The organism is Cohnella sp. GCM10020058 (genome assembly GCF_042683485.1).
Taxonomy (GTDB): Bacteria; Bacillota; Bacilli; order Paenibacillales; family Paenibacillaceae; genus Cohnella.
Map to the genome: position 1 here is coordinate 115,343 of NZ_JBHUJV010000002.1, position 230,686 is coordinate 346,028.

General features: G+C 59.1%; 181 protein-coding genes, 1 riboswitch and 1 other annotated feature (1 of these 183 only partly in view). Of the genes, 34 read left to right on the forward strand and 147 right to left on the reverse strand.

The features are described from left to right. Nucleotides 1–237: 237 nt before the first annotated feature. The 14 genes from ACFSR7_RS03750 to ACFSR7_RS03815 form a co-directional block, all read right to left on the reverse strand. Nucleotides 238–1,905 carry a putative polysaccharide biosynthesis protein gene (locus ACFSR7_RS03750; RefSeq protein ID WP_378159201.1) on the reverse strand — a complete coding sequence of 556 codons (1,668 nt, stop codon included), beginning with the start codon at nt 1,903–1,905 and terminating at the stop codon, nt 238–240. A gap of 21 nt (nt 1,906–1,926) precedes the next feature. After that, nucleotides 1,927–2,406, reverse strand: coding sequence for a DUF456 domain-containing protein (locus ACFSR7_RS03755; RefSeq protein WP_282907270.1), 480 nt, complete (start codon nt 2,404–2,406; stop codon nt 1,927–1,929). Nucleotides 2,407–2,413: 7 nt separating this feature from the next. Continuing rightward, nucleotides 2,414–3,157, reverse strand: coding sequence for a Cof-type HAD-IIB family hydrolase (locus ACFSR7_RS03760; protein WP_378159202.1), 744 nt, complete (start codon nt 3,155–3,157; stop codon nt 2,414–2,416). 154 nt (nt 3,158–3,311) lie between these two features. Further along, on the reverse strand, nt 3,312–5,360 hold the full coding sequence (locus ACFSR7_RS03765; RefSeq protein WP_378159203.1) for a peptidoglycan D,D-transpeptidase FtsI family protein: 2,049 nt from the start codon (nt 5,358–5,360) through the stop codon (nt 3,312–3,314). Between the two features lie 149 nt (nt 5,361–5,509). Continuing rightward, nucleotides 5,510–10,033 carry an S-layer homology domain-containing protein gene (locus ACFSR7_RS03770; RefSeq protein WP_378159204.1) on the reverse strand — a complete coding sequence of 1,508 codons (4,524 nt, stop codon included), beginning with the start codon at nt 10,031–10,033 and terminating at the stop codon, nt 5,510–5,512. Nucleotides 10,034–10,216: 183 nt separating this feature from the next. Beyond that, nucleotides 10,217–11,329 carry a TolB family protein gene (locus ACFSR7_RS03775; protein WP_378159205.1) on the reverse strand — a complete coding sequence of 371 codons (1,113 nt, stop codon included), beginning with the start codon at nt 11,327–11,329 and terminating at the stop codon, nt 10,217–10,219. A 100-nt stretch (nt 11,330–11,429) separates the two neighbouring features. Beyond that, on the reverse strand, nt 11,430–12,899 hold the full coding sequence (locus tag ACFSR7_RS03780) for a sensor histidine kinase (protein ID WP_378159206.1): 1,470 nt from the start codon (nt 12,897–12,899) through the stop codon (nt 11,430–11,432). Then, a complete protein-coding gene (locus ACFSR7_RS03785) occupies nt 12,889–13,587 on the reverse strand; it encodes a response regulator transcription factor (protein WP_378159207.1) in 699 nt (232 codons plus the stop codon). Before ACFSR7_RS03785 ends, ACFSR7_RS03780 begins: the two co-directional genes overlap by 11 nt. A gap of 156 nt (nt 13,588–13,743) precedes the next feature. Next, nucleotides 13,744–15,768, reverse strand: a complete 2,025-nt coding sequence (locus ACFSR7_RS03790) for a peptidoglycan D,D-transpeptidase FtsI family protein (RefSeq protein ID WP_378159208.1) — start codon at nt 15,766–15,768, stop codon at nt 13,744–13,746. Nucleotides 15,769–16,199: 431 nt separating this feature from the next. After that, nucleotides 16,200–17,321, reverse strand: coding sequence for a transglutaminase domain-containing protein (locus ACFSR7_RS03795; protein ID WP_378159209.1), 1,122 nt, complete (start codon nt 17,319–17,321; stop codon nt 16,200–16,202). Beyond that, entirely contained in the window at nt 17,318–17,764 is a 447-nt protein-coding gene (locus tag ACFSR7_RS03800; RefSeq protein ID WP_282907260.1) for a hypothetical protein, read from the reverse strand. The genes ACFSR7_RS03795 and ACFSR7_RS03800 overlap by 4 nt, the downstream gene beginning before the upstream one ends. 72 nt (nt 17,765–17,836) lie before the next feature. Continuing rightward, a complete protein-coding gene (locus ACFSR7_RS03805; RefSeq protein ID WP_378159210.1) occupies nt 17,837–19,447 on the reverse strand; it encodes a hypothetical protein in 1,611 nt (536 codons plus the stop codon). Then, nucleotides 19,444–20,190, reverse strand: a complete 747-nt coding sequence (locus tag ACFSR7_RS03810; RefSeq protein ID WP_378159211.1) for an ABC transporter ATP-binding protein — start codon at nt 20,188–20,190, stop codon at nt 19,444–19,446. Before ACFSR7_RS03810 ends, ACFSR7_RS03805 begins: the two co-directional genes overlap by 4 nt. A gap of 5 nt (nt 20,191–20,195) precedes the next feature. Next, a complete protein-coding gene (locus ACFSR7_RS03815; RefSeq protein WP_378159576.1) occupies nt 20,196–20,579 on the reverse strand; it encodes a GntR family transcriptional regulator in 384 nt (127 codons plus the stop codon). Between the two features lie 193 nt (nt 20,580–20,772). Here ACFSR7_RS03815 and ACFSR7_RS03820 point away from each other — a divergent pair, with 193 nt between their 5' ends. Further along, complete coding sequence (locus ACFSR7_RS03820) at nt 20,773–22,014, forward strand: MFS transporter (protein WP_378159212.1); 1,242 nt, start codon at nt 20,773–20,775, stop codon at nt 22,012–22,014. Between the two features lie 314 nt (nt 22,015–22,328). Here ACFSR7_RS03820 and ACFSR7_RS03825 read toward each other — a convergent pair whose 3' ends face one another. Both ACFSR7_RS03825 and ACFSR7_RS03830 read right to left on the reverse strand, forming a co-directional pair. Then, entirely contained in the window at nt 22,329–24,197 is a 1,869-nt protein-coding gene (locus ACFSR7_RS03825; protein WP_378159213.1) for an ABC transporter ATP-binding protein, read from the reverse strand. Continuing rightward, nucleotides 24,175–25,938 (reverse strand): ABC transporter ATP-binding protein, encoded by a 1,764-nt coding sequence (locus ACFSR7_RS03830; RefSeq protein WP_378159214.1) that lies wholly within the window; start codon nt 25,936–25,938, stop codon nt 24,175–24,177. The genes ACFSR7_RS03825 and ACFSR7_RS03830 overlap by 23 nt, the downstream gene beginning before the upstream one ends. 192 nt (nt 25,939–26,130) lie before the next feature. Between ACFSR7_RS03830 and ACFSR7_RS03835 the strand changes: the two genes are divergently transcribed. After that, nucleotides 26,131–26,490, forward strand: coding sequence for a DNA primase (locus ACFSR7_RS03835; protein ID WP_378159215.1), 360 nt, complete (start codon nt 26,131–26,133; stop codon nt 26,488–26,490). 99 nt (nt 26,491–26,589) lie between these two features. On the opposite strand, the gene ACFSR7_RS03840 is transcribed toward ACFSR7_RS03835, so the two are convergent. Together ACFSR7_RS03840 and cyoE are read right to left on the reverse strand one after the other, a co-directional pair. Beyond that, nucleotides 26,590–27,312, reverse strand: coding sequence for an SCO family protein (locus ACFSR7_RS03840; protein WP_378159216.1), 723 nt, complete (start codon nt 27,310–27,312; stop codon nt 26,590–26,592). A 5-nt stretch (nt 27,313–27,317) separates the two neighbouring features. Further along, nucleotides 27,318–28,187, reverse strand: coding sequence for a heme o synthase (cyoE, locus tag ACFSR7_RS03845; protein WP_378159217.1), 870 nt, complete (start codon nt 28,185–28,187; stop codon nt 27,318–27,320). 375 nt (nt 28,188–28,562) lie between these two features. On the opposite strand from cyoE, the gene gerQ reads away from it, so the two are divergent. Further along, on the forward strand, nt 28,563–29,045 hold the full coding sequence (gerQ, locus tag ACFSR7_RS03850) for a spore coat protein GerQ (protein WP_378159218.1): 483 nt from the start codon (nt 28,563–28,565) through the stop codon (nt 29,043–29,045). Here gerQ and ACFSR7_RS03855 read toward each other — a convergent pair. After that, a complete protein-coding gene (locus ACFSR7_RS03855) occupies nt 29,042–29,338 on the reverse strand; it encodes a hypothetical protein (RefSeq protein ID WP_378159219.1) in 297 nt (98 codons plus the stop codon). The two genes, gerQ and ACFSR7_RS03855, sit on opposite strands and share 4 nt — an antisense overlap. Before the next feature lie 95 nt (nt 29,339–29,433). Between ACFSR7_RS03855 and ACFSR7_RS03860 the strand changes: the two genes are divergently transcribed. Further along, nucleotides 29,434–30,417: a metal-dependent hydrolase gene (locus ACFSR7_RS03860; protein WP_378159220.1), complete on the forward strand. Its 984-nt coding sequence runs from the start codon at nt 29,434–29,436 to the stop codon at nt 30,415–30,417. A 162-nt stretch (nt 30,418–30,579) separates the two neighbouring features. Here ACFSR7_RS03860 and ACFSR7_RS03865 read toward each other — a convergent pair whose 3' ends face one another. Next, entirely contained in the window at nt 30,580–30,804 is a 225-nt protein-coding gene (locus ACFSR7_RS03865; RefSeq protein ID WP_277539477.1) for an alpha/beta-type small acid-soluble spore protein, read from the reverse strand. 104 nt (nt 30,805–30,908) lie between these two features. Here ACFSR7_RS03865 and ACFSR7_RS03870 point away from each other — a divergent pair, with 104 nt between their 5' ends. Then, nucleotides 30,909–31,094: a hypothetical protein gene (locus tag ACFSR7_RS03870; RefSeq protein ID WP_378159221.1), complete on the forward strand. Its 186-nt coding sequence runs from the start codon at nt 30,909–30,911 to the stop codon at nt 31,092–31,094. 53 nt (nt 31,095–31,147) lie between these two features. Here ACFSR7_RS03870 and trpS read toward each other — a convergent pair whose 3' ends face one another. After that, the gene (trpS, locus tag ACFSR7_RS03875; RefSeq protein ID WP_378159222.1) at nt 31,148–32,155 is read right to left on the reverse strand and encodes a tryptophan--tRNA ligase; all 1,008 of its coding nucleotides are present in this window, start codon (nt 32,153–32,155) and stop codon (nt 31,148–31,150) included. A 578-nt stretch (nt 32,156–32,733) separates the two neighbouring features. Between trpS and ACFSR7_RS03880 the strand changes: the two genes are divergently transcribed. After that, the gene (locus ACFSR7_RS03880) at nt 32,734–33,774 is read left to right on the forward strand and encodes a permease (RefSeq protein ID WP_378159223.1); all 1,041 of its coding nucleotides are present in this window, start codon (nt 32,734–32,736) and stop codon (nt 33,772–33,774) included. Between the two features lie 63 nt (nt 33,775–33,837). On the opposite strand, the gene ACFSR7_RS03885 is transcribed toward ACFSR7_RS03880, so the two are convergent. Both ACFSR7_RS03885 and ACFSR7_RS03890 read right to left on the reverse strand, forming a co-directional pair. Then, complete coding sequence (locus ACFSR7_RS03885; protein WP_378159224.1) at nt 33,838–34,254, reverse strand: O-methyltransferase; 417 nt, start codon at nt 34,252–34,254, stop codon at nt 33,838–33,840. A 497-nt stretch (nt 34,255–34,751) separates the two neighbouring features. Next, nucleotides 34,752–36,542, reverse strand: coding sequence for a M3 family oligoendopeptidase (locus ACFSR7_RS03890; RefSeq protein WP_378159225.1), 1,791 nt, complete (start codon nt 36,540–36,542; stop codon nt 34,752–34,754). Between the two features lie 133 nt (nt 36,543–36,675). Between ACFSR7_RS03890 and ACFSR7_RS03895 the strand changes: the two genes are divergently transcribed. Next, nucleotides 36,676–36,912 carry a hypothetical protein gene (locus ACFSR7_RS03895; RefSeq protein ID WP_378159226.1) on the forward strand — a complete coding sequence of 79 codons (237 nt, stop codon included), beginning with the start codon at nt 36,676–36,678 and terminating at the stop codon, nt 36,910–36,912. A 7-nt stretch (nt 36,913–36,919) separates the two neighbouring features. On the opposite strand, the gene ACFSR7_RS03900 is transcribed toward ACFSR7_RS03895, so the two are convergent. From ACFSR7_RS03900 to ACFSR7_RS03910, 3 genes are all read right to left on the reverse strand, one after another. Further along, complete coding sequence (locus ACFSR7_RS03900) at nt 36,920–37,621, reverse strand: DUF2225 domain-containing protein (RefSeq protein WP_378159227.1); 702 nt, start codon at nt 37,619–37,621, stop codon at nt 36,920–36,922. A gap of 50 nt (nt 37,622–37,671) precedes the next feature. Further along, the gene (locus tag ACFSR7_RS03905) at nt 37,672–38,049 is read right to left on the reverse strand and encodes a globin domain-containing protein (RefSeq protein WP_378159228.1); all 378 of its coding nucleotides are present in this window, start codon (nt 38,047–38,049) and stop codon (nt 37,672–37,674) included. Between the two features lie 474 nt (nt 38,050–38,523). Further along, nucleotides 38,524–40,023, reverse strand: coding sequence for an aminoacyl-histidine dipeptidase (locus ACFSR7_RS03910; protein WP_378159229.1), 1,500 nt, complete (start codon nt 40,021–40,023; stop codon nt 38,524–38,526). A 211-nt stretch (nt 40,024–40,234) separates the two neighbouring features. Here ACFSR7_RS03910 and ACFSR7_RS03915 point away from each other — a divergent pair, with 211 nt between their 5' ends. Beyond that, nucleotides 40,235–41,413 (forward strand): nucleoside recognition domain-containing protein, encoded by a 1,179-nt coding sequence (locus ACFSR7_RS03915; RefSeq protein WP_378159230.1) that lies wholly within the window; start codon nt 40,235–40,237, stop codon nt 41,411–41,413. Between the two features lie 89 nt (nt 41,414–41,502). Further along, on the forward strand, nt 41,503–42,372 hold the full coding sequence (locus ACFSR7_RS03920) for an NAD kinase (protein WP_378159231.1): 870 nt from the start codon (nt 41,503–41,505) through the stop codon (nt 42,370–42,372). Between the two features lie 482 nt (nt 42,373–42,854). Here the strand turns inward: ACFSR7_RS03920 and ACFSR7_RS03925 are convergent, their stop codons facing one another. Continuing rightward, nucleotides 42,855–44,033 carry a YutD-like domain-containing protein gene (locus ACFSR7_RS03925; RefSeq protein ID WP_378159232.1) on the reverse strand — a complete coding sequence of 393 codons (1,179 nt, stop codon included), beginning with the start codon at nt 44,031–44,033 and terminating at the stop codon, nt 42,855–42,857. Nucleotides 44,034–44,111: 78 nt separating this feature from the next. Continuing rightward, a complete protein-coding gene (gene lipA, locus ACFSR7_RS03930; protein ID WP_378159233.1) occupies nt 44,112–45,050 on the reverse strand; it encodes a lipoyl synthase in 939 nt (312 codons plus the stop codon). A 108-nt stretch (nt 45,051–45,158) separates the two neighbouring features. Between lipA and ACFSR7_RS03935 the strand changes: the two genes are divergently transcribed. Continuing rightward, nucleotides 45,159–46,208, forward strand: a complete 1,050-nt coding sequence (locus tag ACFSR7_RS03935) for a M23 family metallopeptidase (RefSeq protein WP_378159234.1) — start codon at nt 45,159–45,161, stop codon at nt 46,206–46,208. A gap of 350 nt (nt 46,209–46,558) precedes the next feature. Here the strand turns inward: ACFSR7_RS03935 and rbsK are convergent, their stop codons facing one another. The 20 genes from rbsK to ACFSR7_RS04035 form a co-directional block, all read right to left on the reverse strand. Beyond that, the gene (gene rbsK, locus ACFSR7_RS03940) at nt 46,559–47,473 is read right to left on the reverse strand and encodes a ribokinase (RefSeq protein ID WP_378159235.1); all 915 of its coding nucleotides are present in this window, start codon (nt 47,471–47,473) and stop codon (nt 46,559–46,561) included. A gap of 190 nt (nt 47,474–47,663) precedes the next feature. Further along, on the reverse strand, nt 47,664–47,939 hold the full coding sequence (locus tag ACFSR7_RS03945; RefSeq protein WP_277564527.1) for a Fe-S cluster assembly protein HesB: 276 nt from the start codon (nt 47,937–47,939) through the stop codon (nt 47,664–47,666). 76 nt (nt 47,940–48,015) lie between these two features. Beyond that, nucleotides 48,016–48,951 carry a sporulation protein YunB gene (gene yunB / locus ACFSR7_RS03950; protein ID WP_378159236.1) on the reverse strand — a complete coding sequence of 312 codons (936 nt, stop codon included), beginning with the start codon at nt 48,949–48,951 and terminating at the stop codon, nt 48,016–48,018. A 93-nt stretch (nt 48,952–49,044) separates the two neighbouring features. Next, nucleotides 49,045–50,454: an ADP-ribosylglycohydrolase family protein gene (locus tag ACFSR7_RS03955; RefSeq protein ID WP_378159237.1), complete on the reverse strand. Its 1,410-nt coding sequence runs from the start codon at nt 50,452–50,454 to the stop codon at nt 49,045–49,047. 103 nt (nt 50,455–50,557) lie between these two features. Further along, entirely contained in the window at nt 50,558–51,406 is an 849-nt protein-coding gene (locus ACFSR7_RS03960) for an AraC family transcriptional regulator (RefSeq protein WP_378159238.1), read from the reverse strand. Nucleotides 51,407–51,563: 157 nt separating this feature from the next. Beyond that, nucleotides 51,564–52,094, reverse strand: a complete 531-nt coding sequence (locus tag ACFSR7_RS03965; protein ID WP_378159239.1) for a YceI family protein — start codon at nt 52,092–52,094, stop codon at nt 51,564–51,566. A gap of 175 nt (nt 52,095–52,269) precedes the next feature. Further along, nucleotides 52,270–53,127, reverse strand: coding sequence for a hypothetical protein (locus ACFSR7_RS03970; protein WP_378159240.1), 858 nt, complete (start codon nt 53,125–53,127; stop codon nt 52,270–52,272). Nucleotides 53,128–53,221: 94 nt separating this feature from the next. Continuing rightward, complete coding sequence (locus ACFSR7_RS03975; protein ID WP_378159241.1) at nt 53,222–54,148, reverse strand: AEC family transporter; 927 nt, start codon at nt 54,146–54,148, stop codon at nt 53,222–53,224. After that, nucleotides 54,145–55,359 carry an MFS transporter gene (locus tag ACFSR7_RS03980; RefSeq protein WP_378159242.1) on the reverse strand — a complete coding sequence of 405 codons (1,215 nt, stop codon included), beginning with the start codon at nt 55,357–55,359 and terminating at the stop codon, nt 54,145–54,147. Before ACFSR7_RS03980 ends, ACFSR7_RS03975 begins: the two co-directional genes overlap by 4 nt. A gap of 91 nt (nt 55,360–55,450) precedes the next feature. Next, the gene (locus tag ACFSR7_RS03985; RefSeq protein WP_378159243.1) at nt 55,451–56,410 is read right to left on the reverse strand and encodes an alpha/beta fold hydrolase; all 960 of its coding nucleotides are present in this window, start codon (nt 56,408–56,410) and stop codon (nt 55,451–55,453) included. A gap of 137 nt (nt 56,411–56,547) precedes the next feature. Next, on the reverse strand, nt 56,548–57,207 hold the full coding sequence (locus ACFSR7_RS03990; RefSeq protein WP_378159244.1) for an MgtC/SapB family protein: 660 nt from the start codon (nt 57,205–57,207) through the stop codon (nt 56,548–56,550). A gap of 145 nt (nt 57,208–57,352) precedes the next feature. Next, entirely contained in the window at nt 57,353–58,987 is a 1,635-nt protein-coding gene (groL, locus tag ACFSR7_RS03995) for a chaperonin GroEL (protein ID WP_378159245.1), read from the reverse strand. 88 nt (nt 58,988–59,075) lie between these two features. Continuing rightward, nucleotides 59,076–59,360 (reverse strand): co-chaperone GroES, encoded by a 285-nt coding sequence (groES, locus tag ACFSR7_RS04000; protein ID WP_090110743.1) that lies wholly within the window; start codon nt 59,358–59,360, stop codon nt 59,076–59,078. Nucleotides 59,361–59,602: 242 nt separating this feature from the next. Next, entirely contained in the window at nt 59,603–60,880 is a 1,278-nt protein-coding gene (locus ACFSR7_RS04005) for a methyl-accepting chemotaxis protein (RefSeq protein WP_378159246.1), read from the reverse strand. Nucleotides 60,881–61,429: 549 nt separating this feature from the next. After that, the gene (gene tatC, locus ACFSR7_RS04010; protein ID WP_378159247.1) at nt 61,430–62,221 is read right to left on the reverse strand and encodes a twin-arginine translocase subunit TatC; all 792 of its coding nucleotides are present in this window, start codon (nt 62,219–62,221) and stop codon (nt 61,430–61,432) included. Between the two features lie 130 nt (nt 62,222–62,351). Then, complete coding sequence (gene tatA, locus ACFSR7_RS04015) at nt 62,352–62,579, reverse strand: twin-arginine translocase TatA/TatE family subunit (RefSeq protein WP_378159248.1); 228 nt, start codon at nt 62,577–62,579, stop codon at nt 62,352–62,354. Nucleotides 62,580–62,745: 166 nt separating this feature from the next. Then, nucleotides 62,746–63,774 (reverse strand): molybdopterin-binding protein, encoded by a 1,029-nt coding sequence (locus ACFSR7_RS04020; protein ID WP_378159249.1) that lies wholly within the window; start codon nt 63,772–63,774, stop codon nt 62,746–62,748. Next, nucleotides 63,774–64,268, reverse strand: a complete 495-nt coding sequence (locus tag ACFSR7_RS04025) for a MogA/MoaB family molybdenum cofactor biosynthesis protein (RefSeq protein ID WP_282907219.1) — start codon at nt 64,266–64,268, stop codon at nt 63,774–63,776. The genes ACFSR7_RS04020 and ACFSR7_RS04025 overlap by 1 nt, the downstream gene beginning before the upstream one ends. A 59-nt stretch (nt 64,269–64,327) precedes the next feature. Continuing rightward, nucleotides 64,328–64,816 carry a cyclic pyranopterin monophosphate synthase MoaC gene (moaC, locus tag ACFSR7_RS04030; RefSeq protein WP_378159250.1) on the reverse strand — a complete coding sequence of 163 codons (489 nt, stop codon included), beginning with the start codon at nt 64,814–64,816 and terminating at the stop codon, nt 64,328–64,330. After that, a complete protein-coding gene (locus tag ACFSR7_RS04035; RefSeq protein ID WP_378159251.1) occupies nt 64,816–65,451 on the reverse strand; it encodes a 5-formyltetrahydrofolate cyclo-ligase in 636 nt (211 codons plus the stop codon). Before ACFSR7_RS04035 ends, moaC begins: the two co-directional genes overlap by 1 nt. A 195-nt stretch (nt 65,452–65,646) precedes the next feature. Here ACFSR7_RS04035 and ACFSR7_RS04040 point away from each other — a divergent pair, with 195 nt between their 5' ends. Further along, nucleotides 65,647–67,581, forward strand: a complete 1,935-nt coding sequence (locus ACFSR7_RS04040) for an ABC-F family ATP-binding cassette domain-containing protein (protein WP_378159252.1) — start codon at nt 65,647–65,649, stop codon at nt 67,579–67,581. An 18-nt stretch (nt 67,582–67,599) separates the two neighbouring features. Here ACFSR7_RS04040 and ACFSR7_RS04045 read toward each other — a convergent pair whose 3' ends face one another. From ACFSR7_RS04045 to tsaE, 6 genes are all read right to left on the reverse strand, one after another. Continuing rightward, nucleotides 67,600–68,406, reverse strand: coding sequence for a class I SAM-dependent methyltransferase (locus tag ACFSR7_RS04045; protein ID WP_378159577.1), 807 nt, complete (start codon nt 68,404–68,406; stop codon nt 67,600–67,602). A 378-nt stretch (nt 68,407–68,784) separates the two neighbouring features. Next, nucleotides 68,785–70,365, reverse strand: coding sequence for a 2-isopropylmalate synthase (locus ACFSR7_RS04050; RefSeq protein ID WP_378159253.1), 1,581 nt, complete (start codon nt 70,363–70,365; stop codon nt 68,785–68,787). 155 nt (nt 70,366–70,520) lie between these two features. Continuing rightward, nucleotides 70,521–70,799, reverse strand: a binding site (T-box leader). A gap of 607 nt (nt 70,800–71,406) precedes the next feature. Next, nucleotides 71,407–72,450, reverse strand: coding sequence for a tRNA (adenosine(37)-N6)-threonylcarbamoyltransferase complex transferase subunit TsaD (tsaD, locus tag ACFSR7_RS04055; RefSeq protein ID WP_378159254.1), 1,044 nt, complete (start codon nt 72,448–72,450; stop codon nt 71,407–71,409). Then, the gene (rimI, locus tag ACFSR7_RS04060) at nt 72,447–72,935 is read right to left on the reverse strand and encodes a ribosomal protein S18-alanine N-acetyltransferase (RefSeq protein WP_378159255.1); all 489 of its coding nucleotides are present in this window, start codon (nt 72,933–72,935) and stop codon (nt 72,447–72,449) included. Before rimI ends, tsaD begins: the two co-directional genes overlap by 4 nt. Further along, entirely contained in the window at nt 72,932–73,735 is an 804-nt protein-coding gene (gene tsaB, locus ACFSR7_RS04065) for a tRNA (adenosine(37)-N6)-threonylcarbamoyltransferase complex dimerization subunit type 1 TsaB (protein ID WP_378159256.1), read from the reverse strand. The genes rimI and tsaB overlap by 4 nt, the downstream gene beginning before the upstream one ends. Further along, nucleotides 73,719–74,258 carry a tRNA (adenosine(37)-N6)-threonylcarbamoyltransferase complex ATPase subunit type 1 TsaE gene (gene tsaE, locus ACFSR7_RS04070; protein WP_378159257.1) on the reverse strand — a complete coding sequence of 180 codons (540 nt, stop codon included), beginning with the start codon at nt 74,256–74,258 and terminating at the stop codon, nt 73,719–73,721. Before tsaE ends, tsaB begins: the two co-directional genes overlap by 17 nt. A 237-nt stretch (nt 74,259–74,495) precedes the next feature. Between tsaE and ACFSR7_RS04075 the strand changes: the two genes are divergently transcribed. Beyond that, nucleotides 74,496–75,056, forward strand: coding sequence for a hypothetical protein (locus tag ACFSR7_RS04075; protein WP_378159258.1), 561 nt, complete (start codon nt 74,496–74,498; stop codon nt 75,054–75,056). A 99-nt stretch (nt 75,057–75,155) separates the two neighbouring features. Here the strand turns inward: ACFSR7_RS04075 and ACFSR7_RS04080 are convergent, their stop codons facing one another. Further along, complete coding sequence (locus ACFSR7_RS04080; protein WP_378159259.1) at nt 75,156–76,586, reverse strand: aminotransferase-like domain-containing protein; 1,431 nt, start codon at nt 76,584–76,586, stop codon at nt 75,156–75,158. Nucleotides 76,587–76,810: 224 nt separating this feature from the next. On the opposite strand from ACFSR7_RS04080, the gene ACFSR7_RS04085 reads away from it, so the two are divergent. Then, a complete protein-coding gene (locus ACFSR7_RS04085) occupies nt 76,811–77,020 on the forward strand; it encodes a hypothetical protein (RefSeq protein ID WP_378159260.1) in 210 nt (69 codons plus the stop codon). Nucleotides 77,021–77,149: 129 nt separating this feature from the next. Here the strand turns inward: ACFSR7_RS04085 and ACFSR7_RS04090 are convergent, their stop codons facing one another. Beyond that, nucleotides 77,150–77,596, reverse strand: coding sequence for a hypothetical protein (locus tag ACFSR7_RS04090; RefSeq protein WP_378159261.1), 447 nt, complete (start codon nt 77,594–77,596; stop codon nt 77,150–77,152). A 176-nt stretch (nt 77,597–77,772) separates the two neighbouring features. Continuing rightward, nucleotides 77,773–77,973, reverse strand: a complete 201-nt coding sequence (locus tag ACFSR7_RS04095) for a CsbD family protein (RefSeq protein ID WP_378159262.1) — start codon at nt 77,971–77,973, stop codon at nt 77,773–77,775. Nucleotides 77,974–78,310: 337 nt separating this feature from the next. Between ACFSR7_RS04095 and ACFSR7_RS04100 the strand changes: the two genes are divergently transcribed. Beyond that, on the forward strand, nt 78,311–79,150 hold the full coding sequence (locus ACFSR7_RS04100; RefSeq protein ID WP_378159263.1) for an immunoglobulin-like domain-containing protein: 840 nt from the start codon (nt 78,311–78,313) through the stop codon (nt 79,148–79,150). A gap of 156 nt (nt 79,151–79,306) precedes the next feature. On the opposite strand, the gene ACFSR7_RS04105 is transcribed toward ACFSR7_RS04100, so the two are convergent. Both ACFSR7_RS04105 and ACFSR7_RS04110 read right to left on the reverse strand, forming a co-directional pair. Further along, complete coding sequence (locus ACFSR7_RS04105; protein ID WP_378159264.1) at nt 79,307–79,483, reverse strand: H-type small acid-soluble spore protein; 177 nt, start codon at nt 79,481–79,483, stop codon at nt 79,307–79,309. Continuing rightward, nucleotides 79,480–79,665 (reverse strand): hypothetical protein, encoded by a 186-nt coding sequence (locus ACFSR7_RS04110; RefSeq protein WP_378159265.1) that lies wholly within the window; start codon nt 79,663–79,665, stop codon nt 79,480–79,482. The genes ACFSR7_RS04105 and ACFSR7_RS04110 overlap by 4 nt, the downstream gene beginning before the upstream one ends. A 137-nt stretch (nt 79,666–79,802) precedes the next feature. On the opposite strand from ACFSR7_RS04110, the gene ku reads away from it, so the two are divergent. After that, nucleotides 79,803–80,786: a non-homologous end joining protein Ku gene (gene ku, locus ACFSR7_RS04115; RefSeq protein ID WP_378159266.1), complete on the forward strand. Its 984-nt coding sequence runs from the start codon at nt 79,803–79,805 to the stop codon at nt 80,784–80,786. A gap of 490 nt (nt 80,787–81,276) precedes the next feature. Further along, a riboswitch (cyclic di-AMP (ydaO/yuaA leader) is annotated at nt 81,277–81,404 on the forward strand. 10 nt (nt 81,405–81,414) lie between these two features. Then, entirely contained in the window at nt 81,415–82,236 is an 822-nt protein-coding gene (locus ACFSR7_RS04120) for a CAP domain-containing protein (RefSeq protein WP_378159267.1), read from the forward strand. Between the two features lie 101 nt (nt 82,237–82,337). On the opposite strand, the gene ACFSR7_RS04125 is transcribed toward ACFSR7_RS04120, so the two are convergent. Further along, nucleotides 82,338–82,565 (reverse strand): hypothetical protein, encoded by a 228-nt coding sequence (locus ACFSR7_RS04125; protein WP_378159268.1) that lies wholly within the window; start codon nt 82,563–82,565, stop codon nt 82,338–82,340. A gap of 239 nt (nt 82,566–82,804) precedes the next feature. On the opposite strand from ACFSR7_RS04125, the gene ligD reads away from it, so the two are divergent. Continuing rightward, nucleotides 82,805–83,701 (forward strand): non-homologous end-joining DNA ligase, encoded by an 897-nt coding sequence (gene ligD / locus ACFSR7_RS04130; RefSeq protein ID WP_378159269.1) that lies wholly within the window; start codon nt 82,805–82,807, stop codon nt 83,699–83,701. A gap of 22 nt (nt 83,702–83,723) precedes the next feature. Here the strand turns inward: ligD and cls are convergent, their stop codons facing one another. The 28 genes from cls to ACFSR7_RS04270 form a co-directional block, all read right to left on the reverse strand. Beyond that, on the reverse strand, nt 83,724–85,154 hold the full coding sequence (gene cls / locus ACFSR7_RS04135; RefSeq protein ID WP_378159270.1) for a cardiolipin synthase: 1,431 nt from the start codon (nt 85,152–85,154) through the stop codon (nt 83,724–83,726). A 230-nt stretch (nt 85,155–85,384) separates the two neighbouring features. Then, nucleotides 85,385–91,468: a choice-of-anchor I family protein gene (locus ACFSR7_RS04140; protein ID WP_378159271.1), complete on the reverse strand. Its 6,084-nt coding sequence runs from the start codon at nt 91,466–91,468 to the stop codon at nt 85,385–85,387. 194 nt (nt 91,469–91,662) lie between these two features. After that, complete coding sequence (locus ACFSR7_RS04145; protein WP_378159272.1) at nt 91,663–92,469, reverse strand: ABC transporter permease; 807 nt, start codon at nt 92,467–92,469, stop codon at nt 91,663–91,665. Beyond that, complete coding sequence (locus ACFSR7_RS04150) at nt 92,462–93,385, reverse strand: ABC transporter ATP-binding protein (RefSeq protein ID WP_378159273.1); 924 nt, start codon at nt 93,383–93,385, stop codon at nt 92,462–92,464. Before ACFSR7_RS04150 ends, ACFSR7_RS04145 begins: the two co-directional genes overlap by 8 nt. A 348-nt stretch (nt 93,386–93,733) precedes the next feature. Further along, nucleotides 93,734–94,324: a P-loop nucleotide/nucleoside kinase family protein gene (locus ACFSR7_RS04155; RefSeq protein WP_378159274.1), complete on the reverse strand. Its 591-nt coding sequence runs from the start codon at nt 94,322–94,324 to the stop codon at nt 93,734–93,736. A 104-nt stretch (nt 94,325–94,428) separates the two neighbouring features. Next, nucleotides 94,429–94,656, reverse strand: coding sequence for a hypothetical protein (locus ACFSR7_RS04160; protein WP_378159275.1), 228 nt, complete (start codon nt 94,654–94,656; stop codon nt 94,429–94,431). 184 nt (nt 94,657–94,840) lie between these two features. Continuing rightward, nucleotides 94,841–95,392, reverse strand: a complete 552-nt coding sequence (locus ACFSR7_RS04165) for a PilZ domain-containing protein (protein WP_378159276.1) — start codon at nt 95,390–95,392, stop codon at nt 94,841–94,843. A gap of 6 nt (nt 95,393–95,398) precedes the next feature. Beyond that, nucleotides 95,399–95,929: a VanZ family protein gene (locus ACFSR7_RS04170; RefSeq protein ID WP_378159277.1), complete on the reverse strand. Its 531-nt coding sequence runs from the start codon at nt 95,927–95,929 to the stop codon at nt 95,399–95,401. A 203-nt stretch (nt 95,930–96,132) separates the two neighbouring features. After that, complete coding sequence (locus ACFSR7_RS04175) at nt 96,133–97,506, reverse strand: sugar phosphate nucleotidyltransferase (protein ID WP_378159278.1); 1,374 nt, start codon at nt 97,504–97,506, stop codon at nt 96,133–96,135. After that, nucleotides 97,503–99,857 (reverse strand): glycosyltransferase family 4 protein, encoded by a 2,355-nt coding sequence (locus tag ACFSR7_RS04180; protein WP_378159279.1) that lies wholly within the window; start codon nt 99,855–99,857, stop codon nt 97,503–97,505. Before ACFSR7_RS04180 ends, ACFSR7_RS04175 begins: the two co-directional genes overlap by 4 nt. After that, on the reverse strand, nt 99,854–101,038 hold the full coding sequence (locus ACFSR7_RS04185; protein ID WP_378159280.1) for a glycosyltransferase family 4 protein: 1,185 nt from the start codon (nt 101,036–101,038) through the stop codon (nt 99,854–99,856). Before ACFSR7_RS04185 ends, ACFSR7_RS04180 begins: the two co-directional genes overlap by 4 nt. A 73-nt stretch (nt 101,039–101,111) precedes the next feature. After that, nucleotides 101,112–102,260, reverse strand: coding sequence for a glycosyltransferase family 4 protein (locus tag ACFSR7_RS04190; RefSeq protein WP_378159281.1), 1,149 nt, complete (start codon nt 102,258–102,260; stop codon nt 101,112–101,114). Beyond that, complete coding sequence (locus ACFSR7_RS04195; RefSeq protein ID WP_378159282.1) at nt 102,257–103,201, reverse strand: glycosyltransferase family 2 protein; 945 nt, start codon at nt 103,199–103,201, stop codon at nt 102,257–102,259. The genes ACFSR7_RS04190 and ACFSR7_RS04195 overlap by 4 nt, the downstream gene beginning before the upstream one ends. A 16-nt stretch (nt 103,202–103,217) precedes the next feature. Further along, nucleotides 103,218–104,543: an oligosaccharide flippase family protein gene (locus ACFSR7_RS04200; RefSeq protein WP_378159283.1), complete on the reverse strand. Its 1,326-nt coding sequence runs from the start codon at nt 104,541–104,543 to the stop codon at nt 103,218–103,220. Nucleotides 104,544–104,546: 3 nt separating this feature from the next. Then, nucleotides 104,547–105,950 carry an O-antigen ligase family protein gene (locus tag ACFSR7_RS04205; protein WP_378159284.1) on the reverse strand — a complete coding sequence of 468 codons (1,404 nt, stop codon included), beginning with the start codon at nt 105,948–105,950 and terminating at the stop codon, nt 104,547–104,549. Next, nucleotides 105,950–107,050: a glycosyltransferase family 4 protein gene (locus tag ACFSR7_RS04210; protein ID WP_378159285.1), complete on the reverse strand. Its 1,101-nt coding sequence runs from the start codon at nt 107,048–107,050 to the stop codon at nt 105,950–105,952. Before ACFSR7_RS04210 ends, ACFSR7_RS04205 begins: the two co-directional genes overlap by 1 nt. Nucleotides 107,051–107,062: 12 nt before the next feature. Further along, nucleotides 107,063–108,427, reverse strand: a complete 1,365-nt coding sequence (locus ACFSR7_RS04215) for a UDP-glucose dehydrogenase family protein (RefSeq protein WP_378159286.1) — start codon at nt 108,425–108,427, stop codon at nt 107,063–107,065. 48 nt (nt 108,428–108,475) lie between these two features. Continuing rightward, nucleotides 108,476–109,210, reverse strand: a complete 735-nt coding sequence (locus ACFSR7_RS04220; RefSeq protein ID WP_378159287.1) for a sugar transferase — start codon at nt 109,208–109,210, stop codon at nt 108,476–108,478. Then, nucleotides 109,188–110,078: a UTP--glucose-1-phosphate uridylyltransferase GalU gene (gene galU / locus ACFSR7_RS04225; RefSeq protein WP_378159288.1), complete on the reverse strand. Its 891-nt coding sequence runs from the start codon at nt 110,076–110,078 to the stop codon at nt 109,188–109,190. Before galU ends, ACFSR7_RS04220 begins: the two co-directional genes overlap by 23 nt. A gap of 178 nt (nt 110,079–110,256) precedes the next feature. Further along, a complete protein-coding gene (locus ACFSR7_RS04230) occupies nt 110,257–110,895 on the reverse strand; it encodes a CpsD/CapB family tyrosine-protein kinase (protein ID WP_378159289.1) in 639 nt (212 codons plus the stop codon). Next, on the reverse strand, nt 110,892–111,647 hold the full coding sequence (locus ACFSR7_RS04235; RefSeq protein WP_378159290.1) for a YveK family protein: 756 nt from the start codon (nt 111,645–111,647) through the stop codon (nt 110,892–110,894). Before ACFSR7_RS04235 ends, ACFSR7_RS04230 begins: the two co-directional genes overlap by 4 nt. Before the next feature lie 264 nt (nt 111,648–111,911). Next, a complete protein-coding gene (locus ACFSR7_RS04240; protein WP_378159291.1) occupies nt 111,912–113,720 on the reverse strand; it encodes an ABC transporter ATP-binding protein in 1,809 nt (602 codons plus the stop codon). Nucleotides 113,721–113,732: 12 nt separating this feature from the next. Next, nucleotides 113,733–114,899, reverse strand: coding sequence for a nucleotidyltransferase domain-containing protein (locus ACFSR7_RS04245; protein WP_378159292.1), 1,167 nt, complete (start codon nt 114,897–114,899; stop codon nt 113,733–113,735). Beyond that, entirely contained in the window at nt 114,892–115,380 is a 489-nt protein-coding gene (locus ACFSR7_RS04250; RefSeq protein ID WP_378159293.1) for a lasso peptide biosynthesis B2 protein, read from the reverse strand. Before ACFSR7_RS04250 ends, ACFSR7_RS04245 begins: the two co-directional genes overlap by 8 nt. Next, complete coding sequence (locus tag ACFSR7_RS04255) at nt 115,377–115,679, reverse strand: lasso peptide biosynthesis PqqD family chaperone (protein WP_378159294.1); 303 nt, start codon at nt 115,677–115,679, stop codon at nt 115,377–115,379. Before ACFSR7_RS04255 ends, ACFSR7_RS04250 begins: the two co-directional genes overlap by 4 nt. Before the next feature lie 2 nt (nt 115,680–115,681). Beyond that, on the reverse strand, nt 115,682–116,614 hold the full coding sequence (locus tag ACFSR7_RS04260; RefSeq protein ID WP_378159295.1) for a phosphoenolpyruvate carboxykinase (ATP): 933 nt from the start codon (nt 116,612–116,614) through the stop codon (nt 115,682–115,684). Between the two features lie 76 nt (nt 116,615–116,690). Beyond that, on the reverse strand, nt 116,691–116,813 hold the full coding sequence (locus ACFSR7_RS04265; protein WP_378159296.1) for a paeninodin family lasso peptide: 123 nt from the start codon (nt 116,811–116,813) through the stop codon (nt 116,691–116,693). Further along, nucleotides 116,773–118,755 (reverse strand): asparagine synthase-related protein, encoded by a 1,983-nt coding sequence (locus tag ACFSR7_RS04270; RefSeq protein WP_378159297.1) that lies wholly within the window; start codon nt 118,753–118,755, stop codon nt 116,773–116,775. Before ACFSR7_RS04270 ends, ACFSR7_RS04265 begins: the two co-directional genes overlap by 41 nt. 202 nt (nt 118,756–118,957) lie before the next feature. On the opposite strand from ACFSR7_RS04270, the gene ACFSR7_RS04275 reads away from it, so the two are divergent. The 3 genes from ACFSR7_RS04275 (at nt 118,958) to ACFSR7_RS04285 (ending at nt 125,178) form a co-directional block, all read left to right on the forward strand. Continuing rightward, entirely contained in the window at nt 118,958–121,846 is a 2,889-nt protein-coding gene (locus ACFSR7_RS04275; RefSeq protein WP_378159298.1) for a PA14 domain-containing protein, read from the forward strand. 113 nt (nt 121,847–121,959) lie between these two features. Next, nucleotides 121,960–124,605, forward strand: coding sequence for a fibronectin type III domain-containing protein (locus ACFSR7_RS04280; protein ID WP_378159299.1), 2,646 nt, complete (start codon nt 121,960–121,962; stop codon nt 124,603–124,605). 201 nt (nt 124,606–124,806) lie between these two features. After that, nucleotides 124,807–125,178 carry a helix-turn-helix domain-containing protein gene (locus tag ACFSR7_RS04285; RefSeq protein ID WP_090110849.1) on the forward strand — a complete coding sequence of 124 codons (372 nt, stop codon included), beginning with the start codon at nt 124,807–124,809 and terminating at the stop codon, nt 125,176–125,178. A 698-nt stretch (nt 125,179–125,876) separates the two neighbouring features. Here the strand turns inward: ACFSR7_RS04285 and gltB are convergent. Further along, nucleotides 125,877–130,472, reverse strand: a complete 4,596-nt coding sequence (gene gltB, locus ACFSR7_RS04290) for a glutamate synthase large subunit (protein WP_378159300.1) — start codon at nt 130,470–130,472, stop codon at nt 125,877–125,879. Nucleotides 130,473–130,827: 355 nt separating this feature from the next. Here gltB and ACFSR7_RS04295 point away from each other — a divergent pair, with 355 nt between their 5' ends. Beyond that, nucleotides 130,828–132,132, forward strand: coding sequence for an SGNH/GDSL hydrolase family protein (locus ACFSR7_RS04295; protein WP_378159301.1), 1,305 nt, complete (start codon nt 130,828–130,830; stop codon nt 132,130–132,132). A 239-nt stretch (nt 132,133–132,371) separates the two neighbouring features. On the opposite strand, the gene ACFSR7_RS04300 is transcribed toward ACFSR7_RS04295, so the two are convergent. The 5 genes from ACFSR7_RS04300 to kapB form a co-directional block, all read right to left on the reverse strand. Next, on the reverse strand, nt 132,372–133,145 hold the full coding sequence (locus ACFSR7_RS04300; protein WP_378159302.1) for an SGNH/GDSL hydrolase family protein: 774 nt from the start codon (nt 133,143–133,145) through the stop codon (nt 132,372–132,374). 141 nt (nt 133,146–133,286) lie between these two features. Then, nucleotides 133,287–135,530: an Ig-like domain-containing protein gene (locus ACFSR7_RS04305; protein WP_378159303.1), complete on the reverse strand. Its 2,244-nt coding sequence runs from the start codon at nt 135,528–135,530 to the stop codon at nt 133,287–133,289. A gap of 560 nt (nt 135,531–136,090) precedes the next feature. After that, entirely contained in the window at nt 136,091–138,196 is a 2,106-nt protein-coding gene (locus ACFSR7_RS04310; protein WP_378159304.1) for a YhgE/Pip family protein, read from the reverse strand. Nucleotides 138,197–138,284: 88 nt separating this feature from the next. Beyond that, nucleotides 138,285–138,878, reverse strand: a complete 594-nt coding sequence (locus ACFSR7_RS04315; protein ID WP_378159305.1) for a TetR/AcrR family transcriptional regulator — start codon at nt 138,876–138,878, stop codon at nt 138,285–138,287. A 122-nt stretch (nt 138,879–139,000) separates the two neighbouring features. Further along, the gene (gene kapB, locus ACFSR7_RS04320; RefSeq protein ID WP_378159306.1) at nt 139,001–139,384 is read right to left on the reverse strand and encodes a sporulation phosphorelay system protein KapB; all 384 of its coding nucleotides are present in this window, start codon (nt 139,382–139,384) and stop codon (nt 139,001–139,003) included. 181 nt (nt 139,385–139,565) lie between these two features. Here kapB and ACFSR7_RS04325 point away from each other — a divergent pair, with 181 nt between their 5' ends. Next, nucleotides 139,566–140,705: an MGDG synthase family glycosyltransferase gene (locus tag ACFSR7_RS04325; protein ID WP_378159307.1), complete on the forward strand. Its 1,140-nt coding sequence runs from the start codon at nt 139,566–139,568 to the stop codon at nt 140,703–140,705. 63 nt (nt 140,706–140,768) lie between these two features. Here ACFSR7_RS04325 and ACFSR7_RS04330 read toward each other — a convergent pair whose 3' ends face one another. The 10 genes from ACFSR7_RS04330 to ACFSR7_RS04375 form a co-directional block, all read right to left on the reverse strand. Then, complete coding sequence (locus tag ACFSR7_RS04330; RefSeq protein WP_378159308.1) at nt 140,769–142,160, reverse strand: C40 family peptidase; 1,392 nt, start codon at nt 142,158–142,160, stop codon at nt 140,769–140,771. A 310-nt stretch (nt 142,161–142,470) separates the two neighbouring features. Continuing rightward, a complete protein-coding gene (locus ACFSR7_RS04335; protein ID WP_378159309.1) occupies nt 142,471–143,370 on the reverse strand; it encodes a glycoside hydrolase family 43 protein in 900 nt (299 codons plus the stop codon). 12 nt (nt 143,371–143,382) lie between these two features. Next, nucleotides 143,383–145,038, reverse strand: coding sequence for an MGH1-like glycoside hydrolase domain-containing protein (locus ACFSR7_RS04340; RefSeq protein ID WP_378159310.1), 1,656 nt, complete (start codon nt 145,036–145,038; stop codon nt 143,383–143,385). Between the two features lie 142 nt (nt 145,039–145,180). Beyond that, complete coding sequence (locus tag ACFSR7_RS04345) at nt 145,181–146,533, reverse strand: ABC transporter substrate-binding protein (RefSeq protein ID WP_378159311.1); 1,353 nt, start codon at nt 146,531–146,533, stop codon at nt 145,181–145,183. A gap of 139 nt (nt 146,534–146,672) precedes the next feature. After that, nucleotides 146,673–147,515, reverse strand: a complete 843-nt coding sequence (locus ACFSR7_RS04350) for a carbohydrate ABC transporter permease (protein ID WP_378159312.1) — start codon at nt 147,513–147,515, stop codon at nt 146,673–146,675. A gap of 6 nt (nt 147,516–147,521) precedes the next feature. Next, nucleotides 147,522–148,436: a carbohydrate ABC transporter permease gene (locus tag ACFSR7_RS04355; RefSeq protein WP_378159313.1), complete on the reverse strand. Its 915-nt coding sequence runs from the start codon at nt 148,434–148,436 to the stop codon at nt 147,522–147,524. A gap of 65 nt (nt 148,437–148,501) precedes the next feature. Then, nucleotides 148,502–150,205, reverse strand: a complete 1,704-nt coding sequence (locus ACFSR7_RS04360; protein WP_378159314.1) for a response regulator — start codon at nt 150,203–150,205, stop codon at nt 148,502–148,504. Next, nucleotides 150,180–152,003, reverse strand: a complete 1,824-nt coding sequence (locus ACFSR7_RS04365) for a cache domain-containing sensor histidine kinase (protein WP_378159315.1) — start codon at nt 152,001–152,003, stop codon at nt 150,180–150,182. The genes ACFSR7_RS04360 and ACFSR7_RS04365 overlap by 26 nt, the downstream gene beginning before the upstream one ends. A 232-nt stretch (nt 152,004–152,235) precedes the next feature. Beyond that, nucleotides 152,236–153,855: an ABC-F family ATP-binding cassette domain-containing protein gene (locus ACFSR7_RS04370; protein ID WP_378159316.1), complete on the reverse strand. Its 1,620-nt coding sequence runs from the start codon at nt 153,853–153,855 to the stop codon at nt 152,236–152,238. Continuing rightward, nucleotides 153,852–154,823 (reverse strand): MBL fold metallo-hydrolase, encoded by a 972-nt coding sequence (locus tag ACFSR7_RS04375; protein ID WP_378159317.1) that lies wholly within the window; start codon nt 154,821–154,823, stop codon nt 153,852–153,854. The genes ACFSR7_RS04370 and ACFSR7_RS04375 overlap by 4 nt, the downstream gene beginning before the upstream one ends. Before the next feature lie 167 nt (nt 154,824–154,990). Between ACFSR7_RS04375 and ACFSR7_RS04380 the strand changes: the two genes are divergently transcribed. The 3 genes from ACFSR7_RS04380 to ACFSR7_RS04390 all read left to right on the forward strand — a co-directional run bounded on the left by ACFSR7_RS04380 (nt 154,991) and on the right by ACFSR7_RS04390 (nt 157,311). Then, on the forward strand, nt 154,991–156,181 hold the full coding sequence (locus tag ACFSR7_RS04380; protein WP_378159318.1) for a conserved virulence factor C family protein: 1,191 nt from the start codon (nt 154,991–154,993) through the stop codon (nt 156,179–156,181). Between the two features lie 372 nt (nt 156,182–156,553). After that, nucleotides 156,554–156,979, forward strand: coding sequence for an SRPBCC family protein (locus ACFSR7_RS04385; RefSeq protein ID WP_378159319.1), 426 nt, complete (start codon nt 156,554–156,556; stop codon nt 156,977–156,979). Beyond that, nucleotides 156,979–157,311: an ArsR/SmtB family transcription factor gene (locus tag ACFSR7_RS04390; protein ID WP_378159320.1), complete on the forward strand. Its 333-nt coding sequence runs from the start codon at nt 156,979–156,981 to the stop codon at nt 157,309–157,311. The genes ACFSR7_RS04385 and ACFSR7_RS04390 overlap by 1 nt, the downstream gene beginning before the upstream one ends. A 97-nt stretch (nt 157,312–157,408) precedes the next feature. On the opposite strand, the gene ACFSR7_RS04395 is transcribed toward ACFSR7_RS04390, so the two are convergent. The 7 genes from ACFSR7_RS04395 to ACFSR7_RS04425 all read right to left on the reverse strand — a co-directional run bounded on the left by ACFSR7_RS04395 (nt 157,409) and on the right by ACFSR7_RS04425 (nt 167,635). Continuing rightward, entirely contained in the window at nt 157,409–159,727 is a 2,319-nt protein-coding gene (locus ACFSR7_RS04395; RefSeq protein ID WP_378159321.1) for a bifunctional diguanylate cyclase/phosphodiesterase, read from the reverse strand. 126 nt (nt 159,728–159,853) lie between these two features. Next, the gene (gene mobA / locus ACFSR7_RS04400; protein WP_378159322.1) at nt 159,854–160,477 is read right to left on the reverse strand and encodes a molybdenum cofactor guanylyltransferase; all 624 of its coding nucleotides are present in this window, start codon (nt 160,475–160,477) and stop codon (nt 159,854–159,856) included. Nucleotides 160,478–160,554: 77 nt separating this feature from the next. Beyond that, nucleotides 160,555–161,307 carry a pyruvate formate-lyase-activating protein gene (gene pflA, locus ACFSR7_RS04405; RefSeq protein ID WP_378159323.1) on the reverse strand — a complete coding sequence of 251 codons (753 nt, stop codon included), beginning with the start codon at nt 161,305–161,307 and terminating at the stop codon, nt 160,555–160,557. Between the two features lie 71 nt (nt 161,308–161,378). Continuing rightward, nucleotides 161,379–163,649 carry a formate C-acetyltransferase gene (pflB, locus tag ACFSR7_RS04410; protein ID WP_378159324.1) on the reverse strand — a complete coding sequence of 757 codons (2,271 nt, stop codon included), beginning with the start codon at nt 163,647–163,649 and terminating at the stop codon, nt 161,379–161,381. A gap of 30 nt (nt 163,650–163,679) precedes the next feature. Then, nucleotides 163,680–166,286 carry a bifunctional acetaldehyde-CoA/alcohol dehydrogenase gene (adhE, locus tag ACFSR7_RS04415; protein ID WP_378159325.1) on the reverse strand — a complete coding sequence of 869 codons (2,607 nt, stop codon included), beginning with the start codon at nt 166,284–166,286 and terminating at the stop codon, nt 163,680–163,682. Nucleotides 166,287–166,396: 110 nt separating this feature from the next. Further along, a complete protein-coding gene (locus tag ACFSR7_RS04420; protein WP_378159326.1) occupies nt 166,397–166,945 on the reverse strand; it encodes a DoxX family membrane protein in 549 nt (182 codons plus the stop codon). A gap of 162 nt (nt 166,946–167,107) precedes the next feature. Continuing rightward, the gene (locus tag ACFSR7_RS04425) at nt 167,108–167,635 is read right to left on the reverse strand and encodes a hemerythrin domain-containing protein (RefSeq protein WP_378159327.1); all 528 of its coding nucleotides are present in this window, start codon (nt 167,633–167,635) and stop codon (nt 167,108–167,110) included. Between the two features lie 507 nt (nt 167,636–168,142). On the opposite strand from ACFSR7_RS04425, the gene ACFSR7_RS04430 reads away from it, so the two are divergent. Further along, nucleotides 168,143–169,087 carry a transposase gene (locus tag ACFSR7_RS04430; RefSeq protein ID WP_378159328.1) on the forward strand — a complete coding sequence of 315 codons (945 nt, stop codon included), beginning with the start codon at nt 168,143–168,145 and terminating at the stop codon, nt 169,085–169,087. A 282-nt stretch (nt 169,088–169,369) separates the two neighbouring features. Here the strand turns inward: ACFSR7_RS04430 and ACFSR7_RS04435 are convergent, their stop codons facing one another. The 3 genes from ACFSR7_RS04435 to ACFSR7_RS04445 all read right to left on the reverse strand — a co-directional run bounded on the left by ACFSR7_RS04435 (nt 169,370) and on the right by ACFSR7_RS04445 (nt 171,683). Further along, nucleotides 169,370–170,443, reverse strand: coding sequence for a PAS domain-containing sensor histidine kinase (locus ACFSR7_RS04435; RefSeq protein WP_378159578.1), 1,074 nt, complete (start codon nt 170,441–170,443; stop codon nt 169,370–169,372). 37 nt (nt 170,444–170,480) lie between these two features. After that, nucleotides 170,481–171,134, reverse strand: coding sequence for a response regulator transcription factor (locus ACFSR7_RS04440; protein WP_378159329.1), 654 nt, complete (start codon nt 171,132–171,134; stop codon nt 170,481–170,483). An 87-nt stretch (nt 171,135–171,221) separates the two neighbouring features. Further along, nucleotides 171,222–171,683, reverse strand: coding sequence for a GAF domain-containing protein (locus tag ACFSR7_RS04445; RefSeq protein WP_378159330.1), 462 nt, complete (start codon nt 171,681–171,683; stop codon nt 171,222–171,224). A 250-nt stretch (nt 171,684–171,933) separates the two neighbouring features. Here ACFSR7_RS04445 and ACFSR7_RS04450 point away from each other — a divergent pair, with 250 nt between their 5' ends. Next, nucleotides 171,934–172,683 (forward strand): Crp/Fnr family transcriptional regulator, encoded by a 750-nt coding sequence (locus ACFSR7_RS04450; RefSeq protein ID WP_378159331.1) that lies wholly within the window; start codon nt 171,934–171,936, stop codon nt 172,681–172,683. 237 nt (nt 172,684–172,920) lie between these two features. After that, nucleotides 172,921–173,727: a hypothetical protein gene (locus ACFSR7_RS04455; RefSeq protein WP_378159332.1), complete on the forward strand. Its 807-nt coding sequence runs from the start codon at nt 172,921–172,923 to the stop codon at nt 173,725–173,727. Nucleotides 173,728–173,815: 88 nt separating this feature from the next. Here ACFSR7_RS04455 and ACFSR7_RS04460 read toward each other — a convergent pair whose 3' ends face one another. Together ACFSR7_RS04460 and ACFSR7_RS04465 are read right to left on the reverse strand one after the other, a co-directional pair. Further along, nucleotides 173,816–174,457, reverse strand: a complete 642-nt coding sequence (locus ACFSR7_RS04460) for a TVP38/TMEM64 family protein (protein ID WP_378159333.1) — start codon at nt 174,455–174,457, stop codon at nt 173,816–173,818. Between the two features lie 73 nt (nt 174,458–174,530). Beyond that, nucleotides 174,531–175,652, reverse strand: a complete 1,122-nt coding sequence (locus tag ACFSR7_RS04465; RefSeq protein ID WP_378159334.1) for a transglutaminase domain-containing protein — start codon at nt 175,650–175,652, stop codon at nt 174,531–174,533. Between the two features lie 128 nt (nt 175,653–175,780). Here ACFSR7_RS04465 and ACFSR7_RS04470 point away from each other — a divergent pair, with 128 nt between their 5' ends. Then, nucleotides 175,781–176,665: an AraC family transcriptional regulator gene (locus tag ACFSR7_RS04470; protein ID WP_378159335.1), complete on the forward strand. Its 885-nt coding sequence runs from the start codon at nt 175,781–175,783 to the stop codon at nt 176,663–176,665. A gap of 105 nt (nt 176,666–176,770) precedes the next feature. Further along, on the forward strand, nt 176,771–177,904 hold the full coding sequence (locus tag ACFSR7_RS04475) for a glycoside hydrolase family 88 protein (protein WP_378159336.1): 1,134 nt from the start codon (nt 176,771–176,773) through the stop codon (nt 177,902–177,904). 66 nt (nt 177,905–177,970) lie between these two features. Here ACFSR7_RS04475 and ACFSR7_RS04480 read toward each other — a convergent pair whose 3' ends face one another. The 11 genes from ACFSR7_RS04480 to ACFSR7_RS04530 all read right to left on the reverse strand — a co-directional run bounded on the left by ACFSR7_RS04480 (nt 177,971) and on the right by ACFSR7_RS04530 (nt 197,194). Then, nucleotides 177,971–178,633, reverse strand: coding sequence for an SGNH/GDSL hydrolase family protein (locus ACFSR7_RS04480; RefSeq protein WP_378159337.1), 663 nt, complete (start codon nt 178,631–178,633; stop codon nt 177,971–177,973). A 97-nt stretch (nt 178,634–178,730) separates the two neighbouring features. Next, nucleotides 178,731–179,633: an aldose epimerase family protein gene (locus ACFSR7_RS04485; RefSeq protein WP_378159338.1), complete on the reverse strand. Its 903-nt coding sequence runs from the start codon at nt 179,631–179,633 to the stop codon at nt 178,731–178,733. A gap of 6 nt (nt 179,634–179,639) precedes the next feature. Then, the gene (locus ACFSR7_RS04490) at nt 179,640–181,364 is read right to left on the reverse strand and encodes a type 2 periplasmic-binding domain-containing protein (RefSeq protein ID WP_378159339.1); all 1,725 of its coding nucleotides are present in this window, start codon (nt 181,362–181,364) and stop codon (nt 179,640–179,642) included. 87 nt (nt 181,365–181,451) lie between these two features. Further along, nucleotides 181,452–182,333 (reverse strand): carbohydrate ABC transporter permease, encoded by an 882-nt coding sequence (locus tag ACFSR7_RS04495; protein WP_378159340.1) that lies wholly within the window; start codon nt 182,331–182,333, stop codon nt 181,452–181,454. Between the two features lie 25 nt (nt 182,334–182,358). Then, nucleotides 182,359–183,291 carry an ABC transporter permease gene (locus ACFSR7_RS04500; RefSeq protein WP_378159341.1) on the reverse strand — a complete coding sequence of 311 codons (933 nt, stop codon included), beginning with the start codon at nt 183,289–183,291 and terminating at the stop codon, nt 182,359–182,361. Between the two features lie 282 nt (nt 183,292–183,573). Further along, nucleotides 183,574–184,629 carry a response regulator transcription factor gene (locus ACFSR7_RS04505; protein ID WP_378159342.1) on the reverse strand — a complete coding sequence of 352 codons (1,056 nt, stop codon included), beginning with the start codon at nt 184,627–184,629 and terminating at the stop codon, nt 183,574–183,576. Further along, nucleotides 184,622–186,376 (reverse strand): sensor histidine kinase, encoded by a 1,755-nt coding sequence (locus tag ACFSR7_RS04510; protein WP_378159343.1) that lies wholly within the window; start codon nt 186,374–186,376, stop codon nt 184,622–184,624. Before ACFSR7_RS04510 ends, ACFSR7_RS04505 begins: the two co-directional genes overlap by 8 nt. 105 nt (nt 186,377–186,481) lie before the next feature. After that, entirely contained in the window at nt 186,482–188,716 is a 2,235-nt protein-coding gene (locus ACFSR7_RS04515; protein WP_378159344.1) for a hypothetical protein, read from the reverse strand. 44 nt (nt 188,717–188,760) lie between these two features. Then, nucleotides 188,761–191,475, reverse strand: a complete 2,715-nt coding sequence (locus ACFSR7_RS04520) for a glycoside hydrolase family 2 protein (protein ID WP_378159345.1) — start codon at nt 191,473–191,475, stop codon at nt 188,761–188,763. Nucleotides 191,476–191,481: 6 nt separating this feature from the next. Next, on the reverse strand, nt 191,482–195,189 hold the full coding sequence (locus ACFSR7_RS04525) for an EF-hand domain-containing protein (RefSeq protein ID WP_378159346.1): 3,708 nt from the start codon (nt 195,187–195,189) through the stop codon (nt 191,482–191,484). A 994-nt stretch (nt 195,190–196,183) separates the two neighbouring features. Beyond that, on the reverse strand, nt 196,184–197,194 hold the full coding sequence (locus tag ACFSR7_RS04530) for a LacI family DNA-binding transcriptional regulator (protein ID WP_378159347.1): 1,011 nt from the start codon (nt 197,192–197,194) through the stop codon (nt 196,184–196,186). Between the two features lie 262 nt (nt 197,195–197,456). Between ACFSR7_RS04530 and ACFSR7_RS04535 the strand changes: the two genes are divergently transcribed. After that, nucleotides 197,457–199,388: a hypothetical protein gene (locus ACFSR7_RS04535; RefSeq protein ID WP_378159348.1), complete on the forward strand. Its 1,932-nt coding sequence runs from the start codon at nt 197,457–197,459 to the stop codon at nt 199,386–199,388. Nucleotides 199,389–199,533: 145 nt separating this feature from the next. Here the strand turns inward: ACFSR7_RS04535 and ACFSR7_RS04540 are convergent, their stop codons facing one another. Then, entirely contained in the window at nt 199,534–200,025 is a 492-nt protein-coding gene (locus ACFSR7_RS04540; RefSeq protein ID WP_378159349.1) for a DinB family protein, read from the reverse strand. Nucleotides 200,026–200,229: 204 nt separating this feature from the next. Here ACFSR7_RS04540 and ACFSR7_RS04545 point away from each other — a divergent pair, with 204 nt between their 5' ends. Then, entirely contained in the window at nt 200,230–201,132 is a 903-nt protein-coding gene (locus tag ACFSR7_RS04545) for a LysR family transcriptional regulator (protein WP_378159350.1), read from the forward strand. Nucleotides 201,133–201,212: 80 nt separating this feature from the next. Here ACFSR7_RS04545 and ACFSR7_RS04550 read toward each other — a convergent pair whose 3' ends face one another. From ACFSR7_RS04550 to ACFSR7_RS04570, 5 genes are all read right to left on the reverse strand, one after another. Then, entirely contained in the window at nt 201,213–202,889 is a 1,677-nt protein-coding gene (locus ACFSR7_RS04550; protein WP_378159351.1) for a ribulokinase, read from the reverse strand. Further along, nucleotides 202,886–205,171, reverse strand: a complete 2,286-nt coding sequence (locus ACFSR7_RS04555; RefSeq protein WP_378159352.1) for a hypothetical protein — start codon at nt 205,169–205,171, stop codon at nt 202,886–202,888. Before ACFSR7_RS04555 ends, ACFSR7_RS04550 begins: the two co-directional genes overlap by 4 nt. Nucleotides 205,172–205,176: 5 nt before the next feature. Further along, nucleotides 205,177–206,016 (reverse strand): carbohydrate ABC transporter permease, encoded by an 840-nt coding sequence (locus ACFSR7_RS04560; RefSeq protein ID WP_378159353.1) that lies wholly within the window; start codon nt 206,014–206,016, stop codon nt 205,177–205,179. Between the two features lie 13 nt (nt 206,017–206,029). Further along, complete coding sequence (locus tag ACFSR7_RS04565; RefSeq protein WP_378159354.1) at nt 206,030–207,058, reverse strand: carbohydrate ABC transporter permease; 1,029 nt, start codon at nt 207,056–207,058, stop codon at nt 206,030–206,032. A gap of 80 nt (nt 207,059–207,138) precedes the next feature. After that, nucleotides 207,139–208,470: an ABC transporter substrate-binding protein gene (locus tag ACFSR7_RS04570; RefSeq protein WP_378159355.1), complete on the reverse strand. Its 1,332-nt coding sequence runs from the start codon at nt 208,468–208,470 to the stop codon at nt 207,139–207,141. A gap of 179 nt (nt 208,471–208,649) precedes the next feature. On the opposite strand from ACFSR7_RS04570, the gene ACFSR7_RS04575 reads away from it, so the two are divergent. Continuing rightward, the gene (locus ACFSR7_RS04575) at nt 208,650–209,783 is read left to right on the forward strand and encodes a Fic family protein (RefSeq protein ID WP_378159356.1); all 1,134 of its coding nucleotides are present in this window, start codon (nt 208,650–208,652) and stop codon (nt 209,781–209,783) included. On the opposite strand, the gene ACFSR7_RS04580 is transcribed toward ACFSR7_RS04575, so the two are convergent. From ACFSR7_RS04580 to ACFSR7_RS04645, 14 genes are all read right to left on the reverse strand, one after another. Then, nucleotides 209,780–211,117 carry a response regulator transcription factor gene (locus tag ACFSR7_RS04580; protein WP_378159357.1) on the reverse strand — a complete coding sequence of 446 codons (1,338 nt, stop codon included), beginning with the start codon at nt 211,115–211,117 and terminating at the stop codon, nt 209,780–209,782. The genes ACFSR7_RS04575 and ACFSR7_RS04580 overlap by 4 nt on opposite strands. 3 nt (nt 211,118–211,120) lie before the next feature. Beyond that, nucleotides 211,121–212,914 carry a sensor histidine kinase gene (locus ACFSR7_RS04585; protein WP_378159358.1) on the reverse strand — a complete coding sequence of 598 codons (1,794 nt, stop codon included), beginning with the start codon at nt 212,912–212,914 and terminating at the stop codon, nt 211,121–211,123. A 214-nt stretch (nt 212,915–213,128) separates the two neighbouring features. Next, nucleotides 213,129–214,817, reverse strand: coding sequence for a ribulokinase (locus tag ACFSR7_RS04590; RefSeq protein ID WP_378159359.1), 1,689 nt, complete (start codon nt 214,815–214,817; stop codon nt 213,129–213,131). 84 nt (nt 214,818–214,901) lie between these two features. Next, the gene (gene araD, locus ACFSR7_RS04595; protein ID WP_217591776.1) at nt 214,902–215,603 is read right to left on the reverse strand and encodes an L-ribulose-5-phosphate 4-epimerase; all 702 of its coding nucleotides are present in this window, start codon (nt 215,601–215,603) and stop codon (nt 214,902–214,904) included. A gap of 213 nt (nt 215,604–215,816) precedes the next feature. Then, nucleotides 215,817–217,481 carry a glycoside hydrolase family protein gene (locus ACFSR7_RS04600; protein ID WP_378159360.1) on the reverse strand — a complete coding sequence of 555 codons (1,665 nt, stop codon included), beginning with the start codon at nt 217,479–217,481 and terminating at the stop codon, nt 215,817–215,819. Nucleotides 217,482–217,510: 29 nt separating this feature from the next. Next, complete coding sequence (locus tag ACFSR7_RS04605) at nt 217,511–219,880, reverse strand: FG-GAP-like repeat-containing protein (RefSeq protein ID WP_378159361.1); 2,370 nt, start codon at nt 219,878–219,880, stop codon at nt 217,511–217,513. A gap of 126 nt (nt 219,881–220,006) precedes the next feature. Next, complete coding sequence (locus ACFSR7_RS04610) at nt 220,007–221,809, reverse strand: type 2 periplasmic-binding domain-containing protein (RefSeq protein ID WP_378159362.1); 1,803 nt, start codon at nt 221,807–221,809, stop codon at nt 220,007–220,009. 67 nt (nt 221,810–221,876) lie between these two features. Further along, entirely contained in the window at nt 221,877–222,761 is an 885-nt protein-coding gene (locus tag ACFSR7_RS04615) for a carbohydrate ABC transporter permease (RefSeq protein WP_378159363.1), read from the reverse strand. Between the two features lie 13 nt (nt 222,762–222,774). Then, entirely contained in the window at nt 222,775–223,680 is a 906-nt protein-coding gene (locus ACFSR7_RS04620) for an ABC transporter permease (protein WP_378159364.1), read from the reverse strand. Between the two features lie 117 nt (nt 223,681–223,797). After that, the gene (locus ACFSR7_RS04625; RefSeq protein WP_378159365.1) at nt 223,798–225,585 is read right to left on the reverse strand and encodes a sensor histidine kinase; all 1,788 of its coding nucleotides are present in this window, start codon (nt 225,583–225,585) and stop codon (nt 223,798–223,800) included. Next, nucleotides 225,582–227,213 (reverse strand): response regulator, encoded by a 1,632-nt coding sequence (locus tag ACFSR7_RS04630; RefSeq protein WP_378159366.1) that lies wholly within the window; start codon nt 227,211–227,213, stop codon nt 225,582–225,584. Before ACFSR7_RS04630 ends, ACFSR7_RS04625 begins: the two co-directional genes overlap by 4 nt. 386 nt (nt 227,214–227,599) lie before the next feature. Further along, entirely contained in the window at nt 227,600–228,697 is a 1,098-nt protein-coding gene (locus ACFSR7_RS04635; protein ID WP_378159367.1) for a GntR family transcriptional regulator, read from the reverse strand. Between the two features lie 94 nt (nt 228,698–228,791). Then, nucleotides 228,792–229,448: an HAD family hydrolase gene (locus ACFSR7_RS04640; protein WP_378159368.1), complete on the reverse strand. Its 657-nt coding sequence runs from the start codon at nt 229,446–229,448 to the stop codon at nt 228,792–228,794. A 146-nt stretch (nt 229,449–229,594) separates the two neighbouring features. Then, nucleotides 229,595–230,152: a chromate transporter gene (locus tag ACFSR7_RS04645; protein WP_378159369.1), complete on the reverse strand. Its 558-nt coding sequence runs from the start codon at nt 230,150–230,152 to the stop codon at nt 229,595–229,597. Nucleotides 230,153–230,451: 299 nt separating this feature from the next. Here ACFSR7_RS04645 and map point away from each other — a divergent pair, with 299 nt between their 5' ends. After that, nucleotides 230,452–230,686, forward strand: partial view of a type I methionyl aminopeptidase gene (gene map / locus ACFSR7_RS04650; protein WP_378159370.1) — the 5' portion only. It continues 518 nt past the right edge of the window; only the first 235 of its 753 coding nucleotides appear in the window; it begins with the start codon at nt 230,452–230,454; its stop codon lies off the right edge, out of view.

Here is a 230,686-nt window from a genome sequence, read left to right on the forward strand (position 1 = left end):
CGGCTTGCGCTTTGCATTTACCTGCATATTTGCATGTATTTCTCCTAAGAGCCACGGGTCGGCAAAAATGCATGTAAAAATGCAGGCTTTTCGCCCCGCCAGACATCCGACAAGCTCCGGCATCCGCAAGCACGCTTATCCGTCCACGAATCGCCGCCAATTTTTTTCTTCATGAAAAAGCCTCGTCCATCTGGACGAGGCCAATTAACGATTCGCCATTGCGGCTTATGCTGCTGCTTAAACGGCGCCTTTGGTCGCCCGCCCGCCGCGCGCGAAGCGCAGAAACGGACGCAGCACGCGCCGGATGCGCGCCGGATACGACTCCAGGTCGTCCGCACGGAGCACGCCGAACGCCGTGAGCAGCACCGGGTACACGGCGCAAATGAGCAGGCCGAGCGCGCCTGTAGCAAGCAGGTACGGCCACTTCCAGCCGAGCGGCGCGGCAAGGTGCAGCACGGCATATACAAGGGCTCCGCCCGCGGCGGAGATCAGCAGCACGGTTGCCACGAAGCCCGTCCAGCGGTCGCCGAGTGCACGTACGCCGGCCCGCTTGCGGATGGACATCATGTTGGTCATCGTCGAGAACATGAAACATAGCGTCGTCGCCGTAACAAGGCCGTATACGCCAAACAACGGCGTCAGGATGAGCGACAGCACCAGCTTGATGAAAATGCCGACAAGCGTGTGCTTCATCGCCAATCGCTGCTGGCCGAGCCCGTACAGAATCGAGTTCGAGGTCATCATCGTGATCTGAAAGATCGTACCGCCAGCCAGCATGCCGACGATCAAGCTGGCATCCGGCGTGGAAAACAGCGCCCCGTTGACTGCATGGGCGCCTACAGTCATGAGCAGTACGATAGGCATCCCCGAGAAAATGCCGATACGGAGCGCTAGCGTCGCCTGCTTTTCGACCCGCGATCGGTCCCCGGAAGCATAGGCAGCCGATAGTACCGGCAGTATCGATTGGCTGAGAGCGATCGCGAGCACCGGCGGGATGCCGGCGATCGATTGGGCGTTGGTCGTCAGATAAGCGAGCCAAGTCAACGTCTTTTCTTCGCCGAAGCGCCATTCGCTTAGACGGGTCAGCAAGGTCTGATCAATCATATAAATCGCCTGCACGGTCATCGCCGTCACCAGAATAGGGATGGAGATGCGGAAAATGGCCCGGTAAATTTCACGGTTGTTGCGCAATACCGGCGGACCACCAGCCGCGCTCCTCGCCGGCGAACGTTCCGCACGCTCCAACTCGCCCGTGCGCTCGTCGCTTTTTCTTAGTTTGACGCCGTAATACACCATGACCGCGAACGCGCCGACACTTCCGACGACGCTCCCCAGCGCGCCGCCGGCGGCCATTTTTTCATTCCCATAGCCCCAGCCGTGCAAGGCAAATACGAAGCCGATGGCCGTGACGACGCGGGCGATCTGCTCGACGACCTGGGACACGCCGCCCGCCATCATAAGCTGACGTCCCTGGAAGTAGCCGCGCATCATCGCGATGACCGGGAACAGCAGCAGCGACGGGGCAATCGCGCGGATCGCCAGCGTCGCATGCTGCGTCCCGGCAAGCCACGTATAGACGGGCGCCAACAGCAGAAGTCCGATCGTCAGGACAAGGCCTGCTATCATGCCGAACTTCATCGCCGCACGGTAAATACGCTTCACTTCGTTGCCACGTCCGAGCTCGACGCGTTCAGACACCATCTTGCTGATTGCGCTCGGAATACCCGCGGTGGCGACGACCAGCAACAGCAAATAGACGGTATTAGAGATACCGAACGCGCTGTTGCCGACCTCATCCATCACGTGCTCGAGCGGCACGCGCTGAAAGATCCCGATGACGCGCGCGATAAGCGCCGCCGCCGTCAGGATCAGCGTGCCTTTGATAAGCGAATCCTTTTTAACCATCTACGGGTATCAGTCCTATCGCTAGATTAGCCAGATGAAGAAGATGACGATCATCGCCACCTGGAAGACGACCTTCGCCACCGTGCTGGTGAACAGCCCAACAAGCGAGCCCCAGCCGACAAGCATCGCCTTTTTCAAATTCGAACCGCTCACGAGCTCGCCCAGGAAGGCGCCTGCGAACGGGCCGATGATCAGGCCGAAGGCCGGGATGACGAACGGTCCGATGATGACCCCGATGGTGCTTCCCCAGACGCTCGCCTTCGATCCGCCGAAGCGCTTGACGCCCCAGGCGTTCACCACGTAGTCCGCGATGAACAGGATGATCACGATAATCGTCTGGAAGCTCCAGAACCACCAGCCGAACGGCTCAAACGAGAAAAACCAGCCGTATACGAAAAAGGCGAAGTAGATTGCCAGCGCACCAGGCAGGATCGGATAAACAGCGCCTGCCAAGCCGATTGCGAACAACGCGATGACGAGCACCCAGCCCAAAATATCCATTCGGACATCACGCCTTTAAAATATAGTTTTGTATCACTTGCGCCACGCCGTGCTCGTTGTTCGTGCCCGTCACGACGTCCGCTTCGGCCTTGACGGCATCCTGCGCGTTGCCCATCGCGACACCGAGGCCCGCTGCGCGGATGGCAGCCAGATCGTTCAAGCTGTCGCCGACGGCTACGGCTTCGGAGATGTCGCAGCCGATCATGCGGCACACCTCTTCGATCGCCGCAGCCTTGCTCACGCCGGCCGGGTTCACTTCGATGTTGAAGGGCGACGAATTGCTGAGCTCCAAGCCCTCCCAGGTCAGCAGCTCTTCCCACAGTTTGGCGATGACCGATGCGTCCTCGTCGTAGTAGCCGAACTTGAGCCACGTCCGCGAATACGTATCGTCCACCCATTGTTCTTTGTTGTAAATGCCGTCCGTCGCGTAGGCCCAAAACCAGGCGACCGGGTACCGCTCCGCCAGCATGTGCAGCTTCATGATCTTGTCCGTGTCCATCGGTATGCGCCGATGGATGCTGCCCGGCTTCGTCCAGATCTCGCCGCCGTTGACCGTAATCATCGGCGTCTGCAGCCCGAGCTGCTCGACGATCGGCAGCGCCGACGGGAAGCCGCGTCCCGTAGATGCGATGACCGTCACGCCGGCTTCGCTCGCTTTTTGAACCCATTTTTTGTTCTCTTCGCTGACTTCCTGCCGGTCGTTCAGCAGCGTCCCGTCCAGATCGAGCGCCAGCAGCTTGTACTTGACCACCTAGCCTACCACTCCTTCTGATGCCGGCCGCAGCCTGCTTGCAATCTTAGTCATTTTAACATAATCCGGGGGTAAAAAACGACAAGGCCCCCGGCTCGCCGCGTCCAAGCGGCGGTACGGGGGCGGAGCGGGCTGCAGCCCGCACGCTAGCCTATTAAGGCGCCTGCGTCATGTCGATCGACGCGTTCGTACCCAGCGGCGGCCTCGGACCTGCGTCCGTGAGGCCGACTTCGGCGTCGTAGGCGTCGAAAATTTTGCGCGCGATCGGCGCCGCGCCCCAACCGCCGTATCCGCCGTCCGGTACGATGACCGCGACCGCAAGCTTCGGATGGTCCTGCGGGGCGAAGGAGATGAAGACGGCGTTCTCGACGAACTTGCGCTTGCCGACGCCTTGCTGCTGCGACGTACCGGTCTTGCGGTAAAAGTCGTAGCGCACATTGTCGAAGCCCTCCACCTTAACCTGCGCCATGCCGTTCTCGATCGTCCTCCAGTACGAATCCGGCAGATCGATCTCATTCAGAACCTCGGGCTTCATCGTCGTCACGACATTGCCGTCCGCATCGGTGGTATGATCGACGAGCAGCGGCTTCATTCGCTTGCCATGGCTCGCGAGCGTCGCGGCGTACTGAGCGAGCTGCAGTGCCGTATATTTCCCTTGCTGACCGAAGGAAGCATAGATCATGGCAGACTGATAACTGTCCCGCGTTGCACTGTTGAAGTAATCCACGATGCCCGGCGATTCCTTCGGCAGCCCGCTGCCGGTTTTGACGCCGAGGCCGAATTCCTTCATATGCTGATCCCATATTTCGACGCTTTTCTTCCCTTTGCGAAGGTACAACTCGTTGCCAACCATCTTGGCCATGAAGGCGTTCGAAGACTTGGCGATTGCTTTTGTCGGCGTCAGCGAGCCGTTGTAGGCGCGGCCGGCGTTCTGCACCTCGGCTTGCCCGTCTCGACCGAACTGGAAATAGCCCGGGTCCGTCCAGGTTGACGAAGGTGTAATGACCTTCTCCATAAGCCCGGTTAAAATCGTTAGCGGCTTCTGCGTCGAGCCCAGCGGCACGAGCGACGTCGGATGCTGCGAGCGTTCCTTCGGATCGGCGTATGGCGGAAAGACCTCACGGATCGCGCCGTTGCCCATTGCAGGCGTGATTGCGTCAAGTTCTTCCTGGCTGATGCCTCCCTGCCAGACATTCGTGTCATAGTCCGGCATGCTGGCCATGGCCACGACCTTGCCCGTCTCCACTTCAATCGCTACCGCATAGCCTGTCGTCGGCTGCGCATCCTTCAGCGTCTTGACCGTGGAAGCACGGGTCGTTGCGATCTGGTCGAGAATGGCTTGCTGCGCGGTGAGCTGCACGTTGCGGTTAATGGTCAGGAACAAATTCTGCCCTTTGACCGGCTTGGTCAGCTTCATATCGCCGACGATCCGGCTCATGCTGTCGATCTGGTAGGACTTGTAGCCGTTGAGTCCCCGCAGCTCCTTTTGGAACATGAGCTCGATGCCGTCATAGCCGACATCCTCCGTATCCAGATACTTGAGAGACGGGTTCGACTGGTCTTCATTAATTTTTTTGTAAAAATCAAGGTTCTCCTTGGCGCCCTTCATCTTGGCCATATAGCCTACCAGCTGTGCGGCTACCCGGTCCGGACTGTACTGGCGGATGCTTTCCTCCACGATCTCCACGTCCGGATACTCGTCGCGGTGCTCGCTAAGATAGGCGATCTCTTCCTTCGTCAGCCCCGATTTGATCCGGCGCTGCTGGAACGGGAGATGCGTCCTTCCTTTGATATCCATGGCTTTAACGACGTCTTCCGCCGTCAGCGGCTCGGCCGCCGCGTCGCCTTTTTCATCGAACAGCTTGACGAGCTTCGCAGCCAGCGCTTCCGCCGTCTCCTGCTTCACGCCCGTCTTGAGCGTAAAATAAAGGGATTGCGTGGAGATCGAATAGGCGATCGGCTGACCTTTGGAATCGTAAATATTGCCGCGGATCGGCGGGATGGACACGCCCTTTGTAATCAAGCTCGTCTGGCGCTCCTTGAGGCTCGGACCTTCAACGAACTGGAGATACGCCAACCGCACGATCAGCATGGAAAATAGAAGAAAAGTGAGCATGAAAAAAACGTTCAGCCGGATGCTGAAGTGGCGGCGGTTGCGTATTTCCTTTTTTTTCTGCTCTTCTGTCTTGACTTCGGCGTTCATCGCGAAGCTTCCCTCCCGGCTCGGACTCTCTACCATTCTAGCATAAATGAAGCTGCGGAGCAGGCGACCGATCTTCCTGTATCTTAAGGCGCTCGCGGGTAAAAAAACACCGGCCGCTGCTCTTAGGGAGCAGAACCGGTGTTTCGCTTTTAAATCAGATCCGATTGCTTAAGCAGCCGCTCGATCAGCGTCGCCACCTCGGCACGGGTCACGTGTGCCTTGGGCTCCAGCTTGCCGCCGCTGCGGCCGCTGATCAGTCCTGCTTTGGCCGCCAGCGCGATGCTTTCTTTCGACCAGCCGCCTGCGCTCGCGCTGTCCGCGAATTCGGCCAATGCCGAAGCCGCGTCGACCTTGCCTGCCTTTTCGGCCAACCCGGTCAGCTTCATCGCTTTGGCGACGATTGCCATTGCCTGCTCGCGCGTGATCTTGGCGTCCGGACGGAACGTCCCGTCCTCGAAGCCCGCGATCAAACCGTTTGCGACAGCCGTCTGAATCGCGCTCGCATACCAGGCATCGACCGCCACGTCGCCGAACGAATTCGCGCCCTCGCCAAGCTTCAGGCCCAACCCGCGAACGACGATCGCCGCGAACTCCGCTCGCGTGATGTCCGCGTTCGGGCTGAATGTCGTATCGCTTACGCCGTTGATGACGAAGCGAGAGCCCATGTCGTTCACTGCGTCCTTCGCCCAATGGTTTTCCACGTCCGCAAACGTCTGCGGATGCCAGACGATCGAATAGGTGCTGTTCGTCAGGCTGTGGATCTCGGCGTAGTACTTGCCGTCGATCAAGGTAATTTTCGTCGGCACATGGCGGACCGTACTGTCCGGATCGACCACGATCCCCGTCGTGATCTTGCCGGGATCGATACCGTCAGGCAGCGCAATCGTGCGCGCCACGTAGGCGTTGAACTTCGAAATCTCGATCGTTTTACCGTTATAAGTGCCGGTCACCGTGAAGTCGGTCGACGGCACAATGAGGGAGAAACCGCCTTCCGTTGCCGAATTCTCGACGACCTGCGACATCGAAGCCGGCGTCTGTGCAATCGTAATCTTAATCTTGATATCTTCAAGCTTCACGTCCGTACCAAGCTGCGCGGACATCGCATCGATATTGATTTGCTGCGCCGGCAGCGTATAGCTGGCCTTGTCCGTCTTCAGCTCTAGCGTCGCCGATCGGCTCGCCATGTGCTTGACCATCTGGCCCGTGAGCTCGCCGATGATGACGCTCGAGTCCGACTTGACCGGAATCGTGACGATCGCGCCGTTGCCTTCGGCATCCAGTTTCGCCTGAAGCTTGGCGCCGTCAATGGAGATGCTCGTCGTTTTGACGCCGTTTGCTTCCGTAGTTGTTGCTTTGCCGGCGTTCTCGACCTTGCCGTTGACGAGCACCTCAACCGACGATTCAGTCGGTGCAGAAGGGTTAACATATGGCGGCTCAACGATCGGCGGCTCATTCGCCGAGACGGCCGTCGTGCTGCCATAGCGTAAGACCTTGCCGTCGGCGTCGACTTCCGCGACGCCGATCTTGTCGCCGTTCGCGGCTGCGATCAGGCCGCCGCTCGGCAAGTCCGAGTAGCCTGTCAGGGTGTCGCCGACGTTCGGTACGACGACCGTGTTGGTTCCGAAGTTGCGGTAAACCAGCTTGTAGCCGTTTGGCTGAATTTCGGCGACCACGATCTTGGTCTTCCCATCGTTGGCCGCGCCGCTCGGATCTGTCGATGTCACCGTCAGACCCGCTGCGGGCACGGCCGCCTTGTAAACCGCTACGGTTGCCGGCGATCCATCGACGACATAACCTTCGGGCGAATTCACAGACAGCTTCACGTTGCCTTCAGACGTTACGGACGTAAGCGTCACGCTCCAATTCCGTCCCGAGCCCGTGAGCGATCCCGCTACGACGGAGCCTGTGTCGTCCGCGATTGAGATATCGTTCGCCGTCAGGCCCGCGATATCTTTATCGAACGTAAACGCGATTTTGGTGGAAGTCGCTGCCTTGGACGCCCCGTCGGCCACCGCCGATTCTAGGGTTACCTGCGTCGGGCCCTGCTGCTCGATGAAGTTGGCCGTCACGCTCAGTGCAGCCGTTATATTCGCGTCGGATCGGGACGCCTGCGAATTGCCGTCGCTCCAATCGACGAATTGGTATCCTTCATCCGCAATGGCTGTAACCGATGTGCTGGACTCGCCGTGCGCGACCGACTGATTGGCGTCGCCGGAGATGCTGCCGTGCGCTCCTGCCGCATAAGTAACGGCATACGACTTTGTCTGCAGTACGACGACCTGATTGGCCTGCGTCGGCACCAGCCAGATCCGCTTGCCGTCGAAGACGCCGCCGCTGAACGGATTGTTCCCAAGATCAAGGCCGGTTGGCCAATTAGAATAACCTGTCATGACACCGCTATTCTTGTCGATTTTCACGACGTTTTTGGCTTGCTTCGTACTCGGCGCCATCCAGACGCTTTGTCCATCGAATACGCCGCCGCTGAATCTTCGAGTGTACGACAAAGACGCCAGATCGGACGGCCAGCCGCTGTACGCAGTCATCTTGCCAGATGACGTGTTCAGCTTGAGCGTTTCGTTCGTCCCGTTTCCGCTAGCGGGGAACATCCACAGGTCTTGCCCTGCCAGCACGCCGCCGCTAAAGCTGTTTGTTGACTTGTCAAAGCCTGCAGGCCATGCGCTGTAGCCGACCATAGCGCCCGTAGCGGGATCGAACCTGACGACCTGATTGGCGCTGCTTGGAATCAGCCACACATACCGGCCGTCGAAAAGACCGCCTCTAAAGCCGCCGGCGCCATTAAAGCCGGCGGGCCATGAATCATATCCCGTCATCGCGCCTGTTGCCGGATCCAGCTTGACCACCTTATTCACGGCCGCGGGTATGAGCCAGATGTCGTGTCCGTCATACACGCCGCCGCTGAACGCGGTCATACCGATCGAAGTGGTACCGGCGGGCCAATTGTTATACCCCGTCATAACGCCCGTATCCTTGTCCACCTTGATGACCCGGTCTGCGCTATAAGGAATCATCCAGATCGATTGTCCGTCGAATACGCCCGAAGAAAACGCGAACGCGCTCGAGGTCGATACCTTGTTGAAACCGCTCGGCCAGTCCTTGTAGACGGACATTTCTGCCGAATCTTTGTTAATCTTCAAGACGCCGTCGGCCTGATACGGAATCATCCATACATTTTGCCCGTCAAAAATGCCGCCCGAGAACGCGAAGGATCCTCTGTTCAATCCCGCAGGCCAGTTGCTGTAGCCCTTCATCTCGACGACGGAACCTAGCGGATGCGGAGCGATCTGTCCGCTATAGCCGAACCCGTCCTGATTGTAGATCAGACCCGTCGACGGGTTCCCCGGATCGACGGTCTCGGCGATATCGCTCGCGTCCACCTCGATCGCCTGCCATCCGACGATCCGATCATCGGCATCGGTCCGTGCGACATAGAGCTGCTGGCCTGCCGTAACGTTAATATCCGTCGTATCCGTCAGCGTTTGGAGATCGGTCGACACTTTGCCATAAATAGGCCAAGTCTTGCTGCCCGCTTCGCCGACCGCATATTTGAACGTCCCCGCAGGCAGCGAGCTCAGCTTGGTCGTGCCCGCGACCGTACCCGTGGCGAGCGCGAGTCCGCTCAGTTCCTCCGCCTTGTAGGCAATAATCGTGCCGCCGTCGCCGACCGCAATAAACTTCGAGTCGCCGTATACGACTTTGTGCAGGTCCGCTTCAACGTCGGGCTCATAATATTCGTCCACGTCGCCTACGAAATCGTACTTTCCGTCAGTCTCCGCAATCTCGAATCGTGCGTAAGATCCGTTCGCGCCGACGGCCATGTATTTGCCTTCGGCATACTGGACCATGCTGTAGAGACTAGAACCGACATTCCGGGAGTACGACTCCTCGCTATCCGACTTGTTATACAGCGTCACATAGTTGTCCGTATCGTCCAGAAAATTCGCAGCCAACATGAGGATTTGCCCCGTATCGCCTAAGTCACGCGTACTATACATGTTGTACAACGTTGCGCCTGCGGCACTCCAGGTCGAGCCGTCCGCAGAGTGACTGACCTGCAACATTCCCGCTGCTTGAAAAACACCGTTTTCGTAAACAACATCATAGTAGGCAAGCTCCCCGATCGGCGTGACATTCGTCCACGTCGCGTCGCCCGGCGTCGTTGCCGAATCGATGTCGGCCTTATCGATCTCGTAAATCGACGCCGATTCTTCGTCACTTTCATAACCCACGGCCACGAACGCGCCCGCGCCGTAAGCGACGGAGGTCAGCAAATAAGCATCCGCAACCACACCGCTCGTCCAGGCCGATCCGTCCGTCGAATAAGCCACGGCGCCGCCTTCGCCGACCGCGACGAAGAGACCGTCGCCATAAGCGACGCCGCTCAGCCGGGCCGTCGTATCCAAAGTCTGCTTCGTCCAATTTTCCCCGTCCGCGGAAGTCAGGATGGCGCCCCCGTCGCCGACCGCAACAAACAAATGCTTGTCCTCTGCGTACACGAGCCCGCGAAGATTGTCCGACACCCCGGAAATGCTCACATTGAGCCAATTTTGTTGCGCAGGTTTGGCGTAAGCCGCACCGCCCGGGATGGCAGCCGTCAAAATGAGGATGCCTAGCACGATCAAGTTAAGCACACGCAAAGCCGGATGAGTTCGCATCTTGCACCTCTGTCTGAAAGTTAGGTTCGTAGTTAGGGCGTTAACCTATCTAGCCCAAATTATCATTGAGAACTTAACAGGCGCTTAACATCGTCGGCAGGCGTCATAACGACGAAAAAAAAGATCGTCCGCAAGCCCGGCGCGAAGCGCCGCGGGCATGGTGACGATCGTCATTATTGAGCGTTATTTCATCCCCAACGTCAGATGCACGACGCTGCTGTTGAATTCCTTGCCGTCCCATACGGTATAAGCAAACGCTTGCCCGGAAGGACTCCAGACGGTCTGCGGATTCTCGACGTTCACCGCGACGCTGCTCGACTTGTCGGCCAAAAGGTCGTACACATAGAGTCCCATCACGTTCGTTCCCAACGCGGCGCCCTTGAGGCTATATGCGATCAGCCGCTGATCCGGCGACCAGGAAACGCCTTCAAGCTCCGTTCCCTCCGCAATCACTTTCGGATTTTTCCCGTCGGCATCGAACATCGTCAACGTTTTTTTGGAATCGTTGTACTGCAGTACGAGCATCTGCTTGCCGTCCGGGGAAGGAACCACGTCGGATACGCGCGCCAGATTCAGATTGGTCTGCGTACCCGTGGCCGGATCAGCCATGTGCAGCGTCTCATCCGCATTGGAGTTGTAATAAATCTTGCCGTTCATTTGGCGCACGATGATCAGCCCTTCCGCCGGAACCCCTTTCACAGCCTCGATCTTGCCGTCGGTACTAGCTGTATAAGCTCCCCCGCTGTATGCGGCGCCGATCACCTTGCCATCGTCCGTCCAATGCGCGCTCATCGCGCCGGCCGTCGGACCGCCTGTAATCGGGAAAGATTCCATCGTCGCAAGGTCCAACACGCGGTAGATTGGATCGCCCAGCGAAAACTCGCTGTAAAGCAAATGCTTTTTGTCCGGCGACAGCTCTCCTCCGCCCAAATTCACTTTTTTCTGTTCCTTCAACGACTCGTATTTTTTCGTTCCGAGATTGTAGCGATAAAGGCTTCTCGGGTAGGAATCGGCCAACTCTGCCAAGCTCATCTTGCCCAGCGCTTCATTGGCTTTAATCGCGATCACCGTCTCTTCGTCAAGCCAGTCGGTAATGGCGACATGCGCGTGAGGATCGATCTTGCCTACCGATATGTCGGGCGTGCCCACTTCTTTGCCGGCATCGTCGATGACCGTTATCGTTTTGCCGGGCTCCTTGATTACTTCGCGATTGCCGGCCTGGTTGTCGCTGCACGCAGCGAGCGTCATGAGCAGTGCCGGAACGGCGACCGCGATTTTTATTACGTTTGCTTTCATTTAAATCCCCTCCTTGCCAACCAATTTACCAATCAAATGTTGATAAAGTACGGCCGATTATTTCGAAAATGTAAACAATAATATCGAAAATGTGCGATGATTATGCGGATTCTCTGCTGCCCCAAGCCGGATAGGCGACGCTAAACGTCGTTCCCTCCGCATCCGACCGCAGGAGCACAATGGAGCCGCCCTGCATTTCCGCATATTTTTTTGCCAACGCAAGTCCCAGACCGGCGCCGCCGTTTTCCCGCGACCGGTTTTTATCCACCGTATAAAAAGGCTCGAAGATCTTGTGTACGACCGCTTGCGGAATACCGATGCCCGTATCGGCAATCTCGATGACGACCTGTCCGCCCCGCTCCGCGCAGCTGACGCGAATACTGCCTTTTGTCTTGTTGTATTTGATCGCGTTGTCCAGCAGATTCATCAGCACGATCGTCAAGCTATCTCCGTCCGCGTCCGCGCTGGCTTCCGCCAGATTCGTCTCCAGACGGAGGCCGAACTTGTCCATCTTGCCCTGCAGGCTGCCCAGCACGGACTCGATCGTCTGCCGCACATCCACCTTTTCTTTTGAAAATTCAAAATCGTATTTCTCCAGCGCAGACAGCTGCAGCACCTTTTCGACCATCTCGTACAAGCGCTGGGTGTCGCCGGCGATGTTCGTCTTGGCCGTCTGCAGCAATTCCTCGTCGTCCGGATACATGTCCATGAGGTCGAGGTAGGCTTTGATCGACGTTAACGGCGTTTTGAATTCATGCGTGACATTGCCGATGAACTGCTTCTGCTGCTGATCCAGCTTGGACAGCTTGTCGACCGCCAGCTTCAGTTTCTCCTGCTCCTCGTCCTTGTCCCGGATCGTCCGTCTGATGCGCTCACTCATCATGCGAATGCCTTCGCCAAGCTCGCCGAGCTCGTCCTTGCGCGCCAGGCCGGCCGTCTCATAGCTGCCCTCCCGGATCCGGTTCACCGCCTGGTTCAGCTTAATAATGCTGCCGGAAAGCGCATTGAAATAAAAATACGCCAAAATAAAGCTGAGCAGAAACGTGCCGGCGCCGATATACACAAAAAGCTGCCTGATCTGATGATAAAAAACGTCGTTCGCAGCCAGATCGTAATAAAACTGCACGACGCCCACCTGCTCATTGCCAACGTTTAAGGGGGACAGATAATAAAGCGAATCGCCTTCGACTAAATATGCCGTTTTCTGCTGAAGCGCATAGGTCAGCGTCTGCCCGATGCCCTCGGACACGGCGCCGGATTTGTTTTTATAGATCGCCTTCCCGTCCGCATCGTACAGCTCGACCGTCTGCCCGCTGATCCACTCCAGCTGCTTGCCGAATTCTGCTCCTTTGGAAGCAAAGAATGTCTCGGGCACCTTGTTCGGCTCTGCCGTCAGCGACTGATACAAATACGTATTTGCCGTCGCCGCCTGCTGAGCCAAGTATTGCTCCACCTGCACGCGCTGATTTTTCTGTATCCCCTGGAGCACGAGCAGACTCAGTACGACGACCGTCAACAGCAGCAGCGCAGCCAGAAAAGCGCTCGTTTTAAGCTTGATGCTAATTCTCAACGCGCCCGCCTCCCGCGGCTTTATAACCGATCCCATGCACGGTCTGGATAACCTCGCTGTACGGCTCGCCCAGCTTTTTTCTCAGCCGCTGCACATGGATATCAACGGTCCTCGTACCTCCTGCAAAATCCATGCCCCACACCAGGTCCAGCAGCTGCTCCCTTGTGTATACCAGGCCGGGCCGTGCTGCCAGCTGCGCTAGCAGGTCGAACTCCTTGGGCGTCAGGTCAAGCTGTCTCCCGCCCGCCTCCGCCCGCCTTTTGCCGATATGCAGCGAGACGCCTTCCAACTCGATCTCGGCCGCTTCCTCTTTATCCCCGGCCGCCTGCATTCTCCGCAGCAGCGACCGGAGACGCGCCAGCAGCTCCCGCATATCGAACGGCTTGGTCATATAATCGTCGGCGCCAAGCTCCAGCCCGAGAATTTTGTTGACGATATCCTCCTTGGCCGTCAGCATAATGACGCCGATATGTCCTTTGTTCTGCAGCTTCTTGAGGATGTCATAGCCGTCCATGCCCGGCAGCATCACGTCCAGGATGAGGGCATCGGGCTGGTAGACGCTTAGTCTTGCCAATGCATCGCCGCCGTCGTAGACCGTCTCGACTTCATAGCCCTCCCGCTTCAAGGCGTAGGCTATGGCATCGGCGATTTTTCGCTCGTCCTCGATGACCATCACTTTTTCGTGCATTGGGGCGACGCCTCCGTTATGTAAAGGATAAGGATAAATTCCCCATTTTCCTCTCATTTAAAAAAGCCCCGCCCGCAGATCGGCTCTCGCGGGAGAACACGGTCGTGCGGACGGGGCATCATGGATGCTTCTAGCTGGCTCTGGTTTATTTTTTCCTCACTGCCCTGCGGACGTATTCGTCGAGCTCTTCGTCGGTCCTGCGTCCGTCAAGCCCACCGCCGCGTCGTACGCGTCGAAGATTTTGCGCGCGATCGGCGCCGCGCCCCAGCCGCCGTAGCCGCCCTCGGGGACGACGACCGCGACCGCGAGCTTGGGATCGTTGGCAGGCGCGTAGGCGATGAACACCGCGTTCTCGACGCGGCCGCCGCCGACATCCTGCTCGGACGTACCGGTCTTGCGCCGGAACGAGTACTTGAAGTCCTCGAAGCCCTGCACCTTAACCTGCGACATGCCGCTCTCGATCGTCTGCCAGTAGCTTTTTGGAAACTCGATCTTGTTAAGCACTTCAGCTTCGTAGCCTTGCACGACGTTGCCGTCCGTGTCTTCGATGCGGTCGACGAACTGCGGCTTCAGACGCGTACCTCTGCTCGCGAGGGTCGTCGCGTACTGCGCCAGCTGCAGCGCCGTGTAACGGCCCTGTTGACCGAACGAGGAATAGATGAGCGCGGATTGCGGACTGCCTCGCTTGGACTCGATATAATAGTTGACCGAGCCTTTCGATTCCCCCGGCAGTCCGCTATCCGTCTTGACGCCGAGCCCGAATTCCTTCATATAACTGTCCCACACATCCAGTCCCTTGGTTCCATCCCGCAAATAAAGCGCATTGCCGACCATCTTGGCCATGTAAGCGTTGGACGAGTGGGCGATCGCCGACGACGGCGTGAGCGTGCCGTTGGCGGCGCTGCCCGCGTTGCGAACCTTCGTCTTGTGGCCTTCGGCGCCGAATTCGAAGTAACCCGGATCGGACATCTGGGAGCCGGTATTAATCAAACCTTCGTTCAGGCCGAGCAAAATGGTAAGCGGCTTCTGCGTAGACCCCAGGTTGACGAGCGAGGACGGGTGCTTTTTGCGTTCCTTCTCGTCAGCGTATGGGGCCTGAACCTCACGGATGGCGCCGTTGCTCAGATAAAACTGGAACTGCTCGTAATTTTTCGCGCTGATGCCGCCCTGCCATACGTTCGCGTCGTAGTCGGGCATGCTCGCCATCGCGACGACCTTGCCCGTCTTGACCTCCATCGCCACCGCGTATCCGGTTTTGGCGTTCGACGCGCGTTCCTGCTTGTTGTTGGACGTACGAATTTTTTGCAGATGCTCGGTGATCGCGTTTTGCGTCGCCAACTGTACGTCCTTGTTGATCGTCAGATACAGGTTGTCTCCCTTGACCGGCTTGGTCAGCTCCATCGGACCGATGATCTGGCTCTGGTTGTTGACCGGATAGGTCTTCAGCCCGTTGCGGCCGCGCAGCTCCGACTGATACATAAGCTCGAGACCGTCGAAGCCGACGTCCTCCGTATCCAGGTATTTAAGCGTCGGGTCGTCCTGATCCTTGTTAATGTCCTTGTAGAAACTAAGCGAGGTCGCCCCCGACAACTGCTTCATATAGCCGACGAGCTGCGTCGCGACGCGCTCCGGACTGTATTGGCGGATGCTCTCCTCGACGATGTCGATGCCCTTGAATTCGTCGCGGTGCTCGCTGAAGTAGGCGATCTCGTCCTTCGTCAATCCCGACTTAATCCGGCGCTGTTGAAACGGATAATGGACCTTGCCCTCGAAGTCCATGTCGTCGTAAATCTCGGACGCCGTGAGCGCTTCCTTGGTCTTGTCCCCATATTGCTTGAACACGGCCTCGATGCGCGCGGCCAGGTCGAGACCCGCGGCCTTCTTGGTGCCCGGCTCCAGCGTGAAGTAGAGCGACTGCGTCGACGTGGAATACGCGATCGGAACCCCTGTCGAATCGTAAATGTTGCCGCGGATCGGCGGGATCGACACGTCCTTCGTCGCCATCTGATGCTCCTGTTCCTTCAGGCTCGGCCCCTCTACGAATTGCAGGTAAGCGAGACGAATGATCAGTACGGAGAACAATCCGAATACGGTAAAAAAGAAAAAGTTCAGACGAATGCTGAAGTGACGGCGGTTGCGTATCCCTCTGCGCTCCGCCTCTTCCGTCAGCTTGTCGCTCATAAGCCAGTTCCTCCTGTAAATGCTGGGCCCGCAAGCGGGCCATCGTACCGCTTTGCCGAATTGTTGGCCGATAATAAAGAAGTATGCGCCGCATTAGCGGCAGTGATTGCCGCGACCAGCCTCTGCGCACACTTGTGTCTGCGCGATAGCGGAACTTTTTTCCGCTACCGGCTTGCAGACACATATTACCCAGCGCAATAGCGGAACATTCTTCCGCTACCGGCTCGCAAACACACGTTATCCGGCGCAATAGCGGAACTTTCTTCCGCTATCGGCTCGTAAACACATATTACCCGGCGCATTAGCGGAACTTTCTTCCGCTACAGGCTCGCAAACGCACGTTACCCAGCGCAATAGCGGAACTTTCTTCCGCTATCGGCTCGCAGACACACATGACCCGGCGCGATAGCGGAACTTTTTTCCGCTACCGCCTACGCCGAGCGAATGTGCGTATCGTCGAAGCGCGGCGGATTGAACCAATCGCCCGTTTTCGCCCACGTCGAGTCGAGCGGTATCCACTCGCCCCGGTCGCCGAGCAGCACCTCGTTCCAGGCATGCGGACCGTAGCCGCCTTGCCCGTTGTAGCCTTGTCCGGTCACGACGCGCACGTTGAGACCGACCGATCGCGCCATCGCTGCGTACAACCGCGCATAGTCGATACAGACGCCCTCTCGCGTGCGAAACGTATCCTCCGGCGACTGCTCGCGCCACTCCCCGCGCTTCTCGTACGCCTCGGCTTTTCCGTTGTCATACGCGATCCGCGTACCGACCCAGTCGTACAGCGCCCTCGCCTTTGCCTCGTCGCCGTCGGACTGCGCCGTCACTTCCTTCGCCGCGCTCACGATATCCGTCGGCAGGTCGGCGTCGATGATGTCGTAGCGCTTCTGCCATAGCTTATCCATCTCGCCCTGCATCGACGCGGCCAGCACCGGCAGCCGCTCGGTCAGCAGGTCGCCGGCAGCCGGCCGGATAATCTGCGCAGCCGCCTCGCGATAAAGCGCGGACTGCTCGATATACTGCGCGAACACGCTCTGCGGCGACAACGCGCAATAAGCGAACAGGACGGCGGTCACGAGAATCGCCCGTCCGCCGCCCAACGCAGCGCCGATGAGTCCGCCGACGGTCCGGCTGACAGGTCCGCCGCCCGGTACAAGAACAAAAGGCGCGGCGCCCACGCGAATGAGCAGCGAGGAGACCGTGCCAAGCACATACCGAAGCAGCAAGTAGGCGATCAAGAACAAAACGGCAAAGCGCAGCAGTGGGAGATCCCGCACGCCGGAATAAGCGGTGTAGCCGAGCTGTCGCCACGTCGAAGCGTCCGCGGCGGGCTGCGCCCATTCGCGATCCGCGAGCCAGTGCTGAACGGCCGGCGAAGCCGCAGACGCGCACCAGGCGGCCGCTCCCATCGCGATGAGCGTCAGGAGCGCGCCGGATAAAAACAAAAACAACTGCTTGGCGGAGCCCTTGGCGCCCCGCCTCATGCCTTGGAGCAGGGACACCGCTACGAGCGCGAGCAGCGCGATAGTGACGAAGTTCCCGTCCAGCCAACTCATTTCGATGCTTGAAGCGCCGTCGTCACGAAGTCGCGAACGGGCCCTTCCATTTTCCACGTGCCCAGCGATACGCTCCGGAACTTCACGTCCACCTCGCCGGAGTTAGGGGTGCCCGTTAATTCCAGATTCGGAGATTTGACGAGATAGGTGCCGTCCGGGTTCAACGTATAGGTCGCTTTTTTGGCTTCATCGGCCATCGCTTTGGCCGCTTCGTCCTTCACCGCCGATGTCGCGGTCTCCACGACCTGCCCGCCGATCTCTTTCAGATCGTTCACCGTATAGCCGCCGTAGACGACGACGCCTACGATAATCGCCGCGGCCAGCACCCACTTCAACACGGTTTTGACCACGTTTAATATGACCAGCAGCGCGACGACTGCGATCAGAATCAACACCCAATGATCGGTGACGAACTGCTTCCAGGCCTCTGGTTCGAAGCTCATAAGATCTCCTCCATAGCTATAAATCTGTACTCTATTATACTTTACAGATTTGCCCCGCGTAAAACCCCGGACTTAGGACCGGAATTTGAAAGCTTGCTCTCCGCGCTTGCGCTGGCGGTTTTCAACCGTATTGAAGAGGTAAAGATGCATCCACTTGGCGCCCGAACGGAAGCAAAGCGGAACGACGGCTAGCGCAAGCGCCGCTGCTGCAGTCAATCCGATCCAGTAGTCCGTGCCGACCCGCGTAGCGAGCAGTTCGTCAGGCAACGCCCAGCGGGGGATCGTGCCCGGCAGAAAATAGCAGCCAAGCCAGAGCGGCATCAACAGCCAGCCCATCAGGGTACTGCGCATCGAATAAACTTGGATAAAGGACAGCGCGCTAACGAGCATGCCGCAAAGTCCGTATGCGCCCAGCAGATAGACTGGAATCCAAAATCGGTCGCCTTCCGAAAAGTAAGAGGCGGCTTCCCGTCCGTTCAGCGCCATGCCCGCAGCCAGTGCCGCCAATAGTCCTCCGACACCCCGAAGCGTGAACGCCCAAACGGCGGCGAATCTCGCGAGCAGCAGGCGCGTCCGCGAATGCGGAAGTCCGAGCCACCACTCCAGCCTGCGCTTGTTCGCCTCATGCGACATCATTACCGTGAGGACGACGACGGGCAGGATGCAAGGAATCACCAGCATGGTTCTGAGCATATCCATCGTCTGGTACGGATTGGAAGCCCCGAAGTAGCCGCCGACCCCTGCCACCGCGAGGAGGCATGCGTAGACGATGCGAACCGACTTGTTCGCGCCCCAGTAACGGTACCTCGAACGCTCCAGCGCATACACCGCGGAGAAGCCGGTGCCGATTCGGCCGGCGCCGATCGCTTTCGTGCGGCGTGCGCGCTTGTTGCCCATGCCGGTGCCCCCCGGCCGATGGCGGGCAAGATCCGCCATGCCGAACTTCGAATTCAGCGCGAGGCATAAACGGTATGCGCCGGCAGCGAGCAGCGCCGCCAAGCCGGCGTATATCGCTGCGCTGCCGGGGTCCAGGTAGTCTGCCGTATCCGCGCCATATATGAGGGCGAACAGGATGAACGGTGCGATAAACAGCACGAGCCATGGGATGAGCAACCACCTTCTCCAGCCGTAGTTCATGCCCGCCAGGCAATATCCGGCAGTTACGCCGAGAGGCACGATTGCCGCGGACAGCAAGCCGTAGCTGATCGCCGCAGTCAATAAGCCGCCCCCGCTTATTATCGCCCCGGTATCGTCCTGTCCCGCCAAGCGGACCAGGCCGAACAGGCAGCATACGAGCCAGACGCCGCCTGCCGTAACGTACTGCATGCCGCAGGCCGCGATGACTTTTGCCCTCGTCAGTTCGCGGCGGGAGACAGGCAGACAGATCCACCATTCCCGAAATCCGTTTTCCCATAACGTCAATGCCATCCCGCCTCCCGCATACAAGGCGACCAAAAACGACAGACTGGCGCCGAGCCCGAATACGGACTTGATCGCGAAACGGTCTCCCAGAAAAAGAACGGCAGCAACGAGCAGCACCGCCAGAAAAAGCGCCCAGTAGGACCACGAAGCAGCGTCCCTCGGCAAATAAGTTCGGTAGGCCTGCCACTCGAGTCTGAGCAATGCATCGCGGGCGTTCCCCGACTCGTTCCGACTAATGTCGCGATCGCTCCGCAGCCTCATGCGAACACGTCCCTGTAACACGATTCGACCGAACGTCCGCCGGCCCGGAGCGTCTCCACGTCGTGGCAGCCGAGCAAGCGTCCTTCGCCGATGAGCACGATCCGGTCAAATAAGTTTTCCATCTCGCGTATATCGTGCGTGGCGATCAGGAACGTTCGCTCGCCGTCCGCCAGCTCTCCGACCACCGCCTGCGCGATCGACTCGCGCGAGACCAAGTCGACGCCCGCGAACGGCTCGTCGAGAATGATGATCGGCGCCTGCCGCGACAGGCTGGTGAGCAGTTGAAGCCGCGCCTCCTGGCCGCGCGACATCGAACCGATCCGTTGGCCGCGATCCACGTCCAGCTTGACGCTCAGCTCTTCCATCCGGTCCTGGCTCCAATCCGGATAGAGCCCCGCCGCCAGCCGCAGCCACTCTCCCGCGCCGAGATACGGCGGCAGCTGTCCCCGGTCCGGCAGAAAGGACAGTACGCCGAGCCGCTCGGGACCGGCAGGGGCGCCGAACAGCTCGGCCCGACCGCTGTCCGGCGGGTACATGCCCGTCAGAATGCGCATGAGCGACGACTTGCCCGCGCCGTTCGGACCGAGCAATCCTGCGAGGCTGCCGGCCGGTATCTCGAAGGTTACGCCGTCGAGCACGGTTTTCTTTTTGACGCGAAGCGTCACGTCCACGCAGCGGATGGCCGGCGCCTTGGCTGCGGGTCCTATAAGGATATTCCTGTCCGAGTATCGAGATTCCGCCATGACGATCACTCCTTTTCCCGGGCTAACGCCAATAATTGATCGAGAGTCAATCCAATCGAGCGAGCCGTCTCTTCGAGCCTCGCGACCGCTTCCCGCGCCAGTTCTCTGCGCGAGATCCCTATTACCGCTTTGTCCTCCGTCACGAACGTTCCCTGCCCCCTGTAAGTCACGATTATTCCCGTGCGCTCCAGCTCCTGATAGGTCTTCATGATCGTCGTCGGATTGACGCGCAGGCTCGCCGCCGCCTCGCGGACGGACGGCAGCCGCGTCCCGGGCTCGAGCTCGCCTCTTGCGATCATCGCGCGCATCTGCTCTACGAACTGCTCGTACAGCGGACGGGCCGGATCGAGCCGGAAGTCCTCCGGCTTCCATATGCGGATCGGCGGCATTGCCACACCCCGCTTCCTTTGTATGAAGTGTATGGTCACACACCATACACTATATGTGCAGTGTATCATACACCGCCATACACTTCAATCCCTCTTTCCCGGCAAAGGTCATAACCTCGTCCTACCCGGCGTACAAGTAGAAATAACGTTTAAGACGCCCGTACTGCGTCTTTGCAAATGGAGGCGAACGCCGGTGAGGATGGCCATATGGCTGTATTTGTTTTTATTCGTCGCGTTCTTCGATCTTCACGCCCAGTATCCGATGCTCACGCCGTTCGCCGTGTCGCTTGGCGCAGCGCCTTCGTTCATCGGACTGGTGATGGGCATGTACTCGCTCACGCACCTGCCGGGCAATCTGTTGGCCGGGTACGGCGTGGACCGGTACGGGAGCCGATTTTTTATCTCGGCCAGTCTCGTCGGCGCCGGCGTGCTGCTTCTGCTGCAATCCAGGGTCACCGATCCCTGGCATCTGCTCTACGTCCGCTCGGTGAGCGGCTTCGTGCTCGCTTTCTTGTCTCCGGCCTGTCTGTCGCTACTCGCGAAGCTGACGCGGGATCACATTCAACGCGGCAAACTGATGGCGGGCAACGGGCTCGTCCATACGATCGCCTCCGTCGTGTCTCCAGCCGCGGGGGCGTATCTCGCCGCCAAGGTCGGCTTCGCCCAATCGTTCGCCCTCCTGGGATGGGGCCTGCTCGCGACCGGCCTGCTGTCGCTTTGGTTCGTGCGTGATCCGAAACGTGACGCCGATGCAGACGTCGCTGCCGATGCTGCCGAAGCCGCGAGCGAAGCCGCGCTGGCGGAACAGGCTTCGGTCGGCGCGCCTGCGCCTGCCGAAGAAGCGGAAGAGGCCTCGGCCGGAGGCGCGTTACGAAGGTTTCCCTGGGCGGTATTCCTGCTGCCCGTAGCTATGGCATTCGCGCAAGGCATCCTCTCCTTCGAGCTGCCGCTGCGGGCAATCTCGGCCGAGGATGGCGGCGTGCTGAAGACGGGCATTCTGTTCTCCGTCGTAAGCCTCGGCGCGCTCGCCACGCTTGGCCTGCTGTTTTTGCAGCGCTACCTTCCTTATTCGCGCTGCATTATCGGCGTGCTGCTGCTTGCGTTAGCTTACTACGGGCTCGCCTCGGACTGGCCGGTCCCCATGATGGCGCTCCTGTTCGTCGTCGGCATGGCCAAAGGCGTCGTGTTCCCCGCGATGACGTCGTTCCTGCTGCAGCTCAGCGGCCCTGCCCGGTACGGACGGACGTTCTCGCTCATGGCGATCGCCTCCTCCGTCGGCGCCTTCCTCGGCCCGGTGGCGGCTGGCGCCTTCCGCGGACATCTGTCGCCGTTTTTCCTCTCCTTCGCGATTCTCATGCTCGCGCTGCTGGCTCTGGCTCCAAAGCCCGTGTACAAGGAAGGCTGGCATCCGCAGCCGGCGGTGCCTCACGCTTGAAGCCAAAAAAACTGCCGCATCCGATATCGGGCGCGGCAGTTTTTTTGGGTCTGAGTAGGGACATAACGCCGGGCGCTTCGTCGGAATAGAGATGCGCCACATCCTTATTTCGCAAAAATCCAGGCACTATCCCGCAATAGCGATGCGCCACATCCTTATTTCGTAAAATTCCAGGCACTATCCCGCAATAACGATGCGCCACATCCTTATTTCGCAATCTTCCAGGCACTATCCCGCAATAGCGATGCGCTATATCCTTATTTCCCCTCAGCCTTCGCCCCGGCTGCGACCCGCCTTTACCCCGGCGCGCCTCCTCACCCCGTCTCACGCTCCTCCTTGCCCTGCGAGTGCAGGTACAGCTCCTCATAGTACCCATGCTGCTCAAGCAGCTCCGCATGGCTGCCCGATTCGACGATGCGGCCGCCGCTCATGACGATGATGCGGTTCGCCCGCATGACCGTCGACAGCCGGTGTGCGATGACGAGCGTCGTCCGCTCCCGGGAGACGACCCGCAGCGCGCGCTGGATCAGGTGCTCGGTATACGAATCCAGGTTCGCCGTCGCTTCGTCGAGGATGAGGATCTTCGGCTTGAACACGATGATTCGCGCAAACGAGATCATCTGCCGCTCGCCCGCGGACAGCCCGCTCCCTCGCTCCGACAGCATCGTGTCGTAGCCGTCCTTAAGCCTGCCGATCAGATCGTCCGCGCCGACGAATCGGCAAGCGCGGATCACTTCGTCGCGCGTGATCTCCTCGTCGAACATGCGGATGTTGTCGACGATGCTGCCCGAGTACAAATATGGCTCCTGCTGCACGAGCCCGACCAGCCGGTGCAGCGACGATTGCGGGAGCGCCCGGATGTCCGTGCCGTCGATGCGGATATCTCCCTCCCACACGTCATAGAAGCGGCACAGCAGGCTGATCAGCGAGCTTTTGCCCGCGCCCGTCGTGCCGACGATGCCGATCATCTCGCCGGGCGCGATATGCAGATCCAGATCGTGCAGGACGGGCACGTCCTGTTGATAGCCGAACCGGACATGATTAAAGTCGATCCGCCCGGCTACATGATCAGGCTCCAACGCCCGCGTCTCTGCCGCGTCCTCGATCTCCGGCTTCACGGCGAACAGACTCCAGATGCGGCCGACGGACACCGTAGTCGACTGCAGCGTGTTCCACTGCGACGTAATCGTGCTGATCGGCTGGAAAAACTGGCGAATGTAAGTAATGAACGCGTAGAGCACGCCGAATTCGATCGCGCTGTTGAACACCGCCACGCCGCCCAGCCAGGTGACGAGCGCGATGGACAGGCTGCCCAGGATATCGAACGATCGGTTGAACAGCACGTTGGTGCGGATCTCGCGCAGATTCGCCCGAAGGTACGTCCGGTTATTGTCGGTGAACCTGTTCTGCTGCTCCCGCTCCTGGTGGAACGCCTGGATCAGGTTCATCCCCGCCAGGTTTTCCGCGGCGAACGCGATCAGGCGAGACAGCGCCGCGCGCGAGATCTGGTACGTTTTTCTCATATAAGTCCGGAATCCGATCGCGATACAAGCGATGACGGGCAGCAGGATGAGACAGTACAGCGTGAGCGTGACGTCGAGCCGGAACATAATGACGATAATAAAAACAAGCGTCAGTCCGTCGCGCACGAGGCTAAGGAGCACCTGGGAAAAAAACTGGTTCAGCGTCTCCGTGTCGCTCGACACGTTCGTGATCAGGCTGCCTGCCGGCATCCGGTCGAAAAACGACATTGACTGCTTGCCGATATGCGCGAACAGATCCTTGCGGATACGTCCGATGATGTTCTGACCGAGATACTGCAGCAGATTGTTTTGCAAATAAGTAAAAAGAAAACCGGACAGCGCAAGGCCCAAATAGATCGCGCAGATCACGAGCAGCGTGCCGAAGTCGTCGCGTCCCTTGAGAATATTGTCGTCGATGGCGACCTTGACGAGATATGGCTGCGCGAGATCGGCTGCAATAGCCAGCACCGTACAGCAGAAGACAAGCAGAAATGAAAGCCGGTGCGGGCGAACGTATCCGAAAAAAGCGCGGAAAGCGGCCTTCTGGTCCGTGGGGAGCTTCTTGTCCGAGGACGATCTCTGGTCTGCGGATTGTCTCTGATCAGCAGGCTGTCTCTTTTCAGCGGACTTTTTCTTCTCAGCGGGCGGTCGGTTCTGCATCTTCGCGGCCTCCCTCCTCCTGAATGGCATGCAAAGTCGCGTACAAGCCCGCTTGCGCCAGCAGCTCCAGGTGCGTGCCTCGCTGCACGATGCGTCCTTCGTCCATGACGACGATCTCGTCGGCATGCTTGAGCGCGCTGATCCGGTGCGCGATGATGATCGTCGTCTTGCCCTTGCGGGCCTTGCGGATGCCATCGATGATCCGTTTCTCCGTAATCGCATCGACGGCGCTGACGCTGTCGTCCATTATAAGCACCGGGGCGTCCTTGATCAGGCCGCGGGCGAGTCCCGTACGCTGGCGCTGTCCGCCGGAGAGCGTGACGCCCCGCTCGCCCAATCTCGTGTCGAAGCTCTCCGGCAGCTCGGCGATCGAGCCGTAGATTTGAGCTTGCCTGGCGGCTTTTTCAACCGTAGGCAACTCCGTATCCCGTTTGTAAAAAGCGATGTTGTCGCGAATCGTCGTACTGAAAAGGAAGCCCTCCTGAGGAACGTAAGCGATCTGATCCCGCAGGCTCTCGAGCGTGAGCTCCCGAATGTCCGCGCCGGAGATGCGGATCGTGCCGGCCGGCGGATCGTACGCGCGCAGCAGCAGCTTGACGAGCGTCGTTTTGCCGCTGCCCGTCTTGCCCAGGATGCCGAGCGTCCGGCCCGGCGCGATATCGAGACGGATATCGCGCAGCGACGGCCGCTCGGCTTCGGGATAAGCGAAGCTGAGATTCCGAATACTGATTGCAGCCTGATCAAGACTGCGATGACGGGCCCCCTCCGTTTCCCGGATATCCGGCTCCACCGCCATCAGGTTGCCGATTCGCTCGAGCGAGGCGCGAGACCGCTGCATCGTGTTGATGACGTTGCCGATCGACTGCAGCGGTGCGACCATCATGCGAATATACAGCGTGAGCTCGACGAAGTTGCCCAGCGTGATCGTATGCCGGATCGTCAGATAACCGCCGTAGGCGATCGTCACGATCATGGAGAGCGCGCCCAGAAACGGAATAATCGCCTGAAACAGCGATGAAACACGAACCAGCCGCAGCTGATTGTCGCGAATCCGATCGACCGTCTCCCCGAAGCGGCGGTTCATCGTCTCCTCTGCCGCAAACTTTTTCGTCACGCGAATACCGCCGAATTGCTCCTCCGCCGACTCCGTCATTTTGCCGAGCGAGTCCTGGACATGGAGCGAACGCTTGCGGATAACCGGCCCGAACCGCGTCACGATCCAGGGAATCAGCAGCAGCGGCAGCACGCAGACGAGCACGAGATGCAGCGGAATGTCGCTGAGCGTCATCATGACCATCGCCGACAGGATCAGAATCGTCGCGTTCGTCGTCTGGTTGATGCCCATGGAGATCGATTCCCGGACGGCGGTCACATCGTTCATCACGTAGCTGAGCAGCTTGCCGACGCCGTTTCTCGAATAAAAATGTTCGCTTAGCGTCGTGAAGTGGGCAAAAAGCTTTTTGCGCATGTCGAACTCGTACAACCTGCCCAGCCGCATGACGACATATTGGCCTGCCCCGGCCAATACGCCGAACCCGACGCCGACAGCCAGCAGCCGCAGGCTGTAATCGACGATGGTCTCATGCGACAGACTTCCCTGCTGCAGCCGGTCCGTGAAGCTCCCGAGCAGCCTGGGGTAGTAAGATTGGATCGCATTGCCCGCCGCGATGAGCAGGATGGCGAACCCGTACACATGCCATTTCGACTTGATGTAATCCCTGAGCATTCGCTTTGGCTTCAACCTGCATCACTTCCCGGTGAGAGATGGTCCTTTCGTATAGGCCCTATTCTAAAACTTTTTGACAGCGGTCTCAAACATGCCTGTCCCGCCCTACGCTTAGAATACCCGGACCCTGTGGTACAATAAAACAAATACAGACGGCGGAAACCGTTGCCGACACGGTTGTTCGCGACACGAGGAGGCGCCACCGCGTTGGACATAGCCATCATCGTCGAAGGAAAAAACGACAGGAGCCGGCTCGCGCGGGTCCTGTCTCCGGAGGTGCCGATCCACTGTACCTTCGGCACGCTCAGCACGAGCCGGATCGAAGCGCTGCGCAAGGCGATCGGCCGCCGGCATGTGTACCTGTACATGGACAACGATTCTTCCGGCCGGCGCATTCGGGGCGTGCTCCGCGACGTATTTCCCGATGCCGATCATATCTATACGAGACGCGGGTACGCCGGCGTTGAAGGCACGCCCGAAGAATACCTGATCCAGCAGCTGGAAAAGGCGGGACTCGAGGCGTTTATCGTATACCCGGCTCCTGAGACCGACAAATGGCGGGAATAGCAGTTCGCGATAGCCCGCTGTCCCTTGCCCAACGTCTCCGCAAAATAAAGCACCCCTCGGCGCCGCAAACGACGCGCTGAGGGGTGCTTTATCAATTGTTCACATCAACTTTTTGACCTTCGCGTACACATCGTCGGCCGTCGCCGAATTAGGAACCTGAGACGATTCAGGCAAGATCTGCTCGCGCATGCGTCCCTTCTTGTCGACGAGAACGATCAGATTGGCGTGGGAGAAAAATCCGTCCGCATCCTTGATCGCAAGCAAGCCATACTTGGAAGCGAGATCCGCCGTCTCGGCTTCGTCGCCGCGCAGGAACTTCCAGCCTGTGTAGTCAGCGTGAAACTTATCCCCGAACACGCGCAGCGCTTCGGGCGTATCCCGGACCGGGTCAATCGTCACGGAAACGATGTCGACATTTTTGCCGAACTCGCCCTCTGCCTTAAACTTGTTCTGAACTTGGGAGAGCATGAACGTCGTCGGCGGGCACACATCCGGGCAATTGGTGAAGAAGAAGTAAACCAGTCGTACCTTGCCGTCGAGCGAGCTCATGCTGACATCTTTGCCGTCGATATCCTGGTAAGTAAAGTCGGGCGCGGCCCCCAGGTCCGGAAGCTTGTCCGCTTGCTGCTGACGGATGAGCAGCCAGGCGATCAGCACGAGCAGCAGCGCGAACAGCGCCAGCGAAAATCCGTAGCGCACATACCAAGGCTTCGCCGGCTTGACCTGAACGGTACCGCTAAGATTCACGTTCACGGTCGCCGGACCCGTGCCGGGTCGATCTTGATTCCCGGTTACGCCGGGTCCTTCGAACTCTTGAGACATGTACGCTACACTCCGTTCGTATCGAGTATCATCACTAGAAACATAATCATCAGGTAATTAACGGAAAACAGAAAGTCCATTTTCGCCCACTTCTCCGTATCCTTCGCAACGAGTCCCGATATAGCGTGGATAAGCCATGCGCCTACGATGACGACCGACAGCACGAGATAATAAATGCCGACGTAATCGTACGTATACAGCAGGATCGAAGCGACCAGCAGAAGCAGAATATAAGGAATCATCTGCCACTTGGTGCGAAGAATGCCCTTCACGACCGGAAGCACGGGGAAGCCGGCAGCCCGGTATTCCTCCACGCGGCGAATCGTCAGCGACCAGAAGTGCGGAGGCTGCCAGAGGAACAAGAGCGCGAACAGAATCCAGGCGCCCGCGTCGACTTGGCCGGTTACCGCGCAGTATCCGATCACGGGCGGCATCGCGCCGGAAATTCCGCCGATCGACGTACTCCAGGTGGAGGTGCGCTTCAGCCAGATCGTATAAACGACGCCGTAAACGAACATGCCAAGCAGTCCCAGCCAGCCGCAGAGCGGATTGACCAGGAGAAACAGCGTTGCGATCCCGAGCGCGCCCAGACCGATCGAATAGCCCAGAACGAAGCCTGGGGATAGTCGTCCTTGCGGGAGCGCGCGATCGCTCGTGCGGGACATCTTGGTATCGAAGTCCCGGTCCCAATAGTTGTTGAAGACGCAAGCCGCGGCCATCGTCAGCGTCGTGCCGATCAGCATCCAGATCAGGTCCAGCCAAAAGTCCCAACTCTGGACTTGCCACCTTGATGCGACCCAGAACCCGCCAAATGCCGCGACGAGGTTAAGACGAATGATGCGCGGCTTGGTCAGGGCCACAAGATCTTTGAACACGATGAGCCTCCTTCAAACATAAAAAGCCGCGAACGGCCGAAACGTTTATCTATTTCCTTCTATTAGATGATAACCAAATCTGCACACCTTGACAATGTTCGCGCGGGGCTGTTCATCAAATCGCCACCTGCGCGCCATCCCCTTGACATTCGACCGCCTTCAAAGCGTCAAAAAGCCGTGTCGCCGTCTGTCACACTTTGCCCATGGGCGCAATACATTGTATGGAGACATTCGCCCAGGCGACCGGGCAGGCGAGGTTCGCCGTGGAACGCTGCGGTTCAGACACACAGATTGATTCTACGTCCCGCTCCAGTCCGATTGCCCACTCGTTTATTAACCCGCGCCTAGGCGCCCCCAATTAAAGGAGGATCTCCCTTGTACAATCGCATGGCTTGGCCCCAAGGAAACATCCCGCAAATGCCGATGAACGCAACGACCGCCGTCCCCATGAATATGGGCGCGATGCCCGGAATGCCTTCCGGTATGGCAGCCGTTCCGAACGGCGCGATGCCGACGAACATGATGCCGATGAACATGACGCCGCCGGCCGCGCTGCCGGTCACCACGTTCCTCCCGACCTCCGGCCGCGAGGAATCCTACGTCGAGAATATCCTGCGCATGAACCTCGGCAAAGTGGCTACGCTTTACATGACCTACGAGAACAACAGCGAATGGAACGCGAAAATCTTCAAGGGCGTTCTTGAGGCTGCCGGCCGCGATCACATCATCATCAGCGACCCTGCTACAGGAATGCGGTACCTGCTGCTCACGCTGAACCTCGATTACATCACGTTCGACGAACCGCTTAACTATAATTTGCCCTTCGGCACGGCAAGCAATCCGGTTGCCCGCCGCTAATCGGCCGTTACAAAAGCAACCGGCGCGAAGTTCCATATCCTCAGACCTTCGCGTCCGCCTTTTACCCAGGCCTCCATCTCCGACCAGGAACGCCCTTCGAGGCGTTCTTTTTTCATTTCGGACGCTTCCCGCTCGTCTGCGGGCCGGCGCAGTTCCACAAATACGCCGGGCTGCTCCCGGTTTTCCGCCAGCTCCGCTCCTTCCCATTTCGACGGCGCTTCGCGCGCCCAAGCCAGGAAACGGTCCCTGTGCGCTTCCGGAATACTGTATTCGCAAAACAGAATCAAGGACATCCGACATCTCTCCCCTCATATTTCAATCGTGCGGCGCCCATACTAAACCGATGCCGCGTCAAGCGGCTAATTTGCCGGCAAAGGAGATCATGGTCATGGATTCCGGGACGCATCTCGTTTTTGGGCTCGGACTGGGCGGGCTCGCCCTGATCGATCCCGTCGTCGCCTCCGAGCCGTACGGCCCCGTCGCGGTGCTGATCGGCACGATCGCGGGCTCACAAGCCCCAGATTTCGACACCGTGCTGCGTTTTAAGAGCAATGCCGATTATATCAAAAACCACCGGGGCATGTCCCACTCTTTTCCCGCCATCGCCGGATGGACCGTGCTGATCACGCTTGCGCTCTCCCTCATTTTCCGCAGTGTGTCGTGGTGGCATATCGGGCTGTGGGTGCTGCTCGCCGTCATGATCCATGTGTTGAGCGACCTGTTCAATTCCTACGGCACCCAGGCGTTCCGGCCCGTGACGCGCAAATGGATCGCTTGGAATATCATCCATATTTTCGACCCGTTCATCTTCGGCGCGCATCTGGTCGCCATTTTGCTCTGGCTGACCGGTTGGGCGAGACCTACCGTCGTATTCCCCGTGTTGTATGGCTTGCTGGCCATTTATTATGCCTGGCGAAGCGTCGCGCATCGGCGTCTGTCGGGACGTATCCCTGCATTGGACCCCGAACGGCGCGAAGGCGACCAATACACGCTCCTGCCTACGCTGAATTTGCATCGCTGGAATCTGGTACGGCAATCTACGGACTGCACGTTCGCCATCGGCGAATGGGACAAAGGCGCCGTGCACTGGATCGATCATACGAAGTGCGACATTCACCCGGCAGTCGAAGCATCCAAAAAGAACAAGGACGTGCAGGCCCTGCTGAATGTCACGCCATTCCCATGCGCGCAAGTCCGGGAGCAGCCGTGGGGCTACGAAGTACGCTGGATCGATATCCGTTATCGCCACCGCAAGCAGTATCCTTTTGTCGCGACGGTTATGATGGATGCTTCCTATAAGGTCTTTCAATCCTATGTCGGTTGGCTGAGCGACGATCGCCTGGAGAAGCGGCTTCGCATGAATGCTTATTGACCAAAAAGAATGAAGCGCTGGGTTCCGCGATCAGACGGCTGCAAGCCGTCTTTTTTATGTTTTCGCCCGCTTTTTTTGCCTGCAACGGTTGACCTCGGCGTCGCTTAAGCGCACAATAAAAGCCCGAGGGGTTGCCTCGGGCTTTCGGTGAGCTAACGGATGTTAGCGGCTGCCACCGGAAAGTTGTTGCTCGGCCATTTGGACCAGCTTCTTGGTGATGTAGCCGCCAAGGGAGCCTGCGTCGCGGGAAGTGACGTTGCCGTAGTAGCCGTCAGCCGGAATTTGAACGCCCAGGGATTGAGCGGCTTCCGTCTTCATGCTTTGCAGCGCAGCCTTTGCTTGAGGGACCAGAACTTGATTACGGGAACCGGAGCTATTGCTTGCCATGATTGATATTTCTCCCTTCGCCCTGCTTAGATTGGTGTTGGTTGCAAGCTTGCGTTGTTATTATGCTATGCTTGAAGAAAACTATACTCGGAGGTGAACACATTTTGAACAAACCTTTGGGACTCCTGTTTGCGGTCGTCTCGATGCTGCTATTGCTGGGTACGGCGATATCGATCGATTACAACGGTTGGCTCGCGTCTGGCCTGGCCGTGCTGGCGTTCGGCTTCATTGGCTGGGGCTTCACGCTGAAGGCGAAGATCGCAAGACGACAGGAAATTCAGCAACGTTGATCGCAAAAAAAAGCCTGCAAGCCTCCTTCGAGGGCATTGCAGGCCTTTTTGTATTATTTGAGCGGCGGCAGGAAACCCATCGCTTCCTTTACCTCGGACAGCGTCTTCGCGGCGACAGCGCTCGCCTTCTCCGCACCCTGCCGAAGAATGCGGTGAATCTCGCCGGAGGACCGGATCTCGGCATAACGGCGCTGCAGCGGCTCAAGCACGCCGACGACCTGTTCCGCGAGATCTTTTTTAAAGTCCCCGTAGCCTCTGCCCTCGTACCGGCTTTGAATGTCTTCGATTGACTCTCCCGAGCAGTTCGCGTATATGCTGAGGAGATTGCTGATCTCCGGCTTATTTTGCGGATCGTAGACGACCTCGCGGCCGAGGTCGGTTTTCGAGCGCGAGAGCTTTTTCCGGATCACGTCCGGCGGATCGAGCAGCGCGATGTAGCTGCCCGCATTCGGATTGCTCTTGCTCATTTTTTTGGAGGCGTCGTCGAGCGACATGATGCGTGCGCCCACCTTCGGAATAAACGGCTCCGGCACGACCAGCGTCTCGCCAAAGCGGTGATTGAAACGTCCCGCCAGATCGCGCGTCAGCTCCAAATGCTGCTTCTGATCGTCCCCGACCGGCACCAGATCCGCTTTGTAGAGCAGAATGTCAGCGCTCATGAGAGGCGGATACACGAACAATCCTGCGCCGACCGCCTCTTTGCCCGCCGATTTGTCCTTGAATTGCGTCATCCGCTCCAGCTCGCCCATGTAGGAGAGCGTCGTCATCATCCATCCCAGTTCGGCATGCTCGTGCACGTGGGATTGGGCAAAAATTGCAGCTTTCTCCGGATCGATGCCGGCCGCCAGGTAAAGCGCCGCTACCGATTCGGTATTTTCGCGCAGCGCTGCCGGTTCTTGCGGCACGGTAATCGCGTGCAAATCCACAATCATAAAGTAGCTGTCGCATTCATGCTGCAATGACACATAATTTTTCATGGCGCCGATGTAGTTGCCCAGCGTCAGCTGTCCGCTCGGCTGTATGCCCGAGAGGACGCGTTTCTTACCGTTTGCTTCGCTCATTGTCCATTGCTCCTTCGCTTCGTTAAGATACGGGGCTTGCCCTGCAAGCGCGCGTTGAACGCAAAAAGACCTCTTCGTCAAAGGGACGAAGAAGTCGTGGTGCCACCCTTAATTCGCTCGCGTCGATCGCAGCCGCCAATAGAAGACAGTGCGCCGGGCGTGAGCCTTTGGTTCCGGTAACGGGGAACGGACGGACTGGATGGGAAGCCTTGCACGTCAAGCCGGGCATGCAGCCTGAAGGCGCAAAGATTCGTTTCCCAGTCGGCTCCGAGATCCATTCGGCCTTGGAGGAACGCCGGTTCGCAGCAGCCACCGGCTCTCTGAAGTTCCTTGCCACGCTTACTTATTCTCATCAACGCCTCGTATGTTATCGTTCATTATACGCGAGGCGCGATAGATGTCAACCGTCCTGGGCGCTTGTTAAGATCGACGGTGACGGCCGTCGGAGCAGCTTGTCAATTTGCGGTTCTGGAACGGGACAAGACGCGCATATTTGTAATCGTTGACGCCGGCGCGGCTCTCCGGCCTCGCGGGGCGATGGCCCGCGCGCGTCCGAACGGAGAGGAGCGTGCATAGCCATGACCTTAACCGCACTACGAGGCGCGACTTGGGCGGCAGCCGCAGGATGCTTATATGTCGTCTGGAAGCTGAACCCGAATTGGCCGTCCGTATTTTTTCGTTCCTTCTTCTCCGTCCTGCTCGACGCCTTTCCTTTTCTGCTGCTCGGGGCGCTGGTCTCCGCGGCACTCGAAACTTTCGTCAGCGACAAGCTCGTCCGCGCCGTCGCGCCCAAAAGCCGCACGGGCGGCGTCCTGTTCGGCAGCTTGCTCGGCCTTGCGCTCCCGCTGTGCGAATGCGGCATGATCCCCGTCGCCCGCCGCCTGATCCGCAAAGGATTGCCCGCCTATATCGGCATCGTCTACATCATCGCCGGACCGGTCGTCAATCCGATCGTCTTCATGTCCACCGTCGCCGCCTTCAAAGGCGATCCGTCAATGGCGTTCGCCCGCCTGCTGCTCGCCCTGGCCGTCGCGCTCGCCGCCGGCACGGCCCTGCTGCTCTTCCTGCGGCGCAGCCCGCTTAAGGAGGACGACAGCCTTGGCGGCTGCTCGCACGAGCACGAGCACGGGCATGGGCACGGGCATGGGCACGGGCATGGGCATGGGCATGGGGTGCGTGAAGGAGCGAGTTTTCTGACGCGTATTACCGGTGCCTTTTCATCCATTTTCTCGCACGCCATGATTGATCTTCGCGATATGGGCAAGTATCTACTGATCGGAGCCGCACTGACGGCGCTTGTTCAAACCGTGCTGCGAGCGCAAACGATAGAAGCAGCGGCGGGCCATAACTGGATGTCCCATATTTTCCTGATGGGCTTCGCTTTCCTGCTCTCTCTTTGCTCTACATCCGACGCCTTCGTGGCAGCGCCTCTTGACGGTCTTTTCCATCCCGGCGCAATATTGGCCTTCCTCGTCTTCGGGCCGATGATCGATCTCAAAGGGTTGACCGTCATGCTGTCCGTCTTCCGAAAAGGATTCGTGATCCGTTTTGCGCTGCTCGTCTTTGCGCTCGTACTGGTCGGTTCGGTTGCTGCGGAACGGCTGCAGTGGTTAAACTGAAAGCACGCAAAGAAGAGGCAAGCGCCGCGGCGCTTGCCTCCTTCTATTCGCGAATCTCCCCGCTTAAAGCTCGCCGGATCGATCTTTTTTTCCCATTTTTTTATGATTCACATGAAATAAAACATTTGCCATATTATAGTTAGATTCAAACGTTACACTTAAGTATAGTTTGCCTTGCTTGATTACAAAATCATATGTAACTTCGCCATGCGTCCAGCTCTTCTTTCGCTTGATCGACTCCACCGCCGCCTTCCGCAGCTCGCCGATCGAGTCATCAGTCAGCCCTTCCGGCTTGGCATCTCCCGTTGCCCGGCGTTCCGCCAGATCGACAGGCAGATGACGAATGCCGAATTTACCTACCGTATCATTGCGCACTTGCAAAACGATCGTGCCGGCCGTCATGCCCTTCAGTTCGCCTTCCATCTGCCGAATCGCCATCTCCACTTGCCTCGCGAGCGGGACTTCAAACTCATAAACCATAATTCTCCTCCTCTTATATGGGATATACAAACCATTGTCGCCATGTATTCCCTGCGACTTAAGCATCATTATAGGCAAATATATGAAGTATTTCAACAAAAAATTTAGAATATTCGACTAAATCATGCATTTTTTTATTTTTTTTGAGATGTTGTAACAATTTTTCTTCACAATGGAAGATGGTTGAGGCCAGTAATTACGCTCGCCCATCCCCCTGCACTACGGCAGGCGATTTGCCCTTTAGAGCCCGCCGAGCGCCCATCCCCTGCACTACGACAGGCGTTGCGCCCTCTCATGCCCGCCGAATGCGCCTACTAAAACGAAAATTCCCGAAAACGCAAAGAACCGCACACTCAATGTGTGCGGTTCTTCCGCTACCTTTACCGAGCCTTATCGGCATCATTCGTAATGACGGCGATGCTCGCCGTCCATTTAACGCGTATATCTCTAATATACCACACGCGGCTACCTATTGCCGCGACCATTGCCGCGACGGCTCAACGCGCGCACAGCGCTTCAAACGCCTCGACGTCAGCCGTCGCGCGGCGAACGGCAGCCTGCCAGAACGCCGGCTTGTCGAGCTCGACGCCCAGATGGCGCCGGCCGAGCTCCTCGACCGTCATCAGGCCCGTATCCCGCAGCAGCCGGTCGTAGCGCTCGTGGAAGCTCGAACCTTCGGCTTCCGCCACGGCGGCGATACCGGTGCTGAACAGGTATCCGAACGTATACGGGAAATTGTAAAACGGCACGTCGGTCGCATAAAAGTGCAGCTTGGCCGCCCAGAAGTGCGGATGCCAGGACGACAGCGCGTCCCCGAACGCTTCCTTCTGCGCCGCCACCATCAGTTCGTTGAGCGCATCAACGTCGAGCATCCCGCTCTTGCGCGCTTCGTAAAATCGCGTCTCGAACAGGAACCGCGCTCTGATGTTGTTGCAGAACGCCGAAGCCCGCTGCAGCCGCTCGTCCAGCAGCGACAACCGCTCCGCGTCGCTGCCGGCCGCCCGCAGCAGCGCGTCGCTGACGAGCCCTTCGGCGAACGTGGACGCCGTCTCGGCGACGTTCATCGCGTAGTTGCGTCCGAACTGCGGTAAGCCGTCCACGCATACGTCGTGATAAGCATGACCCAGCTCATGAGCCAGCGTCGAGACGTTGTCAGGCGTTCCCGAATAGGTCATGAAAATACGCGTTTCCCCCGTCAATGGGAAGTCCGTACAGAAGCCGCCCGGCCGCTTGCCCGCCCGGTCCTCGGCTTCGATCCAGCGCCCGCTGAACGCACGCTCGGCAAGCTTGGCCTGCGCAGGGGAGAAGCTGCCGAAGGCATCCTTGATCAGCGCCGCGGCTTCGTCGTAGCCGATCGCTCCGCCTTCCGCGCCCACCGGCGCCGACACGTCGTGCCAGTCGAGCCTTTCCTTGCCAAGCAGACTGGCTTTGGCCGCCATATAGCGCTTGAGCGGCTCCATCCCGCTCGAGACGCCCTCCCACATCGCATCGAGCGTATCCCGGCTCATCCGGTTGATCAGCAGCGGCTCTTTGAGCGGATCCTGCCAGCCTCGCGCCTGATACAGCTTGAGTCGGAATCCGGCAAGCCGGTTTAGGGAATCCGCTGCCAGATCCGCCTGTCCGGCCCAAGCCGCCTCCCACTTGGCGCCCATCTCATCCCGCACCTGTTGGCTGGGATGCGACAGCTTGTTGGAGGCCTGCCCTGCGGACAACGTCTTGACCGCGCCATCTTCCTCCCATGGAATCGCGATTCGACTGACGATGGTCTGGTAGTTCTCGCCCCAGCCGTGGTAGCCGTCGACGGCCAATTCGCCGGCGAGCGCCTCGAGCGCGGGCGGCAGCTTTTCCTTGACGAAATCCCGGCGTTCGCGGATCACGAAGGCGATCTCGGATACGGCCTCGGAGGCGATCCAAGCCTCGAGTCGTTCCTCCGGCACCAGAGCCAGTGCCGCATCGTACAGATCGAGCGCCTGGCCTAGCTTGGCGGACAAAGTCTGGAGCTTCTCCGTCCAGGCGGTCGCCTTGCGGTCCTCCATATTTTGAGCCGACAGACAGCCTACATAGGAAAATGCCTCTCGCAGCCGGGCCATCAGGTCTTGAAGCCTGTTCGTCCAGTCGTTCAACGATTCTTCCTTCGCAGCCTCGCCTTCACCGACGGATTGAAGCTCCGCTAGCAGCGCGCCCGTTTCCTTGTCGAGCGCCTCGGAGAACGCAGCAAATTCCGGGGATTCGGAACCCCCGGAGAAAATTTTGTCCAGATCCCAAATTTGGGAGTAGCTGTCCGTCATATTCGATCCCGTCCTCTCTTGCGTTGCCGGCGATCCGCGTACCGTTAGCCTCCGGCACCCGGACATTGTCAGCCCGTCCCAACTATTGTATCGTTAATGGACACGGTTTTGCCAGAGAGGAGAGGAGAAGAGCATGATTCCATTTCGCAACAGTCTGCCTTACGACATCCAGATGAACGAGGTGTACGCCTCCGAATGCCCGTTCTGCGGCCAATCCCACGTACGACTGCCGCTGAAGCCCGAGGAGCTTGATCAGCTGCGCGGCGGCCTCATGAAGCGTACGATCGTAATGCCCTGCTGCCGGTCGAGACTTCAGCTCGTAGACGCCGACAGCGACTACCTGCTTGCGAACAAGCCGCTTCGCGCTTGATTCGCCTTCAGCTCCCGATCCGCTGCATTTCTTCCGGCAGCTCGGCGCCTCTGCCCGACATCTCTTCGCGGACAGCTTGCCATCCTTCTCGCGAGGCGCGTATCATCGCCGAATCCAGGATGCTCTTGTCGTGGATGACCCGGCTGAACCATCTGACCGCCTCGTGAAAATGACCGAGCCTCCGATTCAGCTCGCCGATCAGGTACAGCAGCCGGGCGTTGTTCATCAGCTCGCGCTCGGACTGATAGGTCTTGATATAGGCTTCAAGCGCGTACTGCAGGAATCTTCGCTCTTGCTCCCCATTGCCCTCGTAGCGGTACAGCCAAACGATATGATGCAAAATGCCCGCAACGACGCGATCCTTTTCCTTGATGGTCTGTCCCGTCAGCAACGCGAGCTTGTAGCATGCCAGCGCGTCTGCCGCGCTGCGCTCCCCGCCGTAATCGTGCATCTTCCAATGCTTGCCGATGCGCTCGAGATAAGCGCTCCGCTGCCAGTCCACAAGGCGCTGGCTTGAATTTTCCGTCGAGGCGTACCCACAGTACGGGCATACGCGGACGACATAATAATCGGGATTCACCGATTTGAAATAAGAACAAAAGTCCGTATCCGAACGAATTGCGCGCTTCAGGCTCGGTCTTACCCTGGAGGTCATGAATTCGGCTTCGCAGCATACGCATGCAACCTTGGTCTGGTACAGGGGGTCCATCCCAATCCCTCCATGTGGGACGCGTCCCGGCGAACGCGCGAGACGGTCAGTTACTCTTCGGTGTTCACAAAATGATGCGCCGGACCAGACAGCCGGTCGAGCACGAAGGCCTTGAGTTCCTCGGACAGCTCCGTCTCGTCGAGCGAGCGCCGCATGCAGTCCAGCCAAGCCTCGGCTCTCGCCGGCGTAATCGGAAACGGCAGATGCCTTCCCCGCATCATCGGATGTCCATAGGCGTCGGAATATAAAGCAGGTCCCCCGAAAAACTGCGTAAGAAACATGTACTGCTTGTCCATGACAGGCGTGATGTCTTCCGGAAATAGCGGTGCGAGCAACGGATGCTGCAGCACCTTCGGGTAAAATCCTTCGACCATCTTGCGGACGGTAGCCGCTCCGCCAATCGCTTCATACACGCTTCCGTAGTTCATAGGTTGCAATCTCCTCCCGATTCATTTGCAGGTATCGGGACTTACTTCCTGAGGTCCCTTAATTATACCACAAAGATTTAAGACTTCTATCCTAATTTTGCTGTTTTTGCACAAAACAAAAATCGCCCTCGGCGGGCGATCGAATGAAGTAAGATAACCGGTGACCCGGGAGTTAAATCTCTTCCTCGGGACCGCTGAGCGACTCCCGAATGACATACACGAAAGCGCACATGAGGAGCCCAGCGACGATTCCTGCCATGTTCATCACTCCCTGAAGCAATCTCGAAAGCTTGGTTCTATTGTACCACACGAATGTAACAGCTACATTACTTTTTTGCAATCGCTTACATAAAAAATTGCGTCTCATCTCAAGTCTGCTGGCGGGGACGCGGTGCGGTGTAATTTTATCTAGGGAGGCAGCACGCAGCTTACCTAAAGAGACCTCCCCTGGAATGGAGAGGTCTCTACCGTTTCTCAGACGGACGGATTTTTCAGCGCTTGCAGCACCTGGCGTAAATAATTCCACGTCCGCTCGACAGAGGAAATGCGGAACCGCTCGTCTGGCGTATGGATGTCGTAAAGGTCCGGCCCGTACGATACGGCATCCAGGTCGGGGATCCTGTCTGCGAGAATGCCGCATTCGATGCCGGCGTGCACCGCCTTTACCTCCATCGGCGTTCCGTGCTCGCGCGCATAAACGTCCAGAAAAACGTCGCGGAGCGGGGATGTCATCCGATAAGGCCAGCCAGGGTAGTAATCGCCCGCCTCGAAGCCGCAGCCGATCACGCGGGCGAGCGCCTCCATCCTTTTCATGGCCGCGTCGAGCTCCGACCTAAGCGAGCTTCGCAACAGACTCTCGAATCTCACGCCTTCGGCAGTCAATTTCACAGTACCGACGTTGGTTGACGTGCGCGGCAGCCCCGGAATCGCCTTGTCCATCCGGAGAACGCCGTTCGGGATGAGCAGCAGCGAATCGACGAGCATGCTTTTCGACGCTTCGGAAAAGATCTGCGCTGCACCGTCCGCTTCAGCCGTACCGGAATCGTCCGCTTCGAGGGAGACGCTCACGCCCGGGTCGGAGACCGCATACTCCGATCTAAAATGCGCCTCCCATTCCCGTACAGTCGCTTCGGCTTCCGCCCATTGCGCCGGCGGCACGTACAAGGACGCTTCGGCCTCCCGCGGAATCGCATTGGATGCCAACCCGCCCCGCACGTCCGCGATGGCGTAGGGCAGCCGCTTGCGCAAGGCGTCGAGTACCCGACCGAGCAGCTCGCAGGCGTTGGCGCGCTCGTGGACGATATCGTCGCCCGAATGGCCGCCTACGAGTCCGCATACGCGCAGGCGCCCGGCGCGACCCGCCCCGTTAGCCTCCGTCCACGCGACGGGCACCGTGTGGTAAGCCCGCGCGCCGCCGGCGCTGCTGACATAGAGAATGCCTTCTCTGTCGGAATCCAGGTTAATCAACATTCGGCCGTGCAGTAAAGCTGTATCCAGTTTTCTTGCGCCCTTCATCGACGTCTCTTCCTCTGTTGTCAGCACGATCTCGAGCGCAGGATGCGCTGCGCTGCGATCGTCCAGAAGCGCCATTGCGAAAGCGACGCCAAGGCCGTTGTCCCCGCCCAAAGTCGTGCCTTCAGCCGACATGAAGTCGCCGTCCACCCGCAGCCGGATCGGATCGTTTAGGAAGTCGTGGTCGACACCCTCGTTTTTTTCTCCGACCATGTCCAGATGCCCCTGCACGATGACCGGCGGCGCTTGCTCGTAACCTTGCGTTGCAGGCTTGCGGATAACCAGATTCCAGGAAGCGTCCTGCACGGCTTCAAACCCGCGCGCCTTTGCGAATGCTGCTACATAGTCGCTCGCAGCCTGCTCATGGCCGGAGCTCCGCGGTATGGCGGACAACGCCTCGAAGTAGGGTATAACGGGACATTCGCCCCTATAAAGCTTGGATTGGACGTTCTCGCCGCTCAATCGTTCCGCCTCCTCGCTCTCGATTCGTTATCGGAAAATGCCGGCGCGGCAAGCCGCGTCGATAGGCTCACGCTTGCAATATATAGCAGTCGCTCCCATTAAGCAACCTCGGCCCGGAGAAACGCATTTGCGCCGTCCCTGAAATTTTCCCGGCGAGCTGCGCATATACTCGGACAAGAGGGTAGCTTGGTCGAGGGAAGGAAGTGCGCTCGTGTCCGACTTCATCTTGTCGCGAAAAGGCAGTGCCGGCTTCGTACGGAGAGGACTGCGGCTGGCAGCCGTTACCGGGGTGGGCGCCTGCGTTCTGCTCATCGGACTGCTCGTGCTGCTCATGCCCGGCGTCGCGCTCGAAGCTTCGCTCAAAGGCCTGTCCGTTTGGTGGGAAGTTTTATTTCCTGCTTTGTTTCCCTTCTTTGTGCTGTCCGAGGTGCTGCTCGGCTTCGGCATCGTCCATCTGGCCGCCACGCTGCTCGATCCGCTGATGCGGCCTCTGTTCCGCATTCCGGGGGCCGGCGGCTTCGTGCTGGCGCTGAGCTTCGGAGCCGGCTACCCGATCGGGGCTCGCCTGACCTCCCAGCTCATGGAACAAAACCTGCTCAGTCGCGGCGAGGGCGAGCGATTGGTCGCAATGACGACGACCAGCGACCCGATTTTTCTTATCGGCGCGGTCTGCCTTGGATTTTTCGGACGGCTCGACATTGTGCCGGTGCTGGCCGCAGCGCATTACGGCGGCGCCATGCTGCTCGGACTGCTGCTGCGATGGCGCAAGGACGAGCCGGAGCCGGAGCCGAAGCTGGAGGAAAGATCGCGGAAGACCATGGAGAGGCCTTCATCCGCAGCAGGCGACCGGCTCCAAGATTCAAGGCTCGGACTTGGCAGAATCAAGCACGCGATCCTGGCGATGCACCAGGCGCGAATGGCAGACGGCCGGCCTTTCGGCATTGTGCTCAACCATGCCGTAAAGTCCTCGCTCGCCCTCATGATCGTCGTCGGCGGACTGGTCGTCTGCTTTTCGGCTACGCTCCAATTGCTTCTGCACAGCGGGCTGCTGCTTCCGCTTAAGCACGCCATCGTGCTGGCGCTCCAGCTCTTCGGCCTCGAGCCCGGCCTCGCCGGCGCCTTCGTGCAGGGCACGTTTGAGGTAACGCTGGGCAACGCAGCGGCAGCGGCCGGCGCGGGGCCGGCCGGCATCCCTGCCGCCTTGATCGACCGCGTGGCAGCGGCCGCGTTCGTCCTGTCGTGGGCCGGCCTGTCCGTACATGCGCAGGTCGCCGGACTGATGGGACGAACCGGCTGGCGGTACGGCCCGTTCGCGCGTTCGCGGCTGCTCCACGCAGGGCTGAGCGTCGCGCTCGTGTATGTGCTCTGGCCCTGGCTTTACGCGGGCTGAGCGCCGGGCGGCATTGTCTTAAGCGCGGATATTGTTTATCATTTATGTCAGACAACGATTGAGCGCTTAAGCTGGGAAGGAGCATTTCATTGAAATATGCGCTGCTCGACCGGGGCGATTCGCTGTCCCGCGAACTTGCGGAGACGTTCCACAAGCTTGCGCGCGAACGCGGGCTGACGTCCAACCCCGGCAATCCCGATCTGATCGTCTCGATCGGAGGCGACGGCACGCTGCTGCAGGCCTTCCATTCCTTCGCTAACCACATCGAGGACGTGGCCTTCGTCGGCGTGCACACAGGCCATCTTGGATTTTATGCCGATTGGAAAAAAAACGAGCTCGAGGAGCTGGTCACGCTGATCGCTTCCACCGAGCCGCAGAAGGTCAGCTATCCGCTGCTTAACATTCAGGTCGTCACGGATACGGAGATCAAGTCGTATCTCGCCCTGAACGAATTCACGCTCAAACGGCCCGGCGGCACGTTGGTCGCCCAGCTTAACATTAACGACGAGCCCTTCGAGATGTTCCGCGGAGACGGCATCGTCGTATCCACGCCTTCGGGCAGTACAGGCTACAACAAGAGCGTGCACGGCGCCATCCTCCACCCGTCGCTCGAAGCGCTGCAGATCGCGGAGCTGGCGTCCATCAACAACCGGATTTACCGTACGCTCGGATCTTCCGTGATCCTCCCGAAGCATCATCATTGCGACATCGTGACCGACCCGTCAGACGACCTCTCGCTGCTCGTCGACCATCTGACCTTGCGGTTTCAAGGCGTCCGTTCGATTATTTGCAGGGTCGCCGAGGAGAAAATCCACTTTGCCCGCTATCGGCCGCATCCGTTCTGGAACAGGGTCCGCAACGCGTTTATCGGATCGCCCAAGGAGATTTTGAGCCAGAATTTCCCGCGCAAGAAGTTCAGCAGCCTGGACGAAAACGAGAACGAGCAAGAAAACAGTTAAGTCCGTCATACGTAAAACTGCCTGCAGCATAGCCCGTCGCATCTCTGTCGCATCCAGGTGCGGCGGCGGAAGCGGCGCAGAGTCGCCAGCCCGCGTCGCGCTTTTGCCACAATGCCTGCAAATATGCATCTTTTTTTGCCGATTTCAACTCATTGGCACAGAAAAGATGCAAAAAGGCAGGTATTTTCCTGCATCGGTCGAATTTCCGGCATGTGCTTTGAATTTACCTGCATATTTGCAGGCTTTTCATCGAAATGCGTTTGGTTTGTCATAAAAACATGTATAATCGCAGGCTTTTCGAATCGCCAAGCATCCGAATAGCTCCGCCAGGCTGTAAGCGCGCTTACTCTTCCAGAATTCGCCGCCGTCCGACGAGTCAGGAAGGAAGCACCGATAGGCCCGATATTGCGCACTTCATCGAACACGAAAAGACCGGCAGCGCGGCCTTAGTCAGCCGCACTGCCGGTCTTGCTTTGCAAAGCTTATTCGCCCGTCGGCGCGCCCCGATCGGGTCTGCCCCCGCCGTCGGCACGCGGTGCGCCGCTCGATCGGGAAGCGCCGCCACTCGGCCGCTCGCTACGCTGTCCGTGCTCCGGCCGCTGGCCATGATCGGTCCGATCGCCCCGCTGACCGTGCTCGGGCCGTTGGCCCCCGTCATACCGCGGCTTGCCGGAAGGCTGGCTTTGCTGCTGCCCGGCGCCGGAGGAATACCTCGACTGCGAATTCCCGCCGCCCGGCAGCGGTCCTCCCGGCTGCCCGCCGCCTTGCGGTCCGCGGCGCCGGTTCTTGTTCTGCCACTTGCCCGGCGCGCCGCCGCTGCGATTCCCGCCGTCCGGCGCACCGCCGGATTTATGGCCACCGCCGCGATAACCGCCGCCGCCATCGGCGCCGGACGTCGTCGCGCGATCGCCGCCGTCCCTCGGATGCTGACGTTGCTCCTGCTTGTTGTAGCCGCCGCCCTGGGTTCTCCGCTCGTACCCTCCGCTGCTTGAACCGCCGCGGTAACCGCCGCCGCCCGGCTTGCGGTCCCGGCTATCGCCGCCGCGATCCTGGCGTGCGCCGTCGAAGGGACTACCGCGCCCGTACATCTCGTCGCGCGAGCTTGCTGCCGCGGTCTGCGCCGCGGCTGCCCGCCGCTCCGCACCTTCGGACACGGCGCGAGCGACCGCGGACGGGCTCGTGCCCGGCACCCTGCCTCCCGGGCGTTCCTTGAGCGGCCAGCGCATGAGCAGGCCGCCGGTCGGCAGCGAGATCGCGGCTGCCGGCGCCTGAGCGGCCGGCTCGCCCTCTTGGCCGTCTTCCCCGTCGCCGTCGGTCTGCTCGGCTGCAGGCGTGCCGGTCGGCAGCTCCTCCAGCCGGACGCCCGCGCCTTCGGGCACGGCGGCAGGATCGAGCTTTTCGATTACGAAGTAAGCGCAGCCGAAATTGCAATACTCGTGTATATATTCATACAGATGTGAAATGACCGATTCCTTGGGCGCCTTGGGCTGCGGATCACGAAAAAAACCGCGCAGCCGCAGCTGGCTGTAACCCCAGTCGCCCACGATATAATCGTATCGCTCCAGCACCTCGCTGAATCTTTCCCGGAACGCTTCGGGATTCCATCCGTTCTTGTGGTCGTGAACAACGGAATAAGCGTTGTTCCCGGTCAGATAGATCACGCAAGGCTCTCCTTCCGTCTCCCGTGCACCGGCCTTCGTCGGCCGCGCGCGAATAAGGTAATCATAGCCGTCGGTGCGTTAGCTGCAACCGCCTGCCGCTGCCGGCACGGTCTCTGCGGTTGCTTGAACGGCGGACGAGGACGCCGTGGCGGCCGCGGACTTCACCTGCGAATGCGCATGATAGGAGCTGCGCACAAGCGGCGCGGACTCCACGTGGGAGAAGCCGCGCGCCAAACCCTCGACCTTGAGCTGCTTGAACTCGTCGGGATGGACATAGCGTGCGATCGCCATATGCGCCGGGCTCGGCTGAAGATACTGTCCGAGCGTCAGAATGTCTACGTCGTTCGCCCGCAAATCGTCCATGGCCAGCAGCACTTCTTCATAAGTCTCGCCTACGCCCAGCATAATGCTGGACTTTGTCGGAATCTTCGGCGCCAGCTCCTTGGCTCTGCGCAGCAGCTCGAGCGAGCGCGGATATTTGGCCTTCGCGCGCACGCGGTTGGACATCCGCGCCACCGTCTCGATGTTGTGGTTAAGAATATCAGGCTTGGCGTCCATGACGATGCGCAGCGACTCGAGATCCCCCTGGAAGTCGGGGATGAGCACCTCGACACTGCAAAGCGGCAGCTTGCGCCGGATCGCCTTGATCGTGGCCGCGAAGATCGATGCTCCGCCGTCCTTGAGGTCGTCCCGCGCTACCGAGGTGACGACGCAGTGCTGCAGGTTCATCTGCTCGGCGGCTTCGGCCACCCGCTCCGGCTCCTGCAAGTCGAGCTCCGTAGGCAGCCCCGTCTTCACCGCGCAGAAGCGGCACGCTCTCGTGCAAATATCGCCAAGTATCATAAAGGTTGCCGTGCGGTTCGCCCAGCATTCGTATATATTGGGACACCGTGCTTCTTCGCAGACCGTGTGGAGGGTCTTGGTCCTCATCATCTGCTTGATTTCCTGGTAGTTGTCGCCGGTCGTCAGCTTAATGCGCAGCCAGTCGGGCTTGGGCGTCTTTTCGCCGTTCTTCATGCCATTCCCCCGCTTTCTGTCCTTTATTATAGCATGATTCACATAAAAACCAACGTTCTGCAAAGGCTACGGATACTTGGGAAAGGGGAGTCGATGCGAGGTGGCATCATGTTAGAACGGCTAAGACGGCAGGCGAGCCGCCTGCGGCATCTGCTGCTGGCGGCGGCAGCGGCCTCCGCCCTGGGCTTTGCGTTGACTTCGCAAGCGTACGGACAGGAACCCGGCGCCGAGAACAAGGCACGGCGCGAGCTGTACGACCAGGTCTCAGCGATTACGGGATTGACCTGGCAAAAGGTGGCGGCCGTCGATCAATACGAGCGCTCAATGACTCGGCTTAGGCCCAAGGAGCGCCCGCTAGACGAGCGGTCGGTCAGCGGCGCTTATGTCTCGCCCGAACGGTGGGCCGGCGCACTCAATCCGAAGCAAGAGGATCTGTCTCCGCTCTCGATTGCCTTTTTTGGCGGCATCGGACGCGACGGATCCGGCGACGGGAAGGCCGACAGGAATAACGACGTGGATCGGCTTTATACGGTCGTCCGGCAGACCATGCTGCAGGGGCCGGGCGCCGACAATATGGCGATCGGGCTGTGGGAGTATTATCAGAGCTCTAGAGCCGTGCAAAGAGTCCAGCAATTCGACAAGCTCTACTCGTCGTTTCATACGCTGAACCTGTCCAAGCACGTATTCCCGTTGCCGCTGAGCAGCGTCTATTCATACCGCAGCACCTGGGGCAACAGGCGCGGTTGGGGGGGCGCGAGACTTCATGAAGGAACCGACATTTTTGCCAGCCAGGGCGTGCCCGTGCGCAGCACCTGTTATGGCGTGGTGGAGGTCAAGGGCTGGAACAAATTCGGGGGATGGCGCATTGGAATCAGGGATATCGATAACCTGTACCATTACTACGCGCACCTGTCGGGATTCGATAAGAGCATCAGAACCGGGGACGTCGTCGAGCCCGGCCGCGTAATAGGGTGGGTCGGCAGCTCGGGCTACGGGAGGCCGGGCACGCAGGGCAAATTCCCGCCGCATCTGCACTACGGCGTTTACAGAGACCGCGGATTGGTAGAGTGGGCGTTCGACCCGTATCCGATGCTGCACAGCTGGGAGCGATCCGAGCGCAAGGCGCTTCAAAACCACGGCGGGGGCGGCGGCGGGTAGCGCCAAAGAAGCAAAAGTTGCGCTCATCGGCGCCTTCCCGAGCGACTATGCGGCTGCGGTAATGCCTATTTGCACTTATCGGCTCAGCCTGAAGCGTGACCACCGCGGCGTTAAGTCCCATTTGCGCTCATCGGCACGAGTTACGCGGTTATTCCGCACAGCTGCGCTCTCACCATATTTTTTATTCTTTAACGCAATCCCGGTCAATCTCGACAGCTCAGCATCCTGCCACACCCTAATTTCCCGCATATCCGCAAAAAAAACGGCGCCCCTATGCGCCGTTTTTGCTTATGCAACTCGCGAGGAGTTCAACCATAAAATGCGGCCCCCCCTACGTCGCACCACTTCTGTTACGCCCGCTCCTGCAAAAAGCGCTCGATCTCTTCCTTCGCCGGAATCGAGCTTTGCGCGCCGTGCCGCGTGACGGAGATCGCCGCCGCGGCCGCCGCGAAGCGCAGCGCCTCCGCCAGCGCCAGGCCAGCCGCCGTCGCCGCCGCGTAGGCGCCGATAAAGGTATCGCCTGCCGCGGTCGTGTCCGCCGGCTCGACCTTGAATGCCGGCACGCGCAGCGCCTCGCCGCCCCGATCGAGCGCGAGCGCGCCTTTGCCGCCCAGCGTCACGATGACCCGCCCGACGCCTTCGGCCTGCAGCGCGCGCGCCGCTCGCTCAGCGTCTTCCAGGCCGTTCACCGGCAAGCCGCTCACAACTTCCGCCTCGGTCTCGTTCACCACCATCGTGTCGATGAGCGGAAGCGCCTCGGCAGGAATTTTCGCAGCGGGTGCCGGATTGTAGCAAGCCTTGATCCCCAGCTGCGCGCACAGCTTCAGCGCATGCAGATTGACCTCGGGCGGAATCTCGTTCTGCAGCAGCGCGATCTCTACGCCTGCCAGCGCGTTGCTTGAGACGTCCGTCTCCGTCAGCTTGCCATTGCTGCCCGCGGACAATACGATCGTATTCTCTCCGCTCTCGGACACTGTGATGAACGCGAGCCCGGACGAGCCTTCCTTCACGGATACGTTTGCCGTGTCCACGCTGCGCGACCGCAGCGAATCGGTCAGCACGCTGCCGAAGGCATCGTCGCCGACGGCGCCGATCATGACTGCCCCGTCTCCCGCCAATGCGGCGGCAACGGCCTGGTTCGCGCCCTTGCCTCCCGGCTGGTACGCGGTTCCGCGGCCGTGAATCGTCTCGCCCGGCTGCGGGAATTGCTCGACTTGATTGACGATATCCATATTAATGCTGCCAATGACTGCGATCTTGCTCAAGGCTTCAACCTCCGGCGTAATCAGTGTATGCTTGTCATTTTCCCGGACGTCCGCCCGTTTGTCAATTCGCTTTCATTGCGGCAACACCCCATCAGGGCAAATGCAGGCCGCGCGCAAAAAGACCGTTCCGCTGTCGTATCGCACGACCCGGATCGGTCCCCTTTGTGCCAGACGAGGCGTCGGTCCCGCTCTAGCCGACCTTAAAGGCGATGCCGCCTTCGTCGCGGTCGATCGTAAGCGTACCGTGCTCGATGAACCAGACGTCCTTGCTTTCCATATAAAAATGAAGACCGTCCGCATCCGCTTCTGCGGCAGGATCCACCGGATCGTCCAGCATGATGCCGAAGCCGTAGGGCTCGCTGCCTCCGCTGATATAACGGACATAGACGCGAACCTTGTCTCCCCGTCTGTATTCCCATTCCTCAAGGAAGCAAGCCGCCGCGGCCTTCGATATGCGAAGCTCCATGTCGCCGTCCTCCATTCTCGCTCGATGCTAGCTGCCTGTATTATAGCAGTCCGGCTTCGGAGGGAACAACCCGGTCTCAGGGACTTGCCGCAGCCGCCGGCTCCGGCAAGCTCAGCACCGGCGCCTGCGAAGCGCCGCTGCCGACCGGATTGCCGCTGCCGTCGTAGTAGTACAGCGGCGTATCCCCCGCCACCATCACATAAGAGAGCGGAATGTCGGTCTCGATCCTGTTCGGCTCCCGGTCGAACGGAATGACGATCGCGATCTCGGTCGCGACGTGGATATACACTTCGACGAGGACATTATTGATGCCCGCGCTCGTCTGGCGGGTCCGCACCTCCGCCTGCACGGTGCTGATCGGATGCAGCCTGACCGCTACGCTCGGACCGAGCGACGACAGGAACGGACTGTCGACGGCATGGCCGAGCGGGATCCGCTCGTGCAGCGCCTCCTGCTCCTTCAATGCGTTCTCGACGACGGCGATCGTCTGCGCGGTAATCCGCATTTGTTCCTTGTAATCGATCTCGATGCCGGCCGTCTTCCCGTCCGCGTTCGTTTTCCACTGCACCATCTTGCTGCCGTCCGCGCCTGCCGCGATGTTCTCGGTAATGGCGGCGTTGATCGCCTGGACGGCCATTTCGGTAATCCTCTGTTTGGCGAGGAACATGAGCGGCTCCCTCAGATAGCGGTCCAGGTACAAAAAGGATTGAACGGCGGCGAAAAGCGCGATCGCGAGCAGCGCGACAAAAAAGTATTTGCGCGGAAGGCGCGGCGTACCTCTCGTGCGGCTGCCGGACATACGAGTCCGAACAGAATACGTTCGGGTCGCCATGGCCGGCTTGCTCTTGGCGGGACGGGCGACGAAGCCTCTGCTTCTGCCGAAGCCGGATGACGTCCTCGGCCGGAAGGACGCGCTTCTCGCGCTTCTCGCGCTCCTCCAGCCCCTTGCGGCGGGCAATCTCAGGCTCCAGCTTTTGCCGGCCAGCGGCCAGCGTCCCCATTTTCTGCGCATCCGGGACTTCACATCCCTTCCCTAAGCATGCCGAATTCAGGACGAACTCTCTTCATGCTTATGTCGGGAAGGCACAAAATAGATCGGCTTGCCTTATCTTCCGGCCAGCGCCGCCGCTTGTTCTCGGATTCGGAGGTATACCTGGTAGCTCCGCTCCGCACAAGCGGAGATCGAGATTGGGTCGAACCCGGTCAGGTCCGCATAAAACGTATCGTTCAGCGGCTCGATCCACGATGCGGGCAAGGCCGAGGCGCCAAGGCTGGCTCCCAGTATCGAACCGACCGTCGCGCCGTTGCAATCCGTATCCCAGCCGCCGAGCACCGCAGTCGTGATTCCTTTTTCAAAGTCGCCGCCCGAATGGATGAGCGCCGCCGCCACCAGGGCCGCGTTGTTGTTCGTATGGACCGCGTCGTAGTGTTTGAACGCCTCCCAGATGCGGCTGACGAGATCTAGCTGATCCTTCGCATCCTTCGCGATGTCCATCGCCTGCGCAATGTCGCGCGCAAGCCGAGAAGTGCTTGGGATCTCGCGCAAACCCGCTTCGACGATACGCTCCGGATCGGTCTCCGTGAAGGCGGCTGCGATCATCGCGGCCACGAACATCTCCCCGTAGATGCCGTTCTTTACGTGGGAAAAGGAAGCGTCCCGCCAAGCCAGCTCGGCCGCCAGCTCTGGATTGCCCGCAGCGCCGTAAGCGAACCCGTCCGCGCGGATTTGCGCGCCGATCCATTCGCGATACGGATTCAGGTGCGTGCGCACCCACTCCTGCTTGACCGCCCAATCCGCCGGCTTGTCCCGCTTCATATGGGATGTCACCTGCGCAAAGTTCAAATAAGCCTGCGTCTCCGCCGTGCATACCTGCTGGTAGGTCAACCTGTTATGCCAGAGCTTGCCGATATCCCAGGCATCCCAATCCAGTCCCTTCTCCTCCAGCATGAGCAGGCCGAGCACCGTGTACCTGACATCGTCGTCGCTTTCCATGAAGCGGATCTGCTCGCGCGTACTTTTCATACACCAGTCAGAAATGACGATGTGTTCGGATTCGGCCCGCGACCGCTGCGGCGTATAGCCGGTGATCGGCCAGGCATCGGCCCCCTCGAACCAGAGCTGCACGTTGCGCCAGCCCGGGTTGCCGTTCGAGCCGCCCATCATCGGCCATGCCTCCAGCGGCTTGCCGAGCGCGCAGCCGCTCAGCCTGCCCGACCATGCGCCGAGAAACTTGTCGCGCCAAGCCGCTTCGCTCAGCTCGGGGACGCTGCCGCCCCCGCTGCGGCTCGCATCGGGACGCAGCGCACGGATGCCCGCCAGATCGGACGGCTCGACAAATGGAAATTCCGGGCTCGGCTCGAGCGCGCTTAACTCCCGGTATAGCGCCATCAGCTTCTCGTCGTCCTCACCGCACTTCGCCAGCCGGCTCTCGAACCCGTCTACGATACAGCCTTCCTCGCCCCTTTGAATGATTTCCCTGCGCATGAGCTCGCTCAATTTTTCCCATCCAGCCATTGTTCGCGCACCCCTTTGGTATCGGTGATTTTTCTATCCTCACCTTAACCCGAACGGATGGCGCTTTCATCTCATTTTGATCCGATTTTATTCTTAAAAACGGCTATCCTTCGACCATGTGTCGCTCTCGGTATTGCTGGGGGTTCAAGCCCACCAGTTGTCCGAACGAACGATAAAACGGAGCCGCGCTCTGAAAGCCGCAGGCGAGATACACGTCCGTCACCGAAAGATCGCTTGTCGCCAGCAGACGCTTCGCTTCTTGCACCCGAACGAACGTCAGGTACGTCTTAAACCGTTTGCCAACGCCTTCGACGAACAGGTGACGCGTGCGGGACTCGCTGAGCGACAGCGCCTCCGCCGCCTCGCGCAGCCCGAACGGCTCCCTGAACCTCGCGGCCACCGCATCCAGCGCAGGTCGCAGACGCTCGAGCGCGTCGCTTCGCTCCCGCCATTCCCTGCGTCCATATCGCGCCTCTTCGGCACGGTATAGCCAGACGACGAGCGTCAGCATCGACGAGCGCAGAAGCGGACCATATGCGGACGGCTTCGATTCGTACTCTGCGAGCATGGCGGCCAACATCGGACCAGGCTGAACGAAATCCGGTGGCCCATAAGAGCGCCATTCAGGCTCGTTCCAGGTCGCCGCCCGTGCGAACGGCCGCAGCAAGTACCGATCCTCGGGGGCAAATAACGACTCGCTGAAATAAACGAACGCGAACCGGCACCCCTCTGCCTCGGCCATGGCGATATGAGGCTCGTAAGGCGGGAAGAGCATGAACGTGCCCGGCTCGACGGTCACCGCCTCCTCCCCGATAAAAAACGTGCCACGGCCCTCGAGGCAGTAGCCGATCTCGAAGAAGGAATGCCAATGCTGCTCGGTACGCTCTGTCTTCAGACTGTATTCGAACAGGTGAAGCGGCACTGCAGCGTCGAAACTAAACATTTCAAGCATGTCGATTCTCCTTGCTTTCGCGCCGATAACCGCCAGACGCCGTTAGCGCTAATATACCTGCGGACCGGGATATTCGGCAACAAAAAAACGAAGGACCGCCCCTCCGTCATTTTCATGACTAAAGGAACAGTCCTTCGCGTTAATCTTAAGTGCTCGCTTACGCCTTGACGGCTTCCAGTTCGAGCGAGATCGCAACGTCGTCGCCCAGCATGACGCCGCCCGTTTCCAGAGCAGCGTTGTACGTCAGGCCGTAGTCGCTGCGCTTGATCTTGCCCTTTGCGCTGAAGCCTGCGCGTTGGTTGCCCCACGGATCCTTCGAAGCGCCTTCGTACGTCACTTCGAACGTTTCTTGCTTCGTAACGCCGTGCAGCGTGACGTCGCCGGTAACATCGTATTCGCCTTCGCCGGTCTTGACGATGTTGCTCGCTTTGAAGATCAGCTTCGGATGATTCTCGACATCGAAGAAATCGGCGTTGCGCAGGTGCGCGTCGCGATCGGCGTTGCGCGTGTCGATGCTGGACAGGTCGATGGACAGCTCGATGTCGGCCGTCGTCAGGTCGTCCGCATCCGCGTTGACGTTCGCTTCAAACGTGTGGAACGTGCCTTTTACCTTCGAAATCATCAAGTGGCGGATCGAGAAATCGATTGAGCTGTGCGACGCGTCAATACCCCATGCGGATTTTGCCATTTTATTTTCCTCCTCATAATTAACTAACATTTAGGAACATGCTTTATTTAGTTAAGTAACATATCCTAAATATAGAGTAATATCGGGTGGCTGTCAACTGTGTAATTTCATCTTACATTAAAAAAAGCCGCTCCCGTCTATGGCGAGAACGACCTGTCGTACAAGCAGTTTTAATTCAAAAACGGAGCAGCCATCCTAGCAGCTTGTTCGATTCCCGCTCAATTACCGCAACCATCGGCCCGAGCTTGCCATCGTTTTGCGTATGAAAGGTCACCGTGCTCAACCGCTCGCTTCCGGCCTGAGGCAGCTCGATGACGTCTCCCTCGCCGTTAACGGCAGTGAGGCCCGCCGGGTGAAGGCCCGGCACGTCGATCTCGGCCTCCCGCCAATCCCCGACGACGGTTGTCTTGTCGCCTTCCGGCATGGCTTCCCACGCGAGTTTACGAATAGCGGTGTCGGCCTCATCTTTTGCATCTTCTGCAACGTCGGCGCGAAAACCGAAAAAGTATGGCACGGTGCCTTGCGGCCAGGTCGCCGTCACCACGTACAATTGATTTCCTTTGCCGGCTGCGACTCGGAGCTGTCCATCCCGCAGCTCGACGGCCTCGACGGGTCGCTCCGACCCGGGGAAATACGCAATACTTTGGACACTGTCCGGCGGATCCCCCGACCAGGCAAGCGCAATCTCATCGCCTGCATTCGCGAGCGGCTTGACCTTGACGTCCTCGAAGCTCGGCGGCATCGCTGCCGCATCCGCGCACACGCCGGTGCCCTTTTCCTTATCGTTCCAGCAATAGCTGCCCTTTTGTGCCTCGAAGGTTGAGCCGCCGACCGTCACCTCAAGATGCGGCACGACATCCGGCATCTTAAAAGCCTCCGCAGACGGCCCGGGCAACTGTGCGGACGAAGCGGATGCGGAAGGAAAATTCGGCATGCCTCCGCCGCTCTCCGCCATCGTAATACCCTCGCGAACTCCGCACCCCTGCAAGATCAGCAGCGCGCTTATGATCCAGCAGACCGCATATTTTCTCATTCATCATTCCCCCGATCTATAGACGCCTAACATCCAGACGCTTCCAGATCAGGAGAAGTTGCAAGTTGCGCATGAAATACGATGACCTCGGCCATTACACGCCCAATATCGCGATAACCGCCGCCACCGTCACCGTGCTGACCGCAGTCGATGCGAAAACCGTCTGCGAGGCGAACTCGGGCTCGTTGTCGAACTCGACGGCGAGCAGCACGCTGCTGAGCGAGGTGGGCACGGATGACGAGACGATCAGCGATGCAGCAATTAAACCATGCACGCCGATGATTTCACATACTCCCCATGCTAATATAGGACCGGCGACTAGTCGCAGCGCAAGCGACACGCCAATGTTCGATAGCAGTCGGCGACTGATCCGCCATGTCATCCCGCCGAGCTGAATGCCGAGCGTGATGAGCGCCGTACCAATGAACGCATTAGACATGTAGTCCAGGGAAGTAATGGCTGAAGCCGGCAGCGGCACCGAAAGATAACGCATCAAGAGTGCTACGGGAATTACGTAGATGACCGGCATGGAGAGGATTACTCGCCGAATCTGCGCCCAGTTCGCTTTGTGCGCGTTCACGCTGTAAACACCGTATGTATTAGGCAAGAGCGACTGCATCATCATGATAAGCACTTGCACGGAAAACGTATCCGGATTATTGTGAAACGCCAGCTGGTTAAGCGGAATTCCGTAGTTCGCGCTGTTGTAAAATAGCACGCTGCACTGCATTGCGCTACGCATCGACGCATCATATCCGCGAAGACGGACAACCAAGGAGACAAGCGCGTACTGAAGCAGCATGAAGATGGCGAAAAACGCCATGACCTTTCCGATCAGAGCAAGCGAGATCGCGGTATTATAAAGCAGCTTGAACATGATCGCCGGAGAAAATAAATAAAAGTTTAGCTTGGATAACGTCCGAATATCCAGCTTAAAACTTCGTTCGAGTACGATGCCGAGCGCGATCAAAATCGAAATCGGCAGTACGTTGCTCACGAGAATATGCAAAAAAACGGTCATGCAGCGCCCTCCACGGATGAGCTGGGTTCAGGACGGTCCAGGTGCCGCTTTCGGAAAAGCAGGACGGCCGAGCACAGCAGCATAAGTCCATTCAATACAAATATCCAGCGGATCGGAATCCAGCCGGAGAGCAAGCCGCCGAGCACCGGTCCGAGCATCGTGGCCAGCTGCGTGGACGATTGGCTAAGACTGAAGGCGCGGCCCCGGAACTCGGGCGCCGTGACGCGTACGATCATGGCGTTAAGGGCAGGATACACGCCGGCAAAAAACAGGCCGTACACGAAACGAAGCGCACCGAACTCCGCATAATGCCCCACGAAGTACTGGAGCAAATTGCCGATGCCGCCGCCCGCGAGACCGATGACGAGTACCTTAATGAATCCGATCCGCTGTCCGATCTTGCCCCACTGCGGCGCCGCGATCAGCGTCGCGATGCCGACGGCCGAGAACACGATGCCCGCCTGCAATGAAGCGTTCGATTGCTCCCCGCCCAGCTGCGTCATGTAAATCGTGAGCAGCGGCTCCAGGATCATGACCGAAAAGGAGCTGAGGCCGACGAGCAGGAGCAGCGTGATGAACGTGCGGTTGTGAACCGCCTGCGACAGATCCTCGCGGATGCTCGACCGCTTCGCCGAGCGGTTGAATTGATCCTCTTTGACGAAGAAGCTCGCGATGAGCGCCGAGATGAATACGACCGCCGCCGAAAATAAAAAAGCCTCCCGGTTGCTCGTCAGATGGCTCACGACGCCCCCGACGAGCGGCCCGATGATGCCGCCGCTTGCGCCGGCCGTCGCCATGACGCCGAGCGCGTATCCCGTTTTTTCCTCCGGCGTGTTCGTCGCGACCAGCGCGATCGAAGCGGGCACGTAGCCCGCGAGCAAGCCTTGGCACACTCGTACGATGAGGAACACGTAAGGATCGTGGACGAAGTACGTAACGAGGTACAGCGCCGCCAGGCTATAGCCCGATCGAATCAGCATCGGCCTGCGGCCGTATTTGTCGGCCAGCGACCCCCAATAGGGGGCGATCAGTGCGCTTGCGAGAAAGGTGACGCCGAACGCGAACCCCGACCACTGATTGACGTGATGTTCCACGCCCAGATCGTTTTTCAGGAACAAAGGGATGAACGGTATGGCGGCCGAGTAAGCCATGCTGCAGAAAAACACGCCGGTCCAGAGTACGTACAGATTCCTTTTCCACGAAACGTTCAAAGCCATTCACTTCCTCGGGTGAAATAACAAAAGCAGACCCCCCCGCGCTGGGGGAGTCCGTACGCTAATAAGTATACCACGAAGAATCGGATTAGTCCCGCATCAAGAACTGCATCGTCTTGTCCGACGAGCCCGGCAGGCCTTCGTGACCGAAGTCCGGATAGATGACCAGATCCTTCTTCGCCGTAATCTTGTTGTAGGCGGCGAACTGCGTCGAAGGCGGGCAGACCGAGTCCATCAACCCGACGAACATGAGCACCTCGCCCTGAATGCGGTCTGCCAGGTATTGAAGATCGATATATCCGAGCTTGGTGAATACCTCTTCCTCCCGCTCGTGCGTCGGGTCGAAGCGGCGGAAATAGTCGCGCAATTCGGCGTAAGCATCCTTGGCCAGATCCATTTCCCATACCCGCTTGTAGTCGCACAGAAAAGGGAAGACGGGGGCGAGCTTGGATACGCGGGGCTCAAGCGCCGCGCAAGCGATCGTGAGCGCGCCGCCTTGGGAGCCGCCTGCCGCGTAAACGCGGGAAGGGTCGACCTCGGGCAGGCCAAGCGCGATGCCGGCGAGCTGCGCCGTGTCGAGGAAAATATGGCGGAACAGTAGGTTGTCCGGATGATCGTCCAGTCCGCGGATGATATGGCCGTTCAGCGTATTGCCCTTCACGCCGCCGACATCCTCGGATTGGCCGCCTTGACCGCGAGCATCCATCGACAGCACGGAATAGCCGAGCGCGGCGTATGCGAGCTTGTCGTTCCAATCGCCTGCGCTGCCCGAATAGCCGTGGAACTGCACGAGGGCCGGATGCGGCTCCTGCACGTTTTTGGGACGAACGTACTTCGCGTGGATGCGCGCGCCTCTGACGCCGGTGAAGTACAGATCGAAGCACTCCGCCACCGGCGTCTGGAATTCGCTAGGTATAAGCTCGACCTGCGGATCGGTCGCCTTCAGCTCGGCGAGCGCGCGCTCCCAGTACTCGTCGAAGTCGGCCGGGCGCGGATTGCGTCCCCGGTACTCTTTTAACTGCTCTAATGGCATGTCAAGTGCAGGCACAATGATCTTCCCCTTTGACGATTGGTATTACGGGATGGCATTCCCGGCTCCGTCCGTATTGAAGCGTAATCATTGTACCATAGACTGGAAAAACTGTCCCTTTGCTTTTCTTGCGTTTTTTGCGCGCTTTTATGGCTTTATTGCCATTCGATGCGGCGCACATGCTCAAGTCCGTGCAGCGCCGCTAGCAAGTTTCCCTTGTCACAGGAAGCCGGCAGCTTGAGCGACAGATCGACGGCGATCTCTCCTTTGTCGTCCCGGTCCGTCTGAATCGCAATCAGGGACACCTGAAGCTGCTTCAGCTTGGCGAGCAAGTCGTCCATGGCGCCTTCGCGATCCTCCATCCGAATCCCGACATGCTCGGCAGCAGCCTGGCCGAGACGGCCGATGCTGCGCTTCAGCAGCGTCTGCCCGAGCACGATCAGAATGACGGCACCGCCTCCTACGATGTATAAGCCCGCTCCGATCGCCATTCCCATTCCCGCGGTCGACCACACGCCTGCCGCCGTCGTCAGCCCTTTGACCGTCTGCTTCTGCAATATAATCATGCCCGCTCCCAGAAAGCCGACGCCGCTGACGACCTGCGCAGCGATCCGCGAAGGATCCAGCGACAGATTCGGCCAATTGCGTTGGTCCCCAAAGCCATACTTGGAGAGCACCATCATCAGCGCTGCGCCAATGCCGACGATAAAATGCGTCTTGATGCCCGCTTCCTTCATCTTGCTCTTGCGCTCGTAGCCGATGATTGTCCCGCCCAATCCCGCGGCCGCGATTCGGAGCAGCCATTCCCATTCCATCCGGAATCACGCCCTCTTCCTTTATTTTTGTTATGTGAAAAAGTGCCCATAACCGTTTTATTACCCCTGCTGTCGATTTCCCGCAACGCAAAAGCCGGACTCCTATTGGAGTCCGGCCGATATTGCTATATTCGAGGGGCTGTGATTAGAATCCGCCCATGCCGCCCATATCGCCCATGCCGCCAGGCATGCCGGCAGGCGCTTTGTCCTTCTCAGGCTTGTCGGTGATGACCGCTTCGGTCGTCAGGAACAGGCCGGCGACGGATGCCGCGTTCTGCAGCGCGGAGCGGGTCACCTTCACCGGATCGATGATGCCGGCTTCGAACATGTTGACCCATTCGCCGGTAGCGGCATTGTAGCCGACGCCGACTTCTTCCTTTTTCAAACGCTCGACGATGACGGAGCCTTCTTGGCCTGCGTTGGCAGCGATTGTGCGGATCGGCTCTTCGAGCGAACGCAGGATGATGCTGACGCCAGTCTTCTCGTCGCCCGTCGCATCGATTGCTGCGACAGCGTTGTATACGTTAACCAGCGCCGTGCCGCCGCCGGATACGATGCCTTCTTCAACGGCTGCGCGAGTTGCGTTCAGCGCGTCTTCGATGCGGAGCTTGCGCTCTTTCAGTTCGGTCTCGGTAGCTGCGCCGACCTTGATGACGGCTACGCCGCCAGCCAGCTTCGCCAGACGCTCTTGCAGCTTTTCACGATCGAAGTCGGAGGTCGTCTCTTCGATTTGGGCGCGGATTTGGTTCACGCGCGCCTTGATATCGTTAGAGTCGCCGGCACCGTCGACGATGATCGTGTTTTCCTTGTTGACGCGAATTTGACGAGCGGAGCCCAGTTGGTTCACGTTCGTGGATTTCAGCTCAAGACCGAGCTCTTCGGTGATCACTTGACCGCCGGTCAGAGCAGCGATGTCTTGCAGCATCGCCTTGCGGCGGTCGCCGAAGCCAGGCGCCTTGACGGCTACGCAAGTGAAAGTGCCGCGCAGACGGTTGACGATCAGCGTCGCTTGCGCTTCGCCTTCAACGTCCTCGGCGATGATCAGCAGCTGCTTGCCGGATTGTACGACCTTCTCCAGGACTGGCAGGATCTCTTGGATGTTGGAGATCTTCTTGTCCGTGATCAGGATGTAAGGGTTGTCCAGCACCGCTTCCATCTTGTCCGTGTCGGTGATCATGTAAGGGGAAACGTAGCCGCGGTCGAACTGCATGCCTTCGACGACGTCCAGCTCGGTCAGGAAGCCCTTGGACTCTTCGACGGTGATGACGCCGTCTTTGCCGACCTTCTCCATCGCTTCGGCGATCAGCTTGCCGACTTCTTCGTCAGCCGCGGAGATCGATGCGACTTGCGCGATGTCGTTGCTGCCTTCGACTTGCTTGGAGATTGCCTTCAGTTGCTCGACAGCCGCGCGTACGGCCTTGTCGATGCCCTTGCGAACGACCATCGGGTTGGCGCCGGCCGTAACGTTCTTCAGGCCTTCGCGGATGATCGCTTGCGCCAGGACGGTTGCGGTCGTCGTGCCGTCGCCGGCGACGTCGTTCGTCTTGGTCGCGACTTCTTTGACGAGCTGGGCGCCCGCGTTCTCGAACGCGTCCTCGAGCTCGATCTCCTTGGCGATCGTCACGCCGTCGTTCGTGATCAGCGGGGAGCCGAACTTCTTCTCGAGCACGACGTTGCGGCCCTTCGGTCCGAGCGTTACTTTAACGGCGTTGGCCAGTGCGTCCACACCGCGGAGCATCGCGCGGCGCGCGTCTTCGCTAAACTTGATTTCCTTAGCCATTCTTCAATAACCCTCCTCGAAATTGGTTCGCATTATAGGATAGGTACTGCTTGCTTGCGGTTGCTTATGTCAGCGGTTAGCCGCCGGCTTAGCCGACGATCGCGTGAATGTCGCTTTCTTTCATAATCAAATACTCTTTGCCTTCGTACTTGATCTCGGTTCCCGCATATTTGGAGAACAAAACGCGATCGCCTACGCTGACTTCCAGCGCGATGCGCGCGCCGTCTTTGCCGACTGCGCCGGCGCCTACTGCGATAATGGTGCCTTCTTGCGGCTTTTCCTTGGCCGTGTCCGGCAGAACGATACCGCTCAGCGTCTTTTCTTCCTTGGCGCTTGCTTCGACAAGCACGCGATCACCCAAAGGTTTGATCATGAAAATAGCCTCCTTTTTTACTCCGTTACGGAGAAGTTTGCGAAGTTTAGCACTCAATCATGTTAAGTGCTAATAACCACTACCTATAATACTGATTTTGGATAACCATTTCAAGTCCCTTTGCGTTAAAAATATAAAGGCGGACCCGCATCAAGTGCGAATCCGCGCTCTTTCGACATCCTTTTATCGTTTCCGCAAAACGCCCCGGACTATACGCCTACGACGCAGCTTTTCGCGTTTCCTTACGTTCTGAAGTTGCCGACCAGGGTCTTCAAGCGGGCCGCCATCGTGCTGAGCCTGTCGGCCGTACGGGCCATCTCTTCCGTCGAAGACAGCTGCTGCTGGCTCATTGCGGTGACTTGCTCGGTAAAGGACGCGTTCTCTTCCGTGACGCGCGTGATATCGGAGATCGACTGCTGCACCGACTGGCTGCCCGCAGACATCTGTTCGACCGCCGCGGCGACGTCGCCAATGTTGGCGCTTAGCTTGCCGACTTCTCCGACGATCTCTCTGAATGCCGACTCCGCGTGCTGCATGCCGGATACGGCGCCGAATACCTGCTCGGCACTCTGCTCGAACATCGCGGCCACCTTGGTGATGTCGCCGGACATCGCCTCAAGCGTCGTCGCGATCTGCACGGCAGATTGCTGCGTCTGATCGGCCAGCTTGCGGATCTCGCCTGCAACGACGGCGAAGCCGCGTCCGTGCTCTCCTGCGCGCGCGGCCTCGATCGCTGCATTCAAGGCAAGCAGATTTGTCTGGCTCGAAATCTCTGAAATATAACCGATGACTTCGATGACTTTCTCGGACTTGTGATTGAGGCCGCGAACCGTCTCCTGCAGCGAGCGGAACGCCGACTCGACCTGCGCGATATCGCTCGACGTCGTCTGAAGCAGCGTAGAGCCGCCCTCGGCCCGGTCCCGCGTCAGCTGAGCGGCATCCGATACGCCCGTCGTCGTCGTGGCAACCTGCGTTAATCCGCTGATCGTCTCGGTCATCACGGCCGAGATCTGCTGTGACTGCGACACCTGCGTCTCCGAGCCCGCCGCTACGCGTTCGACAGCTCTGGATACTTCGCTGCTTACTCTCGCGTTTTCGTCCGCGCCCGTTTTCAGCTGAATGGCCGAAGCTGCGAGCTCGGCCGTATTTTCCCGCAGCTCCTTCATCATCTTCTGAAGTCCGTCCAGCATGGCGTTCGCAGCATTCGCCAGGTCGCCGACTTCATCCTTCGTATAAACCGGAATCCGCTGAGTCAAATCGCCGCCCGAGCCCGCGATGTTCTTGAGCGTCCCCGTCACGCCTCCGATCGAATGCAGGAGCTTGCGCGAGACGGTCAGCAACGCGGAGCCTCCGCCCACCAGGATGAGCGCGTAGATGACGATTACTTCAATTAGTAATACCGTATGTCCTTTGAACACTGAAGCTGCCGCCAAAAAAATAAAGGACAGCACCAACAGAACGACCATCGAGACGTAGCCGATCAAAAACTTCGTTTGCAAGCTGATACCCGAATTGCGCATGCTTTACCCCTCCGAATTAATGTCGCTTGCCAACTTCTATGTAAGCACTTCCATTTCAATTCTCAGACACATTTTAGCACAAGATCGTTCTGGATAATATCGGAATATGTCGAATTTATGAAAGGATTTTAATTTTTTGTCGGCAAAGTTGAATCGGGCGTCCTAAATCGAACGGTCCTCTTGCCCTATAAGGTCGTTCGCTTCCCGTTTTAACGGTATCCCCTTCGATCAGGAGCCCGTCCAAAACGCCTATATTTTGCCGAGACGAAGATGCCTCTGTGCCTCTGTGCCTCTGCAAGGACATGTCATCGGGAAAATGCGAAAAGCGCGAGATATGCTTCGTCGCGAGGCATCCTTCTGCCTTTCTCGCCTTCCGAACGCTCCGGAACCGTTGTCACTCCTAATATGAAACCTTTCCTGAATCAAAGGGATACTGTTCAAACGCGCTGCATGGTCTCATCTGCCTCCGGGATCGGTGAAATCGACAAAAAAAGCGTCTGCCATGGGGACTGGGATAGCCCTCCATACGACAAACGCTTCTTAGTTTCGTTAATCCTCTTCGTCAAATGCAGCTTCCCGTTCGGCGGCACGTCGCATGCGCTTGTTGTAGGCGCTGGCCGACAACAGCACGCTGATCTCGTACAGCAGAATGAGCGGCACCGCAACGAGCAAGTCCGAAATGACGTCCGGCGGAGTCACGACGACGCCGACCACGGCCATGACGAACCAAGCCAGCTTCCTCAACTTGCGCAATAGATCCGGACTCAGGATGCCGATACGGGTGAGAAACAAAATGACGATCGGCAGCTCGAACAAGAGCGACATCGGGACCAGTATGTTGAAAAGAAAGCTGAAGTATTGATTGGCCCCGTATACTTGCTTCAGCCCCAAGTTTGCCGTGACCTTCTCCGTGAATGAATAGGCCATCGGGAAAATGACGTAGTAGGCGAATGCCAGCCCCGCCAAAAACATGAAGAGCGCTCCGGGTATGTACCGCAGCGTCGCGCGCTGTTCCTTTTTCCCGAGTGCGGGCTTTACGAACGCCCACAGCTGGAACAAGGTGAACGGAATTACGACGATAAACGAGATGATAAAAGCGAACTTCATATATAGGCTGATCGCGTCCCACGGCGAAAAGGCGCTGAGATCGATCTGTCCCGACGGTGCGGCGTCGACGAGATAATCGAACAGTGGCTCTGCGCCGAACAAGCCCCCGACCAGCGCGAGCACCAGCACGATGATGATTAAAATGACCCTTTTGCGCAATTCTCCGATATGCTCCATGAGCGGCATTCCGCCCATTTCCATCGTATCGGCCTTAGCGCCCGAGCGCTCCGCCATATGCGACCTCCGCCCTTCCGGGCATAAAAAATCAGGACGGCTTGCGAAAATCAAGCCGCCCTCCGTATTCATGAGTTCCGTTCGTCCGGGCTACCCTCGTTCATACTTTACGTTGACGGTCTCACGTCCGTTATTCAGGCAGACGACGTTCGGTCTTCGCCGGCTCCGCTTCCGGAGCGGCGGCGACTTCGCGGCGAGCAGGACGCTCGCTGTCGTCCATCAGATCGTTCGCGCCCTTCTTGAACTCGCGCAGCGTGCGGCCGAAAGCCCTTCCCAGCTCAGGCAGCTTGTTCGGTCCGAACAGCAGCAAGGCGATTAGGATCAGCAGGATCAAGCCTGATGCACCAATACCTCCCATGGTTATCCCTCCCTGTCTCGATGTCCTGGAACACAAAAAACAAATAAAAGGAAAACGGTCGCCTGCCACAATCCACAACAAAGCGCCCGCAGCGATCACACATTCATTTAAAGCGCTTCATTCTCTGACCTGCAAAAATCCGCTCCGCTGGAGAAGACTCTTCCGTTCAGCGGTGCAGTCCGCCGTACCCCATTGCGGCGATCTCTTGCCGCGTGATCGTCTCTCCTGCCAACACGCGCGGGAGCAGCACGTCGAACGACGTATAAGGATCATGCATGACGCAGCCCGGCAGCCCGAAGATCGGCACACCCTGCAAATAGCCGAACAGCAGCATCGAACCCGGAAGCATCGGCGTCCCGTAGCTGACGATATCGGCGCCCGCGTCGGCGATGGCGCCCGGCGTCCGATCGTCCGGATCGACGGACATCCCGCCGGATACCAGTATCATATCATATCGCTGTTCGAGGAAGTAGTACAAGTGGTTGACAATTGTTTGTCGATCGTCCGGCGCGAAGCGCTGCTCGGCCAGCTCCGAACCGAGCGCCTCCAGCTTGGCCCGGACAGCGGGTCCGAACTTGTCCGCAATCCGTCCCGTGAACACCTCGGTCCCCGTGGAGATCAGCCCAGCGCGCATCCGGCGAAGCGGCTTGACCGCAACGGCGTCAGCGCCGCCACGCTCTGTCTTGTATCGCGCCACAATCCGTTCCGCTGCCTCAATCTTGGACTTGGGCACGACAAGCGGGATTGCCCTGGACGCGGCGAGCGCCTCCCCGGCTTGTACGAATCGTCCGCCGACGATCGTGGCGAGCGCGATCTCGCCCAGCGCGTTAATCCCGTCCACGACTTCCCGGGCGATGACGGAGAGCCCTGACACTCCAGCTTTAAGCGTCACCTTGCCCTCGTGCGGCTCGCCGTAAACGATCCCTTCTCCGCCGAGCGCGGCAGCCAGCCGCAGCGCGGCGTCGTCCTCATGCAGATCGCCAGGCGCGAGCTCCATGACGTAGATATGCTCCTTGCCGATATCCTTCAGCTTGGGAATATCGTCCGCCGTGACGCGGTGGCCCTTGCTGAACAGCCGCCCCTTAAAGGCGCCGGGCACGATCTGCGTCAGGTCGTGCGCAAGCGTCAATCCGACAGCGTCCTCGACCTTCACCTCGCGAAGGACGGTCTCCTGAGGCCTGGAATTGCCGTTCATCAGTAATCTCGGTCCTTCCCGATGCCGGAGACGAGCAGCAAGGCGTCGGGCAGTTGATCCATGATCGCCATCAGCATGTCGTTGACGCCCTTCGGGTCGCCCGGCAAATTAACGATCAGCGAGCGTCCCCGGATGGCGATGATGCCGCGGTAGAGCATATAGTGCCTGCTTCGCTGCATGACCGCAGCACGCATTGCTTCCGTCATGCCCGGCACCGTCCGCTCGGATACCATCAGGGTCGCCTCCGGCGTCACATCGCGCAGTCCGAGACTGGTTCCGCCCGTGGTAAGCACCAGGTCGGCCTGAAAGTAGTCGCACATCTCGATCAGGGCGGCGCGCAGCTCGTCCTGTTCGTCGGGCACGACGCGATAGTCGACGATCTCCCCGCCAAGCTCCTCTTCGACCAACTCCCGGATTACCTGCGCGCTCGTATCCTCGCGTTCGCCACGGGAGCCTTTGTCGCTGGCTGTCAGCAGCGCTACTTTCCAAATCATGCCCATCCCCCCCGATTCGCGTCTCCTCAAACTTCGCAGGCGGCTTCGACTCGATCGGCCTACCCTTCCGCCCGGTAATCCCCGCTCTTGCCGCCTGTCTTGCTCTGCAACAAGGTCGGCCCGATGACCATGTCCTTCTGCAGCGCCTTGCACATATCGTAGACCGTCAGCGCGGCCGCGGATACCGCCGTCAGCGCCTCCATCTCGACGCCGGTCTTGCCCGTCGTCTTGACCTCGGCCGCGATCGTCAGCGTGTCGTCTCCGCTCGTGCCAAACCGTACGTTAACGCCGGTCAGCGGCAGCGGGTGGCACATCGGAATCCAATCGGACGTCCGCTTGGCCGCTTGAATGGCCGCGATCTGCGCGACCGCCAGCACGTCGCCCTTCTCCACGGTTCGGTCCAATATTCGCGAAAGCGTCGCGGGCGCCATCGTAATCCGGCTCTCCGCGACGGCCGTCCGCGCCGTCACCGCCTTGTCCGATATGTCTACCATGACGGCGCGGCCCTGCTCGTTAAAATGCGTCAATCGCCCATCGCCGCCGGTCATCAAGGCCCCTCCTCCGCAAACCATATCAATCCTTCTTCCGTCGCCACGCCATGGAGCGCCAGATCGTGCGCTTCCTTGGGCAAGGCTTCGTCGGACAGCTGGAGCGCATAGGCAAAGCCGATCCAGTAAGGCAATCTGCCCGGTCCTAACGCCTCGGCCAATCGGTCGTAATAGCCGCCCCCGTAACCGAGCCGGCCGCCCTGCCGATCGAATGCCATGCCCGGAACCAGCACCGCGTCGGGACGCACGTCTGCCGCAAGCGGAACCGTGAGAAGCGGATCCGGGCTGGGCACGCCATAACGCTCCGGACGCCAGTCCGCCTTCGTAGCGACGATCCGCAGCTCCATCCCGCTGCCGTCCTCCCGTATCCGGGGAGCGACCGCTCGATGGCCCGCTGCGGCGCACCATTCCAGCACGCCGGCCGGATCGGCCTCCGATCGGAACGCGCCGTACAAGACCACGGTCAGCGTCCGGCCCAGCCGCAGGCTAAGCGGTTGCAGCGCCTGCGCGACGACGACGTCGCACAGCTTGCGAGAACGCGCTTCGCGCTCATCCGGCGCCAGCGCGTCCCGCTTGGCCGCCATCGACTTGCGCAGTGCGGGCTTTCTGGCGCCGTCCGGTTCCTTTGCGTTCATCCGCCATCCCTCGTTATTGCCATTCATATTCATAGATAGCAACAGTGTATCATTTTTCCGTACGGTACGCCAAAGAGCTTTTTCACATCATCCGGCGGCGCGATACCAGTCCAGCCCGTCATGCGTTTTGGACGTCAAAGCGGTTTTGCGATAAACTTGTTTCAACTACAAAGATCTCGTTCGGAGGGAATCCTCTTGCTTTTACAGGCATCCGGCATCGTCAAGCACTACGGCGTCACCCCTATACTAGAAGGCGTCTCGCTGCAAATCGGCGAACGCGACCGCATCGGCCTCGTCGGTGTGAACGGAGCGGGCAAATCCACCTTCCTTAAGATTCTGGCGGGCGAACTCGACTCCGACCAAGGTTCGGTGTCCAAGCCTCGCGAGCTGCGGATCGGTTACTTGGCGCAAAATAGCGGGCTGGCTCCGCAACTGACCATCCAGGAAGTGATGAACGCCGCATTCGGTCCGCTGCTCGAGCAGGAGCGCGCCTTGGGGCGGCTCGAGGCGCGCATCGCCGATCCGGCGGAGCAAGCCGACGCGGCCCGCTACGAAGCGCTGCTCGCACAGTACGCCGACGCGAACGACCGGTTCCGCGAAGCCGGCGGCTTCGAGATGAACAACCGCATCAAGGCCGTGCTCCACGGCATGGGCTTCGGCGACTTTTCGCGCGATACGATCGTCTCCTCGCTGAGCGGCGGACAGCGGACGCGCCTCGCGCTCGCCAGGCTGCTCGTTGTGCAGCCCGAGCTGCTCCTGCTGGACGAACCGACGAACCACCTCGACATCGACACGCTGACTTGGCTTGAGCAATATTTGCGTACGTATTCGGGCGCGATGGTCATCGTTTCGCATGACCGTTACTTTTTGGACGCAACCGTCTCTTCTATTGTAGAGATCGAGCGCCATGCGGCGACGCGTTATACCGGCAATTATACGCGCTTCATGGAGCTCAAGGCGGCGGACTTCGCCCAGAAGGTCAAGCTGTACGATCAGCAACGCAAAGAAATACAGCGGATGGAGGAGTTCATCCAGAAAAATATCGTTCGCGCCACCACGACGCGCCGCGCGCAGAGCCGGCGGAACGCGTTGGAACGCATCGAACGGCTGGAGCGTCCGGGGACGCTGAAGCAGGCGAGCTTCTCCTTCACGGCCGAACGCCGCACGGGCAAAGACGTGCTGCAGGTATACGACGCTTCGGCCTCGCCGAAAGAGGACATCAGCCCCCTCTTCCGCCACGTGGGTTTCGAGGTGAAGCGCGGCGAACGCATCGCGCTGCTCGGTCCCAACGGCGTCGGCAAGACGACGCTGCTCCGCGCGCTCGTCGGCCAACTTCCCCTGACGGCAGGCACGATCCGTTGGGGGACCGGTGTGCAGCTCGGGTATTACGACCAGGAACAGCGCGGCCTGACTCCATCCAACACGGTGCTGGAGGAAGTCTGGAGCCGTTATCCGACGCTGCCTGAGGCAGAGATCCGCACCGTGCTCGGCAACTTCCTGTTCAGCGGCGAGGATGTCCGCAAGACGGTCGGCTCGCTCAGCGGCGGGGAAAAGGCGCGCGTCGCGCTGTCCAAGCTCATGCTGATGAAAGCCAACGTCCTGGTGCTCGACGAGCCGACGAACCATCTGGATCTATGGAGCCGCGAGGTGCTTGAAGGCGCCTTGGAGGAGTATGACGGCACGCTGTTGTTCGTTTCACACGACCGTTACTTCCTGAACAGGCTCGCGGACCGCGTCGTGGAGCTCGGGCCGGATGGCGCCGCGCATTTCCTGGGAAATTATGACGAAATGGTCTCGAAAAAGCGCGAATTGGAGGAGTGGGCCGCGGCTTCCGCTTCCGGCGGCGCATCTGCAGCAGGCGCAGCCGCCCAGACCTCGCAAACCACGGTTACGGACTATGAGGCGGACAAGCAGGCCAAACGCGAGGAACGGGCCAAGCAGCGCAAGCGCGAGCAAGCCGAGGCCGATATCGCGAAGCTGGAAGCGGAGGTCGCGGCGCTTGAGGAAGAAATGGCGCTGCCGGAGGTGTGCACGGACTTCGTCCGGCTGCGCGAGGTTCAAGCCAAGCTGGAAGAGAAGCAACAATCGCTCGAAACGACATTTGCCTTGTGGGAGTCGTTGATGGAATAAACGCGGACGCCGAAGGCGTTAGCGTTCGGTAACCTTGCCTACGTAAAGCAGGTGCGGCGCCGTGCCGAGGATCGCGGGATCCTCGGCGAGCTCTGCAAGAAGCTCTACAATCCGGCCGTATTCGGCTTCGCCGCGCGTACGCCATGCGTCCATTTTCTCAGCCGTCATCCCCCCGATCGACTCGGAGGCAATCAGCTTGACCGTCTCAAAGCCCATTTTCTCCATAAACGGCACGATCCCCACAAGCGGAAAGGCATACGCCCCCGTAAACCTTCCTTCATCCCGATGATTGAATATGCCAGTATCCAAAAATGCCCGGATACCTGCGTAGTTGTCGCAAGGCGGCCAACGATCGGGATCGAGCAAATACGTCGCCGCTTGCTTTTCCCGGGACATAAAAGCCACGAATACGATGCCGCCCGGCTTTGTCACCCGACGAAGCTCGAGGGCGGCTTTTTCTCGCTGCTCCGCTTGTTGAAGGTGGTACATCGGTCCCATCATCAGCGAGGCATCGAAGCTTGCATCCGCGAACCGGCTCAGATCTCGCGCATCGGCGACGTGACAACCTTCTACGCGATCGCGCCATGCGCTGGCGCCGATGCGGAACTTCGCTTGCTCGATCAGCCTCGCCGACAAATCCGTTATTGTGACCCGATATCCAGCGTGCGCGAGCGCCATCGCATATTTCCCGGAACCCGCTCCGTTGTCGAGTATGCGACCTTTCTCGGGAAGATGCCTTCGGATCATATGCATGTTGATCAAGAACTCGACAGGTTCGCGATCCAGCCTGCCCCATTCGTCGAACTGATCGTAATATCTCAGCATATCGTTCAAGTTAATCTCCCCTTGACGAATTTTTCACAAAAAGTTTGAAAAGTGGGTTGTCCACAACTTTATTCACGTTTAATCATGGCTTTTTGCGCTAGATCCGGCAGGCAATCAGTCAGAAAAAAAGGCCTTATAACGCCATTTTCCCCCATTGATCTCGACGGCCGGCTCATTCGGTTTCCACGTTACCCCCACAATCCCCAATATCGAAGGGAGTGTCATGAAAATATCATCCACGTTTTCAAGATTACATGACGTTTACTCTCCCAACACATTCGACACGCTTATCCCCACTACACACAGGGGGTGTGGATAACTTTGCCCACACCCTCGATGCGCTGATTTGGGAGCCGAATCCATTGACTTCTCGTCAAATCAGCTTCCGGATTCCATTCTTCGCTCCGACGCGGCAGCCATGATCGCGCTATTGCAAGCCGCGACATATGCGCGAGCAGCCGCTAAAATGATATCGCGATGAATGGCCGTTCCCCTGAATCGCTTGTTCCGGTATTGCACGGTCACGACAGCTTCACCTGCGGCATCCTCGCCCGATGACACCGAGTGCAGCTCCAGATCTTCAAAAGCGACATCGGCGGGCATGGCTTCCCTGATGCAACGGATAACGCTCTCTAGCGGCCCTTGCCCCGTTCCCTTGCATGTGCGCTCGCAGCCGTCTTCGGTCCTCAGGATCTTCACCGAGGCGATTCGCTTCTCGTTCGTGCCTGCCGACACCTGCAGCTCTACAAGCGAGTATGGCTCTATTTGGGTCTGCGTCGATTCGCCGATCAGTTGGAGCAGGACGTCGTCGGTTACGATCTTGGTCTCGTCCGCTTTAGCCTTGAAGCGCGCGTAAACATCCTCAAGCTCCTTGTCCGCCAGGCCAACCCCGTACTCCGCAGCGCGGTGCTTGATCGCATGACGTCCGGAATGCTTGCCCAAAATGATCATGCTGCGCGGAATCCCCATCGCTTCGGGATCCATGATTTCATAGGTATTACGATTTTTCAGCAGACCGTCCTGATGGATTCCCGATTCATGCTGAAAAGCATTGCGGCCGACGATCGGTTTGTTGAAGGAGATAGGGAACTGCATCGCCCGGCTGACCATCCGCGACGTCTCGAATATTTCAGCGGAACGAATGCCCGTTTCTATACCCAACGCCTCGCCGCGCGTCTCGATCGCCATCACGAGCTCCTCCAGCGCGCAATTGCCGGCCCGCTCGCCGACGCCGTTGACGCTAACTTCGACATGTGTTGCTCCGTGACGGATCGCGGCCAGGCTGTTGGCCAGCGCCATGCCGAGATCGTTGTGGCAATGCGCGCTATAAGCGACTTTTTCACCGCCCCGGACATGCTGCCTGACCGCACTGAACAGCGGACCGAATTCCTCCGGCAGCGCGTACCCCATCGTATCCGGAATGTTGATGATCGTGGCGCCTTCATCGATCGCCGCTTCGATGATCCGATACAGGAACTCCCGATCGGTCCTGGAGGCGTCCATCGGCGAAAACTCGATCGTCTCGACGAACTGCTTGCCGTAAGCGATCATCTCGCGAACCTGCTTGATCACTTCGTCCTGTGTCTTGCGCAACTGAAAATCCAGATGGATCTGCGACGAGGAAATAAACAAATGCAGACGCCTGAACGCCGCATCGGCCGTCGCCGCCACAGCCGCATCGATATCCCCGCGGACGCAGCGAGCAAATCCGCATATCTCTGTCCGGTGCAGCTCTTGCGAAATCTGGCGGATGGCCTCAAACTCCCCGGGACTCGATACGGCAAACCCGGGTTCGATCGTATCTACGCCAAGACGGGCCAACTGCCGGGCAATGACGACCTTCTGCTCCGGACGCAGCGACGCGCCAGGCGCCTGTTCGCCGTCGCGCAGCGTAGTATCGAATATACGGATTTTCTTTTTTTCGGCGGTTGCTGCGAGGATCGTTGGTTTTGGCTTCATGTTAAAAACCTCCTGTTTTATCCGAATATTCTGAATCTAAAATATCGAGAAAAAGCGGGTGAAGCCCTGCCTCTTGGCACGGTGCCTCCCCAAGAAGGGACTAGCCGAATTTCAAAAATTCACGACAAAGCAAAAAGCCCGCCGTCTCTCCTGTCAGAAGAGACGACGGGCCTCCATGGCCGCCGCGGTACCACTCTCATTGAAGCGCCGCCAGGCGCTCCCTCTCGATATGCCGTCCGAAGGCTCCTTTTCGGAAAAGCCCGGACGGCAGCGCCCTGTAACGGAGGCCAGCCGCATGAACCTACAATCGCCTCGAGGACGAGTTCAGCACATTTGCTCCCAGGCGAGTTCGGATACCCATCGGCTGCGTCGCACCTCCCCGCAACTCTCTGCTTTCCCGGGTCTATCCTACTGCTCCTGTTCATCGCGTTCATTTTATTATTCCGTTGTCCTGAAAAAACACAAAAACCGCCGCCTCCTAAGAGACGGCGGGCTCCAGGGCCTACCGCGGTACCACTCTCGTTGACGATCGTCCCGGCCGCCGAAGCGGGCGAACGAAGGTCCACCTTAGCAGCAGCTTGAATAATCGTGCCGCTGCGCCCTCTGACGGAGGCTAACCGTATGGACCTAACGCCATGCAGGCGCTCAGTCCGTCCGCTCCCGGGCGAGTTCGGGCTGCCGTCCGCTGCGTCGCACCACCCCGCAGCTCTCTGAATCAGGCGAATTCCCTACTGCTCCCGTTCAATGCGTTTCACGCTTTGTTCGATTGTTCATTATTATATGCGGGCGGCAAAGCGGAAGTCAACACGCTCTATACCTTCGCCAATCGATATGCGCCCGACCTCTAAAAGCCGCCTGACCCCTAAATCGGGCGTGAACGGCGGGCAGGACGAAGAAAAGCGCCTGAACGATCGACGGGGTCGGTGTCGATTCGTTCAAACGCTTTTCAAAAGGGGGTATGTCAATACTTTAACATACCGGAATATCCATGTCAATATACATAACATGATTTGATTCATTAATTAACATGGAATCTCGCCTTTAAACGGACCATTCCTCCAGCGACACCTGCGCGGATGCTGCCAGATCAAGCGACGAGAACTGCCCTCTGCGCCATTTAAGATCCGCCGCAGCGCCGATCATGGCGGCATTATCGCTGCATAGCGACATCGGCGGTACGAGCAGCGGCAGCCCGGCTTCCTCGCAAAGCGCGGCCAAGCGCTCGCGAATGCCCCGATTAGCCGCGACGCCGCCGCACAGCAGCAGCTGGCTGGCGCCGAACTCGGCTGCCGCCTTCATCGCCTTCGCCGTCACGACGTCCACGACCGAGTTCTGGAAGCCTCGCGCGAGCGCAGCAAAGTCGGGATTGAGCCCTTTCATCTTGCTCCGGTTAATCTCCGCGAGCACGGCCGACTTCAGCCCGCTGAAGCTGAAGTCGTACGAGCCGTCCTCCAGCCAGGCGCGCGGCAGCACGACTTCTTCTTCGGACTGCTGCGCCAGCTTGTCCACGTGCGGCCCGCCCGGATAAGGGAAGGACAGCGCGCGCGCCACCTTGTCGTAAGCCTCGCCGACCGCGTCGTCCCGCGTGCGGCCGATCATTCGAAAGACGCCTTCTTCCGGAAGCAGCACCAGTTCGGTATGTCCGCCCGACACGACGAGCGCGAGCGCGGGATATACGATATCCCCGACGAGCCGGTTCGCATAAATATGGCCCGCGATATGATGCGTACCGATCAGCGGAACGTCAAGCGCGAGCGCCAGCGCCTTGGCCGCCACGACGCCGACCAGCAGCGCACCGATCAGACCCGGACCTTGCGTAACGGCGACCGCGTCGATGTCCCTGCGCGAAACGCCGGCCTCTGTCAGCGCCTCCTGAACGATCATCGTGATGCTCTCGACGTGCTTGCGCGAAGCGATCTCCGGCACGACGCCGCCGAAGCGCCGATGCGTCTCGATCTGGCTGGAGACGATGTTGGAGAGCACCTCGCGTCCGCCGCGCACGACGGCAGCCGAGGTCTCGTCGCAGCTGGTCTCGATCGCAAGCAGCAGCCCCTCGTCCTTGTTACCCGACGTCTTCGTCGTCATGATGACATCCCTCCGCGCTCCCGGCCAAGCGTCGGGTCCAGGTCCGCCCACATGATGAGCGCGTCCTCGTTGTTGTCCGAGTAATAGCCCGGCCGCAGTCCCGCAGGGCCGAAGCCGAGCTTGCGGTAAAGGCGCTGCGCGCGTTCGTTGGACACCCTCACCTCAAGCGTCATCCGAGCCGCCCCGAGCCAGGCCGCAGTCCGCATCAGCTCCCGCAGCAGGCGCTCGCCCAGCCCTTTGCCGCGGCACGCCTCGCGTACCGCGATGTTCGTTACGTGCGCCTCGTCCACGATGAGCCACATGCCGCCGTAACCGAGCACTTCGTCTCCCTTGGACATCACCATGTATTTGGCGAACAAGTTTTGCGTCAGTTCGTTATGAAAAGCCTCCGGCGTCCATGGCGCGGTAAAAGCCTCCCGCTCGATCTCTACGATGGCATCGATGTCCGCGAGCGTCATCGACCGGAACTCGATCTTGTCGTTCAAGCCTGTCCCTCCGTCCGAGCGCCGTCCCCGAGCTTGGTCTCGGCTTCGGTCAGCTGCGTGTAGTTGGGCGCGAAGCCATGAACGTCGTCAACGAGCCCCTGCGCCAGTCGTGCCGCCGCGAGGCGGCCCATCTCGCCCGCGTCCACCGTCAGCGGCAACGCGACCGCGCCTTCGAGCGCCGCGAGAACGGCGGCGTGCGGACCGATCTCGCCGATGAAAGCAAGCGACGCGCCCGCTTCGGCCGCGCTCGCGGCAAGCGACGGCCCCCAATCGCCGATGAGTCGGATCGCGTCGTCGTCGAGCCGATGCCAGACGGATCCGTCCGTCGTCCCGAAGCGAGCGCCGTAGACTTGCCCCCGCCTGGCGTCCATGATCGGGACGATCCAGACGGACCGGCCCGCACGGATCGATGGGAACGAATCCGTCTCTGTCGCCTGTTTTTCGCCGCGCAAATAAGGCCCGGCCGCCATCGCCAGCGTCTCGAGGCTCGAGAGGCCGACGAGCGGCTTGTCCCAAGCCCAAGCCAGCGTCTTGGCAGCCGATACCCCGATGCGCACGCCCGTATACGAGCCCGGGCCCCGCCCGACCGCAATTGCGTCGACTTCACCCGCGCCCGCCTCTTCCAGCAGCGCCTTCAGATCGGACACGATGCGCACGGCGTGGTTGCGCTCGGCATGCGAATGGCGGCTCGCCAGCACCTCGGCGCCGCGACAGACCGACGCGGCCAACACGGCCGTAGACGTGTCGAAGCACAGCACCAGCGGATTTTCGCCTGCCGTCTTTTTATCCATTGTCGTCATCGCCGCTTCCCTCCTCCTTCGCCGGCCGTAGCCCGAGCTCCCGGCACCAGCCCTCGTATCGGGCGCCGATCGGCTCGCATATCGCCAGCCTGCTCTCGGGGCCGGTCAACTCCAGCCGGATATGCAGGCGCTCCGGGGGCAGCAGCGGCTCGACGAGCGAAGCCCATTCGACGAGCGAGACGCCGTTTCCATCGAAATATTCGTCCAGCCCCAGCTCGTCGGCTTCATCGACCGACAAGCGATACACGTCCATATGGTAGAGCGGCAACCGGCCGCCTTCGTATTCCTTGACGATCGTGAACGTCGGGCTGTTCACCATACCGGGCACGCCCAGTCCGGCCGCGAACGCCTTCGCGAAGCGGGTCTTGCCCGCGCCGAGATCGCCGTCCAGCGCGATCAGCGCGCCAGGAACGCACAGGTCCGCCAGCCGTTCGGCGAAACGCACCGTGTCCGCCTCGGACTGCAGCTCCAGCACGAATCGTCCGGCGCCGGCCGGTCTCCCGCCCTCGCTCCAGTCGTGCATGTCGATCGTTCTCCTTCAATGCGGACAGGCCGCAGGTTGTTCTTAATTATATCGGTGCGGGAGCTAACTTGCAAAGCTAAGGAAGGTGTGGAGGATAGGGAAAAGCGCCCTCCCTGAGTCCATCCCTCGCCCCGTCCGAAGTCGGGAGTCAATTTATACCCAGGGACGTGCCGGCAGACCCGCGCGCCAGGTTATGATGGCGATAGACAATGAACGAACGGATCGGAGGAATGACTCGTGTACAGCGCTTTGAACGGCATGGCTGCGTGCTTCACGCTGCTCATGCTTGCGTTTGCTTGGATGGCTGCCAGCAAGGCCGGCAAACTGAGATGGTTCGGATCGGCCGAGCGGCTCGCCCGCCGGTCCCGCAAGCTGCTCACATGGACCGCGCTCGCTACGCTGTCGGCGACCGGCGCGGCCGCAGCCGTCTGGCAGCTGTCGCAGTCCGCCGACAGCTCGCTATCGATCGGGCGGGCGTCGCTGCAGCTGACGCTGATCGCGCTGCCGATGGCGGCCGTCTGGCTGTCGGCCCTGCCCGGCGTCTGGCGCCTGTGGCAGGGCGCCGCGCGGCTGAACGGCGCTCCCGTGCCCGCGCGGCTCGCGACGAGAGCGGCTTCGGCCGCCCTTGTCGCGCCCTATCGGGCAGCCGCGTACGGAGCCGGCGCCAGCCTCGTATTCAGCGCGCCGGCTGCTTGGGGCACGGCTGCCCCCGCGCTTGCATACGCTGCGCTATTCGCGTCGATGTGGATGCTTCGCCGGCGGCGCGTCAAGCAAGCTGCCGCCCCCGTATCGCGGTAGCCGCAGCCCGCCGGTCCGTTCCTAACCATTCGCGGGACGTCGGAACAATTCGCCGAACGCCCCGCACCGCTCGCGGGTCTCCCGGCACCCGGCCCTCATCTAGCTTCGCAGCAGCGCTTCCTTCAGCCTGATGACGCCGCGCTCGATCTGCCCGGCTTCCGGCTTCGCATAGCACAACCGCAGGCTCGGCTCTTCCGCGCCGAATACTTGCCCCGGCACGTAGGCGACGCCGGCCGACATCGCGCGCTCGAGCGTCCGGAGCTGCCGCGGATCGTTATCTCCAAGCCACTTCAGCCATAGATTCAAGCCGCCGCCCGGCGGCTCGAAGGATACGCTGCCGGGCAGATGATAATCGAGGCTCGCGCGCAGCTCGTCCAGGCGAAGCGCCAGCCCGGCCCGCAAACGTCCGATCTGCCTGTCAAAAGCCTCTCCTTCGATCAGCTTGGCAGCCAGCCATTGCGGGATGACGCTCATCCCGAAGTCCATCTGCTGCCGCGCGTCCGCCAGCCGCGAGACGATCTCCCGGGGCCCGGCCAACCAGCCGACCCGAAGGCCGGACGCCGCGATCTTGGACAACGAGCCGACATATAAAATGCGGCCTCCCGCATCCTCGGCCTTCAGCGGCAGCGGCGGCCGGCCGTCGAACGCGGTCAAGCTGAACGGATCGTCCTCTACGATCGGAATGCCTTCCTTTTCCGCAATCCCAAGCAATGCCGCTCTCCGTTCGGCGGACAGCACCGTACCCGTCGGATTCTGAAAATTGGGATTCAAAAACAGCATCTTGAGCCGGTGCTTGCGATGCAGCCGCTTTACGTCTTCCGGATCGATGCCAACCGGGCCGACCGGCAGCGGATAGACGCGCAGCCCCGCCGATTGAAGCAGCGGCAGCGAGAAACAATACGATGGCGTCTCTACGCCTACGGCATCGCCCTGGTTCAGCAAGCATTGCATGATCAAAAAAAGCGATTGCTGGGACCCGGACGTAATCAGCAGCGATGAAGCCGAAGTCCCGATGTGCAAATGCCGCGACAAAAAATCGGAAAGCGCTTCGCGAAACGGACCGTAGCCCTGCGGATCGTCGTACCCGAGCGGACCGTCGTAGGGCTGTCCGGAAAAAATGCCGCGCACCGTCTCCCCCGGAAAAAGCGCCTCCGACAGCTCTCCGCTCGCAAAATCTACAAGACCGGCCTCCTTGCGCAAGCCGGACCGTATTCGCCGCATCGCATCCGAATTCGGCAGCATCGTTCCGACGTCCAAATATTTTCGCCAATCCGCAGGCCGCAGCGGGGAAGCGTCTCCGCCGGCCACGACAGTGCCGCTGCCGATCTTGCTCACGACCCAGCCGGAAGCCCGCAGCTCCTCGTAAGCTTGAATGACGGTCGTCCGGTTGACTTCCAGCTGCGCGGCAAGCTTGCGCTCTGCGGGCAGCGGACTGCCTGCCGTCAGCTCCCCTGACTTGATCTTCTGTTCGAAATGCTCGGCGATCTGCCGGTAGACCGGCTTGTTCGACGCGCGATCGGGTAGCCACATACGCCGTCCCTCCAATGCTACCATTATCCCCGTACTCGAGGTGCCCGGCAAGCGTGGACAGGGAATTCTATCCGCAATTGGATGGGGAATTGGATGGGTACAAAAACCGGCGGATTGGAGGATGCGGGCAGTCGAAATGCCTCCTATGCTTGTAGCAACGAGAAGGAGGCTGACCGCGAGCCGGTGCCGGCGAATGGAGCCTTCCATAAAGGAGATGCGGTTCTATGAACTTGTTCTACCTGATTGGCTTGGTATTTTTCGTTATGAGCGCCGGATTTGCAGCCACCCTGGCTGTCGGCTGGTCCAAAGCCAACCGCAGCGAGAATGCGGGCTACGGCAGCGGCACAGGCAAGAAATGGACGCGTCTGGGCTCGATTTACGCCCTCTGCATCGCCATCGTGCTTGCCGTCTTTTTCGCCCTGCTCAATCGTTGAACGTCCGGGGAGGTGTTAGCAAAGTATGCTTTATATATGTATCTTGTCCCTCTGCATGATCGCCGGGCTCGCCGTGCTCTTCGCCGCCGGCAAGTCCATCGTCGATTCCGAGGAAGCTTGACCGCTCCACTACAGCCACCGCAAGAAGCTGCCTTGCCTGACGGGCACGCCTTGCTTTTCAGCCCAGCGCAGCAGCAGAAGGCCGGTGCTTCTGTCCTTCAGATCGAGACAAAGTCGCACGGGTACGATCCGTTTGCCGCGCGGCAGCAGGCCGACGAGCCCCCGGTCGATCCGCAGTTCGCGGATTGAATCCCCCGTGATCGTAAGGCCGTTCACGGTCAAGCGGCTGCCGGCCATCGTGAGCTCCGCCTTCAAAGTCTTCCGGCGTATGAGCAAATAGGCGAGACAGCCGCCGCTCAGCGTCATGAGCCCCGCTTGGGTATACAAGAAAAAATGGTCGGCGCCATGGATCACGTTACCCAGCGAGAGCAGGAACAGCAGCACGAATCCCGATATCTGTTTCGTACCTAACGGATATTGCACCGGAATTTTGCGAATCGCCGTTTTCTTTTCCATATTAACCGCCCCTTCAGACCTGCCGGCCTGTCCTTGTCTATCACCGATTGTATGCCTAGCATCGTCTCTCTATTCGCTCGGCTTGCTAGATTATAGCAAAAACGCAGCCTAAAGGCTGCGTTTTTGCGTCCCGCAGGCGCAAGCGCCTCGCAGAACCCTATATAAGGAGGAGCACATCAGTGGTCGGTGCGCGACTTGGTGTTTTCCTTCCACTCACCGATCTCCTCTTGGACCTTGCCCTTGGCTTTATCCCACTTGCCCCTTGCCTGGAGACCCGGATCGTCGGTGAGGTTGCCCCATTGATCCTTGGCCTCGCCCTTCGCCTGGTTGACAGCACCTTTGATTTTGTCGCTCCAGCCTTCCGCATGCCGATCCATATGAATGCTCTCCCTTCTCTTGCATGAGTTGGATATACGGAACTTTACCCGGGAGACAGCGTTTCCAAACATCGGACGGGCGCATATCGGCGATTCTTTAATCGCCGATAATTCCCTATCCGGCTTTTGGCTGCGACAGCTCCCGCCGCAAAGCTGCGTCGCCGATTCCGCATCTAGCGTCGTCACGGCGAAGCGCATCCTCATACCTATTCCTTTCTTTCTTCGCATATGCGGCCAAATAGCGCTTTCGGCCGGGGAGAAGCAACCTTTTGGAAGCAAATCGCGTATCATCTGTAAGCGATATCCAATTATGGACCCGACAAAGGAGGAACAAGCGATGACGCCTATAGAGCGGCTATGTCGGAGGTTTGCGCGGAACGGCTTCGTTGTCGCTGCGCTGGCGCTTGCGATCATGTCTACGGCATGCGCGAGAGCCGTAGACACCGACTGGTCTCGAGGCGCAGCGCTGTCTCGGGGTGCCGTCGTCGAAGCGGACGGACGCATCCTCAACCCCGGGCCGCTCGCAGCGTTCGTGCAGTCGGTCGCGGAGCGGCGGTCCGCAGTCGTTCAAGTCGTGACCTATCCGTCGGAAGCAGAGCCGATCGTGATGACCGCCGAGTTCGACGGGCAGTCAATTAAGTTAACAAGAGAGCAACGGCTCGACGGCGGCAGCGCAAAATCGACCGCCGTTTGCGGCGGCATCGAGAAAAGGAACGGCGCAGCGGCGGACGCCTATATGGTAACAGGATGCGGTGGCGCAGAGATGGTACTGGCCGCCGTGCCTAAGCTGATTGTTGCGTCGCGCATAGAAACAGCCGAGTACGGCGCGGAGCTTCTACTAGAAACGCTGCCCTCCTCGGGGAATAACGAGGATGGGGCGGTTGTCGCCTACCGGGTCGAGATGCGCAACCTTGGCGAGGGGATTCTTGAATGCGGCTCCGACTATTTGATCGAGAAACAGGCATACGGCACATGGATCCCCGTATCTTACAGAGACAATGTCGCCTTCACGGCCAATTTGGTCCATCTTCAAAAAGACGAAAGCTATGAAGCCAGCTTTGGCTTTAAAATGCTTGAATCATGGCCGGAGCCCGGACGCTACCGCGTCGTGAAAGAAGCGACGTTCGGGAAAGAGAAGATTAAACTTGCGGCCGAATTCGATTTACCCGCTAAATAACTGGGACTTGGCGCCCAACCGTGGAGAAGAGACGCCTTTCAGCGTCTCTTGGCGGGACTTCGGCACCAACCATGGCGAAGAAGCGCCGTACAGCGCCTCTTGGCGAGACCTAGGTGCCAACCGCGACAAAGAGACGCTATATTTGACGCAGCTCGGCTACTCCGACAACCGGTCGACAGCGACCGTCTGGACGTCGGTCGGCCTTTGTCCGACCTGCACCGTCGCCATGCCGTTCGCTTCGTCCACCTCCTCGATCCAAACCGGCTGTCCATCCAGCTTGACGGCAATCGTGTCCTTCGAGTTGAAGATTTGCTTTGCGCGCTGCGTATTCATGACGGATCGTCCCCCTCTTTTTCGCGCATCGTATCGGTCGTCGTCTCTTCGATAAGCCCGTTGTCAAAGGTCACCTGACCGCCGCCAAGCCCCTCGTTGATCATCCGGTCGATGTCCATGTCGTAGTTGTCGCGGCCTTCGTAAATGTGGTCCCGACCGTCCGCTGCATGCTCCTCGCTCATGAACGCCGCTCCCTTCGTACCATGTTCTTCGTTTCGAAAATGAAAGATCGTCCGGTAAAGGATGCCCAGCCGGTATGAACTCCATACAGCGATGGGAATCCTAAAGGTATAAGGGATCATGAGGAGGGCTAAGCGTCATGCATACGGTATGGAAAGGCGCCATCAGCTTCGGGCTCGTGCACGTGCCGGTGAAGATGTTCACCGCAACGGAGGACAAGGACGTACATCTGCGGCAAATTCACAAAGCTTGCGGTACGCCGATCTCCTACGCCAAAAGCTGCCCGCATTGCGAACGGGCGGTGGAGTGGGAGGAAATCACCAAGGGCTACGAGTATGAAAAGGGACGGTTCGTTCTGTTTGACGAAGAGGAACTCGAAGCCATCAAGCCGGAAAATACGCGGACGATTCAGATTCTCGACTTCGTCGCGCTCGAAGAGATCGACCCGATGTTCTATCAAAAAACGTACTATTTATCGCCCGATCAGGCTGGCGCCGGCGCTTACGGCTTGCTGCTCGAAGCGATGCGGCAATCCGGCCGGATCGGCATCGCGAAGATCGCGATCCGCAGCAAGAGCAGCCTCGCCGCCATTCGCTGCGTTGACAATTGCATCTGCATGGAGACGATGTTCTATCCCGACGAGATCCGCGCGATCTCTGGCGTGCCCGGCCTGCCGCAAAACCAGAACGTCAACGACCGCGAGCTTGATATGGCCAAGCTGCTGATCGAGCAGCTGTCCGCGCCCTTCGACGCGGCCAAATACACGGACGATTACCGGACGGCGATGCTGGACGCCATCAACCGCAAGGTCGCCGGGCAAGGCGTCGACGTGGTCACCGCGCCGGCGGCGGAACGGACCAACGTCATCGACCTGATGTCCGCGCTGCAGGCCAGCCTTGCCGCCGTCAAGACGGGCGACGCGCCCGCCGCCGGCGCAGGTCGCAAGTCGGCGATCCGCGGCGACACGGGCGCGGCGGATACGGCTGCCGCTGACAAGCCGAAGCGCACGCGCGCAAAGCCCGCGGTGCCGGGGGCAGCTGCAGCCGGGGGCGAAGAAGCAGGCGACGCAAGCCCCAAGGCTGCGCCGTCGCGCAGGCGCAAAGCAAGCGAGCCGCAGTCTTGATCGGTCGCTGATGCGACTACGCTTTAAGCAGCACGTAAAGGCTAACGATGCGGGGGACGTCGGGTTGACAGCCGACTCGCGCAGCCGCACCTCGCGCAGGAACTGCGCGAATTTCAAGACGATGCTTGGCAAGCAAAACGGGACGAAGCAGTGTCAATTCCTGCTTCATCCCGTTTTGCGTTTTTGTCGATGGCTGTTTCGCATGTGCAGCAAGGCAGAGCTGAAGCCACATGGTCGAGCCGCGCCAAGACCGAGGCAAAGAAGCTCCATGTAGAGCTTCTTTGCTTCGATAGCACCATTCCAGGTAGCAAAACTATGTTTAGAAACAGCTCTTTCTCTTCCGCAAAAAACGATGAGAATATTCTAAGAAGCGACGGCTGGCCCTCACGAACTCCGCGCGGGACAAGGGGCGGCCGTATTCATAATTCCCAGCATATGGGCCGTGGTAATATTTATGCCGTGAACTAGCGAGATTCCGCTGATAGAATGTGAGACATCCGAGCCGAAGCCCGACAGGGCACGGGGGAACCAAGTATACGGGGTGAAGCCGCAGCCGCGGCAGGGCGATCTCCGACCTAACCCGTCAGCTAACCTCGCAGGCTTACATTCTAAGGAGGAATTTTCTTATATGAAGAACAATCGTATCGGTCAACTGGCTGTTAGCGGCGCACTCCTGTTGTCGCTCGCCGTTCCGTTCGGCGCTTCCGCAAATGCCGCGACGACTGCCGGCTCCCAGACGACCAAGACTTACACATATAAGTTCGACGCTTCGCAGCTTCAACAGTATCTCGGTTCGTTCGACTGGCAATCGCTGCTGTCGCAGCTGAACGGCGGCACGCTTGGCGGTCTGACGCCATCGACGCCAGTGACGACGCCTACGACTACGCCTGCCGCTCCGGCCAAGCCGACGACGGCCCCTGTGGCTACGCCTAAACCGACGACGACACCGGCTCCGACCGCAACGCCCGCTCCGACTGCTACGCCGGCTCCGACTGCCACGCCGGCGCCAACGACCTCGCCTTCCGTACCGGCGGGTTCCAACAACGGCAGCGGCTCTACGGGCTCCGGCACGAGCACTCAGAAATCCGGCTTCGCCGCTCAAGTCGTCGATCTGGTCAACCAGGAACGCGCCAAAGCCGGCTTGTCCGCATTGCAAACCGATGCCAAGCTGACCACGGTCGCAGACGCGAAGGCGAAGGATATGTACAACAATAATTACTTCGACCACACGTCGCCGACGTACGGCTCGCCGTTCGACATGATGAAGCAGTTCGGCGTAACTTACAGCTATGCAGGCGAAAATATCGCGATGGGCCAACAGTCGCCTACCGAGGTCATGAACGCATGGATGAACAGCGCGGGCCACAAGGCGAATATCTTGAACGCGAACTTCAAGTCCATCGGCGTCGCCTACTATAACGGCGAATGGGTGCAAGAGTTCACGGGCTGATCCGTCTCCTATCCGTCTAAAAAAAGGATGCCTGCCGCAGTCAAGCAGTTGACTGGGGCGGCATCTTTTTTTTGCTTGTGCAGCCAACTTCGGCAGCCAAGCTACATCAGCATCGGCAGCACCAGCAGCAGCAAGCCCGCCAAGCTCATCAAGCCGCCCTGCAGCCGTATTCGCCTCTCGGAGGCCGGCCCGGGATCCCCGGTCCGATGGTCGCGGCCGGCGCGGGCCAGCGCGAGTACGGTCCCGGGATGGAGTACGGCGAACAGCGAGGAACCCGTCCAAAACACCAAAACGAGCGATAGCAGCGCGCCGGCGTGCTGCAGCGGCATCTCCGTAGCGATCCCTCCCCAAGCGCTCTCTTTATTGTTGTATGAGCGTCCGGAGGCAAAAGTGCGGAATTGGCCCGAGTTGCCGCACCATGGGTGCCGACGACCGTTTGCCCCCGGGAATCGCGGCGCCGAGGCGCTTGTAGGAAGTTCGTCAAGGGAATGGGGCAACCGATTACCGGCTACACTAGAAAGACAACGTCTCTTGTCGAAGAGACGGCTTCAGAACGGAGGAACGCGCTATGGCACCGGCCACGATGTCCCCGGTCACGCTGCGGCTCGGCGACCGCGAGCTGCTCATTTCTCACCCCGACAAACTGCTGTGGCCCGATATGGGGATCGACAAGCTTCGCTATGTCCAAACGCTGGCCGAATTGGCGCCCTATCTACTGCCGCACAGCGAAGGCCGCTATTTAACAACGATTCGATTTCCAGAGGGCTATGCAGGCAAATCCTTTTATCAAAAAAATGCCCCGACGCCGGTACCCGACTTCGTCAGAACCGAGACGGAAGGCGGCATCCGTTACGTCGTGCTCGACTCCTTGCCGACCCTGCTCTGGATGGGCAGCTTGTATGCGCTGGAGTTCCACGTATCCTGCGAGCGGATCGCCCAGCCGCTGCCGGACCGCTGGATGCTCGATATCGATCCGAGCCTCGAGGTCGAACCTAGAATCATGGAAGCCGCGGAAAAGGTCGGCGAGCTGCTGCATTCGCTCGGACTCGATGCGGTTCCCAAAACGTCCGGCGCGACGGGCATCCAGGTCGTCATGCGCATCGAGCCCGGTCCGACCTACGACGATCTCCGCCGGTTCGGCAAGTTCGTCTCCGAATATTTGACCGCAAAAAATCCGCGGCTCTTCACCGTCGAACGGCTGAAGAAAAACCGCGGATCGCTCCTCTATCTCGATTACTTGCAATTTTACCCCGGCCGCACGCTGGTATCCGCCTACTCGCCGCGCGCCCGCGCGGGAGCGCCGGTGTCGACCCCGCTCGATTGGAGCGAGGTGCGCGCCAACCCGAGCCCGACCGACTTCAACCTGTTGAACATCGCCGCGCGGCTGCGGGAGCGGGGCGATCTCATCGGCTCGATGAAGCCCCAACGTCTTGCGGACGTACTGAAGCAGCTCAAGCCGAGCTGAATCTACTTCCTCTGCGCGAAGATTAGAGCAGCGGGGACAGCATGCGGCAGAGCGCCTCCGCGGCCTTGCGTCCGCCGGAGCGCTTGCGGAAAGACGACAGCTCCAGCTCCCTGCTGTCCTTCAGATCCTGCCGGAAGTCACGCTCCAGCGCGTCGATCGCATCCCGGTGGAACAGGTAGGCGTTCGTCTCGAAGTTGCTGAAGAAGCTGCGCAGATCCATGTTCGCCGTGCCGACCGATGCAATCAGGTCGTCGACGATGACGACTTTTGCGTGAATGAAGCCGCGCTCGTACTGCCAAAAACGGATGCCGCAGCTCATCATTTCGTCCACATAGGACATCGTCGCCGCATGCACGAGCTTCGTATCGGGAATCAGCGGCACGATCATGCGCACGTCTACGCCGCTCATTGCGGCAGTCTTGAGCGCCATGACAACGCCTGCGCTCGGGATAAAGTAAGGCGTCGTAATCCAGATCCGCCGCTTCGCCATCGCGAGCACCGCGAACAATGTCTCGTGTATTGCATCCGCCCGTCTGTTCGGGCCCCCCGCGACGATTTGCACAACCTCGTTTCCCGTGCAGGCGTGCTCCGGCAAAAAACGGGGATCGCTCGGCCGCTGCTTGGTCGCGAGCTCCCAATCCTTCAGGAACACCTCCTGCAGCCCGTATACCGCATCCCCCTCCAGCTCCAGATGCGTATCGCGCCAAAAGCCGAGCTTCTTGTGCCTGCCCAAATATTCCGCGCCGACGTTAATTCCGCCGACGAAGCCTTTCGTGCCGTCCACGACAAGGATCTTGCGGTGATTACGGTAGTTCATGCGCTTCTTCATAAATGCAGGGCGGAGCGGGAAAAAGCAGGCGTATTCGGCACCGGCTTCCTCGAACGCGGCGAAAAAGGATTTGCTCAGCTTGACGCTGCCGATCCCGTCGTAGATGAGCCGGACCTGGACGCCTTCCTTTGCCTTCTCAATCATGACATCGCGGAACATACGGCCGATCTCGTCGTCGCGGTATATGTATGTAGCGAAATGAATATGGTGCCGGGCGCCGCGGATCGCTTCCATCATCGCGTCATAGGTCATTTGCCCATTGGTCAGCACCCTCGATTTGTTGCAGCCCGTGATCGGAGACGCGCCCGCCTTGCGCAGCGTCCTAAACAACCGCTCCTCGTCCGCGAACCGGCCGCCCGGTATTTCTTCCGGCTCATTGATCAAATGGCTTTTCTTCAAAATCTCGCCTCGGCGCTGCTCGTCCAGACCGCCTCTGCGGCGGACCTTGCGGCGCCTGCCATACTCTCGGGCAAGGAAGTAATAAAGAATAAAGCCGACGATCGGAAATAAAAACAAGATGAACAGCCATGCCATGGCGTTGGCCGGGCGGCGATACTCCAGCACGAGGATCGTGCCGGACTGGAATATGAAGATGAGCAGCGCCAGCAGGAGCCACGTCGTCACCCGTCAACCCTCCTTATGGATCGTTTGTACAATCTATTTTATTTTTACCCACAGTTGGGCCGGGCAATCCAAGTTGCCTTAAGCGGCATAAGAACAACCGTCAGGGCGATCTTCCCTGACGGTCATTTGGGGTGTGGCATATATCCGAAACTTGAGTCGAGCGGAACGCCTAGCGATGGCTCGTCCGAGCCCCGATGAGCCGGCCTACCGTCGCTGCGTTGATTTTCGCGTTACCCTTCCATGCGCTGCATCAAGCCGGCCAGCATCTTGGCGATCTCCTCGCGGGTCGCCGTGTCCTTCGGCGCGTAGTACACGGTGCCGTCGCCGCGCGCCTTGCCGTTCACGATGCCTGCGCGCTGCACGGCCGATACCGCGGTCGCCGCATAAGCCGGGATGGCATTCGCATCCGTGAACGCGACTGCGGCCTGCTGCGAAGGCAGCGCGTAATTCATCGCCGCCGCGTACTTGACGAGCATCACCGCGAGCTGATCGCGCGTCACTTCCGCCCGCGGCTCGAACTTGCCGGCGGCCGTGCCTGCGACGATATTCTCGGATGCGGCCCAGGCGACGGCGCTGCCGAAGTAATCGGCGCTGCGCACATCCCCGAAGCCTGCGTCGGCGGCGTTATACTTGCTCAGATCGACGCCGGCCATGCGGGCCAGCATGAGCGCGAGATCTCCGCGGGTGACGCTGCGCTTCGGCGCGAAGCTATCCGAGCCGACGCCGGCAATGATCCCGCGGGCTGCGAGATAGTTGATGGCGGTTTTGGCGAAGCTGTTTTGCGCATCGCCGAAATTTTTCAGGCTGTAGCCGATGCCGTACATGGACAAGTGCGGCGTGCTGAAGCTCAGCGTGCCCGCAGCTTCATCGTATACGCCGCCTGGCAGCGTCTCGATATGCCCGTCTTCCGCAATGTAGTGTACGATCAGCGCTTCGGAGGTCTCGCCGGCCTTGATCGTATACGGAACTTCAATTTTCAGCTTGCCGCCGCCGAAGGTGGACAGCTTGCCGGAAGCGGTCGTCACGGTCAGATCGAATATCGGACGATCGCCGATCGCGTCCTTCACCGCCTGCTGCTGCGCAGCCGGCAGCTTCGCTGCGGCCGATGCGCCGTCAAGCCGCTCGATGCCAAGCTTCACTTCTCCGCCGCCCGCCGCCGCGGAGAGCGCCTTGATGGCAGCCGCGTCAAGCGTGAGCGAGCCGGTGCCCGTATCGACGGTGAGCGAATTTACCGTGCCGTCCGCGATCTTCGCGAGGGCCGCCGACGGAATCGCGAGCTCCGCCTTCGCGGAACCGTCCGTTCCGGTCGTGGTCGTTGCTTTCAGCACGGCCTTGCTGCCTGTCGTCTCGAGCGTCACGTCGCCGAATTGCTCGACCTGCGTGCCCGGCGCCGCTGTCGGCGTCGCGCTTGGCGTCGGAGAAGGCGTCGCGCTCGGCGCTGGCGTGGACGTGGACGGGCCGCCGGCCGCTACAACCGTCACCGCCGCTTCGGCGATCGCATAGCCGTCCGCCGTAGTTGCCGTTACGGTCGCGGATCCCGCATTCAGCGGGGTAACCGTGCCATCGGCGCTTACAGTCGCGATGCCAGGGCTGGAGCTTTTCCATGTGACGGCGACCGTTTGGCCGTCAGGACCGACAGCCGTCGCCGCCAGCTTGCCGGCGGAACCGCCTGCGGTCAGCGACAACGAAGAACGATCCAGCGACACCTTCGATACTTTTAACTGAAGCACCGACACGGTGCCGCCCACTTCGTTGGCGACCAGCAGCAGCGGATACCCCGTCGGGCTGTCGGACGCCTGGATGAATTCCAGTCCTTCCGGCCCGCTGTCGGTGTTCTCGCCTTTGCCGGCGCTGAAGTCGCGCGCATTCACGTAATTCAGGAACTGCGGGCTTTCCGGATTCGTTACGTCATAGGTGATTACGCCGCCGATACGTTCGAATCCTGCAAACGCCAAGGTGCGCGTGCCGACGACGCCCGTCTTGACGTCCTCGGGCTCCGGTCCCTTCTTCGTGCTGCGTTCGTCGACGCCCGCTTTGCTGCTGCTGTGGCTTGCGTTGAAGTGCTCCGGCAGCCGCTGCGCCGTGACGCGCTCAAAATCGTTGCCGCTGTCCCATACGAGACCCAGCGTATCCGCATCGCGAATGGAGATCGAACGGCCGCCGTACATATAGAGGCTGTCGGTGCCCATATCGCTCATGACCTCGACGCTGTCATAGCGCGTCGTATTCTTGAGGAATTCGGCCGCGGCCGAGCCCGGGGTCAGGCTGCCCTTCATTTTCTTGACCGTGCTCGAATTGATCCGTCCGTCCCACTCGGTCGCATCGCCTTCGTTGCCGGTGACGAGATACGTCTTGTCTCCGACGCGGAACGATGCGATGCCGTCCGGCATGTATACGCCATAGAAAGGTACGTTTTCAAGCTGAATCAAGCCGTCCTTGACCAGATCGAGCTTGTTGTTCGGATCGTTCAGATCCTTCAGGCCAAGCCCCTTTACCGAAAGTACCTTGCCGGACGCGACATCGATCGCCGCTACCGCGTTGTTTTCCTGAAGAGATACATAAGCCGTCTTCTCGTCGATCGAAAGCGCGATGTATTCAGGCTCCAGATCGCGTACTGCGTCCGCCTTCGTCCCGCTGCCCGTGATTTGTCCGGTCACAGCGTCGCTGGCGCCGCGGATGTGCACGTCGTCGCCGATCACCGTCGGATCGTCAAACTTCACATGCTTCACCGCATTCGTCGACGTATCGACGATCGTGACGCTGCCTTCCGGATCGAGGCCCTTCGTGCGCGGCTCACCTTCGTCGGCCGTCAGAATGTATCTGCCGTCGGCCGTCGATTTGATCATATCCGGCTGCACGCCCGCCTCATATTCGCGGATCAGCTTGCCGTCGTAGTCCAGGACCAGAATTTTGCCGGCCTTCATCGAATCCTTCTCCTGTACGGAGATCGCCACCCGCTTCGCCGTCGTATTGATATCGACGCTCGTCAGGTCGCCGTAAATGAAGCCGTCCTTCTCCGCCAGATCCTTCACATGTACCGTTGCCACCAGTTCGGGAGAAGCTCCGTTGCCCAGCGCGACGATCTTGAGCGTCGGCGGGTTCCCTGCGCCGTCTACCAGATAGAAGCGGCCGTTGTCCTTGTTGTACTTCACGATCTCCGCAACGCCGCCGTCGTCATTCGGACTGTCGGCAATAAACGAGCCCAGTTTCTCGACGACGATCTTGTCCGTCATCGTCGGCCCCGTCGTGGAGCCCGCCACGTTCACGACCTGCGTCACGGTGAACGTCACCGGCGTCATGTTGTCCGCCGTCACGGTTACGGTCGCCGCATACGTTCCGGCGATCAACCCGTCATTGGCTTTTATGTTAAATGAGGTCGTAGCCGCCGTGTCGGTAAGCGTCGTTAAAGTCGGCTGCGAAATCGTGAAGCTGCCGGCGTTCGTGCCGCTCAGCTGTGCTGCCAGGTTGGTCAGGTCACCCGTACCCGTCCGAGTCACGGTTACCGTTTTGGTCTCTTGCGCAGCTGTCGCGTAGCCCACCGTCAACGGCTTCATGGTCAGATTGGACAATTCGCCGATCGTATACGTCGGACTTTCCGGTTCTGCCGGAAGTTTGACCGCCAGCGAATACGTCATGGTCGAACCGTCTCGGGCCGTTACTTTCACATCGATCGGGGACATGCCGGCGACGACTTCTATCGTTTTCGAAGCCGTGCCCGTTCCGCTAGTTCCTGCTACATCCACGCCCGCCAGGCTGTCCGCCGCCGCAGCTTGAACGGAAATCGAAGCGGTGCCTTCCGCAACGGAAACGGAATAGCTGCGCACCGGAGCCGTATCGCTGTATGCGCCGCGGGCATCGAATGCGCCGAATGCCGGGGACAACGTTCCGCCGTTGACCGTAAGAGCTTGCAGATGCTTGACGTCTAACAGCGCCCCGCCGCTCATGTCGGATTTTACCGAGCCGTAATCCGCAACGACTTGACGATAGTAGGTCTCAGCAGCATTCATCAGCGCTTGCTTAAAGGCGCTCCATGCCGCGTCATCCGCGAGCGTTGCCGCAAAGCTGCCGACAAACCCCGTCGTGGCACGGGCATGACCCAGGGCCAAAGCTTGAGCCGAGAACTTCAAGTAGTTATCCAGATCGTTGCCCGAAGCGAATGCCCCGCTCATATCCGTATAGTCGCCCTTGCTGACTGCGATCGGGCGCACGACGAACGAGCTGCCGCCAATTTGCATCCAGCCCGCAAACGGATCGGGATTTTGCGTCAATTTCTGATAGGCTTCCGTCGCGCGCTTCCCGTGATTGTCGCCGAATTGCGTTTGATATTCGGTCAGGCCCATACCCGTCGATTGCAGGTAGACCGGCAGCGCTTCTTGCTTGACATCCATCAGAATGTCGTCGTCCGGGCCGCTGCCCGGCCCTTCGATCACCGCATTGTAGCGGATCGAACCGATGCTCGCGTTGCCTTGATTGATACGGAAAACAACGTCCTTCACCTTAAAATAATCCGGATTCTCCGCCAGCTTGTTAGCCGCAAAGCTTTGAATGCTCTTCAAGTATTCCTGCCAGGATGCCAGGAAAGCATTCTTCTCCGCTTCGGTCATCACCACATACTTGGCGTCGGATTTAAATGCGCGTTCTCCGTTGCCGCCGGACGGAGCGGCTTTGTCGAGCTGCTGTTTCCTGGTTGTGGCCGCCATTTTATCGAGCATCGTTTTCGTAAATCCGTCCAGATGCTCCGAAGTTAGCGTATACGTCGTATCGATGACGCCATTCTTAATGTCAAGCAACGTGTCTCGATACGCATTCAGGAAATCCGCTGCGATTTTGGCGATGTCATCGTCGGACAAGTTTCGTTCCGCCGCGCTTGCCCCCTGGTCGCGTTCAAGGTAAATGCTCGGAACCATCCGCAGCAGATCCAGGTAAAAGGGTCCGACGTACGAAGCATCGAAATCGTTCAGAGAAAATTGCGCGGCTTCGCCCACATTTTCGAAGGTCCCGACATTTTGCAAGTGGGTGTCGCCTTGAATCCAAGTGTTCAAATCCCATTGCTTCCACGTTTCCGGAACGGTAATTAAGGCATCCAGATCGTTGAAGAACAAGTTGGGATTGCCCCGATAAAAGTTAAAGCCGCTGGCTGCTTGCAGGACGTATTTCCCTGCCTTCATGCTCGCATCGTTGAAGTTCGTATTGTTTTCCTTAATGGACTGCCTCAATAAAGCTGCTCGTTCGGCGCCTGTCACGGCTGCTGCCCGAATCGCGAGCGGCAGCGTCGTCGAAACCGAAGCCGCAGGCTGTGCGTTGTCCTGCACCGTCAGCGTGACCGACGCCGCTCCTTCGGTTCCTGCTGCCGGCGTACCGGAGATGACGCCTGTAGAGGAATTCAGCGTCAATCCGGACGGCAATCCGGTTGCCGCGAACGTATAGGGCTTAACCCCGCCGTAAGCCGCCAACGATACAGAGTAAGGCGTACCTGCCGCCGCAGTCGGTAAAGAGGCGATCGCGAGCCCGAGCGGCTCTACGCCCCAAACACCGTCGCTGCCGTCGCGCGGACCTTTGGCCGCGCGCTCTGGCGCAGTGGCATTTTCGTAATCGATAATGCCGAAGTCCTTGGCGGTGTCGTCCGTGTCGCTCAGACTGATCCGAATAGCCGCTTTTTTCTTCGAAGTTCCCGTTGTATAGGTCAGGGAAGTCGTCTCGTATCCGTCGATTTTCGAGCCCGAATCGTTGCCGACCGTGCCTACCATGTCCACGTAGCCTTCCGGTTTCGTGGCGAACGGATTTTTGTTGCTCTCCTCAAGCAGCGTACGGTTGCTCATCAGAACAACTTTTACGCCCTTGCTGTGAATGCTGCGGCTCCATACCTGGTCGCCCTTGTTCGTGAGATCCAGGTTGTAGGTCGTATCTCCGGTCGGGTTGGCCTTGATCAAGAAAGAAGAATGCGCCTTGATCGTGCCCTGAAGATCGAGCTTGTCCCAAGCGCCGCTTGCCCCCGTCGTTTTGCAGACATCCGTCGGCTTCGCGCAATCCGCATACTGCAGCGACCAGCTGCCGAGATTCACGTCGCTATCCGTCGGATTGTAGAGCTCGATAAACCCGTTCGAAACGAATGTGCCCGATGCGCTCGTCAATCCGCTGCCGTAAACCTGATTAATGATAATGTGAGGGACGGTTACATCATAGCTTCCGTCCGCCTTGTACGGCGTACCCGTCGTCGCGGCCGCGAAGGCCGGTACGCCCGCAAACATTAAGCCGAACACCATTTCCACGACGATCAGCGCGGAAACGATTTTACTGAACGTTCTTTTGATCATATGTACACCTCAATGTGGAGATAGTCGTATACCCTTTCACATTATAGTTATTCTATTAACTAGATATTTTGGCCGCGTTATCATAGGGTTAATTATACGAATGCAACACAAAAAAGCGCGGCCCCTGCAGCAATCGCAGAGACCGCGCCTTCGCGCATCGAAATACAGTTGACGTTTTGCCGGACCGAATCTTGTCAGGCCGATACGTCGCGCTTGGTGAACACCGTCCAAGAGATGACGTTGAAGATAATAAAGTAAACCGCCAGCACGCCCAGCGAGAACGCGTAGGTCGTCGGATGATCGGGTACCGGCGTGCCGCCGTTCACGTAGGTCGTCAGTCCCAGGTGCGGGAACAGCACGTATTTGACCCAGTCCTTGTCCGTAAGCGACAGCAGACCCGAGATCATACTGCCGGAGAACAGCAGGAACAGCGACAGTCCGATCGCCAGGCCGCTGCTGCGGAACGCCGAGGACAGCATGAAGCCGAAGGTGACGACGACGATCAGGGTAATGAATTCATCCAGATAATACCGAAGCGCGTAAGCCCAGGGCGAGCTGCCCGCGAGCGGCGACTGCTCGGAGATCAGGTTGGCCGGATTGGCCGTATAGCCGAATGCGATGACATTGGCCAGCCAAGTTACGGCAAAGCTGACGACGGTGAACAGCAGCGCGAACAAGACGATGGAGATGAACTTCGACAGCAAAATCGAAGAACGGCTCCACGGACGAATCAGCAGCAGCTTGATCGTCCCCCGGGAAAACTCGCCCGCGACGGACTCCGAAGACTTGACGACCGCGAAGATCGTGATCAGGAGGAACAGGATCTGAGATTCCAGCATCATCGCTTCCCAGTTGTTCGCGTTTTCCTTGTCCGAGAGCAGCACGAATGCGACCGTGAACAATAGCGGAATGACGACCGTAATGCCCAGCATGACCCACGTGCTGACCCGACGGTAAATTTTCATATTCTCGTTTTGCACGAGACTCCAGAAGCTAGCCAATCGTCTCACCCCCGGTCACCTCGAGGAATTGATCCTCGAGCGACTTGATCTTGACGCGGATGCCGTAGACCCGGATCCCCGCCTCGACCAGCCGGGCGTTCATGTCGGCGATCGTCTCGCGGTCGGCCGTCACGCTGAAGCCGCCTTCGGAGAAGCGTGCGGAGCCGCGGCCCTCCAATACGGTCACGGCCTCGTTCGGACGGTCGACCTCGAACAGCACTTCTTCCAGTCCTGCGACAGCCCCCGCCGACTCGGCGCGCAGCGACCGGATGTCGATGAGCTCGCCCTTCTGGATGATGGCGACGCGGTCGCACATGAGCTCCATCTCCGAGAGCAGGTGGCTCGATACGAACACGGCCGTACCTTCTTCTCTGGACAGCTTGCGCAAATAGTCGCGCAGCTCGCGGATGCCCGCCGGGTCTAGGCCGTTGGTCGGCTCGTCCAGGATCAGCAGCGCTGGACGGTGAAGGATCGCTTGTGCGACGCCGAGCCGCTGGCGCATGCCGAGCGAATACTTTTTGACTTTGTCATGAATACGGTCCTGAAGGCCGACCAATGCGACCACCTCGTCGATGCGCGCCTTGGTAATGCCGGGGTTCATGCGTCCGAAGTGAATCAGATTCTGATAACCCGTCAGGTATTTGTACATCTCCGGGTTCTCGACGATTGCGCCGACACGGGCGATCGCTTGGGGAAAAGATGTCTTGACGCTATGGCCGGCGATCGAGATATCGCCGCCCGACATCGTGATCAATCCGACCATCATGCGGATGGTCGTCGTCTTGCCTGAACCGTTGGGGCCGAGGAATCCGAACACTTCGCCGGGATTCACTTCTAGCGTGAGACGATCGATGATCGTCCGGCCGCCAATGCGCTTCGATACGTTCTGCAGGCTGACGACGGGCGCTTGGGACATGATTTCTCCTCCGTATGTAGATTTGTAAATCTTCACCATTATAGCAAATGTCGACAGGTACGGCCATGAAGGATATCGGGCCGTAGACAGGCGGAGCTTGGCGCAGCGGAGAATGGGTCTTAAGGCGGGGATTCAAAACTGGCGTGCGTATGCTTGCAAGCGACCGGCCGTCAGTCTGTCGAGAAAAGACGCATCGCCGCGAACGAGCCGAGGATCGCGCAGCATTGCGAAAGAAGAAGGATCGTGTAGCACCGGGCAAGAATGAGGATCGTGTAGAATCGTGGAGAATGAAGAAAATTTGCGAATCCGGGCGAATGTGCTTACCCCCGTTCAGCCCGCGCCGCCTTTTCATTCATTGCCGAAAATGAACCGTTCGATCTCGTCCGCGGCACGGTCGGGAGACGCCGTCGAATTGTCGACGTACAAGACGGCATTCGACGGGAGCCGCCAGGCGACCGTCTTGCGACCCAGGCTTAAGCTGAATCGCTCCCAGTGCTCGAGCTTCCATTGGTCCAGCATGCCGCCTCTGCCCGCGATACGTTCCTTGTACCGCGACTCGTCGGCGAGAAAGACCGATACGACTTTGACCTGGACGGCATCCGAATTCAGGCCGGCATGGCCGAGCTCGCAGCGCAGCCAGTCCGGATCGTTCAATTCACGCGAAAAAGGACCGATCACGATCGCATCCGTGCCGAGCGCCACGTTCTCGAGGGCGGCATCCATCGTGATCCGATAACCGAGATCCCGGCATAACGACTTGTACGCTGCCGAATCCCTGTCCGTCGGATCGAGTCCGGCTTGGGTCATTAGCGCTTCGGCCGCAGGACGCAGCAGCGTGTCCATGTCGAAAAGGGGGACATGGCGACGAACCGCCACCCGCTTGGCCAATGTCGTCTTGCCAGCTCCAGCGCCGCCTACCACGAATACCAAGTTTGCCATCGCCTTCGATCCCCCGCCCGTTACCGTTTCATTTCATTATCGGGCCGCGGCTGCGGAGGGTCAAGCGGAAGGACCAAAGGCCGAGGCTTCGCCGGTTGCTGCGGCTAGATGGCGATCATAATGGAGGACGGCGAGCGCCAATCCTCGCTTTTCTGCAACCTGAGCAGCTCCGCGGAACTTCCGGCCTCGCTTAGTCCGTGCTTGGCGCAACAGCTCCGGCAGCAGCCCAGCGGGTAAATAACCGTGTAATATCCCGACTTAAAAAGCAATCTCGCTTCTTTCAATCCTATCAGCTCATTGCATGCCACGCAGTAGAATTGACCTTGATTCATCGCGAGCCGCCTCCTATCCTATACTCAGGATCGCCTTCTATTACACACTCTGTAACATTTTGATACGTACTGTATCTTATTACTTGATCTTACTTACCCAATTCTAGCTTGTCAAGCACGAATTGTTCTATTTACATGGAACTTCATTTCATTGGTAACGCTTCCATAAACAAAAAAAGAAAAACTACCGCCGCAACAGTTTATCCAGTTGCGAGCGGTAGAGACGGTGAATGCGGCTTTGGTGCGGGCAAGTTTTTAAAATCAGGGCATTCAACAGGCGAACGAGCAGGATGGTCTCCACCGCGCCGGATGCAAACCTGACGCCGTACCGGAACCCGTATTCATCCTCGCGGCACCAGACTATCTGCCCTTTTATCTTCATGTTCATGCCTTCGAGCTGCCAATCCATCAGGTAAAACGCATCGTCTCTTAACGGAAACCGAAGCCCTGTGCGGAAAGAGCAGCCTCCCGGGCTCAAGTCGAGCATTTCGACCAGCGCGGGGGGAAGCGCCGGACGAACGTGGCCGATCCGGACGATATGAATGCGTGCCGAAGTCCGGCCGTTCAATCGCAAGCGAATCTGTCGGCGTTGCTCCCTCTTGTTGTCCGGCAGCGTCGCTATGCGGCTCATTTTCTCCGGCTCGAATGAATCGAGTTGCATGATACGCCCTCCATCAATAGAGAATTTCGGCCATCGCCGCTCGTGCTCGATACGCCATCTCGTTGCGCCTTCCACGCGACGTCAACGGGGCGAGGATCTGTTCCGCAGACGCACCGCTTTGATTGAACTCGCTGCAGCCAGGCCTATCGCGGTCACCAGCAGCCCGCCGACAACGTCCAGCAGCACGTCGATCGGTTGACCGGTTCTGCCGGCCACGCGCGCCTGATTCCACTCGTCGAGGCATGCGGCCGCCCCCACAAATGCCGACGCCATACCCAGTCGAAGAAAGGCGCGCGGCACGAGACGCGGAAGCGACTTCAGCGCAACATACAGACTGCCGCAAAGCATCGCGTACCAAAAGACGTGCGCGCCCTTGCGAAACATAAACTCGATGAATTGATACGGAGCCTGCTTGGCCGAAACCAGCGAATGACCGTACCGGAACGAGACGTCTGGCAGCAAGCCGGACAAGCGGTACTCCGAGATATGGCGCCGCAGCAGCGGGATAATCGTCTGCTCGCCGTACGTTTGGGACGAGAAAAAAAAGATCAGCGCCAGGCAGGCGACAGCCGGCAGCGCCTGAGCGAACCGCGCGACTGAAACGCGGCTCACGCTTCCCGCCCTCCCTCGCCGTTTTCCTGGTAAGAGGCCGACGCCCTCCGGCGAGTGCCCATCGGAACGACCGACAAGCCGTTGACGCAATAGCTTAGTCGATACAGCATGTCATGCGCTTTTTTCTTGCCGTAAATCGGGCAGTACGTACCGCCGTTGTATTGCAAGCCCCATTTGACGAACTTGTTCTTGCCAATCGGATATCACTCCCCTCCGCCGATAGAAGCCCGGTCTTTCCCGTCCCAGGCCGTCTCCCTGACATCGTCGGCGGACAGGTCCGCCCCGATCTGCACCTCGACCAGCGACATATCCGTCAACGCGAGTATGCCGTGCTTGACCGCTGCGGGGATATGTACGGCATCGCCCGCCCGCATTTTACGCCAGATTCCGTCCATCAGCAGCTCGCCTTCGCCCGAGGCGACCGTCCACGTCTCGCTGCGAAGCCGATGCGCATGGTACGGCAGCTGCTTGCCGGCATGCATCTGAATCAAACCGACCTTTGTGAGCTTGTCCGCCCCGGATACGCTGCAATCGAGCACTCTGTAGGAACCCCACAAGCGTTCCTCGAACATCGGCTCGTCGTCCCTGCTCCCGACCATTTCCTTCACCTTGGGGCTTTTTTGCTTGTCGGCCACCAATATGCCGTCCGGACTGGCGGATACAATTACGTTCTGCAGACCGAGCAGCACGATCGGCAACCCCAGCTCGTTAACGATATGCGACCCCGCCGATTCCTCGCACTTCGTCCCGTTGCCGATGACGCCTGTCTTGATCTCTTCGGTGAGCGTGTTCCACGTCCCGAGATCCTTCCAGTAGCCGTCGTACTCCGAGACCGCGATCGTGTCGGCTTGCTCGACGACCTCGTAATCGAAGCTGATCTTTGGCATCTTTTCATAGCTGCGGACCAGCTCTTCGTAGTTGATGGGCAGCTGTTTATCGATCAGCAGATCGATCAGCATGCCGAGGCGGAAAGCGAAAACGCCGCAGTTCCACAGCGCTCCCTCCGCGATCAGCCGCTTGGCTTCTTCCTCGGACGGCTTCTCCGTAAACCTCCCGACGAGCTGCCAGTCAGACGAAGCTCCGGCGTTCGCGGGTCTCGGAACGATGTAGCCGTATTTCTCGGACGGATGCAGCGGCTTCACGCCCATTAACGCGAGAGGCGCCCCGGACGCTTGGAGCACGCCATCCAGCTCCGCGACGCGGTCGAAAAAGCGATCCTCGACGAACGGATCGACCGGAAGCACGGCGACCGTCTCCTGCAGCGAGACGCCTTCGATCGCGTACAGGTAGACGGCGGCCAGCGAGATCGCCGGAAACGTATCCCGGCGATTCGGCTCGAGCACCATCGGCACTTCTCCGAGCTGTGAGCGGATCATCTCCGCCTGATTGCTGCCGGTCGCGATATAAGCGTCCCCCGCGAGCCCGGAAGCGCCGAGCTGGCGCCATACGCGCTGAACCATCGATTCCATTGTGCCGTCCTCGCGCTCGAGCACCTTTAAAAACTGCTTGGACCGGGTCTCGTTGGAGAGCGGCCACAGCCGCTTCCCCGATCCTCCAGACAGTAAAACCAGCTTCATACGACCGCTTCCTTTCTTTGTCCTGCCGGACTTGCCGCCGGCTGCTCTCTGGCGGACAGCGCCGCGGATACGGCAGCCCGGATCTCGCGCTCGAACCGTTCCTCGCCGAAGCCTGCCGCATAGGCGCGGATGCGCGCCGAGTCCCACGTCCACGACTGGAATCCAAGCAGCGTCCTCGCGAGCGATTCACGCGTCTGCTTATCAAAAAACAAGCCGTTAAGGCCCTGACGGATCGTGTCCTGCGCGCCGCCTTCCCTGTAGGCGATAACCGGCCTTCCGCAAGCGTTGACTTCAAGCGGCGTAATGCCGAAATCCTCTACGCCCGGAAAAAGAAGCGCGCGGCAGCCCCTCATAAGGCGCTCGACTTCGTGGTCCGGCAGACGTCCGCGAAAAGAGACGTTCGGTCCCGCCAGCCGCGCCAGCCGCTCTCGGTCCGGACCGTCGCCGACGACGATCAGCCGCTCGCCGAGCAAGGAACAGGCCTCGACGGCCACGTCGATCCGCTTGTAGGAGACGAGCCGGGAGACGACAAGGTAATAGTCGCCGGCCGCGCGCTCCTCCGCGCCTCCAAGATCGAACCGCTCCGTGTCGACCGGCGGATGAATGATCGTCGCCTGCCTGCCGTAGTGCTCGCGAATCCGCTCTTGCACGATGCTTGAATTGGCGATCAGTTCGTCCACCCCGGCGGTGTTGGCCGCATCCCAGCGGCGCAGCGGGACGATCATGAGACCCGACAGCTTCTTCACCGGTGCGGACAGCTCCATGTCCTTCACATAATTCTCGAAGTCCCAGGCGAATCGCATCGGCGTATGGCAATAGCACAAGTGCACGGCGCCTTCGGGCACGCGCACCCCCTTGGCGTATGCGCTGCTCGAGCTGACGATCAGATCGTAGCCGCTCAGGTCCATGGACCGCACCGCGAGCGGATACAGCCAGAAAAACAGCTTGAAGCGCTTGTTGATGCCCGGTATGCGCTGCATCCAAGTCGTCCGGATATCCGCCGCTCGCAGATCGGCGGGCAGCCTCGACCTGTCCGCGATCGTCGTAAAAACGGGGGCGTCCGGATACATGCGCAGCAGCGAAGCGACGACGCGCTCCGCGCCGCCCATCTGGTTCAGGTAGTCGTGAACGATCGCTACCCGCGGTCCCGCGCCCCGGACGGGGCGAAGCTCGCGATAGAGCGTTTCGATCTGGGAGACCGTCGAGGCGATGCCGAAGTTCTCCCGGATTCGGGCGCATGCAGCACGCCCCATCCGTTGCCTGCGCTCCGTATCGGTCGCGAGGGCGCCGATACCGTCGGCCAGCGCCGGAACGTCGCCGATATCGTAGAGCATCCCGGTCTCGCCTTCCGTCACGATCTCAAGAACACCGCCCGCCCGCGTGCCCACGACCGGTATTCCTTCTCCCATCGCTTCGATGAGCACGCGGCCGAAGGGCTCGTTGTCCGAACATAAGACAAGGAGATCCGCCGCCCGGCAGATCTCCTTGATATCGCTTCTGAATCCAGTGAATACGACACGGCCCGCCAGGTCCGATGAAGCGGCCAGCGTCTTCAGCCGTTCCGCGTACGCCATGTTTTCCTCGCGGAACTTCGGCTCGCCCACGATCCATAGATGAACGTCCAGACCGCGCGTCAATAACAGCTTGATCGCTTCGATCGCGTCCTCCTGCCGTTTCCAAGGCGCGATCTGGCCGATGATCGTGACGACGACCGTCCCCGGCGAAGCGCCGAGCTCGTGCCGGATCCGGACGCGGTCCGCGACACGTTCGACGTCGTCGACATGATCGAGTGCGACGCCGTTGTGAATGACCGACACAAGCTCGCGGGGTGCGCCCCGCTTCGCGCTCGCATCCGCCCTGCGCGCCGACTTGCCGGCGAGCTCGCCCGTTCCTTGCCTGACCGCCTCGGAGATGCATACGAGAGAAGAAGCGCTGCGTGCGGCTACGGCTCTCACGAGCTTCCCTACCAAGCCCTGCGGCATATGGTCCCGGATGTGCCAGACGACCGGAAGCTTCTTGGGCCTCGCGAACAAAGAAACGATAAGACCCGCGCGGATCGAGTTGGCATGGACGACATCCAGTTCAAGCTCGTGGATGAGCTTCGCCAGGCGCCTGCCTTCCGCGGCCATGCCGACTGCGTGGCGCAGCAGCTTCAGCGGATTGCGCGTCATGCGCGCCCGATAGCCGGGTACGACTGCGTATTGGATACCGGCTGCCCGGGATCGATCGGCCAAGTCGCCCGAAGGCCCTAGCATGACCGCTTCGGCATTCTGAAGATGGCTTGCCATCGTGAGCAAACTGATCTCCGCTCCGCTAATGTCTGAGGTATGGTTATAGTAGCCGACTCTCATTGGGCCGCCTTCCTTCCCCGATCGTGAATGGCCTGCAAAAACAAAGCTTCGACTCGCTCCGCGACGCGCTGCCAAGTGTACCGTTCCATCACGTATTTGCGGCAATCCGCCCTGTCGGGCAGCGGCGTCTCACGTCCCAGTACCCGGCGCAGCAAATCCGCCATCGCTTCCGGCGAATCGTCCTTAAACATCAGGCGGTCGTCGAAGCTGCCAAGGATCTCCTTCGTTCCGCCATTCGGCGTGCCGAGTACCGGCGTACCACAGGCGAGTGCCTCTACGGTCACGAGCCCGAAGCCTTCAAGCGTTACCGTCGGCACGACGGCGACGTCGGCGGCCTGATACCAGTTCACGAGCTGCTCGTTGCTTACTCTGCCAACAAATACGATACGGTTCTGAAGCCCCAGGGTAAAAGCCAGCTCCTGAAGCTCGTCTCTCATCGCGCCGTCGCCGGCGATGACCAGTACGGCCTCGGCCCGCTCCGCAGCGATCTCGGCGAATGCACGTATAAGCCTGTCGACCCCCATCCGTCTGACCAATCGCCTCACGCAAAAAAGAACCCGGTCGCTATTGGCGAATCCGAGTTCCCTCCTTACGCTTGCCCTGTCACCCGCTGGCCTGAAGCGCTCCGTGTCTACCGCTCCGGGGACGATATGAATCCGATCGCGCCGGATGCCGTATTCCTCCGAGAGGATAGAAGCGAAATAACCGCTAAGTACAATAAACTGATCGGAGCGGTTATAAGTCAGCGTTTCAAGCGATTTTTTCAAACGGTATTTAATTTGCTTCGCCGAAGATCCGCTCCGGTCCTCAACTCGCGATTCGCTGGCCCAGGGGCCGTGGAAATGCGTTACGATCGGAATGTCCTTAGGCAACTGGCCTCTGCCGATCAAAGCGGCATATAGCGCAAAATGTGGGTTATAAACTTGCGGCTGCCAATGCCGGCTTTGCTGACCGACCGCTTGGCGAAACGCGCGCATGCGCTCCCACGTCCCGAAACTTCGCTTTTCCGGGAGCACCTCTGCGATATAAGAAGGTGCAGCCACAATCTCACCGCCGGCCGTGACGAAGGCGCGTATATCGTGGCCTCTATCCCGCATGGCATGCGAATAATCCGCAAAGTATCGATTCAGTCCGCCGGGCGTATGGTCGATCCAACCCATGCCGGTCGTTAAGATATTCATTAGACTCCCGCCCTCCAACACCATTTGCCGGTCTTCTATACGAATGCCACGCAGGGGCATCTGGATCCTCACGCTAGCCGTTCCCGCACAGCAGTTTAAGTTCGTCGACGATGTCTGCACGGTTGGCGATACCGGCTTTGGCATCCCCCTGCGCGCCTTCACTCATATTCGCAATCGCGTCGGCCAACTTGGTGATTTCGCCCCGTGGCACGACCGTGATCCCGTCCATATACCGCCGCCATTCTCCGAGCCCGCCAGAATCGTAAACGATTACGGGCTTGCCGCGACGTCTCGCTTCAGGCACGACGAGCCCCGCCGGCTCGGGCCAGATTGAAGGCACGACGACGACATCCGCCCGGTCGTACCAACCATCGACTTCGTTGCCGGCTACCCTGCCTGCAAAGCGAACACGATGGTTCACGGCCAGTTTATCCGTCAACTGCTTCAATTCGCGCTCATACCATCCGTCTCCGACGATTGTGACTTGAACGTCGCAACCGCGAACGTCGAGATTGTGAACAGCCTTGATGAGATCCTGTACGCCTTTGTAATGAACGAGTCTGCCAACGTACAATACCTGCAGAGACTCGTCACGATGAACCCGTTGTAAAGGAGGCATCGGCACCATCGCGCTTCCGAGCGTATTATCAATAATCCGGATCGCCTCTCCCGGAAGGCCGTCGTATACGAGCATATCTCGCATAGCGTCGCTGACTGCATAAATGACCTTCGAATGGCGCGCCGTACGGGCTATTCTGCGTGACAAGCCCATTTTACGGAGCATGACCCATGGCTCGATATTGGACCCGCATCGTCTAGAATACCAGTTCACCATGCAACCCGCCCCGAACGACTTGCAGCAGATTTCGTCCGTGTCCCTGAACAATCGAGTGCCGGCCGGACATAAAGGCGCATGAAACATGGTCGCAAGCGGATAATACGAAGATAAGCATTCGGCCGCTTGCAAGGTCTGTCTGCCGCCGTGCCACAGCACGATGTCTGGCTGAAACTCGGCAGCGAGCCGGATCCATGCCGACTCCCCGTCTCCGAGCGGTTGGACGTCGGCGATATAGTCATCCCAGGTTTGCCCCGTCTCCTCGACGATCGGTGACGCGATCACGACTTGATGACCCTCTTTTTCCAGTCTGGCGGACAGATCATAAACGAATCTTTCCGTGCCTCCGAGTCCCGGAAACTTGTCAATCAACTGAATGATCCTCATGCCTTGTCCAGCCTGCTCGCTTTTGACGTTCGGAAAAGTTGCAGCAGCCCTTGCCATAATCCTGCCTGTGCCGGCCAGAACGATTTCAGCACTTCGCGTTCTCCCCGTACGAGCCCGTAGCCCGTACGCAGCACCCCCGGTGCCTTGCGATCTCCTACCAACATGGCGTATACAATGCGCGCGGGTGTCCGGATCGGGCCGCCTCCTTGTCTCAGTATGCCGGTATGGAGGTTATGGGCGGCGTTACGGACGGCTTCAGGAACAACTTTCCCACGTTGATCCGAATCAAAGCGGACTGCGGGGAAGTGATCGACTTCGATGTTCGGATCGTAAATCAAATAATAGCCTTGCTTACGAACATAAAGACAAATATGAACCTCGATATGAACTTGCGCTCCCTTTCCTTGCAGGCGATCCGGAAATAACAGTAAGTGCCTCCGAAACGACATATTCACGCCCTTCAACACATCGACTTTTCGAGGGCTGCCGGCTCCGATGTGATGATTGCCGTGCAGCTTACCATACCAGGTCACGATGCCGACAACTGTATCTGGAGTGGCTTGCTCTTGTCCACGCTGAATATCTCGGCCGCCTACGCCTCCAACGCGTTCGTCTTTATAGGCGGCGATCATGCGTTCGATCCATTTCGGACGCGGTACCGCATCGTCGTCGGTAAACGCGATTACGTCGCCCGTCGCCTCGGCAGCCCCCGCCTTCATCGCCGCGAGCATGCCCGCATCTCTTACGATCGCTCTCTTTTTGCAATATAAGCTCGTCTTCAATAACCATTCATCCACTGTCGCGAGCGAGATTTCATCCGTGTCTCGGCAAACGACGACGACCTCCGAAGGATTGTGCGTCTGATTATGGATTCCTTCCAGGCATTTCACTAAATCCGCAATTCGCCGATAGGTCGGGATTACGATTGATACGGTTACCATTGGACGTCTCCTTCCTTTACTGTTTAGATGCAACGGCGCTTCGCCTTCGGGCAAAGGCGGATTTATAGCGATTCAACAAATAGGGCAAACGACTAAAATCGCTCTTCTGCACTACAAATAACATGCGGATCCGTAAGCCTTCCCGCCGAAGGACGGCGATATAAATAATCCACTTTACGAGAGAAGCGATTACGATTCCTAAGGCTGCCGCTGTCGCGCCAGCGACAGGCATCAACAGTATTAAGCCGATCAACCCTCCTCCGACGCTGACCGCTTCGGAAATGCTGACCGTATTAAATCTGCCTACCGTATTCAAGTAATACATCATCATCTGGCAACAGATACGAATCGGCGCTATGTAGAGAAGAATCGCAGCCATCACTATCGCTGATCTGTACTCCTCCCCGTAAAGCAAAGGCAAGGCAAAGGGCAGTAGCGCAGATACGAAAATCGCAAAAGCGGCCGTACCGTATAGAAACAAACCGTGCATCCGCTCCACCGTAAGCTGCCGGCGTTCCTTGTTCATATCCATAAGCTTCGGCGTCAGAAATACGTTCAAGGCGCCGAACAGTACGGAGGGAAGGATGCCCCCGATACTGCTCGCCACCGTGTACAAACCTAGCGCATAGGGAGACAAGGCCAACGATAGAATTAACTGATCGAAGTTGCCTCCGAAGATGGAGACGAGTGAGCCGCCATAGATTTTAACTCCGCTGCCCATCAGCGCCTTGCCGCTTGCCATGAATCCGCGAAGCGTCGGCTTCAAGCTCTTCATCACCCAAATAGTCGCTAGCATCATGAGTAAAAAGCTCCAAAGCACGATAAAACCGAGAATAAGGTTTCTCGGATTCAAGTTACCCATCGCTTCCAATACGACGATAACGAGAAGCGATCCGATTGGACTTAGTGCGCGAAGCGCCATGACGCGTTTAAACTGGTTCAAGCTTTGCAAGGTGCCGATCAGACCATCCGCGAGCACGGCGAACGGCACGCTTAACATCGCGATTCGGGCATGGTTTAATCCCTCGTTCTCTCCGTTCATAAGCAGCGGCAAGATAGATTCGCCGACGATTAGCCCAAACAGTCCGAACGATACGCCGAGAATCAAGTAAGAGCCAAAAAGCTCTCTTTGCTTCTCCGCCTGCCTTTTACCCAAGTAAATGACCGCCCCTGGAAGTCCCAAAGCCGACAATCCCGTGAGCAAGCTTGCCCAGCGCGTCGCTGCGGCGAATTCGCCTCGGCCGTAGGAACCTAACCAGCGGGCCATCATGATACCCGTAACCAAATTTAAAATGAGAACGCCGATATTTAATGCAAAGCTGGACAGAAACAATTTTTTCATTTGTTATGTTTCCTCTCTCGCCGGCAATGCCATGCCCGTAAAAAGCCAGAAAATAACTGCTCCGATGCCATTGATCTCTCCTCCGAACAGGAAAGACGCAAAAAGATTGACGATCATGAGAAGACCGAGCACTCTTGGGCCGTTCGAACGAATACCGCCGGCGATTAGCCTCCAGTGCTTAAATACGGCCCTAAAAAACAAGACGCCTCCTAAAAGGCCGAATGTCGCGAAGATACCCAGATATCCGTTATCCACCGAACCGAGGCCGCTGAATGCCGACCCTCCGTCCAGCATTGCGCTTCTGCCGATACCTCCGAATCCGGCGCCAAACGGATGGACGGCCAGCTCAGGCAACGTATGGAGAACGATCCCGATCCGAGCATTTGCGGAAGTATCCTCCCCCAAGCTGCCGAACGAGGAAACTCGATCCGCCATGCTAGAGCCGCCCGGCAGATAAGGAAAAACAAAATAGGCGGCGCACGACAAAAATACGATCGCCGCAAGCATGCGCATCCGGCTGGCCCCATTTGCCAGCAATACGTATGCTACGAGACATACGATTAACGTGACCCATGAAGCACGTACGAGCGTGACGGAAAGCGCGGATATGATCAAGACGATGCCTAGCCAGCCGAACGGCTTGCGGTAGGACTTGGATATAATCGCTGGCACGAGAGCGGAAACCAGGAAGATGGCCAACGTCGCCGTAGAATTCAAAGTAGAGAACGGACGAAAGCTAAGCGGCTCAGGAATGCCAAGCGAGGCCATTCTCGCGCCTTCCATCCAAAAACGATCCCAAGTAGGGAGCAAAAGATATTGAATCCAAGCATATACGGAGAGCAATACGGCCATCGCTACAAATGACCTAATCCATCTGGTCTTGCGTTCCTCCGACGGTGGCTTGACCAGCAGATACAACAGAATAGCAAGAGGCAATACGTAATTACCTACGCCGTAAATGCCGGCCATCTTGTTGAGCAGTATACCTACACCCGCCGCATAAATATAAGGAACCAAATATGCCTTGAAAATTAGCGCTGACGGCTTGGCAAGCACGACCTTATCTCTGAAGATCGTAAAAATGAGCAAGCCCGTAGTCAGCAACGGCGTTAATGTAAGTATAGATAAGGTTGAATAATGTCCGTTCATCCAATCGTAAAGCCTTCGAAGCTCCGGGGATATCACCCAGACAAATACGATATAAGGAATTAGCCTCGGCGAATCGCTGGAAGCTAGAATAAATCCGGGGAGCAGTACGGCAAACATGATCGTTGCCTGCAGCATGAATTCAAAGTGAGAAATGACCAAACGCCCTAACCATATTGAGATTAGGACGCCTAGCATCGTTAAGGCAAGGGTACGGAGCCATAATGGAAAAAAAGACAGCGTCATTTTAGAATTTCCCATCATGACCTCACCTTGTGGAGAGCGTGATTCGACTCCCGTTTATCGTCAGCCAGTCCTACGAATTCATCCAGCAGAATTTCCCAGTCGTGTAGCCTCGCCCACTCCAAGGCAGGGATCGTCCAGCGCTCCAATTCTCCCGTTTGATCGGCGCCGCTTTTTAACGCCCGGATCAACGTATCCGCCAACTCCGCATCCTTGACGATCTGGCCGTAGCATCCGTCTCCCAACACTTCTTCGGCCCCCGGATTGGCCGTCGTGACGACGTGCGTCCCACTAGCCATCGCTTCCAAATACGGAATGCCGAATCCCTCGTATGTCGAAGGCATGCAAAAGACATGGGATTGCCTATAGAGGGAAGCGAGCTGCTCCTGTGACGGCATCTGTACGTATTCGACGCCGTCCTCCGGTTGAACGGGATCGCAAACCATCCATAGTTGCGCATTCGGCAGCGCGGGCTTGATTTTAGAAACGAATAGATTTAGAAGCCATCTGCCGCGTTTACGGCTGTCGAGCGCCCCCACGAATAGCAGCGTCGGACGGTCAGCCTTCGTGCCCGGGTAATAAACGCGCGTATCCACCGGCAAATGAACGATGCGATCTTTTTTGCGATGAAAATATAACTTCCGAGAATCTGCCGAGTTAAAGAGCGTCACATCCGAACGCGCTGCCGCAATAAGCTCAAGTCCGTATAGCGCGGCCAAATTTATTTTCCTCAGCCATCGCTTGTTGAATTTTAATTCACGCCTCGCGCTTCCGTGCATAATGCGGAACCAAGGGGTACCGGCATGCCTCATCGCCCAGTCGTCCCCGTTCGCCAGTACAAGATCAAATTCGCTGAAATCAATCGATTTCGCACGCCAGGGAGCTTGATAATATCGGTGAAATCTCCCTTTGCCCGCCTGTGCGCCAGGCACCTGTACGACTCGGTAACGAGCTTCCGGTAAAGGCTGCCTAACGGTGAGCGCAGTTACGTCATGCCCTCGCTCCGCCAGCATATTGCAAAGCCGGTGATTGAAATGGCTTACGCCGCCTGTCCGCTCCGTAAGGGCAGGCAGTTCGAAAGCGACCACAGCCAGTTTCAAGCTTTTGTTTGCGATCATGATCATCATCCTTTAGGAGATCAGGGCCGGCTGTCTGGTCCCCGTCCCGATGCCTATGTACTCCACTTCTCGAATAAAGGACGCCGGCATCGCGTTGCGGCCGTCAATAAATAGCGGACGCCTCATTTTCCCGGCTATTGTCGCACCGTCAAGCATTGTGTACTCGGACCACTCGGTCACAAGAATCGCTGCGTCCGCTCCTTCAATCGCTTCTTCTGCGCTGGCTGCGGCATGGACCCTTTGAGATAGCTTCGGCAGCGCAGCGGGCAATGCAACCGGATCGTGAACAATAACGTTTGCCCCTTCAAGAAGAAGAGACTCGATAATCCCCAAGCTCGGCGACTCTCTCAGGTCATCCGTTCCCGGTTTAAACGAGAGACCCAGCACGGCAATTCTTTTCCCGCTCAGATCGGGATATTCTCGCTTTATCTTCTCGATCACGACGTCCTGTTGGAGCCGGTTCACTTCAATGACAGCCGATAGCAGTTTAAAATCGTAGCCGCTCTCTCCCGCTATATGGCGAAGTGCCCGCGTATCCTTAGGAAAGCAACTCCCCCCGTACCCTATTCCTGCCTGGAGAAACGAAGGGCCGATACGCGAATCGCTGCCGACAATGTCCGCTACCTTTTTAATATCCGCACCGATGCGATCGCTTAGATTAGCCAGCTCGTTAATAAAGCTAATTTTCATCGCCAAGTATGCGTTCGCTGCGTACTTGCCGATCTCAGCGCTACGAATGTCTACGGCGATAATCGTCGAAGCCGTTTTGGCTTCCGGCCGCGGCAGGAACTCGGGAGCATGAAAGTTTTGCTCAACTAAAGGGGCATACATCCGTTCCAGGACGTTCACCGCGACGTCGCTTCCTCCGATCACGATTCTTTCCGGATACAACGTATCGTGAACCGCTCTGCCCTGTCGAAGAAATTCAGGATTCGAAGCCACGATCACCTTGCCGGCCAATCCTCTATCGGCCGCACGCGCTGCAATGCGATCGCAGGTACCGACAGGTGCCGTGCTTTTATTCACGAGCAGCGTAACGGTCTGCTTGGATGTTAAGCCGTTGAGAACGGATTCGACCGCAGATTCGAGATACGCCAGCTCGGGAGATCCGTCCGCACGTTGCGGCGTTCCTACGGCAAGGATAACGACATCCGCATCCCGAACCGCCTCTTCGCAGTCGCATATGAACGTGATTCGGTCTTGCGCATCGCGGATTAAGCCATGCAGATGCTCTTCATGAAAGGGCATGCGGCCTTCGCGGATGCCTTGGATTTTCTTTTCGTCCACATCCACGCATACGACCTGATGGCCGATATAAGCGAAACAGGCTCCGGTGGTTAAGCCGACGTAGCCCGTTCCGAGTATTGCTACTTTCATAAGGAACTTTCTCCTTTCTCGATACAAGGATGAATAGGCGAAGCCGATTTAATAGGCATCGTTGGGCAAAACCATAATTTTGACTGTCCGCAGCATGAGCTTCATGTCCATGCCTAGACTTCGATGCCGAATATAATGCAGATCAAGTTCAACCATTTGCTCAAAGCTTAAAGCATTTCTGCCGCTTACTTGCCAAAGTCCCGTGCATCCCGGCGTTACAGCGAGACGCAGTTTGTCGATCGAACTGTAATTTTTCGCTTCGCGGGGCAGGCATGGCCTCGGCCCGACCAGGCTCATCTCTCCCCTCAGCACGTTCCACAGCTGCGGCAGTTCGTCAACGCTGGTCTTGCGCAGTAAACGGCCAATGCGCGTCACGCGCGGATCGTTTTTCATTTTGAACATATTCCCTTTAATCTCATTGCGCACGAGCAGATCCTGAAGCATATTCTCCGCATCGACAATCATCGTTCTAAACTTTACCATTCGGAACAATCGTCCGTCTTTTCCTACCCTTTCTTGAAAAAAGAAAAATCCGCCTTTAGGATCGTCCCATTTGATCAGAATGGCGACGATAAATAATAGCGGAAAAAGAACGAATAACCCAGTCGATGCCAACAGGATATCCATTCCGCGTTTCGTTTTATCATACTGTAAACGATCCGCTCCCAGCTTAACCCGGGCGTTCGCCCCTCCATAATAGGGAATGCCCGAATAGCTCCGTTTAATATCATTTGACGGCTCAATCACCCTTGCCGCCTCCTTAACCGCTGACCGGGATGGCATAGGATTCGCGCACAATGCGTTCCATCGCTTGCAACAGCGGCTTGCGGAGCTCTTCGTTATGCAGAGCGAATTCCATCGTCGTCAGGATAAACCCAAGCTTTTCGCCAACGTCGTAACGTGTGCCGTTGAAATGATAACCGTATACAGATTCGCTTTCGTTCAATCGCTCGATCGCATCCGTTAGTTGAATTTCTCCTCCTGCTCCGATCTCCTGTTTTTCAAGATACGCGAACAGCCCCGGCGTAAATACGTACCTGCCCATAATAGCCAAATTGGAAGGCGCTTGACCTGATGGCGGCTTTTCCACGAAACGCCTCGCCTGATACAAGCGTCCTTCTTTGCTGACAGGATCCAAAATGCCGTAGCGGTCCGTCTCATGGTCGGCTACCGGCTGGACGCCGATAATCGAGGAACCCGTCCGTTCGTATTGCTCGATCAATTGTTTAAGGCAGGGAACCTCTGCGGTAACGATGTCGTCTCCGAGCAGCACCGCAAACGGCTCTTCTCCGATGAACCTTCTAGCGCACCATACGGCATGCCCCAAGCCTTTAGGTTCTTTTTGCCGAATGTAGTGGATGTCGACTTTGGAGGACCGCCGCACCTCTTCCAGCAGCTTGTGCTTGCCTTTCTCGGCCAGGTTGCTTTCGAGCTCGAATGCATGATCGAAGTGGTCTTCTATGGCACGTTTGCCCTTTCCCGTCACGATAATAATATCCTCGATGCCGGCTTCGACAGCTTCCTCGACGATATATTGAATGGTGGGCTTATCAATAATCGGCAGCATCTCTTTGGGCATGGCCTTGGTCGCAGGCAAAAATCTCGTTCCTAAACCCGCAGCCGGTATAATGGCCTTACGTATTTTTTGCATCGGATCCACCTCCGAAAATAAAAGCTGTGTTCAAAAAAAGAATGCGGGGCATTCAACCCCTCCTCACGCCATACCATCGACGATTCACGTCTAAGGTCATGCGACCCACAGCATAGCCGAGTGTCTACAGTGATAAAGGTGCAGTAGACTTTACCTGGAGCGAGACAGCCCCGAATGTTTAAGCTTTGTTAATCACGGTGCCAATTACAGGTTTGCCGATTTGTTCGATCAGACCGACCGCCCTTTGAAGCTGATTGCGGGTCGTTCTGGCATGCTCGGCTATGAGCAGGACGCCGTCCGTGTTCGAGACGACGATTTGCGCGTCAGCCGATGCGAAAAGAGGCGACATATCGACGACAACCCGATCGTAATGCTCTTTCGCGAGCGCGATGAGCTGGTCGAAACGTTCGGAAGATAATAGCTCGGTCGGATTGGGGGGCAATGAACCGGAGGTAATAATCTGCATGTTCGGATAGTCGGTTTCTTTAATAATCTGAGTCGTTGGAATCGATCTGCTCAGATATTCGCTCAAACCATCCCGGCGGGACACTTGCAAAATGTCGTGAAGAGATGGCTTACGAAGATCCGAATCGATAAGCAGCACTTTTTTGCCCGCGCGGGCATAAGCGAGCGCCAAGTTAATCGCCGTAGCAGATCTACCTTCGCCTTGCCACCCGGAGGAGATCGACAACGCTCGCGCTCCGACCCGAGCTGCCGCAAAGTCAACCTGCGCCCGAAGCGTATGGTAGTAGCCGGCTAAGTGCGAGGTAGGATCCAGATCCACGATTTTTAAGTATTCCGGCCTCAGTTTACTCATAAAGCTTGCTCTCCTGCCTTTATTCCTGATTGGCTTGCCGCATAGCTCTTAGAGGACGGAATCTTGATGTCCCGCTTCTTCATCTTGGGAACGACCGCCAATGTTTTCGATCCGATCGCCTGCAACACATCTTCTTCCTTTTTGATCGATTGATCGAAGTACTCGATTAGTATGATGGCGCCCGTCGACAACAGCAGTGCTGCGAACAATGCGATGGTTACGTTCGCTTTCGTATTTTGACCAAAGGGCTGTGTGGGCTGATCTTCCCTGGCACTTGTTAATATCGTGACATTGTTGATTTTCATGATTTTCGGAATTTCCATTTGGAACACTTCGGACACGGCGTTTACCGTCCGTGCCGCCCGCGCGTAATTCGTATCCGTTACCGTCAATGACATGACTTGCGTTTCGTTTAAGGAATTCACTCGGACTCTTGAGATTAGTTGCATGGAGGAGAGCTTCAATTCGGGGTAGAGTTCGACGACTTTGTCCATAATGGCCGGCGTTAAAATGATTTCCTTATAAGTATCGATAAGTTTGATGTTGGAAGCGATTGAAGAGAAATCCATCATCTCTCCGCTCACCGATTCAACGGTTTTATTGACGATGATTTTAGCGTTGGCCGAGTAAAAGTTCGGCTCCATTTGCTTGGAGTACATGTAAGCCGAACCCGACGCCGCAAGCGACAGAATCAGAATGATCCAAAAGCGTTTACGAATTGCGGTCATATACTTTTTCAGATCCATTTCCATGCAGATCACTCCATCTCGATTGTAGATACAAAATGTATCCTTAATACATTTATCTTATGATACGATTTGTATCCTGTCAATTGAATTTTAGACTTTTGTCGGAACTCTCTCAGCATGGAATTTTCAGAAAAGTCCCGTAGCTACGGGGATCTAGGGTTGAAGCGCTTACACGAAATATCCCGTTTATTCTCGGAATTGTCGAAAATAAAAGAGGAACCTGCCCCTAGTAAATGGACAGGTTCCTCGATGCGCTTATTATTATGTTTAAGCGTTGCCCGCACTCTGCCAATCAAAAGCCTGGTTTTCGAGCAAGTGCCTGAATAGACTTTTTCTCTCCCCTGCCAGCTCTCCGAATTTGCCCCGCTGGATAATACGTCCCTCGTCCACCACCACGACTTGGTCGGCACCTTTGATCGTCGAGAGCCGATGCGCAATGACAATCAATGTCATGCGTCCTTTCAGACGTTCTAAAGCTTCTTGAATTTTAATTTCATTGTCCGTATCCAGTGCGCTGGTCGCCTCGTCCAACACGAGAAGCGAAGGCTTTCTTAAGATGGCTCGAGCCAGCACGATACGTTGACGTTCTCCGCCCGACAGCCGGATGCCCCGATCCCCGATCTGCGTGTCCAGGCCATCCGGGAGCCCCCGTACGAACGCTCCCGCGGCCGCAAAGTCGAGCGCTTCCCAAAGCTCCGCCTCAGATGCTTCCGGCTTGACGAGCATCATATTTCCTCGTATCGTATCGTTAAATAAGAAAGGGTCCTGGGGGACGTAACCGATCGATTTGCGAAGCGACAGCAGATCGTTTTTGGACAAAGGATTACCGTCCAGCACAAGCTTGCCCTGTTCAGGAACGATCAGCCCCATCAGCATATCGATCAACGTACTTTTGCCCGCTCCCGATCTGCCTACGATAGCCGTCATCTTGCAAGCAGGTACGGTCAGATCGATCTCGCGAAGCGCATAGCGGTCCTCGCCCTTATCGTATCTGAAGCTCACGCTACGGCATTCAAGCGACGAGTTTAACGAAAGCGGCAGGACGTTATCCTTACCATCCTCGGCAATTTGAAGCTCCGCAGCCACAGTGCACTCCTCCTGGAGAAGGTCCAAGCTTTTAAAGGCAGGATAAAACGAAGCGATTTGTTCGATATTGCCCTGCAGGCCGGAGAAACGGGGCCAAAGCCGCGTGAAGACGATAATAATAAGCAGAAGCTGCTCCATTTTCGTATGAAACATTTGAACGGACATATAAATGAACAACGCAATCAAAGCTGCAGAAACGGCTTGAAAATAAAATTGCGTCGACGATTTCAAGCGGACGAATTCGACTTGTTCTCTATGAATTTTTAGACTCGCTCCGATCAGCCATCTTAATCGGGAAGCTTCCAATCCATTCGTTTTAATATCCTTTATGCCACTCAGTTGATCCGTAATTCCTGCTAAAAAGGCTCTTGACGATTCGGTTGACTTGACGCCGAGGCTTTTAGCCCTACCAACAAAGCGTTTGGCTGCATACGTAATCGCCAATCCGCAAACGAGGATGCAAGCGGTAATCGAAGGCGACAGCCAAAAAGCAAGCGCGATCTGAATAACCGTAAAGATGACGGATGCCAGCAACTGCAAGCTGAGGTTAATGCCCCCATTCACGCGACCGATCTCGCTGGTTAGCGCGCTAACCATGTCGGACTTTCTTTTTTTCAGGAAAAAGGTCCAATTCGACTGCAAAATGCCCCGATAAATTTCTGTCTTAAGATACAGATCAAAGCCTTGGTTAATCTTAATATTCTGCAGGGCAACTACACGCTTGAGCAGGCTCTGAGAGAGCATAATAACCAAAAACAGGGTCAAAATGAGTGGCAAAACGGCCTCTCCGGGAATGGCGTCGAATAATCCGGACAGAGGTGTAGAGCCGGTGCCGAAATCGGCAATGCCTCCGGCCTTCAACATCGGAATGAGCAGCAAGATACCGATCCCCTCGAGAAAGCTCACGAACACCATGCCCGCCAGGTTAATGTAAAGCCTTTTTCCCGCATACCGTCGAAGGCGTTTGACAAAGTAGAAAATCGGTTCCATAGGCGGCTCCCCTCAAGTTACGGCCGTTCTTCTGGTCTTGCGCCATGCCCATAACAGAGGACGCAGTGGGAAATACAGAAAATGCACGTGCTTCGGCAACGGTAGCGTTTCAACGTCGGTGGGATAAGGGTGCAACAGGCTCAGCAGAAACAAGAGCTTATGCATCGGCGGCCTGATTGCGAACAAGTACCGCTTATATGCACGATGGAGATGTTCCGGCGGGTCTCCTAAGATGTCGATGCTTTTCTCAACGTAGAAAATCGGATTTTGAGCCAATCTTGCCCCCTTAGAGTTCGGTAGCATACCTCCTGCGATCCCTGGCGGCACCGGCGTACCGAGCAATTTCGATGCCAGCGTCATGGCCTGGTCGCCGAGATGGGTAGCACCGTATTTTCGAAGCAGGCGCATGACTTGCTGCCAATCCTCGTCTCTTCTCGCGAGTACGTCGATGTCTGTCAGCCAGCGAAGACGGAACCAACCGTGCCTGGCACCATGCATGACTAAATAATAAAATAGATGCTTGCTGCCCATATACCGGACTGTTCCTCCGCCCCAAGCGCTAATCCGGCTGTCCGCCCATAGTTCTTCGAATCCAGGCTCCTTTAACGGCCCCGGACTCAAACGCCAATGAATCTCGACATGTACACCTAGCTTGGAGTTCCAATAAGACTTGTGATGCTGCCGCCACCTCCACTCGTTCAGCACTGTAGGCGTGAAGGCTTCGGCCGTGTAACCGAGATCAGCCATCAAATGGTCTACGGCTAAGCGATTTCCTCCGAACGGCTTCCAATCTAAAAGGATGTCTAGGTCCGATGAGGTCCGCAGACTCATGTCCCCGTATAGTTCATGGGCGAGCGTCGGTCCTTTTAAAAACAAGGAGCGAACGCCTTTATCCGCCAATTCCTTGCCGATTCGAGCTGATTCTCCGGCAAGACCCAGCATCCGCACTGCATTGTGACGATATTTTTCCTGCAATTGCCGCATCACATGTTCGGGAACGAAAGTGGACGCTTCTTTTTTAAGCCGATGATATACGGAAGGATACACGCGGTGATGCCCTGCCAACCGTAAAAAGTTCTCCCAATCCACTTCCAAACTTGCAATTCTGTCGATGGCATTCCCTTCGGTACTGCCGTCGTTTCTAAGCAAAGCAAACAGCAAACTTTGCGCGTTATCCATGAGACCATCCCTTCGTTTTACGAACCGTCTGCGCGCTTTGCCCAAAGACGGCAACCGGCGTGTAGCCTTTCATTTCATCCGCGCCGGTCAAGTAAAAGTTTCCGCTGCGAAGCCATGCATGCGCCGCTAGTTCTCCCTGCTCGCCGCGGCCTGTACCTAGGTACAACGTGCTCTCTATGCCTCTTCTCTTCAGCATCTTTAAGGCGGCAATCGCCCGTACTAAGCAACGGCAATCCCAAGGCGCATGCTTGGCGGCTCGATGGATCGCTCCGGATACCCGCCGAAGCGTCGCTTTATCTGCGGAAGGGGTTTCCGGCAGTTCTCTCATCGCTTCTCCTAGCGTTGGAGCTACCTTGGCAAAGGGAACAGAAATTAAGATTCTCGCCCATGCCAAATAACAGAACGCTTCCATCAGCAGCAATCTGTCGGTTCGGCCAGGCGCCAGGAACTTGGCCATATGGGTCAAGTAGTTCTTGCTCATGACGCTTGTCGGCTCACCGTGATTAACTCTTCGGCAGTCAGCTGACTTAAAAAATGCATAACCTGCTTCTCGCACTCTTCTGCTCCAATTGCGTATTCTTGCGTAAGAAGGTTCACGAGCTTGCCAATCGATACCGGGACCGAGATCAGATCCCAAATCCGGCCGCCGATCTCGCCGAGATTGTAATATTTTCCGCGTTCAATGCTAAGCATGACCTTCTCGCCGTCCATATCGCTCACGATGCAGCCGGCACGCTGAGAAACCATTTGCTCCGTGGACCATTCCATCGTTTCCGCCATTCTTAACCCCCCTTTGAAATCAAGCTCAAAACACGATCCGCCATCTCGTTGGCCGTGAACCCAAGGCTCTCCAAGGGTCTACCAAGTTTTCTCAAGGGCACTCGCCCAGCAAGCGCGACTGCGCTTCGAAAATGCCATTCGTTTAAACCGAATCCGTCGATTAACGATCTACGAAAAGTGTGATATTGCAAAATGGCCATTCCCAAAAAGCGCGGCACCTCAGAGATCTCTACCTCCTTGCTTTCGGAGCGCGACAAAACAAATATTCCTCCTATCGGCACGGGACTGCCGCTAAAAGCATCAGGGACGGGCACGGCGAATTTCTCGACTCGCTCAATGATGGGCTTAAAGGAGCTATCTTGCAGACCGAGTCCATCCAGACTCGTCTGCCACAACTTCTGCTGCGGGTACGCAGGCATAACATACGGTGCGGCTTCATTTGGCCCCGCGATCGCAATCACATCGTCCGATATGAGCGGATAACCGCGTTGAACCAAGCAGGAAGCCATCGTTGATTTTCCTGCGCCAGAATCGCCGATAAAAGCATAAACTTTACCGTTAATAAGGACGGCGCTGCCATGCAGCGGCAAGATTCTTCTTTGTTGCAGGAGAGCTCCCATACAGGTTCCGAGTACGTACAATCGGACTTTGTCGGATTGCGCCTTTTCCTCCGGCGACACGATGATCTCTCTTCCACAGCGCACTTCATAAATCGCGGTTCCTTCAATTCGAAATAACAGTCTGTCTTCGGTCACGCTAGACGTTCTTCCAGGCTCGGCAAATGTTTGCCATGTTTCCGATAAATCTTCTATCCGGATCGTGACATCCGTATCATTATTTTCAGTTGATGCTTCGGGGAGTTCCGGAAGGGCCAGTTCGCTCGAAATCGTAAGACCGAACGCGCGGCGTTTAACTTGCTGCAAGGTCGATGCCATTATTCATCTCACTCCACGCTGAGGATAATAAGAGAGAGGTCCCTTATAAGGGAATTTATAAGGGACGCTCAGGGGATTAGCTGTGGTGCTGCGTTTCCTCGTCGGGATCGAAGGAGTCCGGAATCGTTCTGCCCGGGCCGGCCATCGTCAGCTTCACGTCAAGCACCTCCAGAGAAGGTACGCTCCACTCTTTGTTCATTGATATCACCTCCTTTCAAGCGATTCAAAAAGCGGTACAGCACGACACTGCGCATCAATTTGACGAACTCGCCGTCGAATACGGTTTTAGGAGACGGCTCTCGATTATTCAGCAGTGCCTTGTTTAAGAAAGTCGTGTTAACAAGTCCTTGCATTCGGGAGTCGTTGCACAATTGCCTCAGCTCAGCTACGAACTCCGGCCAATGCGGCATCATGCGATAGATGCCGTCGGCGCCTTGGACGCCGCGTACTTTATAATTTAATCGAACACGATCCGGAAGCATTCCTTCCGTAGCCCGCCGCACCATAGCACGGTCCATGCCCTTTCGGACAAATTGCTCGATCGGCAGACCCAAGCAGAATCTGGCCAGTCTCAGATCATTAGTCGGATCGCGATACCAAAGGCCATGCCTTATTGAGAGCTTCGTACCGCTAACTCCACTGTTGGTCCAATTTCCAACCTCTTCGAATTGCCGTCTCCTGGCATCGATCATGGTCATTGCCGGTATGCCCGGCACATAGACGCCTGTCTCTGCCATTCGATCGTAAATGCGGGTCCTGGCGGCAAAATCCGGATGAATCAACTGATCCGTTAGCATGTCGTTAACAGAAGGGGGGGCAGCCGATGGGAATGCGCGTTGTCTGACGAGCTCGAGCAGTCTGCGTCTGCCGATTCCGCGATTGCTTCCGTATTGCTTAAGTTCACTGTAGAGCTTAACGAATCTCATCCGTTTGAGAAGCAGCGCATAATAATCTAATGCCGGCCCCCAAGAAATCGTATAGTTGCCGCGTCCTCCGTTTAACAATACGCCGATGTTCTCTTTTTCCGCGTGCTCGTAAATGCCCGATAGCCAAAATGCGTTTTCGATGAATTTAAACGGCATTTCCATAATATCCAGCCACTTGTCCAGTTCACTATAAGGACTTAGCCCAGGGAAGCTTAAGTATCGATCCTTAATGTTTCCAACTGCCTGTACGGTAGATTTTATGTAGGGACGTTCGTCAGCAAGACGATTGGCCGGCGTCCAATCTTCAAATCCGTCCGCAGGGATATAACTGAAGGTATGCAGCGGTTTATGCTCAACCGCCAGCGCTCGCGCCGCGAATCCGACCACCGTACCCGAATCGAGACCGCCGCTTAAATAGGATCCAACCTGTTTGAACGTACGCAGTCTCGATACGACTGACTTTTGTAAAATATCTGAGAATGCCTCGACATAATCTCGATCATGTCGAAGGTGGTTGAGAGATTGGGCTTCGACCTCCGCATATCTGCGAATTCGAATCTTCCCATTTTCTACTGTGATGCAATGGTGCGGAGGAAGCTGACGAACTTTCCGATATACAGTAGATCCCACATCCATCGTTTCGATCCGCCCCGGATTGGCCAGGTACTCCGCCACCCATTGTTCGTCCAGCGAAATAGCATGCTGATCTTCACTCGTCAGCAGAGGTTGGATGAGCGTACAGAAGGCGAACATATCTAAGCTTTGGGTGTAATATAAAGTGCGAGTGCCTGAATAATCCCTGGCGCCGAACAGCCGTTTGTTGCGCTCATCCCAGACCATGTAAGCGAAGTCGCCAACCAGGTACTTTGGAGATTCCTCGCCCCACTTGTCGTACGCCAGCAATATTAACTCACTGTCTGTTACGATTCTTCGAAGCGGAGAAGCAAGGTGCAGAAGATCGAATAGCTCCTCGCGATTGTCCAAGATCGCATCCGCTGTGATTGCTAACTTTCTTTCTTCATCAAATAGCGGCATTTTTTCACCGATCGATTCTGGCGTTATCCACTGAGCATGACACCCCAAGTAGATACCGTCCATATACCAGAAGCCTCGATTATCGGATGGATAGAGAGCCAAGGCATTCATTAACGTTCCGCCAATATTCTCGATGGGACGATAACCGTTTAGCCTGCAGCATCCTAAGATCGCGCTCATGTTCAGCCTCCATCCATCCACTTCTTTGATACAGATTGTATCTTTATTGCTCTTAATTTATCCTACAAAAAGCGAAATGTCAACGATTATTTTGTACGAGTAACTCTTAAAAGTTGGCATAATCTACCTTGGTTTGATACAATTCGTATAATGAAAAAAGCTTATTATATTCACCTTTATGGTGGAGGAGGCAAGGTAAGATATGAATTCACCATCCAGCCAGGCAAAGTGGCTGCGGATGACACGTTGGCTTTTATTTCCGATAGCGATCTTGTTGTTGCTCAGCTTTAAAGAAGGGAAACAAGCCTTAAGTTATTCATTCCTCCAAGCCGTTCCCTCTAATGAAGCAAGCCGCCTTGACCGTCCCTATGAAGATTGGCGGCAGCAAGAGCTGCCATTCGGTCTCGCCTCCTTTGATCTGGCACCATGGCGTTCTTATATGGATACCTGGGGATCTGATAAATATTTAGAAACCGCCGGAATTGTTTTTAACGTAAATGAAAAAGAAGCGGATGCAACCGCTCAGTTACTATCCGAGACCGGAATTCGATCGGCGCGTATCGAGATCAATTGGAGCAATATAGACTTCAATGACGAATCTAAATTTACTGCCCTTGAGGAATCCCGAATCAGAGCTACCCTTCACGCCCTCCATAAATACGGAATACGCCCGCTCATTTTGCTGAATGCAAATTCAGGCATTCCTGTTCCTAATAAGTTCGTTGACGTCCATTTAACAAAGAACGCCAAAGCAGGCAGCAGAGAGATCTACGTAAAATCCACCGCGGGCATTGTAGTGGGCTATACCGGCCTAAGCGGACAAGCTTACCAGACGATGTATCCGATTATTACGTCGGTAGATGCGAAGTCAGGACGGCTCACGCTGTCAGCACCCTTGACCAAGGAATTGAAAGCAGGCTCTCTTCGTCTGACCAGACTTAAATACAGACCCTTTTCTGGCACTGTCTATTCCGGAGGAAAAGCTAATCCTGCAGGGCAAGCGACGATGGACGGATGGACGCGGTATGTGAAAACCGTAACCATGCAGGTCAAAAAAATGCTCGGAACAAACGGTTCAGCAGATGCCGGCTTCGATCTGGAGGTATGGAACGAAGTTACATTCGGAAGCCAATTTCTTGATATCAACAATTATTATGAGAAAAAACAAGCGTTTCAGACCTATCCTTCCGTTATGATCGACGGCCAAAAAAAGCAGGGCATTCAAGCTTTACTGCCATTAACGCTTAGTTTTGTGCGAAATCCCGCAAACGGATTGCCCGGCGTAAATGTCATTGACGGATTTTCGAATCAGCATCCCTGGGAAAACGGAACGGAGATTTATACGGGACAAAGTGGATTCAGCCGTCATTACTACACTGGTTATAATGGCACTGCTTCTACTGTGCAGTTAAATGACACGACCTCAGCGAGAAATTACCAATCAGCCGACGGGAGCATCGTTGCAGGGAGTAAAGCTTATTTTCCGAAGCATGTAGCTGCTTTTCCCGAGTACTGGTACTACGCCTACCAGACGGAGTTTGTCGTGAGAGATCTCCAGCCTATACCGGGTCCTTGGTCCTTGCACGGCCGATATACCAATAACGGAGACGGTCAAGCAGCGCAAGTTTGGATGACCGAGAGCAATTGGTGGCGAGGAAAGTTCGCTGAAGAGCTGATGTCTAAAAAAAACATCAAAGCAAACGACGCCAGGTTAAGAACGCTGATGCAGCAGGTCGGGGCAAAAGCTTCAATCAGGCTGATGACATTCTCCAGTCACAAAGGCTTGCATACATTAAATCTTTTTTCCGCCAAGAGCGACGATCTTCATTACAGCGTTATCGCAGACGCTTTCTATACCGCTCTTGCAAAGAACCGTTATGTATTGAACGATCAAGTGCGGGCCGCCGCCGGCCCGCAGATGAAGGCATTAGAGGCGGTAGCGGGCTTAATGAAAGGCGGTTCGCCGATCGAGGTTGCCAGGCCATTGCGCGTCGAAAAAGTGGCGGAACCCGAACCTCGGTTGGTGCTAAAAGGCGACGGCACGGCAGCGCATCCCGATCAATTTAATCGAGACGATCTGGCCATATTGCCTTATCAACTAAATGAAAATAAATTCGCGATTGCCTATTACGTCATCACGCGGGATTTGACCCATGCTTGGCAGACCGCCTACGATCCGCTGGATGCCAGAAGGTATGATATGAAGCCAGAAACATTTTACGTTACACTCTCCAATATACTCGGAGATGGAGCGGAGGTGTACAGCTACGACCCGATCACCCGATCCAAGATAAAAGCAGCTGTATTGGATAGCAGTTCAAATACCATTACTGTCGAATTGGAGACCGTCGATTACCCGCGTTTTCTCGTCATAGAGGAGAAGAACGAAATCTCCGGGCCTTTGATTACAAATACGAAATTGATCAAAAGCGCCTCGGAAGCCGCATTTCAGTTTCAAACGAATGTAGTAGGTACCGCCACAATCACTTGGGGGCCTTACCCGGCTCGTACCGGAGGAACTTTTTCCGGCGCGCGATACGCGTCGGATACGGACATCGTCCCTTTGCAGTCCTATAAAGCGCCATTGTTGACGCCGGAGCGCTTGCCTCCCCTGACAAAGGGAACTTGGAAATGGGAGGGAACAATCTCCCCCGCTTATTCGGAAGCTTATACGTTCATTTTGGACACCAAACATTGCAATGTACAATTAAAGCTAGACGAGCAGCTCCTGATCGATGGATGTCAAAAACCTCAGAAGCAAGCTGCAGTATCGCTTGTAACGGGGCAAACTTATCAATTGGAATTAACGCTAAAAAACAACGGCAGCGGTCTGCCGACGATGTTTCTTTATTGGGCGAGCGATCACCAGGCGAAAACGCCAGTCCCTCCGGGTCCTGACGGAACGAATCGCATCGAACTAAATGCCTTACCCGGAGAGCCGCTAACCGTACCGCTTCCCGGATTTAAATCAGGAGACGGCGTTCGCTTACAATTTTCGGCTAGCGGCAGCGCGTTGACAACCCGCTATCCATTATGGGATTATGACGTCGCCGGCGTTTGGTGGCCTAAAAGCAGCGCTGTCCCGAAATAACGCCGTTTATACGGACAGCAGGATACAAGCCCTCACCTCCGATTCTCCGAGTCATATAATAGAAGACACCCGTCTCGGACAAGACGGCGACTTCTATAGTGAGGTGAGACTTCGTGGCGGATAGTCTGTCTGCTCAAAGCTTTGGCGCATCGGGTAACGGCACGAAAGACGATTCGGAGGCCTTAAGTCAAGCCGTCCAAACCGCAATTGTCTCAAGCGATACCGGAGGAGGCAACACGGTCACCCTCGGACCTGGTGTCTATCGGATTTCTTCCGACATTGTATTGCCAGCTTCGCTGACTTATCGATTTGCTGACGGCGCGATGCTGGCTCCCGACGCAGGCGTGACCGTCACCGTCCTCGGCAGCATCGAAGCCGGCATGTCGGCCGTATTCGGAGGTTCCGGAAGCTACAAAGGGCCTATGGCAGCTCCTGTTGTTTTACCGCAATGGTTTGGAGCGTCAGGCAGCCGGAATAGCGTTAACGGGAAAATCTCCAAAGGCTCCAACAAACTGATGCTGTCGAGTCCGCTCGATTTTCGCAACGGCCAGTTCGTTTCAATTCCCAGCGGCACGCCCTGCCTATTGAGTGCTCCCGCAGGCCTGAAGACTGTACTCACAAGCACTGGCGGCTCCTCATCGTACACTTATACAGTGCTCGCCGTCGACGTATACGGCGGCTTATCACCTGCTTCCTCCGTAACCGTACAACGAGGACCCGATCTTATTGCACCGGATAACGCCGTTGTCGTCTCTTGGAATGCGGTTGCAGGCGCCGCCGGCTATTACATTTATGGCCGTACTGTCGGTTCATCTGTCAGAATCGCCAGGGTGCAGGAAACTTCTTGGAGGGACAACGGAGCCGCTCTCCGTTCCACGGAACCGGCGCTCCCTAAATCATTGCCGTCACCAGGTATCTGGATCACTCGCATATTGAACGGAGCCGGCAGCAATGTGCTTACCTTAGAATCCAATTCCGCCTACACGTTGAACCAGCCGGTTAGCCATGATGATACGCTGCCCATTCGTCAGGCAATCAAGATGGCCGGATCCGGCGGAAAAGTAACTTTCCCGCCAGGTTCCTACCGTATTTACGATACGATTCAATGCGATGTGGCAGCGCTGACCGGGAATGGCAGACCATTGCTTATGTTTGTCCCCGAGTTTATTTACGACCTCAAACCATGTATCGACATCAATGCCGATACGGTTGTCAATGGACTTCAAATCGGAAGCGGCAAAGAATCTTATTACCTGGACAACGCGGTGTGGGCGGATCCGAAGCTATTTTCCATGCAGTATTATGACATGTTCGTTGTCGGCTGCTCCGGCTTTCGGGTATCGGGCGCTGCCAAACCGACATTTCGCGACGTTCGTACGGCCACGATCAAAGTCGGCCTGCTGTTAGACAGTACGGCCGGTCATATTTATGTATTTGAATCCAAGCTAAACGGACTTATCGGCGTCTATTGCCGTGTAAATACCGAAGACTATTATTTCGAGAGCTCTGATATTACCGGTGTGTTTTGCGGCTTGCTATTCGGCGTCAGATTAATATCCAATCACTACGGGGGATTCAGCGGTTACTTGAACCGCGTTCATATGGGTTTTTCCCCATACTCGATTTACCAGGCTATTGACGATCCCGATGTATATGCCTCCAGCGTATCCGTTTTAGGACTCATGGCGACTTTGGATTGGGTTAGTCAAGAGCAAATCGGGGAAGCGACGATTAAGCTGCTGCCCAAGTCCGATTCTCGTATCCGCGTGACCTGCGGGTTCGGACATAGCTGGAGCGATTATAAATACTCGACTCCAAGACAAGGATGGCAGTATGCGCTACCGGACAGCCTAATGCCCGCGAATCAGCGTCAGCAATACGCAGCTTGGTTCGGAACGCTGAGAGATAGCGACATTCCCAGAGGTTCTGTGACAGGCAATCTTACAGTGTCCAGCGCGCCTGGCGCGATCGGCTCTGCTCGAATTGAGAAGCTGTCGACGACATCGAATCTGGAAGGATTATATTTAGATCGCGTTACGATCGTAGCCAAGGAATCTTATTCCGAAGTATCCGTCAGTTCCTTTTCGCTTTTGCAGGATCGCACTAAGCAGGTCTACAACGCTGTCACGCGTGGAAATTTATTGCTTAATCCCGAGGCACCCGCGTCCTATAAAATTGTGGGAGGGACGCTGACGGTTGCCTCTAGTACGGATCTGTCCTTGCCGCGCTTGATGAGAGCTGAATTGGGAGCTACGCCAGTTACTCTTCTTTTTACGCCCGCATCTAATGCAACATTGAGCCAGATTCAGCTTAAGCTTGCCTCCGCGCCATATACGCCCGCTTCAAATCCTTTATCGATGAGCTTGTGGGCATACACGGCTTCGCAGAACGGAATGAACGTCAAGCTTAACGGGACTGGCAAGTCTTCTAACGATAATCGGTACTACTACAATCAAACCGTATACCCCAAGGGGGTCTGGTCAAAAATAACCGGCGTTGACGGAACGCCAATGGATGGTAGCGTTGCGTTTCAACAGGTTTCCATTGAGCTCCCCCGCGACCGCCCGACCTATTTCGCCGGCCTGATGCTCTCCGAAGGGCCGTTAGCCGCCTTTTCGCCGCGCTATCATATCGCCGCCGACGACGATGTCGAGCTTGTACGGCCTGGCGACGGCGTCATATTGACATCACCCGGAGGCAAGCGCTTTCGGCTTACGATTAACGATCAAGGTCAGATAACTATTTCGCCGGTGACTTGAACGGCCAAACGATGAAGCAGGGCCCTTACCCGCAATCGGCGTAAGGGCCCTTCCTTGGGCGCACGTATATCAATCAGATACAATACGTATACTGATAATAAAAGCGCTTAACTTATCTTTATGTGACGTTTCGTATCAACTAATGCAAATGTATCGGTAAACGTTTATCATTAAGTGACGGGATAAAAGGAGGGAATTCGTATGAATATTGGCAGCCGCATCGCCTATCTTCGTGATCAATCCGGCTGGACACAAGAAGAATTGTCCTCTTCCCTTGGCATTACCCGGGCCGCCCTCTCGCATTACGAGAAAAACAGGCGAGAACCTGATACGGAAATGCTGACCAAGTTGGCCGATCTATTCCAAGTATCGATCGACTATCTTGTGGGAAGAACACACCAGCCCCAGATGACGTTGGATGCTGAGGTGCGCCAGTTCACCGATCAATTAGAGCTTTCCGATGCAGACCAGCTGCTGGAGAGCTTTGCCTTAACGATCGACGGCCGGCGGCTGTCCAAGGAAGAAGCCAAGCGCTTTATCGCTTTTATCAGAGCCGAGAGGTCGTTGGGCTGAACGCATGCTGTGCACCATATGCAAGATACCCCGATGCCGCTTGGGGCGGTCGGGGTATTTTCTTTTAATACACGATATTCTGTTGTTCTTTCCTCTTTTCTTCCTCTTCAAACGCTTCCCATTTGCTGACGTCGATGCCAAGCTGGGTAAGAATGGTATGAATGCTAATCTCGACGGGGCTATTCCCGGACGATTCTAAGCCTGGATCCCTCTCCCTCTCCATCTCCGCACCTAAATCCCCTCTCTGGAAAATGAAACCTAATTCAACTAATCCTTATTATAAGGGACAAGGAATGCGGAGGGTGTCGAGTGATGTATGTCGCCAAATTTTTTTTATCGACTTGTCGAGTCGAGGGATGAAAAACGCTGCCTGATCCTACCAGAGTCATGCATTCGGACAAACGACAGATCCGTTCTATGCGCCAGGAGAGCTTCTCTAACATAAGAACGGAAAGTCCGCAAAACCCGCTTATCACGCGGGATTCAAGGATCAGACCGACTTCTCGTGCGGGATTTGAAATGCACATTCCCGCAATGGATATGACTGCATTTCCGGTATAAAAAAAATACGGAATGGAGCGGGAATCACCTCGCTTCATTCCGTATTTTAATGCCTTAAAAGTCTGTTTTATTCCCGTTCTTCCCTCTTTTTCCGCAGTCGAACAATTGTAACGATTGTCGTCATACCGCGAAAATCGTCAATTGCCGCCGACGCGCGACAGATCGCGCATATTGGCTTCGAAGGCGGCCAGGAGCGCTTGCTCGCCGCTAAGACCTTGCGCCTGCACCTTTTCAATCTGCTCCATCATCCGCTTGTAGTCCTTCGGAATAACCTTGACGATCTTCGGCAGGATGGCTTCCCAATCGCTCAGGACGCGCTCGCCAAGCTCGCTGTCGGTATAGCGGACATGATTTTCGATGAGGCGGCGCACTTCGGCGATCTCGTGCTCTTCCTCGAGAGACTCCAGGCTGACCATCTCGAAGTTGCAGCGCTTGACGAAGTCTCCGTTCCAATCGACAACGTATGCGATGCCCCCGGACATGCCGGCCGCGAAGTTGCGCCCCGTACGTCCCAGGATAACCACGCGCCCGCCGGTCATGTATTCGCAGCCGTGGTCGCCCACGCCTTCGACGACGACGTTCGCGCCGCTGTTGCGGACTGCGAACCGCTCGCCCGCGACGCCGCGGATATACGCTTCGCCGCCGGTCGCACCGTACAGCGCCGTGTTGCCGGCGATGATGTTGTCCTCGGCCTTAAAGGTCGCGGACTGCGAAGGGAACACGGCGAGCTTGCCGCCCGACAGGCCCTTGCCGATGTAGTCGTTGGCGTCACCCTCGAGCGTCAGCGTCATGCCCTTCGGAATGAACGCGCCGAAGCTCTGTCCGGCCGTGCCGACGAAGTGGAACGCAATCGTGTCTTCGGGCAATCCGGCTTTGCCGTGACGGCTCGTCACTTCGTGGCCGACAATCGTGCCTACGACACGGTTCGTGTTCTTGATCGGGAACGTGCCGCGCACGCGCTCGCCGCTCTCAATCGCCGGAAGCGCCGCTTGCAGCAGGTGCTGCATGTCGAGCGACTCCTCGAGACCATGGTTCTGCGACTTGCGGTTGTAGCGGAACGAGCCTTCCGGCAGCTCCGGCATGTACAGCAGATCGGTCAGATCCACGCCGTTTGCCTTGAAGTGCGAGATCGCCTTCTTCGTATCGAGGCGGTCCGTACGTCCGACCATCTCTTCGATCGTGCGGAAGCCCATCTGCGCCATGATCTCGCGAAGATCTTCGGCGAGGAAGCGCATGTAGTTGACGACGTACTCCGGATCGCCCATGAACTTCTTGCGAAGCTCGGGGTTCTGCGTCGCGACGCCGACCGGACAGGTGTCGAGCTGGCACACGCGCATCATGATGCAGCCCAGTACGACGAGCGGCGCGGTCGAGAAGCCGTACTCTTCGGCGCCGAGCAGCGCGGCGATCGCGATGTCGCGGCCGGTCATCATCTTGCCGTCCGTCTCCACGACGACGCGGTCGCGCAGATTGTTCAAGATCAGCGTCTGATGGGTCTCGGCGAGGCCGAGCTCCCATGGCAGACCCGCATGGCGGATCGAGCCGATCGGCGATGCGCCGGTGCCGCCATCGTAGCCGCTGACGAGGATGACGTCCGCGCGCCCCTTGGCTACGCCTGCCGCGATCGTGCCTACGCCGACCTCGGAGACGAGCTTGACGTTGATCCGCGCCTTCGGATTGGCGTTCTTCAGATCATGGATGAGCTCTGCCAGATCCTCGATCGAATAGATATCGTGATGCGGCGGCGGCGAGATCAGGCCGACGCCCGGCGTCGTGCCGCGCACTTCGGCGACCCAAGGATAGACCTTGCGGCCCATCAGCTGTCCGCCTTCGCCCGGCTTCGCGCCTTGCGCCATCTTGATCTGGATCTCGTCGGCGTTGGACAGGTAGTAGCTCGTGACGCCGAAGCGTCCGGAAGCGACCTGCTTGATCGCGCTGCGGCGGGAATCGCCGTTGGCGTCCGGGATGAAGCGCGCCGGATCTTCGCCGCCCTCGCCCGAGTTGGACTTGCCGCCGATGCGGTTCATCGCGATCGCGAGCGACTCATGCGCTTCCTTCGAGATCGAGCCGAACGACATTGCGCCGGACTTGAACCGCTTGAAGATCGACTCGGCCGGTTCGACCTCCTCGATCGGCACCGGCGGCTGGTCGAGCTTGAAGTCGAGCAGCGAGCGCAGCGTACGGATCTCCTCGTATTCGCCCTGGACGAGCGAGGCGAACTTTTTGTACAGCTTATAGTCGTTGGACCGCGTCGCCATCTGGAGCGTGTGGATCGTCTTCGGATTGAAGAGGTGATCCTCGCCGTCCTTGCGCCACTGATAATCGCCGCCGGAATCCAGCTCGCGCTCCGCGCCTTCTTGCGTTGCATAAGCGCGGGCATGCGCCTTCAGCGTGTCGCTTGCGATCGTCTCGAGACCGACGCCGCCGATTCGGGACGGCGTCCAGGTGAAGTGGCTGTCGATCAGATCGCCGCGCAGGCCGATCGCTTCGAAGATCTGCGCGCCGCGGTACGATTGGATCGTGGAGATGCCCATTTTGGACAACACCTTCACAACGCCCTTATTTGCGGCCTTCAGATAGTTCTTAACGGCCTTCTCGTGCGAGATATTGCGCATCATGCCCTGGCGGATCAGATCGTCGAGCGTCTCGAACGCCAGGTACGGATTGACCGCGCTGACGCCGTAGCCGATCAGCAGCGCAAAGTGATGCACCTCGCGCGGCTCGCCGGATTCGAGCAGGATGCTGACCTTCGTCCGCGTGCCTTGACGGATCAGATGGTGATGAACCGTCGATACGGCGAGCAGCGAAGGAATGGCCGCATTGTCCGCATCGATGCCGCGGTCCGACAAGATCAAAATGTTGTGGCCGTGCTTCATGACGCGATCGACCGCCGCGCACAGCTCTTCGAGCGCCTGCTTCAGGCCCGCTTCGCCTTCGCCTGCCGGGAAGTAGATCGGCAGCGTGATCGACTTGAAGCCCGGACGATGGACATGGCGCAGCTTGGCGAAGTCCTCGTTGGACAGAATCGGCGAGACGAGACGAATATGGCGGCAGCTCTCCGGTTCAGGATTGAGCAGATTGCGCTCCGGTCCGACCGTCGTGTAGGTGGACGTGACGATCTCTTCGCGAATCGCGTCGATCGGCGGGTTCGTCACCTGCGCGAACAGCTGCTTGAAGTAGTTGAAAAGACGCTGCGGACGATCGGACAACACCGCGAGCGGCGCGTCGTAGCCCATCGATGCGAGCGGCTCGACGCCTGCGGTCGCCATCGGCTCGATAATCTTGCGCACGTCCTCGAACGAGTAACCGAACGCCTGCTGGCGCTGCTGTACCGTAGCGTGGTCGAGCTCGGGCAATTCGAGCGCCTCGGGCAGTTCCTCAAGGTCGACGAGGTGCTCGCTGAGCCATTCGCGGTAAGGATGCTCGGATACGATCGCCTTCTTGAGCTCCTCGTCGGCGATGATCCGGCCTTCTTTGGTATCGACCATCAGCATGCGGCCCGGACGCAGACGGTCCTTGAGCACGATCTCTTCCTGCGGAATCTCGATGACGCCGGCTTCGGAAGCCATGATGATGATGTCGTCCTTGGTTACGCAGTAGCGCGCAGGGCGCAGGCCGTTGCGGTCGAGGACGGCCCCGATCTGAACGCCGTCGGTGAAGCCCATCGCGGCCGGACCGTCCCACGGCTCCATCAAGGTGCTGTGGTATTCGTAAAAGGCGCGCTTGTCGTCGTCCATTTGCTCGTCGTTCTGCCAAGGCTCAGGAACCATCATCATCGCGCAGTGCGCGAGCGGACGGCCTGCAAGGTACATGAACTCGAACGTGTTGTCGAACTTGCCCGTGTCGGAGCCGTCATGGTTGATAACCGGCTTGACCTTCTCCAGATCGTCCCCGAACAGTTCGGATTCGAACAGCGTCTGGCGGGCATGCATCCAGTTCTCGTTGCCGCGGAGCGTATTGATCTCCCCGTTGTGAATCAGATAGTGGAACGGATGCGCGCGCTCCCAGCTCGGGAACGTGTTGGTCGAGAAACGGGAGTGGACGAGTGCGATCGCCGATACGAGCGCGGGGTCGTGAAGCTCCGTATAGAAATGCCCGACTTGCTCGGTGGTGAGCATGCCTTTGTAAATGATCTTCTTGGAAGACAAGCTCGGCACATAGAAAATCTCGCCGTCCGGAATGCCGGAATAACGGATTGCCTTCTCGGCGCGCTTGCGCAGCACGTACAGCTTGCGCTCGTAAGCCAGATCGTCGGCGAGCGCCGCCGGACGGCCGATGAACACCTGGCGCACGAACGGCTTGACGCGCTTCGCGGAGATGCCCAGCGTGCTGTCGTCGGTCGGAACCGTACGCCATCCGATTACGGACAAGCCTTCTTCCGCAGCGATGCCTTCGAGCAGCGCCTCGTGTTCGGCGCGGCGCGAATCGTCCTGCGTCAGGAACACCATGCCGACCGCATACTGCTCGGGCTCCGGCAGGGAAAACGCGGTCTCGCGCACGAAGAAATCGTGCGGGATCTGCAGCAGGATGCCAGCCCCGTCCCCGGAATTCGGCTCGGCGCCTTGGCCGCCGCGATGCTCCATGTTAATAAGAAGACTTAGCGCCTGCTCGACGATCTCATGCGACTTCCGGCCTTTGATATGGGCGACGAATCCCATTCCGCAAGCATCCCGCTCATATTGCGGATCGTACAACCCCTGCTTCGGGGGCAATCCGTTCACGAATTGTGTCATGATGAAGCGCAACCTTTCTATAGAAAAAATAGGGTGTCGAGAGCCAACGGTTCGACGGCGTCCGGCCGGTCAAATAAAGTTCGACGAACGGCAGGCGGGATGCGGCGCGGAATAATATGATCTGCTACAATATTATTGGCAACGCATAAACGCCCGAATAATCGAAGGAAAACGGCGAGGTAACGGGAAATCGTTCGGGATTTGCTTCGAAAATTCGTGCAAAACTAATAAATATTCATTTTTATTGTTATGCTATTTTAACATTACAGCGTCAGCAAAGGCAATTTAATATTTTTATGAAGGCGATAATCAATGTTTGGCTGATCCCGCAGCCCGCCTTCGAGAGGAGAACTCAATGTCGATCCAAGCAAGGCGCCGCTCCGCGGCCCTGCTCGTCGCCCTCGCCGTATGCGCAGTGCCTGCCGCCGCTTATGCCGCCGGCGAGCAGTCCTCGCCGTCCGCCTCCGCGCACGTCGCGTTTAAGATCGTGTCGCTCGGCGACTCCATTTCGCTGGGCTACGAGCCTGGCGTGACCCGCGCCACGGACATCTACGGTTATGCAGACAGGTTATATGTCAACGCGCTGCTTCACGGACGCGCGGAGCTTGCCAATTATGGCGCGCTCGGCTTGCAAAGTGCCGGCCTGACCCGACTGCTCGCCGGCGCCGTCGAAGGCCGGAAGCTGACGGCGAACGAGCTGCAGGACTACTCGGCCTACGATCCCGCCGCCAAGGCGCAAGCGGACGCGGTAGCCGCCAGCGCTCCGGCGCTTCGGGACAGTCTGGCGGATGCCGATCTGGTGACGCTTACGATCGGAGGCAACGATTTTGCCGCTATCGTCCGCGACATCGTCGGCAAGACCGATACCGACGCCACGTCTTCCTTTGAGAAAACGTTCGACGAAAAACTGAATAATTATGCAGAGCAATTGCAAGCAAATCTTCGGACGCTTCGCAGCCTGGCGCCCCAGGCGCGCATTGAAATCGCCGATCAGTATTCGCCCGTGTCCAAGATCGTCGGCGATACGCTGTATGCCGAGTTGAATGCCTCGATCGCCAAGCTGAGCGCCAAACTCGACGAGCTCAAGACTTCGCTCGCTGCCGAAGGCATCGCAGTCGACATCGTACATATCGGCGCTGCGTTTCAGGGCAAAGAAGTCCTGTACACGCACTTCAGCCCGATTTTCGGCGTGACGGACATTCATCCGACCCAGGCCGGCTACGAAACGATTGCACGGGCATTCGCAGCGCCCGTCTGGCCGGAATATACCGAGGTCGCCCCTTCGGACAAGGCGGCGAATCCGGCACCGACCGTCTACATCAGAGGCAAGCTGCTCACAACGCAGAACAAGCCTCAACTGAAGAGCAACACGACCTTCCTCGCCCTGAGCGACATCGCCGCAGCGACCGGCGCCGAGCTGCAGTGGGACAACAAGACCAAGACCGCCACGTTTAAGCAAAACGGGCGCGAAGTGAAGCTCACCATCGGCGCGAAGACGATCGTCGTGGGCGGTGTGAAGCAGGCGCTGAACGTACCTGCCTATTTGCAGACGGTCGGCAAAGTAAGCAAAACGTACGTGCCGCTCGCGGCAATCACGCAAGGCCTGGACTACCAGGTCGTCTACCAAGCCAAGCTGCATACGGCATTCATTAATTCCTGATAGCTTTCGTTAAACGTCCGTGATTCATTCGCGGACGTTTTTAATGCGTTCAAAGTCATCGTAATTAATCCAACAAACCGAAAAAATAAAAAAGCCGCTTGTTCAAGCGACCTATCACTCCTATTTTAGGCGCTAAATAGAAGATTCGGATTTCTAATATGTCAAACATTTTTTTACATTACTTCCACGCCGGGAAGCCCCACTCCTCCTCGACCTTTCTCTCTACTATTTTTTTAAATTTAACCTTCTTTCGCCACTGCGCATAGACCCTGCTCTTTTTGAATAGATCCCAAAATTATTGCAACCAACTGATTCGCAATCTTTTCATGGCCTGTTTTGTTCGGATGAAAATGATCTTCAAAATAATCGCTCCACTTTTCGCAAACCGAACTTACGTCGGCCCATATCAATCTGGGGTTTTTTAATTGTTCAACGACTTCCTTGGAACGTTTAGAAAACGTTTCGAAGGACGCAAACGAACCCGGAAAAAAACGGTCGTCTATACCGAAGTGAGAAAGGACGATAATTTTCGAATGTGTCCGATTTAGCAAACTGGACAGAATGAATCGAAGATCCGCAGCATAATCACTTTCAGTAGATATTGTTGCCCCCCGGAACAAACGAATTAACATATTCTTGGTCCGCCAACGAACATTGGACTCCATTTTTTGTGGCAATCTTTTCATAAACTTTTTTGAAAAATAAGGCCGAGGATCCATCCACCCCGTTTTCCTCCAGCGAGCGGGCATGTACTTCAGCGCTGATGCCTTCGGCCTTATAACGGCTTCTACGGTAACATGAGAAAAGACAATGTAATCGGCGGAACACGCAATAATTTCGTCCAGCGTTCCTTTTACTTCTGCAATCGGCATGGCGCTTTTGGCGAAATTAAAAACACTTGCGTCCATTAATGTACCTACAAGATCGGAATATTTGTGGCCTTCGACGCCTAACCCGTGCGTAATCGAATCCCCGGTAAAAGCAATTACGGTTTGGTTTGAAAAAGACGCCATCCGGAGATCACCCTCGCATGTATACAATTTGTATCATTTTAAATCTAAAATGCTATTAGCGTCAATGCAGAAAGAGAAATATCAAGCACAAAGGCCGCCTCGCGTCAAGACGGACCCGAGACGGCCTTTAAAAGCCGGCGCTTATTTCACTTTAACACGCACGTTAACCGTTTTCCCGCCGTAAGCCGCCTTGACGGTCACGCTGCCTTTCCCGACCGCCGTCACGACGCCCCCGGTCACCTTGGCGACCTTGGTGGACGAAGCCGTCCAGGCGGAGTATGCGGTAACGTCAAGCGTTCTCCCGTTTTCGTAAACCGCCGTCACCTTGACCGAGTCGGTCGCGCCGACCGCCAGATCCAGCGACGCATCCGAGACGGTCAGCTTGGTCAGCTTCGCCTTTACGGTTACCGGCACGGACAACGCCTTGCCCTGGTACGTAGCCGTCAGCTTGGTCGATCCTTCCGCCAGCAGCGACTTCGCCGAGCTGCCCTTCACCGTAGCGATCGTCTCGTCTTCGGACGCCCACACCATGCGGGAGCTCAGGTTGATGAGCTTGCCGGACTTGGTCTTGCCGGTCACCTTGACGCTCTGCGACTTGTTCAGCGTGAGCGACACGGCGGACGGCTCGATCGTATAGCTCACATACTCTTCCTCGACGGTAGCGGTCACCTTCACCGTCTTGTTCAGGTACGTGCCGGTCAGCGTCGTCTTGACCGCCAGCAATCCCTTCAAGCTCGCGTCCTTGACGAGAACGCTGGTGGAAGCCGACTTCCAGACGACGTCCGCGCTGACGTCGGCCTCGTCGCCATCTTCATAAACGGCGGTTACCTTGGGAAGCGATACCGTTTGCCCGATAATCAGGCTGACGTTGTCTTGCTCCGACAGCAGCGTGAGCAGCTTTTTGCTCACAGTTACTTCGATTGTGTCCGTGTAGGTGGAGCCCGATGTCACCGTTGCTGTCAACGTTGCCTTGCCGGCCTTCAGCGCGGTCCACTTGCCGTCATCTCCGATGCTGACAACCGAGCTGTCCGAGGAAGTCCACTTGGCCAGCTTGGTGACGTCGGCCGAGCTCTCGTCCAGCGCCGTGCCCTTGACCTGAGGCAGATCGGCAGTGTCGTCTACGTACACTTCGAGCTTGTCCTTGGCGATCTCGATCTTGCTGACCGTCGGATAGACCGTCACGGTCAGTTCCTTAACCACGCTCTTATAGGTCAGTTTAACGGTTGCCGTGCCCTTGCCTCGCGGCACAACGGTCGCCGTGGCGCCGGTGCCGCTGACGGAGATAACGTTCAAATTGGTGGATTCCCATTGGGCGCCCTCAAGCACCGGATCGATAACCGATCCGTTAACCGTCTTTGCCGTAATCGTCACCGGCGCGCCGGACAGCGCGAGATGCTGCGCCGCGCTTGGCGTAAAGATGATCGCCTCGAACGGCGTACGGACAGCTACCGTGGCGGTAGCCGTCACGCCCAGATAGGTCGCGGTGATCGTCGCCGTACCTGCGGCCACCGGCGTGAGCTTGCCGTCTTCGTCTACGGTCGCCACGGCTTCGTTGCTGCTTTTCCATGTGGCTTTGCCGGTTACCGAATCAGTCGGTCCGGAAGCGCTCAGGGCCTTCGCGACAAGCGATTTGGCAGCTTCGCCGACCTGCATTTCGAAAGGTCCTTTGGCGCCTTCGGAATCGGTAATCGACATCGACTTATAAGGCGAACTCACCGTCAGGTCGATCGTATCGGTACGGCCCTGGTACTTGGCCGTGATTGTCGTCTTGCCCGCTACGTTGATCGTAAGCTTGCCTGCGCTGACGCTGACGACGGACGTATCCGATGACGTCCATGTCGCTTTGTCGGTCAGATCGTCCAGCGCGCTGCCGTTAACGCCGAATGCTTGAAGGGAGATTTCGTCTCCTACCTTCACATCCATCTTGTCTCCGGCGTCGGTGGAAGACCCTTTTGTCCGAAGCTTCAGCTCGGAGTAATGATATTTGGCGTTAAGCGTCACGCTCGCCGAGTAGCCTTGATATTTGCCGGTGATGACGACATTGTTCGCTTCGCCCGTCGCGGTCACGATGCCCTTGGAGACGGAGACGGCCGAATTAGAGGATACCCATGTTGCGTCGTTCGTTACGTTGCTCGTCGAACTCCCGCCGGTCGTGCTATCCGTGGTCGTAGCCCATAACAGCAGGACCAGCGTCCCGTCGTCGACGTATATCGTTTTTTCGTTGTCGCTCAACTCGTCCAGCTTGACGGAAGTAATCGTCGTAGCAGCCTTGACAGCTCCCGTGGTGCCAAGCACTCCCGAAAACAATAGCGCGGCCAGAAGCGCCGCCGTCAGCCGTCCCAGTCTTCCGATCCGGCTTCGCGGCGGTCTTTGGGTCATCATCATCTTGTGTTCGTGCCTCCTAATCTTGAATTCCCGGTATTGGCAAAATGGACAGTCTTATTTTCATTAACGGCTTGCACGCGGCAAAAATGAATAAAAACGTCGAAAATCGGGACATAAGTCTCAAAAATCGAGCGTAATCAGAAAATAAAAAATACAACTCTTGGACGGCTAAAAAGAAACCGTCAGGGGAGATCGCCCTGACGGTCATTTTAGATTGGGCCGATATTCCAAACTTGATTCGTGCGGAACGCCTGTCGTTGACTCATCCGTCAGCCTGTACGACAGGTTGGGCTATCGGCGCCCGCGTTGTTCTTTTGCCGCCGCGTTGTTCTTTCGTCGTAATGCCTGCAAATATACATCTTTTCCCACCGATGTCGGCCCTGTTAACCAGAATAACTGCAAAACCGCAGTTATTTTCCTCTATCAGTCCCATCTCCGACTCGCGCCTTGAATTTACCTGCACATTTGCATGTATTTAATTAAGTGTCGTTCGCAGACCGAAAACACATGTACATATGCAGGTTTTTCAATCCGCAAAACGTCCTTCGACACCCCCGGCACTAAGCCTGCAGCGTCCCAAGCTCGGCTTGCACCGGCCGGATCTTACGGCTGCGAAGCGCGAACAAACCGAGCGTCAGCGCGACGAACACCGCGGCAAACGCCGCCAGATCGAGCAGCTGCTCGCCGATCAGCGAGGCCGAACGGCCCGCGAGCGCAAGGCGCAGCGCTTCGATCGCATGCGTCATCGGCATCCATTCGCCGATCGCTTGCAGCCAGTGCGGCAGCAGCTCCTTCGGATACGTACCCTCGCTCGCAGCCAGCTGCAAGGTCAGCAGAACGACGGCGACGAAGCGACCGACCGTATCTGCAAGCGAGACGAGAAATTGCACGATCGTCATGTAGGTTAAGGCGATGACCGCGCTGATGGCGTAGAAGATTGCGACGTTCGGCACCTTTAATCCAATGCCGTAGATCAGCACCGTATCCGCCAGCGCCACCTGCAGCAGCACAACCGGCGCGAACAGCAGCAGCTTGGACGCGTACCAGGTCCACCCGTTCTTCACCTTGCCCGCAGCGTCGCGCAGCGGCAAAATGACGGTGGACATAAGCACGCCTACGTAGAGGCCCAGCGCCAGGAAGTACGGCGCCATCCCCGTGCCGTAGTTCGGCACGTCCGTCAGCTTGTGCTCGGAGACGGCGACCGGATCGGCGAACATCGCCGCCTGATTGTCCCCGCTCTTCACGCTGCCCGCTTCGGCGGAAGCATCCTGCAGCTTGGCGCCAAGCTCGCTCGAGCCGCTCTCCAGCTTCTGCAGCCCGTCCTCGAGCGACGCCGTGCCGTCCGCCAGCTGCGCCGCGCCGCTCTTCACCGTGCCGGCGCCCGAGCCGGCGCTCTCGATGCCGCTCGCGAGCGTGCCCGCGCCTGCGGCCAGCTTGCTCGCGCCATCGGTCAGGCGCGCCGCGCCAGACTCCGCCTCGCCAAGCTTGGCGCCGAACTGCCCCAGCCCCTCGCTAAGCGTAGCCGTGCCCGCCTGCAGCTGATTCGCGCCTTCAACCAGCTGTCGCTGCCCCGCCGACAACTGCTCGGCGCCCGCAGCCGCAGACGCCGCCCCCTGCTGCGCCTGCGTCGCGCCATCCGCCACGCGCTGCGAGGCGGCGACCAGCTGCTGCAGCGCTTCGTCGTCGGGATGCGCCGCCGCGTACTGCTTCAGCCCGTCGGCGAGCTGGCCCGCGCCGTCGGCGACCTGGGCGACGCCTTTCTCAACCTGTCCGGCGCCAGTCGCCAGCTTGGCACTGCTGTCGGCAAGCTTGCCGGCGCCCGCAGCCAGCTTGCCCGCAGCCGAATCCGCCTGCGAAGCGCCCGCAGCCAGCTTGCCTTGCGCCGCGGCCAACTGCTTGAGGCCGCCGTCCAGCTCCGCGGAGCCGCTTGCCAGCGTGCCCGCACCGCTCTGGAGGCTCGCCGCGCCGCCGGCCAGCTTGCCGAATCCTTGCTGCAGCTTGATCGTGCCGTCCGCCAGCTTCGCCAGATTATCGCGCAGCGTCTTCGCGCCGCCCGCCGCGTCCTTGGCGCCGTCCGCGAGCTTCTGCGCGCCTTCGGCCGCGTCGCCGAACCCGGTCGCCGCCTGGCCTACGGACTCGAGCGTCGCCTTGGCATAAGCCTTCGTCACCTCGCGGCCGACGTCGGTCTTGAGCTTCTCCGCCGCGGATTCGCCGATCCGGCTCGTCAGGTAGTTCCAGCCGTCGTCGACGAAATATTGAACGTTCGCCTGCTGCGGGGCTTCATCCTGCAGCGTCGCGGTTTTCGCCGAGAAGTCCGCCGGCACGACGAACGCCAGCGAGTAACGGTGGTCCGCCAGTCCGTCCATGGCGTCCTTCTCGTCCGTGAATACCCACTTGAACGACGTACTCCCCTTTAACTCCCCGACCAAATCGTTGCCGACCGTCAGCTTCTCGCCATTCAGCTCGGCACCGCGATCTTCGTTAACGACCGCGACCGGCATGGCATCCAGCTTGCCGTAAGGGTCCCAGAAAGCGCCGATCAGCATGCCGCTGTACATCAATGGAATCAGCGCAAGGCCCAGAATCGAGATCATGGCCATTTTGCTGCCCGTCAGCCTCTTGAATTCGCCGGCGATAACGCCGCCGGCCGCTTTGAATTTTCCCACGACACATCTCTCCCGATCTTAAATTAACACGTTCATACAAAATGACCATTTTACCCATTCGGTCACTATTGACCAAAAAAAGAAGCGATCAATCGACCGCCAATCCTTCCAGACAGTAAAAACGAAAATTCGCCAGCACCTGCTCCGCGTTAAGCGGCTCATGCAAATGGTCGCCCTCGGCAGCCAGCGCCAGGTACATTTTCAGCATCATGTACGCCGTCAGCGCCGGATCCGAACGACGTACTTCTCCTTTGGCGATCGCGTCCTTCACATGACCGGCAATATAATCGACGATCGAGCGCTCTACGGACTCGAGACCGCCGCTGGCCATCGGCGTGCCGAACTCCTTGACCTCTTGCGAGAGCTTGACGACCAGCCCGTGCCGATCGCGATAAGCCAGCACCTGCTGAAGAATGCGCAGCAAGTTGTCCTCGAAAAGGAGCGCGGGATCGAGCGTCCGCTCCGCGACCGCCTTGAGCTCGGCGATCAGTTCCTTCACGATCTGCTCGAACAGCTCTTCTTTGTTGGCGAAAAAGGTATAAATCGTCCCTTTGCCCACGCCGGCGGCCTTTGCGACCTGGTCCATCGTCGTCGCCTTGTAGCCGAATGCTGCAAACGAACGCGAAGCCGCCTCGAGCACTTGCTTGCGCCGGTCCGTCGGCTTGCGGTCGATCGTTTCCACAGCGCTCCCTCCTTTTCACGTTTCCAAATTGACCAATTTAACAATCCGGTCAGTTCGTTCTGCACCTACAATAACATACTCGGCGCAAGGTTTCAATCCCACATTCCAGACTACTGTTCCCCTTACGCCTTGTCCTTCAGGCCATAATCCGTCCCAAGCGTATCCAGGCATTGCAGACACTGCTCCGACCAGCGCCGCATCCGGTCGATCCTGCGAATCTCGGCCTCCCATGCGGCAGCGAGCGATCTCCGATAAGGCGGCACCTCTCCGGCGAAAGGGACGGCGTCCCGCAGCATGACCCACACCTTTTCCCGCTCCGCCGAAGCTCTCCGCTCGTGAAACAGCGCCGCGTCCGGATTGTAGGCGCTATGCAGGTCCCCCTGCTGCGGATGCCGCAGCACCGCCATGATCTCCACCAGCACCCGTCGCTCGTCTGCGCTCGCAACCTTTCCTATATATTGTCCCGTCTTGTGCTCCGCCTTTACGATTTGTCCGACGTCCAGCATCTCATCCAGCCTCCCGTATCCTTATTGCCACCATTGTACAGGAGAAGCCTCCGGAATGCATGGCAGGCGCTGTCTATTTTTGTCTGAAGCACGTAATTGTTGTAAACGTTATCCCACGGACTTGTACGAGAGCTTCCATTTCGCGTAATATGGTAGTAGGTAAAGTGGGGGATCTCTTCCGATGCGCAAAAAACGAATTCTACTGCTCTCCGAAGGCTTCGGCACCGGACATACGCAGGCGGCTTACGCTCTATCCGTAGGGCTCAGACAATTGTCGCCTCGCGTGCAGACGAGGGTCATCGAGCTGGGGACGTTTCTGAACCCCGTCATCGGACCGCTCATCCTGTCCGCCTACCGCAAGACCGTCAGCAAGCAGCCCAAGCTGGTCGGCAAGCTGTATCGCGGCCACTATCACAAATCGCTGAACAGACTGACCCGCTTCGCATTGCATCGCCTGTTCTACAATCATGTTTCGGACGTCGTACGGCAGTTGAAGCCCGATATGATCGTATGCACGCATCCATTTCCAAACGCGGTCGTCAGCCGGCTCAAGCGCCTAGGTCTCGATGTGCCGCTCTATACATTAATTACGGACTACGACGCGCACGCCACCTGGACCAATCCCGAGGTGACCGCCTATCTCGTCAGTTCTCCGACCGTGCGCAGCCGGCTGATCTCGCAGGGCGTGGCGCCTTCGCAGGTGGTGGTCACCGGCATTCCGGTGCACCCGAACTTCTGGCATCCGCACGACCGCGCGGAGATTCTGTCCCAATTCAAGCTGTCGGACATGCCGACGGTGATGGTGATGGGCGGCGGCTGGGGACTGATGGCGGAGGAACAGAGTGTCGAATACATGACCTCGTTCGCCGATCGGGTACAACTGATCATCTGCATGGGGAGCAACGACAAGGCCAGGGAAAAGCTGCTCGCGGACCCCAGGTTCCAGCATCCGAACATCAAGCTGCTTGGCTTTACCAAAGAAGTATCCAAGCTGATGGACGTATCGGACCTGCTCGTTACGAAGCCGGGCGGCATGACCTGCACCGAAGGCATGTCGAAGGGCATCCCGATGCTGTTCTACGAACCGATCCCGGGCCAGGAGGAAGAAAACCTGGAATACTTCGTGACGCACGGTTTCGGCGAACCGCTCACGTCCACGGATACGATCGACCGCTGGTTCCGCCTGATTCAGGAGCCCTACGCTTCCGATCAGCACAGAGGCAACCTGCTTGCGCTTCGCAACGCGGAGTACAACCCCGCCAAGTGCTCCGAGGCCGTCCTGTCCTTGCTGCTGGAGGACGTCGCGCCGGCGGCGGAATGATATACCGGCACTTACGACAAACAGCCCGACGTCCATTGGACGCAGGCTGTTTTTGTTTTGGTTCTAGAGGGCGCTGCCGCCGAAAAGGAAGCGGTACTCCCAGTGCTTGCCCGCGATGCTGTCAATGCGTACGCCGCCCGACTCGACGGAGTACGTCTGCAGCACCTGTCCGTTCCCGAGATAGATGCCCGTATGGGTAACGGTCTCGCCGAACGGCTGCTTGCCGTCGTAGAGCGAAGCTTTGGAGCCCTTGTAGCTCATGAAAAACATAATGTCCCCACGCTTCAGTTGATGCCAATCGGTCGTGACGCCTTTCGCGTTGTCCCTTACATAGGCCGCCTGCTTGCGGGAGTCGGCCGGCAGCACGAGACCGAGCGCGTCCTTGAACGCCTGTCTGACGAAGTCGGAGCAGTCGAACGTCAGCGTGTTGTTCCTGTCCGAGCCGTATTCGTAAGGCGTGCCGAGGTACTTCAGCCCGGCTGCGATCACCGCTTCGACCTTCGCCGAATTGGAAGGCGTCGGTGTCGGTGTCGGTGTCGGTGTTGGCGTTGGCGTTGGCGTTGGCGTCGGCGTCGGTGTCGGTGTCGGTGTCGGTGTCGGCGTCGGTGTCGGCGTCGGTGTCGGCGTCGGTGTCGGCGTCGGTGTCGGCGCGTTCAAACGAATGTACGCATCGGAGGAGCTGACATAACCGGACACGCTGCCGGCGTCGCGGACTGCGTACCAGTAGCTGTTGGGCTGTCCAGTCACGACAACGGTCTCGCCCGCCTTCAGCATGCGGATCTTATCTCCGGAGGTGGACGGCTGCGTCCGGAACGTAACCGCTGCCACGATCGTGGCCGTCCGCGTAGCAGCAGTCGTCGGCGACGGTGTCGGCGATGGTGTCGGTGTCGGTGTCGGCGTTGGTGTCGGTGTCGGTGTCGGTGTCGGTGTCGGCGTTGGTGTCGGTGTCGTTCCAGCGCCGTTCAAGCTTATGTATTCTTCGGAGGAGCTGACGTAACCCTCGACGCCGCTTGCGTCGCGGACCGCGAACCAGTAGCTGTTCGGCACGCCGGTTACGACCATGGTTTCGCCCGCCTTCAACATGCGGATCTTGTCGCCGGAAGTGGAGGGCTGCGTCCGGAACGTTACGGACGCCTTAACGTTTGCCGTCTGCGCGGAGGCAGCAGGCACGTTCGAGGTTTTCACGTACTTTTCGTTCGACGATACGTACCCGATCTTGCCGCTGGCATCCTTCACCTGCAGCCAATAATCGTTGACTGCCTGAAGCAGCGTTACGGATTCTCCCGCCTTCAGATACCTTACCAGATCGCCGCTCGTGCTCGGCGCATCCCGCAGGCTGACCGTTGCTACGACATCGATCGTCGCCTTCGAAGATGCAGCCGAAGCCATCCCCGGCACGGCCGTCGTCAGCATCGTCGCCAACATCAACCCTGCGGCCCAACGTTTTCTGCTCATGCCAACGCCTCCCATGTTGCTTTTTGGAGAAAGATGTCGAATCTCCCTCCGCTTCATTATAGAAGGCGTCCCGATTCCCTCCCATCATGCGTAATGCTCAGGCCGGACCGGATTCATAGGAAGACAGCTTCATGGGTGCATAGGAAAAAAGATGCAAGGCCTAGGCCGCCCAACAACTCCCGATTTTTAATTTCATTAATTTACCAGGTTTAAAATCAGTCGAATTGGGTAATTGCGCATTTGTATTCGGTTGCAAACGCGAAAAGACGCTCCCGCTCGATGCGAAAGCGCCTATCACGCTCTCTCCGGCCTAACCGTTCAACGGCTGGCCGATCTTGATCGTCCCCTCGTATTCCGTCAGCTCCAGAAATAAAGGCCGTTCCTCGGGCGTCCGGTTGGGCGCATGGATCGCAAGCGCGCGCCGTCCATCGAACAGGCAGAACACCATCCCATGCCCGCCGTCGTTACGATAGAGCGCCTCCGGCTGATGTGTCCACGGGCCCAGGACGCCGCCGCTCTCCGACCTGGCGACGCCGAGGGCGTACTTGTTGTCGATAAAGCTGGCCCAGAGCATGAACAAGCCGCCTTCATCCCCGCGGAACAAATACGGTCCGTCGGTCACGTAGTTAGCCGTATCCGGATAACGCGGCGACACATACGGTGTCGTCCACGGCGCCTCCGAAGCGCGGAACAGCGTGACAGGATCGCCTGCCGCACGCGACAGGTCGGCGGTCAACCGAACCGCGCACACTTCCCCGTCCCCGATCTGCTGCCATTCGTGGCAGAATACCATCCACGGATCGCCCGCGTCATCGACGAACAGGCTGCCGTCCAGCGAGCTCCAGGCTTCCGGCGTGACGGGGCCTGCGCTCACCGGCTCGAACGGTCCCAGCGGGCGCTCCGCGGCGAGCGTCGCCGTGCCGAGCTTGCCGTTGTCCTCGCGTCGAAACGTCGCAAACATATAGTAGCGTCCGGCATACGCATAGACCTCGGGCGCCCAGAAGTTCGTGTCGGCAAAGAAGTCCGCGGACGGACGAAACACCGGATGCGGCCCCTCCCAGCTCGACAGATCTTCACTGACATACGCGTCAAAGCCGGTTCCCGGTCCCCAGATGTTTTTGTCGGTACTGCCGAATAAATAATAGCGGCCTTCGTCCCTCAAGGGGAGCACAAAAGGATCGCGAATTTGAATGTCCCTGCCGTTAAGCACCGCCACGCCTCCTTAATCGTAAGTCGGATAAACGAGCCCGATATCGAGCACGCGCTCGAAGCTCCCATCCGCAAAAGCGAGCAGCTCGTTGCCCTTAACGCTGAAGGGCACAGCCTGCCCGTCCCACATCAGCTCGCCCGCGACCGTGCGCGCGCTCATGCCAAGCAAGCCGGTCAGCCGGCCCGTGCGGTCCGTGATCGCGCGAACGCCGGAAGGGAAGGTCATCCACGGAAGCTCGTCGCGGTATACATAGGAGGCTTCCCGCGTGTTGACCAATTCATAGACAATGCCGTCCACCGTCCGGCTGTAAGCCGTTTCCCCCGTCGTCTCTTCCCCGTGGTCTCTGGCGTCGGGCAGCAGACCCGTGAACCAGAGCTCGCCTTCGGGCGTCGGCAGGATGCCGCACAGCCTCTCTACATAGTCGAGCAGGCACAGGATCGATGGCGAATAGGCTTCGGTGAAGCCCGCCTCCCCGGTCCAGGGGCTCACCGTCTGCGCAAAGCGCGGCGCCCGGGCGAACGACGACAGAATCGGCTGCAGCGCCCAAGTCAACTCCGTATGGCGGCCATGATGCTCGAACGCATGCGGTGCACGGATCAGGCTGAGATAGTTGGACGGTCCGGCCCAGCTGTTGTAATTGGAAAAGGGATCGAAGCGCGGGTCGTCCATCGCAAGCGAGGTGAACGGGTATTTGGCGAAAAACTTCCTCGTATTCAGCAAATACCGCTTCAGCATCTCGTCGAAGAATGCCCGGTCGCCGACCTCGCACGCCATGACGCGGAGCAGAATGTCGGACTGCACGCGCACCAGTCGCCCATGCCGGTCGCGGTCGTAGAAGAAGTGGTCCGCTTCGTCGAAGCACGACCGGAACAAGCTTTGCAAGCTAGCGACGGCCTTCTCGCGCCATTCGTCGCCCGACTCGCCCAGCTCCTCCGCGATCCTCGCCAGGTACAGGCGCTGGCAGTAGACGTTGGCCGTCAAGTCCGGCGCAAGAAACGGCAGCACCGGCGAATCCGGATCCCACCGGGAGGCGTCGCCCCGGTAAGGCGCATCCGGCGCGTGCCAAAAGCGCGGCGACAGATCGTGCCCCGTATCGAAAGCGCTGAACGCCTCCACGCAGCCGGTCCCGCGCGTGTCGCGGTTCTCGGCGAGCCAGCCGTCATACCGGGCCATCGCGTCGTACATTTCCCGCAAAAACGTCTTGTTCTCACCTCTGCTTCCGCCGTGGAGCGTATAATGGTTCCATACGCTGCGGGCAAGCGGCGTGACCAGCTGGATCTGCCTGAAGGACGGGCCGTTGTCCGTCAGCTTGTATGGGAACAAGCCGTCGGCGCGCTGATGCCGTGCGAACGACAGGTAGGTCGCCTCCGACACCTCCGGCAGAAAACGGGAAAGCAGCTCCGCGTTGATCGTCCCCGTGCTCTCCAGCCAGCAGCCGAAGTAGATGCCGCCCTCCTGCAGGATCTGATCGCCGCCTCCCGTCGGCTTGATGCATTCCATGAGCTGACGCATCGCCCGATAGTAGACGCCTTCGAGCCGTCCCTCCGAAGCCGCGAACCCGACGCCGGACCGCCGCAGCGCTTCGGGAATGAGGCGCTCCCGCCCGTCGTCGTTCTCCTGGCGCAATCTCCTCAACTTGTCGAGCAGCCGTTCCGATTGTTTAACCATCCTCCCAGCACCCCGCTTTCATTAGAATTTAAATCCCCCGCGACCACGGAGCCGGCGGCAAAGACCGGTCCCGCAATAGCGGGGGATTGTTCGCGCACCTTGGCCCGCATTGTTGCAGTGGCGGCCCGCTGTTTTTCCGCGATCAAGAATTGTTGTTGCTGTTAAAAATCTTGACCGTGCCGCTGTAGAACTCGGCGACCGCCTTCTCCACGCTTTCCTTGCCGAAGCCGATCTTCTGAACCGTGTTGTCCGACAGCTTGATGAATTCGGCATTGCCCGGCGGGTTGTAGCTGATCGCGAAAGGCTCCTTCTTGTTCGCCTCGGAGACGCGGCTCGTGAAGTCGTACACGATCTTGTCCGCAGCGGTCGCGTCCGCTTCCAGCGCCGCGCGGCTCGAGGCCGTAACCGGCACGCCGCGGTTGCTGCCCAGGATTTTCGCCGCCTCGGGATCGTTGATCCAGAAGTTCATGAACTTGGCGACTTCGGCCGGATGCTCCGTCTTGCCGTAGCCCGAGATGCCCTGGCTCGATTCGAAGACGACGCCCGTTCCCTTGGGACCGCGAGGCACCTGCACCATCGTCAGCTCGTCCTTCGTCGTGCTCTGGAACGAAGCCAGCATGTTGGACGGTAGCAGCGTCATCGCGACCTTGCCGGTGATGATGAGCGATTTGCTGGCATCCGTCGGCGGATTGGACACTTGCAGGTCCGGCGTCACGACGCCGCCGGCCTTGGACGCTTGATCCCAGAATTGGAACCACGGCAGCAGGTCGGCTTCCTCGAAGCCCAGCTTGTTGTTCGCCATGTCGTAAAGCTGCTTGCCGTTTTGCTTCAGATAGATGTCCAGGCTGTCGGTCGTAAAGTTGTAGGTGCCGTAGTAGCCCTTGCCCAGCTTATCCGAGATTTCTTTGCTGATGCGGGCGTAGTCGTCCCAGTTCCAGCCGTCCTGCGGCACCTCGATGCCGGCCTTTTCGAACATCGTCTTGTTGATGACGATGCCGCGCGCGTTCGCGCCGGCCGAGATGTGCACCAGCTTGCCGTCAAGCGTGCCGTACTGCACCATCGTCGTGTCCATGTCGGACAGATTCAATTCCTTGTCCTTGTAAGGTCCCAGATCGAGGAGCACGCCCTTGCTGGCATAATCGACCACGTTGCCGCCCAGGAAGAAAATGTCGGGCGCGGTGCCGGAAGCGAGCTGGGTGTTCAGCTTGTCGAAGTAGCCGTCCGCAGGACCGAATTCGCCGGTAATCGTAATGCCCGGATTTTTCTGCTCGAACAGCTCGATCGCCTTGTTCGTCAGATCGGCGCGTTTCTGATCGCCCCACCACATCATGCGGAGCTCGACCTGCTTTTGCTCTCCGCTTGCGCCGCCCGCATTCGTCGAGCCTGCCGTCGAACCGGAACCTGCCGCGTTTTTACCTGCCCCTCCCGAATTGCCGCAAGCGCTGAGCGCGACCGCCATGGCTGTCACTGCGATCGGAAGCCATCTTTTTTTCATCGTGAGCTCTCCCCTAATCGTATTGAGATGAGAAGCGTTTACAATGCTCATCCTACTTGGAATCGCATGCCGCTTGAATGTCATTCCTTCGGCTGTTCGCTATCAATTTTTTCAGGCGGCCGCCAATCGCGAGCCTCTTTCACTTCAGCCCCGTCGTCGCGATGCCTTCCAGGAAGTAGCGCTGGAAGATCAGGAAGATGAGCGTGATCGGGACAAGCGACAGCACCGAGATGGCCATCAGCGCCCCCCAGTCCGAGGTGCCCGACGGATCGAACAGCGCCCGAATGCCGAGCTGCACCGTGAACAGCTTGATATCGCTCAGGTAGATCATTTGGCTGAAAAAGTCGTCCCACGTCCAGATGAAGGTGAAGATCGCGGTCGTGATGAGCGCGGGCGCCAGGAGCGGCATGATGATGCGGAAGTACAGCTTTTGCTGGCTGCAGCCGTCGATCGTCGCGCTCTCGTCGAGCTCCTTCGGGATGCCGCGGATAAACTGGACCATGAGCAGGATAAAAAACGAATCGTGCGCCAGCCACTTCGGCAGAAACAGCGGCAGGTACGTGTTGATCCAGTGCAGCTCGCTGAAAATGATGTATTGCGGCACGAGCGTGACGTGGTACGGCAGCATGATCGTCACCAGCATCATGGCGAACCAGATCTTCTTGAACCGGAACGCCAGCCGTGCGAACGCGTAGGCCGCGAACGAACACGTAACGATGTTGCCAAGTACGGCCAGCACGGACATCAGCGCCGAATTGCCGAAGAAGCGGGCGAACGTGATGCCCTGGAAGCCTTTCCACCCGTTGCGGTAGTTATCCAGCGTCCATGTGCTCGGCCAGAGACCGGTATTCGTAAAAATATCCTGGTTGGGCTTGAACGAGCTCGCGAGCAGCCACAGCACCGGGTAGAGCATCGCCAGACCGATCAGAATGATGAGCAGATGCCGCAGGCTGCGGCCGGAGTAGCGTCTAAGCGTCAGCATGCCCGATTACCTCCCTTCCTTGCCGTCGCCGTAGAACACCCAGAACCGGGACGTGGCGAAGACAATGCCCGTGAAGGCGGCGATAATGACGAGCATGATCCAGGCCAAGGCGCTGGCATAGCCCATATCGAAGTAGGAGAAGCCCTTCAGGTACAGATACAGCGTGTAGAACATCGACGCGTCGAGCGGTCCGCCGTGTCCGTCGCCGATGACGTAAGCCGGCGTGAACGCCTGGAAGGAATTGATGATGCTCATGATCAGGTTAAAAAAAAGGACGGGCGTCAGCATCGGCAGCGAGATTTTGAAAAACTGGCGGACCTTGCCCGCGCCGTCCACCTGCGAGGCTTCGTACAAGTCGGCCGGAATCTGCTTGAGTCCCGCCAGGAAGATGACCATCGCGGAGCCGAACTGCCAGATCGACAGCGACACGATCGGGTAGATCAGGTAATCGGGGTGAGCGATCCAGGCGGGTCCGTGGATACCGAACCAGCCGAGGAAGCCGTTGATCAGACCGTCGGTGTCGAAGATCTGGCGCCAGACGATCGAGATGGCGACGCTGCCTCCGAGCAGAGACGGAATGTAGTAGATGGTGCGGTAGATGCCGAGCGCCCGGATCCCCTTGTTCAGCGCCATAGCTACGAGCAGCGCGAAGATCAGGCGCAGCGGCACGGACAGGATGACGTATTTGAACGTCAGCTTCAGCGAGCCCGTGAAGGTAGAGTCGTCGGTAAAAATGGTTTTGTAATTGGCGAAGCCGATCCACTCCGGCGCGCTGAGCAGATTGTACTTCGTCAGCGACAGATACAGCGAGCCGAGCATCGGCCCGAGCGTCAGGCAGAATAGGCCGATCAGCCAGGGCAGCAAAAATAAATAGGCCGTACGGTTGTGGGGATAAAGCCGTTGCCGGCGCGCAGTCCGCATATCGCGACGCCTCCTTTGCGATGATGATACATTCATCATAAGCATCGGAGGCGGCAGGCTGAATTCTATTTCTTCGGCAATTCGCTATCAATTTTTCCGGATGCGGACGCCCGCTGCCTGTAGTCGGACGGCGTAACGCCGTACATGCGTTTGAACTTCGAGCTAAAGTAGCTGGCGTTGGAGAAGCCGGTCAGCTCCGCGATATCCCACAGGCTTAGCGCCGTCCCTTCCAGCAGCCGGATCGCCTGCGCCATCCGGGCGTCGGTGACGTATTGGATAAACGTCTTGCCGACCTTGCTCTTGAACATCTCCGAGAAATAGGACGGATTGTAATTGAACCGTTCGGCCAGGTCGGTCAGGTTCAAATCCGTCATATAGTTCTCGTCGATATAATGCAGCACCGCATCGATGAGCGCGTGGTCGTTTTCTTCGGCTTCGTGCCGATGCTGACGTGCCACTTTATCGGCGATCCGCGTTAAAAACTCGATGGCCTTGTCCGCCGAGTCCAGCGCGAGCGCCATCTCGGGGCGCAGCCACAGCTGCTCCGCATGGCCCAGCGCGATATGCGACTCGAACGCCTGCGACTCCAGCGCCAGGTACAGCTGAAAAATGACCTTGACGAAGCCGGCCTGCGAAGCCGCGAACGCTTCGTCCAAAGGCTGCCGGATCGTGCGCTCGAACGCATCGAGCTCGCCGCGCGCCAGATAGCGCGCGAGCACCTTAAGCTCCTCGCCGGTCAGCGCGGTCCGGCCGGCCGGCGTCCGGCGGTCCTCCTCCGCGATCCCGCTCTCGGACAGGTTCCAGGCGAGCAGCGCGGAGAGATAGCCCTCCTTCCACTGCCCGAAGCCGATCGCGGGCCTGCCGAATCCGGCGGCCAGCTCGAAGCCGAGCAGCTCGGCCGCTTGCTTCGCGAGTTCGGCGGCGAAGTCCCGCAGCCAAGCTTCGCTCTCCGCGGCCGCGAAGTGCACGAGACCGGGATAGCTCGCATCGCGGAACGTCTCGCAAGCCCCGCCGCTCTCGAGCGCCCGCTCCCTGCAGATCAGCTCGAGCGCCAGGCGGAACTGGTCCGGGCTGCGCTCCGAATAACGGCCCGCCGTCCCTTTGCCATCTTCGTACCGTCCGCCAAAGCGATGCGCCGCCCCGTCCTCGCCGGCTGATGACGGTGCCGGCCGACGAGCCGAGGACGCCGATCGTTCGCGTAGGCCCACGGTCAGGAAGCGAACCTCCGTCCCGGACCACGCATCCAGCCCGAATCTGCGCGCCCGCTCCAAGGCCGCAGCCTCCCGGTCCACCTCGCCTTTGATCAGACGGACGATGAAGTGCTCTTTCATCTCTTTGTAGTATTGCGAGAGCTCCCACTTGGTCCGTTCCTCGCGCGCCGTTTCCTGCCGTTCGCCGTCCAGCTCGCCCGTCACCTTCGCGAGTACGTCGGCCAACTCGTCCGCAGCGACGGGCTTGAGCAAATAATCGCTGGCCTGATGCCGGAGCGCAGCTCTGGCATACTGGAAATCCTCGTAGCCGGTAATAACGACGAGACGGATGTCCGGGTGGCGCTCGCGGCACGCCTCGAGGAACGATACGCCGTCCATGACCGGCATGTTCATATCCGTAATGACGATGTCGAAGGCTTCGTCCTCCAGGCGCTCCAGCGCCTCGACGCCGTTCGAAGCTTCCCCGTCCAGCTCGAGCCTGAGCTTGTCCGCATCGATTTTAAGCCTTAGGCCTTGCCGGATCTCCGGCTCGTCATCCACGATCAATACTCGGTACATCGCTGGACGCCTCCTGTACGGGAATGATGAGTTCGATGCGCGTGCCGGTTCCGTCCGCGGCATTGATACGAACTTCGAATAGCGAGCCGTAATACAAACGGCAGCGCGCGAGCACGTTGCCCAGGCCGATCTGTCGCTCCCGGCTGCTCAGGATCTCGTCGAGCCTGGACGAGGCGGTACCCTCGATCAACTGCTGGCGCAGCTGCTCCGGCATGCCGGGGCCGTTGTCGGATACGCACAGATGCAGACGTCCGTTCGACCGCAGCACCCGAACTTCAACGATCGCCTCAGGATGCTGCCTGAAGCCGTACTTCACGGCATTTTCGATGAGCGGCTGCAAAATGAATTTTACGACGGTAAGCGACGCCAGCTCGCCCTCTTCCACGATCGTCAGCCGAAGCTTGTCCCCGAAGCGCACCTGCAGGATGGACGCATAATCCCGCACATACTTCATCTCTTCCTTCAGACCGACGAGGTCGTCGCTCAGGCGAAGCGAGAAGCGCAGCATTTTGCCCAGCGACACGATGACCTTGACCGTGTCGTCCGTCCGCTTCTGCATGGCCAGGCTGCTCAGCAGCTCGAGCGTGTTGAACAGAAAATGCGGATTGATCTGCATGAGCAGGGCCTTATATTCGGCTTGCTGACGCAGCAGCTTCAGCTCGAATTCGCTCTGGATATGCTGGCGGAGGCGTACGATCATGTTGCGGAACGTTGCGGTGGCGAAGTCGACTTCGCCTCGGATGCGCCTCGCAGGCGGCAGCCGGCTCTCGGCGCTGTCGAAGTCGCCCCGCTGCACGTGGCGCATCGCGGACACAAGCCGCGAGAGCGGCTTGGTGACGCCGTGCGACAGCCAGAAGGCGAGGAATAGCGAGACGGCCAGCAGCAGCGCGAACAGGAATACGATGCTGTTGCGCAGCTTGAGCAGTTGCGCGTACAGGTCTTTCTCGGATACGAAGCCGACCAGCATCCAGTCCGTCAGCGCCAGCTTTTTGTACACGAGGATTTGGGGCTGCCCCTGTTCGTTTTTGAAGTAGAGGACGCCTTGCTTGCGCCAGCCTTCACGTGCGGCTTCGACCTGACTTTGCGCTTCGCCGTGCGAGCCGTACTCGCGCTGGGAGAGCATCGGGCTGCCGCCGCGGTCGAGCAGGTAGATCGTGCCGCTCTCTCCGAGGTGAATCCGGTTCAGCGGCTCGAGAAAATAGTCTGCGCTTACATTTACCTTCAGCACGTTGCGCGCCTGCGAAGGCTCGAATACCCCGAGCGGCATCAGCATGCTGACGACCGGAAGCGAGCTGCCGCGGATCTGCAGTTCGACGTCGTCGGTGTGCGCCGGCAGCCAGCGTTCGTTTGCGGTCTTGAAGCTGCGGTACCATTCCTGGTCGAGAAACGCTTTGTCGCGGACGACCTGGTTGCTCATGCTGACCCATAAGCCTTCCTGGCGGTAAATGGCTACGGAAGAGACGCTCGAGTAGCTGTTGTTCGTCTGCGACAGATATTTGCTCATCTGCAGATGCGCCAGCATCTTCTCGCCTTCCGGCAGATTCGGGTCCGACGCAGCCTCGTCCCACTCGTCCGTCAGGTCGCTGTTGAAGATGAGCGATGCGAGGTCGTAAATCTGCGTCTGAACCATATCGACATACGAGCCGTACTCGTCCATTTTCTCCAGCGCCGACGATTCGATGTAAGAGCGGATAATCGCGCGGGACTCGTTAAAGATCAGCACGGACAGCGCGCCGAACGACAGAACGAACAGCAGGACGAAAAAAGCGATCAGCCGGTTTCTGAGCGAATAGAACATAGGCGTCCCCTTCATCGCGGTATAAGTTTAAACATCATACCACAAAAAAAGAGAGCCTCCGGTATCGGACCGGAAGGCTCTTAAGAAAGATATATTGAAAAGGGGGGTCACTCATACATTGTACAAAACGACCGGCATTGAAACGGAAACGCACATTACAATTGTATTACAGAAATGTCGAAGCGTTTAAAGCGTCCCAGACTATATCCCGGAAGACGCTTCGCTCCCGCGATCAGGCCGGCAGCATGCGCGCGCGCAGCGCAGCGATCTCCGGATTCTCCAGATACTCGTCGTACGTCGTCATCCGGTCGATCAAGCCGTTCGGCGTAATCTCGATGATGCGGTTGGCGATCGTCTGAATGAACTGATGGTCATGCGATGTGAAAATCATCGTCTCGTCGGTGTCGACGAGCGCGTTGTTCAGCGCCGTGATGGACTCGAGGTCCAAGTGGTTGGTCGGCTCGTCGAGCAGCAGCGTGTTGGCGCTGGTCAGCATCATCTTGGACAGCATGCAGCGGACCTTCTCGCCCCCCGACAGTACGGAAGCCTTCTTCAGCGCTTCGTCGCCGGAGAACAGCATGCGGCCGAGGAAGCCGCGGATGAACGATTCGTCCTGGTCCTTGGAGTACTGGCGCAGCCAGTCGACAAGCGAGTCGTCGTTGCCCTCGAAGTAAGCCGAGTTATCCTTGGGAAAATACGCCGGCGTGATCGTAACGCCCCATTGCACGGAACCTTCGTCCGGCTGGATCTCGTTCATCATCACTTGGAACAGCGCGGACTTCGCTTGGCCGTAAGGACCGACCAGCGCGATCTTGTCGCCCTTGTTCACGACGAAGGACACGCCGTCGAGCAGCTTCTCGCCGTCGACCGTCAGGCTGACGTTGTCGATCGTGACGATCTGCTTGCCCGCTTCGCGCTCCGGCTTGAATTGAATGAACGGATATTTGCGGCTCGACGGACGGATGTCGTCCAGCGAGATCTTGTCGAGCATCTTGCGGCGGCTGGTCGCTTGCTTGGCCTTGGACTTGTTCGCCGAGAAGCGCTGGATGAACGCCTGCAGCTCCTTGATCTTGTCTTCCTTTTTCTTGTTCTGGTCGCGCATCAGCTGCGTGGCGAGTTGGCTCGACTCGTACCAGAAGTCGTAGTTGCCCACGTACATCTGGATCTTGGCGAAGTCGATGTCCGCGATATTCGTGCAGACCTGGTTCAGGAAGTGCCGGTCATGCGATACGACGATGACGGTACCTGTGTAACGAGACAGGAACTCTTCGAGCCAGTTGATCGACTCGAGGTCCAAGTGGTTGGTAGGCTCGTCGAGCAGCAGAATGTTCGGCTGGCCGAACAAAGCCTGCGCCAGCAGGACGCGAACCTTTTCGTTGCCGCCCAGTTCGGACATTTGCTTGTCGTGCAGGTCGGTCGTGATGCCGAGGCCGTTCAGCATCTCAGCTGCATCGCTCTCGGCTTCCCAGCCGTTCATTTCTGCGAACTCGGCCTCGAGCTCGCCCGCGCGCATGCCGTCCTCGTCGGTGAAGTCGGCCTTCGCGTAGATGGCGTCCTTCTCCTTCATGACTTGGTACAAGCGCTCGTAGCCCATAATAACGGTATCGAGCACCTTGAATTCGTCGTACTCGAAGTGGTTCTGCTTGAGCACCGCGAGGCGCTCGCCCGGCGTGATGAATACCTCGCCGCTCGAGGGCTCCACTTCGCCCGACAGAATCTTAAGGAACGTCGACTTGCCCGCTCCGTTTGCGCCGATCAGGCCGTAGCAGTTGCCCGGCGTGAACTTGATGTTGACATCCTCAAAAAGCGGACGCTTGCCGAATCTGAGGCTGACGTTATTAACTGTGATCAATCCAATCCATCCTTTGCTTCGTTATCGATGACATGGCTCTGCGAGAAGCGCATGGTCTCTCCGTGCTGGAGCAGGAAGATCTTCTCCTGCGGAATGCCGAGGCGCGCGCGCTCCGCCTCGAGCCTCTCCAGCGCCTCCATCGGCGTGTCGTCCGACAGCTTGAAGGCGCCGTAATGCATAGGGACGAAAATGTCTGCTTTGAGGTCCTGATAGGCCCTGAGCGCCTCTTCGGGGCTCACGTGCTGCGCTGCCATGAACCACTCGGGATCATAGGCGCCGATCGGCATCAGCGCCACGTCGATCTTGAAGCGGCGGCCGATCTCCTCGAAGCCCCTGAAGTAGCCGCTGTCCCCGGCGAAGTAGATCGTCGGACCGTGATGCGTCTCCATCACCCAGCCGCCCCAGTGGGAGTTGTTCATGTCCCAGGGATTGCGCCGGGTCCAGTGCTGGGCCGGCACAAAGGTAAACTTCACGCCGTGCACGGTGCAATTCTCCCACCAATGCATCTCGTGAACCTCGCCGAATCCCCTGATCGCCATCTTGCGCTTCAGGCCGGCCGGTACATAAAGCCGCTTGGGTCCCCGCAAGCGACGCAGCGATCCGAAGTGCAGGTGATCGTAGTGGGAATGGGAGACGAGCACGAGGTCGACGGACGGCATGTCGTGCAGCTCGACGCCGGGCGGCGCCAGCCGCTTCTGAAGCGCCATGCGGCGCGCCCATACCGGGTCGGTGACGATATTAAGTCCGCCCATCTGCAGCAAAAACGTAGAATGCCCGATCCAGGTAACAGACGGCTCTTGACGGTTATGATGAAGGAACGGGAGATCCGGCTTCACGTTCGGGACGCATTCCAGATAACCTTTGTTCCTCATCTTCTGCAGGCGTTCCTGACGCCATCGCGCGAACTGGTCCTTTCCCGCGGCGCCCGCGCGAATGGCATCCAGGTTGCCGAAGCGGCTCTTAGGCATGGTACCCCTCCGTTGACGTACTAATCTTACTATAGCAGGAATCAGGCCAATGTACCAAGGCCGATATGTCACTTAAATACCCCTCCTTTGGCAATACGGAACGCGGTGCGGTATTGTATAGAGAGAGATTGGCGAGATCACCATATGCAAAGCGAGGTCGTGTGTACATGAAGCTGCTGTCAATTGAGCCGACGCCCAGCCCGAATTCAATGAAGCTGAACGTGGACGAAAAGCTGCCCGCCGGCGAACGCCATACCTATACGATGGACAAAAAAGACCAGCTGCCGCCATTCGTGGCGAAGCTGCTGGAGATTCCCGGCGTGAAGTCGGCGTTCAGGACGGCCGATTTCTTCGCGCTGGACCGCCGCCCGAGCGCGGACTGGGCCGGCATTCTCGCGGCCGTGCGCGAGCTGTTCGGCGCCGCCGCGGACGGCGGAGGCGCCGGTGCGGACGACGACGCGCTGGCCTACAGCTTCGGCGAAGCCCGCGTGCTCGTGCAGATGTACCGCGGCATCCCGATGCAGATCCGCGTGCAGAGCGGCGGCCAGGAATCGCGGGCCGCGCTCGGCCAGCGGTTCACGGACGCCGTGAACGAAGCCGCGGCCGGCACGTTCATCCGCGAGCGGCGGCTCGCGGAATTCGGCGTGCGCTACGGCGAGCCGCAGGAGATTTTGGAGGAGGTCGCGCGCGAGCTGGACGCGGCCTACCCGGACGAGCGGCTGCGCGAGCTGATCGCGGCCGCGCAGGCGGCCGGCGCGGGCGAAGGCACAGCCGCGGCGGACGGGCCCGAGGGCGTCGCTGCGGCGAGCCGGGCGACGACGCCGGAAGAGCTCGAGACGGCGCTGCGCGCGCCGGACTGGCAGACGCGCTATGCGGCGCTGTCGCGGGCCAAGCCCGACGCGGAGCTGCTCCCGCTGCTCGCGCTGGCCGCGCGCGACCCGCAGGTATCGGTGCGCCGGCTCGCCGTGGTTTACCTCGGCGACCTGCGCATTCCCGAAGCGCTGCCGCCGCTGCTGGCCGCGCTGAAGGATTCGTCGGCGGCCGTGCGCCGCACGGCGGGGGACACGCTCTCGGACATCGGCGATCCCGCCGCAGGTCCGGCGATGGCGGAGTCGCTCGGCGACGCCAACAAGCTCGTGCGCTGGCGCGCGGCGCGCTTCCTGTACGAGGCCGGCGACGAGTCCGTGCTTGAGGCGCTGGAGCGCGTGGCCGCGGCCGAGCCGGAGTTCGAGGTGAAGCTGCAGGCTGAGATCGCCATCGCGCGCATTCGCAGCGGCGAGGAAGCCGCCGGCTCGGTCTGGCAACAGATGACGCGCATGCGCGAGCAGCGTCAAGGCGAGGACGAAGCGCAAAGCTAGAGCCGGTCACCCTTGCTGCGGCCGGTGCTCGACGACAGGCGTGGCGGGATGATTTCAACCGACGGAACCGGTTCTTCAAGGCTTTTTAACAATATCCCCTTCCGTCAGGAACAGGATTGTAGGTAGGCGCCAGCTCGGTGCCGTATGAAGTTTGGACAGTTAATAGGCCTGGCCGTTACAGGTTCGGCAATCAAAGAGAGCGAATGCGGACGATCCCGCGTTCGCTTTCCTGTTTGAAGGGGATACTGTTAAAACGAAAAAACAAGTTGCAGCCGCGTAGGCGAATCTTCCGCTTGACAAGAAACCATTTGGTTTCGTATCATAATTACATGAAACCAAATGGTTTCCTATATTTTAAGGAGGTTCACCGCCATGACGAATTCCCGCAAACTCCCCGATATCGTACGTACCCTGGAGCTGAACGCGCCAATCGAGAAGGTCTGGAAAATGGTATCCACAGCCGAAGGCATCTCCGCCTGGTTCATGCCGCCGATTGGCTTCGAGCCGGTCGTCGGTCATGAGTTCACGCTCAACGCCGGTCAGTTCGGCATGTCGCCATGCAAGGTGACTGCGTTCGATCCGCCCGCGCGGTTCTCTATGAATTGGGGCAAGGACTGGACGCTGTCCTTTGAGCTGAAGGAATTGTCCGACTCTCAAACGGGCTTCACACTTACGCATGGAGGCTGGGATGAGGACACGCTGACCGAGTTCGGCCAACCGCACGGCGTTATCCGCGAGCATATGTCAGGCGGCTGGGACGGCATCGTCGCCAAGCTGCAGCGGGTGGTCGAAGCCTGATGGGACAATCGCTGCCGCAGCACGACGTCTACCAGGCGATCGCGGACCCGAGCCGGCGGCGCCTGCTGCGCCTGCTGACGCAGGGCGAGCAGCCGCTGTCGGCGCTCAGCGGGCAGTTCGATATGAGCCGGACCGCCGTCTCCAAGCATCTGCGAGTTCTGCGGGAAGCGGGGCTCGTCACCGAGCGGCGGGCCGGACGCGAGACGCGTTACGCCTTTCGACCCGAGCCGCTGACGGAGCTTAAGGATTGGCTCTCTTACTTCGAGCAGTTCTGGGACAACAAGCTTGCGATGCTGAAGCATCTGGTAGAGGTTCAAGGCGAAGACGCATAATGAACTGCGAAAAATCCCCCCGCGTACGAGCAAGCGCGGAGGGATTTTTGACTTGCACAACGGTTCGTCGTACATGCTGCGGCTTCGAATAATAGCATTATGCCTTCCAATGCTCGAGCAGAATTTTCCGGATCAGCTCCGCCGGCTGCGGACGATAGAACAGGAAGCCCTGAATATCGTCGCACTCGTGTTCGGCGAGGAAGCGGTATTGCGCCTCCGTCTCGACGCCCTCGGCCACGACGGACAGCTTCAGCCGCCGGGCCACGAGCATCATCGCGTGAATGATCGCCTCGTCCCGCTCGTCTTTGCCGATGCCGCTGACGAAGGAACGGTCGATTTTGATGCGGCTGATCGGCAGCGTCTTCAGGTAGCCGAGCGACGAATGTTGGGTGCCGAAGTCGTCGATCGACAGCGTGATGCCCATATCCCGCAGCAGTTCGAGCGTCGGAAGATTCTCGTTTTTCATGGCCATGTTCTCCGTGATCTCGAGCTCCAGATATTGCGGATCGAGTCCCGACGATTCCAATGCGCTGCGGACGGACGCAGCCACGTCTCCGGAAGCGAACTGGCGTGCGGAAAGGTTAACCGCTATGCGCAGCTCGGGAAAACCCGCTTCCTGCCAAGCTTTGTTCTGCGCGCAGGCGACGCGGAGCACCCACTCCCCGATCTCGACGATAAGACCGGTCTCCTCTGCGAGCGGGATAAATTGCTGGGGTGAGACCGGTCCCAATTTGGGATGATTCCAGCGCAGCAGCGCCTCCATCCCGACAAGGCTGCCGCTACCTGCTTGAATCTGCGGCTGATAATACAGCTCGAGCTCGCCACGCGACAGCGCCTTACGCAGGTAGCTCCGCAGCTCCATCAGCTCGCCGGCACCCGACTGATCCGCGCCGTCATAGCATTTATAGCGGTTTTTCCCGGCTTCCTTGGCCGCGTACATCGCTTTGTCGGCGTTCTTGATAAGCGTGGGCGCGTCGGTGCCATGTTCGGGATAGATCGCAATACCGACGCTCGCGGTCAAGTAATATTCGGCTCCCTTGAGGAAAAAGGGTTGGCGGAACAGCTCGATCACCTGCTCCGCAAGCTGCTTGCCGGCTTCCGGATCCTCGATGAGCGGAAGAATGATCGTGAACTCATCCCCGCCTATCCTGTAAAAGGCCAGCCCGTGGTAAGCTTCGTTCTGGATGCCCTGCAGACGCATCGCGGCTTCCTTCAGCAGGATGTCTCCAAAAGTATGGCCGAGCGTATCGTTAACCAGTTTAAACTGATCGAGATCCAGGAACAGGAGCGCAAGCTTGCGCGCCATCCGCTCGGCTGCGGACCGTTGTTCCTCGAGGTGCTGGTTGAAATACGTCCGGTTGTACGCGCCCGTCACCGCATCGTGATAGGCCATGTAACGCAGCGCCTGCTCCTTGCTCTCGAGCACCCGGTTCTGCTCGCGCAGCTCCTCTTCAATCGCGATCAATTCCTCGTTCGAGGCTTCAATCATCTCGTTCGCCCGCTGGAGCTCGCTCGTCCGCTCGCGAACCTTGATGTCCAGCTTGGCTTTGCCGGTCAGTTGCACGTAGAGCAAATACAGGATGAGCGCCACGCAAATCATGCTGATGACACGGATCAGAAGCACCTTGTTCTCAATCTCGCGCAGTTGGCTCTCCTTCAGTTTTCCGGCGAGCGACCACTCGCCCTCGGGAAGCCTGACCATCTCCCTCAAGCCTTCCTCATCGAACAACTCCTCATCGCCCAGCAGGAGCCTGCCGTTGGCTCGGAGAGCGATTTCCAGCTCGCCGGTATCCGTAGACTGAATACCTTCCCGGATCAGCGCCGGCACGTCCAGCACGACCGAGGCAAAGCCCCAAAAGCGGCCATCGACGAAGATGGATTGCCGCGTTAACAATCCGAGGCCGCCCTGCGTTAATTCCAGAGGCCCCATAAGCGTAACGTCTTCGATCTTCATCGTTCGCTTCGCATTATCCCGGACTGCCTGGTCCTTGTGCTTGAACAGATTGAGCCCGAACAGCGCTTCGTTTCCCTTTGCAGGATACACGTAGCGTGCGATGCCGTCCGGATACAAGGATATATTGCGAACGTCCGGAATTTTAGGCACGAAATGAGACGCGAATTCATTGAAGCGCACGTCGTCGATATCTTTGCCGTTCATGAGTTCTGTGTCCGCAAACGCCATGAGGCTCTCCGCCAGGAGCAGCCGTCGTTCCACTGCGAGCCTGAGCGAGTTGGCGTGCGAGGCAAGCTCCGCTTCGGCATCCTGGTCGGCCTTGCGCACGATTCTGTCCTCGTAGAGGGACGTGCTCCAGGCGATCGGAACGGAGAGTAGAACAAAAATGACAAGAAGCAGCGCCCAAACGCCCAGCGCTGCTTTTCTGGCGGATGTATGATGGATCGGTTCAGCTGAATGCATAGAATGGCTTTCCCCCGGAGTCGGACTGTACATAGCTATTTCAACATAAAACGACATAATCCTGCACGAGCATCGAACGTCGTCTTGATTCGTTTCGAAATAGCGTTTCCAGCGGAGGAGGCGTGCTTAGCCGGTAGAGCGCGCGACTTGCAGGAGGCTCTTGGCGCGCTCGTAGTCGGCTTCGCCCCGGATCTCGAATGAGAACGCAGGCGTGTCTTGACCCGCTTCTCCCTCCCACGGCACGCCAAGCCAGGGCACCCGCCCAAGCAAGCTCTCCAAGCTCTCGCCTCCGGCTGTCAGCAGCGCAGCGACCGTCTCCGAGCAGCGGCTGTCATACAGCCCATGCAGCGGGACCGGCCGCTCGCAGGCGATCGGGATGACCGCTTGAACGCCGTCCGAGAAGCCTGTCATCAGCCGGCGGGCTTCCTCGGCCGAGACAAATGGCATGTCCGAGCCGACGATCCATACCAACGGATTGCGCGCGAGGCGCAGTGCCGAGTGCATGCCGCCAAGCGGTCCCCGACCCGGATAATAATCCGTAATGATGCGGACGGACGAATCCAGCACGTCAAAAAAAGGCTTCGGCGTATCGGTGACGACAATGATTTCCTTGCACAGCTTGCGCATCTCGCGCACTTGCCTGACGATCATGGCTTCTTCCTGTATAGGCAGAAGCGCTTTCAGGGTTCCTCCAAACATTGCCTTGGTGCCGCCTGCGAGAATCGCGCCGGTAACGGATGTAGTGGACATGTCATGGTCTCCTTTCTCGATGGAACGCACGAGGACGCACCTTCCCGAGCCTCGCCGGGAAGAAGCGTCCGTCCGCGTTACTTTGCAGCCTTTGCAGCCTTTGCAGCTTGCATGCTTTGCTCGATCAGCCGATAAGCCCGCATGACCTCTTCAGGCGACGGCTCCGGCACGCCCTCCAGCCTGTAGGCTCTGCCCAGCTGCTCCCATTTGTACACGCCCATCCGGTGATAAGGCAGCACTTCGATCTTGTCGACGCCGTTCAGCTCGCCGATAAACTCGCCTAGCGCCAGCAGCTCCGTCATCCCGTCGGTCCAGTACGGCAAGAGCACGCGTCGGATCCACATCTTGATGCCGGCCTCCGACAGATGCCTAGCGAAGGCCAGAATTCGATCGTTAGGCTGCGAGGTAAGCTGCTCGTGGCCGGCGCGATCGATCATTTTCAGATCGAGCAGCACAAGGTCCGTAGCGTCGAGCAGCCGCTTCGCATGGTGCGGATCGCAGAAGCCCGACGAATCGAGTGCCGTATGCAAGCCCCACCGTTCCTTGCATTTCTCGAACAACTCGGCGACGAACGGCGCCTGCAGCGTCGGTTCCCCACCCGTGACGGTGATGCCTCCGCCCGACCTTTTGTAGAAAGGAACGTACGGTTCGATCTCGGCCAATATGTCGTCGACCGTTCGCAGCTGTCCGGCCTTGGTATCCCAGGAATCCGGATTGTGGCAATATGCGCATTGGAGCGCGCAGCCCTGCATGAAGAGCACGAAGCGAATGCCGGGACCGTCGACCGTCCCGAACGTCTCCAGAGAATGTATCCTTCCTGCATGATGCATCGCCGAGTCCTCCTCTGAAGTATCGATTTATCGACGCTAGGTCGAACGCATCCGGGCTCGCCGCCGTCCGGTCAGATCGAGCCGTGGAACGTCCGGTTGATGACGTCGAGCTGCTGCTCCCGGGACAGCTTGATGAAGTTGACGGCATAGCCCGAGACGCGGATCGTCAGCTGCGGGTATTGCTCCGGATGCTCCATCGCGTCAAGCAGTTGCTCCCGGTTGAACACGTTGATGTTCAGATGGTGCCCGCCCTTGTCGGCGTAGCCGTCGAGCAGCGACACGAGATTGCCGATGCGCGTATCCTCTTCGCGGCCAAGCGCCTTCGGCACGATCGAGAACGTGTTGGAGATGCCGTCGAGGCAGTTGTGATACGGCAGCTTGGCGACCGAGCTGAGCGAAGCGAGCGCGCCTTTGCGGTCGCGGCCGTGCATCGGATTGGCCCCGGGCGCGAACGGCTCGCCGGCCTTGCGGCCGTCGGGCGTGCTGCCGGTTTTCTTGCCGTAGACGACGTTCGAAGTGATCGTCAGCACCGACAACGTCGGCATCGAGCCGCGGTACGTCTCGCGCTTGCGCAGCTTCGACATGAACGCGTCGGTCAGGTCGACCGCAATATCGTCGACGCACGAATCGTTGTTGCCGAACTGAGGATATTCGCCTTCGATCTCAAAGTCGACCGCAAGGCCCTTGTCGTTGCGGATCGGCTTCACCTTGGCGTACTTGATCGCGGACAGCGAATCCGCGACGACCGAAAGGCCGGCGATGCCGGTGGCCATCGTGCGCAGGATCTCCGTATCGTGCAAGGCCATCTCGATGCGTTCGTAACTGTATTTATCATGCATGTAATGAATGACGTTCAGCGTGTTGATATACAACTTCGACAGCCATTCAAACACCTCGTCGTACCTCGCCATAACCTGGTCGTAGTCAAGATACTCGCTTGTGAGCGGCGCGAGCTCGGGACCGACCTGCACGCCCAGCTTTTCGTCCTTGCCGCCGTTGATTGCGTACAGCAGCGCCTTGGCGAGGTTGGCGCGGGCGCCGAAAAATTGCATTTGCTTGCCGATCCGCATGGCCGAGACGCAACAGGCGATACCGTAGTCGTCGCCGTAGATCGGACGCATGAGGTCATCGTTTTCATACTGGATCGAGCTCGTGTCGACGGAAACTTTGGCGCAGTAGTCCTTGAAGCCTTCGGGCAGTCCGGTCGACCAGAGCACCGTCAGATTCGGCTCCGGCGCCGGACCCAGATTGTACAGCGTGTGCAGGAACCGGAAGGAGTTTTTCGTGACGCGCGTCGTCCCGTCCTTAGCCATACCGCCGATCGACTCGGTCACCCAGGTCGGGTCGCCGCTGAAGAGCTCGTTGTAGTCCGGCGTGCGCAGGAACTTGACCAGCCGAAGCTTCATGACGAGGTGGTCAATCAGCTCCTGAGCTTGCTTCTCGGTCAGAGCGCCTTCCCGAATGTCCCGTTCGATATATACGTCGAGGAAGCTGGATACGCGTCCAAGGCTCATCGCGGCGCCGTTCTGCTCCTTGATCGCGGCCAGGTAGGCAAAGTAGAGCCACTGCACCGCTTCCGCCGCGTTCGTCGCAGGTCCCGAGATGTCGTAGCCGTAGGAGGCCGCCATCGCTTTGAGCTCGCCGAGCGCCCGGATCTGCTCGGACACTTCCTCGCGAAGACGAATGAGGTCTTCGCCCATAACGTCCTTTTCCAGCGCGGTCAGGTCGGCCTGCTTGGCCGCGATCAGCTTGTCGACGCCGTACAGCGCCGTCCTGCGGTAATCCCCGATGATCCGGCCGCGGCCGTAGGCGTCCGGCAGGCCGGTGATGATGGCGGCCTTGCGGGCAAGACGCATCTCGGCGGTGTAAGCGTCGAACACGCCCTGGTTGTGCGTCTTGCGGACGTCCGTAAAGATGCGGACCATTTCGTCCGGCAGCTTGTAGCCGTAAGCCTCGCATGCGTCCTGCGCCATCCGGATGCCACCGAACGGCTGGATCGAGCGTTTCAGCGGCGCGTCGGTCTGCAGGCCGACGATCTTCTCCAGTGCCTTGTCGATGTAGCCCGGACGATGCGAAACGATCGTGGACACCGTCTCGGTGTCGACGTCCAGCACGCCCCCGTTTTCCCGTTCCCGTTTCATCAACGCCAGCACTTGCGTCCACAACTCGCGGGTCGCATCCGTCGGTTCGGCCAAGAACGCAGCGGAGCCTTCATATGGCGTAAGGTTGCGCGCCAGGAAGTCGTTCACGTCTACGGCCGTTTGCCAGGCGCCCGCTTGAAAGCCTCTCCAGCCGTCCACCCGGCCGGCGGATTCGCCGATCGTTTTGTTCAAAATGCTCATAAGCGTTGCCTCCTAATGATCGATGTCCGCTTAGAACTTGCCGTAAAAAGCGTTGCGGTACACGTCGGCCAGCTCGACGACGAGCGGCATGCGCGGATTCGCGGTCGTGCATTGGTCTTCGAACGCCCGGTCTGCAAGCTGATCGACCCGCAATTCGAAGTCGGCGGCGTCGAATCCGAGCGCCTGGAACGACTCCGGAATCTGCAGCGACAGGTTGAGCTGACGTATCGCGTTGATCAAGCTGGTGACGCCTTCTTCCGTCGTTCTGGCCTGCAGCCCAAGCAGCCGGGAGATATCGGCGTAACGCTTGTCGGCGATGAAGTGGCTGTATTTCGGAAACGAAGCGAACTTCGTCGGCTGCTGTGCATTGTAGCGGATGACATGCGGCAACAGGATCGCATTGGTGCGGCCGTGGGCCGTATGGTACTGTCCGCCCCACTTGTGCGCCAGGCTGTGGTTGATGCCCAGAAACGCATTGGCGAACGCCATGCCCGCTATGGTCGACGCATTGTGCATCTTTTCCCGCGCGACCGGGTCCGCCTTATGGAACGACGCTTCCAGATTGTCGAACACGAGCTGGATGGCTTTAAGCGCGAGGCCGTCGGTAAAGTCGTTCGCCATCACCGAGACATAGGCTTCGATGGCATGCGTCAGCACGTCCATGCCCGTGTCAGCGACCGCCGTTTTCGGCAAGCTGTACACATAGTCCGGATCGACGATGGCGACGTCCGGCGTAAGTTCGTAATCGGCGAGCGGGTACTTGGTGTTGCCTTTGTTTTTGTCGGTGATAACGGCGAACGACGTTACTTCCGAGCCTGTGCCCGACGTCGTCGGAATCGCGACGAACTTGGCGTTTTTGCCGAGCCGCGGATACTTGTAGATGCGTTTGCGGATATCCATGAACTTCTGCTTGAGCGAGTCGAAGCTCGTGTCCGGATACTCGTAGAACAGCCACATCGCCTTCGCAGCGTCCATCGGCGAGCCGCCTCCGAGCGCGATGATGCAATCCGGCTTGAACTGCGCCATCATGCGGGTGCCTCGCTCGACCGTGTCGACCGAAGGATCGGGCTCGACGTCGCTGAAGATCTCGACCGACACCGGATCCTTGCGCTTGCGGAGATAGTACGCCACCTTCTCCACGTAACCGAGCTTCACCATCGCCTCGTCGGTCACGATCATGACGCGGCTGATGTCCGGCATCTTCTCGAGATACTGCGTAGCGCCTTTTTCGAAGTAAATTTTCGGCGGCACCTTGAACCATTGCATATTAACCGTGCGATACGCCACGCGCTTAACGTTAATGAGGTTGACGGCGGTCACGTTCGAGGTCGTCGAGTTATGGCCGTACGAGCCGCAGCCGAGCGTGAGCGAAGGCAGGTTCGTGTTGTAAATGTCGCCGATCGCACCGTGCGTCGAAGGCGCGTTAACGATGATGCGTCCCGTCTGCAGCCGCGCCGAGAAAGCCGCGATGACCGCTTGGTCGTTCGAATGGATGACCGACGAGTGGCCCATGCCGCCGAACGCGATGACTTGCGCGGCGCGTTCGATGCCTTGTTCTGCCGTCTTGACTTTGTAGCAGGCGAGCACCGGGCTGAGCTTCTCGGCGGACAGTGGATATTTCTCGCCGACGCCGGCCAGCTCTGCTACAAGCAGCTTCGTCGACGGCGGCACTTGAATGCCTGCCATTTCCGCGATTTTGACGGCCGGCTGTCCGACGATGACGGCATTGACCGCGCATTTCTCGGGGTTGATGACGAGCCGCGATACCGCCTCGATCTCCTCTTTATTGAGGAAATAACAGCCTTGACGCGACATGAGCGCCTTCGCTTGCTCGTATATCGGCTCCTCCAGAATGACAGCTTGCTCGGAGGCGCAAATCATGCCGTTATCGAACGTCTTGGAAAGGATCAGGTCGGTTACCGCTTGCTCAAGATCCGCCGTGCGTTCGATGAAGCAAGGAACGTTGCCCGGGCCTACGCCGAGCGCCGGTTTGCCCGTGCTGTAGGCCGCCTTTACCATTGCGGAGCCGCCGGTCGCCAGGACGAGCGCAATGTCCTTGTGATTGATCAGCAAGCCCGTCGCCTCGACGGAAGGGTGCTCGATCCACTGAATGCAGTGCTCCGGCGCGCCGGCGGCGACTGCCGCCTCAAGCAGCGTCCTCGCTGCAGCCGCACTTGATTTCTGCGCAGAAGGGTGGAAGGCGAAGACGATCGGATTGCGCGTCTTGGCGGCGATCAGCGACTTGAACATCGTCGTCGAAGTCGGATTCGTAACCGGCGTGATGCCGGCGATGACGCCGACCGGTTCGGCGACCATCCGGTAATTCTCGTAGACGTTCTCTTCGATCACGCCAACCGTTTTCTCCGCCTTGATGCTGTGGTAGATATATTCCGTCGCAAAAATGTTTTTCGTAATCTTGTCTTCATATACGCCGCGTCCGGTCTCTTCGACTGCGAGCTTCGCGAGCGGCATGTGCTGGTCGAGTCCCGCAAGCGCCATTGCCTGCACGATCCGGTCCACCTGCTCCTGATTCAACCGCATGTACGCCTCGAGCGCCTTGTTGGCGCGCTCCGCCAGCAAATTTACCTCGTCATGCGCGGAAATGAATTCGGTTTGCGCTTTTTCCTTCGTCGCCATCCTCGTGGCCTCCCGTCAAGTATCGCTTCTCTCATCCGGTCTCGGCGCCGGACGATATGGACGGCGGCCGGAGAACTCCGGCCGCCGTGTCAACCAGTCGATGCGATGAATTAATGCGCAACGGGCTTGCCGTGCGTACCGTCGTTATTCTTCTTATCCGCGATAGCGTGCTTGATCTTGCCAAAGCCCTTGCGGATAAGCGGAAGCAGGTAGTAGTCGAGTCCGAAGCGCCCGGCATTGGCGCCTGCCGTGAAGACGATGAAGCCGAGGACCAGCAGCCAAGGGTTCGTGCTTACAGTACCTGCGAAGAGGAACAGCGTGTTGAGCAGCATTCCGAAGAAGGCGGCCGTGACTGTGAGTCCCCCTACGATCAGACCTACGCCGATCAGAAACTCGCCCAGCGGGATCAATACGTCGATCAGCTTGATGTTCGGCAGTGCGAAGTGCTGGATGAAGTACGTGTAGTTAGGGAAGATGACTTCGTTCGTCGCGTGGTCGGCTACCGGCTTGGCGACCGCCCCTTGCAAGAATCCTTTAGCCGTAAATCCGCCCGTCAACTTGTGCCAGCCCGCATCGATCCATTGCCAGCCGACATAGATGCGAAGAAGCGTGACTGCGACTGCCGCCCATACGTTTTCTCTAAACCATTTGGTGACCATAATGGCCATCTCCCTTTTCGCCTTTACGGCGTTTATTAGTGGGTGTCGATTGTGTTGCTTGCCTTACACCCTCATTATGAGGGATGCGAGGAATGCCGCATGTGATGGAAATCACATTTTCGAGCATTTTCTTGTGAAAAGTTTCACTTTATGAGGCAGCGCTTAGAAGCTGTAAACATTCGAGTGATCCTCCAGCGTGTCGATGATTTCCTGTTCCTCGTTCAGCCGATTTTTCAAGCAGGCATAAGCTTGCAGCAGACGGGACGACAGTGCCTTCGCCTCCTCCGGAGAGATCGGGAGTACCGCCTGTTCCAGCGTGTTGAGGAACGAGCCGATAAACCGCTCCGCAAGTCCGTAGTCCAGCTCCATTAAAGCGAACAAGTCGGGCTCGGTCTCCAGATACCATGTCGCGTATGGGAAGAGCTCCGTCTTCTCCCACGCGATATGCGCGCTCCATTCCGTCATGAAATGTTTCACGCGTTCATTCAAGATCCGGACATTCGCGTTCAGATGAACGATGTTCTCATCCTTGCGAACCGTGCAAGCCTGCGCATACAAGTCTGCCAGTTCCGCCTCCAGTGCGTCGTGCTCCTGTTGGGCTCTGACGACCGCTTCGCTAAGCAGCGTGTAACGTTCGTCGCCTCCGGCGATCGGCTGCGATGCGCGATTATCTTCGTGGTTTGTTTTCATCGTGTTGTGCCTCCTCTTCATTGTTCGGGGCGTTGCTTCTTTTGATGCTTTTAATATACAGCGTATAACGAACCATTAATGTGAAAAAAATCACATATTGATCGCGGACAAAATATCGACACATTTACACGCGGGACGTTGTAGGCACACTACTTTTACTCGTTTTAACAGTATCCCCTTCCGTAAGGAAGAGGGACGAATCCGAACGTGAACCGCATCCCTATTTCGCATTCGCTAATTCGTATTCCTATCTCTAGTTCCCTATTTCGCAATCCTATTTCTTATTCGCTGTTTCGTATCCCTAATTCGCATTTTCCAGTCCGCCCTTCTTACCGCCCGCTCTCATCTATTAATCCAACCAAGAGACCTGCCTAGCCCAACACATCAACCTAGTTAATGACTCGCCGCTATCCCCTTCGACAAGGAAAAATTTATTTTCCAATAAGCGGGACTTCCTGTCGAAACTATGATAAAATAAGAACAAATGTTCTATTTGGAGGAATTAATATGCCGAGCCGCTTTTCGATTCGGGACGCCGTGCCTGCCTTCAACACCGCCGACTGCGAGCATGCTCTTTTCGCCGCCAAGTGGCCGGACGGCTTCCGCTGTCCTCGTTGTTCGCATCCGCATTATTATGAAGTCTCGTCGCGCGGACGCCGGCTTTTTGAGTGCCGTTCCTGTTCCCATCAGGCTTCCCTGACGGCCGGTACGGTGCTCGAGGGTTCGCGCACGCCGCTGACAAAGTGGTTCCAGGCGATGTTTTTGATGCAGATCGGCATTAGCGCCCGGCTGCTGGCCGAGTTCATCGAGGTAACCTACAAGACCGCCTGGCTGATCAACCACAAGCTTCGACATGCCATCGGCGAGTGGGACCTCGAACGGCCGCTCCATGGCGATCTGCAGCTGCTGGGCGAATATTACGGCTATGAGTATCATCGCTATATCGGCAGCCTCATCATGCAGGGAGCGCTAAGACCGCAGCCTATCGTCGTCGGTGCCTCTCTTGATGGCGCAGGCGATATCGTTCATCTCAAAATGAAAGCTGTCGACGGGCCGGAAGGCGACGATGCGACGCGGCATGGCGTGGGCGGAGAGGAGGCAGCGGAGCATTTTGTGCGAAAACACGTCGCCGGCGGAGTTGCGGACGATCGCGTAGAACGGCTGGAGCGCGGCCACCGGGGGCTTACCGCGCTGCATGTTGCCTGGCGGGATGCCGTGCGCTGGCTGAACTGGACGTTCGGCGGAATCGGTCCGAAGCATCTGCAGGCGTACCTGAACGAATTCTGCTTTCGCCGCCTCCTTTGCCGCAACGACATGCTCGCCGAGCTTATCGCCTGCTGCGGGATGACGGAGACGGTTACCTATCGCCGGCTGGTAGGCGCCCGCTCTGGCATCCGGCCAATCCCTTGGGCCTATAGGCGTCCTGCGCGAAGCGGCCGACGTGCAGGTTAGTGGTGCCATTTCGTTCGCAGCGGAGGATGGGACATGGGATTGTGTGAATGCTCGGATAATGGCCGGGAATTTGAAGCTTCCGACCAAAATGCGGTTCCGAGGAGACGGGCATTTTTCGTGTTAAGAGTGGAGTTGGATTGTTTTGTTCGACCCACTCGTCACTGCCCAGAGCTGCAGCCATGCAGCGGTCGCGCGCTTTTTCCTGACACAACGGGATATTGTTAAAACGTGCGAAACAGGCGTATGGCGTGCCTTCCCCTGTTTCGCATGTTTAACGCACCGCTAAGCGAGTGGGATGTTTAACGTTACTGTCGTGCCGCGACCGAGCTCGGATCGCAGCTTCAGCTCGCCCAGCACCGCCCGTGCGCGTTCTTCCATACTGAAGAGGCCGACGCCGGATCCGGCCGTTGCACGGATGAAGCCGATTCCCTCGTCACGGATGACCGCGCGCACCAGCTCGTCCTCCTCCCTCAAGGAGACGAATGCCTCGGAGACGTTTGCATACTTGCCGACATTCGTCAGCGCCTCCTGGACGACGCGGTAGATCGTCGTCTCCGCAAGCAGCGCAGGACGGCGCTTCAAGTCGCATTCAAAGTGTACCTTGATTCCGTAATGGCTCTCGAAGTGCTCGATATAGGTTCGGAGCGCCGGCACGATGCCGAGGTCGTCCAGCACGGAAGGACGCATTTCCCACGCGAGTCCTCTAACCTCGGACATAAGCTGAGACACCTGCTGCCCCAGCATCGCGAGCCCCTCGTCTTCCCGCTCTGCAAGCAGGCGGTCGATCGTGATTTTGAAGAAAAAGAGACTCTGGCCGATTCCGTCGTGCAAATCCCGCGAGAAGCGCCGGCGCTCTTCCTCTTGGATCTGCATCATCTGGCCCAGCATCGACTGCAGCTCGGCCTCGGTCTCCTTGAGGCGCGTCACCTCATGACGGATCGCCAAATATTGATAAGGGGCGCCGTCACCGTCCACGAATGGAACGATCGTCGTATCCACCCAATATTCGCGACCGTTATTCGCCCGATTTTTGATTTCTCCGCGCCAGACCTTGCCTGACGAGATTGTCGTCCACAGCTCTTTCATGAAGGCTTTGCCGTGATAACCCGAATTGACGAGGCGGTGGTCCTGCCCGAGCAGCTCGTCTCTGCTATAGCCGGATATCTCGCAAAACTTGTCGTTGACATAGCGGATCTTGCCCCTGCGGTCGGTAATGGCGACGATCGCGGACTCGTCCAGGGCAAACTTGACGTCCGCGAGCTGCTCGAGCGAGCGGCGCAGCTCCTCCCGATACTCGGCGTCAGCCACGCCTGCGTCAAGCCCGGCGAGTAGTCCTGTCACCTGGGCCGCCAGCATCTCCGCGTGATACTCCGGCCTGCCTTTGTTTGCCGGTTCACTCAAAAGTCAGCAGCCCCTTCTTCATCGCGAATTTAACCAGATCCGGTCTCGTGCGCAACTCCAGCTTCTCCATCAGATTGCTTTTGTGCGACTCAACGGTCTTGACGCTGATGACGAGCTGCTCCGCGATTTCCTTGTTGGAATAGCCTTGTGCGACCTTGGCCAGAATCTCTTTTTCCCGCTCGGATAAGGATTCGTAGGTCCCTGCGTGCTCGCCGTTTTTCAGCTTGTCCAGGTAATCGCTCATCAGCCGCTTGGTCGCGGTCGGATACAAATAGGCCTGCCCTTCGGCCACATGCCGGATGGCGGTGAGCAGCTCCTCATGGGGCGCGCTCTTCAAGATATAACCCGACGCGCCGGATTGGATCGCCCGGAACAGGTACCCTTCGTCGTCGTGCATCGTCAAGATCAGTACTGCCGTCTCCGGAAGCGAGCGCTTGAGCTCGGCCGCAGCCGTGAGGCCGTCTTTGCCATGCGGCATGCTGAGGTCCATCAGCACGACGTCCGGACGAAGCGCCTGCGCTTGGGCGATTGCTTCGTCTCCGTCCGCGGCTTCTCCCACAACCTCCATGCCCTGTCTGCCGTTCAGCAGCATCATAAGCCCTGAACGCACGATGGCATGATCGTCGACAACCAGAATCCGAACCATCTCTACGCCTCCCAACAGCATTGCAGCTCCGCTTTTTTACTCATTCTACCATAGGAGGCGTTGGAAGGAGCATCCGCCTGTGAAGTCTTACACGGACTTCGCAGAGGGCATGGCCGCCAGTCTGGCTGCGATTCGATCGGCTGCCGCCGCGACGAGACGTCGCTCCTCTGTGCGATAGATTCTCTTTTTCCGATCTCCCACGAGAAGGACGCCCGACGTCGCAGCGCCCCAGCCCAGCGGAACGGCATAGGCGGCACGCAGGTTCTCCGCAAGAAACACCGGGTATTCTTGCAGCTGGCGCGAGCACACCAGCTCGGTCATGCTGAGCGGCATCGCCCTGCCTATTTTCATAACCGTAGCGGACAAGCCGCGACCGGGCTTTTCTGCGATTCCCTCGATTCTTTCGTTCGTATGACCGGAAGCCATCGGCCACCTTAACAGGAGCGACGGCATTTCCTTCAAGCCGACCGCGCTGAAGTCGCATCCGATCTCTTCGCGCAGCATCTCCAGACTGCCCAAAATCGCTGAGCGGCTGCTTTGTTCGTCCATCCCCGCATCCCTCCAAGCTATGCGTATCGCATGCTGCTCCCTCCAGTTTACCGGAGCGGCGGCTGTCCGTAATTCGGGGAATTCCCGGAATTACGCTTAGGGAAACTCCTGATTCGATGGGCCGCTGTGATCATTCTCACAAAAAGATAAGGGAATTCCCGCTCCATAATCAGGAGGTTCCCCGATAAAAGACGAATGCGAGTTACGGTATGATTAAGTCATCAAAGGGATTCGGATGGGGGACGCGGTCATGGGCGAAGCGCTGAAGAACAGGACGGCCAAGGAACGGCAGCAGGACAACGGGCTCGGCATTCATCGCTTCTTTTCGGAGGATCAGTTCGCTCGTCTCGAAGAGCTGATGTATCCCAAACGCGCAGAGAAGGGAAGCTATCTGTTCTGGGAAGGCGACGCGACAGGTAAGCTATACTATTTGCGCTCGGGCAAAGTGAAGCTGCGGAAATCGACGGATGAAGGCAAGGACTTCACGCTGTCGGTCATGCAGGCGGGCGACCTGATCTGGGAGCCGGAGAACGGCCTCACGACGGTCCATTCGTTCAGCGCCGAAGTGCTCGAGGACGCGGAGCTTGGCGTCGTGCAGTGGAAGGATCTTGAAATTCTGCTGTACCGCTACGGAGACTTCGCGGTCCGGTTCATGAACTGGATGGCGGTCGGACAGCGCGTAAGCGAATCGAAGTTCCGCGACCTGCTGCTGTTCGGCAAGCCCGGCGCGCTCGCTTCGACCTTGATTCGGATGGCGAACACCTATGGCGTCGCCTTGCCGGAGGGCATCAAGATCACGCTGAAGCTGACCAATACGGAGATGGCGGACCTTATCGGCACATCGCGGGAGAGCGTGAACCGCATGCTGAACGACCTGAAGGTCGAGGGCATCATCGATATCCGTCAGGGCCGGATCATCATTCTGCGCTTGAACGCGCTGCGTGAAATCTGTCATTGTCCGACGTGTCCCGGTTGTCCCAAGGAGATTTGCAGACTATAAATTTGGAATTCGGGCGGTTCAAAGCGTTTGTAACGCAATCGTAATATAGCTTTCATCTTACCTTCATCTTCGGCAGTTACAATACAGACATGACCCCCCTTTTCAATAATATATCTTTTGGGCTTGCAGCTTCCGCTGCAGGCCCGCTTTTTTTGTCCGGGATTCCTCCGCACCTTCTTCTGGGCAGGTGCATATCGTACCTTAGCGACATTCGCCCAGCCGAGGAGGAATACGTGCATGACAAATAAACGGCAGAACCGCAGGCAGCCGGCAGCCAAGCAAGCGGCGAAGCGCGAAGCGACGCTTCATGCCAAGGCACCCGTGAAAAAAAAGACGGGCATCGCCGTTAAGCAAAGCCCGCATTCGGCGTCTTTCGAGCCGGACATTCCGGTTAGGCAAATCCCGTGGTGGTTCACGCCCGAGCATCAGCGCGCTCACGGACCGGGAAGCGGCGCCCACATAGGGGGCTTGTTGCCGCCGCGGCCGCCTGGACACGGCTTGCACCCGGGACCCGGACCTGGTCCGCACCCCGGGCCTGGTCCGCACCCGGGGCCTGGTCCGCACCCGGGGCCTGGTCCGCATCCGGGACCAGGTCCGTTTCCGGGACCAGGTCCGTTTCCGCCCGGTCCAGGACCGTTCCCCCCAGGACCCGGACCGTTCCCGCCAGGACCGTTCCCGCCAGGACCGTTCCCGGTTCCGATTCCAATCCCGCTGCCGATTCCTGTTCCCGGACCTGTGCCCGTTCCGCTCCCGGAGCCGACCAGCTTTGTTGCCGTGACAGTCGAAGGCGGCCTCGGTTTCCCGAACATATCCGGTACCAGCTATGTAACGTTCTACCCCGGCATGACGCTGCGCCAAGCGCTTTTTGCGACCGGCAGGGTACAGTTCGGGCCGAACGGCTTCATCGTCAGCGTCGCCGGCATTCCGGTCGGCGGACAGATTGGATTGACGGTTCGCTATAACGGTCGCGTGATTCCGCAGACGCTGCTGGATCAGCCGATTACGCCGGGCAGTACGATCACCCTTAGCCTGTTTTACTTTTAATAAATAACTAAGCCAACGCAAAAGGAACCGCACCTTAACGGGTACGGTTCCTTTTTTGGGTTGTATGTTAGCGTCGACGCTGCTCGCGCTAACCTACCTCTCGTCTCACTCGCCGCTTCAGCAGCAGCGGGACCAGCATGGCGGCGCCGAATACAGCGATCGCCAGCGCGATCTCGCGCCAGTCGCCTCGCGTCAGGCTTGCGCCGAGAAAACAGAAGGCGAACGTGCCCGGCAGCGTGCCGATCACCGTCGCGGGCACATACGCGCGCAGCGGCACCCGCGCGGCTCCGGCCGCGTAGCTGACGAGATCGAACGGCACGAACGGCGCGATCCGCAGCATGAGCACCATCGGAAAGCCACGGCGCTGCATGGCACCCTCAAGCTTGCGCAGCCGCGGATCGTCGCGTCCCTTGAAGAAGCCGAGCCCGACCTGGCGCGCCAGCAGAAACGACAACACCGCGCCGGGAATCTCGCCCAAAAACGTATAAAGCATACCGTACCACGTGCCGAATGCCAGTCCGCCCGCCAGCGTCAGCACCGACGCGGGGAACAGCACGAACGGCCTGGCGACAAATAGGCCGATGTAGACGGCGGGCGCGATCCAGCCGAAAGACAGCATCCAGTCGCGCAGCTTGTTCGGCGTAATTTTCAGGTAGTGAAAGTTGACCCACAGCAGCGCGCACGCGACCGCGGCGATGGCTAGCGACAGCAGAACGACCTTGCGGCTCACATGAACACTCCCATCTTGAGTCCCATGCAAGCATCATACAAGATTTGTAAGCCTTTTTCCAAATCGGGCGAAGCTACTGACGGAGCTTGAACTTCACGGTCAGCATGCTGTCTCCGTCCTCTCCGCCCGCGAGCGACTCCATCGTATAGCTGACCGACGACAGCTCGGGCATCAGCTTGAGCAACGCGTCGAGGTCGGGCTTGGTCTCGGACGTATAACGCATCTTGGCCGTCGTCTGGCCGGCCGCGGCAGCCGCGCGAATCTTCGCCGCGATCTCCTTGACCGTGGACACCGAGCGGGAAGGATCCAGGTAGTCGAGCCCCATGTCCTCGCGCAGGTCTTCGTAAAATGCCGTGCGCGTCTTATCCTTCGCCATCAGCGCGTCCAGTGTATTCTTGTACGAGGTGACGGCCTGCGGATAAACGGCCTTCCAGGTGTGATCCTTTTTCAAAGCGCTGTCCGTCACCAGATAGTAGCCGTACGTCGTCCTTCCCTTGACGTCCGGCACCGGGTCGTCGAACGTCGTGTCCAGCTGATACCAGACGCCGTCCAGCTTGACGAGATTCCACGTGTGCGCGCCGGTGCTCACGGTGCCTTCGACGATGCGGGCGGGAATGCCGGCATCCGTCAGCAGCCTGTAGGTGAGCGAGGCATAGCCCTGGCAGACGGTCAGCCCGTTCTTCAGCGCATCGTAAGCCGAGTGGCGAACGAGCGAACGGTCGTAAGCGACATGAAGCAGCACCCAGTCGTGGATGGCTTTGACCTTCTGATGGGCGTTCATGCTCTTGGTGACGATGGACGCGAGGATCTGCTTTGAGCGCGTATTCACGTACGCGGTTTGTTCCGCGTTTTCCCAATATTTCATATTCACGCTTAAGGTGGAGGTGGAGCCGTTGGAGCTGACGGTATATCGATAGGAGCGGATCGCGTACTTGAGGTAATCGTCTGCGGCGAAGACATTGTCAAACGCCTTGGTTACGTCGGCGGTGGCCAGCTTGCCCTTGAGCACGACGCTGAAGGATTCGCTGCGCGCGCCAAGCTTCTGCTTGAGATTGCTCTGGAGCGTCGTCGCTTCCTCCGCCGAGACGGCAGCGACAGCCGTGTCGCGGTACGGCCACACCGAGGAAGCCAGCAGCAGCGCGGAAGACAATAAAAATCCGGTAATGGCTCTCAGCTTTCGTTTGGACGCGGTCATCTCTCGCACTCCCCCCGGTCTGCATGCTTTATGTAGCGATTCGCGGCGCTTCGTAACCTTTGCACCCTTACTTAGCACCCTTACATGGTATAATCTATCATGAATGCGGAGACGGGGGGATGGGCCGTTTGAATCGAATTATGACGTTGAACCTGGGTCCGGACGCTTTTTTTTCTTCCTATAGGCAGACGACCGGCGATCAGGACTGGCTGGCCTATCACGCCCATCAAGGCATCGAACTGCTGTATGTCCACCAGGGGCTCGGAGAAGCGATGACCGAGGACGCCCGCTACCCGATCCGCGCCGGCACCCTGCTGCTGTTTTTGCCCTACCAGCTCCACAAGGTCGAAGTTCCGTCCATGCCAGGCGCGCCTTATATCCGGTCGCTGGTGAAGTTCGATCCGCGGATCGTCGAGCCTTATCTGGCGCCCTACCCAGGGCTTGCCCGCTGGTTTGTGATGCTGAAGCGCGGCCTGCTATCCCGCTCCTTCTGCGATCTCGGGACGTCGGAGCGTCTGCCCGGCCTGCTGCGAGACTTCCACGAGCTCTGTGGCGCGTCCGGCCCGGACAAAGAGGAGGAGCGTTCGCTGTTCCTCGTCTCGCTACTCCACGAGCTGCGGCATCGGGCGTTCCCGGAAAGCAGCCGCGACGTTTCGCCCGAAGCCGAAGGACGCTCTCTTCATATCGATCGGATCATGGATTGGATCGAGGCCAGATATGCGCGTCCGTTCGATCTTCAGTCGCTCTCGAGCGAGCTGCATCTGTCGCCTTATTACCTGTCGCACCTGTTCAAGGAGCACACGGGCAGCAGCATCCGGGACTACATCACCGCCCGCCGCATCCGCGAGGCATGCAGGCTGCTCAGCTCGACCTCGGATTCGATCCGTTCGATCGCGGATCAGGTCGGGGGTTTCGGGGCCTCGCACTTTTGCCAATTATTCAAGAAGTGCAAGGGAATGAGTCCCGAGACGTTCCGTCGAACCGTGCAACAAGGCTTCTCCGCCGCACCCTGACCTTGCCGCCGACCGCAACTTAGCCATATACTCCCGCAACCCGCCCGAAGGACTCCTCTATATAATGGGGGTGAAAAGAACTTCGGATCAGGGAGGCAATACGATATGTGGCAGCAAGCGATCAATGACGCGCTCGGCATCACCGCCCGCAACCTCGAGCGGTTCGGGGACCGATTTCCCCATGTCAGCGACGGCTCCAACAAGTACGTGCTTAACGACAACACCGACTGGACCGACGGCTTCTGGTCCGGCATTTTGTGGCTCTGCTACGAATATACGGGAGACGAGCAATACCGCGAAGGCGCCGTCCGGACGGTCGATAGCTTCCGCAACCGGCTGGCGCAGTTCGGCAATCTGGATCACCACGATATCGGCTTCCTCTACTCGCTGTCGGCCAAGGCCCAATGGATTGTGGAAAAGGACGAGGCCGCCCGCAAGCTGGCGCTCGAAGCCGCAGACGTGCTCATGCGCCGCTGGCGCGCGGATGCCGGCATCATTCAGGCCTGGGGACCGAAGGGCGATCCGGAAAACGGCGGCCGCATCATTATCGACTGCCTGTTGAACCTGCCGCTCCTGCTCTGGGCCGGCGAACAGACGGGCGATCCCGAATACCGCCGCGTCGCCGAAGCGCACGCGCTGAAGAGCCGCCGGTTCCTCGTGCGCGGCGACGATTCGAGCTATCATACGTTCTACTTCGATCCGGAAAACGGAAACGCCATTCGCGGCGGCACGCACCAGGGCGACACGGACGGCAGCACGTGGACGCGCGGCCAAGCATGGGGCATCTACGGCTTCGCGCTGAACAGCCGTTATCTCGGCAATGCCGACCTGCTGAAGACTGCGAAGCGCATGGCCCGGCACTTCCTCGCCCGCGTGCCGGAGGACGGCGTCGTCTACTGGGACTTCGAGGTGCCGCAGGTGCCGTCCTCGTACCGCGACAGCTCCGCCTCCGCCATCACGGCATGCGGCCTGCTGGAGATCGCGAGCCAGCTCGACGAGAGCGATCCCGAGCGCCAACGCTTCATCGACGCGGCGAAGGCGACCGTCTCCGCGCTGCGCGACGGCTACGCCGAGCGCGACGACGGCGAAGCCGAAGGCTTCATCCGACGCGGCTCCTATCACGTGCGCGGCGGCATCTCGCCCGACGATTACACGATCTGGGGCGACTATTATTACCTGGAGGCGCTCCTGCGTCTGGAGCGCGGCGTAACGGGGTATTGGTACGAGCGCGGGCGTTAAGCGCCCGTCAAAGGCAAAGCGCAAGAAGCCGGCAGGATCAAGGAGATCCTGCCGGCTTCTTGCGTTTTATCGAATAGCCAAAATGCTGCGTTGAACGACGTCAAGCCACTCGTTCGCGATCAAACGGTTGCCCGCCGCCGTCGGGTGAACGCCGTCGAATATCCAATCCGAAGCTTTGGTGCGCGCAGCCGCCCGGTCGAACGGTTCCTGAAGCGGAACAAATTGCGCTTGGAACTCCCGCGTCAGCTGCCGGACGACGGCACCGTAATGGTCGATTCGGGTCCGCCACTCGCCCCAATTCTCCTCGGTGGCGCCGCCTTTAAGAATAAAGGGCTCGCAAAGCACCAGCCCGATGTCGGGCAATACTTCCCGCGTTTCCTCCAGCAGGTGGCGGTACGCCCGCTCGAAGCGGTCCGTCGCCCCGCTCGGCTCGCCCGCCATGATCCGCCATGCGTCGTTAACGCCGATCAGAATGCTGATCAGATCCGGCTTCAAATGAAAAGCATCCTCGTTCCATCTCGCATACAGATCGGACACGCGGTTGCCGCCCACGCCCCGATTGATAAACCGATGGCCGCTTTCCGGGTACTCGCAGCCGAGCTGCGCCGCGATCAAGTACGCATAGCTGTGCCCGAGCGCCGCATTCGGGTCGTTGCCGTCGCGCCTCCAGCTGCCGTCCGTAATCGAATCGCCTTGAAACAATATCGTCTTTCCCTTTCCGCCGCTCACGCGCTCCACCCCGTTTCGTTGTCCTTATCGTCAATGAGAGAAAGATTGCCGCCTTCCCGCGCGGCCCGACGAAAGCAAATGACCAAGCGAGCCCTCGTCAAGGGAGCAATACTTGAAACGCCAAACTCGCGGTTACCGTACCGTACGGCGCCAGACGCACGGCCGTCCCGGCGGCGATGCTGTCCTCCAGCGCTGCCGCCGGCGGCGAGGAAAACACCTCCAGGCCCACGTTGTAGTGGCTGCCGTAGTACGGCGGACTCGTCTCGCCCCCGTGGTCCCGCCAAAACCAGAGATGCGGCCATATTTCGGCGTCCCAGCTCACCTCGGCGCCGATGCCGTCCGGCCGCCTCAGCGCGTAGCGGCCGGCCCCGGCCGGAAGCACGCCGAAACCTCCCGGGCTTCCTTTCGCGGGCAGCTCGTACGGAGCCTCCTCGTCCGGCAAGGAGATGCTCGTACCCGGGACGAGAAACGGCTCGCCGAACGTGATGTGATGTCCCCAATCGGCATGGATGACCGCCCGCGACACGTTCGTCAGCCGCTCTTCCAACCGAAAGCCAGCTTCGCCGCTCGTCATCCCGATGCTTTTCTCGATCGCCAGCGGCAGCGACCGCAGCTCCAGCCGGAAGACGACGCGGATGCGCGCCGGGCCGTCTTCCTCAACTTCATAACGCCAGGACGACAATGCCGCCTCCCCGTATGCCGGCATCTCCGCGTCCCGGTGCATGTGTCGCCCACCGAGATTGGGGAGAATCTCCTGCCATCCGCCCTCGTATTGGCTCTGAAAATCGCTGAAGGCCGCTTCCTTCGGGCGAAGCCCGAGCCGCGTGAACCACGCGAAGTCAGTATCGGTCGGCTTGTGCAGCAGCTCGATCAGATCCGTTCCCTTGCCGGGCAGCACGGTCAGGCGGAACGCCTCGTTTTCCATGACCACGGCTTCGTAGCCCTTGTAGACCAGATCGCGCTTGATCCGGCACCCGAAATTGCGATCGTCCGCTCTCACGCCGCGTTACGTCCCGCTCTGCTGCGCCAGGAACGCCTCGACCTGCTTCTTCAGCTCCGCCTTGATCGCCGCGATATCGGTTTGCAGCGCTTTGTTGCGTTCCCACTTCGCTTGCAGCTTCTGCAGGCCCGCTTCAGGCGTCTCGACCATGCCGAGCTGGTAAGCCAGCGTTTCCGTGGAGATCTTGGCGAAATCGGGGTTGGCCAATTGGTTCTTCACCGGCTCCTGGTTGAAGGCAAAGCCGGCAAGCGCGGAGCGCACGTAGGACTTCTCGTCGGCCACGTACCGGTAGTACGCGACCAGATCGTCCGGAACGTTGGCCGAGAGACGGATATAATTCGGATTCCAAGTCAGCATGTAGCCCGGGAACGTGTAATTTTGTAGTGTATCGATGCCGTCGGGGTACTTGAACTTGTCGTCGCCGACCGCCTCCCAGTTCTTTCCTTTAATGCCGAGCTCGAACAGATCGTGGTTGTCCTGGTTTTCGAAAATCCAGTTGATGAATGCCATGGCGCGATCGGCGTTGGCCGAGGTTTTCGGAATACAGAGGAAGTTCCAGACGCGGAAATCCGAGATGAGCGTCGGATTCGGCTGAACCATATCACGCACGGTCTTCTGCACGACGAACATGCCGAGCTCCGCCGACGGAACGCCCGCTTTGAGCTGCGCGTTGACGGCGTCCAGGTTGGCGACGCCCTCCATCATCGAAGCTGCCTTGCCGGCCGTGAACGTGCCGCGCGCATCCTTGCGGACGATCGGCTCCTTTTCGATGTACCCTTTGTCGTGCCATTCTCGGATGGTCTGATACGTCGTATAGTCCGGCTGATTGAAAGGCGCGGGAAACGCCGCGGCGCTATCCTGCTTGTCGCCCGTCAGCTTGACGCCCTTGACCGTCTTGCCGTCCAGTTGCAGCGTCGCGACGACGTTCGGCGCCAGGTTCAGGTCCCACAGTCCCGCCTCGTACTTCACGGGCAAGTCCTTGTTGAAGTCGATCGCGGCCGTCGCGCCGTAGTTCCCGTCGTTGCGGATGACGAACGGAATCATGTTTTTGTCGTTCGCCAGCACTTGGTCGAAGTAGGTCGTCAGCTCCTCGTAGGACTTGATGTCGCTCATCCCGTACTTGGCGGCCAGGTCCTTGCGGTAGTAGATGACCGCCATATCGCTCAGGTACTGGCCCAGCGGCACGCCGTACGTATGCAGTTGCCCGTCCGCGCCGGTGAACTTGTTGTTGTCCAGGTAGCCGCTGCCGAACGCCTTCTTTAGCCCGGGATATTGGTCGTTGTTGAAATAGCCGTCGAGATTCGTATAGTTGTCCTTGGCGATGAACGCGTTCATGTTCATCCAGGGCGCGTCGAACGCGATGTCGACCTGCTCGCCCGCCGCCAGCTTCAGCTTGAGCTTGTTGACGTAATCCGCCTGCGGGGTGAACGTAACCTTCAGCTTTAGGTTCAGCGTATCCTTCGTCCGGCGCTCGAACTCGGCCACCACCTCGTCGAACTGCTTCGGCTTGTCGCCCCACAGCATAATGTTAAGCGTCAGCGGTTCCGGCGTCTTTTCCCCGGCCGCGCCCGCCGTCTGCGTCGCCGCCGCGCTGCCGGACGCGCTTGCTTCGCTACTGGTTCCGCTTGCGGCATTGCCGCCGTTTCCGCCGCTGCTGCATGCCGCAAGCAGGCTCAGCGCCAGCGCGGATGCCAGCATCGGCGCCAGCTTTGCTTTTACGTTTCTCTTCATGTCTAGCCCTCCCGGTTATGAATGATGCGAATGAAGCGGTATCGAATTGCGGTGCTGAAGCTATGTTAACCGGCCTTGCGGCCGCGCTCAGCCTTTAATAGCGCCGACCTTTAATCCCCCGACGAAATAACGCTGCAGGAACGGATAGAGGAAAATGATCGGTCCCACCGTGACCATCGCAGTCGCCAGCCGCACCGTGTAAGCCGGAACCGCCTGGACCGTTGACGGCGTGCCGGACACGGCGATGTTTTGCGCCATATCGATGTTTCGGATAATCTGCATAATGATATATTGCAGCGAATAAAGCTTCGGGTTTTCAATGTACAGCATAGCCGGCGCCCAGGAGGACCAGTAGGCGAGCGCATAGAACAGCCCGATCGTGGCCAGCGCCGGCAGCGACAGCGGGAGTACGATGGACCGCAAGATCCGCAGCTCCCCCGCGCCGTCCAGCTTCACGGATTCGAACAGCTCCTTCGGAATGTCGTTGAAAAAGTTTCGCATCAAAAACAGATTCCATGGCGAGAGCACGGCAGGAAGGATGTAAACCCAGATCGTATCCTGCAGATGGAGATACCGTGTCGTCAGAATGTAGCTGGACACCATGCCGCCGCTGAACAGCATCGTAAAGTAGAAAAACAGGGCGAGCTGCGGCGCATAACGGAGCCGGTTTCCGGACAGGGAATACGCGGCAAGGCTAGTGACCAGAAGACTGAGCGCCGTGCCGGCGACCGTGATAAAAATGGTGACGAGGTATGCGTCCGGTATCGTATTCGTGCTGAAGATCGCTTTGTAGGCGTTAAGCGAAACGGCCTCCGGCAGCAGCCGGTATCCGTTACGCAGCAGCGTCGCTTCCTCCGTAAAGGAGCTGGCGATCACGAGCAGGAACGGATACAGGCACAAGGCGGCGAAAACAATCGTAAAGGCATAGAATAGGACCGCCAGCCATTTGTCGTTGCGGGAATTTTGCATTGCGGACGTGTCGCCTCCTTGCTGTTTAGAATAGAGCGGATTCGCGATCGAGCTTGGCTGCGATCTTGTTGGCCGTGATGACGAGCAGGAAGCCGACCACGGATTGGTACAGCGCGATGGCCTGCGTCATGCCCAGCGAGCCGGACGTTCTCAGCGCTCTGAACACGTAGGTGTCGATCGTGTCCGTACTTCCGAAGAGGAACGAGTTGTCGCCGACGAGGGAGTAGATCATCTCCAGATTGCCTCCGAAAATGTTGCCCAGACTGAGCAGGAACAGCATGACGATCGTGCTCTTCAGCAGCGGCAGCGTAATGCGGAAGATGCACTGGAAGCGGGTAGCGCCGTCGATCCGCGCCGCCTCGTACAGCTCCCGGTCGATGCCGACGATCGCGGCCATGTAGACGATCGCGCCGAAGCCCGCCGTTTTCCACAGATTAACGAGTACGAGGATCGGCGGCCATACGCCGGGCCTGGTGTAGAAATCGATAGGCGCAAATCCCGCCGCATGCAGGAACTGATTGATCGCCCCGGTATCCGCCGTGAAGAAGGTGACGGAGAATAGGCCGATGATCGGCCACGAGATAAAGTTCGGCAGGATCATGACGGACTGCACGGTCCGAACGACCGCATTGCGCCCGAGCTCGGTCAGCATGACGGCAAGCGCCAGCGCCAGCGCGGTGCCGGTGATAATGAACATCAGGTTGAAGAACACCGTGTGAAACGTAATGATCAGCCAATCGCTGCCCCGGAAGAAGAACCGGAAGTTGTCGAGGCCGACCCACTTGCTGCCGAACAAGCCGGCGAGCGGATTAAAATCCTGGAACGCGATCGCGACGCCCGCCATGGGCAAGTACGAGAATACGACGCTGAACAGGACGGCCGGAACGGCCAGCAGGTAAAGGGAACGATTATGAACGATTTCCCGGATGCCTCTATGTTTGTTCGTTATGCGGCTCATCTGCCCGCCCCCTTTCGCTTCTTATTGTAACCCCTTTCAGGGAAAGCCCGGGACGGAACGGTTTGCTGCAATCGGCAGGTTTTTTTGCGCTGATTCGCCGCAAAAAGCAAAAAAACCGGCCATTTCGGCGATAAGATTCGCCGTAAATGGCCGGATGGGACCGGGCTGCACCGAATGGCACCGGACTGCACCTGAGGGCCCTGAGGGCACCTGGTCGTAGTCGTACCGGGTGGTACTGGGGGGCACTGGATGTCATTGGATGTCATTGGATGGCCCGGATGGCTATTCGTCTTCCTGTGCCTTGATTTCGTTCCGGCTGCGGAGACGGTACTCGCCCGGCGTAAGACCGGTCTTGAGCCTGAAGATTTTGCCGAAATACTTTTCGTCCTCGAAGCCCGACAGCTCCGCGATCCGGTACACCGGCTCGTTCGTGTTGCGCAGCAGCTGCTCCGCCTCGCGGAGGGACATGCGCTGCGCTGCCGCAACGTAGGACTGCCCGGTAATCTCCTTGAAGCATTTGCTGAAGTAGCCGACGCTCATCGTCACCGCCTTGCACACGTCAGCCTGGCTCGGCCGCTCGCCCGGCCGCTCGTGCAGCAGGTCCACCGCCCGAATGACGGACCGGATCACCTCTTCGGAGTACATGGTGCCGCGAAGCAGGCGGCGGGCGGCTGTCCGGAACGCTTCCGCCTCCTCGGCAAGCTCGGATACCGAAGTGCCGGCCGGCCATTCCGCTGCGGGACGTGCCTGCTCCAGAGACGGGCATTTGCCCAGCCATAGATCAAGCGATTCCACGAGCTTGCCTCGCCAGACGGCCGCCGGCAAGGCGCGCGCCGTGTCGTCCAGCATCTGCATGTACCGGCGGTCGTCGACCAACCAGCTGAGCGTCTCCCATGCGGCGGCGATGTCCTCCCCTTGGATTCCGGTTCCGACAGCGCCGACAGAAGGCTCGCCTTGCTGTTCCTGCAGCCGCCTGGCCACGCGTCCCAGCAGCTCCTGGACCGAATCGTCGTCGAGCTGCGTTTTGACCATATAATCGACCGCCCCGAGCCTCATCGCCTGCTGCAAATAATGAAAGTCCTGGTGGCAGGTCAGCATAACGGGCAGCACGCGGGGATAACGCTCCTTTACGATGGCGAGCAGCTCGAGCCCGCTCATGCCCGGCATCGAGATATCGGCCAGCAGCACGTCGGCTTGCAGCCGCTTCAGCACCTCCAGTGCCTCTTCGCCGCTCGAGGCTTCGCCGACGAGCGTCATGCCGAACCGTTCGAACGGCATCATGCTCGCGATGCCCCGGCGAACGAGCGGCTCGTCCTCCACCATAAGCACTTTAATCATCGAGGACGCCTCCTTCCGGCCGGATCGGCACCAGGATTCGAATGCGCGTGCCTTTGTCCGGCTCGCTGTCGATCTCGAGCCGCGCCGCGCCGCCGTAGTGCACGTCCAGCATTTTTTTGACGTATTGAAGGCCGATGCCGAGACCCTGTCCGCGTCCGCCACCCTCGAGCAGCTCGTTCATCCGTGCCTCGGTCATGCCTTTGCCGTCGTCGGCGACGGTAATGGCCAGGCGTTCGCCGCCTTCCTCCCGGATCGTCACGCGGATGTCGCCCTGCTCGCTCAGCAGCCCGTGGTACAGCGAATTCTCGACGAGCGGCTGGAGCACGAACCGCGGGATCGGCGTCTCGCCCAACCGGGGATCGCAATCGATCGAGACGTTGAACCGGTGATCGTACCGGACGTTCTGCAGCTCGATATAATCGCGGAGGGCGACGATCTCGTCGCGGACCGTCACGACCATGCTGCCCTTGCCCAGGTTGTAATGCAGCACGCGCGTGAACACCTTGACGAGATTGTAAATCTCGTCCTGGCCGTTCGCCTTGGCAAGCCATTGGATCGTATTGAGCGAGTTGTGCAGAAAATGCGGATTGATCTGGCTCATCAGCTTCTCGACTTCGAGCTCGCTCCTGCGCTTCTCCTTGCGCTCGACCTCCAAGATCAGATCGATGATCCGCTCCCGCATCGACTGGAAGCTGGCGAAGAGCATATCGAACTCCTGCAGCTTCGTTGCGATCGCCGTTTTTGCCGACGGATCGTGACTGAAGCGCCTGATCGCGCGGTTCATGCGCTGAATCGGATGATACACCATGCGCCATATATAAGAAGCGGCCAAAATGGTCACCAGAATGGACAAGGCGGCTACGAGCAAAAATTGGCGCTGCCACTGGCGCAGCTCCCGGCGGAAGTCGTCGAGCCCAACGAGCGAATAGAGCCTCCAGCCCCCGCCGCCGGCCGACTCGAAACGCTTGAATGTGCTCAAGCCTTCGCTATGCGGATCCAGACGCTGTCCGACCTCGGCTCCCGCCGGCCAGTCGCTGTACATCACGGTGCCGTCTTCCTGCGTCAGCACGTTAAGCGGGGCCCCTGCCGCCACCGTTCCCGCCGGCCGCAGCAGCTCGCCGAATTCGGCTTCGAGATACATGTAATAAGAACGGCCCGCGCCGTATTCGACGAGCCGCGTCAGGGAAATGACCTGCTCGTCATGCCCCGCCAGCGCCGACGGATGCGGTCCGAGAAAGACGAGCTGGTTCGCCCGGTACAGCACGTCCTGCGGCCGCGGCCGCAGCACCGTGTCGGGCAGGTCGGGCTTGATCGGCGCGGATTCGAACTGGTAAGCGGTCGGATAGTCCGGCATGAAAAAGAACAGTCCGTTCAAGATCAGATTCGAGTAAGCGATATTGATGAGCGACTTGTCGATGCTGCGGAACAGCTCCGTCTTCTCCACCGGGTCCGCGGCCGTCAGATAGGCGATGATATCGTCGCCAAGGCCGCCGTCCACGACGAGCAGCTGCGATACGCTGCCCAGCGTGGCGGCGGCCTTCTCGATGGCGGCCCGCTGTCCGTCGACCATGGATTGATAGTTCGCGACGATTTTCTCGCTCTGGCCTTTGTACATCCAGTAATAAGAGGTGAATCCGATCAGCATGATCGGCGTAATGGTCACGACGATCAGCAAAATGCTGAGCCGGCCCCGCAGCGTGTCCAGACGGATCGCGCGCCAGAGGCTCGAACCAACGGCACGGCTCATGGCGCTGCTCCTTCCCGTCTACGGCTTAAGTTCCTACAGTATAGAACAGCTCGCCATGCCGAGTCATCCATCCCTTTGAATCAGGCATCGGCCTTCACGCGACTGTCACCCGACAACCTTCACCCGAACCGTCACCCGCTCGTTCGGCGCGAGCCGCACGGCAACCCGGCCGGCAGCGTCCGGCAGGATGCGTTCCTCCGCCGCGGCCCCGCCGCGCAGCACCTCTAAGACGGCGCCGGCGGAAGGCAAGCCCGTCTCCAGCGCGCAGCTCTTTTCCGTTTCCTCAAGGTTTGCGACCAGGAAGGTTCGCACTTCGCGGACGTCGGAGCGGCGCACCAGCTCGTAGCCGTCCAGGTTCATGACGTAGATGTCCGGCTCGCTGCAGGACAGCCATTGATCCCACAGCATCGCCGCCCGGAAGGTCTGCCCGGCGCCGTAGATTTCCTGGCCCGCGTAGCCGGTCTTGTCGTCCTCGAGCGTCCCCAGATTTTCCAACGGAATATATTCGAGCTCCGACAGACGGAATTTGTCGGGCAGGCAGCGCGGGAAGCAATAGTAATTGTTGGTCCTCGCCTGGTTAAACGCCAGCAGCAACCCGTGCGATGCGTCTCTGTCCTTCAGCGTGGCGGCAATCCGGGCCGAACATTCGATATTTTCGAAAAACGCGGGATACAGCATCGGCGTGCATGCCTGGAACATGCCCCAAATCCGGTAATCGGCAAAGGAAGGATCGTCGTACCAATACATCATGCGGAGGTTCTGCGCGAGCAGATAGCGGTAGGCCTCCCCGTAGGACGCGTCCCCGGTCTCTCTCTCCAGTCCGTCCGCCGCCTGCACCGCCATCGACAGGAGGAACGATTCCTGGTGCAGGCTATTCACCGGCAGCTGCAGCAGCACCTGGAGCGAGCGCTCGGCTTCCGCCAGATATTCCGCGTCTTTCCTTGCCTTGTACAGCAGCAGCATAAAGTAAGCGTAGGCGCCGGCCACCGGATAGTTGTCGCCGTTGCCGTGCTTGCGAAGCTCGGGCGCGCGGAACGACAGCGGAAACAGATAGCCCGTCTTCCGGGCCAGCGGAATGACGATCCGGTTCACGGCTTCCTCGATGCGCGCGCAGGTTGCCTCGTCCTCTCTGAACCAGGCGGCCCTCCACCATTCGTGCAGCAGGTAAACGTACTGCCAGGTGCCCCAGATCCGCGGCTGTTCGCCAAGAAACTCGCCTCCCGCGTGGTTGATATATTGCCAGACCTTATCCCGCAGCAGCGTGTATTCGGACGAGGGGGCCGCTTCCGCGAGCTCCGTAAGCGGATGGATCATCATCAGCGCCGCGTCGAGTCCGGGCTGGTTGCGGAAGTCGATCGTCAGCCCCTTCGCCTTGAACGATTCCTCCCACGCCGGCGATACGCCGTTGACGTAAGGAATCAGCATGTCGCAGTTGCCGTCGCTGCTCCAGCAGGCGTTCGTATCCAGCAGGTCCGCCGCGCACTTCAAGCCGAACTCGCGCCAGCTCGCGCGGTTGGGGGGCGAAGCCGTCGCCTTCGGGACGAAATGGAGGCAGGCTTCTACCAGATCGACCACGGCGCTCTGCTCGGTCGGCGGCGCGTCCAGCGAGAAGCAGCGAATGCCGTAGGAGAAACGCGTGCCCGCCACCGGGATGTCGGCCGAGAACGCGCGGTCTCCGATCAGACCGACCGCCAGCTCGCCCGGGCCGTAGCCGTAGGTTCTGCGCAAGCCGCACCGATAATGGAGGAAGCGCTCGATGCCCGCCTCCGCCATCCACCCCATGGCGGACATATCGAAGAAAAGCATGACGCCGAATTTTTTGTACGAATCGTAATAATAGCAAGCCGGAAAATCGTTGCCTCTCGCTTCGTCGTTCCACTTGGTCGGATTGTCGATGTTCGTCTTGAACCAGACGTGGTCGCCGCGCTCGTAAGGCGGCAATTCGCCCAGGTTGACGGCGATCTCCGGCTCGAGCGGACCGCTCCCGATCGCCACCTTCCCTTCACCCTGGAGCGCGATCTCGATTCGCACCCAGCCGGTCGCCGGATCGGCTTCGGCCGTGCCGGTCCAATCGTACAGCGGGCGTCCGTCTTCGAATACGGCGCCTTCGAACGCCAGCGCGTGCGGCGAACGCCGCTCGATTCGCGCCGGGTACAGATTAAACCGCGCTCCCCGCACGAGCGGCTGCAGCGCCGGCGTCATCGCCCTGGCCTGTTCGCCCTCCTGCGCCGCCAGCGTGTAGCCGTAACCGCCGACAGCCTCATCGTATTGCCAGATCAGCTTCGTCTGCCCGCCGCTTGCCAGTTCGTAGTCCTGACGGACCGTTTGAATGTCGTTCAACATGGTTTCCCCTCTCGTTTCCCCTCGCCGTCGTACGGCTTTTTTTATGAATGGTCCCAGCGGTATTCGGCTCTTGCGTTGAAGCCCTCCGCGCGAAGCGAAGACAATCTTCCGTTCCCGCCGTACCAGCCGACCGTCCGGCATTCGCCGGGCAGCAGCGTCAATCCGTTGTCCGCGAAGCGAACCGGGCGTCCCTCGTCGTCCTCCGCCTCCATCCACAGCTCGACCGCCGCGACGCTTGATGGGTTGGATACAAGAACATCGCGGTCGCTTCCAAAGGCGGGCAGGACCGTCACGGCTCCCGCCTCGGGCAGCGACCGCAGCGCCTCCCAATCGCAACCGACGTCCGACGTCGTGAACAAGTACGTCGTCTCCGCGAGCGTCCGGCCGTCCAGAGCCGCGGCTTCAAGCCGCAGCAGGAAAACCGGCTCCTCCAGCTCGGGCACGGCAAACGCGACCGCGCCGAGCTCCGCCGACCCGGACGGCAGCGGAAAAGCGGCAAACTCCCGCTCCGCCAGCAGCGCGCCGCCGAGATCGAAGGCAGCCGCGCGGACGACGGCACCGACCGCCGGATGCAAAGCTTCGGCATATTCGGCGTAAAGATGGATCTCCGCGCGGAACGTCTCGCCGGTCGGGTATCGCGCCCGGTCGTACCGGGCAGACACGTGAATCGGCGCGAACGCTTTTTTTAAGCCGTAATAAGCGGGCTTCGGCATGCCGTCGTACTCCAGAACCGACGTGTTGGCGTTATTCGGGAACGGCTCGTTCCCCATCCACACGAGAAATCCAGATGCTTGCGGCGCGCGCCTGCGCGTAGCTTCGGCCGAATAACGAAGCGACTCCTTCTGCAAAAATCGGCTGCAGCGCGCGAATTCCTCCAGTTCGTCCTTGTCGCGGCGCCACGGCCCGAACGACTCGCTGACCGCTTCCCACGGCACCCACCAGCTGCCGCGATGCGTCCAGTACGGATTGTCCGCGGTCGGCGGCCACGCGTCGCACGTGCCGCGCAGCGCGCGGAGCAGTCCTGCGCGGGAGGCACCCGGCGTGCCGGTCTCCGAGCGGAAAAGCGCGTCGTCTCCGTTGAAGAAGGCGTAGTGTCCCGAACTCCCGGCATAAAGCCACGGGCCGTGCACGTCGTGATGGACGCCGCGTCCGAAATCCCTCGCATCCGCGCAGAACGCGGGCCCCGACGCGCTGGCCGGCAGGAAACGCCGGCCCGGATCGAGCTCGCGGATCAGTCCGGCCAGCATGGCGATGTTCGCGTGACGCTCATCGACCGGGCGGAAGCCTTCCCACATCAATTCGTTGCCCCCGCACCAGAGCAGCAGGCTCGGATGCGCCCGCTTCTCGCGCACGGCGGCCGTCGTGACGGCCGCCAGCGCCTGAAGCAGCCCGGGATCGTCCGGCGGGCAGTTGTCGAGCGCGCTGGACGATTGGAGAAGCTCCTGCCAGACGAGCAGGCCGCGGCGATCGCAATAATCGTAGAACGCGGGCGTTTCGATGATGCCCCCGCCCCAGACGCGCAGCACGTTGACGTTCATCTCCGCGAGCGGGTCGAGCCGGGCCTGGTAGTCCGCCTCCGTGACCGCGCCGTAATAGGGAGAAACGGGCACCCAGTTCACGCCCCGGAGAAAAACGGGAATGCCGTTGACGACGGCCGTGTAAGGCAGCGCGTCAGCCGGCGATCCCGGATTGGCCCGCCACTCGATGCGGCGGAAGCCGATCGTCCGGGCCGCGGCGGCGAGGATGCGATCATCGCCGCCCCGCAGCGCGATGCGCGCCCGGTATAGCGGCTGCGCGCCCATGCCGGCAGGCCACCACAGGTCGATGCCGTCTACTTCCGCCGCAAGCGTCAGCCTTACGGGGCCGGCACGCAGCGCTTCCCGCCGGCTCGCTTGCCAGATCGTGCGGCCCTCTTCGTCCTCAAGCGCGTACAGGCAATCGTACGTGCCGGACCGCATAACTTCGAGTTCCGTCCGGAAGCTCACCGCGCCCTGACCGGCAGCTGCCGCAGGCACGGCCTCCGGGTAGAAGTCCCGGACGGCCAAGCCTTCGCGCGTGCGAAGCCGGACGTCCCGCCAGATGCCGACGGCGACCATCCGCGGGATCCAGTCCCACCCATAGCCGAAGCGCGCCTTCAGGTGGCGAATCCGCGACGAGTAGCCGACCTGGCCGTCCAGCTCCGGCGGTTGCCGGAACATGACCTGCAGCAGGTTCGCGCCGCCCGGCGCCAGGCTGCCTGTCACGTCGACGACGACCGGCAGGAACGTCCCCTCGAAGTCCGCCACCTTCCGTCCGTTCCAGAACACGCTGCCGGCGAAATCCAACCCCTCGAACACGAGCTCGGAGCGTTCCCGTTCCCAGCCGTCCGGAATTTGTACGGTCTTCGAATAGATCCATTCCCGCTGCGTCACCCACTCGCCTTGCAGACTGTCCAGGCCGACGAACGGATCCGCCATTCGCCCGGCTGCGAGCAGATCCGTCTGCACGGAGCCCGGCACCGTAGCCGGAAGCTCCGCGACGGCCGGCAGGATGGAGACGCCGAGCTCCATGGACAGCCGGGGCTGCCATTGATTCGGGTACCAGCCCGTCAGCCGCCAGTCCGCGCCGCTGAGCAACAGCTCCGAGACGGCTTCGCGGGCCATCTCGAAGGCAGCCCCCGAAGCGAGGCCGGAGACCGGCTCCGAAGCCGGCGCCGAGGCCGGCTCCTCCCTTTCGCACAAATCGACGCCTTCAACCGTTCCTGCATCGCTTGCCATCTTTCCTCATCCCTTCTTCTTGTCGCCCGCCAGCGCGATCCGCCCGGTGCCCGAGCCGGTCGCCGTCGAGGCTTCCACCCGGTACAGGCCCGCCTGCCAGCCCTTCGTGAGATGAAGCATCGCCTTGAAGCGGCCGTTCGCATCCGTACGTACCCGCTCCACTTGCGCGATGCCGCCGATCGTGACGCGAACGTCGGTCTTGCTTGCCGCCTTGCCGCCGGCCGTCTTGACCGTTCCTTCCACCCGAAGGATCCGGCCATCGCCTTCGATCTCGACCGACGAGATGACGACGCGGTCGCGTGCGGCGACCGCCGCCGGCGTACCGGCGGTCAGACTGCGGCTGCGGCTGTCCCGGACAATCGTGTGGAGGCTGCCGCCGAGGGCGCGATACGTGGCATAGGTTTCGACCGGGTACAGGTACACGGCATCCAGCTCCGCATCGGCGCCGGCGCTTTGCAGGACAAGCGTGCCTGTGCCCTGTGCCAGATTGGCGGACCCCAGATGGAGGATAGCGATCCGGCCGTCGGTCCCGGCCAGCGTCGTTTTCATCGAAGCGGAACCGTTCAGGGAAGCCGACAGCTTCGCAGCCTGGCCCGGCGCGCGCTGAATGACGCTCGCGTAGACGTCGTATTCGCCCGCTCCCTGCACCTCGACGTCGAAGCTGCGGCTCGCGCCTTCCGTCATCCGCACGTAGCTGCCCTGCGACAGCGACGGGCTGCCGTACCGGATCTCCGGCACGCTCATCCGATAGAGCTTGGTCAGCGTGACCGTCGCATAGCCTTCATGCGGCAGCGGATTCGTCGACCGATTGGAGAAGCGGATGCGCAGCTTGGCCGTCCCTTCCGGAATTTTTGGCGTCGTCTTGACCGTCGATTGTCCCGAGTACCACATCCGGCTGGCGTACGTCATCTCGCTGTCGTCGGCGAGGAGCGTCGTTTGGCCTTGCGCGTCGACTGCCAGCACCTCCGCCGCAAGGTCGGTGTCGAACTGCAGCAGCGCCGCAAAATCCAGCTTGACGGAGTCCCCCGGCCGTAATCCGTCCGGGCCGCCGAACGGCACATCGCGGTACAAATAGCCGTCGCCGAAGATCCGCACGTTGTTGTGGCCCGTCGCCTCCACGAAGATCGCCCGCTTGCCGAACCAGCCGGCGTATACTTCCTCTTCAGCATCCGAGGATGTCGCATCCGCATAAACGGCGGCTTCGTCCGCGCTCGGAATGTTGCTTTGCTTGCGGAGCGCCCTGGCAGGATCGTTCAAACCGAGATCCGCCACGGCAATCTCTTCGTCATCTCCGGCGCCTTGCCTGTAGAGCTGCTCGGCCTCGAACGTCTGAACGCCACGGCTCTCCACCTTCGTTGCCGTCATCAGGCGCGCAGCGGCCGGCACCCGCTTGATCCGAAGAATCGCCCGCAGCGCTTCGTCGACCGACTCGGCGCCGCTGTTCGTATTCACGCCGCTATCGGTGACGCCGTCGAAGGCCGCGCCTGTCGCCTGGTCGAACATGGCGACGCCGTCGCGCGTATCGCCGGTCCACCAGGCGGCGGCGATCCCGGCCATTTCGGCGTATTTCGTTTTGCCGGTGATTCTGTACAAGGCCAGCAGATTTTCCACAAAACTGGCCGTGCCGTAATTAATCTGCGGATAAGACGCCTTGTTCGGCGACAGCCGATAAGCTCTGCCCGAGATGAGCAGATCGCTCAGGAAGCTGTCCGCCGCCTGCTCGGCCGCCTGAATCCAATCGCTTCTCCCGCTCAGTTGCCCGGCGATCGCCATCGCTTTTACCTGGATGCTGCCCCATTCGTACCAGGTGCCGTCGCTATGCAGGAACGCGGAGAGCGGATACGTCATGAAGTCGCCTTCCTGAGACATTGCCAGGCCTTCCCCGAGCATCCGGATGAGCGCAAGCGAAGTGTTTTTCTGCGCGCCGGCCGGCAGCGCCTCCTGATGCTGCGCCAACGCAGAGATCGCGGCCGCGCTGAGCCAATTGTCGCTTTGCAGCAGCCATGCGGGCACTTTTTTGCCGCCGACGGCGTTGTACTTGCCGTACAACGGCTTCACCAGCTGCCGGACGCGCTCGAGGCAGAGCGTAGCCCGCGTCCGCACCTTCGCCGCGAATGCCGCGTCCTTGGCTTCTAGCACGGGCAGCGCCGCCGCCATCGCCTCGTAGGCGCGGACCGCCCAGAAGCTGAAGCCGGTGAACGACGAGTGGCTGTCTTTTTTATACAGCTTCCCCTGGGCATCCTGGGCCACGAAGTTGTCGAAGTCGCCTTCCGGCGACTGCATCCACATGGCGAACGACAGCCCGCGCTTGATCATGTCGTAGCTGTACGCGTCTCCGTACGTCTTGTAGTGCTCGACATAGACGAGAACGGCGCGGGCGACGTCGTCGAGCGCGGCCACCCCCTCCTGCGGATCGCCGACCCATTTGTAGCCTTTGCCCAGATCGCTCCGGTCGACGGGTTCCGCGTACAGATGGGAGATGAACATCGGAACCCCGTCTATCGCGATCTTCTCGTTCATGAACCGGAAGTGATCGAAGTTAGCATATATTTCTGCCGGATCCTTTAAGGCGAATTTTCGGAAAAAGGAGGCGTCCTTGCCCGTCAGTTGGCCGTCCCCGTCGTAGTCCAAATCCCCAATAAACGTGCCGCGTTTTATTTTCGCTTGCAGAAAGGAGAGGTCCGCCGCGTCCACGCTGCCGCTGCCGTCCAGATCGTAGCTGCGGTCCTCCCGCATGGCCGTCACCTGGACGTCCGTCACGCGGATGGGCGCGCCATTGTCGTTGTGCAGCTCCAGCCAGAGCTGGGCCGCGCCATCCGGGACGGGCGGTCCCGATTCGTCGCTGACGGTGCGCCAGGCGCCGCGCTTAACGGCGGACAGATCCGAGATCTCGAGCAGCGTGTTCGCGCCGTCGTTCACGCTGGCCGTCACGGAGGACGTCAGCCTCGCGTCCGGATGAAGCATCAGCCGGAGCGAGACGGACGGCTTGTCGCCGGCGTGCGGCTGACGCTCGCCGCTGCCGACCGGGAGGCTTCTCCATACGGCCGAGCCCGGCTGCATGACCAGCGCCGACCTTAGCGAGACGGCGCCGGCGCTCGACCAGTCCGTGGCACCGGCGAGCGGCGCAGCGAAATCCGCATTGGCGACCGGGTATGTCACCTGCGTGCCGTCCTCCCTCACGCCCCACAGCTTGACGCGATGCACGTCGATCTCGCCCTTCGTATCGTTGTGCAGCTCCACGTAGATGAACGGCTTGCCCGCACCGATTTTGCCGCCGGCATGGATCGTTTTCGTCGTCAGCTTGACGGCTTCGCCTCTCGCGGCATCCGAGAGATCGTTGACCTCCGCGAGCGCCGGTCCGCCGTCGTTAATCCGCAGCATGACGTTCGCATCGTCGCCCGCGTCGGCGCTCAAGGTCACTTCCAGCTCGCCGTAGACGACATCGCCGGCCGAAGGGCCCTTGCCGTCGTTCGTCACCGGAATGCCCTGCCAGACGGCGCTGCCGGGTTCCATGGCGAGATAATGCTCCGTATCCGTGACGCCCGCGCTGTCCCAAGTACCCGCCAGCGGCGATTCAAAGCTTCCGTTCGGCATGTCGTAAACGACGGACTTCTCCGCCGCCGATGCGCGGGAAGCGTTCCAGGCTCCCGACGGTAATGCCAATGCGGCCGCGATTGCGATGGCCAACGTTCCGGACGTCCATTTGCGCAGCACAAAATACCCTCCTTCGTATGGTTGCATGGCTAGGCAAGGCATGAATCCGCTTACAGTCAGGAACGGAAAACGAAATCAGATGCGTGGGGCAGCGAACATCGCAAGCCATTCTTATAACTTTCTGTAAGTATTACACATTTACTTACATTTTGATTATAGATTCATTCACTTGCGGCTGTCAACCGATCCGTTCGCTTGGAAAAAGCCGAAAACGCCAATTAACCTGCCGATTAGCGTAAAAGCTGCGCAGCCCGCGGACGATGTTTTCTTTATTTCCGCTCGCGCTCACAGGTCCGCGCCCCTCCAGGATGTCGTTCGTGCGGCCTCCGCTTGTCCGGATATCGCTCCAAATCTACAACGGTCGCCAATCAACCGTCCTTGACAAACTAGCTATCTAATCTCGCGCAAACGGACACAGTTGGCGCTAATACGTACCGTCCGACTAACTTGCCTTTCGCTGCTGTCCTCCGCGATTGCGTCTTCGTTTGCTGTGCCTGCTGCTTTCGAACCCGCTCTAACCGAAATTCGACGTGCAGGTGCATCGGCAGCGGCCTTGAGGGAACGGTGCTGATCCGCGCGCCTTTTATCTGTGTGCGGTTGGCGGGCGGGAAGTGGCGGTGGTAGTTGGCCGATTTGTCTTTGTGCGGTGTGTGGCTGGGCGGTGCGTGGCTGGGCGATCACAGGAGGTTTGCAAGCAGATTGGAGGCTGGGCTAGAAAACGGCGGCAACGAACAGTTGTTAGAAGGCAGTTATTTTTCCGCGAGACTGCGAGTTGTCATCCGATAGTTGCTGAAAAGCAGTTATTTTCCGGATTTTTGCTCCTGGGGAAGTCCAACGGCCCAGATAGATGCCTTTAAACACCTATTTGCGCCGTGTAACCCCCGGAGTCAAAATTAACTGCTTTCTGGCAACTATTTGCTTCAAAAAAAATAGCCGGACCTCGCGGCCCGGCTGCTCGTGCTTCAGTGATTCGATTTTCCGGAGAGCGTGCCGCCTAATCACGCGCTTCCCTATCCAGCATCCGGGTGGAGGCCCGGACGACGAGCTGCACGTCGTATACCTCGTCAAGCGGCTCCGTCGCATGCACGGCGCCTTGCATGCGGTCGATCAGATACCGGGCGGCGGCCATGCTCATCTGCTTCACGGGTTGACGGATCGTCGTCAGCGGCGGGAACAGGTCGGCGCTGCCCGGCACGTCATCGGCGCCGACGATCGAGAGCGCTTCGGGAATCCGCACGCCTTTGATGCGAAAATGTCTGTAGAGCGTCGGCACGAAATGATCGTTCGCCACGAACAGCGCCGTCGTAGACGGATAGCGGGACAGGTAGTGATCGATCTGCGCGCAACGGTCCGCGTCTTCGAGATCCCGCACGCGAATGAGATGCTCTTCGCCGAAGTCCCGCAGCCCGCAATCTGCCGCCGCCTCTCTTGCTCCAGCCAGCCGCTCGTAATGATCCGGCGACGTGAACTCGTCGACGATCGCAATATGGGCATGTCCCATGGCGGCCAAATGCTGGATGGCGGCATAGCCGCCCTTGCGATGATCGGCTCGAATGCTGGGCACCTTGGCCGATTGCAACCGGTTGAATATGAGTACGGCCGGAATGGCCGATGCCAGCTCGGCAAAATGCTCCTCCGTATAGGGAACGGTCGTAAAGATCGCGCCACCGATCCCTTTCTCCGCAAAGTACGCTTGTAGATCTTCCTTTTTCTTCGGCACATCCTCGAGCGCGCACAGCTTCACGCTCATCCGCTCGGCGAACGCAACCTCGCCGATGCCGGAAATGATGCTGGTCTCCACGGGAAGCGACCGCGTCGAAGTGAAAAATGCCAGCTCCTTGGGCCGCTGCACGGAAGCGCCGAGCTTGGGCGAGAAGTCATGCCGGTCCATGATCTGGAGCACGCGATCGCGGGTCTTGACGTTGACGGCCTCCGGCTTATTCATAACGCGGGATACGGTGGCGATGGAGACGCCCGCTTCCTTTGCGATATCGTAAATATTCATCGATTCGTTGCTCCCGTTTTTAATTCAGTATAGCACCGATCATGAAAGACTTACAAACATCTGTACCACCCAAATCGTTTTTACTTGCTGTAGGGCGTTCTAGAACTAGACGCTTGACGATCTCACATGACAAACTTTATGATGAATTAAGAAAACATAAATGAAACTCTTTCAGAAATAAGAAAGGAGAATGTCATTGCCTGTGGTATAAGACGCTGCGGACTCCAAAAATTGAAAGCGCAAACAAAGGAGGAATCCGATCATGAAGCATTTGAACAAGGCGCTCGCCGTCACCTTGGCAGGTTCGCTGCTCGCAGGCTATGCCCCTTCCGCTTACGCAGCCACCAAGACCGTCGACTTCGCCAACTTTCCCGTCAACTTCGCGCACCTCAACTGGCAAGCGGTGACTTCGCACTCGGCCACTACCGGCTTTTCCTATGCGCTCGGTACGGGAAACGGCCAACGAACCAATCAGCATGGCGTATCTTGGCCGGACAGCGCCTATTACGACACGGTGCTCGGCAGCGGCGGTTACGCTGCCGTCAACGGCTGGCCCATGAAGTCCCTTGTCCTCTATGCGACGGAGAAAAACGGCAACTGGCTGGCGAACGGCTGGAACTACACGCAGGATATGGCGGAAGGCGCCAGCGCCGTCGACGATTCCGCCCGGGCGGCCATCGCGCTGGCCGACGATTACTTGCTGAACGGCAACCTGACGTCCTATCAAAGCGCGCGGGATTTGCTCACGTTTACGGCCTATATGACGACTTTAAGCGGCAAGGTATACAATTTTGCCTGGCTGGATGCGCCGGCGCTGTTCGGCTGGGATCCGGTGCAGCAGGGCATCGACAAGCATTTCATGTACCGCTCCGAGTTCGTCAAACGCACGCAGTATCCGTCCGCGCTGCCGAACGGCGACTGGATGGACGCCGCCTCGGACCCTTCTCACATTTTGAAGAACGCCTCAAACCAACCTGTCGCCGCCCCGCCCTTTATCTCGCATCCGAAATACTCGATCTACATGGACGACCTGCGAGATCCGACAGGCGCCGATATCGCCCCCGTCTACGACGGTCCGCTCTATACGACCGCATCGGGCGGCGTCACCGGCTACAAGACCGGCATCAAGAAAACCTGGACCACCAGCACGCATGAGATCGGGCTCGACGACGCGCGTAATTTGTGGGCGATGGTCAAAGGGCTGCACATGCTGCAAAAACTCAAATACACGAACGGTTCGCTAACCGCCGACCAGCTCTATTTCGCCAAATTCCTCGAAAATCATATTCAGCGCATGATGAACAACGTGCTCGCCTACAACTTGTCGGGCTTCGACTCGAAAATGGCCAGCAACCTGCTCATCGCCTTTACCGATTATTACAGGCTGCTGTACGGCACGACGGACTGCGGCACCTATACACCCGTTCTTCCGGCCAACAGCAACACGACCGCGACTTATGACGACCGTCCGTCACAGAGTAGCCTTTACGCGCAGATCGACGTGCTGCTGAACAGCATTACCGCCAAGCAGCTTCACACGACCGATTGGAGAAACGGCATCTTCGTCGACGACGCGACCGCCGGCAACTGGTACGCTTGGGGCGAACTTCAAATTTATGCCCTCTCCAACTTGTATGCGATGAAACGCTCGATCGGCCAGACCCCTGCCCAATTGAACGGCCTGCTGGATATCATTACGTATTCGGCGGACAATTTTTACGGCCTCGAAGCCTATCATTACATCAACGGCGTCAACAACTTCAGCCGCACCAAGGAGCGGATCACGCAGATCATCGACTGGAACGCGCAGTTTCATACGAATTCCGGGCAGTTCGCCTACCAGAACTCCTCGCTTGTCGTCGGGCTTAAGGCGCTTGCCGAAGCTTATTACCTGTCGGGGCGGTCGGACGCGGCGGCCAAGCGGACGCAGTATCTTGAGTATGCGAAAAGAGTGGCGACCTGGTTCATCGGCAATAACAACGCGCTGGCGGATATGTATGACGGGGCTCCCGGCACGGGGACGTATAAAGGTCAGGGGGCCGTGTTCGACGGCATCACCGTCAACAGCGGCGTGCCGACGGTCAACCGCGGAGCCGGCGGCGAATCGTCCGCGGAAGGCCTGTGGGCGATGATCCATATCAAAAAGGCCATCTCGCAGTATGGCCTCTCTTCAAGCTTCTCGTTCGATTATTAAGCGGCGGGTCACATTGCGATAGTCGCTCTGCAACGGCAGCCCTTCGCACAAAATAAGAAGATCGCCTTCGCCCGGCCGGAAAGGTTCAGGGGGAGGCGATCTTTTTTGGAGCGGCAGCCATCATTGCTTCACCGCTTTTTCGTCTTCAGGACGCGGATACGCCTGCCGATCGAACGCTTGCCGCCTTGACCAGACTCCCGCAAGTCGCCAGATGCATCGACTCGTGCATGAGACCGAAGTTGAACAGCTCGCCCGCAAGGCGGAACGTAAGCGGTCCGAACTGCAGCGGCGATGGCAGCGGCTCGTTCAGCCTGGCCGGCGCGATCTCGTCGAAGGACGCAAGCTGGCGCGCCATCATCTCGAGGAGCTCCTCTTTGTCCGGCGGCGTCGCGGTCCAATCCGCGGGCTTCGTGCCGGAGTTAAAGAAGGCGGCATAAGAGGACGGAATAGCCGACTCGGCGGAAAAGCAGAGCGACCGGTAAGCGTCCATCCAGTAGATGAGATGGCCGACGTTCCAACGTATCGTGTTGTTGAAGCCTTCGGGACGGACGTCGAACAGCGATTCGGGAATCGCCTCGATCGCATCCATGGACAAGCGGCGGACGGTTTTGGCGGAATCCACAATGATCTGAGACATGAATCATACCTCCTCGGCGAATGGGCGGAATCTGAAACTGACCTCAGTTTACGTCCGTTCACATGTACCATCAATGCAGCCGCCCTTATCGAATCGTTAAGCAAAACTTAACGATCGGACGTTGACATAAACGAAGCCCGCGTTTGAAAATAAAGGGACAGGCAGATGAATACGGAAGGTTCGCGTACGGAAAGGGGATGCAAAATGGAGTTCAAGCAGCTTCAATATTTTATGGCTGTCTGCGAGGAGCTTCACTTCTCGCGGGCTGCCGAGCGAATGGGCGTGAGCGCGCCGAATATCAGCCAGCAAATCCGGGCGTTGGAGGAGGAGCTCGGCGTGCTGCTGTTCGACCGCATCGGCCGAAAAATCGTGCTCACCGACGCCGGCACGATTTTGCGGGAGCACGGCTCCGCCGCCCTCGGGCAGCTGCGTCAGGCGGGCGACGCCATCGCGGATCTCAAGCACAAGCAAGGCGGGGCGCTCTCCATCGGCGTCCTGCCCGGAGACGCGGACCTGTTGTTCGACGCGCTGCCGCTCGATTTTCACCGTGCCTACCCGCAGGTGTCGGTATCGCTGCTGGAAACGATGAAAGTGACGGAGCAGGTGCTCGACCGCAGCATCGATATCGGCGTGACGATCGGTCCCGTCGCCGACGAACGTCTCACGACGATCCCGTTGTTCCGCGAGGAGTTCGCGCTGGCCGTGAACAGTCAGCATCCGCTCGCGGCCGAGAGCGCCGTGCCCCTGGCCAAGCTGGCGTCGCTCAAGCTCGTCCTGTTCCCGGGCGATCATCAATGCCGCAAGCTGCTCGAGCAATACTGCCTGGAGCAGGGGTTTCGCGTACAGCCCGATTTGGAAACGACGACGCTGGCCTCCCTGTTGCGAATGGTCGAACAGGGCTTCGGCGCCTGCGTGCTTCCCCGCTTGCTGCTGGAAAACCTGGATGGCGCCAACATTCGAACCTTGCGCCTGATCCAGCCTACGCCGAGCCAGGACATCTGCCTTGTCTACCGAAGCGACAGATACGTCGGCTATGCGATGCGGACCTTCATCAAGACGCTGCGCCATTATATCGAGGCCGCGATCCGGCACGCTAATATTTCGTAAATGAAAATTCCCTAAATAAAACAACCGTATTCGCGTGCCCGGCAGGGCCGTGAATACGGTTGTTTGAGTTGAAGCCGCGCTTACCTTGCTGCCTCCTCCTTCAACGCCTTCAGGCGTTTCATGACGTCGTTCGCCCCGCGGCCGAAGTAGTCGTGCAGCGTCCGGTACTCCGCGTACAGCCGCTCGTATATCGCCACGTTTTCGGGGATCGGCTTAAACGTCTCTTCCCGCACGCGCGCCATCGCCTTCGCCGCGTCGACGACGCTGTCGTAGCCGCCCTTCGCCGCGCCCGCCGCCACCGCGCCGAACATCGCCGCGCCGACCGCCGGCGTCTGCTTGGAATCCGCCACCTTGATCTCGCGGTTCGTTACGTCCGCGTAGATCTGCATGAGCAGCGCGTTCTTCTGCGGCAATCCGCCGCACGCGTACACTTCGTGAACCGGCACGCCGTTATTGTGGAACGCGTCGATAATCGTCCGCGTCCCGAACGCCGTCGCTTCGAGCAGCGTACGGTACAGCTCCTCCGGCTTGGTCAGCAGCGTGTAGCCGACCACGACGCCCGTCAGGTTCGTGTCCACGAGCACCGAGCGATTGCCGTTCCACCAGTCCAGCACTACAAGGCCCGTCTCGCCCGGCTTGTACTGCGCCGCGCGTTCCGTCAGCCATTGGTGCACGCCGACGCCGTCTTTTTCCGCCGCTTCCTTCACATACGCCGGTACCGCTTCCTCGACGAACCATTCGAAGATATCGCCGACCGCCGATTGCCCGGCCTCGTAGCCCATGTAGCCTTCGATGATGCCGTCCTCGACGACGCCGCACATGCCCTCGACTTCGACTTCTTCCTTGCCGAGCACCATATGGCAGATCGACGTGCCCATCGCCATGACCAGCTTGCCCTCGTCCACGACGCCGACCGCAGGCACCGCCGCGTGCGCGTCCACGTTGCCGACCGCGATCGCCGTGCCTGCCTTAAGGCCCGTAAGCTCCGCCATCTTCTCCGTCAGCTCGCCCGCCTTCGAGCCAAGCGGCTTAATGTCGCCGCGCAGCTTGGTCGCCGTCAGGTTCTCCAGCCGCGGATCGAGCGCCTTGAAGAAGTCCCGGCTTGGGTAACTTTCCTGCTTGTGCCAGATCGACTTGTAGCCGGCCGTGCAGCTGTTGCGCACGAACTGTCCCGTCAGCTGCGAGATGACCCAGTCGGTCGCCTCCGTGAACAGGTCGGTCGCTTCGTACACCTCGGGCGCTTCGTTCAGAATTTGCCACACCTTGGCGACCATCCACTCCGACGAGATCTTGCCGCCGTAGCGCGGCAGGAACCTCTCGCCCCGCTCCGCCGCGATCGCGTTCAGGCGGTCCGCCTCGTCCTGCGCGGCGTGGTGCTTCCACAGCTTGACCCAGCCGTGCGGATTATCCCGCCATTCGGGCAGGAAGCAAAGCGGCGTGCCGCTCTCGTCCACGGGCAGCATCGTGCAGGCGGTGAAGTCGATGCCAAGGCCGATGACGTCCGCCGCCGCGACGCCGGAAGCCTTCAGTACGGCCGGCACCGAACGGCGCAGCACCTCCAGGTAGTCGTCCGGGTGCTGCAGCGCCCAGTCGTGGCCGAGTTCGATGCCGGAGACCGGCAGTTTCTCGTCGATGACGCCGTGCGGGTAAGGCGTGACGTGATCCGCGATCTCATGGCCGTTCGACAGATCGACCAGCACCGCGCGTCCCGATTGCGTGCCGTAGTCGACGCCGATGGCGTATTTTTGCGTACTCATGCGTGCGCTCCTTTGTCGGCGGCTGTCGTCCCGGCGTTCAGCATCGCGGTGAATTCGGCCAGCGACGCGGACGCCGCGCCGCAGCCCCAGTCGAATATCGTAAACTCCCCCAGGCCGTCAACCGGCGTGCCGTCGTGATGGTTGAAGTTTTCCATATGGAAGCCGTATTCCCGCGTCCCGAAGCCGGGATGCACCCACTCGTACAGGCGCTTCACGACGCCGTTTTCCGGGCAGTACATCATGTAAAAGGAGGCTTCCATCGCCCGAAGCGCCCGTATGCGATAACGCTCGTCGCCGGTCAAATTCGCATAAGAGAGATAAGTGAGCGCGAACAGGCTCTGCCTTGCGTCATTCCACTCGTCGTCCGTATTCATGACGCCGAAGCCGCCTATGGTCGGCACCGGAATATACGGCGGCTGCCAGATTTGCTGGTAAAGCGAGGCCTCTGCCAGCACCTGCTCGCCAAGCGCCAGCCAGCTCTCTTCGCCGGTCGCCTCGTGCAAGTCCTTGAACGCCTCGGCCGTCCAGTACATGCCGAAGTTGCATTGGTTGTACAGGCCGCTGCGCGCGTCCCGTTCGCCGTACAGCTTGCCCGCCCATTGCCCGGAGCAGGACCAGTACGTCTCGAAGTCCTCCCAGCGGCCTTCGGGCAAAATATGCGCCGCGACGAACCCGCCACCCCGCGCGGCCGCTTCGATGCTTCGTGAGTCGCCTGTCAATTTCCCGTACAGACAGAGCAGCATGACATGCGCGCTCGTCTCCGGGCTGACGGCCAGGAAAGGCGATGCCTCACGCGTATCGGGCCGCACCCAGGAGGGAAAGCCGCCGTCCTCCCGCTGCAGCGCCAGCAGCGCGTCGACGTAGGCGCCGACGTACGGCAGGATGCGGGCGTCGGGTCCGATGTCCCGGTACCACTTGAGCAGCCAATAGCAGGTCCAGGATGAATCCAGCAGATGGACGAAGTCTTCGTGTCCGTGCGGCCTGCGCGGTCCGGACATGTACCAGCGTCCCGTCACCCAGCTCCCGTCTTCGCCGGCCTGATAGTAGCCCGGGAACAGCCCCTGCGTCTGCGGCGCGGTAAGCGCGAAGTTCAGCGCGAGTCCCGCCTTGGCGAGCCAGTCGTCTCGATCCAGCCGTTTGCCCCAGCTGGCGTAGCCATAAGCGCTGCGCAGACCGCAGAACCAGGCCTGGTTCCACAGGCTTTTGGGCTCGCGCCAGCTGTCCTCGCGGCCGCCGCCCGGCTGCTGCCGCGCCGTAACGAGGAAGGCGACGCCGCCCACCTCCGAGCCGCCCAGCCGGAACTGCTGCCAGCTCACGGCGCCCCAGCGCTCGAACGCCCAGCCGTAGGCATGGTCGACATAGGGCTGCAGTGCGGCGACCTTTGCCTCGAAAAGCGCGGCATCTCGCGCAGGCAAAGCACCTGTCCGAGCGCGAGCAGCCGTCCATGAGGCGTCGTCCGCGGCTGTGTCAACGGCCGTTGCCTTTTCGGCAGCCAAATCCGGCTCGACGGCCGTTCCCGTACCTGGTTCCGCACCAGGCGCCATTCGCCGCCCCGCCTCCAGCGTCCACAGCAGACGCTCGACGCGCCTTAAGTCCCGCGGCGCCGCGCCTGCCTCTTTGCGCCAGAAGGCGAGGCGCAGCCGCACGCGCAGCGCGCGGTCCAGCGTTCGAACCCTGGGCGTCAGCCGGTAATAGACATGCCCTTCTTCCTCGTAATCGCAGCCGCCGTACATCAGCATCCTATCGTCCGCCGTAAAGTCGCAAATATGCGGCAGCAGCCGCTCGCCGCCGACGCTGTCCAGCTCTGGCAGCAGCGCCGTCATCCGCGTCTCGTCTTCAAAAATAATCGCCGGCGAGCGAAACGCCTTGTCTCCGATCGCCATGCCGTCTTCGGGCGACAGATGCGGCTTCCAGACGCAGGCGAGCGGCGCGGCGACCGGCAGCATCAGCTGCCAGCCCGCGAACCGCAGCGTCCCGCCCGCAGGGGGTGCGAGCTCGATGTCCAGCGTCGCGAGCTCCAGCGATTCCGTGCCGGCATCCGCATCCGGGACGCCCCGCGTGTCGCGGCGGACCGTCAGCGTCGCGGTCGCGCCGCCCGCGAGCCCCGCCTGCAGAGCGCCGGGCGATCCCTTCGCCTCGCGCCATACGATGGGCGGCACCTCGCCGCCCGCGCCCGAATCCCGGTCGCCGCCGGCAGCCTCCCGGGCCGCCGAACCAACCGCCGACTCCGCCCACTTGAACGTCCACTCTCCCGTCAGCCAGTCCGGAAGTTCCGTTAACATCGCCGTCATCCTTTCACCCCGGACATCGTAATGCCCTGAACGTAATAGCGCTGCAGCAGCACGAACACCGCCAGGATCGGCACCGAGCTGATCGTCGTCGCCGCCATGATCTTGCCCCACGAGATGCCGCGCAGCGACTGGTACGAGGAGATCGCCACCTGAATCACCTGCCGCTTCTCTTCGTTGATAACGACGAGCGGCCAGAGGAACGAATCCCACTGGTTCAGGAACGTCATGATGCCGAGCGTGATGAGCGCGGGCACTGCTGCGGGAAGCACGATCACACCGAAGATTCGCGGCCAGCGGGCGCCGTCCATTCGAGCTGCGTCGAGAATGTCGCGCGGGATGTCGGCGAAAAACTGGATGAGCATAAAGATGCCGAACACCCAGACGATCTGCGGAAAAATGAGCGCTTTGTAGCTGTTGATCCAGCCCAGGTCCCGCATGAGCAGATACTGCGGGATCATGATCACCTCGTACGGAATGACGAGCGAGGAGAGGAACAGCGCCAGCAAGCCTTTTTTAAAAGGGAACCTCAGCTTGGCGAAGGAGAAAGCCGCCATCGCGTTGATCAGCAGCCCGGCCCCGGTGACGACAACGGCGACGGACAGCGTGTTGAGCAGGTATCTTCCGAACGGCTTGGCGGGGTCGAGGAAGATGTCGCGGTAATTTTGCAGCGTCCAGTCGACCGGCAGGAACAGGCCGCGGCCGAGCTCGGTATAGCGGAAGATTTCTTCGTGCGTGCGAAACGAGCTCATGACCATCCAGTAAATCGGGAACAGGGAAACGGCCGCCACGAGCAGCAGCGTCGCCCACCGGAGCGTGAAGCCGATCGGTTTTCTCATGTCGCGCCTCCTTCTAGTACTCGACGTCGCTGCGGAACAGGCGCAGCTGCACGGCGGAGATCGCCAGCACGAGCAGGAAAAACAGGAACGCGGCCGCTGCGGCGTAGCCCATGTTCATCTGCTTGAAGGCCGTCTCGTAGATGAAATGCACGACCGTGCTCGTGGAGCCCGCGGGCCCGCCGCTGGTCGTGATGTAGATCGGAATGAAAATTTTGAGCGCGTCCATCGTGGTGATGATGACGACGAAGGCGAGCGTGCGCTTCAGCAGCGGAATCGTTACGTAGTAAAAGCGCTGCAGCGGCCCGGCCCCGTCGACGTGCGCGGCCTCGTACAGGTAGTCCGGGATGTTGTTCAGCCCCGCCAGGAAAATGACCATGACGAAGCCCATCGCGCGCCAGATGCAGAGGATGATGATGCCCAGCATCGAGATGTCGGGGTTGGACAGGAAGTCGAGGACGGGCAGCCCGAGCCCCTTGAGCACGATGTTCAGCATGCCGTAATCCTTGTTGTAGATGAGCCTGAAGATTGTCGAGGCGATCGCGAACGAGACGGCGACGGGCAGGAAGTACACGGTGCGGAAAAAGCCGACGCCCCTGAACTTGCGCTGGATGAGCAGCGCGAGGCCGAGCGAGATCGCGGTCTGCACCGGCAGCACGACGACCGTAAAGTAGAACGAGTGGCGCAGGCTTGCAAGGAAGGCGTCGTCGCCGAGCAGCTTGCCGTAGTTGCCGAAGCCGGCGAAGGCCGACTCTGCCGAGATGAGATTGTAGTGGCGGAAGCTGATCCACAGCGCCTGGAGCATCGGGTAAAAAATGAAGACGGCGAGCAGCGCGAAGGCCGGCAGGATAAACAGCAGCGCGGCCTTGGCCTCCTGGCGTTCGTAGGATGCGGAGGGGCGCTTGGACGGTTTGGCGGATCGCATGGCGTTTGCGGACGCAGAAGCGTCGGCCGATCCGGCCGTGCTTGAGGCTCCAGGAATGCTTGAGGCGACAGCGGCGATTGTGGAGCTTGGCGTTCTTGCGGAGCTTGCGGGCGTTGGCATTCAGTATCCCTCCTTCTTCGGAAGACCGCGGGCGGACATGGCAAGGGCAGGGTCGGTCCTGCCCCCTGCCCCCATACGGATTATTCCTTGCCGAGCGTGGCGATGCCGTCTTCGATTTTCTTGACGGCCTTGGCGAGCGATTCGTCGACGTCGGCATTGCCGAGTCCGACGTCCTCGAACAGCTGGCGGATCGCCTCGCTGATCGCCGGATAGGCCGGCGTGACCGGACGCGGGTGGCCGTACTTCGCGAGCTGCTCCGCGTAAATGTTCATCGGGTACGCCTTCAGCTCGTCGAACGCGTCGAACGTCGACTGGCGAGCCGGCAAGTTTTTGGTCTCCTGATACCACACCTTCGAGCCTTCGACGCCAGTCACCCAGTTAACGAATTCCCATGCCTCGTCCGGATGCTCAGACTTGGACGTGATCGCCATGCCCCAGCTGCCCGTCGTGCCGATCATCTTCTTATCCTTCCAGAGCGGCGCGACGTCGTAGTCTTCGCCGAGCTTGAAGTTCGGGAAGTTCTGCTCCTGGTACTGGAACGCGAACGGTCCGTCCACGTGGATGGCGACTTTGCCGTTCCAGAACGCGTCCTGCGGCAGCTCCTTCGGCGACACCTTGTCCGTATTGAACAGTCCCTTCCAGAACGTCAGCGCCCGCTTCGATTCGGCGGAATCAAGGTAGCCCTTAGCCGTCTTGCCGTCGGGGCTCAGAATTTCCGCGCCGGCCTGCCAGAGGAACGCCATTTCCGAGTAAGGCGCGCCTTCATGACCGACGAAGCCCCACGGCGTCGGGTTCCAGCCGTAGACGCCTTTGGCGGGATCGTTCAGCTTCTTGGCGGCGTCCAGCACCTGATCCCATGTCCACGCCTCGTCCACATTTTTGGACGGAAGAGGGATGCCCTTCGCCTCGAACATCTTCTTGTTGTAGAACATGACGATCGTGCCCTCGTTGTTCGGAGCGGCGTACATTTTGCCGTCGTAAGTGAGACCCTCGATGACCGGCTTCAGCAGGTCGTCCTTGTTCCCGTCCTTGGCGAAATAATCGTCGAGCGGGATGATCGCCTTCTGCGCGGCGTACGAGGCGAGCGTCGGCGCGTCGAGCGCCATGATGTCGGGCGGGTTGCCGCCGGCGAGCGCCGTGCGGATCTTGGTCTCGTACTGGTCGTTCGGGATCATCTGAAAATCGATCTTGATGTTTTTGTGGCTCTCCTCGAACGAGGCGATCAGCTTCTTCAGCGCTTCAGCCTCGGGCGCGTAGTCGTGGCGCCAGAACGACAGTTCGACGACTTCGCCGTCCGCGCCTTGCGAACCGGATGCGCCGGATTCGGCTTTGTTTCCGTTGGTATCGCCGCATGCGGACAATCCGCCAACGGCCAGCAGCATGCCGAGCGCCAGCGGCCATTTCTTTTTCATGCGTACCCCTCGCCCTTCGATAGTTTGGCTTGCAAGTTCATGCTACCATCAGCCGGACGGCGCCTGAATCCGCTGAGCTCGGTTGTTGGCATGCGATTTGTTCGGGTATGGGCACACCTCATCCAACATATATTGCGGCAATTTAGCGGTAATACTATAATTATAGTGAGGTGAAAACAATGTTCAAACCGAGATTCTCAACCACGATGAAGATGGTTCACCATCTGTTGGAAATCCAACGTGCCAGTACGATTATCGATCAACTGCCTTTGCCGGCCGACATTCTAAAGGAATTGCAAAAAGAAGCCAAAGAAACGACTGTCTTGCTGTCCACCAGAATGGAAGGCAATGAGCTTGACGACGATCAAAAACGCAAATCGTTGTACAGGAACAGCGACAACGATCTCGAACAAGAAGTGTTCAATCTCATGAAGGCGATTGACTTCCTGGACGATTCAGAACGCAGAAACCTCCCGATTACGGAAGAATGGATTAAAAAAATTCATGCGATCATTCGAGTCTCGCACGGCCGAAAGCCCCGTTTAAGCGAATATCGTACGGAACAAAATCGGGTGGGCAGCCGCAATCAGTCAGGCTTTTATATGCCTCCGGAACATACGGACGTCCCCGCCTTAATGGAAGACTACGTCGCCTGGTTAAATGCACCGGAGTCGCTCGAAATACCTGCACCCATTCGAGCAGGAGTCGCAATGTGGCAATTTTTAACCATCCATCCTTATATGGACGGTAACGGACGAACGTCGCGAATGATCGCCACCTATATCCTGAGACGCCACCGGTTCGGTTTAAAGGGTCTGTTTATTCTCGAAAATTTCTACGACCGCAATCTGAATGCCTACTACAAGAACCTGCAAATGGGCTTGTCACATAACTATTATTTCGGCAGACACGATGCCGATCTCACCGTTTGGCTCGACTATTTCCTTGAGGGCCTTGCCGAAGTCTATGCGCAAGCCGCACAAATCGCGTTGGAAAAAAACGCGGAGCTTCTTCGTGCCGAGCCCGAGATGATTCGCAAGCTAGACGTGCACCAAAGACAAGTTTTTCGGCAATTTGTTTTTAAGCAAGAAGAGATGAGCATTACCGAAATCATGCTGCTGTTGGGCATGGGCGACCGTACTGCGCGTGCTAAAATCAAACAATGGACTGAATCCGGCTTTTTGAGACCGAAGGACCCGAACGCCCAACGCGTCCGAACTGTCATACTATCCGAGGAATACGTTAATTTAGGCGATGCGATCCGCCAGCATCCGCAGCAATACGGCTACTTGTTAAACGGCGAAGACCTCTAGGGCCTGTCGCCCCGCAGCCGCGCCCTGTAATCCGCCGGACTGAGGCCATAGCGCTTCTTGAACGCGGCGCTCAGATAGCTCGCGGTGGAAAATCCGGTCCACTCGGCGATATCGGCGAGCCGCATGGCCGTGTCACGCAGCAGCAGCTCCGCCCGGCCAAGCCGGACCTCGGCGACGTAATCGCTGAACGTGGAGCCGGTCTGCTTTTTGAACAGCTCCGACAGGTAGGTGACGTTCATGTGGAAGCGTTCGGCCATCATCGCAAGGCTGATCTCATCCTTGTAGGCGTCCTCGATGTGACGCCGGATCTCCTCGATCGTCTCGGTGCCGGCGCTCGGCCTGGAGGCGCGTCCTTCTGCATCATCTGCCCGGACGATGCGGGACGCCGGTCCGGCCGGCGCGCGGCTTAAAGCCGTCACGGCGGAAAGGTAGGCGCGCCGCAGCGCGGTGCTCCCCGCCTTTGGGGAACTGGCGGCGCCGATTCCCGCGACCGCGGCGAGGCGCAGGCTGCCTTCGGCCGCGGCAAGCAGCGCTGCCGCCAGCTCAGCGAGCAGCGCCTCGCTCTCCGCTTCGTCCGCGGCGGCGGACGCGAAGAATTGAAAGCGCGGATACGCCTTGTCGGCGAACGGCGTCACGCGACGCGACCAGCGCACGTCCGCCGCGATCTCGCGGCAGACGAGCCGAAAAGCCAAGGCAAGGCGCGCATCATCTTCCTCGCCAGACGGCAAGCGGCCCGGCGGCACCCGGTACTCGGCGCCCATGAAGCGCAGCGCGGTCGCCTCGCCGTCCGCGCCGCCAAAGCCGGCCAGCTCGAGCCGCTGCGCCTCTTCGCGTTCGCCGATACCTGGCGCCTCGCCGCCGCCATAGATCCGGCCGAGCACGTACTGCTCCTGCAGCATCGGCAGCCGCTGCCGCCACTGCAGGCCGATTGCTTCGCGCGCCCGCGCGTCTTCTCGCTCCGCGTCCAGCTCGCCGCGGATCGTCTCGAGCAGCTCGGTCAGATCCCTGCGGACGACCGGCTTGAGCACATAGTCTCTCGCTCCGCAGCGCAGCGCCGTCTGGACGTATTGGAAGTCGTCGTGCCCGGACAGCACGACGATACGCAGCTCGGGATGCAGGCGCTTGCAAGCCTGCAGCAGCTCGAGCCCGTCCATGACCGGCATGCGGATGTCGGTCAGCAGCAGCTGCGGCCGCTCGCTCGCGACGGCGGCCAGCGCTTCCTTGCCGTTGCGCGCTTCGCCCACGATCTCGAAGCCCAGCCGCTCCCATGCGATCTTCAGCCGCAGTCCCTTGCAAATCTCCGGCTCGTCGTCCGCCAGGATTACGCGATACATCGTTCATTCCTCCTTTGCCGGTATGAGCAGCTTGATCGAAGCGCCGCCGTGCGCCGAGCGCCCGATCTCCGCGTCGAACGCCCTGCCGTAATACAGCCCGCAGCGCGCCAGCACATTGCGCAGCCCGATGCTACTTCCGCCCGCGCTCAGCACGTCCGCCAGGTCGCTGCGCGCGATGCCCCGCGCCAACTCCTCGGCCATCTCGGGCGATATGCCCGGCCCATTGTCCGCGACTTCGATCTCAAGCCGGCGTCCCCGCCGGCCCGCCCGAACCGTCACGACCGCTTCGCCGCCGCTCTCTGCGCCGAACTTGATCGCATTCTCCACGAGCGGCTGCAAAATAAACTTTACGATATGCTGCTCCCCGAGCCCCTCTTCCTCCTCGATGGACACCTGGAGCCGATCGCCGAACCGGACGCTCATGATCGACACGTAATGCCGGATATAACGAAGCTCCTCCTTGAGCGCCACCAAATCGCTGTCCGCGCGCAGGGAGTAACGCAGCATCTGTCCGAGCCATTCGGTCACGTCGATAACCTCGTCGCTGCGCTCTTGCGCCGACAGGCTGCCGATTGCCTCGAGCGTGTTGTACAGAAAATGAGGATTGATCTGCATGAGCAGCGCCTTGTACTCGGCGTCCTGCCGCCGCAGGTTCGCCTTGAACTCCGTCTCGATCAGCTCGCCGAGCCTGCCCATCATGCTGCTGAACACCTGGGTCACGTAGCCGACCTCGTTGGCCGGCACCGGCAGCGCTGCCGGCGGACCGTGCACCGTCGTCGTCTTGAAGCCGCTGCGCTCCGCGCTTCGCATGGCGCCGGCCAGCCGGCTGAGCGGCCGCGCGATGCCCGACGACAGCCAGAAGGCCGCGCCGGTCGTCGCGACGAGCAGCAGCGCGCCGACCCACAGCATCGTATGGCGGACCCAGCTCATTTTCTGGAACAGCTCGTATTTGGGCACCTCGCCGACCAGCAGCCAGTCCGCGTTTTTGATTTTGCGGTAAAGGACGATATGCTTGCCGCCTTTGCCGTCCAGCGTGAGCTTGCCCCCTGACCGCTTGTCTGCAGCGATCTGCGGCAGCGCGCGCTTGAATAAGGACATGTCCGCCGGAATTTGCTGGCGCAGCACGGGCTCGCCGTCGCGGTCGACCAGGTAGACACCGCCCTGCTCGCCGAACGCGATCTTGTCGAGCGGGTCCTGAATCGAGGAGGTGAGGACGTTGACCTTGAGCACGCCGAGCTTGCGGAACGAGCTGAGCTGCACGAGGTTGAACAACAGGCTGTTCACGCTCTCGCCTATTAAATAGGCGGGCTGGTAAGGATCCAGGTGGGCGGTCACCCAACGCGTGCCCTGCCGCATGAAGTCCCGGTACCAGTCGGTCTGCAGGAACGAAGGATCGCGGAAGCTCTGGTCGCGGATGCCGACCGCAGTGCCGTTTTTGTTGAAGATGGTTATGGAGGAAATCGAGGAATGGTTGAGCGCGATGGAGGACAAATATTTGCGGAGCTCGGCGTCGAGCGACAGGCTGCGTTCGGTCGACAGCTGCGCGTCCATGCGGGCGGAGATCCACTGCTGCGTGATCTCGTTGCTCAGCACCTGGTTGGCGACGCCCTCCGCCTGCGTCGTCAGCGTCGTGACGAGCGATGCGTACTGGTCCATCGTCTGCGAGGTCGACCCCTCGATCGAACGGCCGATGACGCTGTTGGAGATTTGGGTGACTACCGCCACAAGGATCATGAACGGAACGACCAGCAGCACGACGAACGTCAGCGTCAGTCTGGATCGCAAGCTGTAGAACAAGGTGCATCGCCTCCGGGTACGTCAACGGCTCCCGCCGACGCCGTTTCGAAGGGAGTATGCTTCTACTCTATCAGGAATGCGTGGCGGGCGGAATCGGATAATTTCGGTATGCGACATGCGATATGCTCGGCTGAAACGGAAAAAAAGGCCCGCATCCAAGTTCTCCCTGAGGGAAAACGGACGCGAGCCGCTCTTATTAAGATGCTTCTTACTTTTACTTCGAAGCCTCTTCCTTCGAAGCCTCTTCCTTCAACGCCTTCAGGCGTTTCATGACGTCGTTCGCCCCGCGGCCGAAGTAGTCGTGAAGCGTCCGGTACTCCGCGTACAGCCGCTCGTATACCGCCACGTTCTCGGCAATCGGCTTGAACGTCTCTTCGCGCACGCGCGCCATCGCCTTCGCCGCGTCGACGACGCTGTCGTAGCCGCCCTTCGCCGCGCCCGCCGCCACCGCGCCGAACATCGCCGCGCCGACCGCCGGCGTCTGCTTCGAATCCGCCACCTTGATCTCGCGGTTCGTTACGTCCGCGTAGATCTGCATGAGCAGCGCGTTCTTCTGCGGCAGTCCGCCGCAGGCGTACACTTCGTTGACCGACACGCCGTTGTGATGGAACGCGTCGATGATCGTCCGCGTCCCGAACGCCGTCGCCTCGAGCAGCGTACGGTACATTTCCTCCGGCTTGGTCAGCAGCGTGTAGCCGACGACGACGCCCGTCAGGTTTGTGTCCACCAGCACCGAGCGGTTGCCGTTCCACCAGTCCAGCGCTACAAGGCCCGTCTCGCCCGGCTTGTAGTGCGCCGCGCGCTCCGTCAGCCACTGGTGTACGCCGACGCCGTCTTTTTCCGCCGCTTCCTTCACATATGCCGGTACCGCTTCCTCGACGAACCATTCGAAGATGTCGCCGACCGCCGATTGCCCGGCCTCGTAGCCCATATAGCCTTCAATAATGCCGTCCTCGACGACGCCGCACATGCCTTCGACTTCGACCTCCTCCTTGCCGAGCACCATATGGCAGATCGACGTGCCCATCGCCATGACCAGCTTGCCCTCGTCCACGACGCCGACCGCAGGCACCGCCGCATGCGCGTCCACGTTGCCGACCGCGATCGCCGTGCCGGCGACAAGGCCCGTCAGCTCGGCCATTTTAGCCGTCAATTCGCCGGCCTTCGAGCCGAGCGGCTTGATGTCGCCGCGCAGCTTGGTCGCCGTCAGGTTCTCGAGCCGCGGATCGAGCGCCTTGAAGAAGTCCGGGCTCGGGTAGCCCTCCTGCTTGTGCCAGATCGACTTGTAGCCGGCCGTGCAGCTGTTGCGTACGAACTGTCCCGTCAGCTGCGAGATGACCCAGTCGGTCGCCTCCGTGAACAGGTCAGTCGCCTCGTACACTTCAGGCGCTTCGTTCAGAATCTGCCACACCTTGGCGACCATCCACTCCGAGGAGATTTTGCCGCCGTAGCGCGGCAGGAACTTCTCGCCCCGCTCCGCCGCGATGGCATTCAAGCGGTCGGCCTCGTCCTGGGCGGCGTGGTGCTTCCACAGCTTGACCCAACCGTGCGGGTTATCCTTCCAATCGGGCAGGAAGCAGAGCGGCGTGCCGCTCTCGTCCACGGGCAGCATCGTGCAGGCCGTGAAGTCGATGCCAAGGCCGATGACGTCCGCCGCCGCGACGCCGGATGCCTGCAGCACGGCCGGCACCGAACGGCGCAGCACCTCCAGGTAGTCGTCCGGATGCTGCAGCGCCCAGTCGTGGCCGAGTTCGATGCCGGAGACCGGCAGCTTCTCGTCGATGACGCCGTGCGGGTATGGCGTGACGTGATCCGCGATCTCGTGGCCGTTCGACAGGTCGACCAGTACCGCGCGTCCCGATTGCGTACCGTAGTCGACGCCGATGGCGTATTTTGCGCTCATGTTATTGCCTCCTCGTATGATGGTTCAGCTTAGGTTTGTAGATCCGTCTTACGAATGATCGCGTCGATTATCGATTTCGATGAATCAATGCTCGTCGCCCGGCTGGCCGTAATACGCGTTCGCGCCGTGCTTGCGCAGATAGTGCTTGTCGAGCAGCTCCTGCTGCATCGACGGAATGCCGGCGTTCAGCTGCCGCGTATGGTACGCCATCTTGGCGACCTCCTCCAGCACGACGGCATTGTGCAGCGCGTTCATGGCGTTCTTGCCCCAGGCAAACGGCGCATGGCTGTACACCAGCACGCCCGGCACCTGCTGCGGGTCGATCCCGCGGAACGCCTCGACGATGACGTTGCCCGTCTCATGCTCGTAGGCGCCTTCGATCTCCGCCGGCGTCATCGCCCGCGTGCAGGGGATCGTTCCGTAAAAGTAGTCCGCCTGCGTCGTGCCGAGCGCCGGTATGCCCTGGCCGGCCTGCGACCAGATCGTCGCCCACGGCGAATGCGTATGCACGATCCCGCCGATGCCGGGAAACGAGCGGTACAGCACGAGATGCGTCGGCGTATCCGAGGACGGGCGCAGATCGCCTTCGACGACGTTGCCTTCCAGATCGAGCACGACCATCTGCTCGGGCCGCAGCTCCTCGTACGGCACGCCGCTCGGCTTGATGACCATCAGGCCGGATTCGCGGTCGAAGCCGCTGACATTGCCCCAGGTGAACGTGACGAGTCCGTATTTGGGCAGCTCGGCGTTCGCCTGGCATACTTCCGCTTTTAATCGCTCCAGCATGTACGCACATCCTTTATTTAAAAAAATGGCAGTCGATAAATGGTTGTTCTACGGGTCGCCACGCATAAATGTCTACACAGGCGCATCCCTGACGTCGCTTACATTATATACTTGTACGTACATGCTGTCGAGCAAGAAAACCCTCAGGGGTTATCCCCCGAGGGTCCATAACGTAATTCCGCCTCATCCGGGCGCCGTGTCTCGCACGTCAACTCACGCGTGAAGCTCGAACAGCACCCTACGCCGATTTTCCATCGCGTCGGATTCGCTCATGCCGGTCAGTTCGGTCAACGGGGCAAACACGGCGCCGTCTTCCTCAGACTTATAAACGGCCGGGCCGATCGGGCGGAGCGCCGCAAGATGCGCCTGTGCGCCGCCCCCGGCCGCACCGAGCACCAGCACGCCGTGCCGGATGACCTGCCCATAGCCGTCATGGCGGTCGTTGCGCGGAGCCTCGGCCCGCAGCGTCACGGGAAATCGAAATTCGATCGTATCGCCGGCAAGCCATACGCGTTCCAACTCGGCGAAGCCGTTCGCGATGGAATAAGCAACGGGCTTGCCGTTAAGCAGTAGCTCCGCTTCCCGTTCCCCGCACCAGGAGGGCACGTATAGCCGAAGACGCACGGCCGCCGCCCCGCAGGCCTCGTTCACGCGAAGACGCACGTTTCCCTCAAACGGATAAGCCGTCTTCTGTTCGAGGGAGAGCCGCCCCCCGTCCGCCCAGTCTGCCGAGAACGCGCTATCGTTGTAAAACGGGAGCGTGACCGTACGATCTTCCGCTGCGTACAGAGACAGCACCGCCTGCGCCAGGCCGTCGCCGCCCCGCATCGAACAGCACCAATACGCTTCGAACAAATCCCGGCGCGGCGACAGATACGCGTCCTTCGCCCCTGCGCAGCAATCGCAGCCGAACCCGCCGTTCGGACGCTGACCGTAGCTTAGCCCGTTGTAAAGGATCGACTGCGCATCCTCCAAATATCGGAGCTTTCCGGTATGCTTCCACAGCGCTTTGGCCAATAAGAACGAGTCGACGACCGCGCACGGCTCGGTCCATTCCGGACGTCCGAACCAGTTGTAGTTGGCGTAATTTTCCGTCATCCCCTCCCGGACGTACAGCCCGTAGATGCGGAGCGCCAGGCGCAGCAATGCAGGCTCTTCCGTCGATTCGTAGTGCCGGAGTATGCCTCTGGCAGCAGATAACGTCGCATGGGTCTGAAACGACTGTCCGGTCCAATCGATCGTTTGGAACACATCGACCATTTCATCGATCAACTCGCGGAGCTCCGGCCAACGGAGCACCCGGTACGCATGGGTAGCGCCATCAAGCAAAATGAAGGCGCAGCCGACATCCGTAGACGGATACCAGTTGCCGATCCGCTCGCCGGTCGGCTCTCCGATCGCTTCTCCTTCGAGGATGCGCCCGTTGCGTTCGACGGGATAGGTTCGGTAATACCCCGCTGCGGGCAGCAGCAATTCCCGCACGATATTTTGGATGTGATGCAGCGCCCGCCCGTCGCCATTCGTCTCGTAAATCTCGCACATCGCGCGCAAAAACCAGCTATGTCCGGACAGCTGCTGTTCATCCAGCTCGCCCGCGGGGTACATGTTTCCGAAATAGCCCTTGTCGTTCAAATGGCCGCCGACAGCGTCCAGCATCTCCTCCAAATAAAGCGGCTGCCGGCCCGTCGCCCGCTCCAGCATCGCCAAAGCCAGCATGATTCGGCCTTCCCAGTCTCCCGGCCAGCTGTACGCCTTCTTAAAGATCGTAGCCGGCCGGTACTCCTCTTGCTCCAGCCTGTCATAGCTCAATGCGGATCGCGAGCCCAAATAGCCGGCGGCTTTGATCGATACATTGATCGTCGCTTCCTTGCTCGTCATTTTCTAACGTCCTTCCTTGTCGGCCAGCCTTAATAAGCGATCGTCGGGTTCCAGATCGTCGTATCGTAGCTGTTGGTGCCGTTCTTGTTCACGATAAAGTAGAGGACGTCCCCTGCGGCAACGGATACCGTGAAGCTGTGCGCCATGCCTGTCGTGGTCGTCACCGTCTGAGGCCCCCATACTGTTGTGCCGTTTTTCTTGACGGCAGCGACGATGCCGTCGCCGCCGGTCGACTCAAGCCGCACCGTACCGCTCACCGTGACGGTGCCCGCATACGGGGCGGTCCAGGCGCGCACCGCGTCGTACGTATCCGGGTGCTGCCGATCGGCCAGAATCAGCACGTATGGCTGCGTCCCTTGCCATCTGCCCGCCGCCGAATTCCAGGTCATGTCGCTGTAGGCGCTGCCGTTCCACTGCTTGTAGGACCAGCCGTACCAGCCCTGTCCCTTGGAAAACAGCGCGGATGCTTGATAGCTCGACGTATGGAGCAATCCGATATAATTTTTCGTCATATTCCAGTACATCGCATTGTCAATTAGTCCGCTCTTGTCGTACCACTTCTCGGAAGGAGACAGCAGGTTACCGGTATCCGCATCCGCAACCGCCGTCTCTTCGCCGTACTCGTTAAAGGAATTCAAGATGACGACCTGCGGCTTCGGCGATTTGCGAAGCACTTTCTCCCAGCCGGACAGCGCATAGTAGTCCCCGTTCGCGCGGGAGACCGGCGTCGCTCCCTTGTTGTTGTTCCAGCCCGGCATGACCACCATGACCTCGTCGTCGTCGAGCGTGCCGCTCCGAACCTCCCAGCCGTACGTACCCGCCGTGCTCGGACTGTGCGCCCAGCGTACGGTGAAGCGATTCGTATTCGTTTTCGAGCCGGTCCAGCTCTCCCAGGCGGAACGGTCGGCAGGCGTACAGTAAATGACGAGCAGCGGCTTGCCGTTCAAATAAAAGGCGTTGGCGGGCCCGCCCGACGGCGTATCGTTGAATTGCGACCAAATCTCGCCCGCTTCCCATTCGATATGGGCCGGATCGTGCGACCATTGAACGCCGCCGATCGCGTTGGCGTACTTGATCGTCCGGTGACTCCCCGCGGCATTCCAGGCCGCGATGCGGCCGGCCACCTTGACCGATCGCTTGAAAATATAGCCGTCGTCCACGTAAATATTGTTGGTCTGGTCGAGCAGCAGGAAATCGACCTTGGCGTCGGCGAGCGTCGCCAGATGCTCGTCGATGACCGCCGTCGTGCCGCTGTCGTATTGCTGGTAAGCGCCGAGCGTAAGCGGTTTGTAACGGATGTTCCAGGCGGACCACGTGTCCTGCTCGTTCGCCTTGGTTGCGTGATAGGGCTGGACTTTCCAGGTTCCGGTCGATGCTTCGAAAGCGACAGAAGCCTTGAAGCCGTCCGGATCGCCGTTGACGTTGCCCTGCATGACCGCGGTTGCGCCGCTCCCGAAGCCGGTGTTCATCACAAAGTCGTAGCCGTCGAGCGCGCCCGCGTACTTGCTGTACAAACGCGCGTACCAATCGCCGGGCAGTGCATCGCCATTCACGTCTGCGTTGAATACGACGAACGGGTCCGCGTAGCCGTCCGCATTACCGTCGCCGACGAGCTGATGTTGGGAGCCGACGCCATGTCCGGCCGTCCATAGCGAGGAGGCGCCGAAGGAAGCGCCTCCGGACAGCGCCCGGTACCAGTTGCCGGTGGTGCCGTCAAAAGCGATCGCGTCCGCTTTGCCGTCTCCGTTCGCGTCGCCGAGGAACTGCCGGCTTGTGCTAGCGCCGAAGCTTGAAGCCCATACGGCCGGCGTCCCGAATGCGCTGCCGGTCGAGAGCGCTGCCGACCATGCGCCCGTGCCGCTCTGATAAGCGACGGCATCGGCCTTGCCGTCGCCGTTCACGTCGCCCGCGAGCTGCGTCGTCGAGCCGGCGCCGAGTCCCGACACCCACAGCGAATAGCCGCCGAAGCCCGTGCCGTTCGACAGTGCCGCGTACCAGTTCCCGCTCGAGCCGAAGAACGCGAGCGCATCCTGCTTGCCGTCCCCGTTCACGTCGGCGAGCAGCTGGCTGCTCGAGCCGGCGCCGTGCCCCGTCGTCCATACGGACGGCGTATTGAAGCCGTTGCCGTTCGAGACCGCGACCTGCCAGCTGCCGTCGCTGTTGAATATGACGGCGTCGGCTTTGCCGTCGCCGGTGACGTCGCCGACGAACCGGTTCGCGCTCGCGCCGCCGAAGCCCGTGATCCACGTCGCGTTCGGCGTCGTCTTCTTGGCGTACCAGGTGCTGTACCAGGCACCTACGGAAGGCGCGGAAGCGCTTGCATATCCAACCGGCGCAACGATTCCCGACGCCAGTAATATCGACGAGGCGCCCAGCGCCGCGATGAACCTTCTTTTCATCCGAAACACCGCCTTTAAGAAGTAGCGGGACGCTCTGCCAGCCGGCGAAAACGCCCCGCCCCGATAACAGATCCGGCAAAAACCGTGCGAATCCCCTTCAAGCCGGCACCGATCGTTCGCGCGTTTTTAAGATTTGCCCAGCGCCCGGTCGAACAGCGGCTTCATCTCCGCGATCGCCGCGTCGTAGCCGCCCTTCTCCTCGAACGTCTTCTTGAGTTCCTCCCACTTCTTGTCGAACTCCGCTTCGCTCTTCGTAGACAGCAATTTCGCCGTATCCGACGTTCGGAACGTGTTCCAGTAATAATTGGACAGCGCGTTCGACTTTTCGCCGCTCGGCGACAGCACGGTGCCGTCCTTGCTCAGCTTGATGGTGGAGACGAACGCCCACATGTCGTTCCAGGCGTCGAATTTGGCCGGATAGCTGTGCTCGAATGTTTTGTTGTTGTAGAACGGCGCCGGCGCCGTCAGGAACGCCTTGCTCGTGTAGGTCGATACGGTGTTGTTTTTGTCGTAGATGCCGTAGTACTCCGCGTTTTTGCCGTCCGCCGTTTTTTTGCCGTCGCGAATCGCTTCGTACAGCGCCTGATCCTTGAACACTTTGACGCCGTCCTTTAATTCGTACAATCCGGCGCTCTCCGGCCCCCAGACGGACAGATCCATCGCCTCCTCGGTTTGGAACCAGTCGAAGTACTTCAAGAGACGCGGGATGTCCTTCACGTTTTTGTTGATCATGATGTTGTAAAAACCGGCCGGGTAAGAGGGGTCTACATAGGAAGCGTGCCCCGTATCGATCTCGTACTGCGATTTGGGCCACGGGATCGGGCGAAGCTCCGCTTCGGGATCGAGCTGCTTCAGACTCGTGCGGGCGCCGTTCGTATCCGGCACGCTGAACATGGCGGCCACGCGCCCGGAGGCGATCTTCTGCTGAAGCTGCTCCGGCTTCTGCAGCAGATAATCCTTGTCGAGCACGCCGTCCTTGAACCATTGGCGGAGCTTGGCGTAATAGGTCTTCATGTTCGGATTGTCGATGAACCCGGCGACCTCTCCCGTATCCGGATTGGCGTAATAGCCGCCCGTAGGCGCATAAAGGGAGCTAATGTGATAAGCGCCCCAATCGGGAATCGACAGCGGGATGACCGGCTTGCCGTCTACCTTGAAATCCAGCTTCTGAATGTCGTAGAGCAGCTTCTCAAAGTCCTCCGGCGTCTTGATCGGCGGATCGAGCTGCAGATCGGCGTCGGTCAACTGCCGCGGATTTTGATCGAGCTCGGCTTGAATCTCCTTGACCGTCTTGAACTTGTAGCCGAGCTTCTTCAGAATGTCTTCGCGAAGCATGAACGCCCAGTTCACCGGATCGCGGTGGAAAATATCGGCTTGCATGGCTGCGGCGACTTCGGGGTTGCCCGCATCCGGCATGGCACTGGTCGGCAGGGCGACCAGCTTGCCGGCGACCTTGAGCGAATTCCAGCCCGTATCCGACACATACTTGTCGGTATTGACCATGAGATTCTGATACTCGCTCAGATCGGCGAACGCGCCGGTCGAATACAGCAGCGACAGGTTGGGATTGTCCACGAGCACGACGTCGGGCAGATTGTTGGCGGCGACCAGCATGTTCACCCGCTCGACCGGGCTTTGACCTGCCGAAAACACGATGTCCGACACTTTGACGTTGAATTTTTGCTCGACGACTGGCGTGACGACATCGTTCGGATTGTTGTACCCGAACAGCGCCGTCGGGTGCACCGTGTCAAGGAACGTGTAAGAAAAAGGCGCTTCTGCCGAAGACTGCGCGGAAGCGGCTCCCGAGGCCGCCGGACTGCCCGAGGCGGGGTTTGCGTTGTTGTTGCCGCCGTCGGAGCAGCCGGCCAATGCGGTTAAAGCCAGCGCAGCTGCGAGCGCAAGCGGTAGTGCTTTTTTCTCTGCCATATGTGTGACCCTCCAGTGATTGATCTGAACGCTATTAACGCACGACATGTCGTACGCTAATAACGCGTTAGCCTTTGACCGCCCCGATCATCATGCCTTTGACGAAGTAGCGCTGCATGAACGGGTAAATGCATAGGATCGGAAGCGTGGATACCATGAGCGTCGTCATCTTGATCGCCTCGGAAGTGACCTGCGTCTTGCTCTGAGACATTCGCAAGATCTGTTCGACCGTCGTCGCCTGCGATTCCAGAATGATCTTGTAAAGCAGCGTCTGGATCGGCAGCAGATTCTGCTTCGTTACGAACAGCAGCGCGTCGAACCAGGCGTTCCACTGGGCGACTCCGGCGAATATCGACAGCGTCGCCAGCAGCGGCAGGCTCGAAGGCAGCACGATCCGGAAGAAGACGATCGCGTCGCCTGCCCCGTCGATGCGCGCCGATTCCTCGAGCGAAGCCGGAATCTGATCGAAAAACACTTTGGCGAGCAGCATGTTAAAGGCGCTGAAGAGCATCGGCAAAATGTACACGAGAAAGTGGTTGGACAGTCCCAGCTTCACGATGATGACATAGAAGGGAAGCAGCCCGCCGCTGACGAACATCGGAATCATAAAAAACACGATGATGGGCTTGCGCCACAGCAGCTGCTTTTTGGTGATGGCGTAGGCGACCAAGCAGACGACGAGCACATGCAGCACCGTGCCGAGAACCGTGCGGGCCGCGGATATAAAGAATGCATTCATGATGCCGGCATTGCCGAGCACCGCTTTGTAGTTGTCCAGCGTGGGCTTGACGGGTGCGAACGTAATCGTCGTCGCTCCGGCGGCGACGCCGTCGCTGATCGAATAGAAAAGCACATAAAGAAACGGATAAGCCATGACGGCGGACAACAAAATCAGCAAGACGACGTTCAGGATGGAGAAAAGCCGTTCCCCGCCGGTCGCTCGGATGTTCAACGTCTTCTCCTCCTTACAGCAGCTTGGTGCCGTTCATTTTGTTGCTGAACTTGAAGCCCGCGAATACGAGAATCGAGGCGATGACCGATTGGGTCAGCCCGATCGCGGTCGCGTAGGAAAACTTGATCATTTGGACGCCGTTGCGGTACACGAACGTGTCGATGACGTCGGCCTTTTCCTGCACGAATCCGTTCATGAGGTTGAACACCGCTTCGAAGTTCACGGATACGAGCGAGCCGAGCGACAAGACGAACATGAGCGCGATCGTCGGCACGATCGACGGCAGCGTGATGTACATCATGCGCTGGAACCGGCTCGCCCCGTCCACCATGCCCGCATTGTGAAGCTCCGGATCGATGCCGGAGATCGCCGCCAGATAGATGATCGAATTCCAGCCGATGCTCTTCCACACGGACGCCAGCACGAGGATGAACCAGAAGTACCCCGGCGACTGCATGAAGCTGACGGGCTCGAAGCCCAGCTTGACCAGCGCCAGATTGACGATGCCGCTCTCGGTGTCGAGCAGCCGGTAGACGAGACTGGCGATGAATACCCAGGTGATGAAATGAGGCAGGTACGTCACGGACTGCACGACCTTGCGGAACCTGGACGAGGCGACGGCATCGATCATCAGCGCCAGCGCGACCGGCGCGGGAAATCCGATCAGCAAGGTAAGGCCGCTGATCGCCAGCGTGTTGCGGAGCGCCGCATAGAAGTCGGGGTCCGTCAGGAACGCCCTGAATTGATCCAGGCCGACGAATTCGCCGCGCAGAAATCCGTCGGATACCCGGTAATCCTGGAACGCCATCACGAGACCCGCCATGGGCGCGTAAGAAAAGACCAGCACGGCTGCCGCGCCCGGCAGCAAAAACAGGAACAGGACACGCTGCCTCCACAGCGTCAAACCAATTGATTTCACAGTTGTCTCCCTCCGTCGGTATGTCGTTCTGTGTCTGTGAAGTCATTGTAGCCCGCCCATGAAAGCGAATACAGAACGTAAAACACCTATTGGGAGATGCAGAAGAACGACAAGCGCTTAGCTGTCTTCGCCCCCGCCGGCGGCAGGCAGCGTGACGATAACGGACGTTCCGCTCTCTCCGCTGTTCACGCTTACGCCGCAGCCTTCGCCATAGACGAGCGCGATCCGCTTTTTCACGTTGGACAATCCGTAACCCGGCTTCAGTCGGCCCAGCTCCTCGTTCCGGTTGATTTTCGCTACGATATCCGCCTGGATGCCGATCCCGTTGTCGGAGACGACAAATACGACCTTGCCGTCCGCCGTGCCATATCCTTCGATTCGCAGCAGCCCTTGCCGCTTCGACGGCCTGATGCCGTGCACGACGGCGTTCTCGACGATCGGCTGCAGCAGCAAATGAAGTGCGGGAACGTCCAAAAGCTCGGGCACTACGTCGATCTCGACCGCAAAGGACATGTTATAGGTGAACTGCAAAATTTGCGTATATTCCCGGATCATCTCCAGCTCCTGGCCGAACGTCGTCTCGCCGCCGCCTTTGTTCAAAAAGCGCTTGAAAAAGCGAATCAGGCTTTCCGTCACGCGCTGGATATCCGCCGTCCCGGCCTGCTTCGCCCTCCATTGAATGGTCGCCAGCGTATTGTAGAGCAGGTGCGGGTTGATCTGAAGCTGCAGCAGGTCGATCTGAAGCGTCGTCTTCTGCCGCTCCAACCGGACCCGCTCCTCCGTCATCCCGTTCAGCGAAGTGATCAGCCTGTTAAAGGCGCCGTCGAGCTGCCCGATCTCGTCCTTGCCCGCGATGACGGAGAGCGGCTCCAGTCCGTACTCCTTCACGCGATTCATCTTGTTCGTAATCTTGATCAGTCTGCGCGTCGTCAGATGGGAGATGAACACCGTCGCGCCCAGACAGAGCAGCACGCTGACGATCAGTATCGTCGCCGTCGTCAGCGCGATTCCCCGCAGCGAGTCGGTCACGACATGATAGGGCACGACCGAGGTAAGCTGCCAGCCCGTGATGCGGGATTCCGAAGCGGCGACCAAATAGTCGCCATCCTGCAGACGGATCCTTCCGACCTCGCTGCCTGCCGTCCGCATGCGTTGCAGAACCGCTTCGATCTCCCCCGCGGGCAGATCCGGGCGACTGGCGCCGATGCTGTTTCCGTCCGCATCGAACAGCAGCAGCGCAGCCTCCGAATTTTCGTTGTTTTCCTCCAGCAGCTTTTTCAGCTTGACCTCGGGAATCATAATGGTCAGAATGCCCAGCTCCTCAAGCGTCCGGAACGACTTCAGCGTATGGCTGACCGAGATATAACGCTCCCCGTTCTCCTCGTACAATCCCCGCCATATAATCTGGCTCGGCGCGGCACGCAGCGCTTGAACCCAGGATTCGCCATGGACGGCGGTCAAATCGCGAATGATGCCCGTGTCCCTCGGCAGCGACGGGTTGTCGGAATAAATAATGACATTGATCAGCTCGTTGCCCTCGGTGAAAATCTCCGTGGACGAATAGGTCATGTCCAGCAGCACCGGCTCGAGCACGCTGTATATTCGGTTGCGGTAAGCGTCGTACAGCGACGAGAAATCGTCGTACCTGGACGCCAGCGTCTCTTGAAAGCTGGAATTGGCAAATACGATCTCCGTCTTGCGCTGATAGGAATCGAGATTGTAATCGACAAGGGCTGCCGTCTGCTTCAAGTTTTGCAGGAGAAGCATCGTCTCCGTCCGTTCGATCCGGCTCTCCGCGATTCGGTAGTTGATCCACCCGCCGAGCAGCACGACAACCGCGATCAGCAGCGTAAAGGTGAGGACAAGCTTGCTCCTCAGCGTCAAATCCCTAAACCAGGCCTTCATAGGCTTCCCGGCCCCCGTGTCTTTTCCCGGTATTCCTTGGGCGTCAGCCCGGTAAGCTGCTTGAACACGCTGCGAAAATACGTTTCCTGCCCGTAGCCGACCATGCGGGCGATCTCGTACATTTTGGCGGCCGATTCCCGAAGCAGCTTCTGTGCCGCCTTGATGCGTACGTGCGTCAAGTATTCCAGGATCGTCTGTCCCGTCTCCTGCTTGAATACGTAGTTCAAATAATTCGGGCTGTAGTGAAGGCTGTCGGATATCGTCCTCACTGTCAGCGGCTCGACGTAGCGGGACGCCATCAGTCGCTTGGCTTCTCGAACGACGGCGCCGGACTTGTGCTCGGACTGCGCCTCCATCCACCGGGCCGACGCGTCCAGAAAGGCGATCAGCCACTGCCGGATATCCGCGATCGTCTCCAGCTTCAGCAGCCGCTCCCACTGGAACTCGGGCGCTGCGCCGCTCTGCGCCAAATCCAGATTGCGTTCGCTGAGCAGCAGCTGGACGCAAGAGACGATGCCGAGACATAGCCCGCGAACGGCATGCGCGCCGCGCACGCCGCCATCGGCAAGCAGCCTGTCGGCGAATCGCTCCGCCTCTCCGCTTAGCAGCGCCCGGTTCACCTCGTCCATCATCCCTTGGGACAGGCGTCCGCCGCTTTCGTCCGTTTCGCCGCTTCGTTCGACCTCGTCCGCGCTGATCAGCTGCCCGTGACCAAGCCGGAACTTGTGCGACAGCGCCTGTGAAGCCTGCCGGTAGCCTTCCGCCAGCCGGGCCAGTCCGCATACCGGACTGCCGATGCCGATCGTCAGGCTGAGCCCCGCCTCGGCCGCCTCCTGCCAGATCAACTCGGCCGCGGCGAATGCCCGATCCGACGTCGAGACTGCGTCCTCTTCCGCCAAGCTGCCGAACAGGCTAACGCCCCAGCGCAAACCCTCCGCTTTGCAGATCAGACAGCCCGGACGATCGGCCAGCGCTCTTCTCAAGATGTCGGATACGCGCAGCAGCAGCAGCTCCCGCTCCGCCACAGGCGCTTCGTCGAAGCGGGCGCCCGGATCGTCCAGCTCTACTGCCAGCACCGCATAGGGGCCAGCCGGCACGGGCAAGGAGAAGAAGCGCAGCTGCGCTTCGATCTTCTCGTCATCGCCGCCAAGCCCCGCGAGCCAGCTGCGCATAAAGCGTTCCTTTAACAAAGGCATGCTGGCCTGCAAGGCCTCCTCCAGCCGGGCACGCTCGTCCATTTCACTCATTTTGCGCTTCTTGTCGTCGACGATACGCTGCAGGGCGCCTACGAGCTCTTCGTCGACAATCGGCTTCAACACAAATGAAAACGCATTCAAATCTATCGCTTTTTTGGCGTATTCGAACTTCTCGTAGTAGGTGAAAAAAATAATGTCGACCTCGGGCCGACGGCGGCGCAGCTCCTCGGCGAACGCGATGCCGTTCATAAAAGGCATCTCGATGTCCGTCAGCACGAAATCGGGCGCTTCCCTCTCGATCATCGCGAGCGCCTCCAGCCCGTCGCATGCTTCTCCGGCAACCTCCAATTCGAGTCCCGACGCCGAGATCAGCTCTTTGACCGTCTCCCGCTCGACGAAGAAGTCGTCGACGATAAGCAGCTTGAACTTCATCTTTTATCATCTCGCAATCCTGGTAGTCTAAAAAAGCCGCCCGGTCCCGAAGGACCGAGACGGCTCCATTTTTTATCCTAAGGAAGCATCACCTGACACAGACGTCCGTGCCGTTGCTCTCCGTGAGCAGGCGGAACGACCGGCCGGTGTCCTGGATCCGGCCGAACGTATCCGTATCGCAGACGGTAACCCATTTCAAAATTGTAAGCGATTGCGCAAATCATCGTCAGATCGTCCGCGCAAGTGCCCGTCATGTTCACCCCTGCGCCTCCTTTCCTGTGCTCTTTTCATTTTAGAGAAGCGCACAACGGTCCGCCCAGCATGCAATGCAACGATCGGGGATCGTGAAAGAACGAAGCTTGAAGAAGGCCCGCAGCCGAGCCGCACTAACGAACCGAAGGCCCGGCCGTTGATTCGCGCACGATCAGCTGAGGCTTGTAGATGTGGCCGCCGCGGCCGACCGCGTCCTTATCCAGCATCGTCACGAGCAGATTCGCGGCAAGCTCGCCGAGCTCGGCCTTCGGATGGGAGACCGTCGTCAGCTTCACCTCGGTGGCGGTCGCAAGGAACGAGTCGTCGTAGCCGACGATGGACAGATCCTCGGGGACCCGCAGCCCCGCCTCGCGGATGACATCCAGCAGCGATACGGCCAGCTGGTCGTTGTAGCAGACGATCGCGGTCGGCGGCTCCGGCCGCGAGAGCAGCTCGCGCAGCGCCTCGTGCGGCCGCGATGCGCGGTTTTCCGTCCGGTAGCGCACGAGCAGGTCGGGCGGTACGGACAAGCGGCGTTCGCGATTCGCCTGGACGAAGCCCTTCATCCGCTGCACGCCCTGCAGGTCGTCCGTCTTGAACAGTCCGGCGATCGCGCGGTGTCCCGCCGCGAGCAGATGCTCCGTGGCCAGGAAGCCGCCGGCTTCGTCGTCCACCTTCACGCAGGGCCAGTCCAGATCCGGATACTGCTCGTTGATCATCAGCATCGGAATGCCATGGTATTCCAGCGCCATAAACGTCTCGTAATTCGGGTTGCCCTCCGCGCTTTTCGTCGGCTCTACGATGAGTCCGCACACGCCCTGCGTCAGCATCGTCTCCAGGCTCTCCCGCTCCTTCTCCTTGCTGCCCTCCGTGCTTGACAGCAACAGCCGGTAGCCTTTCTCCTTAAGCGCGGCCTCGACGCCACGCACGATGGACGGGAAAATGTAATCGGAAATATGCGTCGTGATCAAGCCGACCATCCGGCTGGCGCCGGGCCCTCTGCGATCGCCCTGGAGCTTCGCCACGAACGTGCCCTTGCCCTGTTCGCGGGACAGCCAGCCTTCGCTGACCAGCTCGCCGATCGACTGCCTGACCGTCTGGCGGCTTAAGCCGAACTGCTCGGCCAGCTCGTTCTCGGACGGCAGCTTGTCTCCCGGACGGTATTTGCCCCCGGCGATCCAGGAGACGATCTCTTCCTTTAACCGCTGATACTTGGGGTATTGCGGATTCAACTCGTTCACCTCGCGCAAAACGTATAGCAGCTATTATAACACAGCGACGCACTTGTACGTACAATCAAAGTCGCAGCCGCTTATGGTTGGCCGTTCAGCCGTTCCACCGCGCGACGAGCATCTCGAGCTTTTGCCCGTCCAGCGTCGGCACGACGAGATCCGCTTCGGCAAAGTCGAGCCCCGCCGTCATGGCATTCGGTACGGCGATGCCGTACAAGCCGGCGGCCTTGGCGGCTCTCAGCCCGTTCAGCGAATCCTCGATGGCGACCGCTTCGCCCGGCTCCACGCCTAGCGAACGAACGGCCAGCCGGTACAGCGCCGGATCCGGCTTCACCTTTTCCACGTCGTCCGCCGTATGGATCGCGTCAAAATGCCTGCGAAGATCGAGTCGCTCCAGATGCGGTTCGATCCATGCGCGGTAAGAGCTCGTAGCGAGCCCAACCGCGAGCCCGAGCCGCTTCGCTTCTTCGAGCGCGTCGAGGATACCCGGCAGCAGCGGCACCTGGTGCACCATCCCGGCGTACAGCTCTCCGAACCGGGCGTCGAGCCATCCGCGATCGATGGTCTCTCCCGTAAATGCGGACAGCTCCGCGCATGCGTCAAAGCCGTGAAGCGTGCCGATCGCGCCTGCCCATTTATCCATCGGCAGCTCGTGTCCCCGCTCTCTGAATACGCCGTTCATCGCTTCGTAGGTTACGGTTTCCGTATCCAGTATCGTTCCGTCAAAATCGAACACGACCGCCTTGATCATCGTTATCTCCAGCTCCTCTTCTAATCCCTTAGACGGCTCCGCCTGCGACAAAGCGCTCCGGCCAATGCCGGAGCGCTCCGCGGTTTCCTGTCGGAATGGATGAGTCGGCTCGAACCGCCGTTCGTCTGCAGTCTCGGCAAATCTCCTCAGCCTGCGTTTTCCCGCATGAAAAAGGCTCCGATGACCAGCGCGCCGAGAATGCCCCACACCGCATTGATCTTGAGATACTGTACCATGATAAAGTAAATCCCAGCAAGCGCGAACGGCAGAAAGACGACCGGTCCGCCGCTGCGCTGAAACGCGAACTTGGCGAAGTCGTAGGCGAGCATCGCGAGCATGACGAAGATGACCGGCTGCACGCCTTTGATCATTCCTTTGATATACGGATTGCCTTGCAGCCTGTGCATCAGGCCGACAAGCAGCACCATAAGCAAAGCCGTCGGCAGGACGACGGCCGTCACGGCCATGAGCGCGCCGAGCCAGCCTGCGACCTTGAATCCGATATAAGCCGCCAGCTTGGTGGCGATCGGACCGGGCAGCGCGTTGCCGAAGGCGAGCGCCTTGCCGAAGTCCTCGTTTCCCATCCATTGATACCGGTTCACGACTTCGTTCTGATACAAAGGAATTATCGAAGGTCCTCCGCCGTAGCCAAGCATCGTCGATCTCCCGAATGCGACAAACAAATCCACCAGCTGCTTGATCATGCCGCTCCTCCGTTCTTCCTCCCAGATGCCGGCTTGACCGGCTATCTTAAGGCGCTCATTTGGCCTCTATTGTAGTAAACGGCAAGCGAGCGGCGCTACGTCTTGAGGACATCGTTGTTCGCAGGGCTGAAACGAGCGCCGGAATTCGGAACGCGATACAATGATCGGGCTGCAGACGTCTTCGTACAATGTGCGCACCCCTCCCTTCATCCCCGCATACTTTGCCTATAGCGGGCGAATTGACGCCTTAATGCCAAAAGGTGTATCGTGACCGTAGAGAAGAGAGGAGCCTGTAAGCCATGGTGACGCTGAAATCTCCTCAGGAGATCGAGCATATCAGAGCGGCGGGAGCGGTCGTAGCCGCCTGTCACAAGGAAATCCGCAAGATGATCCGTCCGGGCGTGACGACATGGCAGATCGAGGAGCTTGTCGAGGACGTCATGGCCAGCTACGGCGCCAGGCCGTTCACGAAAACGTACAAAGACTATAAATTCGCCACCTGCGCCTCCGTCAACGACGTGATCGCGCACGGCT

Bases quoted from the DNA above. Each gene is read 5' to 3' on its own strand.
- ACFSR7_RS04590 (WP_378159359.1), bottom strand. From the start codon at position 214,817: ATGAGCGCAAAATACGCCATCGGCGTCGACTACGGTACGCAATCGGGA.
- ACFSR7_RS04630 (WP_378159366.1), bottom strand. From the start codon at position 227,213: ATGAAGTTCAAGCTGCTTATCGTCGACGACTTCTTCGTCGAGCGGGAG.
- ACFSR7_RS04025 (WP_282907219.1), bottom strand. From the start codon at position 64,268: ATGATTTGGAAAGTAGCGCTGCTGACAGCCAGCGACAAAGGCTCCCGT.
- ACFSR7_RS04430 (WP_378159328.1), top strand. From the start codon at position 168,143: ATGCCGAGCCGCTTTTCGATTCGGGACGCCGTGCCTGCCTTCAACACC.
- adhE (WP_378159325.1), bottom strand. From the start codon at position 166,286: ATGGCGACGAAGGAAAAAGCGCAAACCGAATTCATTTCCGCGCATGAC.
- ACFSR7_RS04005 (WP_378159246.1), bottom strand. From the start codon at position 60,880: ATGCGCAATTCGGGTATCAGCTTGCAAACGAAGTTTTTGATCGGCTAC.
- ACFSR7_RS04625 (WP_378159365.1), bottom strand. From the start codon at position 225,585: ATGAAGGCCTGGTTTAGGGATTTGACGCTGAGGAGCAAGCTTGTCCTC.
- ACFSR7_RS03805 (WP_378159210.1), bottom strand. From the start codon at position 19,447: ATGAGGCTGCGGAGCGATCGCGACATTAGTCGGAACGAGTCGGGGAAC.
- ACFSR7_RS04340 (WP_378159310.1), bottom strand. From the start codon at position 145,038: ATGGTTAAACAATCGGAACGGCTGCTCGACAAGTTGAGGAGATTGCGC.
- ACFSR7_RS04255 (WP_378159294.1), bottom strand. From the start codon at position 115,679: ATGGCGGAAACGATGGAATGGTCCACGGAGCAAATGGTTTCTCAGCGT.
- galU (WP_378159288.1), bottom strand. From the start codon at position 110,078: ATGCAAAAAATACGTAAGGCCATTATACCGGCTGCGGGTTTAGGAACG.
- trpS (WP_378159222.1), bottom strand. From the start codon at position 32,155: ATGAGCGAAGCAAACGGTAAGAAACGCGTCCTCTCGGGCATACAGCCG.
- ACFSR7_RS04270 (WP_378159297.1), bottom strand. From the start codon at position 118,755: ATGAGCGCGATCTTAGGATGCTGCAGGCTAAACGGTTATCGTCCCATC.
- ACFSR7_RS03935 (WP_378159234.1), top strand. From the start codon at position 45,159: ATGTTAGAACGGCTAAGACGGCAGGCGAGCCGCCTGCGGCATCTGCTG.
- ACFSR7_RS04285 (WP_090110849.1), top strand. From the start codon at position 124,807: ATGAATATTGGCAGCCGCATCGCCTATCTTCGTGATCAATCCGGCTGG.
- ACFSR7_RS04445 (WP_378159330.1), bottom strand. From the start codon at position 171,683: ATGGACGAACAAAGCAGCCGCTCAGCGATTTTGGGCAGTCTGGAGATG.
- ACFSR7_RS04265 (WP_378159296.1), bottom strand. From the start codon at position 116,813: ATGAACAAAGAGTGGAGCGTACCTTCTCTGGAGGTGCTTGACGTGAAG.
- ACFSR7_RS04435 (WP_378159578.1), bottom strand. From the start codon at position 170,443: ATGCTGGCGGCCCAGGTGACAGGACTACTCGCCGGGCTTGACGCAGGC.
- ACFSR7_RS04465 (WP_378159334.1), bottom strand. From the start codon at position 175,652: ATGACCGCGTCCAAACGAAAGCTGAGAGCCATTACCGGATTTTTATTG.
- ACFSR7_RS04150 (WP_378159273.1), bottom strand. From the start codon at position 93,385: ATGTCCCAAGCGCCCGTCGTCAGCCTGCAGAACGTATCGAAGCGCATT.
- ACFSR7_RS04495 (WP_378159340.1), bottom strand. From the start codon at position 182,333: ATGCAAAATTCCCGCAACGACAAATGGCTGGCGGTCCTATTCTATGCC.
- ACFSR7_RS03905 (WP_378159228.1), bottom strand. From the start codon at position 38,049: ATGAACTACGGAAGCGTGTATGAAGCGATTGGCGGAGCGGCTACCGTC.
- ACFSR7_RS04530 (WP_378159347.1), bottom strand. From the start codon at position 197,194: ATGAATATTTACGATATCGCAAAGGAAGCGGGCGTCTCCATCGCCACC.
- ACFSR7_RS04180 (WP_378159279.1), bottom strand. From the start codon at position 99,857: ATGAGAGTCGGCTACTATAACCATACCTCAGACATTAGCGGAGCGGAG.
- ACFSR7_RS04140 (WP_378159271.1), bottom strand. From the start codon at position 91,468: ATGATCAAAAGAACGTTCAGTAAAATCGTTTCCGCGCTGATCGTCGTG.
- ACFSR7_RS03765 (WP_378159203.1), bottom strand. From the start codon at position 5,360: ATGAACGCCGAAGTCAAGACAGAAGAGCAGAAAAAAAAGGAAATACGC.
- ACFSR7_RS03965 (WP_378159239.1), bottom strand. From the start codon at position 52,094: ATGGCAAAATCCGCATGGGGTATTGACGCGTCGCACAGCTCAATCGAT.
- ACFSR7_RS03840 (WP_378159216.1), bottom strand. From the start codon at position 27,312: ATGTCTCAAGAGTTCGAAGGACCCGGCGTAACCGGGAATCAAGATCGA.
- ACFSR7_RS03755 (WP_282907270.1), bottom strand. From the start codon at position 2,406: ATGGATATTTTGGGCTGGGTGCTCGTCATCGCGTTGTTCGCAATCGGC.
- ACFSR7_RS04260 (WP_378159295.1), bottom strand. From the start codon at position 116,614: ATGGCATCGACCTTGCAGCAAGTTAAACGCCGCGCGTTCGGTCTTACG.
- ACFSR7_RS03900 (WP_378159227.1), bottom strand. From the start codon at position 37,621: ATGGACCCCCTGTACCAGACCAAGGTTGCATGCGTATGCTGCGAAGCC.
- ACFSR7_RS04520 (WP_378159345.1), bottom strand. From the start codon at position 191,475: ATGGCAAGCGATGCAGGAACGGTTGAAGGCGTCGATTTGTGCGAAAGG.
- ACFSR7_RS03960 (WP_378159238.1), bottom strand. From the start codon at position 51,406: ATGCTTGAAATGTTTAGTTTCGACGCTGCAGTGCCGCTTCACCTGTTC.
- ACFSR7_RS04185 (WP_378159280.1), bottom strand. From the start codon at position 101,038: ATGAATATCTTAACGACCGGCATGGGTTGGATCGACCATACGCCCGGC.
- tsaD (WP_378159254.1), bottom strand. From the start codon at position 72,450: ATGACGACGAAGACGTCGGGTAACAAGGACGAGGGGCTGCTGCTTGCG.
- ACFSR7_RS04380 (WP_378159318.1), top strand. From the start codon at position 154,991: ATGAAGCTGCTGTCAATTGAGCCGACGCCCAGCCCGAATTCAATGAAG.
- tatC (WP_378159247.1), bottom strand. From the start codon at position 62,221: ATGGCGGAGCGCTCGGGCGCTAAGGCCGATACGATGGAAATGGGCGGA.
- moaC (WP_378159250.1), bottom strand. From the start codon at position 64,816: ATGACCGGCGGCGATGGGCGATTGACGCATTTTAACGAGCAGGGCCGC.
- ACFSR7_RS03860 (WP_378159220.1), top strand. From the start codon at position 29,434: ATGGATTCCGGGACGCATCTCGTTTTTGGGCTCGGACTGGGCGGGCTC.
- ACFSR7_RS04570 (WP_378159355.1), bottom strand. From the start codon at position 208,470: ATGAAAAAGAAATGGCCGCTGGCGCTCGGCATGCTGCTGGCCGTTGGC.
- ACFSR7_RS04195 (WP_378159282.1), bottom strand. From the start codon at position 103,201: ATGGTAACCGTATCAATCGTAATCCCGACCTATCGGCGAATTGCGGAT.
- ACFSR7_RS04080 (WP_378159259.1), bottom strand. From the start codon at position 76,586: ATGTGGCTACCCGATCGCGCGTCGAACAAGCCGGTCTACCGGCAGATC.
- ACFSR7_RS04510 (WP_378159343.1), bottom strand. From the start codon at position 186,376: ATGAGCCGTGCCGTTGGTTCGAGCCTCTGGCGCGCGATCCGTCTGGAC.
- ACFSR7_RS04295 (WP_378159301.1), top strand. From the start codon at position 130,828: ATGTCGATCCAAGCAAGGCGCCGCTCCGCGGCCCTGCTCGTCGCCCTC.
- ACFSR7_RS04505 (WP_378159342.1), bottom strand. From the start codon at position 184,629: ATGATTAAAGTGCTTATGGTGGAGGACGAGCCGCTCGTTCGCCGGGGC.
- ACFSR7_RS04175 (WP_378159278.1), bottom strand. From the start codon at position 97,506: ATGAAGCTGGTTTTACTGTCTGGAGGATCGGGGAAGCGGCTGTGGCCG.
- ACFSR7_RS04500 (WP_378159341.1), bottom strand. From the start codon at position 183,291: ATGAGCCGCATAACGAACAAACATAGAGGCATCCGGGAAATCGTTCAT.
- ACFSR7_RS04105 (WP_378159264.1), bottom strand. From the start codon at position 79,483: ATGAATACGCAGCGCGCAAAGCAAATCTTCAACTCGAAGGACACGATT.
- ACFSR7_RS03885 (WP_378159224.1), bottom strand. From the start codon at position 34,254: ATGGTTTATGAGTTTGAAGTCCCGCTCGCGAGGCAAGTGGAGATGGCG.
- ACFSR7_RS04300 (WP_378159302.1), bottom strand. From the start codon at position 133,145: ATGGCGTCTTTTTCAAACCAAACCGTAATTGCTTTTACCGGGGATTCG.
- ACFSR7_RS04325 (WP_378159307.1), top strand. From the start codon at position 139,566: ATGCGCAAAAAACGAATTCTACTGCTCTCCGAAGGCTTCGGCACCGGA.
- ACFSR7_RS04205 (WP_378159284.1), bottom strand. From the start codon at position 105,950: ATGGGAAATTCTAAAATGACGCTGTCTTTTTTTCCATTATGGCTCCGT.
- ACFSR7_RS04235 (WP_378159290.1), bottom strand. From the start codon at position 111,647: ATGGAAATGGATCTGAAAAAGTATATGACCGCAATTCGTAAACGCTTT.
- ACFSR7_RS04605 (WP_378159361.1), bottom strand. From the start codon at position 219,880: ATGAAAAGAAGGTTCATCGCGGCGCTGGGCGCCTCGTCGATATTACTG.
- ACFSR7_RS03970 (WP_378159240.1), bottom strand. From the start codon at position 53,127: ATGAGAAAATATGCGGTCTGCTGGATCATAAGCGCGCTGCTGATCTTG.
- pflB (WP_378159324.1), bottom strand. From the start codon at position 163,649: ATGAGCATTTTGAACAAAACGATCGGCGAATCCGCCGGCCGGGTGGAC.
- ACFSR7_RS03815 (WP_378159576.1), bottom strand. From the start codon at position 20,579: ATGCCGCCGATCCGCATATGGAAGCCGGAGGACTTCCGGCTCGATCCG.
- ACFSR7_RS04045 (WP_378159577.1), bottom strand. From the start codon at position 68,406: ATGCTGAGATATTACGATCAGTTCGACGAATGGGGCAGGCTGGATCGC.
- ACFSR7_RS04475 (WP_378159336.1), top strand. From the start codon at position 176,771: ATGTGGCAGCAAGCGATCAATGACGCGCTCGGCATCACCGCCCGCAAC.
- ACFSR7_RS03990 (WP_378159244.1), bottom strand. From the start codon at position 57,207: ATGGAATGGGAATGGCTGCTCCGAATCGCGGCCGCGGGATTGGGCGGG.
- ACFSR7_RS03825 (WP_378159213.1), bottom strand. From the start codon at position 24,197: ATGCAGAACCGACCGCCCGCTGAGAAGAAAAAGTCCGCTGAAAAGAGA.
- ACFSR7_RS04120 (WP_378159267.1), top strand. From the start codon at position 81,415: ATGAAGAACAATCGTATCGGTCAACTGGCTGTTAGCGGCGCACTCCTG.
- ACFSR7_RS04190 (WP_378159281.1), bottom strand. From the start codon at position 102,260: ATGAGGATCATTCAGTTGATTGACAAGTTTCCGGGACTCGGAGGCACG.
- groL (WP_378159245.1), bottom strand. From the start codon at position 58,987: ATGGCTAAGGAAATCAAGTTTAGCGAAGACGCGCGCCGCGCGATGCTC.
- ACFSR7_RS04580 (WP_378159357.1), bottom strand. From the start codon at position 211,117: ATGTATCGCGTAATCCTGGCGGACGACGAGCCGGAGATTTGCAAGGGA.
- ACFSR7_RS04155 (WP_378159274.1), bottom strand. From the start codon at position 94,324: ATGGCAAACTTGGTATTCGTGGTAGGCGGCGCTGGAGCTGGCAAGACG.
- tatA (WP_378159248.1), bottom strand. From the start codon at position 62,579: ATGGGAGGTATTGGTGCATCAGGCTTGATCCTGCTGATCCTAATCGCC.
- ACFSR7_RS03955 (WP_378159237.1), bottom strand. From the start codon at position 50,454: ATGGCTGGATGGGAAAAATTGAGCGAGCTCATGCGCAGGGAAATCATT.
- ACFSR7_RS04240 (WP_378159291.1), bottom strand. From the start codon at position 113,720: ATGGAACCGATTTTCTACTTTGTCAAACGCCTTCGACGGTATGCGGGA.
- ACFSR7_RS03800 (WP_282907260.1), bottom strand. From the start codon at position 17,764: ATGAGCTTCGAACCAGAGGCCTGGAAGCAGTTCGTCACCGATCATTGG.
- ACFSR7_RS04305 (WP_378159303.1), bottom strand. From the start codon at position 135,530: ATGATGATGACCCAAAGACCGCCGCGAAGCCGGATCGGAAGACTGGGA.
- ACFSR7_RS03810 (WP_378159211.1), bottom strand. From the start codon at position 20,190: ATGGCGGAATCTCGATACTCGGACAGGAATATCCTTATAGGACCCGCA.
- ACFSR7_RS03890 (WP_378159225.1), bottom strand. From the start codon at position 36,542: ATGACGGACAGCTACTCCCAAATTTGGGATCTGGACAAAATTTTCTCC.
- ACFSR7_RS04360 (WP_378159314.1), bottom strand. From the start codon at position 150,205: ATGTACCGAGTATTGATCGTGGATGACGAGCCGGAGATCCGGCAAGGC.
- pflA (WP_378159323.1), bottom strand. From the start codon at position 161,307: ATGCATCATGCAGGAAGGATACATTCTCTGGAGACGTTCGGGACGGTC.
- ACFSR7_RS03945 (WP_277564527.1), bottom strand. From the start codon at position 47,939: ATGGAGCTTCGCATATCGAAGGCCGCGGCGGCTTGCTTCCTTGAGGAA.
- ACFSR7_RS04535 (WP_378159348.1), top strand. From the start codon at position 197,457: ATGAAGCATTTGAACAAGGCGCTCGCCGTCACCTTGGCAGGTTCGCTG.
- ACFSR7_RS04245 (WP_378159292.1), bottom strand. From the start codon at position 114,899: ATGGATAACGCGCAAAGTTTGCTGTTTGCTTTGCTTAGAAACGACGGC.
- ACFSR7_RS04540 (WP_378159349.1), bottom strand. From the start codon at position 200,025: ATGTCTCAGATCATTGTGGATTCCGCCAAAACCGTCCGCCGCTTGTCC.
- ACFSR7_RS03895 (WP_378159226.1), top strand. From the start codon at position 36,676: ATGATTCCATTTCGCAACAGTCTGCCTTACGACATCCAGATGAACGAG.
- ACFSR7_RS04490 (WP_378159339.1), bottom strand. From the start codon at position 181,364: ATGAAGAGAAACGTAAAAGCAAAGCTGGCGCCGATGCTGGCATCCGCG.
- ACFSR7_RS04355 (WP_378159313.1), bottom strand. From the start codon at position 148,436: ATGCGGACTGCGCGCCGGCAACGGCTTTATCCCCACAACCGTACGGCC.
- ACFSR7_RS04230 (WP_378159289.1), bottom strand. From the start codon at position 110,895: ATGAGTAAACTGAGGCCGGAATACTTAAAAATCGTGGATCTGGATCCT.
- ACFSR7_RS04330 (WP_378159308.1), bottom strand. From the start codon at position 142,160: ATGAGCAGAAAACGTTGGGCCGCAGGGTTGATGTTGGCGACGATGCTG.
- ACFSR7_RS04200 (WP_378159283.1), bottom strand. From the start codon at position 104,543: ATGAAAAAATTGTTTCTGTCCAGCTTTGCATTAAATATCGGCGTTCTC.
- gltB (WP_378159300.1), bottom strand. From the start codon at position 130,472: ATGACACAATTCGTGAACGGATTGCCCCCGAAGCAGGGGTTGTACGAT.
- tsaB (WP_378159256.1), bottom strand. From the start codon at position 73,735: ATGACGACAATGGATAAAAAGACGGCAGGCGAAAATCCGCTGGTGCTG.
- ACFSR7_RS04555 (WP_378159352.1), bottom strand. From the start codon at position 205,171: ATGTTAACGGAACTTCCGGACTGGCTGACGGGAGAGTGGACGTTCAAG.
- ACFSR7_RS03880 (WP_378159223.1), top strand. From the start codon at position 32,734: ATGACCTTAACCGCACTACGAGGCGCGACTTGGGCGGCAGCCGCAGGA.
- ACFSR7_RS03770 (WP_378159204.1), bottom strand. From the start codon at position 10,033: ATGCGAACTCATCCGGCTTTGCGTGTGCTTAACTTGATCGTGCTAGGC.
- ACFSR7_RS04440 (WP_378159329.1), bottom strand. From the start codon at position 171,134: ATGGTTCGGATTCTGGTTGTCGACGATCATGCCATCGTGCGTTCAGGG.
- ACFSR7_RS04215 (WP_378159286.1), bottom strand. From the start codon at position 108,427: ATGAAAGTAGCAATACTCGGAACGGGCTACGTCGGCTTAACCACCGGA.
- ACFSR7_RS04545 (WP_378159350.1), top strand. From the start codon at position 200,230: ATGGAGTTCAAGCAGCTTCAATATTTTATGGCTGTCTGCGAGGAGCTT.
- ACFSR7_RS04425 (WP_378159327.1), bottom strand. From the start codon at position 167,635: ATGAAAACAAACCACGAAGATAATCGCGCATCGCAGCCGATCGCCGGA.
- tsaE (WP_378159257.1), bottom strand. From the start codon at position 74,258: ATGCACGACTGGAGCGAGGGCGGGAGACCGGCCGGCGCCGGACGATTC.
- ACFSR7_RS03790 (WP_378159208.1), bottom strand. From the start codon at position 15,768: ATGAGCGACAAGCTGACGGAAGAGGCGGAGCGCAGAGGGATACGCAAC.
- ACFSR7_RS04365 (WP_378159315.1), bottom strand. From the start codon at position 152,003: ATGTTCTATTCGCTCAGAAACCGGCTGATCGCTTTTTTCGTCCTGCTG.
- ACFSR7_RS04450 (WP_378159331.1), top strand. From the start codon at position 171,934: ATGGGCGAAGCGCTGAAGAACAGGACGGCCAAGGAACGGCAGCAGGAC.
- ACFSR7_RS04100 (WP_378159263.1), top strand. From the start codon at position 78,311: ATGACGCCTATAGAGCGGCTATGTCGGAGGTTTGCGCGGAACGGCTTC.
- ACFSR7_RS04110 (WP_378159265.1), bottom strand. From the start codon at position 79,665: ATGAGCGAGGAGCATGCAGCGGACGGTCGGGACCACATTTACGAAGGC.
- ku (WP_378159266.1), top strand. From the start codon at position 79,803: ATGCATACGGTATGGAAAGGCGCCATCAGCTTCGGGCTCGTGCACGTG.
- ACFSR7_RS03785 (WP_378159207.1), bottom strand. From the start codon at position 13,587: ATGCACGAAAAAGTGATGGTCATCGAGGACGAGCGAAAAATCGCCGAT.
- ACFSR7_RS03750 (WP_378159201.1), bottom strand. From the start codon at position 1,905: ATGGTTAAAAAGGATTCGCTTATCAAAGGCACGCTGATCCTGACGGCG.
- ACFSR7_RS04090 (WP_378159261.1), bottom strand. From the start codon at position 77,596: ATGGAAAAGAAAACGGCGATTCGCAAAATTCCGGTGCAATATCCGTTA.
- ACFSR7_RS04220 (WP_378159287.1), bottom strand. From the start codon at position 109,210: ATGCCATCCCGGTCAGCGGTTAAGGAGGCGGCAAGGGTGATTGAGCCG.
- ACFSR7_RS04575 (WP_378159356.1), top strand. From the start codon at position 208,650: ATGTTCAAACCGAGATTCTCAACCACGATGAAGATGGTTCACCATCTG.
- ACFSR7_RS04035 (WP_378159251.1), bottom strand. From the start codon at position 65,451: ATGAACGCAAAGGAACCGGACGGCGCCAGAAAGCCCGCACTGCGCAAG.
- ACFSR7_RS04160 (WP_378159275.1), bottom strand. From the start codon at position 94,656: ATGAATCAAGGTCAATTCTACTGCGTGGCATGCAATGAGCTGATAGGA.
- ligD (WP_378159269.1), top strand. From the start codon at position 82,805: ATGGCACCGGCCACGATGTCCCCGGTCACGCTGCGGCTCGGCGACCGC.
- ACFSR7_RS04560 (WP_378159353.1), bottom strand. From the start codon at position 206,016: ATGAGAAAACCGATCGGCTTCACGCTCCGGTGGGCGACGCTGCTGCTC.
- ACFSR7_RS03775 (WP_378159205.1), bottom strand. From the start codon at position 11,329: ATGAAAGCAAACGTAATAAAAATCGCGGTCGCCGTTCCGGCACTGCTC.
- ACFSR7_RS04350 (WP_378159312.1), bottom strand. From the start codon at position 147,515: ATGCTGACGCTTAGACGCTACTCCGGCCGCAGCCTGCGGCATCTGCTC.
- ACFSR7_RS04250 (WP_378159293.1), bottom strand. From the start codon at position 115,380: ATGAGCAAGAACTACTTGACCCATATGGCCAAGTTCCTGGCGCCTGGC.
- ACFSR7_RS03855 (WP_378159219.1), bottom strand. From the start codon at position 29,338: ATGTCCTTGATTCTGTTTTGCGAATACAGTATTCCGGAAGCGCACAGG.
- ACFSR7_RS04390 (WP_378159320.1), top strand. From the start codon at position 156,979: ATGGGACAATCGCTGCCGCAGCACGACGTCTACCAGGCGATCGCGGAC.
- ACFSR7_RS04565 (WP_378159354.1), bottom strand. From the start codon at position 207,058: ATGCCAACGCCCGCAAGCTCCGCAAGAACGCCAAGCTCCACAATCGCC.
- ACFSR7_RS04210 (WP_378159285.1), bottom strand. From the start codon at position 107,050: ATGATCGCAAACAAAAGCTTGAAACTGGCTGTGGTCGCTTTCGAACTG.
- ACFSR7_RS04125 (WP_378159268.1), bottom strand. From the start codon at position 82,565: ATGCCGCTGCAGCACGCCGGCGCGCTGCTATCGCTCGTTTTGGTGTTT.
- ACFSR7_RS04375 (WP_378159317.1), bottom strand. From the start codon at position 154,823: ATGCCTAAGAGCCGCTTCGGCAACCTGGATGCCATTCGCGCGGGCGCC.
- ACFSR7_RS04645 (WP_378159369.1), bottom strand. From the start codon at position 230,152: ATGATCAAGCAGCTGGTGGATTTGTTTGTCGCATTCGGGAGATCGACG.
- ACFSR7_RS04395 (WP_378159321.1), bottom strand. From the start codon at position 159,727: ATGCATTCAGCTGAACCGATCCATCATACATCCGCCAGAAAAGCAGCG.
- ACFSR7_RS03975 (WP_378159241.1), bottom strand. From the start codon at position 54,148: ATGACCGTTTTTTTGCATATTCTCGTGAGCAACGTACTGCCGATTTCG.
- ACFSR7_RS03865 (WP_277539477.1), bottom strand. From the start codon at position 30,804: ATGGCAAGCAATAGCTCCGGTTCCCGTAATCAAGTTCTGGTCCCTCAA.
- ACFSR7_RS04020 (WP_378159249.1), bottom strand. From the start codon at position 63,774: ATGAACGGCAATTCCAGGCCTCAGGAGACCGTCCTTCGCGAGGTGAAG.
- ACFSR7_RS04420 (WP_378159326.1), bottom strand. From the start codon at position 166,945: ATGGTCACCAAATGGTTTAGAGAAAACGTATGGGCGGCAGTCGCAGTC.
- mobA (WP_378159322.1), bottom strand. From the start codon at position 160,477: ATGTCCACTACATCCGTTACCGGCGCGATTCTCGCAGGCGGCACCAAG.
- ACFSR7_RS04085 (WP_378159260.1), top strand. From the start codon at position 76,811: ATGAACTTGTTCTACCTGATTGGCTTGGTATTTTTCGTTATGAGCGCC.
- ACFSR7_RS04610 (WP_378159362.1), bottom strand. From the start codon at position 221,809: ATGGCAGAGAAAAAAGCACTACCGCTTGCGCTCGCAGCTGCGCTGGCT.
- ACFSR7_RS04385 (WP_378159319.1), top strand. From the start codon at position 156,554: ATGACGAATTCCCGCAAACTCCCCGATATCGTACGTACCCTGGAGCTG.
- ACFSR7_RS04600 (WP_378159360.1), bottom strand. From the start codon at position 217,481: ATGACGAGCAAGGAAGCGACGATCAATGTATCGATCAAAGCCGCCGGC.
- yunB (WP_378159236.1), bottom strand. From the start codon at position 48,951: ATGCGCAGAAAATGGGGACGCTGGCCGCTGGCCGGCAAAAGCTGGAGC.
- groES (WP_090110743.1), bottom strand. From the start codon at position 59,360: ATGATCAAACCTTTGGGTGATCGCGTGCTTGTCGAAGCAAGCGCCAAG.
- lipA (WP_378159233.1), bottom strand. From the start codon at position 45,050: ATGAAGAACGGCGAAAAGACGCCCAAGCCCGACTGGCTGCGCATTAAG.
- ACFSR7_RS04095 (WP_378159262.1), bottom strand. From the start codon at position 77,973: ATGGATCGGCATGCGGAAGGCTGGAGCGACAAAATCAAAGGTGCTGTC.
- ACFSR7_RS04455 (WP_378159332.1), top strand. From the start codon at position 172,921: ATGACAAATAAACGGCAGAACCGCAGGCAGCCGGCAGCCAAGCAAGCG.
- ACFSR7_RS04640 (WP_378159368.1), bottom strand. From the start codon at position 229,448: ATGATCAAGGCGGTCGTGTTCGATTTTGACGGAACGATACTGGATACG.
- kapB (WP_378159306.1), bottom strand. From the start codon at position 139,384: ATGCTGGACGTCGGACAAATCGTAAAGGCGGAGCACAAGACGGGACAA.
- araD (WP_217591776.1), bottom strand. From the start codon at position 215,603: ATGCTGGAGCGATTAAAAGCGGAAGTATGCCAGGCGAACGCCGAGCTG.
- ACFSR7_RS04275 (WP_378159298.1), top strand. From the start codon at position 118,958: ATGAATTCACCATCCAGCCAGGCAAAGTGGCTGCGGATGACACGTTGG.
- ACFSR7_RS04345 (WP_378159311.1), bottom strand. From the start codon at position 146,533: ATGAAAAAAAGATGGCTTCCGATCGCAGTGACAGCCATGGCGGTCGCG.
- ACFSR7_RS03795 (WP_378159209.1), bottom strand. From the start codon at position 17,321: ATGAGTTGGCTGGACGGGAACTTCGTCACTATCGCGCTGCTCGCGCTC.
- ACFSR7_RS04550 (WP_378159351.1), bottom strand. From the start codon at position 202,889: ATGAGTACGCAAAAATACGCCATCGGCGTCGACTACGGCACGCAATCG.
- ACFSR7_RS04050 (WP_378159253.1), bottom strand. From the start codon at position 70,365: ATGAAGCCAAAACCAACGATCCTCGCAGCAACCGCCGAAAAAAAGAAA.